The sequence below is a fragment of the Halomonas sp. BN3-1 genome (genome assembly GCF_003056325.1).
Classification (GTDB): domain Bacteria; phylum Pseudomonadota; class Gammaproteobacteria; order Pseudomonadales; family Halomonadaceae; genus Halomonas; species Halomonas litopenaei.
On sequence record NZ_PYVV01000001.1, the window covers coordinates 571,308 to 801,993 of the forward strand.

The 230,686-nt window shown below is 63.8% G+C and carries 186 protein-coding genes, 1 tRNA gene and 1 pseudogene (2 of these 188 only partly in view); 103 read left to right on the forward strand and 85 right to left on the reverse strand.

What is annotated here, in order from left to right; all coding sequences use genetic code 11:
* From C9F12_RS02315 to queC, 4 genes are all read right to left on the reverse strand, one after another.
* Positions 1 to 305: the 5' portion of a YkgJ family cysteine cluster protein gene (locus C9F12_RS02315; protein ID WP_108447830.1), read on the reverse strand. 1 nt of this gene lie to the left of the window's left edge; the window shows 305 of its 306 coding nt (coding positions 1–305); its start codon is at positions 303 to 305; the stop codon is cut by the window's left edge — 2 of its three bases fall inside, at positions 1 to 2.
* 111 nt (positions 306 to 416) lie between these two features.
* The gene (locus C9F12_RS02320) at positions 417 to 1,262 is read right to left on the reverse strand and encodes a 6-carboxytetrahydropterin synthase (protein ID WP_108447831.1); all 846 of its coding nucleotides are present in this window, start codon (positions 1,260 to 1,262) and stop codon (positions 417 to 419) included.
* Positions 1,262 to 1,915, reverse strand: coding sequence for a 7-carboxy-7-deazaguanine synthase (gene queE, locus C9F12_RS02325; protein ID WP_108447832.1), 654 nt, complete (start codon positions 1,913 to 1,915; stop codon positions 1,262 to 1,264). Before queE ends, C9F12_RS02320 begins: the two co-directional genes overlap by 1 nt.
* Entirely contained in the window at positions 1,908 to 2,639 is a 732-nt protein-coding gene (queC, locus tag C9F12_RS02330) for a 7-cyano-7-deazaguanine synthase QueC (protein ID WP_108447833.1), read from the reverse strand. The genes queE and queC overlap by 8 nt, the downstream gene beginning before the upstream one ends.
* 246 nt (positions 2,640 to 2,885) lie before the next feature.
* On the opposite strand from queC, the gene yegQ reads away from it, so the two are divergent.
* A complete protein-coding gene (gene yegQ, locus C9F12_RS02335) occupies positions 2,886 to 4,202 on the forward strand; it encodes a tRNA 5-hydroxyuridine modification protein YegQ (protein ID WP_108447834.1) in 1,317 nt (438 codons plus the stop codon).
* Positions 4,203 to 4,300: 98 nt separating this feature from the next.
* Positions 4,301 to 4,711 carry an SRPBCC family protein gene (locus C9F12_RS02340; RefSeq protein WP_045990888.1) on the forward strand — a complete coding sequence of 137 codons (411 nt, stop codon included), beginning with the start codon at positions 4,301 to 4,303 and terminating at the stop codon, positions 4,709 to 4,711.
* A 64-nt stretch (positions 4,712 to 4,775) separates the two neighbouring features.
* Here the strand turns inward: C9F12_RS02340 and C9F12_RS02345 are convergent, their stop codons facing one another.
* From C9F12_RS02345 to C9F12_RS02385, 9 genes are all read right to left on the reverse strand, one after another.
* Entirely contained in the window at positions 4,776 to 6,281 is a 1,506-nt protein-coding gene (locus tag C9F12_RS02345) for a GGDEF domain-containing protein (protein WP_108447835.1), read from the reverse strand.
* A 267-nt stretch (positions 6,282 to 6,548) separates the two neighbouring features.
* On the reverse strand, positions 6,549 to 6,785 hold the full coding sequence (locus C9F12_RS02350) for a DUF2789 domain-containing protein (RefSeq protein ID WP_045994332.1): 237 nt from the start codon (positions 6,783 to 6,785) through the stop codon (positions 6,549 to 6,551).
* Positions 6,786 to 6,883: 98 nt separating this feature from the next.
* The gene (locus tag C9F12_RS02355) at positions 6,884 to 7,930 is read right to left on the reverse strand and encodes an asparaginase (protein ID WP_108447836.1); all 1,047 of its coding nucleotides are present in this window, start codon (positions 7,928 to 7,930) and stop codon (positions 6,884 to 6,886) included.
* A gap of 43 nt (positions 7,931 to 7,973) precedes the next feature.
* Positions 7,974 to 9,203 (reverse strand): MFS transporter, encoded by a 1,230-nt coding sequence (locus C9F12_RS02360; RefSeq protein WP_045994330.1) that lies wholly within the window; start codon positions 9,201 to 9,203, stop codon positions 7,974 to 7,976.
* Positions 9,204 to 9,285: 82 nt separating this feature from the next.
* On the reverse strand, positions 9,286 to 9,786 hold the full coding sequence (locus C9F12_RS02365; protein ID WP_045994329.1) for a hypothetical protein: 501 nt from the start codon (positions 9,784 to 9,786) through the stop codon (positions 9,286 to 9,288).
* A gap of 143 nt (positions 9,787 to 9,929) precedes the next feature.
* Positions 9,930 to 11,282 carry a DEAD/DEAH box helicase gene (locus C9F12_RS02370; RefSeq protein WP_108447837.1) on the reverse strand — a complete coding sequence of 451 codons (1,353 nt, stop codon included), beginning with the start codon at positions 11,280 to 11,282 and terminating at the stop codon, positions 9,930 to 9,932.
* A gap of 218 nt (positions 11,283 to 11,500) precedes the next feature.
* The gene (locus C9F12_RS02375) at positions 11,501 to 12,082 is read right to left on the reverse strand and encodes an ABC-type transport auxiliary lipoprotein family protein (RefSeq protein ID WP_045994327.1); all 582 of its coding nucleotides are present in this window, start codon (positions 12,080 to 12,082) and stop codon (positions 11,501 to 11,503) included.
* Positions 12,083 to 12,164: 82 nt separating this feature from the next.
* The gene (gene pqiB, locus C9F12_RS02380) at positions 12,165 to 13,853 is read right to left on the reverse strand and encodes an intermembrane transport protein PqiB (protein ID WP_108447838.1); all 1,689 of its coding nucleotides are present in this window, start codon (positions 13,851 to 13,853) and stop codon (positions 12,165 to 12,167) included.
* Entirely contained in the window at positions 13,850 to 15,265 is a 1,416-nt protein-coding gene (locus C9F12_RS02385; RefSeq protein WP_240184154.1) for a paraquat-inducible protein A, read from the reverse strand. The genes pqiB and C9F12_RS02385 overlap by 4 nt, the downstream gene beginning before the upstream one ends.
* Before the next feature lie 193 nt (positions 15,266 to 15,458).
* Between C9F12_RS02385 and C9F12_RS02390 the strand changes: the two genes are divergently transcribed.
* From C9F12_RS02390 to C9F12_RS02415, 6 genes are all read left to right on the forward strand, one after another.
* Entirely contained in the window at positions 15,459 to 16,448 is a 990-nt protein-coding gene (locus C9F12_RS02390; protein WP_108447840.1) for a calcium/sodium antiporter, read from the forward strand.
* Between the two features lie 306 nt (positions 16,449 to 16,754).
* A complete protein-coding gene (locus tag C9F12_RS02395; RefSeq protein WP_108133772.1) occupies positions 16,755 to 18,164 on the forward strand; it encodes a cytochrome ubiquinol oxidase subunit I in 1,410 nt (469 codons plus the stop codon).
* A gap of 4 nt (positions 18,165 to 18,168) precedes the next feature.
* A complete protein-coding gene (cydB, locus tag C9F12_RS02400; RefSeq protein ID WP_108133771.1) occupies positions 18,169 to 19,167 on the forward strand; it encodes a cytochrome d ubiquinol oxidase subunit II in 999 nt (332 codons plus the stop codon).
* A 130-nt stretch (positions 19,168 to 19,297) separates the two neighbouring features.
* On the forward strand, positions 19,298 to 20,962 hold the full coding sequence (gene cydD, locus C9F12_RS02405; protein WP_108447841.1) for a thiol reductant ABC exporter subunit CydD: 1,665 nt from the start codon (positions 19,298 to 19,300) through the stop codon (positions 20,960 to 20,962).
* Positions 20,946 to 22,751 carry a thiol reductant ABC exporter subunit CydC gene (cydC, locus tag C9F12_RS02410; protein WP_108447842.1) on the forward strand — a complete coding sequence of 602 codons (1,806 nt, stop codon included), beginning with the start codon at positions 20,946 to 20,948 and terminating at the stop codon, positions 22,749 to 22,751. Before cydD ends, cydC begins: the two co-directional genes overlap by 17 nt.
* Positions 22,752 to 22,798: 47 nt before the next feature.
* A complete protein-coding gene (locus C9F12_RS02415; RefSeq protein ID WP_108447843.1) occupies positions 22,799 to 23,794 on the forward strand; it encodes an adenosine deaminase in 996 nt (331 codons plus the stop codon).
* Between the two features lie 349 nt (positions 23,795 to 24,143).
* Here the strand turns inward: C9F12_RS02415 and C9F12_RS02420 are convergent, their stop codons facing one another.
* From C9F12_RS02420 to xdhA, 6 genes are all read right to left on the reverse strand, one after another.
* Entirely contained in the window at positions 24,144 to 25,106 is a 963-nt protein-coding gene (locus tag C9F12_RS02420; RefSeq protein ID WP_108447987.1) for a cytochrome-c peroxidase, read from the reverse strand.
* Between the two features lie 623 nt (positions 25,107 to 25,729).
* The gene (locus tag C9F12_RS02425) at positions 25,730 to 26,776 is read right to left on the reverse strand and encodes a rhodanese-related sulfurtransferase (protein WP_108447844.1); all 1,047 of its coding nucleotides are present in this window, start codon (positions 26,774 to 26,776) and stop codon (positions 25,730 to 25,732) included.
* A gap of 152 nt (positions 26,777 to 26,928) precedes the next feature.
* On the reverse strand, positions 26,929 to 28,224 hold the full coding sequence (gene guaD, locus C9F12_RS02430) for a guanine deaminase (protein WP_108447845.1): 1,296 nt from the start codon (positions 28,222 to 28,224) through the stop codon (positions 26,929 to 26,931).
* Positions 28,225 to 28,571: 347 nt separating this feature from the next.
* A complete protein-coding gene (xdhC, locus tag C9F12_RS02435; RefSeq protein WP_108447846.1) occupies positions 28,572 to 29,411 on the reverse strand; it encodes a xanthine dehydrogenase accessory protein XdhC in 840 nt (279 codons plus the stop codon).
* Positions 29,408 to 31,807 (reverse strand): xanthine dehydrogenase molybdopterin binding subunit, encoded by a 2,400-nt coding sequence (gene xdhB / locus C9F12_RS02440; protein WP_108447847.1) that lies wholly within the window; start codon positions 31,805 to 31,807, stop codon positions 29,408 to 29,410. Before xdhB ends, xdhC begins: the two co-directional genes overlap by 4 nt.
* Positions 31,791 to 33,269 carry a xanthine dehydrogenase small subunit gene (gene xdhA, locus C9F12_RS02445; protein ID WP_108447848.1) on the reverse strand — a complete coding sequence of 493 codons (1,479 nt, stop codon included), beginning with the start codon at positions 33,267 to 33,269 and terminating at the stop codon, positions 31,791 to 31,793. The genes xdhB and xdhA overlap by 17 nt, the downstream gene beginning before the upstream one ends.
* A gap of 364 nt (positions 33,270 to 33,633) precedes the next feature.
* Between xdhA and C9F12_RS02450 the strand changes: the two genes are divergently transcribed.
* Positions 33,634 to 34,305 carry a TetR/AcrR family transcriptional regulator gene (locus tag C9F12_RS02450; protein WP_108447849.1) on the forward strand — a complete coding sequence of 224 codons (672 nt, stop codon included), beginning with the start codon at positions 33,634 to 33,636 and terminating at the stop codon, positions 34,303 to 34,305.
* A 22-nt stretch (positions 34,306 to 34,327) separates the two neighbouring features.
* Here the strand turns inward: C9F12_RS02450 and C9F12_RS02455 are convergent, their stop codons facing one another.
* The gene (locus tag C9F12_RS02455; RefSeq protein ID WP_240184142.1) at positions 34,328 to 35,755 is read right to left on the reverse strand and encodes an NCS2 family permease; all 1,428 of its coding nucleotides are present in this window, start codon (positions 35,753 to 35,755) and stop codon (positions 34,328 to 34,330) included.
* Positions 35,756 to 36,069: 314 nt separating this feature from the next.
* Here C9F12_RS02455 and hrpB point away from each other — a divergent pair, with 314 nt between their 5' ends.
* From hrpB to C9F12_RS02470, 3 genes are all read left to right on the forward strand, one after another.
* Positions 36,070 to 38,652, forward strand: a complete 2,583-nt coding sequence (hrpB, locus tag C9F12_RS02460; protein ID WP_108447850.1) for an ATP-dependent helicase HrpB — start codon at positions 36,070 to 36,072, stop codon at positions 38,650 to 38,652.
* Between the two features lie 132 nt (positions 38,653 to 38,784).
* Entirely contained in the window at positions 38,785 to 39,717 is a 933-nt protein-coding gene (locus C9F12_RS02465) for a glutaminase (RefSeq protein ID WP_205254609.1), read from the forward strand.
* A gap of 108 nt (positions 39,718 to 39,825) precedes the next feature.
* Complete coding sequence (locus C9F12_RS02470) at positions 39,826 to 40,293, forward strand: YchJ family protein (protein ID WP_108447852.1); 468 nt, start codon at positions 39,826 to 39,828, stop codon at positions 40,291 to 40,293.
* A gap of 213 nt (positions 40,294 to 40,506) precedes the next feature.
* Here C9F12_RS02470 and hutU read toward each other — a convergent pair whose 3' ends face one another.
* The 3 genes from hutU to hutI all read right to left on the reverse strand — a co-directional run bounded on the left by hutU (position 40,507) and on the right by hutI (position 44,536).
* The gene (gene hutU, locus C9F12_RS02475; protein ID WP_108447853.1) at positions 40,507 to 42,198 is read right to left on the reverse strand and encodes a urocanate hydratase; all 1,692 of its coding nucleotides are present in this window, start codon (positions 42,196 to 42,198) and stop codon (positions 40,507 to 40,509) included.
* A gap of 36 nt (positions 42,199 to 42,234) precedes the next feature.
* Positions 42,235 to 43,218 (reverse strand): formimidoylglutamase, encoded by a 984-nt coding sequence (gene hutG / locus C9F12_RS02480; RefSeq protein WP_205254610.1) that lies wholly within the window; start codon positions 43,216 to 43,218, stop codon positions 42,235 to 42,237.
* A gap of 106 nt (positions 43,219 to 43,324) precedes the next feature.
* The gene (gene hutI, locus C9F12_RS02485; RefSeq protein WP_045994313.1) at positions 43,325 to 44,536 is read right to left on the reverse strand and encodes an imidazolonepropionase; all 1,212 of its coding nucleotides are present in this window, start codon (positions 44,534 to 44,536) and stop codon (positions 43,325 to 43,327) included.
* Positions 44,537 to 45,241: 705 nt separating this feature from the next.
* Here hutI and C9F12_RS02490 point away from each other — a divergent pair.
* Positions 45,242 to 46,564 carry a YjiH family protein gene (locus tag C9F12_RS02490; RefSeq protein ID WP_045994312.1) on the forward strand — a complete coding sequence of 441 codons (1,323 nt, stop codon included), beginning with the start codon at positions 45,242 to 45,244 and terminating at the stop codon, positions 46,562 to 46,564.
* Positions 46,565 to 46,649: 85 nt separating this feature from the next.
* Here C9F12_RS02490 and hutC read toward each other — a convergent pair whose 3' ends face one another.
* Positions 46,650 to 47,357 (reverse strand): histidine utilization repressor, encoded by a 708-nt coding sequence (gene hutC, locus C9F12_RS02495; RefSeq protein ID WP_108447854.1) that lies wholly within the window; start codon positions 47,355 to 47,357, stop codon positions 46,650 to 46,652.
* 167 nt (positions 47,358 to 47,524) lie between these two features.
* Here hutC and C9F12_RS02500 point away from each other — a divergent pair, with 167 nt between their 5' ends.
* Positions 47,525 to 48,226 carry a DUF938 domain-containing protein gene (locus C9F12_RS02500; RefSeq protein WP_108447855.1) on the forward strand — a complete coding sequence of 234 codons (702 nt, stop codon included), beginning with the start codon at positions 47,525 to 47,527 and terminating at the stop codon, positions 48,224 to 48,226.
* Between the two features lie 61 nt (positions 48,227 to 48,287).
* Here C9F12_RS02500 and C9F12_RS02505 read toward each other — a convergent pair whose 3' ends face one another.
* The 4 genes from C9F12_RS02505 to C9F12_RS02520 all read right to left on the reverse strand — a co-directional run bounded on the left by C9F12_RS02505 (position 48,288) and on the right by C9F12_RS02520 (position 52,228).
* Positions 48,288 to 49,238 carry an NAD(P)-dependent oxidoreductase gene (locus C9F12_RS02505; RefSeq protein ID WP_108133750.1) on the reverse strand — a complete coding sequence of 317 codons (951 nt, stop codon included), beginning with the start codon at positions 49,236 to 49,238 and terminating at the stop codon, positions 48,288 to 48,290.
* Positions 49,239 to 49,301: 63 nt separating this feature from the next.
* Positions 49,302 to 50,594, reverse strand: a complete 1,293-nt coding sequence (locus tag C9F12_RS02510; RefSeq protein ID WP_108447856.1) for a TRAP transporter large permease — start codon at positions 50,592 to 50,594, stop codon at positions 49,302 to 49,304.
* A 6-nt stretch (positions 50,595 to 50,600) separates the two neighbouring features.
* Positions 50,601 to 51,113, reverse strand: a complete 513-nt coding sequence (locus tag C9F12_RS02515; protein WP_108133748.1) for a TRAP transporter small permease — start codon at positions 51,111 to 51,113, stop codon at positions 50,601 to 50,603.
* A gap of 140 nt (positions 51,114 to 51,253) precedes the next feature.
* Entirely contained in the window at positions 51,254 to 52,228 is a 975-nt protein-coding gene (locus C9F12_RS02520) for a TRAP transporter substrate-binding protein (protein WP_045994306.1), read from the reverse strand.
* A gap of 167 nt (positions 52,229 to 52,395) precedes the next feature.
* Between C9F12_RS02520 and C9F12_RS02525 the strand changes: the two genes are divergently transcribed.
* Positions 52,396 to 53,436: a LacI family DNA-binding transcriptional regulator gene (locus C9F12_RS02525; RefSeq protein ID WP_108447857.1), complete on the forward strand. Its 1,041-nt coding sequence runs from the start codon at positions 52,396 to 52,398 to the stop codon at positions 53,434 to 53,436.
* A 57-nt stretch (positions 53,437 to 53,493) separates the two neighbouring features.
* Here the strand turns inward: C9F12_RS02525 and C9F12_RS02530 are convergent, their stop codons facing one another.
* The 4 genes from C9F12_RS02530 to C9F12_RS02545 all read right to left on the reverse strand — a co-directional run bounded on the left by C9F12_RS02530 (position 53,494) and on the right by C9F12_RS02545 (position 56,714).
* Positions 53,494 to 53,763 (reverse strand): hypothetical protein, encoded by a 270-nt coding sequence (locus C9F12_RS02530; RefSeq protein WP_345840255.1) that lies wholly within the window; start codon positions 53,761 to 53,763, stop codon positions 53,494 to 53,496.
* Positions 53,764 to 53,925: 162 nt separating this feature from the next.
* Positions 53,926 to 55,179 (reverse strand): TRAP transporter large permease, encoded by a 1,254-nt coding sequence (locus tag C9F12_RS02535; RefSeq protein WP_108133744.1) that lies wholly within the window; start codon positions 55,177 to 55,179, stop codon positions 53,926 to 53,928.
* Complete coding sequence (locus tag C9F12_RS02540) at positions 55,176 to 55,676, reverse strand: TRAP transporter small permease (RefSeq protein ID WP_240184143.1); 501 nt, start codon at positions 55,674 to 55,676, stop codon at positions 55,176 to 55,178. Before C9F12_RS02540 ends, C9F12_RS02535 begins: the two co-directional genes overlap by 4 nt.
* Complete coding sequence (locus C9F12_RS02545) at positions 55,677 to 56,714, reverse strand: TRAP transporter substrate-binding protein (RefSeq protein WP_108447858.1); 1,038 nt, start codon at positions 56,712 to 56,714, stop codon at positions 55,677 to 55,679. It lies immediately after the preceding gene.
* A gap of 324 nt (positions 56,715 to 57,038) precedes the next feature.
* Between C9F12_RS02545 and C9F12_RS02550 the strand changes: the two genes are divergently transcribed.
* Both C9F12_RS02550 and C9F12_RS02555 read left to right on the forward strand, forming a co-directional pair.
* Entirely contained in the window at positions 57,039 to 57,236 is a 198-nt protein-coding gene (locus C9F12_RS02550) for a stability determinant (RefSeq protein WP_108447859.1), read from the forward strand.
* Positions 57,233 to 57,508, forward strand: coding sequence for a type II toxin-antitoxin system RelE/ParE family toxin (locus tag C9F12_RS02555; RefSeq protein WP_108447860.1), 276 nt, complete (start codon positions 57,233 to 57,235; stop codon positions 57,506 to 57,508). The genes C9F12_RS02550 and C9F12_RS02555 overlap by 4 nt, the downstream gene beginning before the upstream one ends.
* A 95-nt stretch (positions 57,509 to 57,603) precedes the next feature.
* Here the strand turns inward: C9F12_RS02555 and C9F12_RS02560 are convergent, their stop codons facing one another.
* Positions 57,604 to 59,223: a glucan biosynthesis protein D gene (locus tag C9F12_RS02560; RefSeq protein ID WP_108447861.1), complete on the reverse strand. Its 1,620-nt coding sequence runs from the start codon at positions 59,221 to 59,223 to the stop codon at positions 57,604 to 57,606.
* Between the two features lie 279 nt (positions 59,224 to 59,502).
* Here C9F12_RS02560 and C9F12_RS02565 point away from each other — a divergent pair, with 279 nt between their 5' ends.
* The gene (locus C9F12_RS02565) at positions 59,503 to 60,564 is read left to right on the forward strand and encodes an HlyD family secretion protein (protein ID WP_108447862.1); all 1,062 of its coding nucleotides are present in this window, start codon (positions 59,503 to 59,505) and stop codon (positions 60,562 to 60,564) included.
* A gap of 73 nt (positions 60,565 to 60,637) precedes the next feature.
* A complete protein-coding gene (locus C9F12_RS02570; RefSeq protein WP_240184156.1) occupies positions 60,638 to 61,705 on the forward strand; it encodes a DUF2955 domain-containing protein in 1,068 nt (355 codons plus the stop codon).
* A gap of 169 nt (positions 61,706 to 61,874) precedes the next feature.
* Here C9F12_RS02570 and C9F12_RS02575 read toward each other — a convergent pair whose 3' ends face one another.
* Complete coding sequence (locus C9F12_RS02575) at positions 61,875 to 63,140, reverse strand: beta-propeller fold lactonase family protein (protein ID WP_083970645.1); 1,266 nt, start codon at positions 63,138 to 63,140, stop codon at positions 61,875 to 61,877.
* Positions 63,141 to 63,232: 92 nt separating this feature from the next.
* Between C9F12_RS02575 and C9F12_RS23015 the strand changes: the two genes are divergently transcribed.
* From C9F12_RS23015 to C9F12_RS02625, 11 genes are all read left to right on the forward strand, one after another.
* Positions 63,233 to 63,355, forward strand: a complete 123-nt coding sequence (locus tag C9F12_RS23015) for a hypothetical protein (RefSeq protein WP_275886746.1) — start codon at positions 63,233 to 63,235, stop codon at positions 63,353 to 63,355.
* A gap of 307 nt (positions 63,356 to 63,662) precedes the next feature.
* A complete protein-coding gene (locus tag C9F12_RS02580; RefSeq protein ID WP_108447864.1) occupies positions 63,663 to 64,694 on the forward strand; it encodes a LacI family DNA-binding transcriptional regulator in 1,032 nt (343 codons plus the stop codon).
* A 660-nt stretch (positions 64,695 to 65,354) separates the two neighbouring features.
* Complete coding sequence (locus tag C9F12_RS02585; protein ID WP_240184144.1) at positions 65,355 to 66,608, forward strand: Gfo/Idh/MocA family oxidoreductase; 1,254 nt, start codon at positions 65,355 to 65,357, stop codon at positions 66,606 to 66,608.
* 129 nt (positions 66,609 to 66,737) lie between these two features.
* Entirely contained in the window at positions 66,738 to 68,465 is a 1,728-nt protein-coding gene (gene araD, locus C9F12_RS02590) for an L-arabinonate dehydratase (protein WP_108447865.1), read from the forward strand.
* A gap of 91 nt (positions 68,466 to 68,556) precedes the next feature.
* Positions 68,557 to 69,486, forward strand: a complete 930-nt coding sequence (locus tag C9F12_RS02595; protein WP_162816371.1) for an SMP-30/gluconolactonase/LRE family protein — start codon at positions 68,557 to 68,559, stop codon at positions 69,484 to 69,486.
* Positions 69,487 to 69,505: 19 nt separating this feature from the next.
* The gene (locus tag C9F12_RS02600; RefSeq protein WP_108447867.1) at positions 69,506 to 70,288 is read left to right on the forward strand and encodes an aldolase/citrate lyase family protein; all 783 of its coding nucleotides are present in this window, start codon (positions 69,506 to 69,508) and stop codon (positions 70,286 to 70,288) included.
* A gap of 61 nt (positions 70,289 to 70,349) precedes the next feature.
* On the forward strand, positions 70,350 to 71,114 hold the full coding sequence (locus C9F12_RS02605) for an SDR family oxidoreductase (protein WP_108447868.1): 765 nt from the start codon (positions 70,350 to 70,352) through the stop codon (positions 71,112 to 71,114).
* Between the two features lie 373 nt (positions 71,115 to 71,487).
* Positions 71,488 to 73,338, forward strand: coding sequence for a 3D-(3,5/4)-trihydroxycyclohexane-1,2-dione acylhydrolase (decyclizing) (iolD, locus tag C9F12_RS02610; protein ID WP_108447869.1), 1,851 nt, complete (start codon positions 71,488 to 71,490; stop codon positions 73,336 to 73,338).
* Between the two features lie 67 nt (positions 73,339 to 73,405).
* Complete coding sequence (locus tag C9F12_RS02615) at positions 73,406 to 74,554, forward strand: Gfo/Idh/MocA family oxidoreductase (protein ID WP_108447870.1); 1,149 nt, start codon at positions 73,406 to 73,408, stop codon at positions 74,552 to 74,554.
* A 50-nt stretch (positions 74,555 to 74,604) separates the two neighbouring features.
* Complete coding sequence (locus C9F12_RS02620; protein ID WP_108447991.1) at positions 74,605 to 75,513, forward strand: TIM barrel protein; 909 nt, start codon at positions 74,605 to 74,607, stop codon at positions 75,511 to 75,513.
* Positions 75,514 to 75,670: 157 nt separating this feature from the next.
* Complete coding sequence (locus C9F12_RS02625; protein WP_108447871.1) at positions 75,671 to 77,176, forward strand: sugar porter family MFS transporter; 1,506 nt, start codon at positions 75,671 to 75,673, stop codon at positions 77,174 to 77,176.
* 136 nt (positions 77,177 to 77,312) lie between these two features.
* Here C9F12_RS02625 and C9F12_RS02630 read toward each other — a convergent pair whose 3' ends face one another.
* Positions 77,313 to 78,581, reverse strand: a complete 1,269-nt coding sequence (locus C9F12_RS02630) for a Y-family DNA polymerase (RefSeq protein ID WP_108447872.1) — start codon at positions 78,579 to 78,581, stop codon at positions 77,313 to 77,315.
* Positions 78,578 to 79,027, reverse strand: a complete 450-nt coding sequence (gene umuD, locus C9F12_RS02635) for a translesion error-prone DNA polymerase V autoproteolytic subunit (protein ID WP_108447873.1) — start codon at positions 79,025 to 79,027, stop codon at positions 78,578 to 78,580. Before umuD ends, C9F12_RS02630 begins: the two co-directional genes overlap by 4 nt.
* A gap of 686 nt (positions 79,028 to 79,713) precedes the next feature.
* On the opposite strand from umuD, the gene C9F12_RS02640 reads away from it, so the two are divergent.
* From C9F12_RS02640 to C9F12_RS02655, 4 genes are all read left to right on the forward strand, one after another.
* Positions 79,714 to 80,928 carry an ABC-three component system protein gene (locus C9F12_RS02640; RefSeq protein WP_108447874.1) on the forward strand — a complete coding sequence of 405 codons (1,215 nt, stop codon included), beginning with the start codon at positions 79,714 to 79,716 and terminating at the stop codon, positions 80,926 to 80,928.
* Positions 80,925 to 81,422 carry a three component ABC system middle component gene (locus tag C9F12_RS02645; protein WP_108447875.1) on the forward strand — a complete coding sequence of 166 codons (498 nt, stop codon included), beginning with the start codon at positions 80,925 to 80,927 and terminating at the stop codon, positions 81,420 to 81,422. Before C9F12_RS02640 ends, C9F12_RS02645 begins: the two co-directional genes overlap by 4 nt.
* Positions 81,419 to 83,383, forward strand: coding sequence for a DUF3732 domain-containing protein (locus C9F12_RS02650; protein ID WP_108447876.1), 1,965 nt, complete (start codon positions 81,419 to 81,421; stop codon positions 83,381 to 83,383). Before C9F12_RS02645 ends, C9F12_RS02650 begins: the two co-directional genes overlap by 4 nt.
* Before the next feature lie 100 nt (positions 83,384 to 83,483).
* The gene (locus tag C9F12_RS02655) at positions 83,484 to 83,948 is read left to right on the forward strand and encodes a hypothetical protein (RefSeq protein ID WP_205254611.1); all 465 of its coding nucleotides are present in this window, start codon (positions 83,484 to 83,486) and stop codon (positions 83,946 to 83,948) included.
* Between the two features lie 183 nt (positions 83,949 to 84,131).
* On the opposite strand, the gene C9F12_RS02660 is transcribed toward C9F12_RS02655, so the two are convergent.
* The 11 genes from C9F12_RS02660 to C9F12_RS02710 form a co-directional block, all read right to left on the reverse strand.
* Positions 84,132 to 85,127, reverse strand: coding sequence for an ion transporter (locus C9F12_RS02660; protein WP_108447877.1), 996 nt, complete (start codon positions 85,125 to 85,127; stop codon positions 84,132 to 84,134).
* A gap of 156 nt (positions 85,128 to 85,283) precedes the next feature.
* Positions 85,284 to 87,506: an exodeoxyribonuclease V subunit alpha gene (recD, locus tag C9F12_RS02665; protein ID WP_108447878.1), complete on the reverse strand. Its 2,223-nt coding sequence runs from the start codon at positions 87,504 to 87,506 to the stop codon at positions 85,284 to 85,286.
* Positions 87,503 to 91,507: an exodeoxyribonuclease V subunit beta gene (recB, locus tag C9F12_RS02670; RefSeq protein ID WP_108447879.1), complete on the reverse strand. Its 4,005-nt coding sequence runs from the start codon at positions 91,505 to 91,507 to the stop codon at positions 87,503 to 87,505. The genes recD and recB overlap by 4 nt, the downstream gene beginning before the upstream one ends.
* Entirely contained in the window at positions 91,504 to 95,241 is a 3,738-nt protein-coding gene (recC, locus tag C9F12_RS02675) for an exodeoxyribonuclease V subunit gamma (RefSeq protein WP_162816372.1), read from the reverse strand. Before recC ends, recB begins: the two co-directional genes overlap by 4 nt.
* A gap of 272 nt (positions 95,242 to 95,513) precedes the next feature.
* Entirely contained in the window at positions 95,514 to 95,648 is a 135-nt protein-coding gene (locus tag C9F12_RS23020; RefSeq protein WP_275886747.1) for a hypothetical protein, read from the reverse strand.
* A 292-nt stretch (positions 95,649 to 95,940) separates the two neighbouring features.
* Positions 95,941 to 96,162: a hypothetical protein gene (locus C9F12_RS02685; protein ID WP_108447881.1), complete on the reverse strand. Its 222-nt coding sequence runs from the start codon at positions 96,160 to 96,162 to the stop codon at positions 95,941 to 95,943.
* Between the two features lie 220 nt (positions 96,163 to 96,382).
* On the reverse strand, positions 96,383 to 96,727 hold the full coding sequence (locus tag C9F12_RS02690; RefSeq protein ID WP_108447882.1) for a hypothetical protein: 345 nt from the start codon (positions 96,725 to 96,727) through the stop codon (positions 96,383 to 96,385).
* A 215-nt stretch (positions 96,728 to 96,942) separates the two neighbouring features.
* Positions 96,943 to 98,202, reverse strand: coding sequence for a TRAP transporter large permease (locus C9F12_RS02695; protein ID WP_108447883.1), 1,260 nt, complete (start codon positions 98,200 to 98,202; stop codon positions 96,943 to 96,945).
* Positions 98,202 to 98,657 (reverse strand): TRAP transporter small permease, encoded by a 456-nt coding sequence (locus tag C9F12_RS02700; protein ID WP_108447884.1) that lies wholly within the window; start codon positions 98,655 to 98,657, stop codon positions 98,202 to 98,204. Before C9F12_RS02700 ends, C9F12_RS02695 begins: the two co-directional genes overlap by 1 nt.
* A gap of 17 nt (positions 98,658 to 98,674) precedes the next feature.
* Entirely contained in the window at positions 98,675 to 99,661 is a 987-nt protein-coding gene (locus C9F12_RS02705) for a TRAP transporter substrate-binding protein (protein ID WP_108447885.1), read from the reverse strand.
* Between the two features lie 57 nt (positions 99,662 to 99,718).
* Entirely contained in the window at positions 99,719 to 100,456 is a 738-nt protein-coding gene (locus tag C9F12_RS02710; protein ID WP_108447886.1) for a GntR family transcriptional regulator, read from the reverse strand.
* 89 nt (positions 100,457 to 100,545) lie between these two features.
* On the opposite strand from C9F12_RS02710, the gene C9F12_RS02715 reads away from it, so the two are divergent.
* From C9F12_RS02715 to C9F12_RS02730, 4 genes are all read left to right on the forward strand, one after another.
* Positions 100,546 to 101,337, forward strand: coding sequence for an amidohydrolase family protein (locus C9F12_RS02715; protein WP_162816373.1), 792 nt, complete (start codon positions 100,546 to 100,548; stop codon positions 101,335 to 101,337).
* A 184-nt stretch (positions 101,338 to 101,521) separates the two neighbouring features.
* Positions 101,522 to 101,923: a hypothetical protein gene (locus tag C9F12_RS02720; protein ID WP_108447888.1), complete on the forward strand. Its 402-nt coding sequence runs from the start codon at positions 101,522 to 101,524 to the stop codon at positions 101,921 to 101,923.
* A 45-nt stretch (positions 101,924 to 101,968) separates the two neighbouring features.
* Positions 101,969 to 102,241: a hypothetical protein gene (locus C9F12_RS02725; RefSeq protein ID WP_205254612.1), complete on the forward strand. Its 273-nt coding sequence runs from the start codon at positions 101,969 to 101,971 to the stop codon at positions 102,239 to 102,241.
* A 3-nt stretch (positions 102,242 to 102,244) separates the two neighbouring features.
* Positions 102,245 to 102,700 carry a hypothetical protein gene (locus C9F12_RS02730; RefSeq protein ID WP_108447889.1) on the forward strand — a complete coding sequence of 152 codons (456 nt, stop codon included), beginning with the start codon at positions 102,245 to 102,247 and terminating at the stop codon, positions 102,698 to 102,700.
* A 183-nt stretch (positions 102,701 to 102,883) separates the two neighbouring features.
* On the opposite strand, the gene C9F12_RS02735 is transcribed toward C9F12_RS02730, so the two are convergent.
* A tRNA-Pro gene (locus C9F12_RS02735) sits at positions 102,884 to 102,960 on the reverse strand.
* 205 nt (positions 102,961 to 103,165) lie between these two features.
* Between C9F12_RS02735 and C9F12_RS02740 the strand changes: the two genes are divergently transcribed.
* The 7 genes from C9F12_RS02740 (at position 103,166) to C9F12_RS02770 (ending at position 109,098) form a co-directional block, all read left to right on the forward strand.
* Complete coding sequence (locus tag C9F12_RS02740) at positions 103,166 to 103,519, forward strand: CidA/LrgA family protein (protein ID WP_045991507.1); 354 nt, start codon at positions 103,166 to 103,168, stop codon at positions 103,517 to 103,519.
* A complete protein-coding gene (locus tag C9F12_RS02745) occupies positions 103,519 to 104,247 on the forward strand; it encodes an LrgB family protein (protein ID WP_045991506.1) in 729 nt (242 codons plus the stop codon). The genes C9F12_RS02740 and C9F12_RS02745 overlap by 1 nt, the downstream gene beginning before the upstream one ends.
* A 75-nt stretch (positions 104,248 to 104,322) precedes the next feature.
* The gene (locus tag C9F12_RS02750; RefSeq protein ID WP_083970217.1) at positions 104,323 to 104,496 is read left to right on the forward strand and encodes a DUF2970 domain-containing protein; all 174 of its coding nucleotides are present in this window, start codon (positions 104,323 to 104,325) and stop codon (positions 104,494 to 104,496) included.
* 135 nt (positions 104,497 to 104,631) lie between these two features.
* Positions 104,632 to 105,744 (forward strand): cytochrome c oxidase subunit II, encoded by a 1,113-nt coding sequence (gene coxB, locus C9F12_RS02755; protein WP_045991627.1) that lies wholly within the window; start codon positions 104,632 to 104,634, stop codon positions 105,742 to 105,744.
* A gap of 211 nt (positions 105,745 to 105,955) precedes the next feature.
* Positions 105,956 to 107,587, forward strand: a complete 1,632-nt coding sequence (gene ctaD / locus C9F12_RS02760) for a cytochrome c oxidase subunit I (RefSeq protein ID WP_045991505.1) — start codon at positions 105,956 to 105,958, stop codon at positions 107,585 to 107,587.
* A gap of 15 nt (positions 107,588 to 107,602) precedes the next feature.
* The gene (locus C9F12_RS02765) at positions 107,603 to 108,238 is read left to right on the forward strand and encodes a cytochrome c oxidase assembly protein (RefSeq protein ID WP_083970215.1); all 636 of its coding nucleotides are present in this window, start codon (positions 107,603 to 107,605) and stop codon (positions 108,236 to 108,238) included.
* Entirely contained in the window at positions 108,235 to 109,098 is an 864-nt protein-coding gene (locus C9F12_RS02770; protein WP_108447890.1) for a cytochrome c oxidase subunit 3, read from the forward strand. Before C9F12_RS02765 ends, C9F12_RS02770 begins: the two co-directional genes overlap by 4 nt.
* A gap of 21 nt (positions 109,099 to 109,119) precedes the next feature.
* Here C9F12_RS02770 and C9F12_RS02775 read toward each other — a convergent pair whose 3' ends face one another.
* Positions 109,120 to 109,311: a DUF2909 family protein gene (locus C9F12_RS02775; RefSeq protein ID WP_045991503.1), complete on the reverse strand. Its 192-nt coding sequence runs from the start codon at positions 109,309 to 109,311 to the stop codon at positions 109,120 to 109,122.
* Here C9F12_RS02775 and C9F12_RS02780 point away from each other — a divergent pair.
* From C9F12_RS02780 to ihfA, 13 genes are all read left to right on the forward strand, one after another.
* Positions 109,310 to 110,065 (forward strand): SURF1 family protein, encoded by a 756-nt coding sequence (locus C9F12_RS02780; protein ID WP_108447891.1) that lies wholly within the window; start codon positions 109,310 to 109,312, stop codon positions 110,063 to 110,065. The genes C9F12_RS02775 and C9F12_RS02780 overlap by 2 nt on opposite strands.
* Before the next feature lie 218 nt (positions 110,066 to 110,283).
* Complete coding sequence (locus C9F12_RS02785; protein WP_205254613.1) at positions 110,284 to 110,937, forward strand: hypothetical protein; 654 nt, start codon at positions 110,284 to 110,286, stop codon at positions 110,935 to 110,937.
* Positions 110,930 to 111,970 (forward strand): COX15/CtaA family protein, encoded by a 1,041-nt coding sequence (locus tag C9F12_RS02790; protein ID WP_045991501.1) that lies wholly within the window; start codon positions 110,930 to 110,932, stop codon positions 111,968 to 111,970. The genes C9F12_RS02785 and C9F12_RS02790 overlap by 8 nt, the downstream gene beginning before the upstream one ends.
* Complete coding sequence (cyoE, locus tag C9F12_RS02795; protein WP_108447892.1) at positions 111,963 to 112,880, forward strand: heme o synthase; 918 nt, start codon at positions 111,963 to 111,965, stop codon at positions 112,878 to 112,880. The genes C9F12_RS02790 and cyoE overlap by 8 nt, the downstream gene beginning before the upstream one ends.
* A gap of 158 nt (positions 112,881 to 113,038) precedes the next feature.
* Positions 113,039 to 113,506 carry a DUF2489 domain-containing protein gene (locus tag C9F12_RS02800; RefSeq protein WP_108447893.1) on the forward strand — a complete coding sequence of 156 codons (468 nt, stop codon included), beginning with the start codon at positions 113,039 to 113,041 and terminating at the stop codon, positions 113,504 to 113,506.
* A 319-nt stretch (positions 113,507 to 113,825) separates the two neighbouring features.
* Positions 113,826 to 114,638, forward strand: coding sequence for an OmpA family protein (locus tag C9F12_RS02805; protein WP_108447894.1), 813 nt, complete (start codon positions 113,826 to 113,828; stop codon positions 114,636 to 114,638).
* A 267-nt stretch (positions 114,639 to 114,905) separates the two neighbouring features.
* Positions 114,906 to 116,804: a threonine--tRNA ligase gene (gene thrS, locus C9F12_RS02810; RefSeq protein WP_045991497.1), complete on the forward strand. Its 1,899-nt coding sequence runs from the start codon at positions 114,906 to 114,908 to the stop codon at positions 116,802 to 116,804.
* Positions 116,805 to 116,898: 94 nt separating this feature from the next.
* Positions 116,899 to 117,438: a translation initiation factor IF-3 gene (gene infC / locus C9F12_RS02815; protein ID WP_083970214.1), complete on the forward strand. Its 540-nt coding sequence runs from the start codon at positions 116,899 to 116,901 to the stop codon at positions 117,436 to 117,438.
* Positions 117,439 to 117,526: 88 nt separating this feature from the next.
* Complete coding sequence (gene rpmI / locus C9F12_RS02820; RefSeq protein ID WP_045991495.1) at positions 117,527 to 117,721, forward strand: 50S ribosomal protein L35; 195 nt, start codon at positions 117,527 to 117,529, stop codon at positions 117,719 to 117,721.
* Between the two features lie 37 nt (positions 117,722 to 117,758).
* Positions 117,759 to 118,112: a 50S ribosomal protein L20 gene (gene rplT, locus C9F12_RS02825; RefSeq protein ID WP_045991494.1), complete on the forward strand. Its 354-nt coding sequence runs from the start codon at positions 117,759 to 117,761 to the stop codon at positions 118,110 to 118,112.
* Between the two features lie 176 nt (positions 118,113 to 118,288).
* Positions 118,289 to 119,308 carry a phenylalanine--tRNA ligase subunit alpha gene (gene pheS, locus C9F12_RS02830; RefSeq protein ID WP_045991493.1) on the forward strand — a complete coding sequence of 340 codons (1,020 nt, stop codon included), beginning with the start codon at positions 118,289 to 118,291 and terminating at the stop codon, positions 119,306 to 119,308.
* A 65-nt stretch (positions 119,309 to 119,373) separates the two neighbouring features.
* Complete coding sequence (gene pheT, locus C9F12_RS02835) at positions 119,374 to 121,755, forward strand: phenylalanine--tRNA ligase subunit beta (RefSeq protein ID WP_108447895.1); 2,382 nt, start codon at positions 119,374 to 119,376, stop codon at positions 121,753 to 121,755.
* A 57-nt stretch (positions 121,756 to 121,812) separates the two neighbouring features.
* A complete protein-coding gene (ihfA, locus tag C9F12_RS02840) occupies positions 121,813 to 122,109 on the forward strand; it encodes an integration host factor subunit alpha (RefSeq protein WP_045991491.1) in 297 nt (98 codons plus the stop codon).
* Between the two features lie 266 nt (positions 122,110 to 122,375).
* Here ihfA and C9F12_RS02845 read toward each other — a convergent pair whose 3' ends face one another.
* Positions 122,376 to 123,755 (reverse strand): nucleobase:cation symporter-2 family protein, encoded by a 1,380-nt coding sequence (locus C9F12_RS02845; RefSeq protein ID WP_108133571.1) that lies wholly within the window; start codon positions 123,753 to 123,755, stop codon positions 122,376 to 122,378.
* Positions 123,756 to 123,996: 241 nt separating this feature from the next.
* Entirely contained in the window at positions 123,997 to 124,203 is a 207-nt protein-coding gene (locus C9F12_RS02850; protein WP_045991489.1) for a DUF2788 domain-containing protein, read from the reverse strand.
* A 152-nt stretch (positions 124,204 to 124,355) separates the two neighbouring features.
* On the opposite strand from C9F12_RS02850, the gene C9F12_RS02855 reads away from it, so the two are divergent.
* Positions 124,356 to 124,820, forward strand: a complete 465-nt coding sequence (locus C9F12_RS02855) for a flavodoxin domain-containing protein (protein ID WP_108447896.1) — start codon at positions 124,356 to 124,358, stop codon at positions 124,818 to 124,820.
* The gene (locus C9F12_RS02860; RefSeq protein ID WP_045991487.1) at positions 124,820 to 125,188 is read left to right on the forward strand and encodes a hypothetical protein; all 369 of its coding nucleotides are present in this window, start codon (positions 124,820 to 124,822) and stop codon (positions 125,186 to 125,188) included. The genes C9F12_RS02855 and C9F12_RS02860 overlap by 1 nt, the downstream gene beginning before the upstream one ends.
* A gap of 139 nt (positions 125,189 to 125,327) precedes the next feature.
* Here the strand turns inward: C9F12_RS02860 and ppnN are convergent, their stop codons facing one another.
* Positions 125,328 to 126,701 (reverse strand): nucleotide 5'-monophosphate nucleosidase PpnN, encoded by a 1,374-nt coding sequence (ppnN, locus tag C9F12_RS02865; RefSeq protein WP_108447897.1) that lies wholly within the window; start codon positions 126,699 to 126,701, stop codon positions 125,328 to 125,330.
* Between the two features lie 26 nt (positions 126,702 to 126,727).
* The gene (locus C9F12_RS02870) at positions 126,728 to 127,066 is read right to left on the reverse strand and encodes a YfcL family protein (protein ID WP_108447898.1); all 339 of its coding nucleotides are present in this window, start codon (positions 127,064 to 127,066) and stop codon (positions 126,728 to 126,730) included.
* Positions 127,067 to 127,259: 193 nt separating this feature from the next.
* On the opposite strand from C9F12_RS02870, the gene C9F12_RS02875 reads away from it, so the two are divergent.
* Complete coding sequence (locus C9F12_RS02875) at positions 127,260 to 128,177, forward strand: LysR family transcriptional regulator (protein WP_108447994.1); 918 nt, start codon at positions 127,260 to 127,262, stop codon at positions 128,175 to 128,177.
* Between the two features lie 80 nt (positions 128,178 to 128,257).
* Here C9F12_RS02875 and gcvP read toward each other — a convergent pair whose 3' ends face one another.
* Entirely contained in the window at positions 128,258 to 131,152 is a 2,895-nt protein-coding gene (gene gcvP, locus C9F12_RS02880; protein WP_108447899.1) for an aminomethyl-transferring glycine dehydrogenase, read from the reverse strand.
* Positions 131,153 to 131,298: 146 nt separating this feature from the next.
* Complete coding sequence (gene gcvH / locus C9F12_RS02885) at positions 131,299 to 131,691, reverse strand: glycine cleavage system protein GcvH (protein WP_045991479.1); 393 nt, start codon at positions 131,689 to 131,691, stop codon at positions 131,299 to 131,301.
* 564 nt (positions 131,692 to 132,255) lie between these two features.
* Here gcvH and C9F12_RS02890 point away from each other — a divergent pair.
* Together C9F12_RS02890 and gcvT are read left to right on the forward strand one after the other, a co-directional pair.
* Positions 132,256 to 133,647 (forward strand): sodium:alanine symporter family protein, encoded by a 1,392-nt coding sequence (locus C9F12_RS02890; RefSeq protein WP_108447900.1) that lies wholly within the window; start codon positions 132,256 to 132,258, stop codon positions 133,645 to 133,647.
* A gap of 83 nt (positions 133,648 to 133,730) precedes the next feature.
* The gene (gcvT, locus tag C9F12_RS02895) at positions 133,731 to 134,840 is read left to right on the forward strand and encodes a glycine cleavage system aminomethyltransferase GcvT (RefSeq protein WP_045991477.1); all 1,110 of its coding nucleotides are present in this window, start codon (positions 133,731 to 133,733) and stop codon (positions 134,838 to 134,840) included.
* 140 nt (positions 134,841 to 134,980) lie between these two features.
* Here gcvT and C9F12_RS02900 read toward each other — a convergent pair whose 3' ends face one another.
* The 6 genes from C9F12_RS02900 to C9F12_RS02925 all read right to left on the reverse strand — a co-directional run bounded on the left by C9F12_RS02900 (position 134,981) and on the right by C9F12_RS02925 (position 140,590).
* Entirely contained in the window at positions 134,981 to 135,613 is a 633-nt protein-coding gene (locus tag C9F12_RS02900; RefSeq protein ID WP_240184145.1) for an alpha-ketoglutarate-dependent dioxygenase AlkB, read from the reverse strand.
* A 147-nt stretch (positions 135,614 to 135,760) separates the two neighbouring features.
* Positions 135,761 to 136,333, reverse strand: a complete 573-nt coding sequence (locus tag C9F12_RS02905) for a phosphatase PAP2 family protein (RefSeq protein WP_045991476.1) — start codon at positions 136,331 to 136,333, stop codon at positions 135,761 to 135,763.
* A 143-nt stretch (positions 136,334 to 136,476) separates the two neighbouring features.
* Positions 136,477 to 137,637 (reverse strand): glycosyltransferase family 1 protein, encoded by a 1,161-nt coding sequence (locus C9F12_RS02910; RefSeq protein WP_108447903.1) that lies wholly within the window; start codon positions 137,635 to 137,637, stop codon positions 136,477 to 136,479.
* Between the two features lie 163 nt (positions 137,638 to 137,800).
* Positions 137,801 to 138,739 (reverse strand): LysM peptidoglycan-binding domain-containing protein, encoded by a 939-nt coding sequence (locus C9F12_RS02915; RefSeq protein WP_083970213.1) that lies wholly within the window; start codon positions 138,737 to 138,739, stop codon positions 137,801 to 137,803.
* Positions 138,682 to 139,557 (reverse strand): acyltransferase, encoded by an 876-nt coding sequence (locus C9F12_RS02920; RefSeq protein WP_045991474.1) that lies wholly within the window; start codon positions 139,555 to 139,557, stop codon positions 138,682 to 138,684. The genes C9F12_RS02915 and C9F12_RS02920 overlap by 58 nt, the downstream gene beginning before the upstream one ends.
* 130 nt (positions 139,558 to 139,687) lie before the next feature.
* Positions 139,688 to 140,590, reverse strand: a complete 903-nt coding sequence (locus C9F12_RS02925; RefSeq protein ID WP_045991473.1) for a LysR family transcriptional regulator — start codon at positions 140,588 to 140,590, stop codon at positions 139,688 to 139,690.
* A 182-nt stretch (positions 140,591 to 140,772) separates the two neighbouring features.
* Here C9F12_RS02925 and C9F12_RS02930 point away from each other — a divergent pair, with 182 nt between their 5' ends.
* From C9F12_RS02930 to C9F12_RS02940, 3 genes are all read left to right on the forward strand, one after another.
* Positions 140,773 to 141,474 carry a CoA transferase subunit A gene (locus C9F12_RS02930; RefSeq protein WP_108447904.1) on the forward strand — a complete coding sequence of 234 codons (702 nt, stop codon included), beginning with the start codon at positions 140,773 to 140,775 and terminating at the stop codon, positions 141,472 to 141,474.
* Positions 141,475 to 141,531: 57 nt separating this feature from the next.
* On the forward strand, positions 141,532 to 142,191 hold the full coding sequence (locus C9F12_RS02935; protein ID WP_045991471.1) for a CoA transferase subunit B: 660 nt from the start codon (positions 141,532 to 141,534) through the stop codon (positions 142,189 to 142,191).
* Between the two features lie 356 nt (positions 142,192 to 142,547).
* Positions 142,548 to 143,840 carry an MFS transporter gene (locus tag C9F12_RS02940; RefSeq protein ID WP_108447905.1) on the forward strand — a complete coding sequence of 431 codons (1,293 nt, stop codon included), beginning with the start codon at positions 142,548 to 142,550 and terminating at the stop codon, positions 143,838 to 143,840.
* A gap of 9 nt (positions 143,841 to 143,849) precedes the next feature.
* Here C9F12_RS02940 and C9F12_RS02945 read toward each other — a convergent pair whose 3' ends face one another.
* From C9F12_RS02945 to C9F12_RS02955, 3 genes are all read right to left on the reverse strand, one after another.
* Entirely contained in the window at positions 143,850 to 144,608 is a 759-nt protein-coding gene (locus tag C9F12_RS02945) for a DUF1338 family protein (RefSeq protein WP_108447906.1), read from the reverse strand.
* A 237-nt stretch (positions 144,609 to 144,845) separates the two neighbouring features.
* The gene (locus tag C9F12_RS02950) at positions 144,846 to 145,109 is read right to left on the reverse strand and encodes a GrxA family glutaredoxin (RefSeq protein ID WP_045991468.1); all 264 of its coding nucleotides are present in this window, start codon (positions 145,107 to 145,109) and stop codon (positions 144,846 to 144,848) included.
* Positions 145,110 to 145,296: 187 nt separating this feature from the next.
* Positions 145,297 to 146,127, reverse strand: coding sequence for an inositol monophosphatase family protein (locus C9F12_RS02955; RefSeq protein WP_045991467.1), 831 nt, complete (start codon positions 146,125 to 146,127; stop codon positions 145,297 to 145,299).
* Between the two features lie 121 nt (positions 146,128 to 146,248).
* On the opposite strand from C9F12_RS02955, the gene hybE reads away from it, so the two are divergent.
* Entirely contained in the window at positions 146,249 to 146,668 is a 420-nt protein-coding gene (gene hybE, locus C9F12_RS02960; RefSeq protein WP_108447907.1) for a [NiFe]-hydrogenase assembly chaperone HybE, read from the forward strand.
* Positions 146,669 to 146,809: 141 nt separating this feature from the next.
* Here hybE and C9F12_RS02965 read toward each other — a convergent pair whose 3' ends face one another.
* Positions 146,810 to 148,051 carry a TRAP transporter large permease subunit gene (locus C9F12_RS02965; protein ID WP_108447908.1) on the reverse strand — a complete coding sequence of 414 codons (1,242 nt, stop codon included), beginning with the start codon at positions 148,049 to 148,051 and terminating at the stop codon, positions 146,810 to 146,812.
* The gene (locus tag C9F12_RS02970) at positions 148,048 to 148,503 is read right to left on the reverse strand and encodes a hypothetical protein (protein WP_162816374.1); all 456 of its coding nucleotides are present in this window, start codon (positions 148,501 to 148,503) and stop codon (positions 148,048 to 148,050) included. Before C9F12_RS02970 ends, C9F12_RS02965 begins: the two co-directional genes overlap by 4 nt.
* 655 nt (positions 148,504 to 149,158) lie before the next feature.
* Here C9F12_RS02970 and C9F12_RS02975 point away from each other — a divergent pair.
* On the forward strand, positions 149,159 to 149,929 hold the full coding sequence (locus tag C9F12_RS02975) for a 3-hydroxybutyrate dehydrogenase (RefSeq protein ID WP_108447995.1): 771 nt from the start codon (positions 149,159 to 149,161) through the stop codon (positions 149,927 to 149,929).
* 345 nt (positions 149,930 to 150,274) lie between these two features.
* Here C9F12_RS02975 and C9F12_RS02980 read toward each other — a convergent pair whose 3' ends face one another.
* Together C9F12_RS02980 and C9F12_RS02985 are read right to left on the reverse strand one after the other, a co-directional pair.
* A complete protein-coding gene (locus C9F12_RS02980) occupies positions 150,275 to 150,814 on the reverse strand; it encodes a response regulator transcription factor (protein WP_045991464.1) in 540 nt (179 codons plus the stop codon).
* A gap of 21 nt (positions 150,815 to 150,835) precedes the next feature.
* Positions 150,836 to 152,095, reverse strand: coding sequence for an ATP-binding protein (locus C9F12_RS02985; RefSeq protein WP_045991463.1), 1,260 nt, complete (start codon positions 152,093 to 152,095; stop codon positions 150,836 to 150,838).
* Between the two features lie 316 nt (positions 152,096 to 152,411).
* Between C9F12_RS02985 and C9F12_RS02990 the strand changes: the two genes are divergently transcribed.
* Together C9F12_RS02990 and C9F12_RS02995 are read left to right on the forward strand one after the other, a co-directional pair.
* A complete protein-coding gene (locus C9F12_RS02990) occupies positions 152,412 to 153,695 on the forward strand; it encodes an HlyD family efflux transporter periplasmic adaptor subunit (protein WP_108447910.1) in 1,284 nt (427 codons plus the stop codon).
* Positions 153,692 to 156,844 (forward strand): efflux RND transporter permease subunit, encoded by a 3,153-nt coding sequence (locus C9F12_RS02995; RefSeq protein ID WP_240184146.1) that lies wholly within the window; start codon positions 153,692 to 153,694, stop codon positions 156,842 to 156,844. The genes C9F12_RS02990 and C9F12_RS02995 overlap by 4 nt, the downstream gene beginning before the upstream one ends.
* Before the next feature lie 145 nt (positions 156,845 to 156,989).
* On the opposite strand, the gene C9F12_RS03000 is transcribed toward C9F12_RS02995, so the two are convergent.
* Positions 156,990 to 158,543: an alkaline phosphatase D family protein gene (locus C9F12_RS03000; RefSeq protein ID WP_108447911.1), complete on the reverse strand. Its 1,554-nt coding sequence runs from the start codon at positions 158,541 to 158,543 to the stop codon at positions 156,990 to 156,992.
* A 308-nt stretch (positions 158,544 to 158,851) separates the two neighbouring features.
* Between C9F12_RS03000 and C9F12_RS03005 the strand changes: the two genes are divergently transcribed.
* Positions 158,852 to 160,441, forward strand: coding sequence for a peptide chain release factor 3 (locus tag C9F12_RS03005; RefSeq protein WP_108133585.1), 1,590 nt, complete (start codon positions 158,852 to 158,854; stop codon positions 160,439 to 160,441).
* A gap of 76 nt (positions 160,442 to 160,517) precedes the next feature.
* Entirely contained in the window at positions 160,518 to 161,297 is a 780-nt protein-coding gene (locus C9F12_RS03010; RefSeq protein WP_108447912.1) for a TatD family hydrolase, read from the forward strand.
* 54 nt (positions 161,298 to 161,351) lie between these two features.
* On the opposite strand, the gene C9F12_RS03015 is transcribed toward C9F12_RS03010, so the two are convergent.
* Positions 161,352 to 162,380 carry a folate-binding protein YgfZ gene (locus C9F12_RS03015; RefSeq protein ID WP_108447913.1) on the reverse strand — a complete coding sequence of 343 codons (1,029 nt, stop codon included), beginning with the start codon at positions 162,378 to 162,380 and terminating at the stop codon, positions 161,352 to 161,354.
* A gap of 190 nt (positions 162,381 to 162,570) precedes the next feature.
* Here C9F12_RS03015 and C9F12_RS03020 point away from each other — a divergent pair, with 190 nt between their 5' ends.
* The 11 genes from C9F12_RS03020 to C9F12_RS03070 all read left to right on the forward strand — a co-directional run bounded on the left by C9F12_RS03020 (position 162,571) and on the right by C9F12_RS03070 (position 192,426).
* Positions 162,571 to 162,768: a hypothetical protein gene (locus C9F12_RS03020; protein ID WP_045991458.1), complete on the forward strand. Its 198-nt coding sequence runs from the start codon at positions 162,571 to 162,573 to the stop codon at positions 162,766 to 162,768.
* Positions 162,768 to 163,187 (forward strand): OsmC family protein, encoded by a 420-nt coding sequence (locus C9F12_RS03025; RefSeq protein ID WP_108447997.1) that lies wholly within the window; start codon positions 162,768 to 162,770, stop codon positions 163,185 to 163,187. Before C9F12_RS03020 ends, C9F12_RS03025 begins: the two co-directional genes overlap by 1 nt.
* Before the next feature lie 77 nt (positions 163,188 to 163,264).
* Positions 163,265 to 165,295, forward strand: a complete 2,031-nt coding sequence (gene uvrB, locus C9F12_RS03030) for an excinuclease ABC subunit UvrB (protein WP_108447914.1) — start codon at positions 163,265 to 163,267, stop codon at positions 165,293 to 165,295.
* 366 nt (positions 165,296 to 165,661) lie between these two features.
* Positions 165,662 to 167,167: a fumarate hydratase gene (locus C9F12_RS03035; protein ID WP_045991456.1), complete on the forward strand. Its 1,506-nt coding sequence runs from the start codon at positions 165,662 to 165,664 to the stop codon at positions 167,165 to 167,167.
* A gap of 171 nt (positions 167,168 to 167,338) precedes the next feature.
* The gene (gene cls, locus C9F12_RS03040) at positions 167,339 to 168,772 is read left to right on the forward strand and encodes a cardiolipin synthase (RefSeq protein ID WP_045992513.1); all 1,434 of its coding nucleotides are present in this window, start codon (positions 167,339 to 167,341) and stop codon (positions 168,770 to 168,772) included.
* 259 nt (positions 168,773 to 169,031) lie between these two features.
* Positions 169,032 to 169,949, forward strand: coding sequence for a LysR substrate-binding domain-containing protein (locus tag C9F12_RS03045; protein ID WP_108133590.1), 918 nt, complete (start codon positions 169,032 to 169,034; stop codon positions 169,947 to 169,949).
* 1,467 nt (positions 169,950 to 171,416) lie between these two features.
* Positions 171,417 to 172,751, forward strand: coding sequence for a TolC family protein (locus C9F12_RS03050; RefSeq protein WP_205254614.1), 1,335 nt, complete (start codon positions 171,417 to 171,419; stop codon positions 172,749 to 172,751).
* 41 nt (positions 172,752 to 172,792) lie between these two features.
* A complete protein-coding gene (locus tag C9F12_RS03055) occupies positions 172,793 to 173,578 on the forward strand; it encodes an HlyD family efflux transporter periplasmic adaptor subunit (protein WP_162816375.1) in 786 nt (261 codons plus the stop codon).
* A complete protein-coding gene (locus C9F12_RS03060; protein ID WP_108447917.1) occupies positions 173,575 to 174,999 on the forward strand; it encodes an HlyD family efflux transporter periplasmic adaptor subunit in 1,425 nt (474 codons plus the stop codon). Before C9F12_RS03055 ends, C9F12_RS03060 begins: the two co-directional genes overlap by 4 nt.
* A 3-nt stretch (positions 175,000 to 175,002) precedes the next feature.
* Complete coding sequence (locus C9F12_RS03065) at positions 175,003 to 177,138, forward strand: HlyD family efflux transporter periplasmic adaptor subunit (RefSeq protein ID WP_108447918.1); 2,136 nt, start codon at positions 175,003 to 175,005, stop codon at positions 177,136 to 177,138.
* Positions 177,139 to 177,207: 69 nt separating this feature from the next.
* On the forward strand, positions 177,208 to 192,426 hold the full coding sequence (locus C9F12_RS03070) for an Ig-like domain-containing protein (protein WP_108447919.1): 15,219 nt from the start codon (positions 177,208 to 177,210) through the stop codon (positions 192,424 to 192,426).
* Positions 192,427 to 192,520: 94 nt separating this feature from the next.
* Here C9F12_RS03070 and C9F12_RS03075 read toward each other — a convergent pair whose 3' ends face one another.
* A complete protein-coding gene (locus tag C9F12_RS03075) occupies positions 192,521 to 193,612 on the reverse strand; it encodes a bifunctional nicotinamide-nucleotide adenylyltransferase/Nudix hydroxylase (RefSeq protein WP_045994963.1) in 1,092 nt (363 codons plus the stop codon).
* Positions 193,613 to 193,857: 245 nt separating this feature from the next.
* Here C9F12_RS03075 and C9F12_RS03080 point away from each other — a divergent pair.
* Both C9F12_RS03080 and yccX read left to right on the forward strand, forming a co-directional pair.
* Positions 193,858 to 194,754 (forward strand): annotated as a pseudogene (locus C9F12_RS03080) (YihY/virulence factor BrkB family protein); the annotation flags it as partial.
* 231 nt (positions 194,755 to 194,985) lie between these two features.
* On the forward strand, positions 194,986 to 195,267 hold the full coding sequence (yccX, locus tag C9F12_RS22715; protein ID WP_197037157.1) for an acylphosphatase: 282 nt from the start codon (positions 194,986 to 194,988) through the stop codon (positions 195,265 to 195,267).
* Positions 195,268 to 195,452: 185 nt separating this feature from the next.
* Here yccX and C9F12_RS03085 read toward each other — a convergent pair whose 3' ends face one another.
* The 3 genes from C9F12_RS03085 to C9F12_RS03095 form a co-directional block, all read right to left on the reverse strand.
* Positions 195,453 to 196,394, reverse strand: coding sequence for a nucleoside hydrolase (locus tag C9F12_RS03085; protein ID WP_108447921.1), 942 nt, complete (start codon positions 196,392 to 196,394; stop codon positions 195,453 to 195,455).
* 28 nt (positions 196,395 to 196,422) lie between these two features.
* The gene (locus tag C9F12_RS03090; protein WP_108447922.1) at positions 196,423 to 197,334 is read right to left on the reverse strand and encodes a ribokinase; all 912 of its coding nucleotides are present in this window, start codon (positions 197,332 to 197,334) and stop codon (positions 196,423 to 196,425) included.
* 399 nt (positions 197,335 to 197,733) lie between these two features.
* A complete protein-coding gene (locus tag C9F12_RS03095; protein ID WP_108447923.1) occupies positions 197,734 to 198,678 on the reverse strand; it encodes a D-2-hydroxyacid dehydrogenase in 945 nt (314 codons plus the stop codon).
* A 239-nt stretch (positions 198,679 to 198,917) separates the two neighbouring features.
* On the opposite strand from C9F12_RS03095, the gene C9F12_RS03100 reads away from it, so the two are divergent.
* A complete protein-coding gene (locus C9F12_RS03100; RefSeq protein ID WP_045994967.1) occupies positions 198,918 to 199,190 on the forward strand; it encodes a zinc ribbon domain-containing protein in 273 nt (90 codons plus the stop codon).
* A 45-nt stretch (positions 199,191 to 199,235) separates the two neighbouring features.
* A complete protein-coding gene (aspS, locus tag C9F12_RS03105; protein ID WP_045994968.1) occupies positions 199,236 to 201,014 on the forward strand; it encodes an aspartate--tRNA ligase in 1,779 nt (592 codons plus the stop codon).
* Between the two features lie 66 nt (positions 201,015 to 201,080).
* Here the strand turns inward: aspS and ubiM are convergent, their stop codons facing one another.
* Positions 201,081 to 202,361: a 5-demethoxyubiquinol-8 5-hydroxylase UbiM gene (gene ubiM, locus C9F12_RS03110; RefSeq protein WP_108447924.1), complete on the reverse strand. Its 1,281-nt coding sequence runs from the start codon at positions 202,359 to 202,361 to the stop codon at positions 201,081 to 201,083.
* Between the two features lie 228 nt (positions 202,362 to 202,589).
* Between ubiM and C9F12_RS03115 the strand changes: the two genes are divergently transcribed.
* The 11 genes from C9F12_RS03115 to C9F12_RS03165 all read left to right on the forward strand — a co-directional run bounded on the left by C9F12_RS03115 (position 202,590) and on the right by C9F12_RS03165 (position 211,951).
* Positions 202,590 to 203,342 (forward strand): YebC/PmpR family DNA-binding transcriptional regulator, encoded by a 753-nt coding sequence (locus C9F12_RS03115; protein WP_108133600.1) that lies wholly within the window; start codon positions 202,590 to 202,592, stop codon positions 203,340 to 203,342.
* Positions 203,343 to 203,360: 18 nt separating this feature from the next.
* A complete protein-coding gene (gene ruvC, locus C9F12_RS03120) occupies positions 203,361 to 203,912 on the forward strand; it encodes a crossover junction endodeoxyribonuclease RuvC (RefSeq protein WP_108447925.1) in 552 nt (183 codons plus the stop codon).
* A gap of 398 nt (positions 203,913 to 204,310) precedes the next feature.
* On the forward strand, positions 204,311 to 204,922 hold the full coding sequence (gene ruvA, locus C9F12_RS03125; RefSeq protein ID WP_045992044.1) for a Holliday junction branch migration protein RuvA: 612 nt from the start codon (positions 204,311 to 204,313) through the stop codon (positions 204,920 to 204,922).
* Between the two features lie 2 nt (positions 204,923 to 204,924).
* A complete protein-coding gene (gene ruvB, locus C9F12_RS03130) occupies positions 204,925 to 205,953 on the forward strand; it encodes a Holliday junction branch migration DNA helicase RuvB (protein WP_045992045.1) in 1,029 nt (342 codons plus the stop codon).
* 18 nt (positions 205,954 to 205,971) lie between these two features.
* Positions 205,972 to 206,661, forward strand: a complete 690-nt coding sequence (tolQ, locus tag C9F12_RS03135) for a protein TolQ (RefSeq protein WP_045992046.1) — start codon at positions 205,972 to 205,974, stop codon at positions 206,659 to 206,661.
* Between the two features lie 15 nt (positions 206,662 to 206,676).
* Entirely contained in the window at positions 206,677 to 207,117 is a 441-nt protein-coding gene (gene tolR, locus C9F12_RS03140; protein WP_108133603.1) for a protein TolR, read from the forward strand.
* Between the two features lie 8 nt (positions 207,118 to 207,125).
* Positions 207,126 to 208,367 (forward strand): cell envelope integrity protein TolA, encoded by a 1,242-nt coding sequence (gene tolA / locus C9F12_RS03145; protein ID WP_108447926.1) that lies wholly within the window; start codon positions 207,126 to 207,128, stop codon positions 208,365 to 208,367.
* Between the two features lie 95 nt (positions 208,368 to 208,462).
* On the forward strand, positions 208,463 to 209,722 hold the full coding sequence (gene tolB / locus C9F12_RS03150) for a Tol-Pal system beta propeller repeat protein TolB (RefSeq protein WP_240184157.1): 1,260 nt from the start codon (positions 208,463 to 208,465) through the stop codon (positions 209,720 to 209,722).
* Positions 209,723 to 209,780: 58 nt separating this feature from the next.
* Positions 209,781 to 210,332: a peptidoglycan-associated lipoprotein Pal gene (gene pal / locus C9F12_RS03155; RefSeq protein ID WP_045992086.1), complete on the forward strand. Its 552-nt coding sequence runs from the start codon at positions 209,781 to 209,783 to the stop codon at positions 210,330 to 210,332.
* A 31-nt stretch (positions 210,333 to 210,363) separates the two neighbouring features.
* Entirely contained in the window at positions 210,364 to 211,173 is an 810-nt protein-coding gene (ybgF, locus tag C9F12_RS03160) for a tol-pal system protein YbgF (RefSeq protein ID WP_108133606.1), read from the forward strand.
* A 13-nt stretch (positions 211,174 to 211,186) separates the two neighbouring features.
* Positions 211,187 to 211,951, forward strand: a complete 765-nt coding sequence (locus C9F12_RS03165; protein ID WP_108447928.1) for a YciK family oxidoreductase — start codon at positions 211,187 to 211,189, stop codon at positions 211,949 to 211,951.
* A 234-nt stretch (positions 211,952 to 212,185) separates the two neighbouring features.
* Here the strand turns inward: C9F12_RS03165 and C9F12_RS03170 are convergent, their stop codons facing one another.
* The gene (locus C9F12_RS03170; RefSeq protein WP_108447929.1) at positions 212,186 to 212,848 is read right to left on the reverse strand and encodes an HAD-IA family hydrolase; all 663 of its coding nucleotides are present in this window, start codon (positions 212,846 to 212,848) and stop codon (positions 212,186 to 212,188) included.
* Positions 212,845 to 213,570: a bifunctional 2-polyprenyl-6-hydroxyphenol methylase/3-demethylubiquinol 3-O-methyltransferase UbiG gene (ubiG, locus tag C9F12_RS03175; protein WP_108447930.1), complete on the reverse strand. Its 726-nt coding sequence runs from the start codon at positions 213,568 to 213,570 to the stop codon at positions 212,845 to 212,847. The genes C9F12_RS03170 and ubiG overlap by 4 nt, the downstream gene beginning before the upstream one ends.
* 145 nt (positions 213,571 to 213,715) lie before the next feature.
* On the opposite strand from ubiG, the gene galU reads away from it, so the two are divergent.
* Together galU and C9F12_RS03185 are read left to right on the forward strand one after the other, a co-directional pair.
* On the forward strand, positions 213,716 to 214,606 hold the full coding sequence (galU, locus tag C9F12_RS03180) for a UTP--glucose-1-phosphate uridylyltransferase GalU (RefSeq protein ID WP_045992053.1): 891 nt from the start codon (positions 213,716 to 213,718) through the stop codon (positions 214,604 to 214,606).
* Between the two features lie 4 nt (positions 214,607 to 214,610).
* Positions 214,611 to 215,903 carry a nucleotide sugar dehydrogenase gene (locus C9F12_RS03185; RefSeq protein WP_108447931.1) on the forward strand — a complete coding sequence of 431 codons (1,293 nt, stop codon included), beginning with the start codon at positions 214,611 to 214,613 and terminating at the stop codon, positions 215,901 to 215,903.
* Positions 215,904 to 216,057: 154 nt separating this feature from the next.
* On the opposite strand, the gene C9F12_RS03190 is transcribed toward C9F12_RS03185, so the two are convergent.
* Positions 216,058 to 216,624 (reverse strand): Fe-Mn family superoxide dismutase, encoded by a 567-nt coding sequence (locus tag C9F12_RS03190; RefSeq protein WP_108447932.1) that lies wholly within the window; start codon positions 216,622 to 216,624, stop codon positions 216,058 to 216,060.
* Between the two features lie 234 nt (positions 216,625 to 216,858).
* On the opposite strand from C9F12_RS03190, the gene C9F12_RS03195 reads away from it, so the two are divergent.
* From C9F12_RS03195 to C9F12_RS03205, 3 genes are read left to right on the forward strand one after another with little or no spacing between them, the layout of a single operon-like run.
* A complete protein-coding gene (locus tag C9F12_RS03195) occupies positions 216,859 to 217,728 on the forward strand; it encodes a hypothetical protein (protein WP_162816376.1) in 870 nt (289 codons plus the stop codon).
* 32 nt (positions 217,729 to 217,760) lie between these two features.
* Positions 217,761 to 219,641 carry an autotransporter assembly complex family protein gene (locus C9F12_RS03200; protein ID WP_108447934.1) on the forward strand — a complete coding sequence of 627 codons (1,881 nt, stop codon included), beginning with the start codon at positions 217,761 to 217,763 and terminating at the stop codon, positions 219,639 to 219,641.
* 34 nt (positions 219,642 to 219,675) lie between these two features.
* Positions 219,676 to 223,764, forward strand: coding sequence for a translocation/assembly module TamB domain-containing protein (locus tag C9F12_RS03205; RefSeq protein WP_108447935.1), 4,089 nt, complete (start codon positions 219,676 to 219,678; stop codon positions 223,762 to 223,764).
* A 127-nt stretch (positions 223,765 to 223,891) separates the two neighbouring features.
* Here the strand turns inward: C9F12_RS03205 and C9F12_RS03210 are convergent, their stop codons facing one another.
* The 7 genes from C9F12_RS03210 to C9F12_RS03240 all read right to left on the reverse strand — a co-directional run.
* A complete protein-coding gene (locus C9F12_RS03210) occupies positions 223,892 to 224,938 on the reverse strand; it encodes a hydrolase (RefSeq protein ID WP_240184147.1) in 1,047 nt (348 codons plus the stop codon).
* A 30-nt stretch (positions 224,939 to 224,968) separates the two neighbouring features.
* Positions 224,969 to 225,898, reverse strand: a complete 930-nt coding sequence (locus C9F12_RS03215; protein WP_108133614.1) for a LysR family transcriptional regulator — start codon at positions 225,896 to 225,898, stop codon at positions 224,969 to 224,971.
* Positions 225,899 to 226,006: 108 nt separating this feature from the next.
* Entirely contained in the window at positions 226,007 to 227,035 is a 1,029-nt protein-coding gene (locus tag C9F12_RS03220) for an oligopeptide/dipeptide ABC transporter ATP-binding protein (RefSeq protein WP_045992090.1), read from the reverse strand.
* 65 nt (positions 227,036 to 227,100) lie between these two features.
* On the reverse strand, positions 227,101 to 228,123 hold the full coding sequence (locus C9F12_RS03225; RefSeq protein WP_108133615.1) for an ABC transporter ATP-binding protein: 1,023 nt from the start codon (positions 228,121 to 228,123) through the stop codon (positions 227,101 to 227,103).
* 10 nt (positions 228,124 to 228,133) lie between these two features.
* Entirely contained in the window at positions 228,134 to 229,075 is a 942-nt protein-coding gene (locus C9F12_RS03230) for an ABC transporter permease (RefSeq protein WP_045992061.1), read from the reverse strand.
* Positions 229,072 to 230,118 (reverse strand): ABC transporter permease, encoded by a 1,047-nt coding sequence (locus C9F12_RS03235; protein ID WP_045992062.1) that lies wholly within the window; start codon positions 230,116 to 230,118, stop codon positions 229,072 to 229,074. The genes C9F12_RS03230 and C9F12_RS03235 overlap by 4 nt, the downstream gene beginning before the upstream one ends.
* Before the next feature lie 104 nt (positions 230,119 to 230,222).
* A protein-coding gene (locus tag C9F12_RS03240; protein WP_108447936.1) for an ABC transporter substrate-binding protein crosses the window boundary here: on the reverse strand, positions 230,223 to 230,686 show its end. The gene runs 1,108 nt beyond the window's last position; 464 of the gene's 1,572 nt are visible here — the last part of the coding sequence; the start codon falls outside the window, past its right edge; its stop codon occupies positions 230,223 to 230,225.

A 230,686-nucleotide genomic window follows, 5' to 3' on the forward strand; every position in this document is an offset into this window, starting at 1 on the left:
CAGGTCAGGCGTTCGAGTTCGTCAATATTGGCTAGCGCCTGGTCTCGATGGCTGCCGCAGATATCGGCGTCGTAGTCGAAGCGCTCGCACACCGCCGGGCGCTCGGGGCGGCCGAACAGGCGGCACAGGTTGTCGTCGTCGAGCTGCACGCAGCGGATGCCGGCGGGCTTGCCCGCCGGCATGCCGGGAATCGGGGAGCTGATCGACGGCGCAATGCAGCAGGCGCCGCAGCCGGGGCGGCAGCCCTGTTCGCCGGTCGCTGTGCGGGTCTTGTGCGGCGAGGAGGAGGCGATCAGTTCGCTCATGACGTTGGTTGGCTCATGGCATTCTTCAAATGCGCTTGGTTGTCTCGGTGGTCGGACACTCTCGCCGATCTCGAGATGCTATCGAGATGCTATCGAGAAGTTATCGAGAAGTTATCGAGATCGTTCGCCGGGGCTTCTTGCCGTGGCGCCCTTGTCGACGCCTTCATAGGCGCGCACCGCGGTGTCCTCACCGGTGTCCCGGGCGACGGTGGCCGCCAGCCACTGGGCGATGCGTTCCACCGTGGTGGCGCCGGGCAGGACGTGACAGCGCTCGCGGGGCAGGCGCAGGTGAAACAGGCCCTGGGGTGAGCGGTAGCCGCACTGCAGCATGTCGCCCTGGTGCTGTTCCAGGTCGTGTTCGTCCACCAGGTAGGTATCGTCGAGCCAGCGGGCGTAGCGGCGCTCGAGCTCCGGCTGTCGCACGCCGCGCTGAACGATTTCCAGCCGCGAGCGGTGGCCGTGGGCGATACGCTGGCAGTTGCCGGCGTGGCGACGAAGGCCATGGCTGTAGGTGTAGGCGGCGCCATCGATGGACTCATCGGCGAGGTGCAGTTCGATGCTGGATACCCGCTCGGGCGGTTGGCGCATCAACTGGCGTGACAGGTGCTCGGCCATGGCCTCGGGGGTAATTCTGCGCCAGGGTAGCAGGGTAAAGGCCTGGCGGGGTCCGCGCACCTCCATGGCATAGGGCGTCGTGGTGCGTACGCAGATGCCTTCGCGACATTCGCTGACGCTGACGCCAGGGGCTTCGGTAGGCACCAGCAGGGTGTGATCGGCGCCACCGTCGAGACGTGCCTTGATCCAGGGTTTGACCTCGCCGAAGTCGAACAGCATGCCGTCTTCACCGATCTCTCCATCGAGTTCGACGTCGACCAGCCAGCTTGCGCCGATCAGTCCACGATCGGGACACCACAGCGACACGTCGAGATGTGTCAGTCGTCGTACAAAGAGTGCCATCAGTCGATTCCCGCGATCTTGTGGGTCTGCAGCGACAGCCGCCAGCGTGGATGCGCCATGCAGTGCGCTACCGTGGCGGAGAGCGGCTCCTTGCGAGCGTCGCTGGCCATCAGCCCGGAGGTGTCCATCGGCTGCAGTAGAAAATGGTCGAAGTCCAGGCCCTCGAAACGCTCCGGCGGGGCGTCGGTCTGGGGATGGACGAGCTTCAGCTCGTCACCGCGGGTCTGCACCAGCGGCGCATTGCCCTTGGGGCTGACACATAGCCAGTCAATGCCGTCCGGCGCAGCCAGAGTACCGTTGGTCTCAACGCCAATCTCGAAGCCGGCAGCGTGCACCGCGTCGATCAAGGCGGCATCCAGCTGCAGCAGGGGCTCGCCACCGGTGAATACGACGTAGGGCGTGACACCCTCGTGGGGGTGTGGCCACAAGCGGGTGATGTGCTCGGCCAGGGCCTCGGCGGTGGCAAAGCGTCCGCCGTTCTGACCATCGGTGCCGACGAAGTCGGTGTCACAGAAGCGACACTGGGCGCTCGCGCGGTCCTGCTCACGGCCCGACCAGAGATTGCACCCGGCAAAGCGACAGAAGACGCTGGCGCGGCCGGCCTGTACGCCTTCTCCCTGAAGGGTATAGAAGGCTTCCTTGACGCTATACATCCTGGTGTGCTCCGCCCTGGTCTGCCTGTGCAATCGCCGGCTCGTGGCGGGTATTGGCGGCGTAGGCCAACGGATCCTCGACACCCTGGTCGGCGAAGGCGGCGAGCCGCTCCAGACAGCTGCCGCAGCGGCCACAGGCCAGGCGCCGGCCCTCGTAACAGGTCCAGGTGTCGCGGTAGTTCAGTCCCATGGACAGTCCGTCGGCCAGGATCTCGCTCTTGCTGGACCGCAGATAGGGTGCGTGGATCTCTACCGGCGAGAAATTGGCGATGGCGGCCACCGCATTCATCTGCTCGACAAACTCGGGACGACAATCCGGATAGAGCACGTGGTCACCGCCGTGGGCGCCGTAATCGACGCGACTGGCGCCGATATTCACCGCCTTGGCGATGGCCAGCGACAGTAGCACCATGTTGCGATTGGGGACCACGGTGGCGGCGAGGTTGTCTTCGGCGTAGTCACCACCAGGGATCTTGCGATTGGCGTCGGTCAGCGCGGAGTTGTCGATCAGGCCATGGATGGCGGTGATGTCGACGACCTGATGAGGGATCTTCAACTCCTGACAGACATGGCGGGCCACCTCGAGTTCGCGGGCGTGGCGCTGGCCATAGTCGAATGACAGGGCGTGAACTTCGAGGCCTTCGTGCAAGGCGCGATGAAGTACGGTGAAAGAGTCCATGCCACCGGAGTAGATCACCACGGTGGAGCGGGAAGTCGTGCTCATGAAGGGGGTCTCGATTCGGAGAATTTGGGGTGGCGACAAGGATCGCCAGCGGCCGGGGTCCGGTCCGGCGCGACAAGGGTAACGAAAGCCGGACGGCAACACCAGTGCGGCGTTGATGCCGGCGACTTGCTCCTTGTCAACGTGCATTGCTCGCGGTTGTGGCAGGCTGCGCGGTTTACTGCTGTCTGCCCGGTTTAACCCCGGCCCAAGCCCGGCCCAAGCCCGGACCACGAGAGAGACGCCTGGATGAATGCCCCTGAACTACTGTCACCGGCCGGCACCTACCGGCATATGCGCTTCGCCTTCGCCTATGGCGCCGATGCGGTCTACGCCGGTCAGCCGCGCTACTCACTGCGTGTGCGCAACAATGACTTCGGCCTCGACAACCTGACTCGAGGCATCGCTGAGGCCCAGGCGCGTGGCAAGCGCTTCTACGTGGCCTCCAATATCGCTCCGCACAACGCCAAGCTCAGGACCTACCTGAAGGACATGGCACCGATCGTCGAGGCGGGGCCGGATGCGCTGATCATGTCCGACCCTGGCTTGATCATGATGGTGCGTGAGCGTTGGCCTGACCAGGTGATCCATCTGTCGGTGCAGGCCAACGTGGTCAATCACGCGGCGGCTCGCTTCTGGCAGTCCCAGGGGATCTCCCGGGTGATCCTGTCGCGTGAGCTGTCGCTTGAGGAAATCGCCGAGATCCGTGCCGAGTGCCCGACCCTGGAGATCGAGACCTTCGTTCACGGTGCCCTGTGCATCGCCTATTCCGGACGCTGTCTGCTGTCGGGCTACTTCAACCGGCGCGACCCCAATCAGGGCACCTGTACCAACGCCTGTCGCTGGAACTACCGGACCCACCCGGCCGGCACTGACGCCTGTGGCGATCTGATCCCGGCGCAGGACGTGGCACAGGGCCGGGAGGAGAACTCGGCGCTGATCGAGGACCCACAGCGGCCAGGCGAACTGATGCCGGTGTTTGAGGACGAGCACGGCAGCTACATCATGAATTCCAAGGACCTGCGCGCCGTTCAGCACGTGGCGAGGCTCGCCGAGATGGGGGTCAGTTCGCTGAAGATCGAAGGGCGGACCAAGTCCCCCTACTATGTAGCACGCACCGCCCAGGTCTATCGTCGTGCCATCGACGACGCCGTGGCCGGGCGCCCCTTCGACATGGGGCTGATGGATGAGCTCGAAAACCTGGCCAATCGGGGGTATACCGAAGGCTTCTACCGACGCCACGTCCACGACGAGTATCAGAATTACGAGCGTGGGCACTCGGTGGGCGTCCACCAGCAGTTCGTCGGCCAGGTAGTGGGGCAGTCGCGGCCAGATTGGCTGGATATCGAGGTCAAGAACCGCTTCGAGGTCGGCGATCGCCTCGAGCTGATGCTGCCCTCCGGCAACCGTCCCTTCACCCTTGAGGCGATGGAGGCGGGCAACGGCAGCGCGCTGAAGGTAGCGCCTGGGGATGGTCACCGGGTAAGGCTCAAGCTGCCGGGGGAGGCGCTGTCGCCTGATGAATTCGAGTTCGCGCTGTTGTTGCGGGACCTGCCGTCAGCCTGATGATAGGCACGGCTTTACAAGGGCCTGGGGAACCGGGATGCTAGGCTCCGTAGCAGCCTTACCTTGGAGCATCCCTCAGGCAAGGAGTCGGTCTGGCCATGCCCACCATCGAACACAGCGCCACGCTTCCCGCGCCTCCCGAGCGCGTCTTCGCCCTGCTCGAAAAGGTCGAGGATTTCGCCGACTATTCGGATCTGATCACCGAGATCGAGCCGCTCGGGGACGATCGCTATCGCTGGCATGTCCACGCGGTCGGCATGGACTGGACCTTCGAGGTGCAGGTAACCGAGAAGTCGCCACCCAGCCGACTGGCCTGGGAGTCGATCGACGGTGTGCGCAATCAGGGCCGCTATGAACTCGAAGCGGTCGATGAAGGTACCGCGGTCAGCCTGATCGTCGACTACCAGATCCGCAATCGGCTGGTCGCCAAGGCGGTCAATCGCGCGGCTCGCCCGCTGGTCGCCAAGGTCAGCGCCCAGATCCTGGAGCGGGTCGAGGCGCGTCTCTAGCGAGTACCTTGACGTCTACTGACATCGGCGCCTGGCGTAGATCCTGTTCTGATCAGGTGCTGCTTCAGGGTGTTTCCCCGGCGCGCTCCTGCAGTTGTTCAGCTTGACTGATACGGGCACGGCCGGCTTGCTTGGCCTGGTACATCTGCAGGTCCGCCTTTTCCACCAGCGACGCTGCGTCGATGCTGTCCATGCCGGGCTGCCATTGGGCGATGCCGATAGAGGCGCTGACGTAAAGGGGGCGCTGGTCAACCTGGGCCATGGGCTGCTCGGAAAGCCACTGCTGTAGCCGCTGTGCGACCCTCAGAGCTCCTGGCTCCGGCGTGTTCCGTAGGGCGATGACGAACTCCTCTCCGCCGTAGCGGGCCGCCAGGTCCGACTCACGGATGGCGTCACGCAGGGTAGCGGCGACATTGACCAGCACGATGTCGCCGAGTCGGTGGCCGTAGCGGTCGTTGAGCGGCTTGAAGTGATCCAGATCGAGAAACAGCACCGACAGCGGCTTGTCTCGGGCATGGGCGTCCTCGAGCATCTCCTCGAGGCGCCGTTCCAGCGCGGCGCGATTGGCAAGACCGGTGAGGGCATCGGTGCTGGCGCGCACATCCAGCGCCTCGTTGTCGCGTTGGAGCGAAATCAGCTGGTCCTCGCGGTGGTGCAACCGCTCGGCCAGGCTCATGGTCAGCCCATGCAGGCGCTGCTTGCCGGCGACCAGCAGGCGTTCGATATCCTCATCTGCCGACAGCGTGGTGGCGAGAAAATCCGGCAAGGTCTCAAGGCGACTCGCGAGTTCATCGACAAGACGTGCCTGGGCATTGCCGTCCATGTTCATGCGTTGCTGAAAGCGATGAAGCACGGCGGGGATGGCGTCGCTGTCGTCGTCCAGACAGCATCCGGCGAGTTCGTCTGCCAGCTCCAGGCAAATGCCGTCGAGCCATTCGTGGTGACGCTGGCCTTCCGGATCGACGGGGCGCTGAAGGAACAGGTTGGTGGGCAGCTGCCAGCGCCGTGCCAGCCAGCTCGACGCCTGGTCGCGGTCGCAGCCAAGATGCCGGTGTTCCAGAGCCAGGCGCTGTTCGCGGGTGGCGGCCTGGGCGGTCAGCTCAAAGTAGTTCGGGTCCAATGCGTACAGCAGTAGTACCCCGACCTCGCGTAGCAGGGCGCGCGTCGACAGCTCGCCCGGCTGGCGGGGATTTACCACCTTGGCGATGGCCGGAATCAAGTGCGCGGCTGCGAGGGTACGTCGCCAATAGTCGGCCAGGGGGCCGCGGGTCGCGTCGCGCACCAGGGTGAAACCCAAAAGCGCGGTGAGGGTGCCATCGATACCGAGGCGTGTCACCGCATGCTCGCAGCAGATGACGGGATCGCAGCCGCGGCGATAGTAGGGGCTGTTGGCCAGCCGCAGCAGTTGCAGGCACAGGGCCGGGTCACGGGACAGCAGGGTCGCGAAGTCGGTCAGCGGCGCGTCGTGATTGCTCGCCAGTACCAGCAGCTCGGACACCACGGCAGGCAGAGAGGGAAGACGCGTGGCGGGCTCGAGCCGCGCTTCGATATCAGGGGGAAGGCAGGTCACGTCGAAAAGGCCATCGATTGTCGTTGTGTGGTTGGTGTCAGGGCCGATCCATCGGCCTGATAGTGGCGCGAGCCGCTGATGTCGGCGGCTCGCTTGGGCTATGTCCGAAAAGTCGACGAGCGATGGTTAGACAAGGCGAAAAGCGGTGAGAAAGTGCCGTTTAGGGGGTGTGAATGAGCACTTTAACCGGGCTGGCGCCCAAGCCGATTTTTAACACCGTATTACCGAGCGCAGACACTTTTCGCACAAGCCCTTTTCGCACAAGCCCTAGGGTTTGCGCAGTGAAGCGTCCAGATGATCGACTACCTCGGCCCAGTCGGCATCGGCCTCGATGGCTTCGCGCAGAAATTCCGACTGTCCCTCATTCCAGCAGGCCGCATCGGGCAGTTCGACCCCCTCCGGAATCGGCGAGTTGCGATCGATGAATCGTTTGATGGCTTCCGGCTCGGAAGCCAGGCCCAGCTGTTCAAACAACTCGCTGAAGGGATGATCCGGGTGTTCCATGAGCAACTCCTTGTCATGACGGGGACTCCCTAACCTTACTCCATCATCGCCCCTTGAGTGTCAATAGAGCATAAAATTGCTCTGTGACCTGTGTGATGTCAACCTCGTTCTCCGACCAGCGGGGTTCGAAACAGCCGACGTCTCTGTTCCAGCGAGAGGGGCAGCGACAGCAGATGCACCAGTTTGGTATAGGCCGACTCAGGGGTCATGTCGTCGCCGGATACCACCTCGGTGTCGGCCAGCATCTTGCCGGCAGCGTAGTGTCCGATGTCGATGGTGCCGTGTGGGCATTGGCTGATCGCGACCAGTAGCTTGCCCTGGCCGCTGGCCTCTGCCAGCACGGCGCCAAGCTCGGGGTCGTCAGGTACATTGCCGCCGCCCCACACCTCGATCAGGGCGCCCTTGACGCGGTCATCACCCAGCCAGGCCGCCAGCTGCCAGGGTTGAATGCCCGGCCACAGGACCACCCGCACCACCTGCTCCCCCAGGCCATGATAGTCGCCGAGCTCGTAGCGGGGTGCGCCGCGCTGCGTAGCCTCGAGGCTGTGCTCGCGATGCAGCCGGAAGTCGTTGCCGTGGCGCTTCCCCAGCAGGTCAAGGTTGGGGCTTTCGAAGGCATCCGGCTCGCGAGTGTGCCACTTGCGAGCCCGGCTGCCCCGCAGCAGCTTGTCGCCAAAGCTCACCGCCACCTCCTGCAATTCAGGCATGGCGGCGTAGCGCAGCGCGCTCTCGAGATTGTACAGGGCGTCACTGTGCTGCTGGGCCAGCGGCGCCATGGAACCGGTCACCACCACCGGGCGATCGATGCCCTGGAGCTGGTAGGCCAGGCTCGAGGCGGTCCAGGCCAGGGTGTCGGTGCCGTGCAGCACGACCACGCCGCGATGGCGACTGGCCTGCTCGGCGACAAGCGCTGCCAGCCGGGCCCAGTCCTCGGGACGGGCGCCGCTGGAGTCGATGGGTTGGTCGACCTCGATCCAGGTAAAGGGTGGCAGGGCGGTCTTGCGATCGTCGGGTAGTGTGGCCAGGGCGTCGCGCACCCGGGCTTCCATGTCGGGGCCGGGGGCGAGGCCTGAGGGGGTCTCGATCATGCCGATGGTGCCGCCGGCGTAGATCACCAGCACCGGGTCCAGGGGTGAGTGGGTCATGGGTGGGCTTCCTGCACAAGGAGTGAAGACACGAGTGACAGTATCAGCGTGAGCCTCGGCGAGGCGCGCAGCGGGTGATGACGTTATCGTCGGCGTCGAAGCAGAGCTGACGCTGACGACCAGCGAACCAGGCGAAGCTGGCGGCGGCGGCGGCGATCCCCATCAACAGCCAGGCGATGGCGGTGATCGGTGCCTGCAGATCAAGCATGATGCCGACGCTCAAGGGGCCCAGGGCGGCCAGGGCATAGCCGCCACCCTGGGCCAGTCCAGACAGGCGGCCTGCCAGACGCGAATCTGCGCTGCGCAGCACGATCAGGGTCAGCGCCAGGGAGAAGTTGCCGCCCTGGCCGAGCCCCAGCAGCAGTGCGCCGAGGTAGCGCAGGGAGGTGTCGGCCATCAGCAGGATCCACAGGCCGCTGGCGGTGCTGGCGAGGACCAGCAGCAGCGCCGGGCGCTGATCGCGACCGAAGCGGGCCAGCCAGGGTGCCAGCAGCGCAGAAATCAGCTGGACCATCACCGACATGCCCATCAACAGGCCGGCCTCGGCCTCGCCGATGCCGCGCTGCATCAACAGCGTCGGCAGCCAGCCGAAGACGATGTAGGCCAGCGACGATTGGGTGCCCATCAATAGCGCCACCTGCCAGGCCAGGGGCTGGCGCAGCAGGCCACGGGTCATGCCGGTGCCGGGATCACCCGCCATCCGCGGGGTAGCGGCGGTGCGCGGCATGTAAAGCTCCCAGGCGATCAGCGCTGCCATGGCCAGCAGCGACCAGGCCGCCAGACTGCGTGTCCAGCCACCCAGCAGGTCGCTCAGGGGAATCGCCAGGCCGGCGCCCAGGGCGCCACCCAGACACAGGGCCATCGTGTAGACCCCGGTCATCAGGTCGGCGCCCCGGGGCAGCTCGCGCTTGACCAGCGCCGGTAGCAGGGCGCCCGATACACCGATACCGGCACCCACCAGCAGGGTGCCGGCGTAGAGCGCGAGGGGGCTTCCCTGCCAGCGCAGCAGCAGACCGCTGGTGATGACCACCAGACCCAGCGACAAGGCGCGTTCCGGGCCGTACTGGCGCGACAGGCGGGGCGCCAGCGGAGCGAACAGGCCCAGGCACAATACCGGCAGGGTGGTCAGGGCGCCGATGGCGCTGGGGGACAGGCCGGTATCCTGCTGCACACGGGCGAGCAGCGGGGCAAGCGAAGAGAGTGCCGGTCTCAGGTTGAGGCCGACCAGTACCATCAGCACCAGAAAGCGCCAGGGCAGGGACGTGACCTTCATCGGGGGCTCCAGCGGGTGGACCACCGCAGCGGGGAAGGCGCGCCGCCGGAGGCGCAGGCCCCGCGGACGGCGGCCGATACGGTTATTTCAGGAAGCGACGCAGATCGCCACGCACCTGATCATTGAAGGTCAGGAACTGGCTGTGGCGATCGCCGTCGACGCCATCGATGCGCACGGCGGTGGCCATGCCCTTGTCGACCAGCAGCTGGTCGTAGATCTCCAGGGTGATCTTTTCGACCGGGGTGTCGCCGGGGGCGCACTGGCCATTCTCCAGGCGGAAGGTCTCGAGCAGGCTGGCGCGTACGCGAGTGGCACCGCCTTCGGCCAGCACGCGACGCACGAACATCCAGCCTTCGCAGGTCAGCGCCACGCCGTCATGGTCGCGCAGGTAGAGGGTGCGATAGCAGGCCCCCTGCTCGGCGCCTTTCTCTGCCATGCTGCGGTAGGCCTCGGTCATGCGTGCGGCACTGACCCGCGCCTCGTCGATCTTGGTCTGGGCGCCGCGATGCTCGTTATCGAGTTGCGCCTGCTTCTGGAAGGCCCGGAAGCGGCGATATTCCTTGATCAGTTCTGGAGATGCCATATCGCTGTCCTGCTGAGATGGAAGGGGGCGGCAAGCCGCCCCCTGGATTGCTCTTGTCCAGCCGCTCGGGGCTATGCCTGAGCCGACGCTCGGGGCTATGCCTGCACCGACGCTCGGGGCTATGCCTGAGCCGATGCTCGAGCTTATGCCTGTCCCTGGCGGTTGCCCTGGCCGGAGCGCCTGCGCCTGCGACGTGCAGGCTGCTCGCCATTGCCGTTGCGGGCATTACCGCCGCCACCGGCACCGCCACCGTCACCACGTCGTCCGTTGCCGCGCTGGGAGCTATTGTTGCCACCCTGGCTGCGGCGCTGACCACCACCGCGCTTGTTGCGGCCGTTCTCGATGGGCTCCGGCTTGGCGTTGGGGTCGGGCTCGAAGCCCGGTTCGATGCGCTTCTCGAGGTCACGCTTGATCATGCGCTCGATGTTTTTCAAAAGGCCATGTTCATCGACGCACACCAGCGAGATGGCTTGGCCTTCGTTGCCGGCACGGCCGGTACGACCGATGCGGTGGACGTAGTCCTCGGCGACGTTGGGCAGCTCGAAGTTGACCACGTGGGGCAGTTCGTCGATGTCGAGACCACGGGCGGCGATGTCGGTGGCCACCAGAACCTGCAGCTCGCCGGCCTTGAACGCCGCCAGGGCGCGGGTACGGGCTGACTGGCTCTTGTTGCCGTGGATCGCCATGGCGGAGATGTCGCGCTTGTCGAGGTGCTCGGCCAGGCGGTTGGCGCCGTGCTTGGTGCGGGTGAACACCAGCACCTGGAACCAGCGCTGGCTGGTGATCAGGTGTGACAGCAGCTCGCGCTTGCGCTCTCGGTCCACTCGGTAGACGGCCTGGTCGACTGTCTCGGCGGTGGTATTGCGGCGTGCGACCTCGATCATCTCCGGGCGGTCGAGCAGCTTGTCGGCCAGCGCCTGGATCTCGCTGGAGAAGGTCGCCGAGAACAGCAGGTTCTGACGCTTCTCGGGCAACAGCTTCAGCACACGGCGGATGTCGTGGATAAAGCCCATGTCGAGCATGCGGTCGGCTTCGTCGAGCACCAGGATCTCGACGCTCGACAGATCCACGTGGCCTTGCTGGTGCAGGTCGAGCAGGCGGCCAGGCGTTGCCACCAGCACATCGAGACCGGGCCGCAGGGCGTCGATCTGGGGTTGCTGGCCGACGCCACCGAAGATTACGTGGTGACGCAGTGACAGGTGCTGACCGTAGTCGCGCACGCTCTCGCCGACCTGGGCGGCGAGTTCACGGGTGGGCGTGAGTACCAGGGCACGGACCTGGCGCTTGGAGGGGCGAGGACCATCGGCCAGGCGCTGCAGCATCGGCAGGGTAAAGCCCGCTGTCTTGCCGGTGCCGGTCTGGGCACTGGCCAGCAGGTCGCCACCCTTGAGTACCGCGGGGATGGCCTGACGCTGAATCGGAGTCGGGGTGTCATAGCCTTGCGCCGTGACGGCGCGAAGCAATTCGGCACGCAGGCCGAGATCGGAAAAACTCATGCAAACTCCAGCACGCACGCACTCGCTGGACGCCACCGTTCTGATGGCGTCGGTCCCGGACAAGGCGTGGGGAAAAATTCGGTGACCGCTCTAGCGGGGGACCCCCGTCACCGTTGCGGGCATGATGCCAGATTTGCCGGCCCGGCGCATCGGCGGGGGTGAAAAGAAGTCGGGCCGGCAGAACCTTGATGAGGGGCGGGGAGGCGTTGTCGAGACGCTCAGGGGGCGACACGGACCCGGGCGGCGATATCATCGGCCACCTGATCCCAGGTGCGCCCCAGCGCTCGTACCAGTGCCGAATAGCCGTCGCTGTCCAGCGACTCGGTGGCCTCGAAGCTGTCGCTGTCCACCACCTTGCGCTGGCCGTCACGCAACAGCCACTGACCAGAAGCCACGGCGTAGCCGTCGTAGTGGCCCTGGAAGCGGTCGACGCTCAATTCCAGGGTCAGGGCGTTGCCGCTGTCGCCGGACAGCAGCACCCGACGTCCAGGCAGTCTGGCCTCCAGGCGGTCGCGCAGGCCGCGTTCGAGTTGCTGTGCCAGCGGTGCCGCCCATTGGTGGGACTTGGCCTCGTTCAGCGAGATGTCGTCGAGTTGAAGGACGATGCCTTCGGCCTCGAGGTAGTTGGCGAGCCTGGGTGTGGACACCAGCAAGGGCGTTTCGTCGGCGCTGGGGACCCGGGCATCGCTGCTTCCTGCATCCGAGGGCAGCACGTAGTGGTTCATGGGGGCGGTGCCGCTGGCGCAGCCGCCCAGCCACAGCGCCAGCAGGGGAACACACAGGCGATGTATCGGCCTCATGGAGAACTCCTTTCCGGTGAGGTCAGTGTTGTCGATGCTTCCGTCTATCCCGCCCGAGTCCGCAGACTCGGGCGGGAGGCGATCAGCGCGGTGCCCGCGGGATCGGGTCCTCGGTCTGGATGCTGTCGAACAGCAGCGCGCGGGGATCGTCGCTGATCTTGCGAGCGGCCGGCTGCAGGTCACGCACCAGACGTTCGACCTCGTTCAGGGTGCGGGTCAGGTCCTGGTAGACGCTGGATTCCGGCGACAGCCCGTCGAGGGTGCGGCGCAGCTCGACCAGGGTCTGGTTGAGGTTGCCGGGCAAGCCCTGGGTCTCGGGGTTGTCGAGCAGGTTATTCATGCTCTGCACCAGTGAGCGGGCCTGGGTCAGCATCGCCTCTGAGACCTGAAGGTTGCGGTCGAGTCCCGACAGGATAGGCTCGATCTCGAGGCGGTTGAGCTTGTCGAGCAGGGCGGTGACCTGAGCCTGGATCTGGGCAAGGCCGGCCGAGGCGGTGGGGAACACCGGGCGGTCGGCGAAGGTCTCGGCCAGATACTGGCCCTGCAGCTCTTCGTCGATCTTGAGGTCGACGAACAGCGCCCCGGTCAACAGGCTGCCGCTCTTGAGGGTCGCGCGCAGGCCGCGCTCGAACAGACGGTCGAAGCGCTCACGCCACTCCTGCAGATCCAGTTCGTTGGCGCCGATGCCCAGACGCTGGGGTTCGATGCGGATCAGTACCGGGATGGCCAGCTTGTCGCGGTCTTCCGGCTGGGGCGAGGTGAAGTTCCAGGGGACGGCTGCCACGGTGCCGATGCGCACACCACGGAATTCCACCGGCGCGCCGCGGGACAGGCCACGCACCGTGTCCTCGTTGAGCAGCACGTACTCGAGATAGCGATTGAAGGTACCCTGGCGGGCGGCCTCCTCATCGGCATAGAGCTCGTAGGTGGCGTCCTCTTCCGCCTCCTTGCCAGCGGGAATATCGTCGGGCACGCCAAAGGTGACTCCACCGCCGAGCAGCGCTTCCAGCGACTCGACCTGGACCTGGAAGCCGTCGGAACCGAAGCGCACGTCGATGCCGCTGGTGGCCCAGAAGCGGGTGTTCTCGGTGACCAGGGTGTCGTAGGGGCTCTCGATGAAGATGCGGTGGTGCATGCTCTGGGTGGAGACATCGAAGTCGGCCTCCTCGACCCGTCCGACGCTGACCCCCTGGAAGGTGACGGCGTCACCGACGCTGAGCGAGTTGCCGACCTGGCTGACCAGGTTGAGGCGCAGTCCCTGGGCCCCCGGCGGCGCCACCGGGGGCTGGTCGCTGACGTCGAATTCACGGGCATCCACCTCGCTCTGACCCGGCTCGAGCTGGATATAGGCACCGGAGAGAACGGTGCCGAGTCCGCTGATACCCTCGCGCCCGATGCGCGGCTTGACCACCCAGAAATGGGTGTCCTCGACCAGCATCTTCTCGGCCTGGGGTTCCATCTGAGCGGTGATCTCGACGCCGGAGAGATCGTCGCTGAGTGCTACCGAGGTGACCTTGCCGACCTCCACGTTACGGGTCTTGATCAACGTCTTGCCGGCCTCGATGCCGTCGGCGGATGGCAGGTGCAGAGCGATCTGGGGGCCACGGCTGGCATAGTTGTCGTAGACCAGCCAGGCGCCGATCAGCAGTGCCACAAAGGGCACGATCCACACCGGCGACAGCCGTTTCTGCTGGGTCGGCGCGGCGCGGTGCATGTCCTTGCTGGACGGCGCTGGCGGGTTGTCGGGGTGGCGCGTATCGGCGTCACTCATGGTGTGCTTCCTTGTTCATCCGGCGCAGTGCGATGGGGTGAAGGGGCGGCGTCGGACGCCAGGCCCGAGTGGTCGCCGTGCAACCCGTCATCATCCCGGGAGTCCATCGGGTTGCAGGGATCCTCGCTGCCGTCCCACAGCAGGCGAGGCTCAAAACTCATGGCCGCCAGCATGGTGATGATCACCACGCCACCGAAGGCCAGCGCAGCGGGGCCAGGATCGATCGACATCAGCGCACCGGCGCGGATCAGGGCCACCAGGATGGCTACCACGAAGACGTCGACCATCGACCAGCGTCCGATCAGTTCGGTCAATCGGTAGAGCCGCGCTCGCACCACCGAGCGCATGCCCGGTGCCCGCGGCGCCACCAGGCACAGCCAGACCAGCGCCAGCAGCTTACCGATGGGCACGATGACGCTGGCCACGAAGATCACCAGCGCCACCGGCCAGGAACCGTGGCTGACCAGGTAGATGACACCGCCAATGATGGTCTGCGGGTCGGAGCTGCCTAGGCTGGTGGTGTACATGATGGGATAGACATTGGCGGGGATATAGAGCACTGCGGCGGTGAACAGCAGCGCCCAGGTGGTCTGCAGGCTGCGCGGGCGGCGGGCGTGCAGCTTCTCGCTGCAGCGCACGCAACGGCCATGGCCCTCGCTGTCCAGGCAGTTGATCAGCCCGCAGGTGGGGCAGCCGGTGAGCCCCTGGGAGGCAGCGGTCTCGCCGGTACGCGTGCCCTCCGGTGCCAGCGGCTCGCCGCTGAGCGAGAACCACAGCCAGTCCTTGTCCAGTGACAGGGTCGTCGCCAGCAGCAGGATGGCGTAGGCGATAAAGGCCCAGAACGACGGTCCGAGGGAAATTTCGGCAAGTCCCGCCACCTTGATCAGCGCCACCATGGTGCCGACGATAAAGACGTCGGCCATCAGCCAGGGGGCAATATGCGACAAGCCCCGGGCCAGAGTGCGGCTATAGGGCAGACGGCGGGGCAGCATCAGGCTGATCTGCAGCCACACCACCGTCAGCAGATAGATCGCCGGCAACACGATGATCGACATCAGCACCACCATGGCGACGATGGGCTGGTGATGCTCGAGCATCTGGGTGGCGGTCTGGGCCACTTCTATCTCGTTGCCGACACCCCGCGTGCTGAAGCCGATAAACGGAAAGGACAGGGCCAGCGCCAGTGCCACCAGCGATGCCAGCGACAGCGCCAGGCTGCGCTGGGCGGGAAAGGCATGACGCTTGACCAGGTCGTGACCACAGCGGACACAGTCCGCTTCTTCACCGGGACGCAGCGGCGGCAGCGCCATGATCCAGTCGCACTCGTGACAGGCACGCAGGCGCCGGCGCGACCTGATGCGCACCTCGGGGGGAGGATGCTGGGTGACGGAGGCGTTGCGGATCCGTTCCAGGGGGCCACGTACGGGGGTCGTCACAGTGGTAGGGGGACTCCGGTCTTGAAGAGGGTTCTGTTCGTCTGCATTTCGTCGCGAATCAGGCGCTGATGGCTTAACAAGCTGATCCTGCGAATTAAATAGTGTGGCACGTTGACGTGGGTGACACCATAGACAAAGATGCGACCGATATCATGGGTGAGGAGTTGACATGTTGCTTCCCGTTTTGGCGGTTCTGGGTGGCCTGGTGGTGCTGGTGTGGAGCGCCGAACGCTTTGTCGAGGGCGCCGCGGCCACCGCTGCGCGGCTGGGACTGTCGCCCTTGCTGGTGGGTATGCTGGTGATCGGCTTCGGCACCTCGGCACCTGAATTGACGGTGTCGGCGCTGTCTGCGGCACAGGGCAACCCGGGGCTGGCACTCGGTAACGCCTATGGCTCGAATATCGCCAACATCGGCCTGATCCTGGGGCTGGTGGCGCTGATCTCCCCGCTGGCGGTGCATTCATCGGTGATTCGGCGCGAGTTGCCGGTGCTCGGTGCCGCCACCCTGGTGTCGGCGTTGATGATGTGGGGCGGGCTTGTCTCCCGGCTGGAGGGCGCGCTGCTGCTGCTGGCGCTGCTGGTGTTCATGGTCGCAAGCGTGATCCAGAGCCGTCGCGAGGAAGCCGCCGCCAGGGCGGACGCCCTGGCCACCGATACCGTGCAGGAACTCGATGCTCACCCCATGTCGCTGGGCAAGGGCATCTTCCTTACCGTGCTGGGCCTGGCACTGCTGGTCGTCAGTTCCCGGCTGCTGGTGTGGGGCGCGGTGGATATCGCCCAGGGGCTCGGGGTGTCCGACGTCATCATCGGACTGACCGTGGTCGCCATCGGCACATCGCTGCCGGAACTGGCTTCGTCCATCAGTGCCCTGCGTCGCAAGGAGCATGATCTGGTGCTGGGCAATGTGGTCGGCTCCAACCTGTTCAACACCCTGGGGGTGGTGGGCCTGGCTGCCGTCATCGCGCCGATCGAGGCCGGGCGTGAGGTGCTGATGCGAGACTGGTCGCTGATGACCGCCATGACCCTGATGATGGCGGTGTTCGCGTTGGGCTGGAAGGGCCGGGCGGGGCGCATCAATCGGTTCGAGGGTGGCGTCCTGGTTGCCGTGTACCTGGCCTACACCGCCTATCTGGTATCGCTGGTGCTGGGGCAGGCATGACCTGACACCTGGCTACGGTGCCCTTGTCACGGCAAAGGCAAGGGAGGTGGGCGGACAAGCGGGTAGGTGATCGGCCATGGGTGCGTGCGACAATTGGCCATGGGACAGAGGCCGGCGGGGCCTCTATGCTGGAGGGCAAGCGGGATCGGGAATGCATGTTTGTGCATAGTAGCTGAGCGGGGCGGCTGAGCAAGGCCGTCTCTTGTCGGCTAGATTCCGCTCGGGTTCGATGCTGTCCTGCCTCGTCCGGTTGTGTTCCCGAGGCAGGGCGGTGCCGTCGGTCATCCCTGCCTCGAGGAGTCGCTCATGGAACTGGATCCCGTGCTTCTGTCACGTATACAGTTCGCCTTCGTCGTATCCTTCCACGCCATCTTCCCCGTCTTTACCATAGGGCTGGCGTCCTATGTCGCTGTCCTGCATGGACTCTTCTACAAGACCGGCAATCCTGCCTGGGATCGACTGGCCGCCTTCTGGGTCAAGGTCTTCGCCGTGGTCTTCGGCATGGGCGTGGTCTCCGGGATCGTCATGGCCTTCCAGTTCGGAACCAACTGGAGCAACTTCAGTCAGGCGACGTCCAATTTCCTCGGCCCCATGCTGAGCTATGAAGTGGTCACCGCCTTCTTCCTGGAAGCCGGCTTCCTCGGGGTGCTGCTGTTTGGACGTGGCAAGGTGGCCGAGGGGGTTCACCTGTTCGCCGCCATCATGGTCGCGGTGGGCACCTTCATCTCGGCCTTCTGGATCCTGTCCACCAATAGCTGGATGCAGACCCCCGCCGGGGTGGAAATGATCGACGGCCACTTCAGCGTCACCAGTTGGGGCGAGGCCATGTTCAATGCCTCCTTCCCTTATCGCTTTGCCCACATGGCGCTGGCTTCCTTCCTGACCGGCGGCTTCGTGGTGGCCGGCGTCAGCGCCTGGTATCTGCTGATCGGCCGCGACGTCGAGGCCAACCGCAAGGCCCTGTCCATGTGCATGTGGCTGTTGCTGGTGCTGGCGCCGGTACAGGCGGTGGTTGGCGACGCCCATGGCCTCAATACGCTAGAGCATCAGCCGACCAAGGTGGCGGCGATGGAGGCCAACTGGGAGACCCAGTCCGGGGTGCCGCTGCTGTTGTTCGCCTGGCCGGACAAGGAGGCCCAGGAAAATCACTTCGAGATCGGCATTCCGCGCCTGGCCAGCCTGATTCTGACCCATGACCTGGACGGCGAGGTGCCCGGGCTCAAGGAGGTCCCGGTAGAGGAGCAACCACCGGTGTGGTTCGTGTTCTGGTCATTCCGCGCCATGGTCGGCATGGGCATGCTGATGATCGCGGTGGCCTTCACCGGCCTGTGGTTGCGCCGTGGCGGTCGCCTGTACAAGAGCCGCCCCTTCCTGCAGACGCTTAGGCTGATGAGCGTGGCGCCCTTTATCGCGGTGCTGGGCGGCTGGTTCGTCACCGAAGCGGGCCGCGCGCCCTGGCTGGTGTACGGCATGATGACCCAGGCCGAGGGGGTGACGCCGTCGCTCAGTGGCTGGATGGTGCTCGCCACCCTGATCGGCTACGTGCTGGTCTACGCGGTGGTGTTCCTGACCGGGGGCTACTACCTCACCCGGGTGGTGCGCCAGGGAATGCTGGCCGAGGAGCCCCACGACGACGAGGTCGAGACGGCCAAGCGCCCGCTGTCCGCCGCCCACGCCACCCTCGAGGCCGACGCCGGCCGCCAGTTCGGGAGCTGATGACATGGAATTGATCAACCTTTCTGCCATCTGGGCGCTGATCATCGGGTTCGGCGTGATGATGTACATCCTGATGGATGGCTTCGATCTCGGGGTGGGTATCCTCTATCCCTTCGCCCCGGACGAGCACGCCCGGGACGTCATGATGAACTCGGTAGCGCCGATATGGGACGGCAACGAGACCTGGCTGGTACTCGGCGGGGCGGGACTGCTGGCGGCCTTTCCGCTGGTCTATACCATCCTGCTGCCGGCGCTCTATCTTGGGGTCTTCCTGATGTTGGCCGGCCTGATCTTCCGTGGCATCGCCTTCGAGTTCCGCTTCAAGTCGGTACGTAATCGCCACTGGTGGAACCGTGCCTTCTGCTGGGGCTCGATGGTCGCCACCTTCTGTCAGGGGGTCGTGGTCGGCGCCTACATCGAGGGCTTCGAGGTCGCCAACAATGTCTACGTGGGCGGTCCTTTCGACTGGCTGACACCTTTCACCGTGATCACTGGCCTTGCACTGATGGCGGGCTATGCGCTGCTGGGGGCGACCTGGACGATTCTGAAGTCCGAGGGGCAGGTGCAGGAATGGGCCTACCGCATTACGCCCAGGCTGCTGGGACTGGTGCTGGCGGGCTTTGCCGTGATCAGTATCTGGACACCGTTCGTCGACGACTTCGTGCGTGAGCGCTGGTTCGGCCACCTGACACTGTTCTGGGTGTTCCCGGCACTGGCGTTGCTGTGCGCCGCCATGGTGTGGCGTTCGGTGGCCCGTCGCCGCGAGGGCCAGCCGTTCGTGGCTACCCTGGGACTGTTCTTCTTCACCTACCTGGGGCTGGTGGCCAGCAAGTGGCCCTACCTGATCCCGCCGGACATCACCCTGTGGGACGCCGCCTCGGCTCCGGAGAGCCAGCTGTTTCTGCTGCTCGGGGTGCTGTTCGTGATCCCGGTGGTACTGGGCTACACCGCCTGGTCCTACTGGGTGTTCCGCGGCAAGGTAAGAGGGGGCGGCTATCACTAAGTCGTCTGGTGCTGAGTCGCCTCGTTCTGAGTCGCCTCGTTCTGAGCCGCCTCGTTCTGAGTCGTCTCGCGGCGAGGCCACCAGGGCGCGGCGGTGGCTCGACCAGCACACCGGGGCTCAGCGTCGTTCGCTGACCCTGGCCGCGGCCTTCGCGGTGCTGGCAGGACTCGCGGGTGTGGTCCAATGGGTACTGCTGGCCAAGGTGCTGGTACTGGCGATCGAGGGTGACCGTTCCCTGAGCCAGCTTTGGCCCTGGTTAGTCTCTCTACTGGGGCTTATGGCGCTGCGTGCCGGGGCTGGCTTTGCTCAGGAGACCCTGGCCCTGCGAGCCAGCCAGCGCCTTCGTCGCGCGGTACGCCACGAGTTGCTCGAGCATCTGTTTGCGCTGGGACCGGTGCGTGCCGGTCGCCATCACAGTGCCGGCCTGGCCCATCGCCTTGTCGAACAGGTCGAGGCACTGGACGGCTACACCTCACGTTTCTGGGTGCAACTTCGGGTGGTGATGGTGGTGCCGCTGGTCATCTTCGCCATCATCGCCTGGCACAACTGGCTGGCGGCGCTGCTGCTGGCGATCACCGCGCCGCTGATTCCCTTGTTCATGGCGCTGGTGGGCATGGGCGCCGAATCGCTCAATCGCGACCAGTTCGCGGCGGTGACGCGACTGTCCGGGCACTTCGTCGATCGGGTGCGGGGCATCGCCACCATTCGACTGTTCGGTGCCGGCGACAGGGTCACCGACGAGGTTGCCCAGGTCGCCGACGACTATCGCCGGCGCACCCTGAAGCCCTTGCGACTGGCCTTTCTGTCATCGGCGGTGCTCGAATTCTTCTCCTCGGTGGCGATTGCGGCGCTGGCTATCTACATCGGCTTTGGCCTGCTCGGGGATTTGCCGCTGGAGGTGGCCGATTCGCTGACGCTGGCCAGTGGCCTGACCATCCTGCTGCTGGCCCCGGAGTTCTTTCAGCCGCTGCGCACACTGTCCCAGCACTACCACGATCGTGCCTCGGCGCTGGCCGCCGCCCAGGCCCTGACGGAACTGCTCGATGAACCCATCGATCCGTCGCGAGTGTCGCCCGTCTCGGCGCCTGGCGCGACGGAAAGTCCCGCTTCTTCAGTGTTGTCCGGTGGCCAGCTTGTGCGGCTCGAAGGCGCCTGCCTGGATCACCCTGGGCGTGGCCGCGTGCTGGGTCCGCTGGACTTTCGGGTGGACGCCGGTGAAGTGGTGGTGATCAGCGCCCCATCGGGTGCCGGCAAGTCGAGCCTGCTGGCGATGCTGGCGGGGTTTGTCGGGCCTGGCGAGGGCTCGCGCCAATCGGCACCGGGCATCGCCTTTGCCTGGATGGACCAGCGCCCGCTGCTGATCCAGGGCAGCCTCGCCGACAATCTTCGCCTGACGGCGCCGAACGCTGGCGATGACGACCTGCGCACTGCGCTCGAGCAGGCGGGCCTTGAGCCGCTGGTCGCGGCTCTGCCCGAGGGACTCGATACCCGGATCGGCGAAAATGGCCTGGGCCTGTCCGGCGGGCAGGCCCAGCGCCTGGCGCTGGCGCGGGTGTTCCTGAGTGATGCCGCGCTGGTGCTGCTGGACGAGCCGACGGCGAGTCTGGATCGAGAGACCGAAGCGGTACTGATTCGCGGCTTTCGGCGTCTGGCCGGCCAGGGCCGGGCGCTGGTCATCGCCAGCCATCACCCGGCCATCCTGGCCATTGGGGACCGGCGTGTGGAGCTGCTCGATGGGCGAGTCACCGCGAGTGGAAGAGAACAGCAAGAGGTGGCCCATGGCGTCGTCGACTGAGCGCACGGATACGGGATTCGCTGCGGGGATTGCCAGTCTGCGTCCGTGGATCGAGGTGCATGCGTCGTTTCGTCGGCGCCTGGTGCTTGGCGTGGTGCTGATGGTGCTGACCGCGCTGTCGGCGCTGGGGCTGCTGGCGGTGTCGGGTTGGTTCATCACCGCCAGCGCGCTGACCGGCGCGGCCTTGGCCGCGGGTATGGCGGCGACCCTGGACGTCTACACCCCAGGGGCGGGCATTCGTCTGTTTGCGGTATCCCGCACCGTGTCACGCTACGTCGAACGCCTCTACAACCACGACACCATCCTGCGACTGCTGGCACGCCTGAGGGCGCGCTGCTTCTCGGGCCTGGTGGCGATGGACGGCGCCAGCCTCGGGGCAAGGCGATCCGGCGACTGGCTCAACCGTCTGACCGCCGATATCGATACCCTCGACGCGCTTTACCTGCGGCTGCTGGCGCCGGCGGCGATGGCGCTGGTGCTGGGGGCGGTGCTGGTAGCGTTGGTGGCGGTGTGGCTGCCCCAGGCCGCGCTGGTGCTGGGTGTCTTGCTGCTGTTCGGCTGGAGCTGGCTGACCCTCGGACAGGCCCGCCTGGGTCTTGCGGCCTGTCGTCGCCGCGTCGTCGGGCTGGAGCGACTGCGCTCGGCCATGATCGAAACCCTTGGCGGTCTGAGTGAACTCGAATCCTACGGCGCATTGGCGCGCCGCCGTGGCGAGCTTGAAGCCCTCGAGGACGAGCTGCTGGCGGCTCAGTGGCGACTGTCACTGATCACCGGGTTTGGCAATGTTCTGACGACGCTGGTGATGGGGGGCGCCTGGTGGCTTGTATTGATCGGTGGCCTCGCCGCCTTCGGTGGCGGCCAGTTGGGCGCCGCCGTGCTGGTGATGCTGCCGTTGGCCTCGCTGGCCCTGGCCGAGGGGTTGGCAAGTCTGCCCGCCGCCTTCACCCTGGCCGGCGCAAGCCTCGCCGCCGCCGAGCGGCTCAATGCCATCGACCAGCAGCGTGCAGCGCCTGCAAATGTCTCATCAGACACCACCCGAGCTGTTGCAGTGCACGCTGCGCCTCGAAGCGGGACTGCCGAGTGTGGAGGGCTGGAGGTCTGTGCTACGTCGCTGAGTTTTCGTTATCCGCGGGCGCTCGATCAGGCGCTGTCGCCCCTGAGCTTCCGGCTGGCGCCGGGGGAGAGGGCCGCGATCTGTGGCCCCTCCGGCAGTGGCAAGTCGACGCTGCTGGCGCTGCTTGCCGGGGAGCTGCGAGGCCACCAGGGTCGCTTGACCCTGGACGGCCAAGTGGTGGAAGCCCTGGACCCTCAGTGGTTGAGCAGCCAAGTGGGCTGTCTGACCCAGCGGGTGGAGCTGTTCGACGCAAGCCTTGCCGAGAATCTGCGGCTGGGCGCCCCCGAGGCGAGCCCGGAGCGGCTCTGGCAGGCGCTTGTTGCGGTAGACCTGGCCGACTGGGCGCAGGGTCTGCCCGGCGGGCTCGAGACACGCGTGGGGGAAGGGGGGCGACAGCTTTCCGGCGGCCAGGCGCGACGTCTGGGTCTGGCGCGTCTGTGGCTGACCGATCCCGCCCTGGTAGTGCTCGATGAGCCTTTTGCCTCGCTGGATGCGGCCACCGCGCGGCGGGTGGCCGAGGGCATCGGCCCCTGGCTGGCCGGACGCACGGTGCTGATGCTGGTGCACCATCATGATCCCGACTCGCCGTCGCCCGGCATGGAGCACATCCCCAGGGTCATCGAGATGGCGACCGGTACGCCATGGCAAGCCCGGGGCGAATGCGTCACCATGTGAAAGATGACACCTGATTTCTACGGTTCGATGCCACAGGGCCAGACACCATGACCGACGACTTTCTGACCCGCCTGCCCAAGGCGGAACTGCATCTGCACATCGAGGGTACGCTGGAGCCGGAGCTGATGTTTGCGCTGGCCGAGCGTAACGGGGTCAGCCTGCCATACGCCGATATCGAGGCGGCCCGACAGGCTTACGACTTCAGCGACCTGCAGTCCTTTCTCGATCTCTACTATCAGGGCATGAGCGTGCTGGTCCGCGCCCGGGACTTCGAGGACCTGGCGATGGACTACTTCCGGCGCGCCGCCGCCGAGGGGGTGGTGCATATCGAGATGCACGTGGATCCCCAGGCCCACCTGTCCCGTGGCGTGGCGCTGTCCGAGGTGATGGAAGGCCTGACGGCCGCCTGCGCCAAGGCCCGCTCCGAGCTGGATATTTCCACCGCCATGATCCTCGCCTTTCTGCGTGATCAGCCCGCCGCCGATGCCATGCAGCTGCTCGAGGACAGCACGCCCTGGCATGACCACTTCAGTGCCGTGGGGCTGGACAGCGCTGAGCGAGGCAATCCGCCGAGCAAGTTTCATGAGGTCTTTGCCCGGGCGCGGGAGCTGGGCCTTGAGCGCGTGGCCCACGCAGGTGAGGAGGGGCCACCGAGCTATATCCGCGAGGCGTTGGATGAGCTTCAGGTGTGTCGCATCGACCATGGCGTAAGGGCGATCGAGGACATCGAGCTGATGGAGCGGCTGGCCGACGAAGGCACCGTGCTGACGGTGTGTCCGTTGTCCAATGTGCGCCTGAAAGTGGTGGAACGGCTCGAAGATCATGGCCTGCCGGCGCTGATCGACGCAGGACTGGTGGTAACCATCAACTCCGATGACCCGGCCTACTTCGGCGGTGGCATGCGCGATAACTTTGCCGCCTGTCAGCAGGCCTTCGGCTGGTCCAACGAGACCCTCAAGTGGCTGGCCGGCAACGCCATCGAGGCTGCCTTCATGGATGAGGAGAGGAGGCAGGCGCTGAGACAGCGGCTGGTGGAATCCTAGGGCTTGTCTGAAAAGTGCCTGCGCTCGGTAATACGGCGTTAAAAATCGGATCAAAATGCTCATTTACACCCCGTAAACTGCGCTTTCTCACCGATTTTTGCCTTGTCTAACCTTCGCTCGTCGACTTTTCGGACAGCGCCTAGGCCTTGCCGCAAAAGTGCCTGCGTTCGCCGACGTTTCAGACAATGCCGGACGCCGGGACTGGCACGTCAAGCGCCGCCTTGCCCCTTGTCGGGGGAGGCGGCGCTGGCGTTTGCAGGGGGCTATTGGTGGCAGTACTGGTTCGGGGCTGGCCCGGGACTGGATCAGGGCTGGATCAGGGCTGGATCAGGGCTGGATCAGGGCTGGATCAGGGCAGAGCAGGTACCGTGACCACTGGCTGCTCTCCTGTCAGAGCATGCAGGAAACTGACCAGCCGTTCGACGGTCGCTTCATCAAGCTCTCGCTTGAGCATCTGCTCGCCCATGATGGGCACGACGTCTTCAAGCGTCTCGGCCGAGCCGTCGTGAAAGTAGGGGTAGGTCAGGGCGACGTTGCGCAGTGAGGCCGTCCTGAAGGCCTGGCGATCGCTTTCCTCGTTGGTGACCGCGAAGCGCCCGAGATCATCCGATCCCGGCACCTGGATCGGGTGGAACAGGCTGTCGCTGAAGTTGGCGCCGCGGTGACAGCTGATGCACCCGACGTCCACGAAGTCCTTCATGCCTGCCTTCTGCTGATCGGTCAGGGCAGCCTCGTCACCGAGCAGGTAGCGATCCAGCGGAGCATTCGGCGTATTCAGCGTGCGTTCGAAGCTGGCGATGGCGTCGGCCAGGTTGCCGGAGGACAGCGGGGCCTCGTCGGCGGGAAATGCCGTCTGGAACAGTTCGGAATATCCCTCGATGGCTGACAGGCGGGCAAGGGCGCCGTCCAGGTCGTGGGCCATCTCGATGCTGTTCTGGATAGGACCCAACGCCTGGCCTTCCAGGTCGGATTCGCGACCATCCCAGAACTGTGAGCCAAGAAAACCCGAGTTGAGCACGGTGGGGGAGTTGCGTTCTCCCACCTGGCCATCGTGGCCGACCGCCGTCGGCAGTCGATCCGTCCAGGCCAGGGCCGGGTTGTGACAGGAAGCGCAGCTGATGTTGCTGCTCTTTGACAGCCTGGGTTCGAAGAACAGCATCTTGCCAAGCGCTACCTTCTCAGCGGTGAGGCTGTTGTCGGCGGGGATGGGGGGAAGTGAGGGTAGCGGGGTGAAATACTGCCGATAGTCTTGTTGGTCTGCGGATTCGGTGTCTGATGTGGTTGCCGCCGACGCCTGGGAGGCGACGGCCATGCTGCAGGCCAAAAAAGTGCTGGCCAAGAAAGTGCCGGCCAGAACAGGGGGAAGGTAGTTGGGCCAAGGTCGCATCATGTATTCCCTTCGTTGCGTCACGTCACGGTTTGCCGTCTGGGCGGGCGACCTGGGGCTGCCGTTTTTCGGCGAACGGCATGGGGTAAACCAGTATCGGCACAGGTCGACGACGAATCCCGATGCCAAGGCGTGCTTGTTGTCACCAGATGGCACTGTGGCTTGCCCGCGCTGGTATTAGTAATAGGTGATCTTGTGTGTGCAGCGGCCGCTTTTCAGGCAATGGGTGGTGTGGAAAGTTGTTAAGGCATGATGTCGAGGCGAAAGCGTCGGAATTTGAGGTGTTTTCGGCGTGATCGCCGACCGAGGCGAGGAAGCGATTGAACAGGCCGGCGCCGTTTCTTTCAGTGCACTTGGGGGGCGCTTCGGCGCGCCCTTCGCTACCGGCGAAGTGCTCGGTGACACGCAAAAGAGGCGCCCGTCTCTGGTAGAAAGCCCAGGGCGCCTCTTGTTTGGTCTGGCGGGTGGTGTTGCTGATGTTGTGGCTAGAGGGCTGGCGTGCATGAGCCGGCGTGCATCAACGGGCGTGCAACACCAGAAGCCGTGTATCAGCCCTGTTGGCGATTGGCCTCGCGCGCCGCTTCCCTGGCGCGTCGCTTGGCCTCGCGACGCTCTTCCATGCGTGCCACCGCGTCGGCGCCCAGGTGGGCTTCGCCGCGCTCCCGGGCGAGGCGCATCTGGCGCTCGCGCTCGGCGAAGCGGGCCTTCTGCTCGTCGCTCAGACGGTCGTAGCAGCGCGGGCAACAGACGCCTTTCTCGTAGTACTCGCTCTGCTTGTCCTGCTCGGTGATCGGCATGCGGCAGGCGTGGCACTGGTCATAGCGTCCGGGCTTGAGGTCATGGTCGACGGTCACCCTGTCGTCGAACACGAAGCACTCGCCACGCCACAGGGTCTTGTCCCTCGGTACGTCCTCCAGGTACTTCAGGATGCCGCCCTTGAGGTGGTAGACGTCCTCGAATCCCTGCTCCTTGAGGTAGGCGGTGGACTTCTCGCAACGGATGCCGCCGGTGCAGAACATCGCTACCTTCTTGTGGCGACTCGGGTCCAGGGTCTTCTTCACGTACTCGGGGAAGTCGCGAAAGGCGCTGGTGGCCGGATTGACCGCGCCCTCGAAGGTGCCGACCTCGACCTCGTAGTCGTTGCGGGTGTCGATCAGCAGCACCTCGGGGTCCTGGATCAGGTCGTTCCAGTCCTTGGGGTCCACGTAGGTGCCGACGGTATGGCGCGGGTCGATGCCCTCGACGCCCATGGTCACGATCTCGCGCTTGAGCTTGACCTTGGTACGCATGAAGGGCGCACGACGGGTCAGTGACTCCTTGGTGTCGAGCTCGGCCAGGCGTGGGTCGGCGCGCAGCCAGGCGAGCACCGCGTCGATGCCCTGGCGGGTGCCGGCGACGGTGCCATTGATGCCTTCACGGGCCAGCAGCAGGGTGCCGCGCACCTGATGCTCGAGCAGGGTGTCGAGCAGCGGCTCGCGCAGCGCCTCGTAGTCGTCGAGGGTGACGAACTTGTAAAGCGCGCACACCACCAGGGTGTCTGGACCAGAAGTGGCGGTTTCGGTGGCTGTGTCAGGGGGTGAGGTATCGTGACTCATGGTTGTCCTCGTGCGAGCCGGAGCGTAAATCCGGAGCAGCGTTGGCAGCGTGTGGTATTCAAGGCGCGCATTCTAGCGCACTCGCCGAGGAATTTCCCGGCCAGCCATCACCCAGTGCAAGCGCCGGTCGCCGGCGCCTGTCGTCGGGTTCTTCAGGTCTGGCGGCGGTGCTGCAGGCGTCCCCCCGCCCAGGTCTCGTAGATGGCGCGGTCGTCCCCCAGCATCATCAGGGTGAACAGTTCCTCTGCCAGTGACTGGGTGCGCCCCATGCGTCGGGCCAGCAGCGGCGAGGCGAACAGGTCGATGACCACGAAGTCGGCGTCGCGACCGGGGGTCAGGCTGCCGATGCGATCGTCCAGCGACAGCGATACGGCGTTGCCTCGGGTCAGATCATGAAAACCCGCCCAGGCGGTCAGTGGTGTGCCCCTGAGCTGACCGACCTGATAGGCCGCCTTGAGGGTGGCAAGTCCCGACAGGTCGGTACCGGCGCCGATGTCGCTGGCAAGCGTCAGATTCAGCCCCTGGGCCCGGGCGCCGGCCCGGTCAAACAGGCCACTGCCGAGAAACAGGTTGGAGCTGGGACAGAAGGCGATGTTGGCGCTGCGCTCGGCCAGTCGCGCACGCATCTCGTCGTCCAGGTGGATGCCGTGGGCAAAGGTGCTGCGCGGCCCCACCAGCCCGGATTCCTCGTAGACCGCCAGGTAGTCGCGGCTGCCCGGAAACAGCTCGGCCACCCAGTCGAGCTCGCCCAGGTTCTCCGACAGGTGGGTCTGCAGCCACAGGCTCGGATCATTGCGCAGAAGGCCTCCGGCGGCGTCGAGCTGGGCGCGGGTGGAGGTAGGCGCGAAGCGCGGGGTGACGCTGTAGCCGAGACGCGCGGTGCCGTGCCAGTCACTGATCAGGCGCTCGCTGTCGCGGATGCCGCCGTAGGTGTCGTCGGTGAGCGCGTCGGGGGCATGGCGGTCCATCAGTACCTTGCCGGCCAGCATGCACAGGTCGCGGCGTTGGGCCGCACTGAAGAAGGCGTCGGTCGAGGCCGGATGGCTCGAGCAGAACACCTGGGCGGTGGTGGTGCCTACTCGCATCAGTTCGTCGAGGAAGACGTCGGCCATCTGCTCGGCGTGTTCGCGCTGGGCAAAGCGACATTCCTCGGGGAAGGTGTACTCGTTGAGCCAGTCGAGCAGCTGGCGTCCGTAGGAGGCCATGATCTCGAGCTGCACGTAGTGCACATGGCTGTCGATGAAGCCTGGCATCACCAGCTTGTCGCGGTGGTCGATGACGCTGGCGTCGGCGGGCAGGTGGGGGGCGAGCTCGGTATAGTCGCCCACCGCCTGAACGACACCCTCGGCCCACCACAGCACGCCGTCGGCGAAGTAGCTGACGCTGCCCTCGAGCGGGGTGTCGCCGTCGCCGGGATCGGCGTTGAAGCTGAGGATGCGCGCACGCATGACCCAGCTCGATGAGCAGGGGCCGCCAGCGGGACTGGTGGAGGCGCCGGCGGAAGTTCCGGAAAAAGCCTCGGGCGCGGGCGCGGTGCTGGCAGAGGCGTTAGGGGTCTCGGTCATGGGGCACTCTTTATCGGGTCGTCGCTTATAGGGTCGTCGCGTCATCGCACTGTGGCGGTGACCTTGTGGTCATGGGTGGCGACTGGCCTGACGGCTGGCCTGTCGGCTTGATCAGGCGGCTTGATCAGGCGGCTTGATCAGGCGGCTTGATCAGGCGGCAGGCGCGGCGGCCAGGGAGGCAGACACCTGGCGCTACCCGGTCAGACGGGTAAGGCCGGGCCAGGACAGGTTCAGGAAAACAGACGTCGTACCTCTGCGCTTTCCAGGCCGCGCAGCGCGTCGCGACGTGACCCCTCCGGCCTGGGGTTTGCCAGTGGCAGCAGCTCGGCCAGGGCGGCCAGGGCGACGGCGTAGGGCGTCTTGTCGCCGCCGGAGTCGCCGATCGGGCAGCGCACGGCGTCGATGCGATCGTGCGGGATGCCGGCACGCTCCAGTCGCCCGCGGAAGCTGGCCCACTTGCTGCGCGAGCCGATCAGCCCAATCGAGGCCATGTCGCCGCGCCTGAGTAGTGCCTCGACCAGGGCGTAGTCCTCGGCGTGGTCGTGGGTCAGCACCAGCACGTGGCTGCCGGCAGGCAGCGACTCGGCGCTGGTGTTGCAGTCGTCAAGCCGGTGGTGGTGCTGGCCTGGGGCCGGGTCGAGCACGCTGAAGGCGTCCTCGCGGCTATCGTACCAGTCGAGTCGCCAGCCAAGCGGCGCCGCCAATGAGGCCACCGCGCGGCCGACGTGGCCGGCGCCGAACAGCGCCAGGCGCGTGGCCGTACCGAGATCCGTTTCCAGCAGCACATTGACGAAGCCGCCGCAGCACTGGCCACTGCGGCCACCCAGCGAAAAGGCCTCCAGGCTGAGGCCGGCCTCGCCGCGCTCGAGGCGTTCTCGGGCGCAGGCGATCAGCTGCCATTCAAAGGTGCCGCCGCCCAGGGTGTCGATGATGGCGTCGGCGGTGATCACCATCCTGGCGCCAGGCTCACGCGGGGTCGACCCCTGGCTGGTCACCTGGGTGGCCAGCACATGGGGCAGGCCAGCGCGCCTGAGGCGGGCCAGGGCGTCGTACCAGCGCTCGCCGCTCATGGGGTGCCTCCTGCGCGACTCTCATTCACCCGGCGTGCCGCCGCCATGACCCGCTCTGGTGTTGCCGGGGTGTCCAGCCGTACCGCCTGGCGGTAGTCGGTGAGGCTCGCCAGGGCGTCGCGCAGCGCGCACCACACCGACATCCCCAGCATGAAGGGCGGCTCACCGACCGCCTTGGAGCGGTAGATGCTGGCCATGGAATTGGGGTGGCCCTGCATCAGCTCGACGTTGAAGGTGGCCGGCAGATCACCGTAGGCGGGGATCTTGTAGGTGGCCGGGCCGAACGAGGTCAACTGGCCCCGCTCGTTCCACTTCAGTTCCTCGCTGGTCAGCCACCCCATGCCCTGGATAAAGCCGCCTTCCACCTGGCCCACGTCGATGGCCGGATTGAGCGAGTCGCCCACGTCGTGGAGGATGTCGACCCGATCCACCTGGTACTCGCCGGTGAGGGTGTCCAGTGCCACCTCGGCGACGGCGGCGCCATAGGCGAAGTAGTAAAAGGGGCGTCCGCTGCCGCTGGCCCGGTCGTAGTGGATCAACGGCGTTGCGTAGAAGCCTTTCTCGGACAGCGACACCCGACCCAGGTAGGCGTCCTGGATCAGCTCGCCCCAAGCGATACGTCGTTCGCTGCCACCGATGCCGGCGATCAGCTCGCCCTGTTCCAGACGCATGTCCTGACGGTCGAGCTGGTAGCGTTCGGCGGCGAAGTCGAACAGCCGCGATTTCAGCCTGCTGGCTGCGTCGCGGGCCGCCTGGCCGTTCAGGTCGGCGCCGCTCGAGGCCGCCGTAGGCGAGGTGTTGGGTACCTTGTCGGTACGGCTGGCGCTGATGCGCACCGCTTCGAGATCGAGCCCCAGCTCGCGGGCGACCACCTGGCACACCTTGGTGTGCAGGCCCTGGCCCATCTCGATGCCGCCGTGATTGATCATCACGCTGCCGTCGGTGTAGACGTGCAGCAGGGCACCGGCCTGGTTGAGGTGCTGGGCGGTGAAGGAGATGCCGAATTTCACCGGGGTCAGCGCCAGGCCTCTGCGGATGACCGGGCTGTCGGCGTTGAACTCGGTGATCGCCTGGCGCCGGGACCAGTAGTCGCTCGAGGTCTCGAGCCGCTCGATCAGGTCATGCAGCAGCGTGATCTGGTCCACCGTCTGGCCATAGTGGGTCTGGTCGCGGCCTTGGCGATACAGGTTGCGCTTGCGCACCGTCAGGGGATCCTCGCCCACGCGGCGGGCGATGTCCTCCATGGCGGCTTCGATCACCATCATGCCCTGGGGACCACCGAAGCCACGAAAGGCGGTGTTTGACGCGGTGCTGGTACGGGCGCGATGACCGGTGACCCGAGCCTGGCCCAGCGAATAGGCGTTGTCGGCGTGGAACATGGCGCGGTCGACGATGGCTTCGGACAGATCCGGCGAGTATCCGCAGTCGCCGATGACGGTGATGTCACCGCCCTGGATCACGCCCTGTTCATCGACACCGAGACGATAGCGGTTGTGGAAGGGGTGGCGCTTGCCGGTGACCTTCATGTCCTCGGCCCGGGGCAGGCGAACACGGCAGCTCTTGCCGGTGCGTCGGGCGATCAGCGCCGCCAGGCAGGCCCAGGGCGAGGCCTGGGTCTCCTTGCCGCCGAAGCCGCCGCCCATGCGGCGCACCTCCACGGTGACCGCGTGGAAAGGGATGCCCAGCACCTCGGCGATCAGCTTCTGGGTCTCGCTGGGGTGCTGATTGGAGGTGTGGACCATCACGCCTTCGTCTTCGGTGGGGTGGACCACGCAGGCCTGCCCCTCCAGATAGAAGTGCTCCTGGCCACCGACGAACTGCTCGTCCTCGATGACGTGTGTCGCGCCGGCCAGGGCGGCCTCCCAGTCACCGCTTTGCTGGCGGTGGGTCGGGCGCACCACGTCGCCGGCCTCGGCGGCGGCCACTGGGTCGAGGCTCGCCTCGACCTCATCGATCTCCAGGCGCGCCTTCTTGACCGCCTGACGCGCCGCACGATGGCTGGTGGCGGCGACGCAGAAGATCACCTGACCGGCGTAGAGTACCTCGCCGTCGGCCATGATCGGATCGCCGGGAAAGACCGGGCCGATATCGGTGTGGCCCGGGACGTCGGCGACGCTGATCACGTCGACCACGCCCGGGGCGCTGCGCACGGCGGACAGGTCCAGCCCGGTGATGCGTCCGCTGGCGACCGGCGAGAGTCCCACCGCCAGGTGCAGCGCGTCCGCCGGCAGCGCCAGGTCGTCGATGTAGGCGGCGCGCCCGGTGACGTGCTTGACCGCGCTTTCGTGGCGTGCGGCGCTGCCCGAGAAGCCCTTGGCCGCCGGCGCTTGGCGGGGAGTATCGGCAGTGTCGCTGGCCGCGGAGGCGGGTGTGGTCAGATCAGTGAGCGTACGCATGGAGCATCACCTCCTGGGTCGGGTGCTGAGAGTCCTGGGATGCCGCGTCGGCGACGACCAGGCGCAGGCGTTCGATCAGTGCAGCGGCGGCGTGCCGACGATAGTCGCTGCTGCCACGCACATCGCTCATGGGCTGAAAGTCTTCGGCCAGTGCATCGATGGCGGCGGCGAACCGCTCGGGTGAAGGGGCATGGCCTTCCAGTGCCGCCTCGGCGCCGGTTGCCCGGGCCGGGATCGCAGCCATGCCGCCGAAGGCCAGGCGGACCTCGGCCAGGGCGCCGTCCTTCAGGGCCCAGCTAAAGGCACCGAGTACCGCCGAGATGTCGTCCTCACGCCGTTTTGACAGTTTCCAGACCTTGAGCTGGCGGTCAGCTGCCAGCGTCGGCAGGAAGATCGCTTCCAGGCACTCGTCCGGCGCCAGGGCGGTCTTCTTGTAGTCGATGAAGAAGTCCGCCGCGGCGAGTTCGCGACTGCCGCCGGGTCCGGTCAGGCGCAGGCAGGCGTCGAGTGCCAGCAGTACCGGTGGGGTGTCGCCGATGGGCGAGGCGTTGGCCACGTTGCCACCCAGGGTGCCGCGGTTGCGCACCTGACCAGAGCCCAGTCGATGCAGGAGGTGATGGAAGGCGGGATAGCGCTCGGCAAACAGCGGTTCCAGTTGCGTGTAGGTGACGGCGGCACCGACCCACATCCCTGGTCGACCGCTGGCGTCGTGGCCCGCTTCCAGCACCTTGAGCTGTTCTACCCGGGTGACATCGATGACCTCGGCGAAGTCCGCCAGATTCTGGGTGACTTCGAGCCAGAGATCGGTGCCGCCGGCCACCAGGCGGGCGTCGGGGTGGCGGGCGCGCAGTTCGACCAGCTCATCGAGGCGGCGCGGCTGGTAGAAGCCGCTGTGGGTAGCAGGCTCACCCACATTGGTGGCAAGCGTTTGGGCAAGGGCGTCATCGTCGAGCCATTCGGGCCGGAAGCCCGGGGTGTCGCCCATGGCCAGGGCGGCGTCGCGGATCGGGCGATAGCCGGTGCAGCGACACAGGTTGCCGCCCAGCGCCGCTTCCAGTCGCTCAGGCGTCAGTGGCGCGGGCCGCGCGCGGTCATCTTCATGAAGGGTGAACAGCGACATGACGATACCCGGGGTGCAGAAGCCGCATTGGCTGCCGTGGTGTTCCACCATGGCGGCCTGGCAAGGATGCAGCTCGTCCCCCCGGGACAACCCCTCGACGGTGACCAGGTGGCGTCCATTGAGCTGGTGGGCCGGCATGATGCAGGCGTTGGCGCTGTGATAGCGCAGGTTGCCGTCGGCATCGGGCTCGCCGATCGCCACGGTGCAGGCACCGCAGTCGCCGGAGGCGCAGCCTTCCTTGGTGCCGGTCTGGTTGAGGCGCTCGCGCAGCAGGTCGAGCACGCTGAGGTGGGCCTCGGCGTCGACGCGCCGTGGCCGCCCGTTGAGGAAGAACTCGATCATGGTCAGGTCCGCTTATGTTGTCGTTGTCGTCGTTGATGTCCTGGTCGATGTCCTGGTTGCTGTCTGAGCCGAGTGGTTGTCAGCGAGTCGGTACCAAAGGGCATCGCCATGGCAAGGGGGTAACTTCATTCTTGACCAATCGGTCAGCTTCTTCAAGTCACGCCGTTGAGTTTTTTTCGCTGCCCGCCGCGTGTTCCTGTCGGCGACCACGGCAGAGGCCGCAAAAGCTGCCCCTCACAGCCGCTGTCGCGCCAGGCTAGCCGCTTTGCCCAATTGCCAGAGCGGTGGGGTTCAGGCACTCTTTTCCTCCTTGCCGACCCACCTGCAACCGGCGGTGGCGGGCGATTCGACGACCGGGATAACCATGGGCTCACAGCTTGATGACACGGCGCTGAAGGCGCCGCTGGAGGCGGAGGCTGGTGCCATTCGCCAGCGTAACGAACGCGACATACTCGACGCCGCCGAGCGAGTGTTTTCGCGTCACGGCTATCGGGGCGCCAGCCTGAAGCTGATTGCCGAGGAAGCCGGGCTGCCCAAGTCCAATGTGCTCTACTACATGGGCAGCAAGAAGGCGCTGTACGTTCGCCTGCTGGAAGGGGTGATGGAGCGCTGGAACATGATGCTCGACGATATCTCGGTGGATGATGATCCCGCCGAGGTGCTCAGTGCCTTTATCCGCTCGAAGATGGAGATGTCTCGCCGCCACCCCGAGGCCTCGCGCCTGTTTGCCGGCGAGATCCTTCAGGGCGCCCCCTTTCTGCAGGACTATCTGCGTGGCGAGCTGCGTGACTGGGTCGAAAGCCGTGCCGAGGTGTTTCGTCAGTGGGCCGAGCGCGGCCTGATGGACCCGGTGGACCCGGTATCACTGATCTTCCTGATCTGGTCGGCGACCCAGCACTACGCAGACTTTCAAAGCCAGGTCGCCGGCATCACCGGCCACGACGACTTCACCGATGACGATATGCAGCGGGTCACCGATTTTCTGACCCAGGTGGTCTTGAAGGGCTGCGGGGTGGTGTCGGCGCCACGGGGCTGAGGCCCGGTGGCGCTTGCTTACCCTATTGCGCCGTCACCAGCATGATCGCGGACAGCACCGCGGACACCCACATGGCGGGTTTGATCTCGGTGAACTTGCCGGTGGCCAGCTTGATCAGCACGAAGCTCATGAAGCCGAAGGCGATGCCCAGGGTGATCGAGTAGGTCAACGGCATCAGGATGATCGCCAGAAAGGCAGGAAAGGCCTCCTCGAAGCGTCCCCAGTCGATCTTGCCCACCGGGGCCATCATGAACAGCCCCACCAGCACCAGCGCCGGCGAAGTGGCGATGCCCGGCACCAGCGACAGCAGCGGCGACAGGAACAGAAACGGCAGGAACAGCAGCGCGATCACCAGCGCGGTCAGGCCGGTGCGCCCGCCCTGGGCGACCCCTGCGCCGGACTCGATAAAGGTCTGGGCGGCGCTGGTGCCCAGCGGAGCGGCGATCATCGAGGCGAAGGCGTCCACCGTCATCGAGCGCTTGAGGTTGCGCGGGTTGCCCTTGGCGTCCTTGAGCCCCGCGGATTCCGACAGCGCCATGAAGCACGACAGCGCATCGAAGAAGTTGGTGAACAGCATCACGAAGATAAAGGGCAGGTAAGCGACCTTGAGAGCCCCCAGTACGTCGACCTGACCCAGCGCCGAGAAGTCCGGCCAGGCGGCCAGTCCCTGCCATGCCACGACCACCTCGTCACCCCACAGACGCCCCATCGGAGCGGCCAGCAGGGTGGTGGTGGCGATGCCGAGGATCAGGGCACCGTTGAAGCCGCGGATGACCAGCACGGCGGTCACGATCAGTCCGATGAAGAAGGTGGCGAGACTTGCGTCCAGGCTGCCCAGGCTCACCAGGGTGGCGGGGCTTGCCACGATGAAGCCGGCGTTCTTGAGCCCGATAAAGGTGATGAACAGGCCGATACCGCAGGTGATGGCGTAGCGCAGCGACGGCGGAATGGCGTCGATGATCGCCTCGCGGACGTTGAACATGGCCAGTACGGCGAACATCACACCGGACCAGAACACGCATCCGAGTGCGACCTCCCAGGACAGGCCCGCCCCCAGTACCAGGGTGTAGGTGAACAGGGCGTTCATGCCCATGCCGGGCGCCACCAGGATGGGGTTGCGCGCGTACAGCGCCATGGCCAGGCTGCTCAGAAAGCTGATGACCACTGTGGCCGACAGCGCCGCCGAGAAGGGAATGCCGGCGTCCGACAACACCGCTGGATTGACCACGATGATGTACATGCCCGCCAGAAAGGTGGCGATCCCGGCCAGCAGTTCGGTCTTCAGCGAACTGCCCCGGCGGCTGACGTTGAAGTAGCGATCCAGCCAGGCAAGCCGGCCGACGGCGTCCTGGCTGGTTTGATCCGGAGTACCGTCGTCGCCGTCAGGGCGACTCGCGCTGGCTGCCGGATGACGGTCGCGCGGTGAAAGCGTGGACGTGGTCTCGCTCATCTCAGGGTCCTCTTGTCGTTGTAGTGGCCGCTGTCGATTGTCTGGGCGATGCCGCGACGGGCGTCGCGCTTAAAAAACCTGACCTTTCGGTCAGCTTGAAGAGCGTAGACAAAAACGTCATCTACTGGCAACAAAATGTTGTTGCTGGTGTATACAAGTCGGGCCTCGGGCGGGGACGCTGCCGCCGGGCCATGGGGCAGCGGCGTGCTATCATCGGCGGCGCATTGCTGCCTTGCTTGTGCAGTCCAGTCCAGTCCAGTCCAGTCCAGTGCAGCCCAGTCCCGTCCCGACCCGCCCGAGGAGCCCCCGAGCCGATGTCTTCACCGCCCAGCCTGCCCATCGACGCCCGACTGCCTCAGCTCACCGCAGCGCTCGAACAGCACAACCGGGCGCTGCTGGTGGCCGAGCCCGGGGCCGGCAAGACCACTCGGGTACCGCTGGCCCTGCTGGACTGTGACTGGTGCGGTGGCGACGATGGTCGTGGGCGTCTGCTGCTGCTGGAGCCTCGTCGGGTGGCGGCGCGTCTGGCGGCGGGCCACATGGCCGAGCTGCTGGGCGAGCGGCCGGGCGAGACGGTGGGATACCGCATGCGTGGCGAGAGCCGGGTCGGCCCGACGACTCGCCTCGAAGTCGTCACCCAGGGCGTGCTGTCGCGCATGCTGCAGCACGACCCCATGCTGGAGGGGGTCACCGGCATCCTCTTCGACGAGTTCCATGAACGCAGTCTGGAGGCCGACCTGGGGCTGGCGCTGGCCCTCGACGTCCAGCAGGGGCTGCGCGAGGACCTGCGCCTGGTGGTGATGTCCGCCACCCTGGACGTGGCCGCCATGCAAGGCGTGCTGGGGCAGGACGTGGCGGTGATCGAGTGCCCGGGGCGGCAGTATCCGGTCCAGACGCTGTATCGGCAGCTGTCCCAGCGCGCCTCGGCGGAAGAGCAGCAGGGCCGGGTGGTCATGGAGGCGCTGCAGGCGTCCGATCCTGTGTCCCATGGCGGAGATGACAATGCCAGGGGTGGTGGTGATCCTGCCGGTGACGTGCTGGTGATCCTGCCTGGGGTTGCCGAAATCGAACGTCTCGGGCGCTGGCTGGGCGAGCGGCTGGAGGCTATCGCGGTACTGCCGCTGCATGGACGCTTGCCGCTCGAGCAGCAGCGCGCTGCCCTTCGTCCTGACCCGAACGGCCGGCGCAGGGTGGTGCTGGCCACCGCCATCGCCGAGTCCAGCGTCACCGTGGATGGCGTGCGCAGCGTGGTCGATGCCGGACTGGAGCGGGTGCCGGTGTTCAGCCCGCGTACCGGGCTTTCGCGTCTCGAGACCCGCCGTGTCAACCGAGCCAGCGCCGATCAGCGGCGTGGGCGGGCAGGGCGCCAGGGGCCTGGACGCTGCTATCGGCTGTGGGCGGAAGAGCAGCCGCTGCCGCCCCACGCCGAGCCGGAGATCCACCAGGCAGACCTGTCCGGCCTGGCCTTCGAACTCGCGCGCTGGGGCGTCAAGGACGTGTCCGCGCTTGCCTGGGTGACTTCGCCAGGGACAGCGGCCCTGGATAGCGGGCGTCGGCTGCTGCAGTCCCTCGGGCTGGTCGAGCCTGACGGCGGCTTGACCGCGCTGGGCCGGGCAGCCGGACGCTGGCCGGTGCATCCCCGGCTCGCCGCCATGCTGGAGCGAGCCAGCCGCGCCGGCGAGGCGTCGCTGGCCCTGGCCTGCGCCCTGGTTGCCTGGCTCGAGGGTCGTCAGGGCGCCTCGCGGGAGCCGGATCTGGAGCGGGTGTTCGTACCGCTGTTGTCGTCGCCGAGGCCAGACCCTGCCTGGCAGCGGGAGGCCCGGCGACTGTGCAAGCGCGCCGGGGTGGCGCTGGACAAGGCCCGTATGGGCGAGCCGCGTGGGACAGGCGAGCCGGGCGCCTCAATAATCCTGGGCGAGCTTCTGCTCTGTGCCTACCCCGACCGTGTCGCTCAGCACCTTTCGCCCGGACGCTTTCGCCTGCGTGGCGGTGGCCTGGTGACGCTGGCAAGCGATCACCCCCTGGCCCATGCGCCCCTGCTGGTCGCGGTGGACCTGGACGGCCGCCAGCGTGAGGCCCGGCTCTACCGTGGCGTACGGATCGAGGAGGCGGCGCTGCTGGCGCATTTTCCTGAACTTGGCGACTGGACCGAGCGGGTCGCCTGGAACGCATCGGCGGGACGCTTGGAAGGCGAGCGAGTACGCGCCCTCGATGCCGTGGTGCTGGAGCGCAAGCCCCTGGCAGGACCGCCGAGTCGAGAGGCCAGGCATAGGGCGCTGCTCGACGCCCTGGGGCAGCGCGAGGCGCTGCCGCTGGACGAGGCGGCAGAACAGCTCAGAAGACGGGTAGCGCTGTTGCGACGGACGCATGATCCCCAGTGGCCGGAGCTTGACGACGCCAGCCTGATGGCCGAGCTCGAGGACTGGCTCGGTCCGCATCTGGACGGCCTGTCGCGGCTCGATCAGGTGCTGGCGCTGCCCTGGGAACGGCTGTTGCGCGAACGTCTGCCGTGGCCGTTGGCGGGCCAGCTGGACGAGCTGGCACCGCGACGGCTGGCGCTGCCAAGCGGTGACAGCGCGGCCTTGCGCTATGAGCGTGAGGTCGACGACGGCGACGAGCACGGCACGCGTATCGTGCCGGTGCTGGCCGCCAAATTGCAGGCCCTGTTCGGTTGCGAAGCCACACCCTGTATCGTCGACGGGCGGGTGCCGGTACGCCTGGAATTGCTGTCCCCGGCGCGGCGGCCGCTGGCGACGACCATGGACCTTCGAAGCTTCTGGCACAACGTCTACCCCGAGGTGCGCAAGGAGAACCGCGGCCGCTACCCCAAGCACCCCTGGCCAGAAGATCCGCTTGCCGCCGAGGCGACCATGCGCACCAAGCGGCGCGGGCGCTGAGCGGGCCCTGAGCGGGCCCTGAGCGGGCGCTGTCGCCCGGGAGATTGTCCCCGGCCGGGAACCGGCGTTGACAGCCACGAAGGAGGGGGCGACCATCGCCAGCCTTGTCAGGCTCCTGGAAGAATCACGCTCATGGGAAAGACCCTTACGCCGGAACAACTGCAGGCGCTGGTCGAGAGGCTGGATCGCGAGGCTCGTCAGGCTGGCGAGTGGGGCCAGGTGGCAAGCTATATCCCCGAACTTGCCTGCGTCGATCCCCGTCAGTTCGCCATCAGTGTGTGCACCGTGGATGGACAGGAGTTTCATGCCGGCGACGCCGCCAAGGCCTTTTCGATCCAGAGCGTGTCGAAGGTCTTCACCCTGGCGCTGGCGCTGGGGCGTCACGGCGATGGTCTTTGGCAGCGGGTCGGGCGCGAGCCATCGGGCCGGGCCTTCAACTCCATCGTCCAGCTGGAGGTGGAAGAGGGCATTCCCCGCAATCCCTTCATCAACGCCGGGGCGATTGTCACCACCGACGCGGTACTCGGGTGCAATGCGCCGCGCGATACCCTCGGCGAGATTCTGCGCTTTCTGCGCGAGGCCTCCGGCGACGAGGACATCCACATCAACGAGCAGGTGGCGCGCTCCGAGCATGCCACCGGGGATCGCAACTTCTCCCTGGCCTACTTCCTGCGTTCCTGCGGCAACCTGACCAACGACTGTGACCGGGTGCTGGGCACCTACTTCCATCACTGCGCCATCGAGATGTCCACCGCCCAGCTCGCCAGGGCCACACGCTTTCTGTGTGGTGGCTTCGAGGGCCAGCGCATGATCGGGCTCGAGCGGGTACGGGCGATCAATGCGTTGATGATGACCTGCGGCCACTACGATGGCTCGGGGGACTTCGCCTATCGGGTCGGCTTCCCGGGCAAGAGCGGTGTCGGGGGCGGGATCATGGCGGTGGTGCCCAATGTGGCCTCGATCGCGGTGTGGTCGCCGGGCCTGGATCGCTACGGCAATTCGCTCAAGGGCACCGCTGCCCTGGAAGGGCTGTCCAAGGCCACCGGCTGGTCGGTATTTGCGTGAGGCCGCTACAGGTCGGCAGTCTGTTTAAAGCGTTGCCACCTACGTCGGGTGTTCGTACAAGGCCCGCGCTGTGGCAAAGCGCAAGGTAGATGAGAGGAGAGCCGCACCTTGACTACAACGTCATCCACCCGCTGCCCCTGCGGCAGTGGCCTGGTCCTCGAGCACTGCTGTGGTCTGCTGCACCAGGGCGAGAACGCAGGTTCGCCTGAGGCGCTGATGCGCTCGCGCTTTGCGGCCTTCGCCCTCGGGCTCGAGGACTACCTGCGCCATAGCTGGCACCCGGACAGTTGCCCGGCGCAACTGGGCGGTGACGACGATACCCGCTGGAAGCGTCTCGAGATACTCGATAGCGGTGAAACAGGCGATCAGGGCTGGGTGCAGTTTCGTGCGACCTATGCCGAGGGTCCGAGAGGGCGCCAGCGCTGGGGCGTGCTGGAAGAGCGTTCGCGCTTTGTTCGCTACCAGGGGCGCTGGGTCTATCTGGATGGCGAGGCCAGGGTGTCTCGACTCAAGCCGGGACGCAACGATCCCTGTCCCTGTGGCAGTGCGCGCAAGTTCAAACAGTGCTGCGCCTGACCCGTCGCCGGCCGCTTCAGGGGCGTCGGCGCACGTATCAAGTGGCATCGAAGTGAATCACGGTTGTACACGATAAAGGCCGCCTGAGGGGCGGCCTTTGTGCAGGCGTCTGCGCTTTTTACATGGCGCTCCCGGGCAGGAGGCGCGCTCAGGGACAAGGCGCCTCGATGCCAGGGTCGGGCGCGCCAGCGGCTGGCCGCGCCCGGCACCTGGTCAGTCCTTGAGCATCGGCAGGTCGAGGCCGTTGTCGCGGGCACACTGCTTGGCGATGTCGTAGCCGGCGTCGGCATGGCGCATCACGCCGCTTGCCGGGTCGTTGCGCAGGACGCGGGCCAGGCGGGCATCGGCCTCGTCGGTACCGTCGGCGACGATGACTACACCGGCGTGCTGTGAGAAGCCCATGCCGACACCCCCGCCGTGGTGCAGCGAGACCCAGGTAGCGCCGCCTGCGGTGTTGGCCAGGGCGTTGAGCAGCGGCCAGTCGGACACCGCGTCGCTGCCGTCCAGCATGGACTCGGTCTCGCGGTTGGGGCTGGCCACGGAACCGGAGTCCAGGTGGTCACGGCCGATGACGATGGGCGCCTTGAGTTCGCCGTTCTTGACCATCTCGTTGAAGGCGCGGCCGAGGCGCGCGCGATCCTTCAGACCGACCCAGCAGATACGCGCCGGCAGACCCTGGAAGCTGATGCGCTCCTTGGCCATGTCGAGCCAGTGGTGCAGGTGCTCGTCGTCGGGGATCAGCTCCTTGACCTTGGCGTCGGTCTTGTAGATGTCCTCCGGATCGCCGGACAGCGCCACCCAGCGGAACGGGCCGATGCCCTGGCAGAACAGCGGGCGAATGTAGGCCGGGACGAAGCCGGGGAAGTCGAAGGCATTCTCGACGCCTTCTTCCTGGGCCATCTGGCGGATGTTGTTGCCGTAGTCGAAGGTCGGCACACCCATCTTCTGGAACTCGAGCATGGCGCGCACATGCACCGCCATGGACGCCTTGGCGGCCTTGACCACTGCGTCAGGCTCGCTCTTGGCGCGGGCCACGTACTCGTCCCAGGTCCAGCCAGAGGGCAGGTAGCCGTGCAGCGGATCATGGGCGCTGGTCTGGTCGGTGACCATGTCCGGCTTGACGCCGCGCTTGACCAGTTCCGGCAGGACGTCGGCGGCGTTGGCGCAAAGACCGATGGAGATGGCCTTGCCTTCACTGGTGTAGCGGGCAAGGCGCTCGAGCGCGTCGTCCAGGTCGTTGGCCTGCTCGTCCAGATAGCGGGTACGCAGACGGAAGTCGATGCTCGTCTGCTGGCACTCGATGTTCAGCGAGCAGGCACCGGCCAGGGTCGCCGCCAGCGGCTGGGCGCCGCCCATGCCGCCGAGGCCGGCGGTCAGTACCCAGCGGCCCTTGAGGTCGCCGTTGAAGTGCTGACGGCCTGCCTCGACGAAGGTCTCGTAGGTGCCCTGGACGATGCCCTGGGAGCCGATGTAGATCCAGGACCCGGCGGTCATCTGGCCGTACATCATCAGTCCTTTCTTGTCGAGCTCGTTGAAGTGCTCCCAGTTGGCCCAGGCCGGCACCAGGTTGGAGTTGGCGATCAGTACCCGCGGCGCGTCCTTGTGGGTCGGGATCACCGCCACCGGCTTGCCGGACTGGATCAGCAGGGTCTGGTCGTCCTCCAGGCGCTTGAGCACCTCGACGATCTTGTCGAAGCATTCCCAGGTACGGGCAGCGCGACCGATGCCGCCGTACACCACCAGATCCTCGGGACGCTCGGCGACGTCAGGGTGGAGGTTGTTCATCAGCATGCGCAGGGCGGCTTCGGTCAGCCAGCTCTTGCACGACAGCTCGGTGCCGGTGGGGGCGGCGATCTTGCGCGAAGGATCGTGACGGTCGTTCAGCGAGGGCGTGATCTGGTTCATGTCGGTACCTGTAGTGAAAGGGAATAAAAGGCTCGGTCAGGCGTTGGACCGGGTAAGTTGATGGACCAGGCGGGCGGCGAGACGCGCCGTGCGTTGGTCGATGTCATACGCCGGGTTGACCTCGGCGATGTCGATCAGGCGGAGCTTGCGCGAGCGACGCAGGAACTCGAGGATCGGCTCGAAGTGGGTCAGAATCACGCCCCGCGAGGCAGGAGCGCTGACGCCAGGGGCATCGCTTGCAGGGAAGACATCCATGTCGATGGTCAGGTAGACGTGATCGCAGTCGGCTACCAGACGCTGCACGTCGCGCTTGATGTACGCGATGCGGCTATCGCGAAACTCGCGATCCTCGACCACCAGCGACTTGAGCCGCTTGGCGGTGTGAAACAGGGCGCGGGTGTTGGCCGCCTGGCTGACCCCGAGGCAGGCGTAGCGGAACGGCCAGCGACGCCGGGCGCAGTCGGCGGCGATCTGGGCGAAGGGCGTGCCGGAAGACGTCTGTTCGCTGGGGTCGCGCAGGTCGAAGTGGGCGTCCAGGTTGATGATCGCCACGGTGGGCCTGCGGTGGCCCTTGTCCAGATGCTCGGAGAGGCCGCGCCAGCTGGCGTAGGCGACTTCGTGACCGCCGCCCAGCACCACCGGCTGGTGGCCCTGGTCGAGGATCTCGGTCACCCGCGCGCCCAGCGCCTCCTGGGCATCCTCGAGGCCATTGCCGACGCAGTGCACGTCGCCGGCATCGTAGGCCGGGGCGTCGCGGTGCCAGGCCATGGGGGCGAGGGCGCGGCGAATGGCGGCGGGGCCATCGGCGGCTCCGACCCGCCCCTTGTTGCGGGCGACACCGGCATCGCTGGCAAAGCCCGTCACCACGACGCCAGGCTCGGCGCCGGAACGGTAGGCGGCGATGCGCTGGTGCCAGCGCTCGCTGTTGGGCTCGGGGTCGGTACGCCCCTGCCAGATGCCCATGTCCGCTTCGGTCAGCGGCGGGGTGGGAGACGAGGGGGAAGCGAGCTGCTCATCCATGGGTCAATACGCCCTCCAGCAGGCGATGCTTGAGCCGTCCCGGCTGGACGGCATGGTGTCTGGGTCAGCCGCCGGGGTCATGGATGACCAGGGGGAAGCGAGCTGCTCATCCATGGGTCAATACGCCCTCCAGCAGGCGATGCTTGAGCCGTCCCGGCTGGACGGCATAGGCCAGTTCGGCCGGGCTATCGATGTTCCAGACGCACAGGTCGGCGGGGGCGCCGACGGCGATACGTCCAAGGTCTGGCTGGCCGATGGCCTGGGCGGCGTGGCGGGTCATGCCGGCCAGTGCCTCCTGGGGCGTCAGGCGCAGCAGGGTGCAGGCCATGTTCAGCATCAGGGTCGGCAGCACGATGGGCGAGGTACCCGGATTGGCGTCCGAGGCCACCGCCATGGCGACGCCGGCACGACGCATGGCGTCGATCGGTGGGTGCTGCGTTTCACGCAGGGTGTAGAAGGCACCGGGCAGCAGGACGCCGACGGTCCCGGCATCGGCCATCGCCGCGATGCCGTCGTCGTCCAGGTACTCGATATGGTCGGCGGATAACCCTCGGAACTGGGCCACCAGGGCGGCGCCACCGGACAGCGAAAGCTGCTCGGCGTGGGCCTTGACCGGCAGGTCAAGCGCCCTGGCCGCCTCGAACACGCGCCGGGACTGTTCGCTCGAGAAGGCGATGCGCTCGCAGAACACGTCGACCGCATCGACCAGGCCCTCGGCGTGGGCCGCCGGCAGGATCTGGTTGCACACCAGCTCGATGTAGCCATCGGCGTCGCCTGCATACTCCGGTGGCAGGGCATGGGCGGCCAGCAGGGTGGTAGTGACGCGAACGGGCAGTTGCTCGCCGAGACGTCGCGCCACCCGCAGCATCTTCAGTTCGTCGGCCAGGGTCAGGCCGTAGCCGGACTTGATTTCGACGCTGGTCACGCCGTCCTCGATCATCGACGTGAGACGCTTTGCAGCGGCGTCGAACAGGGCCGATTCGTCGGCTTCCCGGGTTGCCGTAACGGTGCCCAGGATGCCGCCACCGCGACGTGCGATCTCTTCGTAGGAGGCGCCTTGCAGGCGCAGCTCGAATTCGTCGCTGCGCTGCCCGCCGAAGACCAGGTGGGTATGGCAGTCGATCAGGCCAGGCGTCATGACGCCGCCTTGCCCCATGTCGACGGCGTCGCGATGTTGACTCGGGTCAAGGGTCTGCATGGTGCCCAGGGCGCAGATCCGTCCATCCTCGACCGCTACCCAGTGACGCTCGGGCAGGGTGGTCAGTCCGTCGAAGATCGCCAGATCGCGCCACAGCAGGCGCTTGGATTGCTCGGACATGGGGATGCTCCGTGTCGGGTAATGTATATACAAATAATGCCTTCAAGCCATTTCGTCAAGCCGCCGAGTCGCCAGTGATGCATCGCCCGACCCTTGGGTCGGGCCTGATGGATGGTTGTTGAAACAGCGGCTTGCAGGCGTTTTATGGGCTCGCTTTCAGGCCGTGACGCATCAATAGACCATGGTCGTAGTGCGCGGATAGGCGTGAAATCTCGACGGATTGCTTCGATAAAAGTATATACAGGGTCGCGGATGCACCAGGCCTGTCCTCTCTGAAGCATCGCCCCGGGGGAGCGCAGGTCGGCTAGGCCGAGTGCACCCCGTCTTGGCCGCGGGATCGTTACCGGCTTTTCTGAACCCCGAGTCGCCGAGGGACCCGAGAGCGTTTCGAGCACGCGCGGGAGGCGTCGGGTGCCCAACGGGATCGTTCGACAGCATCATGTATATACAGGAAAGTGTGATTCTGGAGTCCTTGCCGGTTCGTCTGACGCCCTGACCGGCGGCCTATCTGCGACGCTGCAGGAAAGAGGTGTAGCGGAGCGTGACAACGCCGTTTAACGAACGAATCTGAGGAGAAGTTTGTGGCGTATTAGACCATCGTCTAAAGGCGCTGTGGGGGAGTGCTTTGCCACTATAGCGGTTGAAATGTATATACAAACAAGTTGACACTTACGAGTTGGTTCACACTTCGACGAGGTTCCCTTCATGGCGACGACTCCTGGTTCCTCGGTAGGCCAGACACCCCTCGGCCTGCTGTTGTTCAAGCTGTTGGTGCCCAGCGCCATCGGCATCTTCATCTTCTTTGTTCCGGTTGCCTGGGAAGGTCGAACCACGATTCCGCTGGATCATCTGGTGACCGCGGCCCGGGCCGGGCTCGGTGACTGGGCGAGGTTCTACGCCCTGGCGCTGATCATCGCCGGCGCGGCCTATCCGTTGATCAAGGGGGATTGGCGACGCAGTCTCACCGACAAGATCTTCACCGTGCTCAAGCTTCTGGGGGTGGTGGCGGCGCTGTTGACCATGACCACCGCCGGTCCGGCACTGCTGCATCAGCCGGACATGCTGCCCTTTCTCTACGACAAGCTGGTGATTCCGGTGGGGCTGATCGTGCCGATCGGTGCCATCTTCCTGGCGCTGCTGTTGAGCTATGGGCTACTCGAGCTGATCGGCATCCTGGTTCAGCCCGTCATGCGCCCGCTGTGGCGTACCCCGGGTCGAAGCGCCATCGACGCGGTGGCCTCCTTTGTCGGCAGCTACTCGATCGGACTGTTGATCACCAGCCGTGCCTACGCCGGTGGCCAGTACTCGGCCCGAGAAGCGGCCATCATTGCCACCGGTTTCTCTACCGTCTCCGCGCCCTTCATGATCATCGTCGCCAAGACCCTGGGGCTGATGGACTACTGGAACGCCTACTTCTGGATCACCCTGGTGATCACTTTCGTTGTCTCGGCGGTGACCGCGCGGTTGTGGCCGCTGTCAGGCATGGACAACACCGCGACCGACGGCGAACCTGAAGCGCGGAAGGGGGATCGCCTGGCGCTGGCGTGGCGCACCGGTATCAAGGTGGCCGAGCAGGCGCCGCGGCTGGGATCCAGCGTACGCAAGAATCTGACCGAAGGGCTGGTGATGGCGATCAGCATCCTGCCGTCGATCATGTCGGTGGGGCTGCTGGGACTGCTGGTGGCCAAGTACACGCCGGTGTTCGAGTGGCTGGGCTGGCTGTTCTATCCGGTGGTGGCGATCTTCGGCATCGACAATGCCCAGGAACTGGCCCAGGCCAGCGCGGCGGGCCTGGCCGAGATGTTCCTGCCGGCGCTGCTGCTCGGTGGCGACGCGGGAATCGACTTCGTGGCGCGCTTTGCCGCCGGCGTGGTGTCGGTGTCGTCCATCCTGTTCTTCTCGGCGTCCATTCCCTGCGTGCTGGCTACCCGGATTCCCATCACGATATGGCAGATGCTGGTGGTATGGGCGGTGCGGGTGGCACTCACCCTGGTAATGGCGATCCCGGCGGCCATGCTGCTGCAGTAACCTTGTCGATCGCTGTAGCCGTAAGCACGAGGGCCGGACAATCACTGTCCGGCCCTCGTGCATTGGTGGAGGCTGTGTCCGTCGCTCAGTCCTTCCACGCCGAGCGCAGCTTGTAGCGATCTCCCGGGTGGATCAACACGGCGTAGCTGATGAGCAGGTCATTTGACCAGGTGCGCCGCCGCAACTGCAGGCAAGGGAGGGAGGTGGAGATGGCCAGCTCCTCGGCCTGTACTGTGTCTGCCGAAACGGCCTCGACCACGTGTTCGATATCGGTGATCGGCCAGGTTTGGATCAGCACCTGATGGGGCGTGGTGAGCGTGAAGTCGGCGTCCAGATAGTCGGGCACGTGGCGGGGATTGACGTAGCGCATCTCGAGCTGGATGGGCTCGTCGTTTTCGTGGTGAACGATGCGGGTATGGAAGACCTTGCTGCCTCGCTTGACCCCCAGTTGCAACGCGATGTCCTCACTGGCGTCGATCGCTTCGGCACGCTGCACCCTGGCCCGATAGTGATGGCCGCGGCCACGGACCTCTTCGGCGATATTGTGGACCTCCATCAGCGAGGATTCCGCCTTGCGTTCGGTGACGAAGGTTCCTGCGCCCGGCTGGCGGGTAAGATAGCCACGCTGAACCAGTTCGCGGATGGCCTTGTTGGCGGTCATGCGACTGACGTTGAAGTCGAGCGCGAGCTGCTCCTCACCCGGGATGCGATGGTCGGTGGGCCATTCCCCCCGCTGGATCTTGGCCAGGATGTGCTGTTGAATCTCGAGGTAGCGAGGCGCGGGTCGAGCCATGGGCCGTCCTTGGTGAAGATGAAGGGTATCTTTTGCTAGTGTACCGGGACGATCATCGCTTGGCATCGTTGCGCAAGCCGTTGATGCCAGACGTTACCATGCTTCCGTTATATCCGTTTGGCCATTGCCGCTCTTGTTACTCCCCTTGTTTACCGTGAGGTTTTCCCATGTCCGACGCGAGACTCTCCAGTCCAGCGGCGCTTCGCAATCGCGAGCCCATCCACGCGGTGCTGCGCCAGTGCCTGGGACGCCATGCCCGCGTGCTGGAGCTCGCCAGCGGCAGTGGTGAGCACGGACTCTATATGACGCAGTGCCAGCCGGGCTGGCGATGGCAGCCGAGCGACGTTTCCGAGGCGGCGCTGGCGTCCATCGCTGCCTGGCGCGCGCTTGCAGCAGCAGAAGATGGGCAAGGGGAAGCGGAGGTTGACAGGCAAGGCGAAAGCGAAGCGCAACGGGCAGGGCCATCGGGGCGAGAGCCGGAGCAAGCGCCGCAAGGCGGCGGCAATCTGCTGGCGCCGGTGCGCCGCGACGTGCTGGAGCCCTGGCCGGATGACACCTTTGACGCCCTGGTGGCGATCAATCTGATCCATATCTCGCCGTGGGAAGTGACGCCTGCGCTGATGGCAAAGGCCCAGGCCCACCTCAAGCCGGGTGGCGTGCTGTTGCTGTACGGCCCCTACCGACGTGGTGGTGAGCATACCGCGCCGTCCAATGCGGCCTTCGACGCCGACTTGAGGCGCCGTGACCCGCGCTGGGGCGTGCGGGACCTGGAGCAGGTTACCGAGGTCGCCGCCGAGCACGGCCTGAGCCGGGAGGCCATCCACGAGCTGCCGGCCAACAATCTGGCGCTGGTGTTCCGTCGGCAGTGATGGCGGAAGCGGATCGACCCGTCTGCGAGCGGCCGGCCTTTGACAGGCCGGCCGTGTCGTTTCAGGCGTTCTTCTTGAGCCAGCGATGGTAGTCCTCGAGTCCCTCGCGGATATCAGTAAATCGCGGCTCGAAGCCCAGATCCGTGCGCGCGCGGGTGATGTCCAGGGGGCTGCCACGCACCACGAAGGGGCCAGGCCCCAGACGCATGCCGCTGTCGTGGCCGAGCAGTTCGGTGACGCTGTCGACGATGTCCTGATGGGCGATCGGCACACCGCAGGAAATGTTGTAGTGGCGGTGAGGCACGCTGTCGGCATCGAACAGCGCCAGGATGCCCCTCGCGGTGTCCTCGACGTGGGTCCAGTCGGTGGTCTGGTCGCGTCCGTTGTCCGGGTGCACATCGCGTAGCCCTTCGAGTGGCCCGAACATCGCCTGGTAGACCGCGTGCATGTGGGAAGGGCGCTTGCCGGGGCCATACACGAAGAACAGTCGGGCCTGACGGATATCCATGCCGTAGGTCGCCGTGTACTGGTCGCCGTAGAGCTCGCCGGAAATCTTGGTGGCGCCGTAAAGGTCGGTGGCCTTGTAGGGCATGGTCTCGACCTGGGGGCCGGCGGCGTCGCCGTAGACCGCGCCGGAGCTCATGTTGACCACCTTGTCGATGCCCAGCAGCCGGCAGGTCTCGTAGACGTTCAGGGTGCCCATGGCGTTGATCGACAGGTGCTTGAACGGGCGGGTCTGGAAGCTTGGCCCGGCGATCACCGAGACGCCGTGTATGACCCCTTCCAGCTCGTCGCGATAGCGCAGAAAGGTCTCGAACAGGGTGTGGGTGTCGAGCACATCCACCGCTTCGAAGTGGACGTTGTCGCGCACTTCCTCGAGATAGTCGAGGCCCATGCGGTCGACGTGGGGGGCGGCCATATCGCAGATGATGACCTTCTTGCCCTGGCGGGCGAGCAGGGTGGCGACCCAGGAACCGACGTGGCCGAGGCCACCGGTGATCAGTACAGCCATGGCATGACTCCTATTGAGATAAGCCCGCCGGGCAAGGACCTGGAGCCTTGCCCGGTCGCGGCGTCATTTGAGCAAGAGGTTGGGGAGGAACATCACGATGGACGGAAACAGCGTGATCACGATCAGCACCGCCACCAGCGGGATGTAGAACGGCAGGGTGGCCCGCACCAGGGTGTTGAAGGGCAGGTTGGTGATCTTCTGGATGGCGAACAGCACCGTGCCCACCGGTGGCGTGATCAGCCCGATCATCAGGTTGAAGATCATCAGCACGCCGAAGTGCACCGGATCGATGCCGTACTGCACCACCACCGGCACCAGCAGCGGCGTCAGCAGAAACAGCGCCGGCACCGAATCGATGAACAGCCCGATCAGCAGGATGAACAGGCTCAACAGCAGAAGCAGCAGCATCGGATCGCTGACCGTGGCGAGCAGGAAGTCGGCGACCAGGGCGGTGACCTGATAGCGCGCCAGGATCCAGCTATAGAGCGCGCTGCCGGCGATGATCAGCAGCAGCACCGAGGTGTCGATGGCGGTATCACGCAGGATCTGGACGAACTCGCGCAGGGTGATCGAGCGATAGACGCAGAACGAGATGATCATGCAGTAGAGCAGCGCCACCACCGAGGCCTCGGTGGGAGTGAAAAGCCCCGACAGGATGCCGACCAGGATGATCACCGGGGTCAACATCGGCAACAGCCCCCGCGATAGCGCACGGGTGAATTCGGCCATGGTGGCGCGGGCCCGGGTCGGGTAGCCACGACGATGGGATATCACCGCCACCATCACCATCAGGCCGGCACCCATGAACAGGCCCGGCAGGATGGAGCCGAGAAAGATCGCGGCGATGGAGGCGTTGGCCAGGGCGCCATAGATGACCGCCGGAATGCTGGGCGGGATGATCGGCCCGATGGTGGCGGAACTGGCGGTGACCGCGGCGCTGAAGTCGGTGGGAAAGCCATCGTCTTCCATGGCCTTGATCTCCACCGCGCCAAGCCCGCCAGCATCGGCCACCGCCGAGCCCGACATGCCGGCAAACAGCATGCTGGCCAGCACGTTGACGTGGCCGAGCCCGCCCTTGAGGTGACCCACGGCGCAGCGCGCCACGTCGAACACCCGATCAGAGATGCCGGCGGAGTTCATCAGCCGGCCGATCAGCAGAAAGGCGGGAATCGCCAGCAGGGTGAAGCTGTTGACGCCGTACAGGGTGCGCTGGGCGATCATCTCCAGCGGGATCTCGGCGAAGCCACGGGTATAGGCCAGCACCGCCGCCGATGAGGCGATCATCGCAAAGGCGACCGGCACCCCCAGCATCAGCAGCACGATCAGGCCGACGAACATGATGGCAAAGATTTCCATGGTGTCTTACTCCTTGGGTTCGTCAGGCAAGTTGGGAGGCTTGCCGCGCAGACGAACGACGAGGTCCTCCACCAGCAGCAGTGCCATCAGGCCGGCAGCGACCAGCTGCATCAGGTACAGGTAGGAAAAGCTCATGTCGAAGGTGCTGGCGAAGATGCCGGCGGTGCGCTCCATCATGTTGAAGGCGCCCCCCATGATCATCAGAAGCACCAGGATGCTGATGGCGTCGGCGGCGACCGCCGCCCAGCGCTGGGCGCCCGCTGGCAGCAGGTCGGTGACGACGGTGATGCGGATGTGTTCCTGGTAGCGCAGTGCCAGCACCGAACCGAGAAAGATCTCCGCCAGGAACAGATAGCGGGAAACCTCGTCGGTCCAGGGCACCGCGACACCGAGGGCATAGCGTGCGATTACCTGAATGGCCATGACCAGCAGCATCAGGCCGAAGGCACCGACTACCACGGTGGTCAACAACCACCAGAAAGCACCCAGTGCCCGGGACAGGGTAGGAGATGAGGTCATCGGACACTCCGTTGCCCCCGCCGGGTGGCGGGGACTTGACTCAAGGGAGGGGGCCTCGGTCGGCGAGGCCCCGTGGGACGGTCAGATGCTGTGCCAACCCTCGAGGCGCCAAGGCCTCAAAGGCTCGCGCCGCCTCGGACTTACTGGATCAGTGACAGCACATAGTCACGAACGGCCGGGTCGTAGTCCTGGGCGATCTCTTCCACGGCGGGGCGCGCGGCCTGACGGAAGGCGGCGACATCGGGCTCGACCACCTCCATGCCTTCTTCCTTGAGTTTTTCAAACAGCTCCGCCTGACCATCGCTGACCAGTTGATCGCCCCAGGTCGTGGCGTCGTCGATGGCGGACAGGACGATGTCACGGTGTTCGTCGGACAGTTCCTGATAGACGTCTTCGTTCATCAGCCAGTGGAAGAACGAGTAGACGTGTTCGGTGCGGCTGACATAGTCCTGCACCTCGAACAGCTTGCCGGCGTAGATGTTGTCCACCGGGTTTTCCTGCATGTCGATGACGCCGGTCTGCAGCGAGGTGTAGACCTCCGGCCAGGCAATCGGGCTCGGCAGTGCGCCGATCTCGCCCCATACCGCGACCCAGGGCGCGATCTCCGGCACGCGCATGCGCACCTCGCTGACGTCCTCCGGGGTCTTGACCGGGGTCTTTGAGGTCAGGTTGCGGGGGTTGCGTGCCGACAGGCCCACCAGGCGCATGTTGCCCTTGGCGATCAGGCTCTGATTCAGCGCCTCGCCGATCTCGCCTTCGTAGATCTTGCGGGCCTGGTCACTGGAGTCGTAGACGAAGGGCAGGTCGGCGGCGGCAAACTCGGGGGCATACAGGGTCATCGGCATGGAGCCACCGAGGGCGATGGCGTACTCGCCGTAGCTGGCGCCTTCCAGGTGGTCGCGCTCGCCACCGACCTCGGTGCCGAGAAGGGTCACCGTCAGCTCGCCATCGGACTCGCTCTCGATGGTGTCCTTGAGGCGCTCGCCGATCTTGAACATGGCGTGGGACGGGTCGGTGTGGATGGCGATGGCCAGGTCTTCGGCGGCGGCGGTGCCGGCGGCGCCGAGCGAGATGGCGGTGACCAGGGCAAGGGGGGTGAGGCTGCGTGCGTTCATTGTCGTTGTCTCCTCGGGGCGTATCGTCCGACGACGCTGTTGCGTCGAGGCGTAGTCGAAAGGTAGTCGACATTGCATGGGTAGCGCTACCATTAAGATGGTAGCGCTACCCATACTTTGGTCTTGGGTTACACTGTGGCCAAAGGAATCTTCGAGGAAGGACGCCAATGGACAGCCAGGAAATTCGCTCACGCAAGCGCCACCGGGGCAAGGGCCGAGTGACCCTGGCCGACGTGGCCCGCCAGGCCGGGGTCGCGCCGATCACCGTATCGCGGGCGCTGAATACGCCGGGGCGAGTCTCCGCCGAGGTCAAGCAGCGTGTCGACGCGGCGGTGGAGGCGCTTGGCTATGTACCCAACCTGATCGCCGGGGGGCTTGCCGCAGCGGGCACCCGGGTGATCCCGGTGATCGTGCCGTCGCTGGCCATCCTGACCTTTATCGAGGTCATCGACGCCATCCAGAAGCGACTGGAGGCGGCGGGCTATCAGATGCTGCTGGCCACCACCGACTGGGATCTGGACCGCGAGGCCAGTCTGGTCGATACGGTGCTCGGCTATTCGCCGTCCGGGGTGATCCTGACCGGTCTACGCCACCGGCCCCGGGTGATCTCGCGACTCAGGGACTGGGGACGCCCGGTGGTAGAAATCATGGAGGTGGGCGACGACCCCATCGACATGAACGTGGGGGTGGACGGCGTCGCCTTGGGTCACGCTATGGCATCCCATCTGCTTGAGCAGGGCTATCGGCGTATCGCCTTCGTCGGCTCTCACCTGGGCCATGACTACCGGGCGGCACAACGCCTGGAGGGACACCAGCGGGCGCTGGAGGAGGCGGGCGCGGCCTGTGGCGGGGTGCTGGAGTACCACGAGCCGGCGTCCTACGAGGTCGGCGTACGAGCGCTGGAGGATGTGATGGCGATGACACCGCGACCGGACGCCATCCACTGCTCCAACGATATCGTCGCCAGCGGCGTGCTGCTGGCGGCAAGCCGCCAGGGCATCAGGATTCCCGAGGAGCTGGCGGTGGGTGGCTATCTGGGGTTGCCGCTGGCGGAGCACCTGACGCCGAAGCTGACCACCCTGGCGGTGGCCCGCAGCGAGATGGGCACCCAGGCGGCGGAACTGCTGCTCGAGCGTCTGTCCGGCAAGACCCCGGAACGGCCAATCCGCGATCTGGGATTCACCCTGGTGAAGGGCGGCAGCACCTGAGCGTCAGCGGAATCGGGCGCCGCCTCTACCGTCCCTGAATGAAGGCTCGTCGGGCGATCATTCTTCAGGGATAACGCCCGGTTCACGATACTTGACGCCTTCGTTCTGGCGCTCCTGTTCGGTCTTGTGCTCATCCACCGGGGGAACGCCCCAGACCGTCTCCTTGTGTCCGTCATCGTAGGTGTAGGTGGTGCAGCCGGTAAGGCTTGCCAGCAGCAGGGCGGCGATCATGGCGGTGATCATTGCGCGGCTGGGCAGGCCGATCCTTGCTTGGTGCAGGAAGGCGCGAAGGCCGGGACGGGCAACGACAGGCAGGCGAAGGGACATGAGGGCTCCGGATGTCAGGGTACGGTGAAGCTGCGAAGGAGTCGCCGATGAAGCGGTCCATCGCCAGTATGGCGCTGTGGCAGCAAAGAAAAAACCGCGGATGCTGATGACAGCATCCGCGGCTCGCTGGTTGGCGCTAAATAGGCTCTTTAGCCTCCGGCGTCAGGACGATAGCCACAGGGGCACGTAGACCACCAGCAAAAGCACGCCGATCAGCCCCAGCAGGTAGGGCAGGATGGCACGGGTGATACGCTCGAGCGGCAGCTGGGTCACCGAAGAGGCCACGTACAGGTTGATCGCCACCGGGGGTGTGATCATGCCGATCGCCAGCCCCACCACGATGATCAGGCCAAAGTGCACCGGGTCGATGCCGAGCTGGGTCACCAGCGGCAGCAATACCGGGGTCAGGATGATCAGGGCGCTGGCGGTCTCGATGAACACCCCGGTCAGCAGGATCACCGCCACCACCAGCAGCAGGATGACGTAGGGATCGGTGGACAGCGACAGCACCGACTGGGCGATCTGGGCCGGCACCTGGGCGCTGGACAATGTCCAGCTCAGCACCGCCGAGGTGGCGATCACCAGCATGATCACCGAGGTGGTGATCGCCGAGCGGATCATCACGGCGTAGACGTCCCGATAGGTCAGGTCGCGATAGACGAACAGCGATACCAGCAGGGCGTAGACCACCGCCACCACCGCCGCCTCGCTGGGGGTGAACACCCCCGAGAAGATCCCGCCGAGGATGATGACCGGCGTCATCAGCCCCCAGCTTGCTGCACGCAGGGTCCGCCAGATGGTCGCCAGCGACAGCGGGCTGCCGTGGGGGTACTGGCGACGGTGGGCCTGGACCAGGGCGATGGCACCGAGGCCAAGACCCATGGCCAGCCCCGGCAGAAAGCCCGCCAGAAACAGGTCCGACACCGACTCCTGGGCGATGACCGCGTAGATGATCATCGGCACCGAGGGTGGGATCACCACGCCGATGGTGCCGCTGGCGGCGATCAGGCTAGCGGCGGAGGCCGGGTCATAGCCCTTGCGCTTGAGTTCCGGCACCAGGCTCGAGCCCACCGCAGCGGTGGTGGCCGCACCGGAGCCGGAGATGGCGGCAAAGAACATCCCGGCCAGTACCGACACCAGCGAAAGCCCGCCCTTGAGAAAGCCGAACAGGCTGTCGGCGAAGTCGACCAGCTTGCGGCTGACCGCGCCCTGGGCCATGAGGTCTCCGGTGAGGATAAACATCGGCACCGCGACCAGGGCGAAGGTGTTGATGCCCTGGAACATCTGCTGGGGCACCACCGCGAGCGGTGTGCCCTGGACCACCAGCGTCGCCAGGGTGCTGGCGCCGATGGTAAAGGCGATGGGCACGCCGATCAGCATCAGCACCACGAAGGAGATGAACAGCAACAGCATCACGCCACCTCCTGCGGGCTCGCCGGCGTCTGGCCGGTGAGCTCTCGCACGATCGCCACCAGGGTGGTGAAGGCCATCAAGGCGCCCGCCAGCGGCATCACCGCGTAGACCCAGGTCATCGACAGGCGTAGTGACGCCGACTTCTGGAAACTCTGCAACTGCATGTAGTTCCAGCCGATGACGATCAGCGCCAGCAGAAAGGCCAGCACCACCAGGTGGGCGATGATCCTGGCGATTCGTCCACCAAGGCCGGGCAGGGCGTCGACCACGAAGGTCACGGCGATATGACGGCCGGCGCGGTAGGCCAGGGTAGCGGCCAGGAAGGTGATCCAGACCAGCAGAAAGCGTGCGACCTCTTCGGTCCAGCCCACCGCGGTGAAGGCCACCCGGGAGATGATCTGCAGGGAGATGACGCCGATCAACGCCGCCATGGCGGCGAACACCACCGGGCGTGTCACGGCGTCGAGTCCCCGCTCAAGGCGTTCGAGCAGGGACAGCACTTACTTGGACTCCCCGGACTTAAGCGCTTCCTGGATACGCGGCAGGTAGTCGCCGAACTGCTCGCCGTAGGTCTCGTAGACCGGAGCGACGGCGTCCTGGAAGGCGGCGATGTCGGGGGACTCCTCGATCTGCATGCCGGCATCCTTGAGTTCGGCAAGCTGCTGTTCGGCCATGGCGGCGTTCTGCTCGCGCTCGTACTCGGCGGCTTCCTGGGCGGCGGCCTCGACGACCTCCTGGGCAGCCTCGGGCAGCTTCTGCCAGGACGGCATGCCCATCACGAAGATCGCCGGGGCGTAGGTGTGACGCGACAGCGTCATGTAGTCCTGCGTCTCGTTGAGCTTGAACGAGTGGATCACGTTGATCGGGTTTTCCTGGCCGTCGATGGTGCCCTGCTGCATGGCGGTCAGCGCCTCGGTCCAGGCCATCGGCACGGCATTGGCGCCGAGTTCGCGGAAGGTGTCGACGTAGACCGGGTTTTCCATGACGCGGATGCGCAGGCCGTCGATGTCCTCGGGGCTTGCCACCGGGCGCTCGGAGTTGGTCAGGTTGCGGAAACCGCGCTCGGCGTAGGCCAGGCCCTTGAGGTTGACGTCGGCCAGCCTGTCGAGCAGTTCCTGGCCGATGGGGCCGTCGAGTACCGAGTAGGCCTCCTCGGGCGAGGCGAACAGGAACGGCAGTTCGAATACCGCCATGGGCTCGACGAAGTTGGCCACCGGGCCGTTGGTGATCACGCCCATGTCGACGGTGCCGATCTGCATGCCCTCGAGCAGGGTGCGCTCATCACCCAGGGTGGCGTTGGGGAAGATCTCGACGTCGACCTTGCCGTCGGTACGGGCTTCGACCAGTTCCTCGAACTTGGTAGCGGCGATATGGAAGCCGTCCTGCTCGTTGACCACGTGGGCCAGGCGCAGCTTGACCGGGTCCATGTCGGCGAAGTCGTTGGCCTGGGCGGCGGACGTGGCAAGAGCAGTGGACAGAGCGATGCCGGCGGCCAGGGTGGTCAGGGCCAGGGGACGGGGCGCGATGTGGCGTGTCATGGGGGTTCCTTGGTGGTGTTCAGCGAAATGGCGTCTTCTCGGCGGGCCGTCACTTTACGATGGTGGCCGCCTAGCGCCTTGTTTTTGTTGAGAGGTTGGAGTGATCTAGCAGCCACGATCATGCCGGAAGCGGCGCCACGCGGTCAATTCGGCTGGGTTGAGGGGGGGGAGACAGGAAGGAAAAAATGGAGCGTGGCAGACTAATGCCGAAACGGACGCCGGGGTTGTCGCTAGCAGTGATCTCTTTGATGCCATGGCCTTGCCGAGGACCAGTGTCAAACGCCAGGACGTCCGCTAGACTAGGGAGTCTGAAGGAGAAACCTCATGACCACCAAGCTGGATCCGATAATTTCCGAGTTCGAGACGCAGGAGCAGGCGGAGAGCCATGATCGCTGGTTGCGTGAAAAGGTTCAGCGCAGCATCGATCATCCAGGCCAGGGAATGTCTCATGATCAGGTCATGGCCAAGGTCGACACCATCATCAACGATGCGAGTAAGCGACGCGGTGGCGAAGAGGCGTGAGTCTGCCAATCCATTGGCACGACGGCGCTGTTGCCGATTTGCTGGAAGTGATCAGCTACATTGCAGAACGTGATCCCCAGGCGGCTCTGCGACTTCGCAGTAGACTCGAATCTGCTGTTACCTCGGTTGCCGAGCACCCTTTCCTCCATCAAGCAGGGCGGGTTCCCGGCACACGGGAGATAGTGGTCCACCCCAACTTTATCGTGATCTATCAGGTAACGGATCGCATCGAAGTTACCGCAGTGGTTCACGCTCGCCAGAATTATCCCTGACCTTTTCACCGCCCGGTAACAAGGCGTGGCCAGCTCGTGTCTAGGGATGCGGGGCGCCCTTGCGACGCCCCGCATCATCGGTGGGGGGGGGGCGATTACAAGTGATCGGGGTTATGCAGCTCGCGCTCATCGCCGGGAGGCGGCGTCCACTGGTAGATCCAGGTCTCCGACAGCGGCTTGCCTTCGCTATCGCGCAGATACAGGCGCAGATTGATCGGCTCGGTGCCCTCGTCCGGAGGCACCACATCGAACATGGCCCGGTAGCCCTGGATGGCGTCCAGCGGTCGGGCCGAGGTGATCTCGATACGCCCGGCGCTGGTCTCGATGACCGGCTCCACCTCGACCTCGCTTGCGTCATCGAAGGGGAAGGGGCCGCCGCGGAAGTCCACCGCGAAGCGCCAGCTGAAGTACTCGCGACGTTGGCCGACGACGCCACCCAGTCCGGTACGGGTCGCCACGCAGCGCGACAGGCTGGGTTGCTGTGGCGGCAGGCCGTACCAGCTCAGACGATAGGCGTAGCGCAGCTCCTGGCCGGCCTCCACCGGGGCCTTGGGTTGCCAGTAGGCCACGATATTGTCGAAGGTTTCGTCCTTGGCAGGCAGCTCCACCAGATCCACGCTGCCTTCGCCCCAGCCCTCGGTAGGTTCGACCCACACGCTGGGTCGGCGATCGTAGTAGACGCCATCGTCCTGGTAGTGGTCGAAGTCGTGGTCGCGCTGGGCCAGGCCGAAGCCCTGAACATTGGTGGCGGAATAGGCGTTGTAGCGAAGCTGGGGTGGGTTCACCAGCGGGCGCCACAGCCATTCGCCACTTTCGGTGTGGATCGATAGCCCATCCGAGTCATGGATCTCCGGGCGCCAGTCATAGTTGACGTCACGATCGTTCTCGCCGACCAGGTACATGCTGGTCAGTGGCGCGATGCCCAGACGCTCGATCGTCTTGCGCGGATAGAGGGTGGCGGCCACGTCCATGACCACGCCTTCGACGTCGCGACGAATATCGAAGCGGTAGGCCCCGGTGGTGCTCTCCGACTCGAGCAGGGCGTAGACGATGACCTTGTCTTCACCCTCGGGCTGTTCGAGCCAGAAGCGGGTGAAATCGGGGAATTCCTCGGGTTCGCTGCCGGCGGTGTCGATAGCCAGGCCCCTGGCCGACATGCCGTACTGCATGCTCTGACTGACCGCACGGAAGTAGCTGGCGCCCAGGAAGGAGGCGATATCGCGCTTGGGGTCCTGATGATGGTGCAGGCGGAAGCCGGCGAAGCCGAGGCGTTCGGACAGCGTATCGGTATCGACCACGCTATCCCCATCGGCGTTGGAAAAGTTGAATAGCGCCGGGTCGTAGGCCAGTTCCTGCGCCTGTCCCTGGCTGACCTGGTAGATCCTGACCGGGGTGGTGAAGCCACGACCCAGGTGAAACAGCTGGGCCGTATAGGGCGCGTCGCTGTTGCTCCACAGAGCATGGTCGGCGCGGTAGCCGATGGCCTGGTAGTCGTCCCAGGAAAGGGACTTGAGCTGGTCGGGCAGTTCACCTTCGTGGCCCTGGTGAGGTTGCCCTGACAGATGGCGGGCGAAGCCCTTCAGCCAGGCGTAGTCGAAGGAGACCTTTTCTCCGGTGGTCATGAGCCGCTGGTCCAGCGCGGCCAGCAGCGGGGAGATTGGCAGGGCGTAGGCGCTGAGGGCGGTGGCCGCCTTGAGGAAGTCACGTCGCTGCATATCCATCATCCTTGTGGGTCGAGCATGTCGGGTGTCGGGCGACTGCCTGGGTAAGCAGCCGCTACGCCTGGTCGAGCACGTCGAAGGGTACGACTGCCCGAATCAGCAAAGGTTCAGGGAGGGTGCATGAAGTGTGCATGAAGGGTCGCAAGATTGTTAACAGGCTAACAAAGTGCTAGTCTACGCGGCCGGTCGACGGGGGACGCCTTCGTCAAATACCGAGCGGCTCCGTCACGTGAGCCCGTCAAGTCAGCCCGTCGTGTAACCAAGAGGAATACCATGACCCCCGACCAGCGCTTCAGGTGGATCGTTCGCCTGGCCTTGGGCATGTTCGTCCTGATGTTTGCCTATTTTGTGGTGGCAGATACCTACATGCCGATGACCCCGGAGGCGCGGGTCATGCGCCCGGTGGTGCGTATCGCCCCGGAAGTCAGCGGCCCCGTCGAGCGGGTCCACGTCAGCAATAACGACCATGTCGAGGCGGGTGATCCGCTGTTTCGTATTGACCCCGCACCCTTCGAGCTGGCGCTTGAGCAGGCGCGACTGGAACGGGAGGCGGCGCGTCAGCAGAATGCGACCCTGAGCGCCAGCATCGCATCAGCCCGCGCCGCCCTCGAAGCGGCCCGCGCCAGGGCCCAGGAGAGCGCCCAGGAGCGCCGGCGAGGCGAGCGCTTGATCAGCCAGAACAGCATCTCGCGCCAGCGCCTCGATGGCCTGGTAGCCACCGACCGTCAGGCCCAGGCCGAGGTCAAGTCCGCCGAGGCCGAAGTGGCGCGCCTGGAGGCCGAACTGGGTGCCGAAGGGGAGGCCAACTTGCGTTTGCGTCAGGCCCGCAACGCCCTGGAGCAGGCCGAGCTCGATCTCGACCACACCCTGGTGCGGGCCCAGCATTCCGGCACGCTGAGCAACCTGCAACTCGAGGTGGGTGACTACGCCACCCAGGGACAGCCAGCGCTGGCGCTGATCACCGATGAGGTCGAACTGATCGCGGATTTCCGCGAGAAGAGCCTGCGCAAGGTCGCCGCCGGCGACGAGGCCCGCGTGGTGTTCGATGCCATGCCCGGCCAGGTCTTTGCCGCCCGGGTAGAGAAGCGCGACGCTGGGGTCTACGACGGACAGATCAGCGCCGACGGTAACCTGGCCGACATCCCCACCACCGACCGCTGGCTGCGCGATGCCCAGCGCCTTCGCCTGCACCTTTCGCTGGCCGGGGACGCACCGACGAGTCTTCCCACCGGCTCCCGCGCCACGGTGCAGCTGTTTCCCGGGGAGCACCCGCTGGCCCATCCGCTGGGGGCGCTGCAGATTCGGCTGATGTCCTGGCTGCATTATGTTTATTAACCGGCTACCGGCGTCGTTTACCAAGCGGCCACGGGCGTTGTTTACCAAGCTGCCATGGGCGTCGTCTACCAAGCTGCCACGGGCGTCGTCAGGGCAGCAGCAACCGAAGGCCTCGAAGCTCAGCGACAACGGCTTGCGCCAGTGTCTGCGTATCGCGGTGGGGGCCTGGCTGGGCTTTCTGATCAGCCAGCTGATGCACTGGAACTATGGTGTCTTCTTCACCGTCTTTCCGATGTTTCTGCTCGGGATCATTCCGGTGTTCAACGCCCATGTGGTGCGCCAGTTCCTGGGTAACGCCTGCCTCAATGTGGTCGAGATCAGCCTGGTGGTGGGGTTGACCCAGCATCTGCCGGTGGTGATGACGGGACTGGTGTTCCTGATGTTCCTGGGACGCTTCACGCTGATGGCCAGGGGGCCGTTGTTCGTATTCGGCGCCAACGGCGTGCTGACCCTGAGCATCATGCTGCATTTCGCCAGCTACCCCGACCTCGACCTGTTCGACCTGCTGGCCAGCAACAGCGTGGCGAGTCTTCTGGCGGTGGCCATCGCCGCCCTGATGCACTGGCTGTTTCCCGATGTCACGCCGCGACAGCCGCCACCACGTCAGGCCAAGACGGCGGCGCTGAAGCGCCATCAGGCGTTGATCGGGGCGCTGACCGCGACCCTGTCCTTTCTGGTGTTTCAATTGCTCGATCTGCGCGACTCCCTGTCCGCGCAGATGGCGACCATCCTGATCCTGTTTGCCCTCGGCTACCATGGCGCCCGGATGTCGGCCTGGCGTCGTGCCATCGGCACTCTGTTGGGCTGCAACCTGGCACTGGTGCTGCAACTGGTGCTGTTCACCAAGAGCGACCATCTGCTGCTGGTGCTGCTGGCCTATGCCATCGGTCTTTTGCTGTTCGCACGGGAGCACGTCATCGAGAACGCCGGCTCCGGCATCGGCTTCGGCGGGCTGACGACCCTGGGTATCCTGTTTGGCCAGTACCTGAGACCCGATCAGGATCTGGTCGTCGACGCCGTCTATCGGTTCAGCTCGATGTGCGTGGCACTGCTGGTCACCCTGGCGGTGATGGCGGTACTGCATCGGCTGCTGGATCTATGGCCTGCGGCCTCGAGCCGGGAAGCACCGCGCACGAGTTGAGTTTTTTATGCTGCTTGCAACAGAGAAGGGGGCCGTGTCAGCACGGCCCCCATTTTAGCTACTTTACCTACCCGGCTGATCTGGCGATTTTGGTCAGCTTCCTGGCGAAGCTTTGTGGCATAGCTTTCTGCTCTGGTCGCCGCCCCCTAGTCCTTGTCCGAAAAGTCGCCTAGCCGCCCTGGGGCAGCGGGATGGTCACCAGCCCGTAGGAGTGGACTTCGGCACTGCCCGGATAGGCATCGACCACGCTCAGGCTGCCGTCGTCGTGCTGGATCTCGAATACCCAGGTCTTGCCGGTGTTGCCGCTGATGATGTTGACGTAGTTGCCGTCGGCGCTCAGGTCCATGTCGGCGAAATACTCGTTGTAATCCTCGGCGCGGTAGGCGGCTTCTTCCAGCAGAGCGATGCTGCCGTCCTCGGGATCGACGCTGAAGGTCGACAGGCTCGAGGTATGGGAGTTGGTGGTCCAGGCGTACTTGCCGTCCTCCGAGGTGGTGACCCAGCAGGCGGCCTGCTCGCCACCCCAGATGTCGTCGCCAGTCATCACATCCGCCGACACTAGGGTCAGCTTGCCGTTCTCGTCGATGTCGTAGGACGACATGGAGCCGGTCTGGCCCTCGTATTCCTGCAGGAAGGGATACTTGGCCTTCGATTCCTCGGATGACGGGTGGAACTGGTAGCCCTGGGTGATATAGCGGGTTTCGGTCACCAGCAGGGTACTGTGACCGTCCGGGCGAGTGACCAGCTTGGTGCCGATGGGCAGGGCGAAGAAGCGCTCCTCGCTCAGATGCGGCGACTCGAGGCTCGAGATCGGCTCCTGCGACAGGAGGCCTTCGTCGTCCACCGCATAGACATGCACCATGCCGGTAAGAAAGCCGACAAGCGTCAGGTACTTGCCGTCCTCGGTGAACTCCATGCTGACCGGAGAATCATCCAGCGGCCGAACGGAGTCGGGGATCTCGGTCAGGTTGCCATCGCCATCGATGGTAAAGCCCTTGATCACCCCCGGCTCATCGTTGGCACCATCGGTGCTGGCGACGTAGACGATGTCGCCATGGCCGTCGATGGCCTTGGGTTTGGCGCCGCCGGCATCCACCACATTGTTGAGCGTCAGCGTCAGGTCGTCTTCGACGTGAAGCGACGACAGGGTGCCGTCGCCGACGTTGGCCACCAGTACGTTGCGGTTGTCTGCCGAACGCCACACGCCGTAGGCCGAACCGAGCGGGTCGAGGCCGCCATCCATGCCGTTGCCCGTGCCGCCGGTGGTGTACTCGCCGACCTTTTCCAGGGTGCCATCGTCAAACTGGCGCCAGGCGATCAGCGAGTTCTCGTCGGCGTTGTTGGTGGCGACGTAGACACCACCCGTCACGTCCCTGGCCATGGCAGGCAGGGAAACCGAAAGCAGGACGAGGCCCATCAAGACTGGATTTTTCATAGCGTACCTTGGTCAGTTTTTGCTTTTCTTGTGCCGCGATGCCGGCAGATCCAGGCATTCAGGCTAGTCGTGGTTTACGTAGGTGCTCGCCGGTGAGTCCTTACACCACCCTGGGCAAGGAGCCCTGGTCAGCTGGCTCGCGCCATGGCCTCGACGGCGTCGCCGGGATCAGCGTGCACGTCATTCAATTGCCATCGTTGAAGTTGCCGGAGTGAGAGCATCTAGCAGAAACTGTGCTTTAAAGAATCGTTGTTGAGATAAAGCTTAGGCAAGATTGCGCCGCAATGATGCAGGTGACTGTCGTCAAACGCGCGTGCAACAATCGTATTTTCTGCTGGCAAGCCAGGCTGCTGGTATTCAAGGCGAGCCAAGGTGTCCATCAAGGGATTCGCCAGTGCAACGAGACGGTGCGCAGTTCGGCGACGGTGTGCGACGCTCGAGACGCTGTAGAATGTCGCGAGGGGCCTGAAGGCGCCGCGGTTGGGTGATCCGAGGAAGCGAGCTCGCAAAGGAGTAGACCGCATGACGAAAACGAGCGACCGGTCGCCGTCGGGGCGCGTCACCATCACCGACGTGGCGCGCGAGGCCAGAGTGTCGATCGCGGCCGTGTCACGCGCCATGAATCCCAACGGCAGCAGCTCCCCCGAGATGCGCAGCAGAATCCTGGCGGTGGCAGACAGTCTTGGCTATAAGCCGAACCGCCTGGCGCGTGGCATCAAGTCGCGCTCCAGTCTGATCGGCATCCTCGTCACCAACTTCGAGAACCCTGCCTATCTCGCCATTCTCAGCGAGTTTTCTTCCGCCATTCAGCGCTACAACTGCCACACCTTGTTGATCAACGTGAATACCGCCAAGAGCATCGAGGAGGCCGTCTCCCTGGTGATGGAGTATCACGTGGATGCGCTGATCGTGACGTCCGCCTCGGTGCCTACCGAACTGGTCGAAGCCTGCGAGCAGCACAGGACCCCGGTGGCGGTCTTCGGGCGCGATGCGCCGGATTCCGGCGCTCTGGTGGTGACCTGTGATGACGAGGAGATGGGGCGGATGGCGGCCGATCACCTCCTGGACAGCGGCTACTGTCGACCGGCCTATGTCGGAGCCTCTTCCAACGAGCAGGCCACCCAGGATCGCCTGCGTGGTTTCTCGCAGCGACTCGAGCAGCGTGGACAGCGTCTGCATGGCCATGCCGAAGGCCTGAGGCACAGTTACGAGGCAGGCTACGCGGCCACCTGCGAGCTGCTGAACAGCACCCCCGGTATGCCCGACAGCATCTTCTACTTCGATGACATCATGGCCTGTGGTGGGCTGGATGCGATCCGCCATGACTTTTCGTTAAGGGTCCCCGACGACGTCGGCGTGGTCGGCATCGATGATATTCAGTTTGCCTCCAGTCGGTCGTTTGACCTGACGACCATTCGTCAGCCGTTCAGCGACATGGTGGAACGGACGGTGGCGGGGCTTTTCGAGCGTGTGCAGCGGCCCGCCGTGTCAGCCGATCGCGTCCTGTTGCCCTGTCATATTGTCCAGCGCAGCACGACCCGTCGCATCACCTGAGGATGCCGTCTTTCCCGGTTGTCCGTGGGCAGGCGGGATGGCTGATCGAGTGTACGTCGATGACTTGATTAGTTGGCGATATCTCTGAGTAAGGTCTTCGCTTTTTCTCGCTTCTGGTAGTTGCAGCCAATCCCGTCATTTCATGAACTCTCCTTTTTGCCGCCACTGAGCAGGGCGGTGTCTCGGCGGTGAGCCCTCAGCCTGTACGCAATGGATGCTCGCGCCGAATCATGTGGCGGTGAGGGGAGTGTGTTGCACGCTCCGCGTCGACGATATTGGGGACCTCGTATCTGGGTATCGCTTATCCAGGCGTAAATGTAATCGCAATATTCTTCGAAGAGATTTCTTTGTTATGTAAGAGATCTCTTGGTCTGGTCCGTATTAATCAAGGATAAACGAGGCGATACGATGAGTTTTTCGTGAATTAATCCTTGGTATAAAACGCTATGAAAACGTTTTCAAATGCGTTTTTGATGCGCTAGCCTCGGTCGACATGAAGGAGGGCGCCGTTACCAGTTCCATCGATACCAGGTGTCGTCCACTCCAAGCTCCAAGGCTCGAGTGTCTGCCATTCAGCATCGATAAAGTTGATCGATAAAGTTAAGCGATAACGGCGCTCGATAAAGGCTTTCGGTAAAGGTTCTTGAAAAGGTTCAACACATGACACAGCGACCGATGTCCGACGCCTGCGATACCTCAGCCCAATCTTCCTTGCCGATGTCAGGGCAAGCCTCGCCACAGGCATCCGGCGAAGCCGTGGCGGCCCGTCCGCTACGGCTGGCGATGATCGGTGGTGGCGTTGCCTCGTTTATCGGTCAGGTTCACCGGGCGGCGGCGCAAATGGATGGGCGCTACCAGCTGGTGGCAGCGGCGCTGTCGTCGAACGCCGACCGTTCGCTACAACAGGCACGTCAGCTGGGCGTTGCGCGTGGCTACTGCGACGGCGAGACGCTGTTGCGCGAGGAAGCCGCCCGTGAGGACGGCGCCGAGGTCGTCGCCATCCTGACCCCCAATGACTCGCACTTTGCGCTGGCAAGGCTGGCGCTGGAGCTGGGCTTTCACGTGGTGTGTGAAAAGCCGCTGACCAACAGCCTGGCGCAAGCGCGGGCACTCGAAGCCTTGGCGAAACGAGGCGAGCGATGCTTCTGTGTGGCCTACGGCTACACCGGCTACCCCATGGTGCGTCAGGCCAGGGCCATGATCGAGGCGGGGGAACTGGGCGAGATTCGACAGCTCCAGTGCGACTACGTCCAGGGTCATCTGGCCAGGATGAGCGATGCCGAAGTGGCGGGAGAAGACTGGCATATGCAAGCCGCCGTCGCGGGCGAATCGTTGATCCTGGGTGACATCGCCACCCATGCCTTCCACATGCTGGAGTACGTTTCGGGGCTCAGTACCAGTGAAGTCAGCGCCGATGTGGTCGCCGTGGTGCCCGAGCGCACGGCCCATGACAACGCCAACCTGATGCTGCGGTACACCAATGGCGCCAGGGGCATGATGTGGATCACCCAGGCGGCTGCCGGCGCCGAGCATGGCCTTTGCTTTCGTGTTTTCGGCAGCAAGGGCGGCCTCGAATGGCACCAGGAAAATCCCGACAAGCTGCTGTTCCGACGCCTGGACGACGCCCCTCAATGGTTGTCCAAGGGCGCGCCAGGATTGCACCCGGCCTCCCGGCGGGTATCGAGTGTGGCCTTTGGTCACCCGGAGGGCTACCGAGAAGCCTTTGCCAGCCTGTACAGCGACCTGTTCGAGGTGATTGATGCCGCGCGTCATGGGACCAGAGCAGCCGACCCCCTGGCGTACTGGTATCCGGACCTCCGTGCGGGGGTGCGCGGGGTGGAGTTCGTGGCGACAGCCTTGGCATCGACCAATGCCAATGGGGAGTGGGTGGCGATGCCAGCAACATCCCCCTAGGCATTTGGCTTCGATACCCCATCAGGGGCTGGATGTAACGCCGCCCCGTACGGGATGGCGGTGGTGACACAACAATAACCGGCAGGACGGCCAAAGTGGAGAGGCTGAAGTGCGGCTCAGGAGAACCCCATGCACGCGAAAAATGTGGATGATCTGCGCAGTAATCGCTGGTTCAAGCGGGATGACCTTCGTTCATTCGGACATCGTTCCCGAGTGAAGCAGATGGGCTATTGGGATGAGGAGTTCGTCGGCAAGCCGGTAATCGCCATCATCAATACCTGGAATGATCTCAATACCTGCCACTCCCACTTTCCCGAGCGGGTCAAGGATATCAAGCGCGGGATTACCGCCGCCGGGGGCTTTGCGGTGGAATTGCCGGCGATGTCGTTGGGCGAACAGCTGATGAAGCCCAGCGCCATGATGTATCGCAACATGCTGGCCATGGAAGTGGAAGAGCTGTTGAGAAGCTACCCGGTGGATGGCGCCGTGGTCATGGGTGGCTGTGACAAGACCACCCCTGGCGTGCTGATGGGCGCCATTTCGATGAACCTGCCGACCATCTACGTACCGGCCGGTGCCATGCTGCGCGGAAACTTTCGCGGGCAGGTGCTGGGCAGCGGTACCGATGTCTGGAAGTACTGGGACGAGCGCCGCATCGGCAACATCACCCAGGCCGACTGGAACGACATTGAGAACGGTATCGCCCGATCGGCGGGGACCTGCATGACGATGGGGACCGCTGCCACCCTGATGTCGATCGGCGAGGCCCTGGGCATGAGCCTGCCGGGAGCCTCGAGCATCCCGGCGGTGGATGCCAACCATTCACGGATGTGCTTCGCCAGCGGCAAGCGGGCGGTGGACATGGTGTGGGAAGACCTCAAGCCCACCGACGTGATGAGCGAGGCATCCTTTGACAATGCCATCGCCGTGGACATGGCGATCGGTGGTTCCACCAACGCCATCATTCATCTCGTCGCCATGGCGGGGCGCCTCGGTATTCACCTGCCGATGGAGCGCTTCAACGAGATATCGCGACGCGTGCCTCTGGTGCTGAACCTCAAGCCATCCGGTGAGTTTCTGATGGAGGACTTCTTCTATGCCGGGGGACTGCCGGCGCTGATGTCGACGATTGGCGAGGAGCTGGCGCTCGATGCCATGACCGTCACAGGCCGCCGCCTCGGCGACAATATCGAGGGGGCAAGGGTCTGGCGACCGGAGGTCATTCACTCGCTTGAGGAGCCGGTCAACAGTTCCGGTGGGACCGCCGTGCTCAGCGGCAGTCTGGCGCCCAAGGGCGCCATCATCAAGCCGACCGCGGCCGATCCGCGGCTGCATGTTCACCAGGGGCCGGCCTTCGTGTTCGAGACCATCGCCGAGCTCAAGGCACACATCGACGACGAGGATCTCCCGGTGACGGCCGACAGCGTCATTGTGCTCAAGAACGGCGGGCCGGTGGGCGGCCCTGGCATGCCGGAGTGGGGGATGATGCCGATCCCCGGCAAGCTGCTCAAGCAGGGGGTGCGTGACATGTTGCGCATCTCGGACTCCCGCATGAGCGGCACCAGCTACGGAAGCTGCATCCTGCACGTGACGCCGGAGTCGGCGGTCGGCGGCCCCCTGGCGGTGGTCAGGACCGGAGACATCATCTCGGTGGACGTGCCCAATCGGCGCCTGGACCTGCTGGTCGAGGAGGCGGAGATCCGCCGTCGCCTGGAAGACTGGCAGCCGCCGGCAGATCGCCATCCGCATGGCTATGCCGCGCTGTACAAGGCGCACGTGACCCAGGCGGATGAAGGCTGCGACTTCGACTTCGCCAAAGGGGCGCCCGGCAGCATTCCAGAGCCGGACATCTACTGAGCATGGGACAGCGTTCTTTACGTCGCCCGGTACGTCGTCCGGTACATTGCCCGGCGTGGCCGGTGGCGTTGCCAACAGGGGAGCAGGGGATATGACCAGCGTCGAAGTGCTGATCGAAAGTCGTGCCGAGCTCGGCGAATCGCCGGTCTGGGACGCCGAGACGGGGTGCCTGCTGTGGGCCGACCTCTACGCCCCGGCGATCGAGTCCTGGCGGCTTGCGGATGGTCATCGCCAGCGCTGGGTGTTGCCGGAAACCCTGGGCTCCTTTGGTCGTTGCGACGATGGCCGCCTGGTGGTGGCGATGCGCTCGGGCATTCACCTTTTCGAACCGTCAAGCGGGGCGCTTGAATTTCTCTGCTGTCCTCCCGGCGAGCCGCTGGCCGGCACGCGCTTCAATGACGGCAAGGTAGGCCCCGACGGGCGTCTGCTGGTGGGGACCATGGACGAGCAGTGCAGGTCGCGCCCGCTTGGTTCTCTGTACAGCGTGTCCCGTTCGGGCGAGACCACACGTCTGCACCAGGGATTCATCGTTGCCAACGGATTGGCCTGGAGCGCCGACGGCCGCCGTCTCTACTTCAGCGATACGCGCCGCGACACCCTCTATGTCGCCGACTATTGCCTGGAGAGCGGCGCCATGGGGGCGCCCCGGGTCATGGCGGTGACCGATCCCGCCGTGCACGGACGTCCCGACGGTGGCGCCACCGACGTCGCAGGTGGGTACTGGAGCGCCGGTGTGTTCGGCGGCGTGCTCAACTACTGGGACGATCGCGGGCGTCTGGCGCGACAGGTATCGCTGCCATGCACGGGGCCGACCATGCCGTGCTTTGGCGGCCCGGACATGAAGACCCTGTTTGTCACCACCCTGCGCAAGGGACTGTCCGAGGCCGATCTGGCGGCGTTCCCGCTGTCAGGCAGCGTCCTTGCGCTGGAGGTCGAGGTACCGGGTGTGCCGGTCTCGACCTTCGGCGGCGTGAGCCGGCACGCCGAGCCGGCGCCGCCTTCCCCTCCGGCATCCTTGTGAGCCCTTTACGGAGCAGAACATGAGAACCAATCGAATTCTGTCGCACATCAAGGAAGGCACGGGCGTGGTCAATGGTTGGCTGTCGTTGCCCTGCGGTTTTTCTGCCGAGGTCATGGCCCACCAGGGCTGGGATAGCCTGACCATCGACATGCAGCACGGGTTGATCGACTACCCCCAGCTCGTTGAGATGTTGACGGCCATTTCGACCACCCCGACGGTGCCGCTGGTCAGGGTGCCGAGCCTCGAGTCGGGGCTGATCATGAAGGTGCTGGACGCCGGGGCCTACGGTGTCATCGCCCCGCTGATCAACAGTGCCGAGGATGCGCGGGCACTGGTGGCGGCCTGCCGCTATCCGCCCCTGGGAGTGCGCAGCTTCGGTCCCCACCGCGCCATGCTCTATGCCGGCAATGACTATGTCACCCATGCCAACCACGAGCTGCTGGTGCTGGCGATGATCGAGACCCGGGAAGGCGTGGCGAATCTCGAGGAGATCCTCGCGGTGGAAGGCCTCGACGGTATCTATATCGGCCCTGCGGATCTGGCACTGTCCCACGGCAAGACGCCGGGGTTCGACCATGACGATGGCGAACTTGACGCCATCATCCAGCGGTTGGTCGATGGCTGTCGCCAGCAGGGAAAGATCGTCGGTATCCATAACGGCAGCGCGGCACACGCCCGCGAAATGCTGGCCCGTGGATGCGATCTGGTGACGGTGTCGTCGGACGCGCGAATGCTGGTGGCAGGTTCGAGCAGCATTCTGCAGGAGATGCAGCGCGAGGCGACAGGAAAGGCAGGTTATTGAGAGCCTTAGGTGTCGCAGATGAAGCAGGACAGAACATCCAGGTGATGTGGAGGGTTTTCGATTGGACAGCTATGCACGGTATCCAAGCCTCGAGGGGCGCCATGTGTTCATCAGCGGTGGGGCGTCCGGTATCGGTGCCAGCCTGGTCGAGCATTTCTGCGAGCAGAAGGCCTGCGTCAGTTTCATCGATATCGACGAGCAGGCGGGCTCACTACTGGCGCAACGACTGCAGCGCCAAGGCGGACAGGTGGCGTTTACCCGCTGCGACGTGACCGACATCGAAGCGCTGCGGGCGTCGATCACGCAGTCGGCTGGCGCGTTCGGCCCGGTCGAGGTGCTGGTCAACAATGCGGCGCGGGACACCCGTGTGCCCTTGAGTGAACTGGACGTCGACACCTGGGACGACCTGCAGGCGACCAACCTGCGCCACGCGGTGTTTGCCTGCCAGGCCGTCTTCGCCGGCATGAAGGCGGCCGGGGGCGGGTCGATCATCAACTTCAGCTCCCCCAGCTTCATGCGACGTTCACGGGATATCTGTGCCTACTCCAGTGCCAAGGCGGCCACGATAGGGCTGACCAGAACCTTGTCCCGGGACATGGGCGACGCCGGCATCCGCGTCAACACCGTGCTGCCAGGCTGGGTGATCACGGAGCGGCAGAAGTCCCTGTGGTGGAGCGCGGAGCTCGAGCAGAAGGTGCTCGAGAATCAGAGCCTCCACCAGCGCGTCAAACCAGAGGATGTCGCCCGGATGGTGCTGTTTCTTGCCGCAGACGACAGCCAGATGATCAGCGCCCAGACCTTTATCGTCGATGGTGGACTGGTCTAGCCCAGGAGCGCCTGGCGCGGGTAGCGGGTCAGTCACCGGCTGACGCATTCGCGCAGAGCGCCAGAGCGCCAGGGCCAGCACGCAGAGGGCAAGTGTCAGCCTCTCTTTTTTGACGACGAATGAAAACGTTTTCACATAGTGCGGCAAGCAGTGCGGCAAGCAGCGCGGCAAGACATGGTGCGGGGAACGTCTGGAGCGGGTTTGCGCTGCCGGTGACCGCAGCGAGCGATCGCAATGAACGCTCACAGCGAGCGATCACAGTGAACGCTCACAGCGAACAGAGCATTTATGGGCCAGTCGCCAGCGTCCGGAAGACGGAATTCATCCGTTTGCCGGTACTTCGATGCAGCCTTCGGGATGACGGGAGAAAGAAATGAAGACGACAAGATTGACGGTGTCCGAGGCCATTGCCAGCTTTCTGGCGGCCCAGAAAGTCGAACGAGACGGGCAGATCGATAGCCTGTTTGGCTGCGGCTTTGCCATCTTTGGTCACGGTAACGTGACCTGCCTCGGCCAGCAGCTAAACCGCATCCAGGACGTGATTCCGTTGTGGCGAGGGCAGAACGAACAGTCGATGGCGATGGCGGCGGTGGCCTATGCCAAGGCCAATCGGCGCGAGCGGATCGGCATCGCCACCACCTCCATCGGGCCGGGCGCGACCAATATGATCACCGCCGCCGGCATCGCCCATACCAACCGCCTGCCGCTGTTGATGCTGGCCGGTGATGCCCACACAAGCCGTCTGCCGGACCCCGTGCTGCAGCAGGTGGAGCACCCTCATCAGCCAGGCTTGAGCGTCAATGACGCCTTCAAGCCCGTCACCCGCTACTGGGATCGCATCGCCCACCCGGCGCAGATCATCCAGTCGCTGCCGGCGGCGGTGGCAACTCTGCTGGACCCCGCCAACTGCGGGCCGGTGCTGATCTCGTTGCCCCAGGACGTGCAGGGGCTGGTGTATGACTACCCCGAGGCGCTGTTCGAGGAGCGCGTGCACCGGATTCGCCGCCCGGAAGCCGATAGCCGCAGCATCGACGAGGCCATCGCCTTGCTGAAGAAGGCCGAAAGGCCGCTGATCCTGGCCGGTGGCGGAGTGCACTACTCGAAGGCCAACGAGCGCCTGGCGGACTTTGCCGTGCGCCACCGCATCCCGGTGGTGGAGACCATCGCCGGTCGCGCCTCGTTGCTGCAGTCACACCCCTGCAACGCGGGACCTGTCGGCGTCACCGGCAGCGACTCGGCCAACGCCCTGGCACACGACTGCGATCTGCTGCTGGCCGTGGGCACCAGGCTTCAGGATTTCACCACTGGGTCATGGTCGCTGTTTCGGCATCCGGACCTTGCCATGGTGTCGCTCAACGTGGCACCCACCGATGCGTACAAGCATCGGGCGCTGGCGGTCGTCGGTGATGCCCGGCACAGTCTGGCGCGGCTCGATGACGCTCTGGGCGACTGGCAGGCAGCCGCCGCCTGGCTGGACAGCGCACAGGCGCTGGCGGCCGAGTGGAAGGCGCTGTGCGCCCGGCGCGGCGAGATCACGCCCGGCCAGGTGGCGTCCTACGCCCAGGTGGTCGCCGCGGTCAATGCGGTGCAGCAGCCGGGGGACACCGTGCTGACCGCCGCCGGCGGTCTGCCGGCAGAGCTCAACATGAACTGGCAGAGCCGACAGCTTGGCAAGTTCGACATCGAGTTTGGCTATTCGTGCATGGGCTACGAAATCGCCGGCGGCTGGGGCGCCAAGATCGCCAACCCCGACAGCGATGTGGTGGTGCTGGTCGGTGACGGCTCCTACATGATGCTGAACTCCGATATCTACAGCTCGGTGCTGACCGGCCACAAGATGATCGTGGTGGTGTGCGACAACGCCGGTTACGCGGTGATCGACAAGCTGCAGAACAACAGCGGCAATCCCTCCTTCAACAACATGCTGGCCGACTGTCGCAGTCAGGCAGATGAACTGGTGCGCGTCGACTTTCTCCAGCATGCCCGTGCCCAGGGCGCCCATGGCGAGCACCTTGGCGACATCGCCGACTTCCGCGCCGCCTACGAGCGTGCCCAGGAGAGTCCGCGTACCTACGTCATCGTGGTCGATATCGATCCCACCAGGTGGTCCTCCTGCGACTGCTGGTGGGACGTGGGACTGCCGCAACAGGTGCCCGATGGGGTCGACGCCGAGCGCGTCGCTGCCATGGACGCCGGTCGTGTCCACCAGCGTCGCGGTATCTAGCCACGTCACCGAGCCAGGGCGTGGCCCTGGCTCGGTGACATGCCACTGACTCACCGGAGAACAACCAATGTTCAACGAGGAACACCAACTCACCCCGCTGCGCTGGGCCATGGTCGGCGGCGGTCGGGGCAGCGAGATCGGCCATGCCCACCGGGCCGCGGCACAGCGTGACGGCCTGTTTCAGCTGGTGGCCGGCGCCTTTGACCTGGACGCCGAGCGCGGGCGCGACTTCGGCACTCGCCTGGGTGTCGACGCCCAGCGCTGCTACCCGGACTACGCCAGCATGCTGCGTGCCGAAGCGGTACGCGACGATGGCATCCAGGCGGTCAGCATCGCCACCCCCAACAGCACCCACTACGCGATAGGTCTTGCTGCCCTCAAGGCCGGGCTGCACGTCATCTGCGAGAAGCCGGTGACCTTCACCGTCGCCGAAGCGCAGCAACTCAAGGCCGAAGCCCAGGCGCGGGGGCTTGTGTTTGGCGTCATGTATGGCTACAGCGGCTATCCCATGCTGCACCAGGCCCGGGCCATGGTGCAGGCCGGAGAGCTGGGCGACATACGCCTGGTCAACATGCAGTTTGCCCACGGCTTTCACAGTCAGCCGGTAGAGCAGACCAGCAGTGGCGCCAAATGGCGCACCAGTCCCGCGGTGTCAGGCCCGACCTACGTTCTGGGGGATCTTGGCACCCACACCTTCCACCTTGGCCAGTTCATCACTGGGCTCAAGGTCGAACGGCTGCTGTGTCATCGCCAGAGCTTCGTGGCGACCCGGGCACCGCTGGAGGACAACGCCCAGGTGTTGTTGCAGTACCAGAGTGGCGCCGTGGGGTCGCTGTGGGCCAGTGCCGTCAATGCCGGCTCCATGCATCAGCAGAAGATTCGCATCGTCGGGGAGAAGGCCAGCCTCGAATGGTGGGACGAATATCCCAACCAGTTGCGCCACGAAGTGCAGAACCAGCCGGTGCGCATTCTCGAGCGTGGCATGGGCTATCTGGCGACCGACGACCCTGGCGTGGCCTGCAATCGTATCGGCGGCGGCCATGCCGAGGGCTTCTTTGAATCCTGGGCCAACCTCTACCACCGCTACGCCACGGCGATGCACGGCGCCGCTGGCGGTCTGTGGTATCCGGACATCGACGACGGCATCGAAGGCGTGCGCCTGCTCGAGTGCTGCGTCGAGTCCGCCGACAACGATGGCGCCTGGGTGGCGTTCTAGCCCTTCGATGCATGGCCCAGCACGCCACCAACAACCTGAGGACCACCAAGATGCAGATCAAGCTTGCCAATGCCCCCTGTTCCTGGGGCATCGAATTTGCCGACAACCCGGCCAATCCCCCCTGGTTCACGGTGCTGGACGAACTGTCCGGGGCCGGCTTCAACGCTACCGAACTGGGCCCTTTGGGCTACCTGCCCACGTCGTCGGACACGCTGGCCGAGGCGCTTGAGAAGCGGGGGCTTTCGCTTGTGGCCGGCACCATCTTCAAGCACCTGCACGATCCCGAGCAGCGACAGCAGATCCTCGATTACACCCGGGCGACCTGCGAGGTGCTCAAACCCCAGCAGGGCAGCTACATGGTGATCATCGATCACGTCAGCTCGCCACGTACCGATCAAGCGGGGCAGCAGGCATCGGCCACCCGACTGAGCGACGTCCAGTGGGCGGAAATGATGTGCACCATTCGGCAGGTGGCCGAGATCTGTCACCAGTATCAGGTGATACCGGTGCTCCATCCTCACGCCGGCAGCTACATCGAGTACCGCGATGAGGTCGACCGTGCCATGGCGGAGCTCGATCAGGATCTGGTCAAGCTGTGTGTCGATACCGGCCACAGCCTGTATGCCGGCATCGATCCCGCCGAGCTGATTCGCCACTACGGAAAGCGAGTCGTCTACATCCACTTCAAGGATGTCCAGGCCACAGTGCTTGAGGATGTGGTGGCCCAGGGCACCGACTTCTACCGCGCCATCGGTCAGGGCGTGTTCTGCCCGTTGGGCCAGGGCAGTGTCGACTTCGATGCCGTGCGCGAAAGCCTGGCCGCCATCGGCTATCAGGGCTGGATCACCGTCGAGCAGGACGTGGATCCGACCAGGGACAACGATGCCCTGGATAACGCCCGCGAGAGTCGCGAGTTCATCGAGCGCCACATTCTGCAACAGGGTTTGGCCGAGGCCTGATGGACAGACTCCTCCCCGTGGCCTGGGCGGCCTCGGTGGGGGGCAAAGGGCTCAGCCGTGTGTACGTCATCCGCCAGCGAGATCGGGGTGTGACGTCTTGTCATGCCTGCGCAAGCAGGACTCTTGGTACTACAACAACCTTCAACGAGAGGTCACCATGCCCACGTCACACGATGGCAGCGCCAGTGCTGCCCCTTCACCGGCCGGTGTGTCACCACCGGCCAGTCAGCAGCAACAACTGACATCCACCCAGCTGGTCTATCTGGTCAAGATCATCCTGGTCGCCGCCCTTGGCGGCATGCTGTTCGGCTATGACACCGGGGTCATTTCCGGCGCCATCGGTCCCATCGCCGAGTACTTCGATCTTTCACCCGCCGCCAAGGGCTGGGCGGTATCGTCGGTGGTCATCGGTTGCATCGGCGGTGCCCTCATCGCCGGTTGGCTTTCGACCCTGTACGGCCGCCGAGCGGTCTTTCTGCTGTCTGCTCTGATGTTCACCGCCTCGGCCTTTGGTTCTGGTCTTGCCGGCACCTTCGAGAGCTACATCTGGTGGCGCATGGTCGGTGGCGTGGCCGTCGGCATGGCCAGCGTCATCGCGCCCATGTACATCTCTGAGATGTCACCGGGTTACCTGCGCGGGCGTACCGTGAGTCTGTTCCAGCAGTCGGTGGTGTTCGGCCAGATGGTGGTGTTCTTCGTCAATTACTTCATCGCCAAGGGGATGGCCGAAACCTGGATACTGAATTTCGGCTGGCGCTGGATGCTGGGTTCGGAAGCGGTGATTTCGATTCTTTTCGCGGTGCTGGTTCCCTTCGTGCCCGAGTCACCACGCTGGCTTGTGCTGAAAGGGCGGATCGACGAGGCGCGACGGGTGCTGGGACGCTTCTATCGTCCCGAGGCCATCGAGCAGACCCTCGGTGATATCCAGAAGTCGTTCGAGCGTGGCCAGACAAAACGCAAGGTGTCGCTGCGCGCAAAGGGCACCTTCGGTCTGGTGATGATCGGTGTCTTCATCGCCGCCGCTCAGCAGCTGACGGGCATCAACGTGGTGATGTACTACGCGCCTGACGTGTTGTCGTCGGTGACCGCCAGCAACGAGGATGCGCTGCTGCAGACGTCGATCATGGGGGTCACCTTTGTCGGCGGCAACCTGTTGGGCATGCTGTTGATCGACAAGGTCGGCCGTCGCCCACTGCTGGTGGCGGGTAGCCTCGGCAGCATGGTGGCCATGACCTTCCTCGGCGTTGTGATCGCCGGAGGCGAGGCCGGGCCGGGCGCACTTATCGCGCTGATCGTCTATGTAGTCTCCTTCGCCATCTCCTGGGGCTGCGTGTGCTGGACGCTGATCTCGGAGATCTTCCCCAACGCCATCCGCGCGCGGGCCATGTCGTTGGCGGTGGCAGCGCAGTGGTTCATGGGCTTCATGGTCACCCAGACCTTCCCCATGCTGCGCGAGAATGCCTTCCTCAATGAGATGACGGGGGGTGGCTTCAGCTTCTGGCTGTATGCGGTGCTGACGCTGATCAGCCTGCTGGTGGTCCTGCGCTACGTGCCGGAAACCAAGGGCAAGACGCTGGAGGAGCTGGAAGACATCACCGCCACACGTTTGAGCAAGCGGCGTCGCGAGCTGACCAGGCAAGGCAAGAGTGTCACCTCGGAGTAGTCATCCTTTCACCAGGCCGTAATGGCTGATCGTCACCGCTGCCCCTGGCCCCGTGATACACGTGGCCAGGGGCAGCGTCGTGTTGGCGGGGATAACCGGCAGGGCCAAGGGCATGGCGTGACGCCATCGTGTGTGGCTATAGCCTGGCGATCGGCAGTTCATCCCAGCGGGTGGTGTAGCCTGAGGTGCGGTGTTCGCACTTGAGCTGCCAGGCCGCGTCTACGCTGGTCTTGCCAAGGCTCAAGGCGCCGCGACCGTGCTTCTGGTTGATCGCGTCCAGGGTGTCCATCAGGCGTTGATTGCGCGCTTGTCTGGCGTCGTCGATGGCAAACAGATCCTGCTGCAGGCTTGCCTTGTCGGCGAGGTCGAGCAGCATCACGCCGGCCTTCATGTACTGGTGTCCTGGGCGATAGATACGCGCAAGCGCCCGGGTCGCGGTTGCCACGATCTCGAGGCTGTCGTCGCTGGGACGCTCAAGCGGAACCACCAGCGAAGGATGGTGCTGGGGAAGATCCTGGCGATGCTTGTTGGTCTTCAAGAACACCAGCAGCGCCCGCGCCACGCTGCCCTGACCACGCAGCTTTTCAGCACCGCGGCCGGCGTGGGCGCGCACTGCCTGGCGCAACTGCGCGAGGTCATCGGTGGGCCGACCAAAGGAGCGGCTGGTCATGATCCGTTCGCGCGGGGCGCCGACGTCGTCGAGGCGGATGCAGGATTCGCCGCGAAGCTCGCGTACCGTGCGTTCCAGCACCACGCTGAAATGGCGGCGGATATGCTTGGGGTCGGCTTCACGTAGCTGCCAGGCGGACTCGATGCCGAGCTGCCCAAGCCGGGCGGCGGTGCGTCCGGCAACGCCCCAGACCTCTGTGACAGGCAGGCGTTGCAGCAGGGCTCGGGTTGCCGCCGAATCGGCCTCGAGCACGTGGACGCCGTCTGCGCGGGGATCCTTCTTGGCCTGGTGGTTGGCGATCTTTGCCAGGGTGCGGCTGGTCGCCACGCCGACCCCGACGGGAATGCCGGTGTGGCGCATCACCGTATGTCGCAAGCGGCGGCAGTGGGCGTCCAGCCCGGCGGGCGCCATGCCCGCGAGGTCGAGAAAGCACTCGTCGATGCTGTATACCTCGACGGCGGGAGCAAACTCCCGCAGCGTATCAACCACCCGACGTGACATGTCGCCGTAGAGCGCATAGTTGCTCGACAGCAGGATGCACTGCCTGCGCAGCGCGCCCTCGATCTTGAAGGCAGGCATGCCCATGGCAACGCCGAGGTCCTTGATCTCCTGGCTGCGGGCGATGACGCAGCCGTCGTTGTTGGACAGCACCCCCACCGGCTTGCCGCGCAGTGAAGGATCGAAGACCCGCTCGCAGCTGACGTAGAAGTTGTTGCAGTCGACCAGCGCGATCACCGCGCGACTCCCGCTGCCAGGGCGTGGATATTGTGGGTGACCACGCCCCATAGGTCGCAGTCGCGACCGTTGAGCGGAATCGGCGCGAAGGCCTCATTGGCCGCCAGCAGGTAGGGACGATTGCCGATATAGCCAAGCTGCTTGCAGGTCAGCTCACCGTCGACGCTGGCGATCAGCACCGAGCCGCTGCGCGGCTCCAGCGAGCGATCCACGATCAGCAGATCCCCGTCGAAGATGCCGAGGCCCTTCATCGACTCGCCCTTGGCGCGCAGGTAGAAGGTAGCGCTGGGGTGGGGCACCAGATGCGCCACCAGATCGAGCTGTCCCTCCAGGTAGTCATCGGCCGGCGATGGAAAGCCCGCGCGAACCTCGGCCGCCGCCAGCGGCAAGGCGGTCCCGGGCGCGTGGGGATCGACCTTCCCCAGCACCTCCACCTCAAGACTCATGGCACAGGCTCCCGTCGTTGCCACAGGCGCTACACGAAAGGGTTCGCCAAACAAGGGAATGGTCGTCGCGCATGGGGGCCTCCTGAATCGTACATACTGTTTGGATATACAGTATCAGGACGTGCATGGCTGCGCCAGCACAGGAGGGCAGGGGGCAAAGTTGGCTTGGTGGGATGAGTCTGCTTTGCGAGAGCGAAGGATGGTGAGGTTTAGCGACTGACGAGGCCTGGTACGCATGAGCCAGGCGCCATCAGAGAATAGTGGAAGAAAGCCAAGGGGTAAGGTGATAGCCCCTGACGGGTTACGTTCTGGTGGTTTTGGGCGTCCTGCATGGCTGATTGCCATGGCGCAAGTGGGTGAGGAAGGAAAGCAGACGTTGATCAAACGATCCAGCGTTTTCGACGAAAGAGGGTGGCATTTTGTGCTGGCGCGATTAGCGTTGGAGACATTAGTCTATAAGTGGTAAACGAGACGTTGAAAACGTTAGAAAATCGTGGAGTTTGTGCGAAGCACATTGAGAGGTTGAACGTCCGGTTTCGACCCAAAGCGGCCATGGTGACAATGGGGTGGAGAGGTTGTAGCGTGTTATAAAACACAGTTTAACGTGTCTGCGCGCTTGTCAGTGCATGCGCACGCCGTCTAATACTTATTAGGTACGAGTTGAACATGAACGCGAGCGAGACCTAATGACAGATGCCAAGCTAAACCAGTTTGCGGCTGTAGATCCCGCATTAGGCTACCTGTATCAGGTCCGTTCGGCGCTCCTATGGACCTTGAAACGGCTGAAATCTGAGCCCGATTTTCTCGTGGGAATTGAAACGTTGGATGACGTCGCATTCGAGAGCGTCGGTGGCGATCCTCGCGAACTTCTACAGACCAAGCATCACCGGAACGCCGCAGCATCGTTAACGGATGCCAGCACAGATCTCTGGAAGACCCTTAGGATTTGGTTCGAGGAGACAGCCTCTGGAGAGGTTCCCTCCACAGCCAGCCTGTGCTTGGTCACCACCGGTGAAGCGTCGGACGGCAGTGCCGCATCCTACTTGCGAGGAAGCAACCGAGACGTGCAGGCCGCGTTGACTCGGCTCGATGCGACGGCCCAGTCTTCGAGCAGCGCTGCCAACAAGCCAGCGTACGCGGTCTACTTGGAAGCCTCTCCGGCACAGCGAGCTGCATTACTGGCCCGCGTCACTGTTTTGGACGTGGCTCCGACCGTCAATGACCTCGATGGTGAGCTTCGGCGAGAGGTTTTCTGGGCCGTCGACAAGGAACATCACGCAGCCTTCCTCGATCGACTCGAAGGCTGGTGGCTTCGGCGAGTACTGGACCAACTCAGCAGCACCAACGGCGACCGGATCGGTTCCGTCGAGGTCGAAGCTCAAATGTCCGATCTCCGCGAGGGCTTCAAACAGGAGTCATTGCCAATCGATGACGACCTGCTCGAGTTCAACCTCGACGAGGCAACGCGGGCTGCCCACGAAAATTCGAACTTCGTTCACCAACTTGACCTCATCAAGGCGGGGAAGCGACGCGTAGCAGCTGCCATCCGCGACTACTACCGTGCCTTTGAGCAACGGTCTCGCTGGCTCCGGGACGAACTCGTTGTTGGCCTAGATCTGCGCAGATACGAGAAGCGGCTGATCGAAGAGTGGGATCTGGTCTTCGAAGGTATGCGCGATGAACTCGGGGACGGCCCGACAGATCGGGCCAAAGAAGAGGCCGCTCGCTCCGTTCTCAAATGGGCGGAACGGGCATCTGTACTCATTCGCCCCAGCGTGACGGAGCCGTTTGTTTGTCGCGGATCACTGCATATGCTGGCCGATGAGCTCCGAGTCGGATGGCATCCCGAGTTTCGTTATCGGTTGGCTCACCTGCTCGCCGGGGAGGAGGGGGCAGCATGACGGCTTGGAACGAGAGGTCGCGTGAAGAACGAACGCTCCTGAATCCGGGCTACTGTGCGAACCTTCTCTGGCATGCTACACGAGGGCACGCTTTGTTTGACGGAACCGCCCTCGCGTTTGAGGAGGCCTTCCTCGTTCTGCCGCTCGTGCTGGATCGCCGCACGCGCGAAGCGTTGCCGCGAGATACCCGAACGTCCTTGGCTACGTGGTTGGAGGGCGACGTCCTTGCTCGTGGGCGAATAGCTTCCCGCGCACAGCTTCTCGCTGAGTTCACCAAGGAAGCACTCCTGTTCGGGGGTGTTCACGGTCTCTTCTCGATCTACGAGGGGCAGGTGGTCGGCGTAGACGGCTGGAGAACGTCGGTTCGCAAGTCGCTGCGTGATTCGAGCGACGAAGTGCGGGAGACCGTGAAGAAGGCCGAATTCGTGGGCAAGTGGTTCGCTCATGCTGGCGCTGCCGCGACGGTCCTTGCCCTCATAGGAGTGCGGCCATGAGCGTACAGATCCTCGGAATCGTCGTGTTCAGCCACGACGGAAGGGCGCGCGAGCTACCTCTTCAGCCTGGGCGCGTGAACGTTGTTACGGGGGCTTCTAAGACTGGGAAGTCCGCACTCGTCGATATTGTCGACTACTGCTTTGGTGCCAGCCAGTGTCGAGTCCCCGAAGGGCCGATTCGTCGCTGCGTGTCGTGGTTCGGTGTTCGCCTCCAACTCGACAGTGGGCAGGCATTCATAGCCCGTCGATGCCCAAACCCGCAAGCCCAATCCAGTGAAGATTGCTTCGTCGAGCTCCGCGATGAAGTCTCCACCCCTGAAGCGAATACACTCAGACAGACCACGAATACCAAGGGGCTTGTCAGCCTGCTGTCGAACTTGTCCGGGATCAGCGACAACATCCACGAGCCTCCGGCGGGTCAGGTACGGACTCCGCTCTCGGCCACGGTTAGGCATGCCATCTCATTCTGCTTTCAGCCTCAGGACGAGATCATTCGGCGTCAGCAGCTCTTCCATGGCGCTGCTGACAACTTCGTGGCCCAAGGCCTGAAGGACGTTCTCCCCTACTTCCTCGGTGCGGTTGACGATGAATACGTTCGAAAGCGTGAGGAGCTGAGGCGTCTGCGGGAGCGGCTTCGTGCCGTGGACCGCCAGATCTCCGAGCTTCGAGCCCTGCAAGGTGATGGCATCAGCAAGGCCGCGACGCTGTTGGCTCAGGCGAGAGACGCCGGCCTAACTGCTGCTATCGCACAGACCTGGGAAGACACAGTCCTAGCGTTGCAGGATGTATCCAAGGTACCGGTTGAGGCGGCCGCAGCGGAATCAACTTCCACTGAGGCCAACACCGAGTACACGCGGTTAAGCGACGAGCGAAATCAGCTGCTGGAGCAACAGAGACGGCTGCGAGACGAGATCGGGGCCGCCCGGGCGTTTAAACGAGATGAGAAGGGCTTTTCCCGTGAGGCCGATGAACAACGCGCGCGGCTTATGTCCATCGGCATCTTCGAGGGGCAGGAGCCAGGGCACATATGTCCCCTGTGCTCGCAGTCCCTTGGTGGTTTTGCGTCAGTTCCTGATGTGGAGGACCTACGGACGGCACTGACCGACGTCTCTACGCGGCTTGAGTCAGTCACTCGAGTCGCCCCCCAGGTGGAAAAGGCCATCGCCGAGATCGAGGGACGACTCCAAGGCGTTCATAATGAGCTGGCAAAGAACCGGGCCGAGATGGAGGCCGTCCGACGTTCCAGCGAGCAGCTTCAGGACCTACGCGATGACGCAGCGAAGCGTGCGCTCATTCTTGGCAGGGTGTCGCTCTACCTGGAGAGCTTTCCTGAACTACCGGATACGAAGGAGCTAGAGGAGCAGGCCGAGCTGCTTCGGAGTCAATGTACCGCCCTCGAAGAAGAGCTTAGCGACGACCGGGTGAAGGAGCGCATCGAGTCCATCACCTCGATCCTCGGACGTCGCATGACAGACTGGGCGCGCGAGCTGGATCTCGAGCATTCGAAGTATCCGTTACGGCTCGACATCAAGAAGCTCACCATTGTTGCCGATACTGCAGACGGCCCCGTCCCCATGGACCGTATGGGGAGCGGCGAGAACTGGGTCGGCTACCATCTCATCGGACATCTCGCGCTGCATGAGTGGTTCACGCAGCGCGACCGGCCGGTGCCACGGTTTCTTTTCTTGGATCAGCCCTCGCAAGTCTATTTCCCGCCTGAGAAGGATGCAGACGGATCGATGGCCATGATCGGGGAGGATGATCGGCATGCTGTGTCACGGATGTTCCGATTCGTCTTTGACGTGGTCGCTGGCATTTCCCCGGGCTTCCAAGTCATCGTGACCGAGCACGCCGATATCAACGAGGAGTGGTACCAGAGCGGCGTCGTGGAGAGGTGGCGAGGCGGGCTGGCTCTGATTCCAGAAGATTGGCCTCGCGGGAAGAGAGAAGGTGAGCAATAGATATACTGATAATGCGTGCACCTATCAACAGCAAACACCGGACGGTGGACCTCCACCACTCCAGTGGACACGCATCGATAACTTTTCAACAGGTGAGAGCATGCCTGAGGATCTCGATAATTTGGCTTTTTGCTTTTTCAAGCTTTTCGCCCAATATGAATATGCTCTGAAAGCGATGCAATACGCGCGTAGTGGTGCAGGCGGTCAAGCTGAACCTGAGTGGGATAGGTTCTCGAACGAAATTGGTTGCTTGGTTCTGGACGAACCGAACGGAGAATTACGAGATGCCATCAATTATCTCTTTGACCACCCGCCAAAGAAGCAGATCTTAAAAGACAAGATTCTGTCTTGGCAGGTCGTGAATACCGAAGAACGGTCTCCTCAGATTCTCTTCTCTCACATTAGGCGGGTAAGAAACAATTTATATCATGGTGGTAAGTTCAACGGTAGCTGGTTAGATCCGGACCGTAGCGAGGAACTTATTAGCAGATCGCTGTTGATTCTTCAAGCTTTACAGGAGCAACATGATGAACTTGCTGAGGCCATCCAAGGTAATCATGCCTAATAATGTCATTAAGTCTTTTCCAGGCCTGTAGCCTGCCAGCGGACGTCCCTGACGGTCCGCCGCTGCGCTCCCCGCTATATCAGTTAATGCGAATGACTGCTTCTGGCCGAAACCCGCCCACCCAGTGACACTTGCCCTCTTGACCGTAGATCGGGCCACAGCAAACCCCGTGGCCCGCTCCCTTCACGCGTACTTGTCGTGCCAGCGCTTGACCGCGATACGTTCCTTGAGCAGCTCCAGCATGTCGACCAGCACCTGTTCGGTGATCTGTTCGGTCTCGGGGTCGGTGCGCAGCCAGGCGTCGAAGCCGCTGTCGGCCATATGTTCGACCAGCGAGGAGAACTCCCTGGACTTGAGACCATTCAGGGCTTCATCGACCAGATGGCAGGCGAGGTCGGACATCGATGACTCCAGCCCCTGGGTGAGCTGGGAGCCCATGGGCAGGCGCTTGAGTCGCTGAAGCTCCGGCGTTTCGGCCAGGGTTCGTGCGACCAGGCCGCGCACGTAGGCCAGCGTCGCGAAACGGTTGTGGTGGGCGATGTCGCCGACCATGGTCTCGAGGCGTTGGCTGACTTCCCGCACCAGGGCCTCCTTCCGCGGTGTGACGATCTTCTCGATGGCCGGTGAGGCCAGGCCGTCGCCACTCTTGAGTTCCTCCTGGACGTTGTCGAGCAGGCGGATGGCGATACGATCGGTGAGTTCTTCCATCAGGATGTCGGCGTACTTGGCGACAACCGAGTAGAGATACCAGCGACGCACGTCGATCAGTCCCAGGCGGTGCAGGCGGTGCAGCAGCGAGATCACACGCAGGATACGCAGCACTCGGAAGCCGGCGAGGGGAATACACCCCAGCACGTCGTACCAGTGCACGAAGGGGTAAAAGAACCAGCGGTGGTAGCGGCGTTGGTAGATGGCAACGGCCCAGCCAAGCAGCACATCGAACAGGAAGACGGCGACGAAGGCCAGGTCGATGCTGAAGAAGTTGGCATGGACATGCCGGTCGTAGGCGCCGTGAAGGCCGGGGGCCGCCGCCTCGAAGGCGGCGTTGAGCGGTGGCAGCAGAAACAGGCTGTCGAACAGCAACAGCGCCAGGTTGGCGATCACCAGCGCGATGATGAACAGGTCCCACACCAGATGAGCCCGCTCCAGGGCGGGCGAGGTCGTGCGGGTGGCGGGCATGAGTCCTCCTTGGATGCGTGTGACACTCCTTTCTTCACCAGCCTAGAGTGTCCTGGCGTTGGTCGCATCCCCACCTCGCCTTGTGCCAAAGCGTCGTTGGCGCAGTGAGGACGCGGCTTTCTGCTGACAGGTAGTGCGACCGGGACTTTGCAGGGCCTATGTTCCGGGTGATTGAAACAGCCGACTCTGACGCGCAATCCGTCGTTCGATGGCCTTGGCCAGCACCACGTCGCTTGCGCTGAGCAGGGTGAAGGTCTTCTTGGCACGGGTGACGGCGGTGTAGACCAGTTCGCGGGTCAGTATCGGCGACAGGGTGTCCGGCATCACCAGGGCGGTATGGACGAACTCCGAGCCCTGGGACTTGTGAACCGTCATCGCGAATACCGTCTCGACCCGCTGCAGCCGGCTGGGCAGCACCCAGCGAATGCCGCCCTGGCCGTCGCCGGCAGGAAAGGCCACGCGCAGGGTGGTGCCGGCCTCGGGGTTGGCGAAATCCACCGGCACCTTGAGGGCAATGCCGATATCTCCGTTCATCAGCTTGAGCGCGTAGTCGTTGCCGGTGACCAGCACCGGGCGGCCTTCGTACCAGTGGGTGCTGTGATCCGGCTTGTCGATCAGTCCGGCCCGGGCCAGTGCCTGCTCGATGCGCTGATTGAGCGATTCGACCCCGTAGTGGCCGGCGCGCAGCGGCGTCAGCAACTGGAACTGGGCGTGGGCCTCGAGGATGGCAGAGGCCCAGCGGTCCCACTCGGCTCGCTCGGATGACAGCGACGGGCGTGGCCGCAGCAGGCCGCTTTGCTCGAGTGCGCCAGCTTCCGGGGTGTCGGGACGCGGGCTGATGGCGCCCAGATAGAAGCGATAGCCCCAGGCCGCGTCCTGGCCTCGGCCATCCAGCGCCAGGGTCATCAGGCGCCGCTCGTTGGCGCGGGGCAGGGCCTGGCGCTGGGCCTGGGGAAAGGCAGTGTCGTCCAGCACCGCGAGAGCCCGCCGGCTGTCGCCGGCGTTGATGGCGCGGGCAAGCTGGCCGATACCGCTGGCGTCATCGAAGCGAAAGGAGTGGCGCAGCATGGCGACGGACTGATCCAGCGCCCGGCCGTCGCTGTCGTGCAGCGCTTCGGGCAAGGACAGCCCGGTGGCCGCTTCTAGCCAGTCGCTGACGTCGTTGCGGTAGTGGCCTTGCTCGGCCCTGGCGCACAGGTTGCCAAGCACCGCGCCGGCCTCCACCGAGGCGAGCTGGTCCTTGTCGCCGAGCAGTACCAGGCGTGCATGGGGCGGCAGGGCGTCGAGCAGTGCCGCCATCATGTCGATATCGACCATCGACGCCTCGTCCACCGCCACCATGTCCAGTGGCAGGGGGTTGAGGCGATGATGATGGAAGTGACGGGTATCGGGCCGGGCGCCGAGCAGTCGGTGCAGGGTAGAGACCTCGTGGGGAATCGATGCGCGCACCTGGGCGGCGTCAGGCAACGGCAGTTCGTCGAGCGCGGCGATCTGGTCGCGTATGGACTCGCTGAGTCGCGCCGCCGCCTTGCCGGTGGGGGCGGCCAGGCGGATCGCCAGGGGCGCACCGCGCTCAGCGATGGCCTGGGTCTGCAACAGCGCCAGCAGGCGAATGACGGTGGTGGTCTTGCCGGTACCGGGACCGCCGGTGATCACCGCGAAGGGAGCACGTGCACCCAGCGCACAGGCGAGCTTCTGGGAGGCGGCCTGGTCGGCACGCGGATCGGACGGGGGAAACAGCGTATCCAGCACCGGGCGCAGGCGGGCGGCGTCACTGTTATCGGTCGGATGGTTTTCGGTTGTAGTGTCCTCGGTTGGAGTGTCGGACGTCGACAGCCGAGCGGCGATGGCGCTGGCGACTCGCTGTTCGTTGCGCCAGTAGCGGCGCAGATAGAGACGTCCTGCCTCCAGTACCAGGGGGCTGGCGCCTGGGCCCTGCGCCACCGCCGACCAGCATTCGAGGCGGTTTGCCCAGTCGTCGCCGAGCTGGCTGAGCAGGGCCTCCGGCGGGGGCGGGGCGGTGTCGTCACTAGCCTCGTCGCGAGCGACGGCGATCAGCGACTCGGGCTGGCGGCGGGCCTGATTCAGGTCCAGCAGCAGGTGGCCCTGGCCGGCCTGGTGGCTGACCAGCATGGCCGCCAGCAGGCAGCTGGCGTCGCCGTCCGGGGCGAGCCTCGCCAGCCGATGGGGTAGTGCCGCGTCCAGATCACGGATCCAGCCGCGCTCCGCCCAGGCAAACAGCAGCGACAGCAGCGCCTCGGGGTCGGCCAGTGCCTGCTCCGGGGTGGCAAAGGGAGAGGACGGCAGGGCGGTCGAGGCTGTATCGCCCGGTGTTTCGCCGTTCACCTTGCTGGGTTCCTCACGTTTAGCCTCGCTCATGCCAGTGTCTCCCCGCTGCTGTCCTGATCGTGGGTCATGTCGTCGCCTGCGTCGTTGCTCCGGGAGGAGGTCGCGGCGCTGCCCGCCTGTCCCGCCAGGATATCGTCGAGTGCCTCGATAAAGGCTCGGGGCGGCTTGATCGCGGCGACGCCGCGCGAGGGCGCGGTAATACCGCGCAGAAAGACCAGCATGGCCCCTCCAACGTGGCGGTCATAGTCATAATCCGGCAGGCTCTGGCGCAGGTGGCGATGCAGCGCCACCAGGTAGAGCGCCAGCTGCATGTCGTAGCGCTTGTCGAGCATGGCGGCGCGCATGGCGTCCTGGTGGTAGGCGTCATCGTCCGGACCCAGCCAGTTGGACTTCCAGTCGATGATATAGAAGCGCCCCTGATGCTCGGCCAACAGGTCGATAAAGCCCTTGAGCAGGCCGTTGAGGCGCTGATAGCCCAGTTGGGGCCTGGGCTCTCCGGGAAACAGATGCTGGCGGGTGAGCTTGTCCATGGCCGGGGTGATGGCGTCATGGGTGGCGAACCAGAAGTCGGGCTCGGCGCGGTAGCGCTCAAGGCTCGCCAGCACTGGCCCATGGTCGGCATCCTCGCCGTCGGGGCGCTCTTGTGTGGTCGTGGTCAGCGGCGTGGTCAGCCAGCGACGGATGCCATCGGTCAGCGCCTGGGTGTGTTCTTCCCAGCCGCGGCGGCGGCAGCGTTGGGCCAGGCGGGCAAGCAGGCCTGCATCGTCAAGCGCGCTGCTAAAGCCGTGCTCGGCCAGCGCTTCCAGCACGCCGTGCAGGAAGGTGCCAGGGCCAGGGCCCCGCGGGAAGGCGTGCAGGGTGCCGTGCTCGGGGGCGCCGGCTTCCCGCACCGCGGGCACCAGGCGGGCGTCCAGGTGCTCTTCCTCGAGCACTTCGGCCTCGGGGGTCTCGGGGGCGGTGGCTCCCTTCTGGGCCAGCGAGGAGTAACTCGCGATCCACCAGGGGGCAAAGGGGCGGTGGCTGGGCGTGCGCGCGCCCTTGGTGGCGAGCTCGGTGGTGACCGGGTGGTACTGGATCTGGGGGGTATCACTGCTGGCGTCGATGGCGTCCAGGGCGATGGCGTCGAAGCCCCCGCTCATGGTCTCCCAGCGCTCGCGCAGGTTTGTCAGGTCAGGGATCGCCTCACCGCCGGCCAGCAGGTAGCCCAGCGCTGACTTGTGCAGGGTGGCGCTCCTGGCGTTGCCGAGCTTGAGGGGCGCAAGGCCAACGAAGGTGGCGTGGCGCGCTCGGGTCAAGGCGACGTACAGAAGCCGTACCTCCTCGGATAGCCGTTCGTCGTCGGCAAGCTCAAAGCCCTCCTTGGCCATCTCCTTCTTGGCCGCCAGTTCGAGCAGCGGCTGGTCGTCGACGTGGTACAGGGGCGTGCCGGACTGGCCGCTGATTTCCTTGTAGGTGCAAAGGAACGGCAGGCACACCAGCGGATACTCGAGCCCCTTGGACTTGAAGATGGTCACCACCTGGATCAGGTCGGCGTCGCTTTCCAGGCGCAGGATCTGCTCGTCATGGCCGGGGTCGTCGAGGTGTTCGGCGAGCACGCGAATCAGGGCGTGGTCGCCGTCCAGGGTGTCGCTGGCCTGCTGGGCCCATTCGGCCAGATGCAGCAGGTTGGTCAGGCGACGCTGGCCCTGGTGGGCGCCGAGCAGGCGCTCGGGGATCCGGTAGTCGTGCAGCAGTTGGCGCAGCGCCGGTAGCACGCCCCGACGCTGCCAGCGCAGGCGGTAGCCGAGAAAACGCTCCTGCACCCGCTCCCAGGCGGTCTCGTCGCGTTGCAGCCGGTCGAGCTCCGCCAGTCCCAGGCCCAGGGTGGCGGTGGCCAGAGCCGTGCGCAGGGTCGACACCGACTCCGGGTTGGCCATGGCCTTGAGCCAGTGATGCAGGTCGCGGGCCTCGGCGGTGGCGAAGACACTGTCACGATCCGACAGGTAGACGCTGGCCAGGCCGCGCTCGCTCAAGGCGTTGCGGATGGCGCTGGCCTCGCTGCGATCGCGCACCAGGATGGCGATATCGCCGGCCTTCAGCGGTGTGAGATTGCCGTCACCGGCGTCTCTTGAGGCGGCAAAACCGGCGCTTGGGACGCCCTCGCCAGGACTGGCCTGATTGAGCCAGTCGGCAATGTGGTCGGCGCAGTGGCGGGAGGCCTCGTGCAGGTAGCCTTCCTTGTTGAGACAGCCGTTGTCCTTGTTGCCGTCGGCGATCAGCCAGCCGGTCAGCGCGGCGGCGGGCTTGCCATCCAGGCACAGGGTTTCCTTGCGACCATTGGCGCCGACCGATTGAAAGGGCAATGGATTGTGGTCGTCGGCGGCGAAGCGGAAGGCCGCGCGGGGGTGGCTACGTTCGGCGAACGCGAACAGCCGGTTGACCGCTGCCACGGCGGCCTCGCTCGAGCGGAAGTTGGTGTCCAGGCTGTGGTGATGCCCGCGGGTGGCGTGACGAGCCCCCAGGTAGGTGTAGATGTCGCCGCCGCGAAAGCCATAGATCGCCTGCTTGGGGTCGCCGATCAGGATCAGCGCCGTGGCGTCATGCTCAGGAGCGCCTGGCCCATTCAGGTCGTGCTGGGCGTCTGGCTCAGCGGTGGTCGCATCGCCGATACGATACACCCGCTCGAAGATGCGGTACTGGGCCGGATCGGTGTCCTGGAACTCGTCGATCATGGCCACCGGGAACTGCTGGCGAATGCGCCGCGCCAGGGTCTCGCCGCCGTCGCCGTCCAGGGCGCCGGCAAGTCCGGTGATCATGTCGTTGAAGCCCATCTGGGCGTTGGCCTCGAGCTGCTCGGACAGCCGCCGGCTGACCCAGTCGCGGGCATCCGCCAGCACCTGGGGGTAGAGCTCGCGCTTAAGGGTCTCGACCTGCTCGTCGTTTTCGCGACACGCCTCCAGGGCCTCGAACAGCCCAAGCTCGGGCACCTCGGTACCCTTCTTGACCCGCAGCTTGGAGCGCGCGAGCTTCTGCACGAAGCTTGCCTCGGCAAGGGGTCGCTTGCCGTTTGCCCAGTCGCCGAGCTGTTCCAGCCAGCCGTCGAAGGTGTCGTCGTCATCCTTGCCGCGAAAGCTGCCGCCGTGCATCGCCGGGCGCAGCGCGCGCAGGCAGTCGTGCACTGCCTCCTTGTCATCCAGGTAGGCGCGGCGGGCGGCGTCTTCCAGCCTGTCGGCGCTCTCACGGGCGTCGCTGAACTGGGCGAGATGGGCGCCGAAATCGCCAGCGGCCAACGGCTCGCCGCAGAATACCAGGCTGGCATCCTCGCGGCTCAGCAGATTGCGCAGCGCCTTGTTCAGCCCCTGGGGCGAGCCGAACAGCTCGACCATGGACGCTGCCAGGGGCTCGTCGAGGGGGTAGACGCGGGTGCGCCAGTAGTCGGTAACCGCCTCCTGGGTCATCTCGCCGAGATCCTTGACCACCTCCTGGCGAAACAGCTTGCCGCTGTCGAAGGCGTGCTCCTTGAGCATTCGCTGACACCAGCTGTGGATGGTCGAGATGGCGGCGTCGTCCATCCATTCGGCGGCAAGCATCAGTCGTCGGGCGCAGGCGGGCCAGGCGTCGCGCTCGAAGTCGTCGCGCAGCGCGGCCAGCAGCGGGTCGCGTTCGGCGAGGCCGTCGTCCGCGGCCGTGGTCGAGCCGTCGTCCCTGTCGCCGGCGCGAAAGGCCTCGGAGGCCTGGACCAGGCGCGCCCGGATACGATCGCGCAGCTCCTGGCTTGCGGCCTCGGTAAAGGTCACCACCAGAATATCCGGCGGCACCAGCGGCTGACTGAAGCCATTGTCACGTCGACTCGCAGGGTTGTCCGGCTGTCCGTGGCCCAGCACCAGACGCACGTAGAGCAGCGCGATGGTGAAGGTCTTGCCGGTGCCGGCGCTGGCCTCGATCAACTGGCTGCCCTGCAGCGGCAGTGCCAATGGCAGCGGCGTCTGGCCGGCGTTGTCCGGGGAAGGCGGCTGGTCGTCGGTGGAAAAAAGGTCGGACGGCAGGCTCATGCGGATTCCCTTCCGGTGGTGGCGTTACTCTTGCCCGATGCCTTGTCCGAGCCCTTGTCAGAGCCCTTGTCTGAGCCCTTGCGAGCGCTGCTGATCCAGCCATGCAGGTCGGCGTAGAGCTCGCGACAGGCCTCGGCAAAGCCCTTGGCGCCGATCAACTCATCCAGGCTTGGAAATTCACGCAGCAGCAGCGGGCTTCGCTCCGGCAGTTTTTCCCAGGCCTGCTCCCAGGCCTTGCGCAGCGTGGCTGACGTCTGGGCGTCTGCCGGTGGCCAGGCTGCATCCTCTGCCACGGGGTATTCCTCGAGCAGAGCAAAGGCGATGTCGGGGTGGCAGGGCGTGGCGCCCTGCATGGCGGCAAGCCAGCGCCGCATCAGCGCATCCAGGCGCATTGTGGCCTGTTCGCGGGGCATGCCGGGGACCTCCAGCACGCCGCTGGGTGATACCAGATGGCTCGGCGAATTCGGGTAGAGGCATTGCAGCGCCAGGTGCGCCGGCCAGTGACGCAGAATCTGGCTCCAGTGAAAATGCTCGCCCTGGTGGATCTGGCTGGTCAACAGCACGATGCGGGCCACCTCACTCGCGCCCGCATCCGCATCCGCATCGCCCTCGTCGCTGGCCCCGGAGGAGGGGGCAGAGTCGGTCGCGTGCAGGTGGGACAGGGCGTCTTCCAGTACCAGGGTCTCATTCGAGTCGGACAAGGGAAGGCGACTGTCGTGGCGAAGCTGCGGTGCCCGCTCAAGCGAGCGCGGGTAGCGCTCTAGCAGTTCGCGGTAGTGGTCGAGAGCGTCGGGGATTCGCTCCAGCAACTGGCGGCGGATCACCGGGCCCACCGGTGGCGGCGGGTAGTGGCCGGCGCGTTGCTGGCGCTGGACCTGGCGTTCAATCAACAGGGCGGGGTCGCAGGCGCGGTCGTGGGCCAGACGCTGGCCTAGCGGCTGCACCAGGGCCTCGCGCTGCTGCCAGCGGGCGAGGCCGGCGAAGGCGAAGGGTTCGTCGTCGTCGCTCAGCGTCTGTTCGTCGCGCATGCTGGTGGACAGGCGCTGCTGGAACAGGGCGCTGACGGGATCGCGCAGCAGGCCGGAAAGCTGCGACAGGCCGATGGCGCCTTCGGGGCGCCAGGGCGGCAGCGCCTCATCGGCTGAGGTGGCCGTCATCGGGTCCGGGTGACGTGAATCACGCTGGTGCAGGGTCTGCCACTCGTCTGCATAGGTATAAAGCGGCGAGTCCGCCAGGAAATAGCCGGCGCCGAAGGGCTGCAGCGGATGCTCGGTGGTCAGGGCGGTGAGCAGGGCCTCGGCCATCTGCTGCTCTTCGGCCAGCGAGCGCTCATCGTGGGGCGGTTGGTCGGGAAGGCGCCAGCCCTTGCCAAGGTGGTCGCGAAGCTGGCCGACCAGCACGCTGGGCGGCTTCTCGCCGTTGTCCTGGGGGCTGCGTCCGCACCAGCTGATGGTCAGTCGGTCCCGCGCTGACAGCAGTGCCTCGAGGAACAGGTAGCGGTCGTCGTCACGCCGGGAGCGGTCGCCGGCGCGATAGTGCCCGCGCATGGCCATCAGGTCGAAGTCCATGGCCTCGGCGCGGCGCGGGTAGGCACCGTCGCTCATGCCCAGCAGCACGACGTGGCGGAAGGGGATCGCGCGCATGGGCATCAGGGTGGCGAAGGTGATGCGGCCCATCATGAAGCTCTGGGACAGCTGGGGCTGGTCGATGCGCGAAAGCCAGCTTTCACGCACCACCGCCAGCGGCAGACGGATGCCGACCTCGGCCGAATCGACCTCCTCGTGCCAGGTCTCGAGCGCCGCCTGGATACGCCCGAGCAAGGCTTCTTCGGCACTGGAGCCGGGGGCCAGGGTGCGCTCCAGCATGGTTCCCAGAATCTGGTCCCATTGGCTGGCGGTCTTGGGTTCGATCAGGCTCTGACGAACTTCGTCGAGGGTCATGATCAGCCGGTACAGCGGTCCGACCAGGGTGGCGTCGAGGCCGGCGACTTCGTCGTAGGGCACGATGTCGCCCCAGTCCTCGCCGTCGTCGCTGGCCTCGCCCACGGCGTAGCCCATCAGCATGCGCTCCAGGCCGAAGCGCCAGGTGTGCAGCTCGTCGTGTTCCGGCAGGCCGAGTTCGGCTCGCTGGGAGGCATCGAGGCCCCAGCGCACGTTGGCCTCGCGAATCCAGCGTTGCAGGGTGGAAAGGTCACCCTCGCCAAGGCCAAAGCGCGTGCGGATGGCCGGGATGTCCAGCAGGTCGAGGATCTCGCTGGCGCGAAAGCGCAGACGCGGCAGCGACAGCAGGGTCTCCAGTGCCACCAGCATGGGTTCGCGATGGCGTTCCTGCTGGTCGGCCACGTGGTAGGGCAGGTGGCGCTTCTCGCCCGGGGCGAACTGGCCGAATACCGCGTCGATATAGGGCGCGTAGTCGTTGATGTCCGGCACCATCACCATCACGTCCCTGGGTTCGAGAGTCGCATCCTCGGCGAAGGCCTCGAGCAGCTGGTCGTGCAGAACCTCCAGTTCACGCTGAGGGCTGTGGCAGATATGAAAACGGATCGAGTGGTCGTGCTCGGGATCAAGCGCTGGCCACTCGGCCTGGGTCTCCGCCAGCGGGCGCAGGTTGAGGATGTCGTCCTGCAGCTGGCCCAGCAGGGTGTCGGTGGGCGGCGCCAGGAACAGATCCACCGAGTCGTCGAGCAGGGCGCTCAACGCCTCCACGTCGGTGTGGTCATGTTCGCTGAGCAGCTGCAGGTAGTCGCGGCCCTGCTTGCCCCATGCCGCCAGCAGCGGATGGGCGTGCAGATGCAGCTGTTCGAGCGAGTGGTGAAGCTCCGCCGGCATGCCCTGGCGACGGCGCTGGCGCACGTGGCGGCGCAGGACCTCCTGGGTCTCGATGATCTCGCCCCAGTAGAACTGGCAGGGGTTGAGCAGACACAGCACCACCTCGCTGATGCTGGACAAGGCGGCCAGCACCTCCAGGGTCTGCTGGGGCAGCGACGAAATGCCGAACACCACGATACGCGGCGGTATTTCCGGGGGGCAGGCCGTCTCGCCCCGTTCGACCTCGCGGGTCAGCTGCTCGGCGGCCCGCTTGAAACGCTGGTGCACGGCGCCGCGGTGACTGTGGCGCTGGTCGGCAGGCAGGGCTTCGCTGATCCTGCGCCACAGGGCCGGCTGCCAGCGCTGGTCATCGGGGACCTCTGTGACACGGTTACCGGGCAGGGTGAGCACATCGTTCCCGGCCTCCCAGGCGGTGAGCCAGTCGGCGCGATAGACCTGATACTGATCGAACAGGTCGGCCAGGCGCTCGGCCAGCTGGTAACGCTTGCGCTGCTCATCGTCCTCGCGCAGGTAGCGCGCCAGCGGCTCGAACAGCGGGTCGTCCAGGGCTTCGGGCAGTAGCTTCATCAGGTGCCAGCGCAGGCGGCTCTTGTCCCAGGGGGAGGTGGTCGGCACCTGCCCCGAGCCTTCCACCGCCTCGATCACCGCGCGGTAGGCCTGCCACTGAAAGCGCGCGGGCAGGGCAACGTCGGTGCCGAGGCAGACGCCGTAGCCCGGTTCGCCCTGGCGCTCGGCGATGGAGGTCTTGAGCCACTGGGCGATACCGTTGCTCTGCACCAGAAAAAGGGTGCGCGCCAGCGGATGCAGCGGGCGCCGCCCCAGCCACTTCAGGGTCAGATCACGCAGATCCTCCATACGGTTGCCCTGCAGGACGATCAAGCCCGAGGCGGCGGTGGTATCGGTCATGGCGAGTTCTCTGTACTGCGTGAAGGCGTGGCAGCCCGAGGCGGTGACGGCGCTTGCTTGAACAGCACAGGCTTCGGCATCGTCGGGACGTCTCGGCATAGCCTAATGGATGCGGCGGCGGGGATCACCATCACCGGATGACCACAGTGTCTGGTCGTAGACGGGCGTCATCTATAGGCCAACATCGCAAGGTAGGCTTCGTCTGTGATGAAGAGTCGGTTCGATGGGGGTGAGCAAGTGTCGGCCTCGGCCAGGCGGCGTCTTGCCGAGTACTACCGAGATGGCAACAGTTCATCGACCGGGGCGATATAGCGGCGTTCTGGGTCGTAGCGCTTTCTCTGGCCATCGGCGGGCAACCATTCAGTCGGCCAGCGCCAAAGATCGATAGTGAGCAGGTAGCGCTTCATGGATGATTTCCATCAAACAACGCTTCGATGACGTCCTCTTTCAGCGGAGCATCCCAGCCAGCCTTCGCCTCGATACGACCCTTGGTCAGACCGTAGAGCCCATCCAGGTCAAGTCCTTGATCTCTCCGTGCTTCAATGCGTGCGACCGGCTTCCCGTTTTTACAGATCAGTACCTCCTGACCGCGCTGAGCGGCAGCAATCAGCCGGGATAGATGGGTCTTGGCCTTGCAAAGAAAAAGCCGTCGAGTGCGCGAAGCACCTTGGTCATCGCGATCCGCGCGCCCCGGAGTCCTTATCGAGAGTCTCGGTTTCTGACCACGAACCACAGCCAGATAGCGACACTCAGCGACAGGTAGACCACCAGCGGAAGGGCGAGAAACAGTGCCAGTACCTTGATCGAGAAACCTCCCTTGAAAAAGTAGATGGCCAGCAGCAGCGGGAAGATGCTGGCAACCAGCAGCGGCCCAGCCTCACGCCGTATCCACTGGATGACCGCGGTGGCCTTGTTGGGCATAAGCGTCCTCTGGTGGTCATGGTTGGTGTTGCAGGAACTGCCGGAGCACCACTGACGACATCTACCTGCAGGTGATGCCTGCGACGCTTCGTCGGTGCTCTTCGCGGGAGCTACAACGAGGTGTCGACTCGGCCGGCTGCGCGTCTGCATGGTGTCGAAGAAAGGCTGTCGACGCACGTGCAATTCTGCAGGCGCTGCCGACGGCTTCCCGCATCGCAGATCAGAGCATCTCTTCGATGTTGTTGATGGTGGGTTCGAGAATCAGCTCGCCTGTGCCCTGTTGCACCACGCGATTGGGTTCGATGAAGCAGGTCACCAGGCACCTGGCGCTTTCACCACCATCGGAGATGGTAAAGGTCTTCTTGGTGGAGACAACCCTGCCTTGCACAAAGACCAGGCTGGTTTTCTCGCCTTCCTCCGCCGTGAAAGGAAGCTCGATCAGATCATCGGTGGCTGGAACTTCCTGCAAGGAGTCGATCTGGTGCTCCGGCATTTCCAGTGGCGTGGGTTTCAGCAACAGTGGCTCGAGGGACTTGGTGTTCAGGGAGTCCGTAAGCTGAAACATTGATAACAAGCCGTTTTTTGGACGGACACTAGGTACCGCTTGGCGATGTACACGCCTCACGCAACCGAGCCACGCCGTCAATCTCGAGGGCGTGCCCCCCCCCAACCCAAAAGTCGGATATAGCGTGCTGGAAACTTGATTATTGAACACCAAATCGCCCTCCTGAGAAGGGAAGGCGACAGGTAGTGAGTGATTTTATGTTCAGGTAGCGATGTCTAGCGAAACCACAAGGCCGTCATTGGGGTGAAGGTCACGAACAACAGGACAGCAAACATGGCTAACAGGAACCACTTACAGTAGCCCATGACCTCTTCGATCTTCATGCCAGTGGTCGAGCAGACGGTAAGCAGTACACTCGCTACGGGCGGTGTCTGCTGGCCGATGCCCAGGTTGAGGCAGACGATGACGCCGAAGTGTACCGGGTCCAGCCCCAAGTCAACGGCCATGGGCAGCAGTAGCGGCACGACCACGATGATCGCCGCGCTGGCATGCAAGAACATCCCCAGTAGCAGTACGAACACGTTGATGATTAGTAAGTTGAGGATGTAGCTATCGGTGATGCCGCCCAGAGCGCTGGCGATCTGCTGGGGCAATTGCTCATTGGCGAGATACTGACCCAGGATGGCCGATCCGGCGACGATCATCATCACTACGGCGGTTTGTCGAGCCGTCGTCACCATGAGCGACCAGATGATCCGGTAGTCGAGATCGCGCGTCACGAAAAGGCCGAACAACAGGGCGATCATGACCCCAATGCCTGCGGCCTCTGTCGGGGTATAGATACCGGCGATCAGCCCGCCTACTACGATCACCGGGATCGCTAGGGGGATCAATGCCCGTTTGAAGGCGGTGCCGAGCGCCTTGATTTCAAAATCCCCTTCGCGGGGGTGTTGCTCACGGCGGGCGAACAGCCAGGAGACCACCATGAAGGCAGCCGCCAGCAGCAGGCCCGGCACGATCCCTGCGATGAAGAGGTCACGAATCGAGGTGTTGGTCGTCACACCAAACAACACCATGGGGATTGATGGGGGAATGATGATACCTAGCGTCGCCGACACGGCCGTGATCGATGCCGCGAATCCCTTGGGATAGCCGCGCTTCTCCATCTGTGGCACGAAGATCTTTGACATCACAGCTGCATCGGCCACCGCCGATCCACTCATTTCCGCCATGAACATCGATGTCACGACATTGATATGGCTCAGGCCGCCGCGCATCCAGCCCACCAGAGACGCCGCAAGGTCTATCAGACGTTGCGCGATGCTGGTAGCACTCATCAGCTCTCCCATAAGGATGAACAGCGGGATCGCCAGCAGGATCAGCGAGTTGGTCCCCGAGTAGATCTGCACTGGGATCATCAACAGGTTGATGTCCGCGATCCACATCGAGACCGTGGCGGTGATCATCAGGGCAAACCCTACTGGCACCCCCAGCAGGATGATGCCGAACAGCATTGTCACTACGCCCCAGGCCATCAGGCATTCCTCCAACGTTGAATAAGGCGAACGCTCAAAGCCACCACCATCAGGGTGCTGGCAATTGGCAGCACGCTCATGAATACGCCCTGCGCGATGGGGAGCGTCTCGATGGATCGATCACCGACGCGGTCGATCATCTGCCAGGACTTGAGGCCGAGCAGTACGAAGAAGCCTATGACCGCCATGTCACCGATCACCTGCACGACCCGTTTCAGCAGGGGTGGGAAGGCTTCGAGTAACATGTCGAAAGCAATGTGACCGTCTTTTCTTGCAGCGAGATAGGCGCCCAAGAAGGCGATCCAGACGAGTAAAAATCCCGGTACTTCATCGGCCCATACCAGACCGGAGTCGAGCACATAGCGGTAAAAGACGTTCAAGCAAATGGCGATGGTGGTGAGGGCCACCAGGGCCCCCACGACGGTTTCGACTAAACGATCCAGGTATCTCAGCATCGTCTCGACTCCAGCGGTTATGACGACTCGGCGGTCTGGCGCACGAGGTTGAGCCAGGTATCGCCGAACTCTTCCACGTAGTTCTCATATACGGACTTGACGCTATCCCGGAACGGCGCCAGTTCAACATCATTCACTTCCAATGAATCTCGCATGGCATCCAGGTTCGACTGCTCGATCTCGCTCGCCTGGGCATAGGCGTCATCGCGCATCTCGTCGGCCACCTCGGTGAAGACCGACTGCTGCTCTTCTGTCAGCGAGTCCCAGAATCCGGGAGAGGCCAGCAGGAAAGATGGCGTATAGACGTGGTGGGTCAGCGACAGGTAGTCCTGCACCTCGTACATCTTCTGGCCATAGAAGCCGTAGCTCGCGGCTTCGGCTCCGTCCACCACGCCGGTTTGCATGGCGGTGAAGGTCTCACCCCAGGCGATCTTGGCTGGTACAGCCCCCAGCGAGGCGAAGATCTGCTGGCGGAAGTCCCCGCCGGAGATGCGGATCTTCATGCCATCCAGGTCGGCGGGGACCTCAATGGGATGGCTGGAGTTGATGATATGGCGGAAGCCGTTCTCATAGACCCCCACGACCCTGGCGCTCATGCTTTCCTCGACGGTCTCGACCAGGGCCACTTCCAGTCCTGCGGCCATGGCGCGCTGAACATTCTCGCGATCCTGGAACAGCCACGGGAGGTCGAAGAAGCCGAGCTTGTCATCCACCTTCAATACGCCGGAGGCGACATTGACCATCTCAATGGTATCGAGCTGAAGGTTGTCGATGAGCGCCGACTCCTTGCCGAGTTGGCCATTCGGGTAGAGCTCGAAGGTGAACTCCCCTGGCAGACGCTCCTCGATGCGGGTCGCAAACATTTCCATCTGCTTGGCCAGCGGTGATTCGGCCGACACATGGGTAGCGATACGGACCTCTTGAGTGGCGTTGGCATGCACGCTCAGGGCGAGCAGGCCCATGCCCGTGATGCTGGATAGAGAAACGGTCTTGTTGTTGATCATGTCGTAGCTCCTTGGGGAGTCCGTTTGGTGGAAGGGGATGGGCAAGAGTCCGTTCCCCTATCGGATATCGAAGCTGTAATGGAACAGGTCGAGCCGGCCTCGGCTCAGTCGCCACTCCAGCGGTCGTTCGTCATACCCTCTGGCCAGACGAGTGATTTCGATAACCTGTGACCCGGGGGCTTGCCCCAGGTAATGAGCGGGCCCTGCTGGCGCAGGGCCCGCTGAGAGGGTGTCGGTGGCGCGGAAGACTACCTCGCCACAGAGCTGTTCATAGAGGGGGTAAAGCAGATCTCCCCACTCCTTGGTCGGTAGGCTCAGCAAGGGAAGGAAGCGTGCACTTGGCAGGTAGATCATTTCGTGCAAGAGCGGCACCTCATCGACGCGGCGCACCCGTTCAATTTCGATCAACTCGCTCTTTTCAGGTACTTCGAGCTGACGACAGATTTCAGCCGCCCCCTCCAATGCCCGGATCTCAAGTAGCTCGCTCTTTGGATGCAGCTGCACGCCTTCGCGGTCGGTCAGGCGGAAGAAGCGAGCCAGCGAGTGGCTGAAGTCTGCTCGGCGCACGAAGGTACCCTTGCCATGCTGGCGCTCCACCCAGCCGCGATCGACCAGCATGTCGACCGCCTTGCGGGCCGTACCCGGTGCCACGCCATGCGATTGCGCTATGTTCATTTCCGATGGCAGCACATCACCCGGCTTGAGGTCGCCGTGCTGAATCTCGCTCAACAGCGCTTGGTAGATCCGGTAGTAGCGCGGGCTGCGCGTCTCGTCCTGTCGGGCAGTGGCTTGCATTGGGATGTACTCTTGTGTATTTATGGTCTTATATAAGAGTAGTTATCTATGACATGCAATGCCCCCCGAGCACAACCCGGATTCGACCAATGTCTAAAATCGTTGACGCCCACGCCCACGTCTTTACCCACCAGTGTCGGATTGCCAGGAATCCCCGGCACCGCCCCCGTTATGAGGCGCCGCTGGCGAGCTATCTCGACCTGCTGGATCGCTTCGGGATCGCGCAAGGCGTGCTGGTCCAGCCCAGCTTCCTCGGTATCCACAACGACTACCTCATGGATTGTCTGCGACGTCATCCAGAGCGACTACGTGGGGTGGCGGTGCTATCCCCGGATGTCTCGGATGACACTCTCGACGAGATGACGACACTGGGCATTCGGGGCACACGCCTTAACTGGATCGGACGGAATAGCGATGAGCTCAAGGCGGCGGAATGGAGTGCGCTGTTCTCGCGGCTCGAGGCACGTCGTTGGCATGTGGAGATCCAGGCGGAGGGCGCCACTCTGCTGGCGATCGTCGACCTGCTCCAGCGCTGGGACCTGGACTTAGTGATCGACCACTTCGGCCGTCCTCAGGCCAACGCCTGGCGGGATCCCGTTATTGACCGGCTCTGTGTGGGAGTCGGTGACCAGCGTTTTTGGGTCAAGTGCTCGGCCCCCTACCGAAACCGTTGTGATGGCCTCCACGATGTCGGCAAGAGGTTGCTGGATGCATTAGGGCCGTATCGATTGATGTGGGGCAGTGACTGGCCTTGGACGGAACACGAACATCTCTACAGTTTCGAGAAGGCCCTGAATGATATCGATCAGTGGATGCCCGCCGCGGATCTGGCGGTGGTCATGAGCGAGACACCTCGTCGTTTCTATGGCTTTGCCGAGTAGCGTGTCCTGACTTGGGAAAGATGCGATAGTCTTCCTCTCGCTGGTTCCATCCATAAACAAAAGGCACTGATGTAAAAGAAAAAAGTTTCGGAAGCAACAGAAGGAAAGGCTCTGCGGAAAATAGTGTTTTTTTGTTGGAAGGTATTGAAACAAAAAGAAAAAACTACAATCCGAAGAGGCGCCGATGCGCCAGAAACGCACTGTCCAGAGCAATGGACTAGATCGGTTTGCCGATCACGAGATCAGGTGCAAATTAAAGGCGATGTCCGACTGGCTGGATGCCCATCCCGAGATGCTGGGCTGGATCGCGTCGGATCTCTGCCGAGCCGACTTCAACGCAACCGGGCGGAAAGGCTTGCCGGTCGAAATTCTGTTACGTTGCGCCATCCTCAAACAAGTACCGCCAGCTCAGCTACGAGGTCTTGGCGCTTTATCTGGAGGGCCCCCAGTCCTTTCGAGCCATTGCCAGGCTACCCCTCGGTTTAGCGCTGAAGAAGTCGGTGTTACAGAAAGGGGGGGCAGCTCCATTGGCGATGTCAGCTGGGAGCGGATTAACCGCCTGATGCTGACGGAGGCGAAAGACTAGAAACTCGAGAGCGGACGCGCGGTTCGGGTCGATAGTCCGGTCTCGGTGACACCGATTCATACACCGGCGGACAGCAGCCCGCTGTGGGATGCGGACCGTACCCAGGGGCGGCTCAAGGGCAAGGCCATCGTCAGCTTGAATGAGCACCCCGACATCCGCCGGATCTTCGCCGACTACCACATCGAGACCACCGACATCCGCTACACCGTCGGCTGCGGCAAAGGCTCAGAGGCCAGCGAGGTGCTGATCTTCAGCTGGGATGTCGAGGCCGAGCCTGCGGGGTTATTCGAGAGCAGTCATCGCAGCCAGCAAGGATAAGACATGGTCGACTTCGTATCACTCGGCAAAGGCCTCAAGACCGCATACGAAATTGCGCGTTCTGCCAAGGACGTAAACGATCAGGCCAAGCTCAATACGGCCATCGCAGACATCATGGAACAGCTTACCTCGGCGCAGTTCAGCCTGTTCGAGATGCAGCAGCATCAGGAACTGATCGACGAGAATAGGCAGTTAAAAGATCAGCTTGAGAGGGCCGCCAGGTTTGATAAGTACCAGCTTCAGCAAACATCTACGGGGGACTACGTGCTGGTTCTGAAGGATGAGTTTGCTGTAGACGGCACTCCCAAGCATGTGATCTGTCCTGTATGCAAGGAGGACGAGCGGCTGGCAGTCATGACAGAGGACGGGCATTGGTATCGCTGCTCGTCATGCAAATATGTGGCGGGCAAGAAGAAGCTGCCACCGCCCAGAAGGCGTACTGGACCGATGGTTGTGTAGCTGGGTGCTAAGTATCGCGCGAAATAGGGTGCTGTGCCGTCGCAGACCTTGTGCCAACTTTCCCGCAACCAAGTGCCAAAGCTGGCGCGCGGTTACACTCTAAGCGACAAGAAGGGGGTGGCGAGCACAACGAAAAACGGCCACCGCTCTGATGAGCAAGGTGACCGTCAATCTTGAATTCAGTGGTCGGAGCGACAGGATTCGAACCTGCGACCTTTGCAACCCCATTGCAACGCGCTACCAAGCTGCGCCACGCTCCGACTTGGCCTATGGGTTGTCTGACCGTCTGGCCTGTCCCCCTAAGACGAGGCGTATACTAGCGCGTTCATTTCAAAATGAAAAGCCCCTTTTGCGCTTTTATTTCAATTGGTTGGAAATTGACCAGCCCCGGGCGTCAGCGCTGCCCACTTTGTCCGTGCTCTGACACACTATTGGTAGGCAATGGGACACGAGGAGGACCAGGGAATGCCGCTGATTCTGGGAATGAGTCTACTGCTGGCGTGTCAGTTCGCTGGTGAGTTGATCGCGCGGGGGCTGACGTTACCGATACCCGGGCCGGTGATCGGAATGGTGATCCTGCTGATCGGGCTGTCGATTCGCGGCAAGGTGCCGAAGAGCCTGCGTACGACAGGGGAAGGTCTGCTGCGTTACCTGACGCTTCTGTTTGTGCCTGCGGGTGTCGGGTTGATGGTGCATGGCCGCCTGATCGCCGATGACTGGCTCGCCATTGCGGCGACGCTGGTGCTGTCCACGGCCTTGACCCTGGCGGTCACCGCCTGGGTCATGGCAAGGCTGGCTGCTCGCCGGGGAGGTCAGTAATGGATGTGGCCGAACTCGATGAGCTGTGGGTCTATCTGTCCGGCAATCCGCTGTTGTCGCTGCTGGTCACGCTGTTGGCGTTCGCCCTGGCGGTGCGCATCAACAAGTGGCTGGGCGGCACGCCGCTGCTTCACGCGGTAACCCTGAGTATTGCCCTGATCATCTCCTTCCTGCTGGTCACCGGGATCGACTACGCCACCTACTTCGAGGGCGCCCAGTTCATCCACTTTTTGCTGGGGCCAGCCACGGTGGCGCTGGCCATCCCGCTGTATGACCATCGCGAGCGGGTACGTCAGCTACTGCTGCCGCTGTTGGTAGCTTGTGGCGCGGGTATCGTGACCGCGGTGGCCTCGACCCTTGGTATTGCGCTTTTGTTCGGGGCGGCGCCAGAAACCGTGCTGTCGTTGGCGCCGCGCTCGGTAACGTCGCCCATCGCCATGGGGGTGGCGGAGAAGATTGGTGGTATTCCGTCGCTGGCGGCGGGGCTTGTGTTGATTACCGGCTCCATCGGCTGTGCGCTGGGGCCGTTCATCTTTCGTCTACTCGGCATCAAGGACCCGGTGATCCAGGGCTTTACCATGGGACTCTCCGCCCACGGCTTTGGTACGGCCCAGGCGTTCGCCAAGCTGGGGGCCATGGCCGGCGCCTTCTCTGGTCTTGCCATGGGTCTGACGGGCTTGATCACCGCCTTTTTGCTGCCGCTGATTGTGGCGATATTCGGACTCTGACCTTCGTCTAATGCGCAACGCAAATTGTCTCCGGCTGAACTATGGTCAAGCGAAGGGATTGGGCCGGAGGTCAAGATGTGGAAGACCATCAAGTCGGTACTCGCCGCGTTTTTTGGCGTGCAACGCGAGTCCCGGCGTCAGGAAGACTTCACCACCGGCAAGGCGTCCAGCTTTATCGTCGTAGGCATCCTCATGGGGGTGCTGTTTGTCGTGATTCTGATCGTGATCGCCACCCTGGCGGCGGGTTGAGTGACCCGTTGGCAGGGTGGCGTCTTGCGTTGACGGCTCGGCCCGCTACACGCGGGGCAGTGACCAGGCTCTTCTATACTCGAGCCATTGGCGAGCGAACAAGATAACAACGAGCTCCAGGAGGCATCGATGCGCATGCGGCATGTGTGGATGACTGCGGGAACGCTGTTCGCAGGACTCGGAGGGCACCTCCAGGCGTCCGACTGGAACATGCCGGTCGGGGTGACGGACGTCAGTCGTGAGGTGTATTCGCTGCACATGACGATCTTCTGGATCTGCGTGATCATTGGCGTGGTGGTCTTCGGCGCCATGTTCTACTCGCTGTTCCGCTATCGTCACTCCCAGGGCGCAAAGGCCGCCAAGTTCCATGAGCACACCACCGTCGAGGTGATCTGGACGGCCCTGCCGTTGCTCATCCTGGTCGGCATGGCAGTGCCGGCTACCGCCACGCTCAAGAAGATGTACGACGCCTCCGACGCCGACCTGGATGTGATGGTGACCGGCCAGCAATGGCGCTGGCACTACAGCTACCTGGGTGAGGATGTCGACTTTACCTCCAACCTTGCGACCCCCCGCGAGCAGATCTCCGGCGAGAGCGAGAAGGGGGAAAACTATCTACTCGAAGTCGATGAACCACTGGTGCTGCCGGTGGGCAAGAAGGTACGCCTGCTGCTGACCGCCGACGACGTCATCCACTCATGGTGGGTGCCCGAACTGGCGGTCAAGCAGGACGCGGTGCCTGGCTTCGTCAATGAAAACTGGGTGCGCATCAACGAGCCCGGCATCTATCGCGGCCAGTGCGCGGAGCTCTGCGGCAAGGATCACGGCTTCATGCCGGTGGTGGTCGAGGCGGTCGAGCAGGAGCAGTTCGATACCTGGTTGGCCGAGCGTAAGGCCGCCGCTGCCCAGGAGGCCCAGGGGGTGGATCGCGAGTGGTCCATGGACGAACTGATGGAGCGTGGCGAGCAGGTCTACGGCTCCATCTGCGCCTCCTGTCACCAGGTTGATGGTAGTGGCCTGCCGCCTGCCTTCCCGGCGCTGGCGGGCAACCAGGCATTGCTGGACGAGCCGGAGCGCCATCTGGATACCGTCGTCAACGGTGTCTCGGGTACCGCCATGCCGGCCTTCCGCACCACCCTGAATCCGGTGGAGATCGCCGCCGTCATCACCTACGAACGCAACGCCTGGGGTAATGAGACAGGCGAGGTGACCCAGCCGGCCGATATCGCCGACATGCTGTCCGAGTAGCCGGACGAATGGCTGTCGGGATCGAGATTGGAGCAGCGGTTCAGGTGCCGGGAAATGCAAGCACAAGAGATGAACGAGCAAGGGAATAGCGAACAAGGGATGGTCGACGAACGACCAGTCCGAGCAACCGGGGGCTCTCAGGAGTCACGTTGAACGCACCATCGACGCCCGCCAAGAGTCAGGCAGGCGGCCAACAGGGGAGATCTTCGCCATGGCGTCACTGCCTCCCAAGCATCGACTCGAGTCGTCGGCCTCCGAGGCCAGCTCGGCGGGACACGACGAGCATCACTATCGCCCAGGCGGTCTGATGCGCTGGGTACTGACCACCAATCACAAGGAGATCGGTACCCTTTATCTGATCTTCTCCTTGACCATGTTTCTGATCGGTGGGGTCTTCGCGCTGGTGGTGCGGGCCGAATTGTTCCAGCCCGGTCTTCAGCTGGTGCAGCCCGAGTTCTTCAACCAGATGACCACCATGCATGGCCTGATCATGGTGTTCGGCGCGGTGATGCCGGCCTTCGTTGGGCTGGCCAACTGGATGGTGCCGCTGCAGATCGGGGCGCCGGACATGGCGTTGCCGAGGCTCAATAACTTCAGCTTCTGGCTGCTGCCGATCGCCTTTACCCTGATGTTGAGTACGCTGTTCATGCCGGGTGGGGCACCGAATTTCGGCTGGACCTTCTATGCGCCGCTGTCCACCACCTACGCGCCGCCGTCCACCACCTTCTTTATATTATCGCTGCACATCGCCGGTATCAGCTCGATCCTGGGGGCGATCAATATCATCGCCACCATCCTGAACCTGCGCGCACCGGGCATGCGCCTGATGGACATGACCCTGTTCGTCTGGACCTGGTTGATCACCGCCTTCCTGCTGATCGCGGTAATGCCGGTGCTGGCCGGGGTGGTCACCATGATGCTGATGGACATCAACTTCGGCACCAGTTTCTTCAATGCCGGCGGCGGTGGTGATCCGGTGCTGTTCCAGCATCTGTTCTGGTTCTTCGGGCATCCCGAGGTCTACATCATGATCCTGCCGGCCTTCGGCATCGTCTCGGTGATCATTCCGACGTTCGCCCGCAAGCGGCTGTTCGGCTATGCCTCCATGGTTTACGCCACCGCTTCCATCGCCATCCTGTCGTTTTTGGTGTGGGCACACCACATGTTCGTGGTGGGGTTACCGTTGGTGGCGGAGCTGTTCTTCATGTACAGCACCATGCTGATCGCAGTGCCGACCGGGGTGAAGGTGTTCAACTGGATCACCACCCTGTTCCGGGGTTCGATCAGCTTCGAGCCGGCGATGCTGTTCGCCATCGCCTTTGTGGTGCTGTTCACCATCGGTGGCTTCTCGGGGCTGATGCTGGCGATCTCGCCGGCGGACTTCCAGTACCACGACACCTACTTCGTGGTGGCACATTTCCACTACGTGCTGGTGCCGGGCGCAGTGTTCTCGATCATGGCGGGGGTCTACTACTGGCTGCCCAAGTGGACCGGCCACTACCCGCACCTGCGGCTGTCCCAGTGGCACTTCTGGCTGTCGATGATCGGGGTCAATCTGACCTTCTTCCCGATGCATTTTTCCGGACTTGCCGGCATGCCGCGAAGAATTCCCGACTACTCGTTGCAGTTTGCCGACTTCAACATGCTCTCCAGTATCGGTGCCTTCATGTTCGGCTTCTCGCAACTGTTGTTCGTGGTCATCGTGATCATGTGCGTGCGGGGCGGCAAGAAGGCGCCGGCCAAGGCCTGGGATGGCGCCGAGGATCTTGAGTGGACGGTGCCGAGCCCGGCGCCTCTGCATACCTTCGAGCACCCGCCTCAGTATCGGCCGGTGGAGCACTGAGTCGGGAGTGTCGCCATGACGGACGTCGTCGAGGATCGCAGTCCCCAGGTTCGACGAACCGTGGTGAAGACTCTGGTGGTGCTGGCGGGGATGTTTGGCTTCGCGTTTGCCCTGGTCCCGCTGTACGACGTCTTCTGCCAGGTGACGGGCCTCAACGGCAAGACCTCGACCAGCGCTCAGACGCTGGTGCACGAAGAGGTCGATACCGAACGCACGGTGACGATGCAGTTCGTGACCCGTGGCAGTGCGGGACTGCCGTGGAAGCTGGAGGCCCACAGTCGCCAGGTTCGTGTTCACCCAGGGCAGAGCACGGAGGTGTATTTCACCTTTCGCAATCTGGGTGACCAGGCGCTGGTGGCAAGGGCGGTGCCCAGCGTGACCCCGTCTCCGGCGTCGTTACATCTGCGCAAGCTGGCCTGTTTCTGTTTCGACAATCAACGGCTGGCGCCGGGGGAGAGCTTCGAGGCGCCACTGGTGTTTCAACTGACCCGCGATCTCCCCGAAGAGATCAAGACCGTGACCCTGGTGTACACGCTCTACCCGCAGGACCAGGGACCGGACGTGGCGGTGGCGACGGTGGCCGACGGCGCACCGGGCAGTGACAAGGGACGCCGACCGGCGTCTGGCGAAGATCCAGGAGGTGAAGCATGAGTGGTGGCAGCTACTACGTACCCGCGACCAGCAAGTGGCCGATCCTCGGTTCCCTGGCCATGGGCGTGATGATGGTCGGCGGGGGCACCTGGCTGGTGCACGGGGCGGCGGGGTCGCCGATCATGCTGGCGGGGCTGGTGGGCATCCTGGCGGTGATGGTGCTGTGGTTCAGGGATGTCATCAAGGAGTCCATGTCAGGGCTCTATGACGCCCAGATGGATCGGTCCTTCCGCTGGGGCATGGGCTGGTTCATCTTCTCGGAAGTGATGTTCTTCGGCGCCTTCTTCGGTGCGCTGTTCTATGTGCGGACTTTGGCGCTGCCATGGCTCGATGGTGAAGGTGCCAAGGGCGTGTCGGCATTGCTGTGGCCCGACTTCACCGCCAGTTGGCCGCTGGAGAACCCACCGGACAGCGCCATCTCGGGGCCGACCGAGACCCTGAGCCCGTGGCAGCTGCCGCTGGTCAACACCCTGCTGCTGGTGTCCTCGAGCATTACCCTGACGGTCGCCCACGAAGCATTGAAGATGGGCGAGCGTCGCGCCACCCACAACTGGCTGTTCGGCACGGTGCTGCTGGGTACCTGCTTCATCATCATCCAGGGGGTCGAATACTACGAGGCCTACCACCATCTGGGCCTGACTCTGGAGGCGGGCATCTACGGCTCGACCTTCTTCATGCTGACGGGCTTCCATGGCCTTCACGTCATCATCGGCACCATCATCCTGGCCAGCATCCTGATGCGTATCCGCAAGGGCCATTTCAGTGGCGACAACCACTTCGGTTTCGAGGCGGCGGCCTGGTACTGGCACTTTGTCGACGTGGTCTGGCTGGGGCTGTTCATCTTTGTCTACGTGTTCTGAGGCAGGCGGCGTGGGGGCCGCTCAGCCGATCGTACCGGTGGCGAAGCCATAGGCCAGCAACGCCAGCAGCAGGGCGGCCAGGGCTACCCGGATCTTTAGCGAGACCAGCAGGCGGCGTGAGTGGCTGTCGTCCTTGAGCAGGAAGCCGACCCCGGCCGCGAGACTGGCCAGCATGGCCACGAACACGATCAGAATCAGGATCTTGAGCAGCATGGTTAGAGTCCGTTCGAGTGAGGGGAAAAGGCGTGGTCCGGGTCGGCTGGTGGCCTGGTGCCTGCTGTGTGCAGCGCTGATGGCGCTGGGTATCGGCCTTGGACTATGGCAGTGGGAGCGCGCCGCCGGCAAGCGCGACTATCTTGCAAACCTTGCCGAGGCACCGACCTTGAACATGCCAGGGACATTGCCGCCGGACGGCAGCCGCCTGTCGCTCGAAGGCGTCTTTCAGGCCGACGAAACCCTCTACCTGGACAATCGGATGCTCGGCAATCGACTCGGGGTGGCGGTGCTCACGCCCTTTGTCGACGTCGAGGGACAGCGGTGGCTGGTGGAGCGCGGCTTTCTCGAGACCGGGGTGTCGCGCCAGGCGCCCTACGCAGAGACGCCGAAGGGGCTGGTGTCGCTGAGCGGTGATTGGCAGGCGGATGGCCGGCGTACGCCGCGGTTCGGTGACAACCTCGAAGGCACGCGACTGCAGCGCATCGAACTCGGAGCCTGGAACGAGGAGTTCAGCTTTGCCGGTTGGCTGCATCAGCGCCAGGGTCCCGGGCATCTGGAGGACTGGTGGACGCCTAACGTCATGCCACCAGAGCGACATCTGGCCTATGCACTGCAGTGGTGGGGGCTTTCGCTGGTGGCGCTGCTGGCGCTGCTGTTTGGAGGTCGACGACTCTATCGCGATCTTTGCGCGGCGGGCGTCACGAGCGCTGAAAGGTCAATTGTTGATATGGCCGCCAGGCAAGAACGCTGAGGCCGTGAGATGGCAAGACCGCGAAAGAAAACCGCGAAAGAAAACCGCGGAAGACAACAACGCCGCGAAAGACAGGAAAGGGGCGAAAGACAAGCGACATCGGCGAGCACAAGAGGCTAGCGCGAGAGCACGACACTAGCGCGAGAACAACAGATACCCGATAGCCCAGCGGACACGACAGGACGGAACGTGTCGACGCAAGGAGTGGAGGTGCGAGGATGACGACGATGGGGTGGCAGCGGCTGAAGCTGGTCGCACTGATCGCGATCTTTGTGATGCCCATGGCGCTTGCCTGGGGCATGGTCGAGTTCCGTATCGGGATTCCCGACAACCGTACCGCCCACGGGGCGCTTGATGCCGATGTGCCGCCGCTGTCCCGGTGGCCGGCTCTTGAGCGCACAGACATTGCCAGTCGCGATCGTGAAGGGGAGCTCGCGGCGCATGCCTGGACCCTGGCCTATGATTGCGGCGATAGCTGCGCCGAAGACGCGGATCGCTGGTGGCGCCTGCACCGGGCGCTGGGCAAGGACGCCCATCGTCTGAGTCGGGTGCGCGTGGGTGGAGACGCTGCTGCCTTGCCTGGCGAGTCGCTGATGACCTGGACCGAGTCGCCGGAGTGGGCCAGTCAGGGGCAGGCGTGGCTGCTTGACCCCCAGGGGTGGGTGGCGGTCGCCTATCCTGCCGGGGTGGAGACCCGGGCGGTGATGGACGACATCGAGCATCTGTTCAAGCGCAACCCCGAGCCACCGCTTGCTGCCCTGGGCGAAGATCCCGGTGAGGCCGAGGCTACCCAAGGTGACTCCGAACTGGTCAGTCTGCACGACAGCCAAGGTGCCAGCGAAGACGCCCGCCAGGAGGTGCGCCATGAATGATCGACGCCTGGCGACGCTGCGGCTCTTGAGTCTTGTGGGGGCGCTGTTCACCGCCCTGGTCATCATGGCCGGTGCCTTCACCCGATTGCTGGATGCGGGGCTGGGTTGTCCCGACTGGCCGGGGTGCTATGGGGCGCTGGTCGTGCCCGATGCAAGCAGCGCTCTGCTGCATAGTCCGGATGCACCGCTGGAGGCATCCAAGGCCTGGATGGAAATGATTCATCGCTACCTGGCCGGATGTCTCGGGGTCATGGTGATGGCCCTGCTGGTGCTGGCCTGGCCCAGGCGGCGCAAGCCTGGGTTTCCCTGGCGTCTGATGCTGATGCTGTTCGCCGCCTTGATGGTGCAGGGGGCCTTCGGTGCCTACACCGTGACCCTCAAGCTGTGGCCCCAGGTGGTAACCCTTCACCTGCTGGGTGGTCTCACGGTGATGACGCTGTTCATCTGGCTGCATCTGCGCCTGCGTCGTGTCGCCAGGGGGGAGGCGGCGCTCGCTGCCCGACCACTGGGGGCGCTGATGGGGGTGGCCACCATGCTGCTGGTGCTGCAACTGGCGCTGGGGGGCTGGACCTCCAGCAACTACGCGGGCATCGCCTGTCAGGGGTTTCCCACCTGCAATAGCCAGTGGGTGCCCGACACCGACTGGGGTGAGGGCTTCCACCTTACTCAGACGGTGGGTCCCAACTATCTGCACGGGGCCCTGCACGCCGAAGCACGCACGACGATCCATCTGGCCCATCGGCTGGGAGCGCTGGCGTTGACGCTGGCGCTGGCACTGGTGGTGATCCGTCGCTGGCATCGCCGTGAGATGCGGCCCTGGCTGCTGACGCTGGCCGGGGCGACGGCTTTGCAGGTCGCCCTGGGTATCGCCAATGTGCTGCTGTGGCTGCCGCTGGGCCTGGCGCTTCTACATACTGCCGGCGCGGTACTGCTGGTCTTCAGTTTTACCCTGGTAGCGTGGAAGCAGCGCCATTCAAGACAGGCGGTGAAGGGACGTCAACGCCAGACCAGAGGAGGGTGGCTCCATGCGTGATGCACAGGCCATGGGTGTGGCGACCCATCCGCTATGGCGTGACTTGCTGACGCTGTGCAAATGGCGAGTGGTCATGGTGATGCTGGTGTGCGCCCTGGTGGGAATGTTGCTGGCGATCCCCGGGGCGATATCGCCAGCTGCGCTTAACGCCATGGTGTGCGGGCTTATCGGGATTGCACTGGCCGCCGCCGGGGCGGCGGCGATCAACCACGTGGTGGATCGCAAGCTGGATGCGCGGATGCATCGCACCTCGCGGCGCCCGCTGGCGTCCGGTCGCTTGTCGACGCCACTGGCGCTGGCCTGGGCGCTGTCATTGTCCACCTCGGGGGTGGCGCTGCTGGCGCTGACCGTCAATCCGTTGACCGCTTGGCTTACGCTGTGGTCGCTGGTCGGTTATGCGTTGATCTACACGGTATTTCTGAAACGGGCCACGCCGCAGAATATCGTCATCGGTGGTGTCGCAGGTGCCGCGCCGCCACTGTTGGGCTGGACCAGTGTGACCGGGACAGTGGGAGCCGAACCGCTGCTGCTCATGTTGATCATCTTTGCCTGGACGCCGCCGCACTTCTGGGCGCTGGCGATCTACAAGCGTGATGAATACGCCGAGGCAGGGGTACCGATGCTGCCCGTGACCCATGGCCTCGCCTTTGCCAGACTGCAGGTCTGGCTATATGGCTGGTTGACGGTGGCCGCCACCTTGCTGCCGTTCACCATCGGCATGAGTGGCTGGCTCTATCTGGTCAGCGTCTGTGTGCTCAATCTACGCTTCATGCAGTGGAATCTCAGGGTCTGGCGTGGACACGACGAACAGGCGCCCTTGCAGGCCTTCTGGTTTTCCATTCGCTATCTGCTCGGCGTCTTTCTGGCCTTGTTGCTGGATCACTATCTGAGTATCGCCTTGAGTCCGTGAGGGCCGACTACCTTCGTTCAACGGTCCGGTGTCACGGGAGTGTCATCGGCAGGTGGCAACAATGCAGGCGGCAGTCACCGGTCTTTCTCGCGATGAATGGTTCAGCCTCTCTGGTAGATGTGTAGAATGCCCCCTTTGACCATCGCACAGGGGGCTGCATGTCCACGACGCTCGCTTATGCCTTGCTCGGGCTTGGCATTGTCATCATTGCCGCGTTGGCGTGGTACGCCTGGTCGTTGAAGAATGAGGTGCGGCGCCGAGAGGGAGTGATTCGGGACGAGGAACGTCGTGCCAGGGAAAATGGCCTGGAAAACCTCGGTCTGGTTGCGTCGGCGCTATTGCAGCGTCAGGTCGATGTGACCGAAGGCTGCTGGCGGTTGAAAGTATTGTTCGAGATCATCGATCCGGCACTGCTTGAGCGGCGCGAGTTCAAGGTCTTTGCCGAGGTCTACGAGCAGACCCGTCATCTGCACACACATCAGGCTCGTCAAGAGCTTACGCCCAAGGAGCGGTTCGCTGAAGACAAGCAGCGACTGGCCGTGGAAGAAGCGAATCGCGACGATGTGCTGGCTGCGGCACAGGCTGCGCTGGATTTTCAAGCCCGTTACCCCGACTCTCTCAATTGAGCGATCTCGAACACTGTTCGATGAAGTGAATGACGGGCGGGTATCGCCTGTGCTAGTTTGATTGTACAGAAGCGATACGTCATGATATCGCCTGCAAGGGATTGGTCGTGCAGCAATTGTCTTGCACGATGGGCCGTTGGCAGAAGACGTTGAGATATTGGCGACTAATAGACTGGCTAGGCGCTGTATTTCATGCTTTTCTTGCCTATGAGGAAGTAGGGTACCTATCCTGTTTCTCGATCGGCACAACATTGGACCCGCTGAAGAACAGGGTTACCCGTATTCAGCATTGAGTGTCAGATAGAAGAAGGAGTCTTACATGAAAAAATCAACGACTGGCTTGCTGCTCGGTTCTGCACTGGTTGTCGGCCTCTCCGGCTGCGCCAGCTCCGCCTCTCAGTCCTCCTCCGGCATGAGCGCATCTGACGCCAAGCCGTGGTACCAGCACCCGATGGTGTGTGGTATCGCTGGTGGTCTGATCGGCGGTGGTATCGGCTACGGCACCACCAGCGATGACGACGAGGAAACCGGCGCTGCTGTCGGCGCGACCGTCGGCACCGTGGCTGGCGCTCTGCTGTGTGCCGAGCCGAACAAGGAGCCGATGAACGCTCCGAAGGATTCCGACGGTGACGGCGTCTACGACGCCAACGACCAGTGCCCGGGTACTCCGGCCGGCGTCGCCGTGGACGCAGTGGGTTGCCCGCTGGATTCCGACAACGATGGTGTGCCGGACTTCCAGGACCAGTGCCCGGGTACTCCGGCCGGTGTCCAGGTCAACTCCCTGGGTTGCGAGAAGGACCTGGTCCTGCGTGACGTGAACTTCGAGTTCGACTCCGCCACCCTGACCGCTCAGGCTGAGCAGGTTCTGGTCGGCATCGCCGAGCGTCTGCGCGCCAACCCGAACGTCGGCGTGCGCATCGAAGGTCACACTGACAGCGTCGGTTCCGACAGCTACAACAAGCAGCTGTCTCAGGAGCGTGCCGCTTCCGTTGCTCGCTTCCTGGCGAGCCAGGGTGTTCAGCCGAACCGCATGCGTGCCATCGGTTACGGTGAAGAGCAGCCCATCGCGACCAACGACACCGATGCAGGTCGTGCGGAAAACCGTCGTGTGGAACTGGGTGAGTGGCAGTAAGTCTGCCCTGACCGAGTCCGTCTCGATCGCCTGATCGAGCACGATGACATCAGCGAGGCGCCTTCGGGCGCCTCGCTGCGTTTCGGGTGGTGGTGGCCTGTCTTGCCATCCCGCTCGCCAGGGGTGTGGCGACGCCCTCCACAGGGGTAGAGCATGGCGCCGGCGGCGCCATTTCTGATATTCTATGTCGCTGTTTCACCCCTCGAATCCATTTTGGCGACACGTGATCCCTGGTATGGATCACCACTGCGCACAAGGACAGCTTGCATGCCCATCGTGACACTGCCTGACGGCAGTCAGAGAACCTTCGATTCCCCCCTTAGCGTCATGGAACTGGCCGAGAGCATCGGCCCGGGACTTGCCAAGGCCTGCGTGGCCGGCAAGATCGACGGCGTATTGGTGGACGCCGCGGACCTGATCGAGACGGACGCCGAGGTGGCGATCCTGACCGCACGTGACGAGGAAGGCCTGGAGATCATCCGGCATTCCTGTGCCCACCTGATCGGGCACGCGGTCAAGCAGCTCTATCCCGAGGCCAAGATGGCCATCGGCCCGGTGATCACCGACGGCTTCTATTACGACATCGATTTCGGCCAGTCGATCACCCCGGAAGACCTCGAGACCATCGAGAAGCGCATGAAGCAGCTGATCGATGAAGAGTACGACGTGGTCCGCGAGTACGTCGATCGCGATGCCGCGATGCTGGAATTCCTGCATCGCGATGAGCCCTACAAGCAGGAAATCGTGCGCGGGATTCCCGAAGGCGACACTATTCGCCTCTACCGCCACAAGGAATATACCGACATGTGTCGTGGGCCCCACGTGCCCAACACGCGTCACCTCAAGGCGTTCAAGCTGACCAAGCTGGCCGGTGCCTACTGGCGCGGCAACGCCGACAACGCCATGCTGACCCGCATCTACGGCACCGCCTGGGGCGACAAGAAGCAGCTCAAGGCCTACCTGCACCGCCTCGAGGAGGCCGAGAAGCGCGATCACCGCAAGCTGGCGCGTCGCCTCGACCTCTTCCACATGCAGGAAGAGGCGCCGGGCATGGTGTTCTGGCACCCCAACGGCTGGACCCTGTGGCAGCGCGTCGAGCAGTACATGCGCGGCGTCTACAAGGAGGGCGGCTATCAGGAGATTCGCTGCCCTCAGATCATGGACGTGTCGCTGTGGAAGAAGTCCGGCCATTGGGACAACTACGCCGACGGCATGTTCTTCACCGAGTCCGAGAAGCGTGAGTACGCGCTCAAGCCGATGAACTGCCCGGGCCACGTCCAGGTGTTCAACTCCGGTCTGCGCAGCTACCGTGAACTGCCGGTGCGCTTCGGCGAATTCGGCGGCTGTCACCGTAATGAGCCGTCCGGCGCGCTGCACGGCATCATGCGAGTGCGCGCCTTTACCCAGGACGACGGCCACATCTTCTGTACCGAAGAGCAGGTGCAGCCCGAGGTGACGAGCTTCCATCGCCAGGCGCTCAAGGTCTACAGCGACTTTGGCTTCGAGGATATCGCGATCAAGATCGCCCTGCGCCCGGAAAAGCGCATCGGCGACGACGACACCTGGGATCGTGCCGAGAACGCCCTGCGTGGCGCGCTGGAGGCCTGTGGGGTCGAGTGGCAGGAGCTGCCGGGCGAGGGCGCCTTCTATGGTCCCAAGATCGAGTATCACATGAAGGACTGCCTGGGCCGCGAGTGGCAGGTCGGCACCATGCAGGTCGACTTCATGATGCCCACGCGGCTGGGTGCCCAGTACGTGACCGAAGAGGGCGAGCGCAAGCCGCCGGTAATGCTGCACCGTGCCATCGTCGGTTCGATGGAGCGCTTCATCGGCATCCTGATCGAGCACTACGCCGGCGCCATGCCGCTGTGGCTCGCGCCGGAGCAGGCGGTGGTGATGATCATCACCGATGCCCAGAAGGAATACGCCGAAGCCTTGACCTCACGACTGCAAAAAATCGGTCTTCGCGTCAAGTCGGACTTGAGGAACGAGAAGATCGGCTTTAAAATTCGCGAGCATACGTTGCAGAAGGTACCCTATCTCCTGGTGGTCGGAGATAAGGAAGTAGAGGCCGACTCGGTGGCTGTGCGTACGCGCAGCGGCGAAAATCTGGGCACCATGACCGTGGACGCCTTTATTGAACGAGTTCAGGCCGAGCGGTACTAACGGGTAGGCGGCATGGGCCGCCCCCTCGTGTGAGGCTCTAGGCACGCACCTTCCCAGCTCTCGCACCTTCCAAAGCTACAGTGGAGACGGAACCATCAAGAGAAGCAACCCCAGAGGACGCCCCCAGGACAAGCGTCCGCCAATGAACGAGCGCATCACCGAAGATCAGGTCCGCCTGATCGCCAGCGACGGCGAACAGCTTGGCATCGTGGATACCCGCGACGCCCTTGAGCGTGCCGAAGCGGAAGGGATGGACCTCGTACAGATTTCCAATGCCGATCCGATCGTCTGCAAGATCATGGATTACGGCAAGTTCGTCTTCGAGCAGAAGAAGCAGAAAGCTGCTCAGAAGAAGAAGCAGAAGCAAATCCAGGTCAAGGAAGTCAAATTCCGTCCTGGCACCGACGAGGGTGACTATCAGGTCAAGATGAAGAACCTGATTCGATTCCTCGAAGGTGGCGACAAGGGCAAGGTCACCCTGCGTTTCCGCGGGCGTGAAATGGCGCACCAGGACATCGGCCGCAAGCTGATGGAACGGATCGCAGCGGATCTCGAGGAAATCGGGACCGTGGAATCCTTCCCCAAGATGGAAGGGCGCCAGATGATCATGATCATTGCCCCCAAGAAGAAGTGATCCGACGGCCGGTTCAACGATTGGTCAGCCTGTGAAGGCTGGCCATTGGCCCCGGATTTTCTAAAGAAACTCGAGCGGAGTTATTCTCATGCCGAAGATCAAGAGCAACAGTGGCGCTGCCAAGCGCTTCAAGAAGACTGCCAACGGCTTCAAGCACAAGCAGTCCTTCCGTAGTCACATTCTGACCAAGAAGTCCACCAAGCGTAAGCGTCAGCTGCGCGGCATGCAGCAGATCCACGACGCCGACAAGGCACTCGTGCGTCGCATGCTGCCGTACGTATAAACCCTTGGTGAACCCCCTTTAACGTCAGGAGAGTGCTATGACTCGTGTCAAGCGTGGTGTCGTCGCCCGTCGTCGTCACAAGAAGATCATGAAGCAGGCCAAGGGCTACTACGGTGCCCGTTCGCGCGTCTTTCGCGTTGCCAAGCAGGCCGTCATCAAGGCCGGCCAGTACGCGTACCGCGACCGTCGCCAGCGCAAGCGTCAGTTCCGTGCCCTGTGGATCCAGCGTATCAACGCCGGTGCCCGTCAGCACGGTCTGTCCTACAGCCGCTTCGTCGGTGGTCTGAAGAAGGCCGGTATCGAAATCGACCGCAAGGTCCTGGCTGACCTGGCCGTTCACGAGAAGGCAGCCTTTGCTGCCATCGTCGAGAAGGCCAAGGCTGCCCAGTAAGCGCGTTCGAATGATGAGCGAGCTCTCCCCATGGGGAGACGAGCGTTCATGATCGCCCCAGGGGAAGAGCAGCCGCTCTTCCCCTGTTTTTTTGGCGACCCCTTTTTCATCGCGATCTCTCTACTATTGCGCGACCACTCCACCACTGAACGATCAACGATATCGGAGCTCAACGTATGGACCACCTTCCCGACCTGGTTCAACAAGCTCGCGACGCCATCCAGTCAGCCGACTCCATGGCCGCACTCGACGAGATTCGCGTCAAGTACCTGGGCAAGAAGGGCGAACTGACCGCGCTGCTCAAGGGGCTCGGCAAGCTGCCCGCCGAGGAGCGACCGGCGGCCGGTGAGCGCATCAACCAGGCCAAGCAGGAGCTGGCCAAGGAACTCGATACCCGGCGCGAGGCCCTGGCCAAGGCCGAGCTCGACGCCAAGCTTGCCGCAGAACGCCTGGACGTGACCCTGCCGGGACGTGGACAGCCCACCGGTGGCCTGCATCCGGTGACACGCACCCTGGAGCGTATCGAAGGCCTGTTCCGTCGCATCGGCTACGAGGTGGCGGTGGGGCCAGAGCTCGAAGACGACCACCATAACTTTGAAGCCCTGAACATCCCGGCCCACCATCCGGCGCGAGGCATGGCCGACACCTTCTATTTCGACGCCACCCGGCTGCTGCGCACCCACACCTCGCCGGTCCAGGTGCGCACCATGAAGGCCGAGGAGCCGCCGATCCGCATCGTCTGCCCGGGTCGGGTGTACCGCAGTGACTCGGATCTGACCCATACCCCGATGTTCCATCAGGTCGAGGGCCTGCTGATCGAGGAAGACGTCAGTTTCGCCGACCTCAAGGGCACCATCGAAGACTTTCTGCATGCCTTCTTCGAGCGCGATGACCTGTCGGTACGTTTCCGTCCGTCCTATTTCCCCTTCACCGAGCCTTCCGCCGAGGTCGATATTGCCTGCGTGATGTGCGCCGGTGAAGGTTGCCGTGTGTGCTCCCACACCGGCTGGCTCGAGGTGATGGGCTGCGGCATGGTCCACCCGGAAGTCTTCCGTCACGGCGGCATCGATCCCGAGCGTTATACCGGTTTCGCCTTCGGCATGGGTGCCGAGCGCCTGGCCATGCTGCGCTATGGCGTCAACGATCTGCGCCTGTTCTTTGAAAACGATCTGCGCTTTCTTCGTCAGTTTCACTGAGCGCTGCGGGCCAAAGGGCCCGATAAAGAACATCGAATGCAGGAACAGGACGTCAAGGAGTCCTCATGAAAGTATCCGAACAGTGGCTGCGTGAGTGGGTATCTCCGCAGCTTTCCACCCAGGGGCTTGCCGACCAGATCACCATGGCGGGGCTCGAGGTGGACGCCGTCGAACCCGTGGCGGCGGCCTTCAGCGAGGTGGTAGTGGCCAAGGTGGTCGAAAAGGCCCAGCACCCTGATGCCGACAAGCTCAACGTCTGTCAGGTCGACGACGGAAGCGGCGAGACCGTGCAGGTGGTGTGTGGCGCACCCAATGTGGCCGCCGGTCAGCACATCCCCTTCGCCCGCGTGGGCGCGGTGTTGCCCGGTGACTTCAAGATCAAGAAGGCCAAGCTCAGGGGCGTCGAGTCCCGCGGCATGATCTGCTCCGCCTCGGAGCTGGGCCTGGAGGAGGGCACCTCCGAGGGTATCCTGGTGTTGCCCGAGGACGCTCCGGTGGGCACCGCCCTGCGCGACTACCTGGGCCTGGATGACCACACCATCGAGGTCGATCTGACCCCGAACCGCGGCGACTGTCTGAGCGTCCAGGGCCTGGCCCGCGAGGTTGGCGTGCTCAACCGTCTTGGCCTCAACGAGCCGCAGATCTCCAAGGTTGCGGCCAGTCATGACGAAACCTTCCCGGTCCGGGTCGAGGACGCAGAGCGCTGCCCGCGCTATATCGGCCGTCTGATCAAGGGCGTCGATATCAGTCGCCCCACGCCGATGTGGATGGTCGAGCGTCTGCGCCGTAGCGGTGTGCGCGCCATCGATCCGGCGGTGGACGTGACCAACTACGTGATGCTGGAACTGGGTCAGCCGCTGCATGCCTTCGATCGTGCCAACCTCGAGGGTGCCGTGATCGTGCGTCTGGCGCGCCAGGGCGAGGAACTTGTGCTGCTCGATGGCCAGACCGTCAGTCTCGACCCGAGCACCCTGATCATCGCCGACGAGAAGGGACCGCTGGCCCTGGCCGGAGTGATGGGCGGCGAACACTCCGGTGTCAGCGAGGCCACCCGCGATATCTTCCTGGAAGGCGCCTTCTTCACCCCCTTGGCGGTGGCTGGGCAAGCGCGCTCCTACGGGCTTCACACCGACGCCTCGCATCGTTTCGAGCGCGGCGTCGATCCCGAGCTGACGCGCCGTGCCATCGAGCGGGCCACCGAGCTTCTGATCGCCATCTGCGGCGGCGAAGCCGGGCCGCTCAATGAGCAGGCATCCGACGCGCACCTGCCGGCTCAGCGTGAGGTGACCCTGCGCACCGAGCGGCTGGCCAAGGCGCTGTCCAAGCGCCTGGACGACGCCGAGGTCGGCGAGATCCTCGAGCGCCTGGGCATGGCGGTGGAAAGCATCGACGCTGGCTTCCGGGTCAAGGTGCCGAGCTGGCGTTTCGACGTCACCATCGAGGAAGACCTGATCGAGGAAGTGGCGCGGATTCACGGCTATAACCGTCTGCCGGTGCGTCGCCCAGCCGTGCGCCTGGCACTCAAGGCAGACCATGAGTCCAGGAGCCCGTTGTCGCGTCTGCGCCGTCAAATGACCGCACGTGGCTACCAGGAAGCGATCACCTACAGTTTCGTCGCCCCGGAGCTGCAGCGTGTGCTGCTGCCTGAAGCGGTGTCGCCGGTGCTGGCCAACCCGATTTCTGCGGATCTGTCGGTGATGCGGGCGAGCCTGTTCCCGGGCCTGGTCAGGGCGCTTGAGCACAATCTCAATCGCCAGCAGACCCGCGTGCGCCTGTTCGAGAGCGGCCTCGTTTTCCGCGGTGAGCTCGATGAACTGGAGCAGGTGCCGATGCTCGGCGCCATCGTCTGCGGCTCGCGCCTTCCCGAAGGCTGGGCCGGCGGTCGCGACAAGGTCGACTTCTTCGATCTCAAGGGTGACCTCGAGAGTCTGTTCGAAGTGACCGGCAGCGCCGACGCCTGGCGTTTCGAGCCGGGTGAGCACCCGTCACTGCATCCCGGACAGTGCGCGCGCATCCTCCATCGCGGCGAGGAAGCCGGCTGGATCGGCACCCTGCACCCGGCGGTCAAGGCCAAGCTTGGTCTCAAGACCGACGCCGTGCTGTTCGAGGTGCGCCTCGATGCGCTCAGCCAGGGCAGCATCCCTGCCTTTGCGCCGCTGTCACGGTATCCCGAGGTGCGTCGCGACCTGGCCTTTGTGGTGGATGAGGACCAGCCGGTGCAGGCGCTGCTCGACCGCGTGCGTGCCGAAGCCGGTGAATGGCTCACCGAACTGGGGCTTTTCGACGTCTATCAGGGTAAAGGCGTAGCCGAAGGTCGTAAGAGTGTGGCCTTGGGCTTGACCTGGCAGCATCCTTCGCGCACGCTAAATGACGAAGAAATCAATCAGTTGGTCGATGCCATCGTGGCAACGGCTCGGCAGGGACTCGATGCCGAGCTGCGTGCCTGACGCTTTCCCCTGACGGGCGCGGACGGTTGGCGTGACCATCACCATGAGGATAAGAACATGGGAGCGTTGACCAAGGCAGAACTGGCCGAGCATCTGCATACCGAGCTCGGCCTGTCCAAGCGGGAGGCGAAGACCATGGTGGAAGCCTTCTTCGAGGAAATTCGCGCCTGTCTGCGGGAAAACGAGCAGGTCAAGCTGTCGGGGTTCGGCAATTTCGACCTGCGCGACAAGCGTGAAAGGCCTGGGCGAAACCCCAAGACGGGAGAAGAGATTCCGATCTCGGCTCGGCGTGTGGTGACCTTCCGGCCCGGGCAGAAATTGAAAAGCCAGGTGGGGCATCCCGAGGAAGCCTAGAGGTGTGAAGCCTTGGCTTTGCTGGCCTCGCCCGATCGCCAAGCGTTGCTCCACGACGGTGTCGTCTTGCATCGTCTTGAAAGGTCCCGGCCCGCAAAGGCGTCACCTTGAAGAAGTGCCGTAACCGAAGGTCGTGACGGAAAGTGTCATCGTAAAAAGCGCCGCCCCAAAAGGGCGGCGCTTTTTTTGTGACGGGACTGGAGTGGAGCCTTGCAGCAGAGCCTTTGCAGCTGTGGCTGATATCAAGGTCATAGGCGCGCCGGGCGTCAGCCTTCCTCGGTGCTCTGGCGATCGAGATTCGTCTGTCGGGCTTCTTCCTCCCTTTCCTGAGCCTCCTGGGCCAGTGTCTTGCGCGGCAACAGCAGGTTCAACAGGAAGGCGCTGATCGCGGCGATCACGATGGGTGCACCTGTGACCACGTCCTTGACCGTTTCCGGGAACTGTTCGATCGCCGACGGCACCGAGGTGATGCCCAGGCTGAGGGCCAGCGACAGCCCGACGATGGTCATGTTTCGGGCGGTCATCTCGTCCTTGATCAACAGCTGGATGCCGGTCACCGTGATCATCCCGAACACGGTGATGGTGGCGCCACCGATGACCGGATAGGGGATGGTCGTCATCAGCGCGCCGAACTTGGGGCTGAGGCCGGCCAGCAGCACGATGACACCCGCCAGCATGAAGACGCTTCGACTGATGACCTTGGTGATCGCCACGATGCCGACGTTCTGGCTGTAGGTGGAGGTCGGCAGGGCGCCGAAGAAGGTGCTCAAGGTGGTCGTCAGGCCATTGCCGAGCAGGCCGCCGGTGAGTTCCTTTGTCGCCAGTTCCCGGTTCATCCCCGCCACGCTGGTCGCGGAGAGATCGCCAATCGTCTGGACCGAATTGATCACGCAGATCACCACCATGGAAATGATGGCCGCGGAGTGAAACTCCATCTCGAACGGCATCAACTCCGGCACCGCCAGCCATGGGGCGTTGTTCACCGGGGAAAAGTCGATCATGCCCAGCGGTATGGCGACCAGATAGCCCACCAGCATGCCGATGATGATGGCCGACAGCTTGACCACGCCGCGCCCGAACTGGGACGCCACCAGGACGGTGACCAGCGTCAGAACGCCCAGGCCCCAGTTGACGAGATCACCGAAGCCTTCGGCGTTGACGTTGCCACTGCCAGCCATGTAGCGGATGGCGATGTCGTACAGCGATAGTCCGATCACCAGCACCACGGTGCCCGCCACCACCGGGGGAAAGAGGTGGCGGATGAACTGGATGAAGTAGCCCACCACCATCATGGTGATGCCACCGATCAATTGGGCGCCCAGGATGCCTTCGATGCCGTACTGGGCGCCGACGGCGATCAGCGTTGGCACATAGGCGAAGCCGACACCGAAGATGGCCGGCAGGCGGGCGCCAAACTTCCAGACGCCGTAGAGGTGGAAGAGGGTGCAGACGCCGGAGGCAAGCACCGCTACCTGAATCAGCTGGAGCTTTTCCGCCGGGGTGGCGCCGACCACGCCGGCGACGATAAGCGGCGGCGTGATGACACCGGCGATCATCGCCAGCACGTGTTGAAGCGAGATGGGCAGCGCCCGGGCTATGCCGGGCCGGCCGTGGAAGTCGAACAGCGTCGTGGGGGGTGTCTGCATGATCCTGGCCATTGTGGTTGTTGTCAGGGCGTCTGTAGTCGCTGAATACACTATGCAACGTTAGTGTATCCAATGTAGGACGACAAACTGTATACAACAATGGTTCGATACCTGATATCGGCGGTACGAACAAAACGGCAGAATCGGTAAGACAACGACGACATGGACAATGGCGATATCGACCTGGAGGCCGAGGCTCTGGTGGAATAGTCGACGAGTGCAAGTGTCGCCAGGAGCGGTGCTAGACCCCCTTGCCTTCCAGATACCAGGTAATGACGACCTTTGCCACGTAGCCCAGCATGCCGGCGCCAAGCACGATGAACAGCATCAGGGTGCCGAAGCGGCCAGCCTTCGACTGCTTCGCCAGGTCCCAGATGATAAAGCACATGAACAGGATCAGGCCGCCGATCATGATGGGGGTGATCCAGGCCTCGAAGGTCTCGCGCATGGGGCTCTCGCTTGTGTGGTGGCGGTGGGCGGGGGAGTGTGAACTGGCCTGCCATGGTATCCGGTCCAGACACGGCTTGCAGCGCCCGAGGGATGCGCAGGCGCCAGCCTACGTGCTAGAATCCGACCAAAATTCTCAGGTAATTCCATCACATGCCTACTCTCAAGATACTGGTTGGCACCATGTACGGTGGTGCTCTCGACGTAGCCGAACAGGTCAAGCCGTTATTCGAGGACGCGGGCTACGAGGTTTCGGTGCTCGAAAACCCGACCCTGGCCGACGTCACCGACGACGCACCCGATCTGGCGCTGTTCTGCGTGTCTACCACCGGCAGCGGCGACTTTCCGGGAAATTTCGTCAGCTTCGTGCGCGAGTTGCAGGACAAGAGCCCCGGCCTTAGGCAACTTCGCTATGGCCTGATCGCCCTGGGCGACAGCTCCTACGGAGAAACCTTCTGCGGCGCCGGGCGCCGCCTGGACCAGCTGCTCGAGGAACAGGGCGCAACACGCCTCGACGACCGGCTCGAGATCGACGCCATGGAGACCTTCATGGCCGATGACGAGGCGCTGCCCTGGGTCGAGGGCTGGATTGCCCGTCAGAACCTGAAGGTGGCCTGATGGCCAGGGCGATCGCGAGCCCAGCTCGCCTGAGCCTGATGGTCGGCCTGATGCTGGTGCTGGCGCTGACCCTGCCGCGCTACCAGATGGCCGGTCTCGATACCCGCGAGACGCTGGGCTATATCGTGCTCGGTGTACTGGCCCTGGCCAGCCTGTTTCAGTGGCGGTTGCTCGATGGCGCGGGACGCTCGCGCTTTCTACGCATGCTGTTCACCCTGTTGGGCTGCATGGTCGTAGGCCTGGTGGTAATGGCGATCTACAGCACCCTGGTCGATGGCATGGCGCTTGGCCTGGCGGTGCTTTCGCAGGGTGCGACCGCAGGACTGTTGCTGCACGCCGTGGTGCTGGTGTTCTCGAAGCGGGATTGAGCCTTACGGCGGAGCTCTGGTGACGGCGGTCTTGTTGGCGCCGATGCGCTCTGCACGTTCAGTAAGAAAACACATCGCCCCGAGCCTTGCGGCTCGGGGCGATGTGTTTTTATGGTGCTGCGGATACGGATGAGGGCGATCAGGCGACAGCGCCGCCCAGGGTATAGCAGGGGACATAGTCACCCGCGAGTTTCATGCGACCCTGGGCGACGAAGGACGTCAGCAGGGCGTCGAGCTTCTCCATCAGGTCGGCCTCGGCGTGCAGGCGGAAGGGGCCGTGGGCCTCGATGGCGCGAATGCCCTGTTCCTTGACATTGCCGGCGACGATGCCGGAGAAGGCGCGGCGCAGATTGGCGGCCAGTTCGTGCTTGGGCAGTTCACGGTTCAGCGCCAGCGACGCCATGGCTTCGTGGGTCGGCACGAAGGGCTCCTGGAAGTTACGCGCGATGGTCAGGCGCCAGTTGTAGTAGAAGGCGTCCTGGCGGGCGCGACGATACTCGGTGACCTTGTCGATGTTGGCGCGCATGGTGCGGGCCACCTCGGTCGGGTCATCGATGATGATCTGATAGAGCTCGCGCACCGACTCGCCGAGGGTGTAGACCAGGAATTCGTCGATTCGCTGGAAGTACTCGGCGGCGCTGGCGGGGCCGGTGAACACCACCGGAAACTCCATGTCGGCGTTGTCCGGGTGCAGCAGGATGCCGAGCAGGTAGAGGATTTCCTCGGCGGTGCCGACCCCGCCGGGGAAGACGATGATACCGTGGCCCAGGCGCACGAAGGCTTCCAGGCGCTTCTCGATATCCGGCATTACCACCAGTTCGTTGACGATGGGATTCGGTGCCTCGGCGGCGATGATGCCGGGCTCCGACACCCCCAGGTAACGGCCGGGGTAGCGGCGCTGCTTGGCGTGGGCGACGTTGGCGCCTTTCATCGGTCCCTTCATGGCGCCGGGGCCGCAGCCGGTGCAGATGTCGAGGTCGCGAAGCCCCAGGTGGTAGCCCACGTCCTTGGTGTACTCGTACTCCTCACGGGAGATCGAGTGGCCACCCCAGCACACCACGAGGCTGGGATCCCGGCTAGGCTTGAGCGTGCCGGCCTTGCGCAGGATGTGGAACACCGCGTTGGTGGTGCCCTCGCCGGTGGCCAGGTCGAAGCGCGACTGGTTCTGGATCTCGTTGTAGACGTAGACGATGTCGCGCAACACGCTGGAGATATGTTCGCGGATGCCGCGAATCATGCGGCCGTCGACGAAGGCCTCGGCGGGGGCATCGGTCAGCTTCAGACGTACCCCGCGGTCCTGCTGCAATAGCTCGATATCGAAGTTGGGGTAGGTCTCCAGCAGGGCCAGGCCGTCATCCATGGGGTTGCCGGAATTGAGCACCGCCAGCGTACAGCGGCGCAGCATCTCGTGCAGGCCGGTCTGGGAGCTGTCGCGCAGACGATTGACCTCGTGCTGGGACAGAATCTCGAGGCTGCCCTCGGGGGAGATCGTGGTGGAAATGGTCTCGGGCATAAAAGGCTTCCTTGTCTGGGCGGGTGTCAGGGCGCAGGGGCCTTGGCACACGCCTGATTGAAGAGGGCGCGCACGGCGCTCTGATCCGCGTCGCTCATGCCGTCCTGGGCAAAGGCGCCGTCCAGCCATTCATGGAAGACGGCGTCGAAATCGTCACTGGTGACTTCGCTCGGGTCGTAGTCCAGCTGGTCCACCACCAGGGGGATCTGGGGAATCAGATAGCCCAGCGGAAACAGCTCCTCGGCGCTGGCGTCACGCTCCATGTCGATCAGGGCATCATGGATGGCGTCGGCACGGGCGGCGATGGGGTCATGCATGGTGGTGAACTCTTGGTCGAAGGTGGTGTGAAATGAACGCTCGATCATGGCTCGATGCTACCACGGCCGGGCGTCAGGGCGCACCGCTGCGGGCTTCGTGCTGAAGTGGTAGACTATGCCGACCCAAGGAAAGGGCCTCGTTCACCGCGTGGGCATTTCCTCAATTGGCCTTGGTTTGCAGCAGCCATGACCTGGCTTGTCGCTGGCCTGCAATCCGGACGGATCACCCTGGCGTCACTCCATGTTCAATGCCCTGTACTTCCGCACCTTCATCACCCTGGTAGAGACCGGCAGCTTCACCCGTACCGCTCAGCGTCTCGAGATGACCCAGCCGGGGGTGAGCCAGCACGTGCGCAAGCTAGAGCGTTATCTGGACAAGACGCTGCTGGAGCGCCAGGGGCGCCGCTTCCGCCTGACCGAGGCCGGCCGCCGCGCTTACGACTACGCGGTAAAGCTGTTTTCCGAGCATGAACAATTTCGTCATTCTCTCGACGACGAGAGTCTCGACAGCGGCGAGTGTCGGCTGGCGTCACCCGGCAGCATCGGGCTGATGCTCTATCCGTTTATCCTGGGCCAGCAGCAGCGGCATCCAGGACTGACCGTATCCTATTGCTTCGCCTTCCATCAGGAGATCCTGGCCGATGTGCTGGCCGGTCGGCACGATCTCGGCATCGTCACCGAGGTCACCCGTCACCCGGATCTCGAGTGTGAGGCGTGGCACGACGAACCCTTGAGCCTGGTAGTGCCGGCGGACTTTACCGGCACCAGCCTCAATGACCTGCTGGGGCTCGGCTTCATCAGCTATACCGATGGTCTGGACAAGGCCGGTAGCCTGCTGCGAGCCAATTTTCCCGACGACTTCAGCTCCATGAGCCACTTCCCGCGACAGGGCTTCACCAACGAGGTGGGCATGGTGCTCGACGCAGTGGCCCGTGGCCTTGGCTTCAGCGTGGTCTCGCGCCTGGTGCTCGAGACCTCGCCCTGGCAACGTCAGGTGCGCGAGATGACCCTGACCCACCCCATAGACGAGACGCTCTACCTCGTCAGCCGACGCGGGGCGCGGGTCCCCAGTCGCTACCACCACCTGCTCGAGGCCTTTCGCGAGCAGCGACATCTGGAGCGCTTCGGCCACCCCGAGGGTCGCCAGGCCGAGGGCTGAGGCGTCAGTCCTTCCTGCACACATGCGATAAACGACAGAACCCCGCCGTGGCGGGGTTCTGTGCTTTGCCTGCGACGGGATCAGTCGCGGTATTCGTCGATGCTCGGGCAGGAGCAGATCAGCTGACGATCGCCCAGCACGTTGTCGACCCGGTTGACCGCCGGCCAGTACTTGGCACCCTTGACCGCCTCGGAGGGGAAGGCGCCGATCTCGCGGGAGTAGCCCCGGTTCCATTCCGCGTCCATCAGGTCGGCCATGGTGTGCGGGGCCTTCACCAGAGGGTTGTCCTCCAGTCTCCACTCGCCGCTCTCGACCCGGGCGATCTCCTCGCGGATGCCGATCATGGCGTCGCAGAAGCGGTCCAGCTCATAGAGCGACTCCGACTCGGTGGGCTCGATCATCAGGGTGCCGGCCACCGGGAAGGACATGGTGGGGGCGTGGAAGCCGTAGTCCATCAGGCGCTTGGCGATGTCTTCCTCGCTGATGCCGGAAGCCGCCTTGAGCGGACGGATGTCGATGATGCACTCGTGGGCCACGGTGCCGTTCTGGCCCTTGTAGAGCACCGGATAGTGCGCTTCCAGGCGAGTGGCGATGTAGTTGGCGCCGAGGATGGCAAGCTCGGTGGCCTCGCGCAGGCCGCGTGCTCCCATCATCTTGATGTAGGCCCAGGAGATCGGCAGGATCGAGGCCGAGCCGAAGGCCGCCGCGGACACCGCGCCGGAGTCCTCTTCGACACCGTCGATCGGGGTCACGCTGTGGTTGGCCACGTGGGGCGCCAGGTGCGCCTTGACACCGATCGGGCCCATGCCGGGGCCACCACCGCCGTGGGGGATACAGAAGGTCTTGTGCAGGTTGAGGTGGCTGACGTCGCCGCCGAAGTCACCCGGACGTGCCACGCCGACCTGAGCATTCATGTTGGCGCCGTCGATATACACCTGGCCACCGTTGGCGTGGACGATGTCGCAGGCCTCGCGCACGCCTTCCTCGAACACCCCGTGGGTGGACGGGTAGGTGAGCATGATCGCGGACAGCGCCTGTGAGTGCTGCTCGGCCTTGGCCTTGAGGTCGGCCAGGTCGATGTTGCCGTCCTCGTCGCACTCCACCACCACCACGCGCATGCTGCACATGGCGGCGGAGGCCGGGTTGGTGCCGTGGGCCGAGCTGGGGATCAGGCAGACGTCACGGTGGCCCTCGCCCTGGGCCGCCTGGTAGCGCCGGATCGCCAGCAGACCGGCGTACTCGCCCTGGGCGCCGGAGTTGGGCTGCATCGAGATATGGTCGTAGCCGGTGATCTCCACCAGGAAGGCCGCCAGTTCGTCGATCATCTGGCGATAGCCGGCGACCTGATCCTTCGGCGCGAAGGGATGGATGCGGGCGAACTCCGGCCAGGTGATCGGCATCATCTCGGTGGTGGCGTTGAGCTTCATGGTGCAGGAACCCAGCGGAATCATCGCGTGGGCCAGCGACAGGTCCTTGTTCTCCAGGCGCTTGAGGTAGCGCAGCATCTCGGTTTCGCTGCGATAGCGCTGGAAGGTCGGGTGCTCAAGGAAGTCGCTCTCGCGTCGGCAGGCGGCGGGAATGCCGCTGGCCTGGGACTCGAGGATGCCGTCGTCGAGTTCGCGCACGCCAAGGCCGTGCTCCTCGCCCAGCAGCACGTCGAACAGCGCGTCCAGGTCGTGGGCGGTGGTGGTCTCGTCGAGGCTGACACCCACGTCACCGTTGTCGAAGTAGCGCAGGTTGATCTCGTGGGTCATGGCACGACCGTGGATCTTGCCGCGATCGACCCCGGTCAGACGCAGGGTGTCGAAGTAGCTGTCGTTGGCCAGGCTGACGCCTTTCTGGGCCAGGCCGGTGGCCAGGATGGTGGTCAGCCGATGGATGCGCCCGGCGATGGTGCGCAGGCCCTCGGCGCCGTGATACACCGCGTAGAAGCCAGCGATGTTGGCCAGCAGCGCCTGGGCGGTGCAGATGTTGGAGGTGGCCTTCTCGCGACGGATGTGCTGCTCGCGGGTCTGCATGGCCATGCGCAGGGCGGTGTTGCCGCGGGCGTCCTTGGACACCCCGATGATGCGTCCGGGGATCGAGCGCTTGAGCTTGTCGGTGGTGGCGAAGAAGGCGGCGTGGGGGCCACCGAAGCCCATCGGCACGCCGAAACGCTGGCTCGAGCCGACCACGATATCGGCGCCCATGGCGCCGGGCTCCTTGAGCAGTACCAGGGCCATCAGGTCGGTGGCAACGCAGGTCATCACGCCGCGCTTCTTGGCCTCGGCGATCAGCGGGGCCAGGTCGTGGACGCGGCCGTCATTGCCGGGGTACTGCAGCAGTGCGCCGAAGACGTCATGGCTTGCGAGTTCTTCCGCCGGGGCGATGACGATCTCGTAGCCGAACCAGGAGGCGCGGGTCTTGAGTACGTCCAGGGTCTGGGGGAAGACATCGTCGGCAACGAAGAAGGCATTGGTCTTGGCCTTCTTGTTGGAGCGCCGGCACAGCGCCATGGCCTCGGCGGCGGCGGTGGCTTCATCCAGCAGCGAGGCGTTGGCCAGCTCCATCCCGGTCAGGTCCATCACCATCTGCTGGAAGTTCAGCAGGCCTTCCAGACGGCCCTGGGAGATCTCGGGCTGATAGGGGGTGTAGGCGGTGTACCAGCCCGGGTTTTCCAGCACGTTGCGCTGAATGACCGCCGGCAGGTGGGTGTCGTAGTAGCCCTGGCCAATGTAGCTGCGGGCGACCTTGTTCTGGCGGGCCAGACGATACAGGTAGTCCAGCGCCTCGGCTTCGGCCTTGGGGGGATCCAGATCGAGCTCACGGCCCAGGCGGATGTTGGCGGGCACCGTCTTGTCGATCAAGGACTCCACGCCTTCGACACCCAGGGCCGACAGCATCTTGGCCCTGTCGTCCCCATCGGGACCATTGTGACGACGGAGAAAGGCATCGTGATCGGCCAGTTCGGCCAGGCGACGTGTATCGAAAGCCATGGAACACCTTGAGTGTGACGGACCCCGAAGATCCGGATGAATAACGGGTTGCCTCGCGTGGTGGCGGGCGCGTTGGCCGGGGCCACATGGCCCCGGCGAGGGGAGGGAGTGGCTCCCCCTGGTGGCGCGGGTCGCAGAGGCCCGGCTCAGCCTTCGGCGTCGACCACCGCCTGATAGGCGTCGGCGTCGAGCAGGTCGTCGAGGGCGCTCTGGTCGTCGAGGCGCACCTTCATGATCCAGCCATCCTCGTAAGGCGCTTCGTTGACGGTCTCCGGAGCGTCCTCGAGGGACTCGTTGACCTCGACGATCTCGCCGTCCACCGGCGCATAGAGGTCAGAGGCGGCCTTGACCGACTCGATAACGCCGAATTCGTCGCCCTTGGCGAGGCTGGTGCCGACCTCGGGCAGGTCGACGAAGACCACGTCACCCAGGGCTTCCTGAGCGTGATCGGTGATGCCGATGGTGACGGTTCCGTCGCCGTTGTCCTGAATCCATTCGTGGCTGTCGACATAGCGCAGGTTGGCGGGGATTGAGCTCATCTCGATTTCCTATACGAAAAAGGTTTTCCGGTTTCGCGCATGCTAACGCCATTCTCGGCGTTTGGCGAGTCCATGATGAGAGAAAAACGGGGTGGTCGCCGCACTCTCAAGACATAGGGTGGAACGACTCGCGGTTGGCGTCCAGTCCACGCCCGTGGCTGAAGCCACGGTGAGGTGGAGGGGATGGGCGGATGGCACGTGATGGACGCGTTGGTGGCGAGACCCGGCATGATTCGACGTTGGCGACTATGCTACAGACGTCGAAGAGGCGCGGGGGCCTTCAGCGACCAAAGGGGGATTTGCCAAGACCAAACGCCTTGGCTAAGGTGGCAAAAGTTTCCAATAGGAAACACGGTTAACGTTCACGCAAACAACGGCTGGCGAAGCGGCGTTAGCGTGGACAAGCGTTGCTGGTGCCCTTGCGACAATATCCGCTATCGTAGGCGGGTCCGTGCTGTCGATTCGTCTGATATGCCTGTTATTCCGATAACTATTCACGGTAAACAGGCTTTCTGCTGGTCGACAGCGCATAACAACAAGTGCCGAGTCAAAAGGGAGACTTCCGTGGAAGCACTCAACAATATCTTCTCCGCCATCAATGGGGTGGTGTGGGGACCGATCATGCTGATCCTGTTGCTGGGGGTGGGTATCTACCTCCAGTTGGGTCTCAAGCTCATGCCCATCCGCAAGCTGGGGATGGGGTTCAAGCTGATGTGGGGCGGGCGTGACAGCAAGTCCGAAAGCAAGGATGAAGGTGAGATCTCGCCGTTCAACGCCTTGATGACGGCGCTGTCTGCGACCATCGGTACCGGTAACATCGCCGGTGTGGCCACGGCGATCGCCCTGGGTGGCCCCGGTGCGGTGTTCTGGATGTGGATCACCGCCCTGGTGGGCATGGCCACCAAGTTTGCCGAGGCGGTGCTGGCGGTGCGCTATCGCGAGACCGATGACACCGGTTTCCATATCGGCGGACCGATGTACTACATCAAGAACGGACTCGGCCGCAAATGGCTGTGGCTGGGTGGCGCCTTCGCCTTCTTCGGCGCCGTGGCCGCCTTCGGTATCGGTAACACCGTGCAGTCCAACTCGGTGGCCGACGCCCTCGAGTCGAGCTTCGGCATCGAGCCCTGGATTACCGGTGTGGTGATCATGGTGCTGGCCGGTGCGGTGATCCTCGGCGGCATCAAGCGTATCGCCAAGGTGGCCGGCAAGCTGGTCCCGGTCATGGGAATCGCCTACATCATCGCCGGTGTCAGTGCCCTGGCGGTCAACGCCGACCAGATCGGCGGCGCCCTGAGCAATATCTTCTACTACGCCTTCAATCCCCACGCCGCCATGGGTGGCTTCGCCGGCGCAGCCGTGATGGCGGCCATCCGGTTCGGTGTCGCTCGGGGTATCTTCTCCAACGAGGCCGGTCTTGGCAGCGCGCCGATCGCCCACGCCGCGGCCCAGACCAAGAACCCGGTTCGCCAGGGTCTGATCGCCATGCTCGGTACCTTCATCGATACCATCATGGTGTGCACCATTACCGCCCTGGTGATCCTGACCGCGCCGATCTGGGAGACCGGTGAGGCCGGCGCCTCGCTGACCGCGCTGTCGTTCGACAATGCCCTGCCCAATGGCTGGGGTGAGGCCATCGTGTCGATCGCCCTGGCGATCTTCGCCTTCACCACCATCCTCGGCTGGTCCTTCTATGGCGAGAAGTGCTTCCAGTTCCTGTTCGGTACCCGCTCGATCATGATCTACCGGGTACTGTTCGTGCTGGCCATTCCGGTGGGTGCGCTGGCCCAGCTTGGCTTCATCTGGCTGATGGCCGACACCTTCAACGCCATGATGGCGATTCCCAACCTGATCGCCCTGGCGCTGCTGTCGCCGGTGGTGTTCAAGCTGACCAAGGACTACTTCGACGGCAAGGACATCCTGCCGGGCGAGGCCCTTGATCACGACAAGTCCTGAGCCTGAGCCGACCACGGGAGGTGCCCTCAGGGGCACCTCCTGTCGTTGCAAGGGTTCTTTCACGAACCACGAGACGAAACGCCATGAGTGAACTCAAGACGACACCGCTGAATGCCCTGCATCGAGAGCTGGGGGCCAAGATGGTCCCGTTCGCGGGCTATGACATGCCCGTTCAGTATCCGCTGGGGGTCAAGAAAGAGCACGAGCATACCCGCGCGGCCTGCGGCCTGTTCGACGTCTCGCACATGGCGCAGATCCTGATTCGTGGCGAGAACGCGCTGGCCGCGCTGGAGACCCTGGTGCCGGCGGATCTGGTCGGCCTGCCCGAAGGCATGCAACGCTATGGCCTGTTTACCAGCGAAGACGGCGGGATCCTCGATGACCTGATGACGGTCAACGCCGGTGACCACCTTTACCTGGTGGTCAACGCGGCCTGTCGTGATCAGGACATCGCCCATCTGCGTCGCGGGCTGCCCGACCACGAAGTCGAGGTGGTCGATCGCGGCCTGCTGGCGCTGCAGGGGCCGAAGACCGCCGATGTCATGGCGCGTCTGTGTCCGGCAGCCTGCGAGATGGTGTTCATGCAGCATGGTCGCTTCGACATCGACGGTATCCCGGTGTGGATCAGCCGCAGCGGCTATACCGGCGAGGATGGCTTCGAGATCTCGGTGCCGGCAGATCAGACCGACGCCCTGGCGCGCAAGCTGCTGGCCGAGGAAGAGGTCGAGGCCATCGGCCTGGGGGCGCGTGATTCCCTGCGCCTGGAGGCCGGGCTCTGTCTCTACGGCCACGATATCGATACCACCACCACGCCGGTGGAGGCGGGGCTGATCTGGGCCATTGGCAAGCCACGTCGTCGTGGCGGCGAGCGCGCCGGTGGATTCCCGGGGGCTGATCTGGTGCTGCACCAGGTCGAAGTCAAGGACCACCAGCGCAAGCGCGTCGGCCTGCTGGGCGAGGGGCGTGCTCCGGTGCGCGAAGGTGCCGAGCTCTACAGCGAGGACGATCGTCTGCTCGGGCAGGTGACCTCCGGTGGCTTTGGCCCCAGCGTCGGCAAGCCGGTGGCCATGGGCTACGTCAGCCTCGATCACGCCGAGATCGGCACCACCGTGTACGCCGAGGTGCGTGGCAAGCGTCTGCCGATGACGGTGACTCGAATGCCGGTCATCACACCGGGTTACTATCGCGGCTGACAACTCGATAGATAACGCGTTATACCGTTATCTATGGTGACCTAAAGTTGCCATCGGATGAACGATCAACGGCGCCCACAGGGCGCCGTTTTTATGCCCTGGAGAAAGAGACGGCTCGGGTCTGGCGCCGGCATTGCAGGTCAGGCGATAAGTCGACGAAAGGTCAGGTTGATTCGCTCACCAGGGATCTTGCGCGGCAGCAGGGCGTGTTCGAGCTGTTCCTGGCAGCCTGGTCCCATCCATAGCAGGCTGCCGCTTTCGAGCCAGACGTTGAAGGCCGCGGACGAGCGGTCCTTCCAGCGAAAGCGCATGGGACGGGTCGCCCCCAGGCTGATGGAGGCGATGGTAGGGCAATCGCCAAGTTCCGCTTCGTTATCGCAGTGCCAGCCCATGCGGTCCTCGCCGTTGCGATAGCGGTTGATCAGTACGCTATTGAAGGCGCTGGTCGGTGTGCTCTTGTCGACGGCCGAAAACCGTTCGAGCAGGCCATTGAGACGATCACGCAGGGCCGCCACCGACGGATGCCAGGGGCAGGGCGCGAAGTCCCTGCCGGAGTAGCGATAGGCGTGATCGCCCATCCATACCTGCTGGCGGGGAATGGGATGGCTTCGCCCGTAAAGGGTCAGTTCGGGCTGCTGCCAGTCGAGTTCCTGGCGCAGCCTATCCTGCAGGTCGCTGGCATCGGGCTCGCTTATGAGCCCGGGCAGGTAGTAAAGCGGCGGGGTCTCGACCAGGGTTTGGGATGGCGCTTCGACTGGTGCTTCGTGTAGCAATTTGAACAGCGCTTTGGGGTCATGTGGAGGCATTCAAGCAGGATGCCAGTGAAGGCTGGCTGGCGCCACCGATCAGGAGCGGTGGCGCTTGTTCTGGAGATGCGGGCGAGCGGCGGGCGAGCGGCAGTGATGCCCCCCGAGGCGGCGTCAGTGGGACGCCGCGATCAGCAGAGTGGTCGAGGAAAGCCCGAGGCTAGCCAGGGCCATGCCATAGCCGAGCGCCGCGCCGGCAAGGACGTCACTGTAGTAGTGCAGTCCCAGGCCCACCCGCGAGATGGCGATCAAGCCCGCCAGCGGCAGCAGCCAGGGCAGCAGGGCGGGGCTGTGTACCGCGACCAGGGTGCAGAACATCACCGCGTGCATGGTGTGGCCGCTGGGGAAGCTGTAGCGGTCCCTGGCCGGTTCGTTGCACTGGATGCTGCCGCCAAAGGTGATGAAGGGCCGCTCTCGACACAGACGGGTCTTCAGCAGCTTGTACACCGCGATCGCCACCACGGCGGTGACGGTGTATTCGAGCATCAGGCGCAGACCGATATCGCGGCCGTGGATCGCCGGCAACGCCACGATCAGCGCCACCCAGATCGGCCAGTCGCCCAGCTTGCTGGAGATCTTCAAGGTGGATAGCCAGGGGCGGTGAATGCTGAGGCCGGCGGTGCGCTGGCACAGTTGCCACTCGAGCATATCCAGGCGGTCGAACATCTGCGGGATTTTAGTGGGCATGTCACATCTCCCTGGCGGTAAGTCGTCTTCTAGCGTCTTTTGTCGTCATGTGTCATCAGTTGTCGTGCTAGGGCCCGCTGCCTGTGGCCTCCACGCCGCCACTCGCTCTGGCGGCGGGGGTGTTCAACGAGCCACAGCCTGATCTAGGCCTTGGCGGGGTCCGACAGGCCGGTCCCCGACGTCAGGGCTTGGTGATGGGCGTCGAGGAAGGTCTGGGCGATGGACGGCCAGCGGTAGGCCAGGGCGCGTTCCCGGGCGGCGCGGCCCAGGCGGGCGTAGCGTGCCTGCTGCTGGCATAGCGCTGTCGCCTGTTGGCGGAATTCGGCGTTGTCACCGGCGGCGACACTGACACCATCCTTGTCGGTGGTGATCAACTCGGCGCCGGCCGCGTGGCGGAAGGCTACGACCGCCAGGCCGCTGGCCATGGCTTCGAGAATGACGTTGCCCCAGGTCTCTGACAGCGAGGGAAAGACGAAGATGTCGGCGCTGGCGTAGTGGATCTGCATCTCGGCGGAATCGATGAAGCCGGTAAAGATGGCGTCCGGCAGGGCCTTTTCCAGCGATGCCCGGCCGGGGCCGTCGCCCACCACCACCAGGCGCATGTCGGGGCGCGCCTCGAGCATGTCGAGAAAGGTGTCGCGCAACAGCTCCAGGTTCTTCTCCGGCGCCAGTCGGCCCACGTAAAGCGCCACCGGCTGGTGCTGGCCGACACCCCAGCTGTCGCGCAGTTGCTGACTACGCTTGGCGGGGGTGAAACGATCGCCTTCGATGCCACGTGCCATGACGCTGACGCGCTCGAAGCCTCTTTGCGTCAGCTCCCGGGCTTGCTGATGGGTCGGTACCAGGGTCGCCGCACAGCGATTGTGAAAATGACGCAGGCGATTGCGTACCAGTGGCGCCAGCCACGGCAGACCATAGTCCTGGCAGTAGTGATCGAAGTTGGTGTGCCAGCCGCTGACCACGGGAATGTCCAGCTTTTCTGCCGCGCGCAGGGCTGACCAGCCCAAGGGGCCTTCGGTCGCTACATAGATGACGTCGGGACGATTGTCGCGCCATAGCCTGCGCAAACGACTGGCGGAGGCCCAGCCGATACGCACTTCCTTGTAGCGCGGCATCGACATGCCGCGTACGCGAAGTTCGTGGGCCATCCCGGTGGCGGGTTCGGTGGAGCCGTCGACGGGGGCCGGCCGGACCAGCTGCAGCGTCACGCCAAGAGCACGCAGTTCCTGGCTGATGCGCCCCAGCGTATGGGCGACCCCATTGATATCAGGAGACCAGGTTTCGCTGACCAGACAGATGCGCATGGAATTCCTCGTACCGGTCGGGCCCCGTATGGCCCGCTCCCGAGACAGAGTGATGCTCCAGCATGACATCTCTAGGTCAGCGATATGAACAGGCTGTTACGGTGTCGATGGGGCCGGGCGACGGACAAGCGCATTGCGCTTGCGTCGACTCGGCCCGCAGCGCTCAGCGAAGGATGGTGTCCGGGTCGATGGGCTTGCCGCCATGGCGCATGTCGAACAGCAGATCGTGGCGGCCGGTCGAGGCATGCTTGCCGACCACGCATAGTGGGGTGCCGCGGCTGACCTGTTCTCCCTGCTTGACCAGCAGGTCGTCACATAGCGCGTAGACACTCTGCAGGTTATCGGCGTGGTGCACGATCACCACCTGGCCCAGTTGCCGCATGCCGTCGGCGAACCGCACCTGGCCATCGGCAACGGCCTTGGCCCGGGCGCCCTCGTCGGTGGCCAGCAGCATCGGCTGCAGGCTGCCGCGGCTGTCCTTGCCGTAACGGCGAACCACCCGATAGTCGTCCAGCGGCCAGGGCCAGCCACGAGCGTTTGAGGCGACCGGACCGGGATCCGGCAACGAAGCGGAGCGAGAGGGGCTGGACGTGCCTGAGCTGCTGGACGTGCCTGAGCTGCTGGCGACCGATCGGCTGGCCAGCGGCACCTGGATCACCTGGCCGACCTTGAGGTCGGTGGCGCGGACGCCAGGATTGGCACTCTGGATGCGCTGAGCGGTGGTGCCGAAGCGCCTGGCAACGGCGCTATAGGTGTCGCCGGGGCGGATCTGATAGCGATAGGGGCCGCCGGACGGCGCCCGCTCCTGATGAGAGGGCACCAGCAGGCGCTGACCCACGGCCAGGTGGCGGGCGTCGACACCCGGATTGAAGCGCTGCAGCCGCAATAGCGGTACGCCGGCGCGGCGGGCGATGGAGCCGAGGGTGTCGCCGCGCTGCACGCTGATCCAGTCGCCGGCAATGCTGCTGCCGGCGACGCTGGCGCTGCGTTGCGATGACGTCGGGGATGCCCCCTGACCGGCGCAGCCGGCCAGCAGCAGGGCGATCACCAGCGGTGCGAGTCGAGTGAGGCGTCCTTGTTCTGCCACAGGGCGTTGAGCCATGAGTGGAAGCGTTCCTTGTAGTGCGGGTCGTCGTGATAGCGCCCCTCCAGCATCCACGGCGCCACGTCGAGGCGGCGTGCATCAAGGCGAATGGCCTTCTCCTGGCCGCACAGGAAGCGCCAGAAGCTGGGTTGGCTCGACTGGTAGTCGATGGTGAGGTCGATGATGGCGTCGAGACGATCGCCGAGCAGGTTCAGTACCTGGGCGATGCCGCCGGCCTTGGGGCGCAACAGATGGCGAAAGGGGCTTTGCCTGGCCTCGCGCTTGGCCGGGGTGAAACGGGTCCCTTCGACAAAGTTGATGATGGCAATGGGAACGTCGCGGGCACGCTTGCACATGCGCTCGGTGGCCTTGCGATCGCGTTCGGCCAGGCGTGGGTTGGCGGCCAGGCGCTCCTTGCTGTAGCGGCGCATGAAGGGAAACTCCAGTGCCCACCAGGCCATGCCTACTACCGGGATCCAGATAAGCTGCTGCTTGAGAAAGAAGCGTGGCATCGGGATCTTGCGATGAAACGCCATCATCAGCAGGAAGATGTCGGTCCAGCTCCGATGGTTGGACAGCACCAGGTACCAGGCGTCCGGGCTCAGCCCCTCGGGCACCGACATGCGAAGGTCGGGCTTGATCCAGTGACGCATCCACCACAGGTTGAAACCGATCCAGTTGAGGGCGATGGCGTTGAGCCCGGCCAGCACGCGCCGCTGCCAGCGTCGCCCGGGGGTGACCACCTTGAGCAGGGTCAGGATCACCAACGGGATGGTCCAGAATAGCGTGTTGCCAACCAGCAGCAGAACGCTGATCAGGCCCTTGAGGGTCGACATTCCTTGGATAACCTCGCAACAGCAGATAGAGCGGGTGTCGCCTGGCCGTGACAGTGGGCGAGGCAGGCCCGCCAATCCTAATGGATCCGGTGCCGGCTGCCCAGTGCGAGGGTCCACGGCCATGTCAGCGTCATGCTTCTGAGAGGGTCGGTGTCTCGATATTGTCGACCAGTACCTGGAGCATGGCGCGGGCGGCCACCGACAGCTCGTGGGGGTTCCAGGTGACCACCCCCACGGCGCGCTCGATGACGGGATCCTTGAGTGGGCGGCAGACCGCGCCGGCCTCCTGCATCTGACGCAGGCACAGCGAGGGCACGGCGCTGACGCCCAGGCCATTGGCCACCATGCGTCCGACGCTGGCGAGCTGATGGGTCTCGAAGGCTACCTTGAGGGCCCCGTGTCGGGCACCGAGCTGCTGCTCCAGCAGGCGGCGTACCATGGAAGGCCGCTGCAGCGCCACGAAGTCCCAGCTCATCAGGCTTTCCCAGTCGAGGCTTGAATGCTGTACCAGAGGCGAGCGTGGGGGCAGCACGGCCACGAAGCGGTCGTGAAACAGCGGAGTGAAGTGCAGGCTGCCGGTAGCCTCCGGCTCGAAGGCGATGCCCATCTCCACCTGGCGCTGGCGCACCATGTCGATCACCTGCTCGTTGACCACGTCATGTACGGTGACGTTGATACGCGGGTGCTGGCGGTGAAACACCCCCAGCGCCGGGGCCAGCAGATTGCCGGCAAAGGCCGGCATGGCGGCCAGGGAGAGCCGTCCAAGTTGCAGGGTGAAGCGTTGGCGCAGGGCGTCCTCGGTGTTGTCCCATTCCACCAGCAAGCGTTTGGCCAGCGGCACCAGGGACTCACCTTCGGGGGTCAGGCGGACGCTTCGGGTCGTGCGGATCAGCAGTCTACCGCCTAGGCTGTCCTCGAGACCCTTGATCGCCAGGCTCAGCGCCGGCTGGGAGAGGTGGAGCTGTTCACAGGCCTGGGTGAAGCTCAGGGTTCTGGCCACCGCCAGAAAGGCACGCAGTTGCTTGACGGTCACGACATGCTACCAAGGTCAAATTTATTTAAAGATATAAATAATCAATAAAGAAAACAAACTTAACAAATATATGGGGGCGAGCAACACTGCCTTCAGTGCTACCTTGAGGCAGGGCGGGGCACCGGAACGGTGCCGGTTCGCCACCTCTCCTTTCACTTTCATCGACAGACGAGGCGCCCCACATGGCCGGATTCGACAAGCGCGTGTATTCCTATGAAGAGGCGATGGACGGCATCGAGAGCGGTATGACGGTGCTGGCCGGAGGCTTCGGTCTCTGCGGCATTCCGGAGAACCTGATCGCCGAGATCAAGCGTCGCGGGGTCAAGGACCTCACGGTGGTCTCCAACAACTGTGGCGTCGATGGCTTTGGCCTCGGGGTGCTGCTGGAGGATCGTCAGATCAGCAAGATCCTGGCCTCCTACGTGGGCGAGAACGCCCTGTTCGAGCGTCAGATGCTCGACGGCGAGATCAATGTGCAGCTGACCCCGCAGGGGACCCTGGCCGAGAAGATGCGCGCCGGCGGTGCCGGTATTCCCGCCTTCTACACGGCGACCGGCTATGGCACCCCCATCGGTGAGGGCAAGGAAGTGCGCGAGTTCAACGGTCGCCACTATATCCTCGAAGAGGCCATCGTCGGTGACTTCGCCATCGTCAAGGGCTGGAAGGCCGATCGCTACGGCAATGTGGTCTATCGCAAGACCGCCCAGAACTTCAATCCCATGGTCGCCACCGCCGGCAAGATCACGGTGGTCGAGGTCGAAGAGATCGTCGAGCCGGGCGAGCTGGATCCGGCCGAGATCCACACGCCCGGTATCTACGTCGACCGCCTGATCCAGGGCACCTTCGAGAAGCGTATCGAGAAGCGCACCGTACACCAGGGCTGATCAGGCGCATCGCCCTGACGCAACGACTTCTCCAAAGAACAGCAAAGAGGCATCAAGATGGCACTCACTCGTGAACAGATGGCGCAGCGTGTCGCGCGCGAACTCGAAGACGGCTTCTACGTGAACCTGGGCATCGGCATTCCGACCCTGGTGGCAAACTATATTCCGGAAGGCATGGACGTGATGCTGCAGTCCGAGAACGGTCTGCTCGGCATGGGGCGTTACCCCACCGAGGAAGAGGTCGATCCGGACATGATCAACGCAGGCAAGCAGACCGTCACCGCGCGTCCGGGGTCGGCGATCTTTTCCTCGGCGGAGTCCTTCGCGATGATTCGCGGCGGTCACGTCGACCTGACGGTGCTGGGCGCCTTCGAGGTTGACCAGAACGGCAACATCGCTTCCTGGATGATCCCGGGCAAGCTGATCAAGGGCATGGGCGGAGCCATGGATCTGGTGGCGGGTGCCGAAAACATCATCTGCACCATGACCCACGCCTCCAAGGACGGCACCTCCAAGCTGCTGGAGTCCTGCAGCCTGCCGCTGACCGGTGCCGGCTGCATCAATCGTGTGCTGACCGATCTGGCCTATCTGGAGATCGACAACGGCGCCTTTATCCTCAAGGAGCGGGCACCGGGCGTCAGTGTCGAGGAGATCAAGGAAAAGACCGCCGGCAAGCTGATCGTGCCGGATGACGTTCCGGAAATGGTCTTCGACTGACCAAAACGCCCTTTGACGAGCGTCACCCTTGCCGAGCCAGCATGTTCTGCTGGCTGATACCTTGAGCGAGAACAAGGTTTTGGCACCCTCGCAGCGGCCCGGCTTACGCCGGGCCGCTGGCGTTTGCGAGACCCTGTCGTGGTTGCCGAATTTATGACCATCTTGAGTCCGGTGCCGCAGTGATCGGGCTTTTGGACGGTTCAAACGCCTTGATGCACAGCTTTATCCACAGAATCTGTGGATGAACCTCGTGGGAGGGATGGAGACTCGAGCCCTGGCAGGTACAATGCGGCGCCCAGGTCACTGGTCGAGACGGGCTCTCGGCCGGCCATTCGCCATCGCCACGGAGGTCTGTGTTGCGCGCACTCCCTGCCACTCTCCCGGTTCTGTTCCTGTGTGAGATCAGCTTCCTGCTGGGTCACGGTCTGATCATGACCCTGCTCGGGGTCCGCATGTCGCTGGAGGGCTTCCCCTCCCAGATGGCGGGGCTTCTGATGTCGAGCTTCTCGCTGGGGTTCGTGGCCGGAAGCTACTGGCTTGAGAAGCGCATTCGCAGTGTCGGCCATATTCGCGTGTTCGCCGCCTGTGCGGCGTCGCTGGCGGTCACCGCCATGCTTCATGGACTGTGGATCAATCCCTGGGCCTGGCTGGTCTGGCGGCTGATCGGGGGTGGTGCCACGGCGGGCCTGTTGATGGTCATGGAGTCCTGGGTGTCGGGGGAGTCCAGCAACGATAATCGCGGTCGCGTGCTGGGCTGGTACATGGTGATTTCGACCACCTCGCTGGCCGGCGGCCAGTGGATGCTCAACCTGGCCGACCCGGGCGGCCCGGTACTGTTCTCGGTGGTGGGGATGCTGTTTGCGCTGTCGCTGGTCCCGTTGTCGATTCATCGCATACAGGGGCCCAGTCGTCACCACGACGTGACGCCGCGCAAGATTCGTCTGTCGACCCTGTATCGGCGGGCGCCGGTGGGCCTGGTCGGTGCCTTTACCGGCGGCCTGATGGTGCAGGCGTTCTTCGCCATGACTCCGTACTACGGTCAGGAAATCGGCCTGACCACCGCCCAGACCGCCAAGTTCATGGCGGTTACGACTCTGGTGGCGCTGGTCGCCCAGTGGGGGCTGGGACGGGTTTCGGATCGTCTCGACCGGCGTCGCGTCATTCTGTGGATGGCGATCGTGATGACCGTCACCGGTGCTCTGATCTCGGCGGCGGCCGGTGCCAGCTTCTGGCTGCTGCTGGCGATCGCCTGCGGCCACACTGCCATGCTACACACCCTGTACTCGCTCAGTCTGGCCCATACCAATGACTGGCTCGAACCCGAGGAGGTGGTCGCTGCCAATGCCAAGCTGATGATCTGGTACGGCATCGGCTCGGTCATCGGGCCTTTCAGTGCCTCGCTGGTGATGCAGGCGGCGGGTCCCGACGGACTATGGCTGTTTCTTGGCATGGCGGCGTTTGCCCTGGCCATGTTCGTGATGGTCAGGCTCCACGGTGAGCGGGGCAAGTCGGTCGAGCAGGAGCCCTTTGTCGCTCAGCCGGTGATGGAGACTCCGCACTTCGCCGAGATCGACCCCCGCTACGAGCCCCAGCAGCTTGAGCTGGACCTGGAGGGTGAAGAAGAGCACACAGCCGACGCCGCCGGCTGACGCCCGGCGTCAGGTGATTTCGCAGCGGCTGTGGGGTGGCAGCATCACGTCGGCGGTGCGCTGCTGGCCCGCACTGGCCTGTTTTTCCAAGAGCAGCAGGCCGCCGAGCTGCACCCGATGTTCATCTCCCAGGGCGAACGCCAGACGCCGAGAACAGGTCGGGTAGAAGCGGTGTTCGACCATCGCCGACAGGGGGAGCGCCAGATCCTCGTTCTGTCCGGCGTGCAGGCCATGTTGCTGGAGTGCCTGGTCCAGCTCGACCAGGCTTCGGTCGAGTCTGTGGCAATCGAAGGCGACGTGATGCACCCGGGGGCCCATGACCGCCAGCCAGCCGGCCAGTGGATGGGCGCGATGAAGCTGCTGGTAGCTGTCCCAGTCAGGCATCGACCAGGGGCGGTTGGCGCCAAGCAATGGGGTTCGTTCTGCGTTGCCGGTGGCGACCAGCTTCAGCAGAGTATCGCGAGGCTGTCGCGACAGACGGGTGGTCTGCAGCTCGACGATGTTCAGTCTCGGCCCTTCTTCACGGCCGGCGAACAGGCAGGCGAGCAGGCCACGGTCGGGCAGGGCGTAGCGATATAGAGGGCGGTAGCCGTGCCGTTCAAGATCCGGCAACAGGGAGGCCAGGCTCCAGGGGGACTGGCTCACGGTGACCAGCGTGAAGCACTCGACCGGCGCATCCACCGGCCACAGGCGCAGCGCACCGATGTCAGGGTGCTGATGGACGTAGTCCAGCCACAATTGCTGAACGAAGCGCTGCTGCTCTGTCATTGCCGATCCTTGCCTGCCAGGAAGCCTGTTCTGTGAGTATAGGCAGGAAGGAGGGACGATCTTTCAACGACGGGCGAACGTTCAACGGTTTCGGCGGCCAGACGGATGAGGGCAAGGTCTGTTGGCCAGGATGGGCAGGGCAGGTGGCATGACCAGGCGCACGTCTCGTGGGGTCTTCAGCAAGAAAACGGGAAGCCCGTGTGGGCTTCCCGTCTTGTTACCGGCTGTGCCGTCGGTTCAGGCAGGCATCAGCTCATTGTCGCGAACGTACTGGTCGAACTCGGTGAAGCCGCCCACGTGGGTCTGGTCGACGAAGATCTGCGGCACGGTGGTGACCGGCTTGCCGATGGTCTTTTCCATATCGGCCTTGGTGATGCCTTCTTCGTGAATGTCCACGTAGCGGTAGCCCTCGATGCGACCGGCGTCGCTCAGAGAGTTGGCGAGCTCCTTGGCGCGTACGCAGAAGGGGCAGCCGGGGCGACCGAAGATGACAACAATCATGAAAGCTCCTCGCATCGTTGATGCAGTGGGTAGTGTTGAATCAGCGACCTGTCCGATGCCATGCAGCGGGACGGTCAATGAGTAAGTGGATGGCGCGCATTGTGACGGATTGCGTCGCGGAAGGCCAATAGCGTTGCTGAATGCCGTTCGATCGAACACGGCTATCGACATGGCGAAAAGTCGGCGCTCAACCGATACCGATATCGCGCAATTCCCCTGCGTCGGCCTGGCGCAGCAGCTCTCCGAGTTCGTCGAAGATCGCCGGGGCGCTGACCAGCAGGTTCTCGCCGTAAAGGTCCTCGGGCAGGCCCTCCGGGCAGGGATACAGGTGCCCGGTGCGGGCGCCGGCCTCTCGGGCGATCAGCCAGCCTGCGGCGAAATCCCAGGGAGAGACGGTTTCGTAGTAGGCGTCCAGGCGGCCACAGGCGACATCGCACAGATCCAGGGCGGCGGCGCCGTTGCGACGCACATCGCGACAGTGGTGAAGCACCGCGCCAAGGCGTCGCATCAGAGGCAGTCGGCTATCACGCCGGTACGGAAAGCCGGTACCGACCAGGCTCTGCTCGAGGGACTCGCTCTGGCTTGCGCTGATCGACTGTCCATTGCGCCAGGCACCCTTGTCGCGTATCGCGGTGAAGGTCTCGCCGAGGAAGGGGGCATGGACCACGCCCAATTGGGTGACGCCATCCTTGACGTAGGCGATGGACACCGCCACATGGAAAAGTCCGTGGGCAAAATTGACGGTACCATCGATGGGATCGACCACCCACAGGGCGCCATCTTCTTCCACGGCATCCTTGTCGGGGGCCAGCTCCTCGCTGAGGCGGTCCTCGCCGGGGAAGGCCGATTCCAGGCGTTCGGTGATCATGGTGTCCACCGCCACGTCGGTATCGGTGACCAGCTCCTGGCCTTCCTTGAAGTGATGCTTGAGGTCGTCACCTTCGCGGGCATCGCGGATCATCTTGCCAGCCGCCGTGGCGATGTCGATGGTGGCTTCCAGACGTTCCTCGAGGGTCATGGGCGACTCCTTGCAGGGGGAGGGATTTTGGCTGAAGTCTAACATTCCCGTTCGGCGCGTGCCTGTGGGTGTCGAGGACAGTAACGGGGTATCAAGGGTTCAACAGTGACAGGAAGGTGTGATGTCTGCGTTATCGATGGAGCAGTACCGGCGGCTGGAACGTCTTGCCAGGGAATTCAGTGATCGTCACCTGCGAGCGTTCAAGGCGCGTCCGGAGTTTCACCCCCGGCTTGCGGTGGATGCCTTGTGTTTTGCGCCCTGTCCTGGCCGGCCTGGATGGCTGGTTGGCGCCTGGCTGACGCCCTGCGACCTGTCGCTGGCGCTGGTGCGGGAATCCGCCGAGGCGTGCGATACGGACACGGCTGGGCCTCAGGTGCTGGAGCTGCCAAGGGGGGAATTCGAGCTGGAGCCGGAAATCATGGCCGGGGACATATTGTGGCGCTGCCTGCTATTGAACGACCTTGGCGATGTCGACGACATGGGCGAGGCCTGTCGCCTGGCACAGCGGCTGATGGACAAGGTGATGACGGCCCCCGAGTGAGTCGACATGATAGCAGTCACTGTCCGGGGGCATGGCTGTGGGTGGCTTTGTTACATTATTGATAAAAGTGCTGTCTTGGTCGTGACTTTATATCGTTTTTATCAGTGAATTCCTGGTAATGGTTGATTGATATATTTTTATTTATTGGCTCAATGTACAGCTTACTACAATAAATATTGAAATAGAGACTATGAGGAGATAGCCTGATGCAAGGCTGTGACATCGCGATGGTGTGCCTTGTTCGCTTGTTGGACGCTTGTAGAGTTCGACCAAGAGCTGTGCAAAGAGGGCCCCGATACTGGTCAGGGAAATCATGAAAAAACCAAGCTGGAATTCGTCTATACCAAGCTGGTCGGTCAAGGGATAGACTAGCGGTGTCAAGATGATCAGTGCAGCGACGGCTCTTGTCAAACAGGCTGTCACCACCACCGCAGTAGCAACGATAAGTAGTGTGGAGTAGGTGGTGCTGTCAAGGGAAAGCGCTGTTTCGATAATGCGGTCCGAAATTCCAGAGTGCTGAAGACTCGCGTTGAGTAATCCGGAAAATCCAATTGTTACTATTATCACAGATGAGGTTATTGATGATTGAATCAAGATTCTGCGTATGTCGCGTAGCGCTAAGGTTCTATGGATAAATAATGCTCCGAGTAAAGCATGGATGACAGCCAGCATCGCTGCTTCCGAAAAACGGAATATGTAGGAGCTTACCCCACCAATCACAATCAAGGGTATCGCTAGATCCCATATGGCAGAAAATACTGAAAACAGAAAAGAGGGCGAACGGAGGTTTCCATCATGGTATGAGCGTGAATGAGTGTTCTGATATGTACAGATGATGGTCAGAATGGCGGATAGCACGAGTATTGCTGGAACCAGCTTTGGATACACGTCACTGGCTAGCATGTAAGAGACTGATATAAAAACGGCAGCAAGAACCGATAGCGCTGTAAATGCACTCACAATTGTCGGGACAGCTCTATTGGTTCGGTATTGCGGTGCGTGGCCAAGGTTGTTTGACGTGCCTGATAACAATTGCGTGACAGGCCCATGACTACTTGCAGTGTCTGGTTCGGATGTCGTGTCTGAAACCGTCTGCGACAGAGGGGTAGCGTCTTTCACGATGCCGAAGACGCCAAAGGTGAGACTCTTCAAGCTGGCACTGACTCTTCCATGAGTGATGAGATCTCCGGTTACGATGAGTAAAGGGATGGCTTCCAACTGCAGACTCTGCATATTGTGCAAGAACTGAAAAGTGACTAGTTTATAAGGGAGGTCTTGCGTCTCGATTAGACCAACGCCCACTATTCCTATCACGAAGATGACGGGAACTCCAAGCACTAGAAGTTCTGCCAGGACAGCAAACACCAGACTCAAGGGGGTCATTGAGTGATCGCCTCAGTTGGTGGTGTGGTAAACCATGCTCGTGAAAATGCAATCAAGGAGGTGTAGCTCATCATCATAAACATGATAGGTAGCATTATCTGGCCCAAGGTGCGGAGATTTCCCTCATGAAATATGTGTTCTATGTTTGCAAGCTGAAGGTTTTCATGGAAAAGGTAGGTTAGTATGATCATGATCTTCATTGTCGCTAATTGAGCGAGAATCATGATCTTGTTCCTTGCACTATCGGGGAGCGTGTTCGCGATGTATGTAAGGGCGAAATAGCACCCCCGTCGATGAGCCATTGTTGCTCCTGGAAGCACGATGCAGATTGTGAGCAAATCAACGAGTCCAAATGGATAGTTGATTGTATTGAGGAAAAGTCGGTAAACTGCTCCAAAAGCGATCAGCAGGAATAGGCTGATCATTGCAATAAGAATCAGGTATCCAGTCATTCTATCGATTTCCTGATCTATTTTTTGCATCGCTATCAACATGGCGAATGTGTTCTCGTCTGGTTGGATGGAATTGATGATTTCCTTGGACAGCGTTGGAAAGTGTTGTTTGATAAAAGGTTTGTGTTGTCGGTAGGGTCAGAATATTTAATGGAAGGGGTGTGGCGTAAATACATTCTGTCCATATCCCGCTCCCTGTTTATGATTTACGCGCAAATTTTATACTCTTGAAAGACAACTTCCCTGCCGTGGAAATAAAAGAGGTATCTCCTGCGTGCGACAAGGGTCGTGGGGGGATCGTGTTATCCCGATGTTGTCAGGTCAACAAATACTTATGCTTTGATATGATGTGGATCAATAGCAGCGCACGGCTGCATATATGTTGTGCTCAGCTAAATATACATATTGAGTTTCAGGCCGGTCTGCAGACGATGTACTGTCGTCTGCCTGTGGCCAGGAATCCTGTCGCTTGGCACAGCGGCTGATGGACAAGGTGATGACGGCCCCCGAGTGAGCGATCGAGACCTTTGTCCGGCTGGCGCTGCAATGCAGCACTAGCATATGCTGGGATGCTGATGTAGGCGTTGGCAGGAATCACCATCAGAAAGACGCCACCCGTTCGACGGGTGATGTGTTGCAGACCCAGAGGAGAGCAATAGTGAGCGATCATTCCACTCCCAGAGTTGCCCTGGTGACCGGCACCAGCAGCGGCATCGGTGCGGCGGTCGTCGCCCATCTGCGTGCTCAGGGGCATCAAGTCCTGGCGGTCGACTTCAACCCGGCCGGACGGGAGGTGGCCGAGGCCGAGGGTGCGGTCTTCCACGAGGCCGATCTGACCCAGGCCGAGGCCTGTCGCGGCGCCGTCGATGAAGCCCTGAGGCGTTTCGGGCGGCTGGATATTCTGGTCAACAACGCCGGCATCCAGCACGTCGCTCCCATCGAGGAGTTCCCCCAGGAAAAATGGCGTCAGATCATCGATCTGATGCTGACCGCGCCCTTCCTGCTGACCCAGGCGGCCTGGCCGTCGATGCGCGAGAATGGTTGGGGGCGCATCGTCAATATCGCCTCGGTCCATGCCCAGGTGGCCTCGCCCGGCAAGGCCGCCTACATCAGCGCCAAGCATGGCATGATCGGGCTGACCAAGACGGCTGCGCTGGAAGGCGGCGCCCAGGGCATCACCGCCAACGCCCTGTGTCCGGCCTACGTCAAGACGCCACTGGTGGACAATCAGATCGCCGACCAGGCCAGACTCCATGGGATGGAGGAGCAGGAGGTGATCGAGCAGATCATGCTCAAGAATGCCGCCGTGAAGCGCTTGATCGACCCCTCCGAGGTGGCGAGCCTGGTCGGGTATCTTGCCTCGGATGCGGCCGGTGCAGTCACCGGCGCCAGCTGGAATATCGATCTGGGCTGGACCGCCCAGTAGAGCACGCTGTTGCAGAGCCTCCGTTGCAGAGCCTCTGTTGCAGACCCCCTGGCGCTTGGCCCTTCGTGTTGAGAGTCTGGGCGTAAAATGCACGGGCGCAAAGACCTCTGATCTAGAGGCGCCTGGCGCAATGAAGGACGGTAGGGAAGGCCGGTAGAGAGAAGGACGGTAGAGAAGGACGGAGAGACACCCGACGTCGGGCATGCACTAGCGTGCTGAGCTCAAACAAGAGACGCAGCCCTTGGGCTGCGTCTCTTTTGTATCGGGTGTCCGCTGTATCGGGCGTCTGCTTTAGCGCGGGGCTACTGTCTCGAGAGCTATCACCAGCGGCGTACGAAGGTTTCATCAACGCCGGACAGGGCGCTTCTGCAACTTTCGCTGCAGGGTGCGACGGTGCATGCCGAGCGCCCTGGCGGTGGCCGAGATGTTGCCGTCGTGTTCCTGCAGCACCTTCTGGATATGCTCCCAGGTCAGGCGGTTGATCGACGGCGGGTTGTCTGCCACCTCGGTCTCGGGATTGCCCTCACGCTGTTCCAGGGCGCTGAGTACCTCGTCAGCGTCCACTGGCTTGCACAGGTAGTTGACCGCCCCGAGCTTGATCGCCTCCACCGCTGTGGCGATGCTGGAGTAGCCGGTCAGCACCACGATGCGGCAGTCGGGAACCACCTCCAGCAGTTCGGGCAACAGCTTCAACCCCGAGTCCTGGTCGAGCTTGAGGTCCAGGGTGGCGACCTCAGGCTGGTGGCGACGCGCCAGTTCCAGCGCCTGGGTGGCGTCATGGGCCACCTCGACCTCGTGGCCGCGGCGCTGCATGGCACGTTCGAGTACGTGGCAAAAGACCTCATCGTCATCGATGATCAGTAGCCGGTGTGCGGTGTCTTGCATGATGTCCTCGTGAATGGAGACTCAGCCGACGCGGGGCAGGGTGACCTCGGTCAGGGTGCCGCCGTCGTGATGATTATACAGACTGACGCCCCCGCCGAAGCGATTGATGGTGGCATGGGTCAGGAACAGGCCGATTCCCAGTCCCTTGCTCTTGGTCGACACGAAGGTCTCGCCGAGCTGGTCGGCGATCGACATGGGGATGCCTGGCCCATGATCGCGGATATCGATGATCACCTTGTCGGCGGTCCAGTCGAGCTGGATCTCGATATCGTCTGGCTGGGCGTCGGCGGCGTTGTTCAGCAGGTTGGTCAGCGCCTGGTCCAGGGTGGTATCCACCGCGATCGATGGCTGGCCGCGTCTGCGTGCGACCTCAAGGCGATGGGTAACGTCCGGGCGCAGCACCAGCCAGCGGTCGATCACGCCGTCGAGCCAGCTCTGGGCGTCGCGGGTCTCCGGCTCGTCCTTGCGCCGGAGGTCGGCGCTTTCGACCAGGTTGCGCAGGCGCGCCTTGCAGGTGTCAACCTGCTGGCGCAAGAGGTCGATATCTTCCACCAGCCTGGGGTCGTCGTGATGTTCGTTCTTGAGTTCGGACAGCACTACCGCCATGGTCGACAGCGGCGTGCCGAGTTCGTGGGCGGTGCCGGCGGCCTGGGTCGCCACCGCCAGGACCTGCTCCGAGCGTAGCGCCGCCTCGCGAGTCCGAGCCAGGGTCTGGTCGCGATGGCGCAGGGCGTGGGCCATCTTGTAGATGAAGAAGGTCACCAGGCCTGCCGACAGGAAGAAGTTGAGCCACATGCCGAGCACGTGAAGGTTGACGCTGGAGGCATAGTGGGAGCCCAGCTGTGGCACCGGATGGTAGACCACCATCAGGGCGCTGTAGGCGGCCATGGCGGTGAGTGCCAGTATCCAGGCGTGACGCCAGGGCAGGGTGGCAGCGGCGATGGTCACCGGCACCAGATAGTAGGTGATGAAGGGATTGGTCGCACCGCCGGTAAAGTAGAACAGCAGGGTCAGCCCGGCCACGTCCAGCAGCAGGTGGATCAGGTACTCGTGATGGCTGACATCCCTGGGCCGGCCCAGGCGCCACCAGGTGGCGATATTGATCAGGCCCATGGCGACGATCACCGCGATCACCGCAGGAACGTCGAGGGCGAAGTCCAGCAGCTCGATGCCGACGATGATCGCGACCAGAAAACCGGTCCAGGTGATGCCGCGTACAAAGGTCAGGCGGATCAGATTGCGGTTGGGCGTCGACAGTGGCAATGGAAGGGCGGCAGGCATGATCTCTCCCTCGATGAGTGGCGGCATGATAGCGCATCGCAGGCCCGACCGTCGTGGGGCGCGCGCAACAGGCCTGGCGCCCGAATCGGCGGGTTCGGCCTGGGGTCATGCGCACCAGGGATAAAGTCGTTGGCGGCGAGCGATTGCGTCGTGCCCTCGGCTGGGCAACAGTGGCAGGAGCCTGTGCAGCGAAGACGCCAGGTGGTGTCTTCGACGTGACTGTCGGCTTGAGCACACTGCCAAGTGGCTTTATCGGCATGCGTTGACACAGCGCTTCATCGGCAAAGGGCGCGGTCTGAACAAGGGAATGGATGGAATGCTGAAGCGACTGCTACCAATCGTGGTTCTGGCGATCGGCGTGGGTGGGTTCTGGCTGTTGAAGGTGACGCGGCCGGCGCCGCCTCCGGTAACGGTGGAAGAGCGAGAGTGGCCGGTCGCCGCCATGACGCTGTCGCTGGGCCGCCACGCACCGACCCTGGCGCTCTACGGCGAGGTGCTGGCGCCGGATCGCCTGAGGCTGGTGGCGTCGCTGGATGGCCACGTCGGGCAGCGCCCGGTACGTGATGGTGACCGGGTCGAAGAGGGCGACCTGCTGGTAGCTCTGGCCGAGGAAGACGTGGTGCCGGTGGTGACGCGGGCCGAGGCGGAGGTGGCACGGCTGGAGGCCGAGATCGAGGCGGAAAAGATCCGCTTCGAGAGCGATCGACAGGCGCTGGCTCGGGAACAGTCGCTGCTCGACAACGCCCGCAGTCAGCTCGAGCGTATGCGCTCCCTGGTGCGGCGTAATCTGGCCTCCCGGGCCGAGCTTGACGCCGACGAGAACGAAATCGCTCGAGCCCAGGTGACGCTGGTCAGTCGCCAGGGCGAACTCGACGGACACCCGGCCAGGCTGGCCAGTCTCGAGGCCCAGCGGCGCCAGGCCGAGGCGTCGCTGGCCGAAGCCCGTCGCGATGCGCGAAGGGCTCGGGCCGAAGCGCCTTTCGCCGGTATCGTCACCGCTGTTGAAGTCGCGCCGGGCGACCGGGTGCGCGAGGGCGACGCCCTGCTCGATCTGATCCCGCTCGATGGTCTCGAGGTGCGTGCCCGGGTGCCCAGGGGCGTGCAGTCCGAACTGGTGTCGAGCCTGGCCGATGGCGCTCGCCCTGAGGCCGTCGACGACGAGGGAGGGCGCTATCGGCTGAGGGCACTGTCGGGCCAGGGGGACCCCGCCGGCACCGAGGCCATCCTCGAGGTGGTGTCCTCACCGGCCCGTCTGCGGCCTGGTTCGCTGGTATCGCTGTCGCTTGCCCGTCCCGAGGTGGCCGACAGTGCGGCGATACCCTTCAGCGCCCTGTACGGTGCCGATCGGATCTACGTCATCGAACAGGGGCGCCTGCGGCCGATTGAGGTCAGGCGACACGGCGAGACCAGCGGGCCTGACGGGGGCTCCTGGGTGATCGTCAGCGGTGAGGGTCTGGCCGACGGCCAGCGCCTGGCCACCACCCATCTGCCCAACGCCATCGAAGGATTGAGAGTGGTGGACCTGGCTGGCCAGAGGTCTGGTGAGTCTGTGAGCTCACCGTCCGCGGGCGACGATGTTCGGGCGGAGACCGGCCCGTGAGCGAAGATACCCAACCGAATGCCCCCAGAGGCCCGATTGGCTTCTTTGTCCGCCACCGGGTCGCGGCCAACCTGGTAATGCTGGTGATGCTGATCGGCGGCGCCCTGGGGCTGTCGCGGATGAACATCCAGTTCTTCCCCGATTTTGCGCTGGACATCGTCTCGGTGCAGACCGTCTACAGCGGCGCCTCGGCCGAAGACGTGGAGCAGGGCATCACCATCCCGCTGGAGCAGCGCCTGCGCAATCTCGATGGCCTGAAGCGGATGACCTCGACTTCGGCCCAAGGGGTGTCGAGCATTACCCTGGAGTTCTACGAGGGTACCGACCCGGTATTGGCGCTGGACGATGTGCGCGAGCAGGTCGATGGCTTCACCAACCTACCCGGGGACGCCGAGGAGCCGCGCGTTGCGCGGGCCCAGAACTTCGAGCCGGTGGCCCGCCTGATACTGTCCGGTGACGTCGATCGCGAGGCGCTGCGTCGGCTGGCCCGCCGCTTCGAGGACGAGCTGCTGTCGGCCGGGATCGATCGGGTCGAGCTGGTCGGGCTGCCGGAGCAGCAGATCAGCGTGGAGGTACCGGTGGAGCGGCTCGGCGAGCTGGACCTGAGCCTGCCGGAGATCGCCGAGCGCATCGAGGGACTGTCGCTGGACCTGCCCGCGGGGCTGCTTGGCAGTCAGGACGGCGAGCGCGAGCTGCGCGCGGTGGAACAGCGCCGCAGCGCCGAGGAGTTCGCCGATATCGCGGTGCGCGGGGGCCAGCGGGTGCGTCTGGCGCTCGGTGATATCGCGGTGATCCGCCAGGAGAACCGTCCGCGTCAGGTGGAGGTGCTCCACCATGGACAGCCGGCGGTGGAGCTGATGCTGCAGCGCTCGGAGAGCGGCAACTCACTGGCCGCCGCCGAGGTGCTCAATGGCTGGCTGGAGCAAACCCGCGCGGAACTGCCCGAGAGCATCACGCTGGAGGTACACGACGAGACCTGGCAGCTGATCGCCGATCGCATCGGTCTGCTGATCAACAATGGCCTGGGCGGGCTGGTGCTGGTACTGGCGCTGTTGTACCTGTTCCTGCCGGCGCGGGTGGCCTTGTGGGTGGCCATCGGTATTCCCACCGCCTTTCTCGGCGCACTGGCGGTGTTCTGGGGCATCGGCGGCTCGGTCAACATGATCTCGCTGTTTGCCCTGATCATGGCGTTGGGGGTGATCGTTGACGACGCCATCGTCGTCGGCGAGGACGCCGATGCTCACTTTCGCGCAGGCGAGGCGGCACGCCTGGCCTCGGCGGGTGCGGCCCGCAGGATGCTGTGGCCGGTGGTGGCGTCGTCCTTGACCACCGTGGCGGCCTTCATGCCGCTGTTGATGGTGGGGGGAATCATCGGCAACATCCTGCGCGACATTCCGGTGGTGATGATCTGCGTGCTGGTGGCCTCCTTGCTTGAGTGCTTCGTGGTGCTGCCGGCCCACCTGCGCAACGCCTTCTCGCCTCGTGCCGGCGGCGAGCGCCGTCCGGGACCGCTGGGGCGCCTGCGAGGTGCCTTCGACGGCGGCTTCGATCGTTTTCGCCAGGGGCCCTTCCGACGCTTCTCCGCCAGCACCCTGCGCCATCGGGCGCTGACCTTGAGCGCAGCGCTGGCGCTGGTGCTGGTGACGGTGGGACTCCTGGCGGGCGGGCGTCTGGCGTTCAATTTCTTCCCCACGCCGGAGCCGAATATCCTCTACGCCAACCTGAGCTTCGTCACCGGCACCTCTCGAGATAGGGTCGAGGACTATCTGGCCACCATGCAAAAGGCCCTCGATGACACCGAAGAGGCCCTCGGCGGGGATCTGGTGCGCAGCGCCGTGGTGCGCGTGGGTGGCACCCTGTCCGCCGACGCCAGCGGGCGTACCGGTGACAATGTCGGCTCGATCATGGTCGAGCTGGTGCCGTCAGACCGGCGCTCGGTGCGCAATCTGCCGTTTATCCGTGCCTGGCGAGAGCGTCTGTCCGAGGTCCCGGGACTCGACACCCTGTCCATCGTCGAGCGCAGCGGCGGGCCGCCGGGGCGTGACGTCAACGTGCGCCTGGTCGGCGAGTCCGCCGAGTCGCTGAAGCGGGCGGCGGAATCACTGACCCGCAGCCTCGGACAGTTGCCCGGGGTGCTGGAGCCCGAGGACGACATGCCCTGGGGGCGCGAACAACTGATCTACTCGGTCAACGCCTATGGTCAGGCGCTGGGCCTGACCACCCGGGAACTCGGGCGCCAGTTGCGGGCAGCCTTCGATGGCGTGCTGGTGCAGACCTATCAGGACGGTGCCGACGAGATCGAGGTGCGGGTGCTGCTGCCGCAGGACCAGCGTGAGCACCTGGCGACCCTGCCGCGGCTGATGGTGCGAGTGGACGATGGCCGCCTGGTGCCATTGGACCAGGTGATGGCGCTGGATCACCGCCAGGGCTTCGAGGCGCTGCGTCACGCCGATGGGCGTCTGGCCGTCGAAGTCAGCGCCGACCTCGACACCGAGGTGACCAACACCGCCACGGTGGTCGAGGCGCTGCAAGCCGAGGTGCTGCCGGCGCTGACCGAGCGCTACCACCTGAGCTACACCTTCGAGGGCCAGGCGGCGGACCAGCGCGATACCTTCGCCGACATGCGCACCGGCCTGATCATCGGGCTGGGCCTGATGTACGTGGTACTGGCCTGGGTATTTGCCTCCTGGAGCCTGCCGCTGATCGTGATGGCGACCATTCCGCTGGCGCTGGTGGGAGCCCTGCTGGGCCATTGGGTGATGGGGCTGGATCTCACCATCCTGTCGATGTTCGGGCTGTTCGGGCTGTCCGGGATCGTGGTCAACAACGCCATTATCCTGGTGACCTTCTATCGCCATGAGCGCGACGCCGGGCGGGGTATCGACGCAGCCCTCAACGAGGCGGTGGTGCAGCGGGTCAGGGCCATGTTCCTGACATCCCTGACGACCATCGGTGGACTGACCCCACTGCTGTTCGAGACCTCGCTGCAGGCCCAGTTCCTGATCCCCATGGCGGTGACCATCGCCTTCGGCCTCGGTGTCTCGACCCTGCTGGTGCTGGCGGTGATCCCGGTACTGCTGAGCTACCTGGAACACCTCAAGGCCGCGCTGGCCTCACGGACATCACGTCACACCACGTCTGAGGGCTAGGCCGCTATAGGGGGGGCGCGGTCGGACCTGTGCATGGTGGGCCTGTCGTGCGCTCCATTGGGCCCGTGGCCTCAGGGGCAAAGGACAAGCGCCGCCTTGACGGCGGCGCTGTCGGGTCTTGGCAGCGACAGGCGGCATCGCCTGACTAGCTGGCCTGCTGGGGCGTCAATACCTGCTGGTGCAGGCTGTTGCCCTCGGTGTCCTTGAGGGTGACGGTGAGCGCCAGGCTGTCGCCATCCAGGTCCACCTGGCCGAAGAACTGAAAGCCTTCGCTGGGCGGCAGGTTGGCTCGACCATCGGCGGGGGCCTTCTGGAACACCACCTCCGGGCCAAAGGTGGCGTCCAGGGTATTGGGGCCGAAGGTGCCGGCGTGCAGCGGGCCGCTGACGAATTCCCAGAAGGGCGTGAACTGCTTGAAACTGGCACGTTCAGGCGCATAGTGATGAGCGGCCGTGTAGTGGACATCGGCGGTCAGCCACACCACGTTGGCGATGGCGTTGTCGTGGATCGCCTTGAGCAGTCGGGCGATCTCGTGCTCGCGCCCGGAAGGGGCGCCACCCTCGCCATTGGCCACCGCTTCGAAGTGCTCGCCGTCGGCGACCACCAGGCCCACCGGCATGTCGGAGGCGATGATCTTCCAGGTGGCCGTCGAGGCCTTCAGCGCCGCGATCAAGTCGTCCACCTGGCGAGCCCCCATCAGGCTTGAGGCCGGGTCGTCGGCGCCCTGGGTATTGGTGCTGTTGGCCGCGCGATAGGTGCGCATGTCGAGCATGAACACCTCGAGTTCGGGACCGTAGGTGAAACGACGGCGAATCATCTCGGGGGCCTCGGGGCGCTGACGGATCGGCATCGACTCGAGGAAGGTGCGGCGGGCACGCGCCGCCAGCAGCGAGACGTTCTTCTCGGTGTAGCGCGGATCATCGAGGATCTCGCCGGGGTACCAGTTGTTGACGGTCTCGTGGTCGTCCCACTGGGCGTACATCGGCACCTCGGCGTTGAAGCGCTTGAGGTTGTCGTCCAGCAGGTTGTAGAGGTACTGGCCGCGATACTCGTCCAGGGTCTCGGCCACCTTGCTCTTGGCGTCGGTCATGCGGTTGCGCCAGACGCTGCCGTCCTCCAGGTTCACGCTTTCTTCGAGCGGGCCATCGGCGTAGATGGTGTCGCCGGAGTGCAGGAAGAAGTCGGGCGACTGCTTGAGCATGGTGTCGTAGATGCGCATGCCGCCGCGGGATTCGTCGATGCCCCAGCCCTGGCCAACGGTATCGCCGGACCACACGAAACGTACCGAACGGCGTGAGCGTCCCGGCATGACCAGCCGGCCGATGACCGGCTCACTGACGGCGCGATCGTCGCCGAGGGCGGCGAAGCGCACGCGGTAGAACACCTCCGGCAGGTCGGCAAGGCCAGTGACGTCGAGCTTGGCGGTCAGCCCGCTGGCCGGCAGGGCGGTGGGTCCCTGCAGGGTACGGGCGTTGTTGAAGGCAGCGTTGTCGGCGATGTCCAGCAGCATCCGCGAGGGGCGGTCGGCACGCGACCAGATGATGGCGCGGTCGGTGCCGACGTCGCCGCTCATTACCCCGGAGGTGATCACGGGCCGACGGGATTCGGCCAGCACGATGCCGGGGGCGGCGGTGATCAGGCCGAGGCCGGCACCGGCCTTGAGACCGAGTCCAAGAAACTGGCGTCGGGTGGGTTGCATGGGGCTCTCCTTGTCGTTGCGTCCGGTGGTCTTGGCGGGGTGGCGCGTCGCCCTTCACGGGGGCGGGCGCGGCCAGTCGCCTAGCATTGCGGCCGTCGATGACAGCTTGATCGCGGATCTATTGCATTAATGCGAAGCGCCATGAACCGCAGAGCCGCAACGAAACGCGAGGGGCCTGGGTAGAGAGGATAATGGTGCCAGTATAGTCAGATGCAGCCAGGGCCCCTGTCGCGGTATCATGGCGCCCTTGCGCATGGGGCCTTGTCCCCGTGCCCCACTTTTTTACGAGCAAGCAGGCAACCGTCTCCATGTCCAACCCCAAGCAGGCCCAGGAAACCGGGCTTCGGCGCACCTTTGCCATCATCAGCCACCCGGACGCGGGCAAGACCACCATCACCGAAAAGATGCTGTTGTTCGGAAACGCCATCCAGCTGGCCGGTTCGGTAAAGAGCAAGCGTGATGATCGCCACGCCACCTCGGACTGGATGAAGATGGAGCAGGAGCGCGGTATCTCCGTGACCACCTCGGTGATGCAGTTCCCCTACGGCGGTCGCATGGTCAACCTGCTCGATACTCCGGGCCACGAGGACTTCTCCGAGGATACCTACCGCACCCTGACCGCGGTGGACTCTGCGCTGATGGTGATCGACGGCGCCAAGGGCGTCGAGGACCGCACCATCAAGCTGATGGAGGTCTGCCGCCTGCGCACCACGCCGATCCTCACCTTCGTCAACAAGATGGACCGCGACATCCGTGACCCCATCGAGGTGATGGATGAGGTCGAGACGGTGCTCAATATCCAGTGTGCGCCGATGACCTGGCCGATCGGCATGGGGCGTCAGTTCAAGGGGGTCTATCACCTCTACAATGACGTCATCCACCTGTACACCCAGGGGCAGGGCAACCGGATTCCGGAAGACAAGCGCATCGAAGGCCTCGATAGCCCCGAGGTGGACGAGGTGCTCGGCGAGGATCTGGCCGAGGAGCTGCGCATGGAGGTCGAGCTGGTGCGCGGTGCTTCTCACAGCTTCGACCTCGAGGCCTATCGCCGTGGCGAGCTGACGCCGGTGTACTTCGGTACCGCCATGGGCAACTTCGGTGTGCGCGAGATGCTCGATGGCTTTGTCGAGTACGCGCCGCCGCCCCAGGCGCGGGAAACCGACGTGCGCGAGGTGCCGGCCGAGGACGAGCGCTTCACCGGCTTCGTGTTCAAGATCCAGGCCAACATGGATCCCAATCACCGTGACCGCATCGCCTTCCTGCGGGTGTGCTCGGGCAAGTACCAGAAGAACATGAAGATGCGCCATGTGCGCATCAACAAGGACGTCAAGATCGCCGACGCCCTGACCTTCATGGCCTCCGATCGTGCCCACGTGGAAGAAGCCTGGCCCGGTGACATCATCGGCCTGCATAACCATGGCACCATCCAGATCGGTGACACCTTCACCCAGGGCGAGGACATGCGGTTCACCGGCATTCCTCACTTCGCCCCGGAACTGTTCAAGCGGGTCAGGCTCAAGGACCCGCTGAAGATGAAGGCCTTGCAGAAGGGCCTGCAGCAGCTTTCGGAGGAGGGCGCCACCCAGGTGTTCATGCCGCTGGACAACAACGACCTGATCCTTGGCGCCGTCGGTACCCTGCAGTTCGATGTGGTCGCCCATCGTCTCAAGGAAGAGTACAAGGTCGACTGCATGTACGAAGGGGTGAACGTAAACACCGCCCGCTGGATCTACTGCGACGATCCGAAGATGCTTGAAGAGTTCAAGCGCAAGGCCAGCACCAACCTGGCCATCGACGGCGGTGGCTACCTGACCTATATCGCCCCGACCCGGGTCAATCTGCAGATGACCCAGGAGCGCTGGCCGGATATAAGGTTCAGGGAGACCCGCGAGCACTGAGGAGACACCGGAAAAACTGCTGCGCTCGAATCGCTCGCGACGTTTTTACGGCGCCTCCGTGGAAAGAGGAGCTCTGATGCTGATCGACGCCCACTGCCACCTCGACTTTGCCGACTTCGACGCCGATCGCGACGCGGTCCTGTCCAGGGCCAGGCGGGCGGGCGTCGAACATCTGGTGGTCGCGGGTACCCACCGTGACGCCTGGCAGGGCACCCTGGAGCTGGCCGAGCAGACGGGGTTGCACGCCTGTCTCGGTCTGCATCCGGTGTTTCTGGAGCATCATCGGCTGGAGGGCGAGGATGACGACATCAGCGCGCTGGGCCAGGCGCTGGAGGCCCACCCTCGCTGCGTCGCCTTGGGGGAGTGCGGGATCGATGCGCGCTTTGCCGACACCCTCGATCGCCAATGGCACCTTTTCGATGCCCAGCTCAGGCTGGCGCGGGATCTGCGCCTGCCGGTGGTGATCCACTGTGTGCGTGCCAACGACGAAGTCGCCAAGCGTCTGGCCCAGTTGGGCCTCCCCGCAGGGGGCCTCATCCATGCCTTCGCCGGTTCTCCGGAGCAGGCGAGCCGCTTTGTCGATCTGGGGTTTGCGCTGGGCCTTGGGGGGGCGGTGACCTATCCCCGGGCCAGGAGAGTGCGGCGGGCAGTGGCGTCGCTTCCCGATGACGCCTACGTGCTGGAGACGGATAGCCCCGACATGCCGTTGTCGGGCCACCAGGGCGAGCGCAATGAACCTGCCCTGGTGGCCGAGGTGTGTCGCCACGTGGCCGAGATCAGAGGGCAGGCACCGGAAACCGTGGCGCTGCACTCAAGTGACAACGCCCGCCGGCTGTTCGGCCTGCCGCCGTCCTGACAAGGGCGCCGGCAGGAATATCGCCCGGATCGAATTACCCAGGCGTCAGCGGTGTCAGACCAGACTCTCGGGGTCGAGGCGATCGATGGCGTAGGGCAGGTGCAGAAGCTTCAGACGTTGATCCTCGCAGCTGAGGGCGGCCTCATCGGCGCGGGTATTCAGCACCGCCAGTACCTCGGCCTGCCCATAGGCATCGAGGGCGCTTGCCACCACCTCGCCCTGGCGCTTGCCGCTTTCGTCGAACACCTCGCTGCCCAGCGGCGGCAGTCGAGTCCCCTCTAGCTGGGCGCGATACAGGCGCTTCTTGACCTGGCCGCGGAAGTGGGCGCGAGCCACCACTTCCTGCCCGGTGTAGCAGCCTTTCTTGAAACTGATGCCTGCCAGCGCCTCCCAGTTGAGCATCTGGGGCAGGTAGGCATCCTGCTGATCGGCGTCGATGAAACACAGCCCCGCCTGGATATCCGCCAGCCGCCATACCTGATTGTCCACCGGCTGACACTGCTCGATCAGGCGCGAGAACAAGGCCGCTGCCTGGTCTTCTGGCAGCATGATCAGGTAGCGGGGGCGAGGGCCAGGCTGGCCGAGCACCAGGGTGTCGCCGTGGCTCGCCTGGCGCCAGGGATCGGGCGGTGTCAGGTCGCAGTCGACCTCGGTCAGGGCGGGTGCTTCCTGGCCGATCAGGCCGATCAGCGCCAGGTCATCGCGAGTCGTCAGCTCGGCCTTGTAGAAGGCGGCGAACTTGCCCAGGTGCTGGGCCAGCGGGGCTACCAGATTGCGATGCAGCACGATCCTGAAGCGTTCGTCGTCGACCTTCATCAGCTGCCCATTAGCCAACATGCGGCCCTTGGGGGTGCAGAAGCAGGTCAGCGGGGCGAAGTGGCCATTGGCGTGGGCGAGCTGGGCACTGGTCTGGCCCTGCAGAAAGCGCTCAGCGTCGGGGCCGACCACGTCCAGCGCGCCGAGATGGACCAGCGGGGTGGCCACGGTGCTGTCCAGGGCAAGGCGGGCCGCGTCGGGGGTGTCGAAGTCGACCTGGTCCGAGCCGGTCAAGCGGCCGCCGTGGGCGGTGATCCAATCCGTCATGAGCAATCCTGTCGCGCGTATCGAAAAAGGTGAAGTTTGCGCCTGTCAGCAATGTGAGGGTGAGACGCCCCTTTTGCAAGGTACGTGCAGAAGAACCCGCACGGGGTGTCGTGCTAAGCTTTTCCACCAGTTTCAAGCTTGCGTTACGATCTTCGGTCCTTCCGCTTTACCCGCCAAGGAGGCGCGCCTCATGTCCCAGCAATCCCTGACCTTCCAGGGCGTCGACAACGCCGACCAGGTCAATCAGATCACCACCGCCTTGATGATGCTCGACGGCGTCGACAGCGTGGAGGTCGGCCGCCATGGCGCCGAGGTGGAAGGGCGCGCGCGTCGCGAGGCCCTGATCGAGGCGATCAAGCGACTCAAGCTCGGCATCGAGGTGAAATGATGAGTATCGAGATTACGACCGAGAAGGATGGCAAGCTGCGCCAGCGGGTCAGCATCGAAAGCTTCGACGACCTGCTGGTCGATGTGCCGGTTGCTTACGGTGGCGATGGCCTGGCGCCGGACCCCCACGACTACTTCGATCTGTCGCTGGGGGCGTGCAAGGCGATCACCTCGCGCATGTACGCGCAGCGCAAGGAGTGGCCGCTGGAAGGCGTCAGCGTCACGGTCACCAGAGACGAGCGCGACGAGCGCAAGGGCGTCTATCGGCTCGATGTGGCGATGACCTTTCACGGCATCGAGGATCCCGAGCGGCTGGCACGGCTCGAGGAGATCAGCCACAAGTGCCCGATCCACCGCTTGATGACCACTTCCACGGTGGAAATCACCACGCGAACGCTGGCGCCAACGGCCCAAACCTGACGTCGGCGAGCGTGCGCGAGACTTGAAGTCGGCGCCAGCCGCCCCGATCTGGGTGGTGTCCCCCAGCAGGAGTCATGATGAGCAAGTCCTTTCGTCTGTCGTCGAAGTTCCAGCCTGCCGGTGACCAGCCGAGCGCTATCGAAAGCCTGGTCGGGGGGCTCGATTCGGGCCTGGCCCACCAGACCCTGCTCGGGGTGACCGGTTCGGGCAAGACCTTCACCATGGCCAACATCGTCGAGCGGCTGCAGCGGCCGACCATCGTCATGGCGCCGAACAAGACCCTGGCGGCCCAGTTGTACGGGGAGTTCAAGGCGTTCTTCCCGGACAACGCCGTGGAGTACTTCGTCTCCTACTACGACTACTACCAGCCCGAGGCCTATGTGCCCTCGTCGGACACCTTCATCGAGAAGGACGCCTCGATCAATGACCATATCGAGCAGATGCGACTGTCGGCGACCAAGGCCCTGCTGGAGCGTCGCGATGCGCTGATCGTGGTGTCGGTGTCGGCGATCTACGGTCTGGGTGATCCGGACCAGTATCTGAAGATGCGCCTGCACTTCACCCGCGGCGAGCTGATCGATCAGCGCGGCTTTCTGCGTCGTCTGGCGGAACTGCAGTACACCCGCAACGACATGGACTTCAAGCGCGGCACCTATCGGGTGCGTGGCGACGTCATCGACATCTTCCCGGCCGACGCCGAGGACGAGGCGGTCAGGGTGGAGCTGTTCGACGACGAGATCGACACCATCAGCCTGTTCGATCCGCTGACCGGCGAGGTGCGCGGCAAGGTGCCGCGCATGACCATCTATCCCAAGAGCCACTACGTGACCCCGCGGGAGACCATTCTGGCGGCGGTGGATCGGATCAAGGAGGAGCTGGCCGAACGACTGACCTTCCTGCGCAAGGAAGATCGCCTGGTCGAGGCCCAGCGCCTGGAGCAGCGTACCCTCTACGACATCGAAATGATGATGGAGCTGGGCTACTGCAACGGCATCGAGAACTACTCGCGCTACCTGTCCGGACGCAACCCCGGCGAGCCGCCGCCCACCTTCTTCGACTACCTGCCCGCCGACGCGCTGCTGTTCATCGACGAGTCCCACGTCAGTGTGCCCCAGGTGGGCGGCATGTACCGCGGTGACCGCTCGCGCAAGGAGACCCTGGTCGAGTACGGCTTCCGACTGCCGTCGGCGCTGGACAACCGTCCGATGAAGTTCGAGGAGTGGGAGCGGATCTCGCCCCAGACCATCTTCGTCTCGGCCACGCCGGGTCCCTACGAGGCCGAGCACGCCGGGCAGGTGGTGGAGCAGGTGGTGCGTCCCACCGGCCTGCTGGATCCCGAGATCGAGGTGCGTCCGGCCTCGACCCAGGTGGACGACCTGCTGTCGGAGATCCGTTTGCGCACCGCCGTGGGCGAGCGGGTGCTGGTCACCACGCTGACCAAGCGGATGGCGGAAGACTTGACCGAGTACCTGGACGAACACGACGTCAAGGTGCGCTACCTGCACTCGGATATCGACACCGTGGAGCGGGTCGAGATCATCCGCGACCTGCGCCTGGGCAAGTTCGACGTGCTGGTCGGTATCAACCTGCTGCGCGAGGGCCTGGATATCCCCGAGGTGTCGCTGGTGGCGATCCTCGACGCCGACAAGGAAGGCTTCCTGCGCGCCGAACGTTCGCTGATCCAGACGGTGGGGCGGGCCGCGCGTAACGCCAACGGCAAGGCGATCCTCTACGGCGACCGCATCACCGACTCGATGCGCAAGACCATCGACGAGACCGAGCGGCGACGCGCCAAGCAGACGGCACACAACGAGGAACACGGCATCACGCCGCAGACGGTGACCCGTTCGGTGGCGGATATCCTCGAAGCCGCCCAGGCTCCGGGCAGCCGCAAGACTCGTGGACGCAAGGGCGAGCGCAAGGTGGCCGAACCGGAAGCGATCTACGATCCCGCCAGCCTGTCCCCGGAGGAGCTGCGCAAGGAGATGACGCGGCTCGAGGACGCCATGAGCGAGGCCGCCGCCAACCTGGAGTTCGAAGAAGCGGCGCGCCTGCGAGATCGCCTGCAGGAGCTCAGAGAGCGTCAGCTGGCGCTCGGGGCGGTATAAAGGAGGCAGCGAAAGCGGGGCGGGCGAATCTGGCAGTCCGTCCTGCCGTGACCACGCTCTTGGTGCCTTTATTAGAATTTTATACCGTTATCTTGCCCGATTGACCTGATGTTCCGCCTGGCTGCTCTTTTTGCCCTGGCTGGCGCATCTTGTTCAATTGGCGCAGTGGAGGCTCGTTCTCCAGAGTGAGGCGGCATCTCCGCCAGCCGGCAAGCAAACGCCGGGTCAGTAGCGCGTTAAACGAACCGGCACAGACGGCTGCCGAGCCGTGGCGTAATGCGCTACACTACGGGCCCTCGCAAGCCCGCCATGTCGCCTACGGGACGCCAAGAGAGCGGGCGTATCGACCCAGCCAAGGAGTCTGCCATGACCGTGATCCGCCAGGACGACCTCATCACGAGTGTCGCCGATGCCCTGCAGTACATCTCCTACTACCACCCCAAGGACTTTATCGACGCCATGGCGGCCGCCTACGAGCGCGAGGAGAACCCGGCGGCGAAGGATGCCATCGCCCAGATCCTGATCAATTCGCGGATGTGTGCCACCGGCCATCGTCCGATCTGCCAGGATACCGGCATCGTCACGGTCTTCGTCCATGTGGGCATGAACGTGCGCTTCGAGGCCGACATGAGCCTCGATGACATGATCAACGAAGGGGTGCGCCGGGCCTACAACTTCCCGGACAACGTGCTGCGCGCCTCGGTGCTGGCCGACCCCGACGGCAAGCGTCAGAACACAAAGGACAACACTCCGGCGGTGATCCACCACAAGCTGGTGCCTGGCGATACAGTCGAGGTTCACGTGGCGGCCAAGGGCGGCGGCAGCGAGGCCAAGTCCAAGTTCGCCATGCTCAATCCCTCCGACTCGGTGGTCGACTGGGTCATGGAACAGCTGCCGAAGATGGGCGCAGGCTGGTGTCCGCCCGGCATGCTCGGCATCGGCATCGGCGGAACCGCCGAGAAGGCCATGGAACTGGCCAAGGAAGCCCTGCTCGATCCGATCGACATCCAGGACCTCCAGGCCAGAGGCGCTGCCAACCGCGCCGAGGAGCTGCGCCTGGAGCTGTTCGACAAGGTCAACCGCAGCGGCATCGGTGCCCAGGGGCTGGGTGGCCTGACCACGGTGCTCGACATCAAGGTCAAGGATTACCCGACCCACGCCGCCAACAAGCCGGTGGCGATCATCCCCAACTGCGCGGCGACCCGTCATGCCCACTTTACCCTGGACGGCAGTGGCCCGGCGGCGCTCAAGGCGCCCAAGCTCGAGGATTGGCCGGAGATCACCCGTGAAGCCGGTGGCAACGTCAAGCGCGTCAATCTCGACGAGGTCACCCCGGAAGAGGTGAAGACCTGGCAGCCGGGCGATACCCTGTTGCTCAACGGCAAGCTCTTGACCGGGCGCGACGCGGCGCACAAGCGCATGGTCGACATGCTGGCCAAGGGCGAGTCGCTGCCGGTGGATCTGAAAGGGCGCTTCATCTACTACGTGGGGCCGGTCGATCCGGTCGGTGACGAAGTAGTGGGGCCGGCTGGACCGACCACCGCCACGCGCATGGACAAGTTCACCCGCACCATGCTCGAGCAGACCGGACTGTTGGGCATGGTCGGCAAGGCCGAGCGTGGTCAGATCGCGATCGAGGCCATCCGTGACAACCAGGCGGTGTACCTGATGGCGGTGGGTGGTGCGGCCTACCTTGTGTCCCAGGCGATCAAGGCCTCCAGGGTTGTCGGTTTCGAGGACCTGGGCATGGAAGCCATCTACGAGTTCGAGGTGGAGGACATGCCGGTGACCGTGGCGGTGGACAGCCAGGGTTCATCGGTGCACCAGACCGGTCCGGCCAAGTGGAAGGAAATCATCGCCGAGAGCGTCTGATCTCCCCATGCCATGTCTCGCCCCGGTGCACGGCGAGACACGATAGGCGGCCCCGTCATCTGGCGGGGCCGCCTGCGTTACGGGTATGCTGAAGTCCGCAATAACGCTAGCTAGTGCGCCCCGACGCTCAGCGCTCGATGTGGTGCGGTGTCACACGGATGGAGACCTTCGATGACCTCATGGCTACTTGGCCTGGCCATCTTTCTGATTCACCTGGGCGGGGCCATCTCCGCCGTGCTCGCGCTGATGTCGAGTCGAACCTCTCAGGGGGCGATCGCCTGGATCATTTCGCTGGTCGCCATGCCGTATCTGGCGTTGCCGGCCTACTGGGTCTTCGGCCGACCACGCTTCTACGGTTATGTGTCGGCGCGCGGCCAGCGCGATACGCTGCTGCGGCGCGTGTTGTTGCGCTATCGAGATCGCTTCGATTCTTATCTGGTGGGGGCCACCGACGCCGACGTCAAGGCGGTCGAAAAGCTTGCCATGATGCCGCTGACCCGCGCCAACTCGACGGAGCTGCTGGTCGATGGCGATCAGACCTTCGACAGCCTGTTTGCCGGTATCGATGCGGCTCGCTCTTATATCCTCATTCAGTTCTTCATCGTGCGTAATGATGAACTTGGTCGTCGGCTGCAGGAACATCTGGTGCGGGCGGCACGGCGTCAGGTGCGGGTCTACTTCCTGTACGACGAGATCGGTAGCCGGCAGCTTGGCGACGGCTATCTGGGCGAGCTGCGCGAGGCGGGCATCCACGTCAGCGCCTTTCACTCCTCGCGCGGATGGCGTCACCGTTTTCAGCTCAATTTCCGCAATCATCGCAAGATCCTGGTAGTGGACGGTCGCGAAGGCTGGCTCGGTGGTTTCAACGTGGGGGTGGAGTATCTGGGACAGGATCCTCGCCACGGACCCTGGCGCGATACCCATCTGAAGCTGGTCGGGCCCAGTGTGCTGGGGCTGCAGGAGGCCTTCTGGGAGGACTGGCACTGGGCCACCGGCACTATGCTGAGTCTTTCCTGGGCGCCCCAGGTGGATCAGCCCACGGTCGATGAAGGCAACGGGCGCCATGTGGTGATCGTCCCCTCGGGCCCGGCGGATCCCCAGGAGACCGCGAGCCTGCTGGTCCAGCACCTGATCCACAGCGCCCATCAGCGTCTGTGGGTGACCAGTCCGTACTTCGTTCCCGATGAAGGCGTCCAGGATGCACTGCGCCTGGCCGCCATGCGCGGGGTGGATGTGCGCATCATGATGCCGGAACGTCCCGACCATCTGCTGGTGTTCCTGTCGGCCTTCGCCTTCCTGCCGGACATGATCCGCGCCGGGGTCAAGGTCTATCGCTATCAGCCGGGGTTTCTCCATCAGAAGGTCATGCTGATCGATGACAGCGCCGCCAGTGTCGGTACCGTCAATCTGGACAACCGCTCCTTCCGATTGAACTTCGAGATCACCGCCCTGGTGCCACATCAGGCGTTCGCCCTGGAGGTGGAGGCCATGCTGGAACAGGACTTCGCCAACTGTCGCGAGGTCAGCCTCGACGAGCTGCGCTCGCGTCCGCTGTGGCGCAAGCTGGTGTCCCGGGCCGCCTACCTGCTGGCGCCTGTGCAGTAGTCTGTGCAGTCGCCTGTGCAGGCGCCGCCGCTGCCTTGCCATCCCCCGAGGCAAAAAGATCAAGGTTCTGCTGGAGGCTGGTCAATGTCCGGCACAGTGGCACGCAGCGTGGCGGAGCAATAAAGCGTCAGTATTCCCTTGGGAAGGTGGGCGCTTTCCGGTACATTTAGCCGTTTTATCGGGCGGTCGCATGTGGCCCCTTCGGTCGCGTTCCCGGCGATGGCGTCCCGTGTGGTTGGTGTCTTGACAAGGAGTGCTGGTGAATCTAGAAACGAAATGGCTCGAGGACTTCGTTGCGCTGTCCAACACCCGCAGCTTCTCGGCCTCCGCACGCCAGCGCCACGTCACCCAGCCGGCCTTCAGTCGTCGTATACGCTCCCTCGAACAGGCGGTGGGCGTCACCCTGGTGGATCGCTCGACCACGCCCATCGACCTGACCCCTCAGGGGCAGCTGTTTCTGGTGACCGCCCGCAATATCGTCGAGCAGCTCAACGAGTCCCTCGGCCATCTGCGCGGCCTGGCCATGGCCAACGAGGCGCTGGACGTGGTGGCGGCCCATTCGCTGGCGCTAAGCTTCTTCCCTCAATGGATCTCGCGGCTGCAGAAGGGGCTCGGGGAGTTGCCGACGCGGCTGGTGGCGATGAACGTGGGGGAGGCCATCCATGTGCTGCGCGAAGGCAACTGCGACCTGATGCTGGCCTACTACGACCCCTACGCCAGCATGCAGCTTGACGGGGAAGTCTTTCCGTCCTTTTCCATCGGGCGGGTCAAGATGATACCGGTGAGCCTGCCGGATGAGCAGGGGGCGCCGCGCTTCCCTCTGGACGGTGACGACTCCCTGCCGTACCTGGCCTACACCCAGGGTGCCTTTCTCGGGCGTAGCGTGCGCATGCTGTTGAAGAATGACCCGTTGCGCATGCGCTTGCGTACCGTCTACGAGACCGCCATGGCCGAGGGGCTCAAGGCCATGGTCATGCAGGGCGTGGGCATGGCCTGGATACCCGATTTCTGCCTCAGACAGGAGCTGAAGAGCGGGGCGGTGGTGCGTGCCGGTGGCGAGCAATGGGACGTCCCCCTGGAGATCCGCCTGTATCGCTGTTCACTGGTGCATAAGCCCGGTGTCGAAAAACTGTGGCGCCAGATGATGAAGCTGCCACGAGACTTCCTCGAGGCTTGATGTCGGTGAGATTGCTAACCACTGTCGGCCACGCACTGCATCGCTGTTCACTACTCCTGGTGTCATTCAGTAAGCCCAGCGTCGAAACACTGTGGCGCCAGATGATGAAGCTGCCGCGAGACTTCCTCGAGGCTTGATGTAGGTGTGTTTCTGTCGGCCACGCACTGCATCGCTGTTCACTACTCCTGGTGTCATTCAGTAAGCCCGGTGTCGAAAAACTGTGGCGCCAGATGATGAAACTGCCGCGAGACTTCCTCGAGGCCTGATGTAGGTGCGATCAGGCCAACTAGATCAGGCCAACCACTGTCGGCCAGGCACTGCATCGCTGTTCACTACTCCTGGTGTCATTCAGTAAGCCCGGTGTCGAAAAACTGTGGCGCCAGATGATGAAACTGCCGCGAGACTTCCTCGAGGCCTGATGGCCGTTGCTTGATGAAACCTTGCTGCCGAGCGCCTGTTGAGCATCAACTACCGATAGCGCTGCCTGGTCTGGTCTGGTCTGGTCAGGGCTAGCCTGGCGTTGTGTCGCTGTTGACGACTGCACCTCACCTTCTTGTTGCGTATCGCTATGCGCGCTGCACACGGGGCTGGCAGTCCATGCTGTGGTCCTTGACACCTTGTGCGTCCCCTCAGCAAACATCTCACGCCTGAGCCCCTTGCTCCCTAATCCGCTTGCTCGCTTATTCCCTAGCTCCCTTATTCCCTTACCCCCTTGCCATTTATCGTCACGAGCCCATTTCTCGGCATGCCAACGTCTTGTCGTCGGCGGTTGTGTTTCGGAAAGCCCGCCTGATCTCTTGCCTTCGTTGTACGTCGTTCCAGTAGCTTATCTACGTCTTTAATTTGGTCATGTGCTGGATTGAAGGGCTTTTTATATCAGTTGTATGGCACCTAGATGCGCTCATTATTTACCGTTATTTGGTGTCAAGGCATTCCATACCTCAATGATGGAAAATCACCGCTTCTGTGATGCTGTTGCACCATATTTGCTGTGCTTGATCTGCGTCAGTGAAAGTAATGGCTACCTGAAGGATTTGGTGCGTGTCTGATTGACTGCCCTGAGCATCAAAGAACATAGTTGCTTACACATCGACAACAAACCTTTACGAAAGTGTGCGGAGCCGAGATTGTACGGCTAGAGCTTCGGAGCACAAAGGGACAAAGGTTTTAACGGATGAAGGGCAGCCATCGACGATGGAATATCGCAACTCAACGTCACAATACGGTTTGAGGGCTACAAGGATGATCGACAGAAGATCGCAGATCCAGAGCAGGAAGTTGTCATCACAGCCTGTCAGGAAAGGAGCAGCATTTCTGGGGATGGCCGCGGTCATGATGTTGGCAGGCTGCGCCGTATCACCGCAGCCTATATCGCCCGAGGCTCGCCAGCTCAGGGCGGATCAACTACTTGCCCAGATGACGTCGGATCAGGAACCGGTTGTTGCGCCCATCGATCTGTATTCCGCCATGGCACGGGCTATCAAGTACAACCTTGACTACCGCGTCGAGGTGATGGAACAGGCCCTGAGGGTCAAGGAGCTCGACCTTGCCCACTATGACATGCTGCCGAAGGTGGTTGGCAACCTCAATTACAATGGTCGTTCCAATGAACCTGGAAGTCGAAGCAAGTCGCTGTTGACCGGAGAGACCTCGCTGGAACCGTCGTCATCGAGCGAACGCAACCAGTTGGCAACCGATTTGACCATGAGCTGGGACGTGCTCGACTTTGGCCTTTCCTACGTCAGGGCTCAGCAGCGTGCCGACAGTGTGATGCTGGCGGAAGAAAGCAAGCGCAAGGTGATCCAGCGGATCATCGAGGATGTTCGCGCCGCGTACTGGCGTGCCGTCAGTGCCGAAAGACTGCTGACCAAGACTCGCTCACTGGAGGCTAGTACCGAGCGGGCGCTGGAGCATGCGCATAGACAGCAGCGTAGTCAATTGACGGCACCATTGCCGGCGTTGAGCTATGAACGGGAGTTGCTGACGATTCGGCGCGACCTTGAGTCCCTGACGCGAGAATTGAAGGTGGCCAAGCAGCAGCTTGCGGCGTTGATGAACCTGCCGCCGGAGCAGCATTACGAGCTGGTATTGCCATCCCGTGACCTGGCCTGGGCCGGGATAGACCTTTCCTACGATGCGATGTTGAAGCTGGCGGTAATGAACCGGCCCGAGCTGCGCGAGGTGGCCTATCAGCTACGCAACAACCAGCGTGAGGGCACCGCCGCGATTCTCGAGACACTGCCAAGTCTCAAGCTGTTTGCCGGCGCCAACTACAGTGATGACGACTTTCTGTACAACAGCGACTGGGTGACCTGGGGCGCCCACGCCAGCTGGAATCTGCTCAAGGTGTTCAGTCTGCCGGCCCGTCAGGAGCGTATCGAAGCCCAGAGCGAATTGCTGGATGCACGCGGCCTGGCGTTGACCATGGCGGTGGCCACCCAGGTGTCGGTGACGCGTGCCCGTTACCAGCTACGCCGTGGAGAGCTTGATACCGCGCGCCGCTTCCTCGAAGTGCAGCGGGCGATCGAGGATCAGGTATCAGCGGGGTATCAGGCACAGCATGTCAGCGAACAGACATTGATCCGTGAACAGATGAATACGCTGCTGGCCGAGGTCCGTATGGATCAGGCCCTGTCCGACCTTCAGGGTGCCTACGCCAATGTCTATACCGCGACCGGCATAGACGCGGTGGATGCCGGCATGAGCAGTGACGAAAGTGTTGCCGAGTTGTCCGCCGACCTTCGTCGGTTGTGGGCCAGTCGAGGGGATGCCTTGGCCCTGGAGCGGGTGGGGCGCTCATGAACACGCGCTCGAGCCGTCCAGCTTCGCCGAGGCGTCTCCCGTTGACACGCGACAGAGGGCTTCGCCTGTTGCTGCTGGCTCTGGCGATGGTCGGTGGTGACGTCCAGGCGGGAGGCGAGCAAGTCCGCGGCATTCTCGAAGCGGAAAAGCAGGCGGTGCTTTCCAGCTGGATCTCGGCTCCTGTCATCGAGGTGCCCTACCTGGAAGGTAGTCACTTTGACCGGGACGAGGTGCTGGTGAGATTCGACTGCGCCAGGCTGGAGGCGGACCTGCATGCCGCTCAGGCGCAGGTGGCAGCAGAGTCTCGCAACGCCGCGGTTCAGCGCGAGCTGCTGGAGATGGGGGCGACCGGACGGGCCGACGTGGATATCGCCACCTACAAGGTCCGCGAGCTGCGCGCCAGTGTTGAATCCATTCACGAACAGCAGCGTGGCTGCGAACTGAAGGCGCCCTTCGCCGGACGCGTGGTGGAGCCGCTGGTAAGGGCCAACGAAACGCCTCAAGCCAACGCGCCCTTGATCCACATCGTCAGCGATGGGGCCCTGCAGTTGCAGATGGTGGTGCCTTCCTGCTGGCTGGCCTGGCTGGCACCAGGCAGCGATTTTACCTTTGTCGTGGATGAGACCGGTGATCACCTGACGGCCGAGGTGTCGAGAGTCTCGGCAGCGGTGGACCCTGTCAGCCAGACGGTAAAGGTCATCAGTCGGGTCACGGATGTTCCAACGCGGGTGCTGCCGGGCATGAGTGGCCTTGCGCGCTGGCATGCCGATGACAATCACCCGACGACATCGGGTTCGGGCGTCTGTCGGGCGAGGACCTCGGCATGACTGTCGCACCAAGCCGTGATCCCGCTGCGCCCGAGGTGGCGCGCATCGGGGGAAGTCTGTCTGCGGCGGGTGACGCCAGGCAAGACGCCGCCGGAGGCGGGGCGCAGGCCGGGGCAATGCGGCTACTGCGCATCGAAGGCGAGTTGCGCGAGTGCGGCAGTCTCGATCAGTTGTGGTGTCATCTGGCCAACGAAGGGCATGGCCTGCTGGATGCTGATCAGTCTCTGGTGCTGAGCCGCTGCGCAACGAGGCGCTGGCGAGTACAGGCGGTGGGAGGCGTCAGCCGACCAGCCCGGGATAGCGCTTTGGTACGTGACTACGAGCGCCTGGTTCGCCGGCTTGGGGCAGCGTCGGAGAGCGAGCCTCGCTGCCTGGATATCCTGGCCGAGCAGGGGCGTGATGGTGCATCGCCCATGATGAGGCACGGGCTTTGGGTACCCTTGACCCAGGGCAGGCGCTGCGTCGGAGCCGGCTGGCTGCTGGTGCGCCGTTCACCCTGGGAGGAGGCGCATCTGACATTGGCGCGGCGTCTGGCCGACGCCTATGGCCACGGTGTCTGCGCGTTGCTCGGGAGCAGGCGCAGCCTGCATGCGTGGAGACGCAGAGGCCCCTGGTTGGCCGCCGTTGTGGGGGTCGGCCTGGTCGCCGCACTGGCCTTGGTCAGGGTGCCATTGTCGGTGCTTGCGCCAGCAGAAGTGGTGCCAGAGGCGCCCTTCGTGGTGGCTGCGCCTCTGGCAGGCGTCGTCGAGAAGATCCTGGTGACACCGGGCGCGCGGGTGTCCCGCGGGGATCCGCTGGTGCAACTGGTGGATCTTGGCTTGAGGAACGACTTCGAAGTTGCCGAACGCAAGGTCCAGGTCGCGCGTTCTCGGGCCTTGCGGCTTCAGCAGGCGGCGATCTCCCGGGCAGAGGCCAAGCGTGAACTGGCCACCGCCCAGAGCGAGCTGCGACTGGCGGAGGCCGAACGTGACTATGCACGGCAGCGGCTGGGGGAAGCGGTGATCCGGGCCGAACGTCCCGGGGTTGCCCTCTACAGTGATCCACAGGATTGGGTCGGTCGGCCGGTCAAGGTAGGTGAGGCCTTGATGCAAGTGGCCGATGCGACGTCGATCGCCTTCAGGTTGGAAGTCGCCGCGCCCGATGCGGTCAATCTGGTTGCCGGAGCCAAGGTGAGTGTCTTTCTGGATGCGGCGCCGCTGGACCCCCTGGATGCATCCCTTGAACGGGCGTCTTACAAGGCCGAGCCGGATGCCAGCGGGGTGGCCAGGTTCGAGGTACTGGCCAAGCCGCAAACGCGAGAGGGCTGGGTCCCGCGAATGGGGCTCAGGGGGACAGCCAGGATCCAGGGCACCCCGGTATCGCTGTTCTACTACCTATTCCGTCGTCCCCTTGTTGCTGTTCGTCAGCTCACAGGAATGTGAATCATGGACCACGGTACCAGCACGGCCGAAGACATCATTGTGGCGACGCCCCTGCCTCCTCTGCGCCAGGACCTGGAGCTGATAGCGGGTGGTGCGGAAGGCGAAGGGGCTCGTCGCTGGAAGATTCATGACCCCCTGGCCAATCGGTTCTTCGAGGTGGAACACCGGGTGGTGGTGGTGCTGAACCACTGGGGGGAGGGGACCCGGGAGGCGCTCCTGGCACGGCTCCGGATCGAGGGAATCGATGATGTCAGCCTTCAGGACGTCGAGCGATTGATCGTATTTCTGGATCAGCATGACTTGCTGATATGCCGGCCAGACCACAGCTACCAGAAGGCATGGCGTCTACGCTGCGCACGCCGACCGAGCTGGTGGAGCTGGCTGCTGCATCATTATCTGTTCGTGAGGATTCCGCTGGTGCATCCGGCACCGGCGCTTCAGCGCTGCCTACCCTGGGTCGGGATCTTCTTCACACGTACCTTCTGGCTGGTGACGCTGCTGATGGCGATCGGCAGCGGGTATCTGGTCTCTCGCCAGTGGGAGAGCTTTCTTACCACCCTGCCGGAAATGTTCAGTGTTGCCGGTGCGGTAGCCTTTGGCGGAAGCCTTGCACTGGTAAAGACCCTGCATGAACTGGGACACGGTTTCTGCGCCACGCGACAGGGAGCTCGCGTCGGCAGCATGGGGGTGGCCTTGATCGTGATGATGCCGGTGCTGTTTACCGACACTACCGATGCCTGGCGTCTCTCCTCCCGCCGCAAGCGTGTGCTGATCGACCTGGCCGGGGTGGCGGTGGAGCTGATCATCGCAGTCTATGCCACCCTGGCATGGGTGTTCTTGCCCGACGGTGCACTGCGCTTCGTGGCCTTCGCCTTGGCCACCACCGGCTGGGTAATGAGTCTGGCGGTGAACCTGAACCCGCTGATGCGATTCGACGGCTACTACCTGTTCAGTGATCTGATCGGGGTGGCCAACCTGCAGGAGCGTGCCTTTGCCATGGGGCGCTGGTGGTTGAGGGAGTCGCTTTTCGGATTTGGCGACGCTGTGCCGGAGTCCTTGGCGGTGGCTCGACGCCGGCTGTTGACCGTCTATGCCTTCGCCGTATGGATCTATCGCTTCTTTCTTTTTCTGGGTATCGCCCTGGTGGTCTACCACCTCTTCTTCAAGGTCCTCGGGGTCCTGTTGTTTTCCGTGGAGGTGGCCTGGTTCATCGCCCTGCCGATCCTGCGCGAACTCAAGGTGTGGTGGACGCGAAGACGCGATGCCGGCTTGCGCGCACTGGGCACCACGCTGGTGATGACACTGCTGGCTGGGTTTCTTGCGCTGCCATTGCCCCATGAAGTGCGTATTCCCGCAGTGCTTGGCGCCGCCCGACAGGCGCCGTCCTATTCGCCCAGGCCGGCCAGGGTGAATCGCGTTCTGGTCGAGGTCGGTGAGGTCGTGCAGCGCGGCCAGGTGCTGATGACGCTGGTGGCACCGGAGCTCGAACAGATGCAGCGGACCACACAAGAGCGCCTCGCCCTGGTGGGGCGGCGGCTCGATCGCCGCAGTGCCGACAGCGAAGACCTGTCCCAGAGCCTGGTGCTTGCCAGCGAGCAGGAAATGGAACGTGAGCGACTGTCGGGCCTGGAGCGCACTCAGCGCCAACTGGAGGTGGTTGCGGCCATCGATGGTGTCGTGGTCGAGATGGCGCGTCCTCTGCATCCGGGGCGTTGGGTCGACGTCGACACCCAACTGGCATTGGTGGCGTCAGCCTCCTCGCTCGAGGCCAGAGGGTATCTGGATAGCGATGATCTGCGACTGATCACTCCCGGTGATGCCTGCGAGTTTGTTGACGATCAGCGTCGCCTGAAGCCCATCGACATGAAGCTCTCCAGCATGGCCTCGGCTGCGTCGTCTTATCTGGACGAAGGCCTGTTGGCGTCGGTGTATGGCGGCCCGGTAGCGTCCAGGCTGGACGAGGGCAGAGCTATCCCGGAGCAGGCGGTCTTCGAGGTGACCGCCCTGACAAGGCAGCCGGCGGTTGCCCCGCTGACCGAGATTCGTGGAGAGATTCGATTGAAGGGTGAGCCTGTCAGCCTGGCGGTTCAGGCGGCGCGACGCATCGCACAGGTACTGGTGCGCGAGTGGAGCGCCTGATTTCGAAAGACAATGCCCTGGGCGCACCGCTGCGCTCGCGAGAACTGAATCCAAGGTAAGGAGAAGACAATGTCCAAGGACGACCTGCTGTTTCGTGAGCTCGAATCCCGTGTACTTCTGGACGCCGCAGGCGTGGCCACGGTGAAGGCGGTGGATCATCACGCCGACCAGGCAGCCTCGGCGGGAAGCGATGGCGCTGCGGCATCTGAAAAGGGCGCAGAATCCAGCGATGCCCTGACCCAGGCGCTCTCCGCGGTGGCCTCGGAGCAAGCAGCGGGTCGAGACGCCGGCAAGGACACTGACGGTGACGGTGTCGCCGATAGTGATGACATCGATGACGACAACGACGGAGTGATCGACACCAACGAACGTGAAACGGACGACAGTACCGCGCTGGACACCAGTACCATCGGTAGCGACAAGGCCACCGATCTTCAGCTCAACGGCACGACCGTGTCCTTTGATGTCAGCCACACCGGCAGTATCAGTGCCATCGACGACAGCGGTGAGATCGATTTCACCTGTGACGACGACGGAGAGGCGTCAGTGAGTCTCACGGCCGATGCTCCCGTTGACTTTGTCGTTACCTCGAAGCAGGGGAGCGAAGGACATTGGCTCGACTTTCCAGACAAGATCACCATCTCAAGCCCCGGAGCCGTCATTATCGTCGACGATCCCAATGGGGAGCTCGAGATCGCTGCCGGGTCCTACTCGGACAGTATCACCTTTTCGGTCAAGCACAGCCCAGATGATGCCTACGACCAGGCCTGGTCGATTCGTGTGGTCAACGCCCAGCAGGTCAGCGTAGGCATGAAGACTCCGGCCTCAGCAGATGGTGAAATCCTGGGAGGCGCCCTGCGCATTGGTGTTGGTGGGGCGCGTGACAGTGATGGAGACGGGGTCATCGACCAGCTGGATCTGGACAGCGACAATGACGGAATCACCGACAACGTCGAGGCCCAGTCCACCGGCGATTATATTGCGCCTGGCGGTAGCGACGCCGATGGTGACGGCCTGAACGACGCCTACGACAATGACAGTGCGGATGGTTCTGTAGCGGCCAGCGGCGGCTTGTCTGCGGTGGATACCGACCAGGATGGCACAGCCGATATCCTGGATGTCGACAGCGATGAGGACGGGATTCACGACATCGCTGAACGTGGCGATAGCGCGCCTTCTCGAATCAGCGACAAGAGCGATACCGACGGCGACGGTCTGCTGGACATCTTCGAGGGTAGCGACAAGGACGACGGGTTCGACGCCAATGACGAACTGGTCGCTGGCGGTAACTTCAGCCTCGCGGATAGCGACGACGATCTCAGCGCCGATGGCGCGGGCGCGCTGGCGGGGTTCTCCGACCTGGATTTTCGTGATAGTGCTCGCCTCGACACCGATGGCGACGGTGTCTCGAATCACCTCGATATCGATGACGACAATGACGGTATCACCGATGCCAGCGATGGATATGATAATTCAAAGTTGATCGGTTTCAATACCGGAAAAATCGGCACAACAGGGGAGATTCCTGATGTCGACTATAACGGTACAACCGTAAAGCTGGATTCCAGTCATACCGGGAAATTTAGTGCTGGCGATAATCCTGGCGAGTTCGGCTACGAGTATTCAGCACCTGGGAACCCTACATCGATCACCTTCAGTTCAGATGCCGTTGTCGATTTTGTGATCAAGGCTAAGTACGGTAAACCTGGGTATTTGCTGGATAGTAAAGATAGGGTGACGATCAACTGTCCTGGCGCCATGATTTTTGTGGATGACCCAAGTAATCAATTGAACGTCACCTCTGGTATCTATTTCGGATCGCTGACATTTTCAGACAAGACAACAGTTAATCAGTCCAATAGGGCCTGGTCGATACGTATCGTGGGCGTAAAACAAATGACCCTGAATATGGAGAATACCGGTCAAAATGTCGTCAATGCTGGAGCTGCCATGCGAGTACTTATTGGCGGCGTGTACCAGGATACCGACAAGGACGAGATTGTCGATGCCCTGGACCTCGACAGTGACAACGATGGCATTACTGACAATGTCGAGGCACAGACTACCGCTGACTACATCGCACCCAAGGGTGTCGATGCCGATAGCGATGGCCTGGATGACGCCTACGATGCAGCGCTTGACAATGCTGCTGCTGGTGCCAGCAAGGGGCTGTCGCCGGTCGATACCGAGGGCGACGGTACCGCAGATTTCCTCGACCGGGACTCCGACGACGACGGCAAGCTGGATATCACCGAGCGTGACGATGGCGCCTCATCTGTCTCGGATACAACCGATACCGATCATGATGGCTTGCTCGATATCTTCGAGGGAACCAATGCCAACGATGGTTTCGACACCAACGACGAAAATATCACGGACGCGGGCTTTGCACTGCTGGATTCCGACGATGATCTGCCCGACGACGGCAAGACAGCACAGCCCCTCGTCGTTGATTTTGACTATCGGGAAAACCCGACAGTAGATCGTGACGGCGACGGTGTCATCGATGCTGTCGATATCGATAAGGACAATGATGGTATTCTCGATGTCACCGAGGGTAAGGACACCTCCAAAGACGTACAACTCGACTCTACCAATATCGGAAGCGGCAAGATTCCAGTCATTGATTATAATGGGGTTGACGTAAGATTAACGTCCGAAACATCTTCCGGAAGTCTAAGTTATGGAAAAAGCCAGGGGGCGATAGACTTCAACTATCCTGGGTCGGGCGAAAAGGTGACATCGACCAAGTTGACGTCCGATACTGTCGTGGACTTTGTTGTCGACAGCAAGCAGGTATCTGCTGGCAAGTATTTCGATAGTTACGATCAGCTTACTGTGACGAGTCCTGATACCTACATCGTGGTCCACGATCCAGACAATGTCTTGAATATCGCCGAAGGCGTCTACCTGAACTCGATCACCTTCACTATGAGAGCAGATGGCAACCTGTACGGTAAAAACTGGTCGATAAGGGTTGTCGATGCCAGAGAGGTGACTCTCAGCATGCAGCACAACCCCGAAAAAGTGTCCGCCGACAATAAAGGGGGTTGTGTCAGGGTAGGGATCGGTGGCGTGGCCAGGGACAGCGACCATGACAGCATCGCCGATCATCTCGATATCGATAGTGACAATGATGGTATCACCGATAACATCGAGGGTCAGACGACCCAAGGTTATATAAAGCCCTCGGGTACCGATGCCGACCAGGATGGGCTCGATGACGCCTACGACAAGAACACCAGCGATACCACTGCTACTGCCAGCAAGGGTCTGACGCCGGTCGATACCGACGGCGACAGCACCGTAGATGTCCTCGACAGTGATTCCGACAACGACGGCAAGCTGGATATCGCCGAGCGCGACGATGGCGCCTCATCTGTCACGGATGCTACCGATACCGATCAGGATGGTCTGCTGGATATCTTCGAGGGCTCGGATGCCAACGACGGTTTTGACCCCAACGATGAGCTGATCGAGGACGGGGACTTTACCCTCTTGGATAGCGATAACGATGTCGATGCAGATGGCTCGAATGCAGTGCCAGGCGTGGTCGACTTTGATTATCGTGATAGTGCTCTCCTCGATCCTGACGGTGATGGAATTGCCAACAGTATCGATATCGATGATGATAATGATGGAATTCTCGACGAGAACGAATATGACTATAGTCGACCAAATTTGGTGGGGGGTGGCGGGTTTACGAATGGCAATTCCTCCGGGTGGTATTTAAGTCGCCCACCTTTTACGAACAGTATGACAAAGCCTGTCTGGGTGAATGGTTCAGCAAATTCATCTCTTACGGGCGGGCTTTTCGATGAGATAAGTCCCGGCGAAAACAGTGGAAATCATAGTCTGGCAAATGCAGGTGATGGCAATGAGTCACTTGTCTATAAATTTGGCGATAAATTGGCACAAGGTGACTATCGATATAGTTTTGATCTTTCGAAAACTCATTCAGCCGATACCGATTATTATAATATATTTATCTGGGATTTTGATGCTGGGAAGAGGGTCGAGACGTTGGCGTACGGTCCAATCGGCGATCTTCCAGGAAGCGGTAGCTTCAAGACGTTTAGCGGTGTGTTTGACCTGAGCAAGGCCGGCAACTATGGCATCGTGATGATGGTCAATCCCAACGGTAGCGGAAACGGCGATTACGCCATGGACCGAGTGGCGTTTCAATATATATCAAGGGATACCGATAGCGATGGCATCTTCGATGACAAGGATATCGACAGCGACAACGATGGTATCACCGACAACGTCGAGGCGCAGACGACCCAGGATTATATAAAGCCCTCGGGCACCGATGCCGACAAGGACGGACTCGATGACGCCTACGACAAGGACACCAGCAATACCACCGCTACGGCCAGCAAGGGGCTGACGCCGGTCGATACCGATGGCGACAGCACCGTAGACTACCTCGATAGTGACTCGGACAACGACGGCAAGCTGGATATCGCCGAGCGCGACGATGGCGACTCATCTGTCACGGATACTACCGACACCGATCATGACGGTCTGCTGGATATCTTCGAGGGATCGGATGCCAATGATGGCTATGATGCCAACGATGAGAACCTTGTCGGTGGCAATTTTTCTCTGGCCGATAGCGACGATGATACCGCTGCCGACGGCAGCGACGCCTCGCCCCCCGGTTTCGACCTGGACTACCGTGACAGTATCGATCCTCCCACAGCGGCGGTAGACGCCGGGAAGACCAATGAGGACGTGGCATTGGTGGTCACCAAGGACAATGGGCTGTTGTCCAACGATACCCTGGCGGGGGCCACCGAAATCGCCTCGGCTGCCATCGACACCGACGGTGACGGCGTAGCCGACACCGCCCTGGTGCTGGGGCAGGCCAACACCATCAAGGATAGTGACGGCAATGTCATCGGCAAGCTGACGCTGTCGAAGGACGGCGCCTACCGGTTCGATCCGGTGAAGAACTTTTTCGGTGCACTGCCGATCATCAGCTACACCCTCAAGGGCTCAGGAGGATACGCCAGCTCGACGCTCAGCATCACCGTGACCGCCGTCAACGACGCCCCCGTGGTCACCAATGACAAGGGCGGTGCCAAGGAAGATGAGACGCTGAGCGTTGACAAGAGCGAAGGACTGCTGGCCAACGATAGCGATGTGGACGGGGATAGCCTGGTCGTCTCCGGTTTCAGCGTGGCCGGTGTCACTGGCAGTTTCGCGGCGGGGGAGACCGCCAGCATCCCCGGCAAGGGGACGCTAACGCTGAACGCCGATGGCTCCTACAGCTTTACTCCGGCGCCCAACTACCATGGCAGCGTCCCGGAGATCACCTACACCGTCAGCGACGGCAAGGGGGGAACCTCCAGCGGGTCCTTGACCCTTTCGGTAGCCTCGGTGGAAGACAGCGTGTCGCTTGGCGGGCTTGGGGATGGCACTGGCGGCAGCGACGGCAGCGTCAACGAATCGGCCCTGACCGGTGGTTCGGCCGCCGGTGGCAGTGGTGGCGTCCATACGGGCACCTTTACCCTGGGGCCCGCCTCGAGCCTCGACAGCCTCACCATCGGCGTCACGATGATAACCCGGGCTCAGCTGGAGGCCAGCGGCACTACCGCGATCACCATCACGGGTAGCTACGGTGAGCTGACGATCACCGGGTTCGACAGCGCCGACGGTACCGTGTCCTACCGTTATACCTTGACGTCGGAAGCCGCCCACGGCTCCGAGCCGATCAAGGACTCCTTCACGATCGGTACCAAGGACACCGATGGAGACAGCACTGCCAACGCCGGTACGCTGGCCATCCTGGTAGTCGACGACGTCCCTGCCGCCAGCGCCGACACGGGCAGCGTCAGCGAGGACGCTGCCGGTGGCAGCTCGTTGACGGGCAATGTCGTGACCAATGACACCCTGGGGGCCGACGGCGCCGCCGACAGCGGAGCGATCAGCGCGGTCGGCAAGGGCGACGCAGCACCGGCCGGAGGAGTGAACAGCAGCATTACCGGCGACTACGGAAGCCTGGTGATGGACGCCAGCGGCAAGTACCTCTACACCCTGGATAACACCAACGCCGCGGTCAATGCCCTGCAGAAAGGGGAGACCCTGACCGAGACCTTTACCTATCAGATCACCGACGCCGACGGCGATACCAGCACGGCGACCCTGACCATCACCATCAAGGGGGCCAACGACGCACCGACAGCGGAGGATATCACTGTCAACTGCGCGGAAGACGCCGAGACGACGGGCACCATCGTCGGCAAGGACCCTGAAGGTGACTCCTTGAGCTTTGTCCTCGATGCTCAGCCCGAAGGAGGGACTGTCACCATCGACAAGGACACCGGTGCTTTCGTCTTCGTCCCGGATGCCAACGTCAATGGTGATATCACCTTCAGTGTGACGGTCGATGACGGCCACGGTGGCAAGACCCAGGTGGAGGTGACGGTCAAGGTCAGCCCGGTCGATGATGCGCCCGAGGCCGCCGGTGACAGCGCCAGCACAACAGAGGATACGCCGCTGATCGTCGGCAAGGACAAGGGCGTTCTGGCCAATGACAGCGATATCGACGGCGATGCCTTGTCGGTATCGGGCTTCAGCATCGAAGGGGTGACGGGCAGCTTCAAGGCGGGGGAAACCGCCACCATTGCCGGCGTGGGCAAGCTGACCTTGAACGCCGATGGCTCCTACCGCTTCGATCCCGCCTCCAACTACCATGGCAGCGTGCCCGAGGTGACCTATGTGCTCAGCGACGGTCGTATCAGCGACACCGCCACCCTGAGCATCACGGTCGATGCGGTCGACGATAGCCTGTCGGTGGCGGGGCTCGGTGATGGCGGGGACGGCGTCGATGGCGAGGTCAAGGAATCGGGACTGGTCGATGACGACGGCGCCGGACTGACCCACGATGGCACCTTTACCCTGGGGCCGGCGGACAGCCTGGCGAGCCTTACCCTGGGAGGCTCCTCCATTTCCCTGGCCCAGCTCGAGGCCAGCGCAACGACGCCGATCAAGGTAAGCGGCAGCCACGGGACCCTGACGATCAAGGGCTATGATCGCAAGACCGGGACGGTGAGTTATCGCTACACCCTGACGTCCGCCGCCGACCACACAAGCGGCTCGGCGAAGGACAGCTTTGCCATCGATGTGACCGATGTCGAGGGAGATACCACCAAGGGTATCGGGTCACTGTCGATCCGTATCGTCGACGACGCGCCATCGGCTACCGCCGATACTGGTTCGGTGACCGAGGATGGCGCTGCCTCCACAGGCAACGTCCTGAGCAACGACCGGCAAGGCGCCGATGGCAGCAAGGTGTCCAAGGTCGGCGTCGCCGAATCCACCGACGGTGGAAGCGTCGGCAGTGGCCTTGCGGGCAGCTTCGGTACCCTGACGCTCAATGCCGACGGCAGCTACGCTTATGCGCTGGACAACACCAACGCCATGGTCAATGCCTTGCAGAAGGGCGAGACCCTTACCGAGACCTACAGCTATCAGATCATCGACGCCGATGGTGATACCAGCACCGCCACCCTGACCATCACCATCAAGGGGGCAAACGATGCACCAACCGCGACCGTCGACGACCTGACCACATCGGAAGACACCCCGGTCGACGGCAGCGTCGTGGCCAAGGATGTGGATGGCGATAGTCTTTCCTTCGACCTGGTCGCCCAGCCGGAAGGTGGCACCGTCACCCTGAGCGAGGATGGCAGTTTCACCTTCACCCCCGACGCCAACGTCAATGGTGACATCACCTTCAGCGTAACCGTCTCCGACGGCAAAGGTGGGACCGTCACCGTCGAGGTCAGCGTCACGGTGACGCCGGTCAATGACGCCCCGACGGTAGTGGATGACAAGGCCGAGACCAACGAAGACACGACGCTCGAGGTCGCCAAGGACAAGGGGGTACTCTCCAACGATACTGACCTGGAAGGCGATAGCCTGAGCGTCAGCGGGTTCACCGTCGAGGGCATGACCGACAGCTTCAAGGCGGGCGAAACCGCCACTATCGAGGGTGTCGGCAGTCTGACGCTGAACGCCGACGGTTCCTATACCTTCGTGCCGGCGACCAACTACAACGGCAGCGTGCCGAAGATCACCTATAGTGTCAGTGACGGTAATGGCGGAATCACCAGCGGTGCGCTGGCTATCACAGTCAAGCCGGTGGATGACGAGGTCAGCCTCGGGGGACTTGGCGACGGTAGCGATGGTAGTGACGGCACCGCCGTCACCGACGGCTCTGTCAAGGAGTCGGGGCTGGCAACAGGCTCGGACGTGGCGGGGGGCGGGATATCACACAGCGGCAGCTTCACGCTGGGGCCCGCCGAGAGTCTGGCAAGCCTGTCCATTGGCACTACAACGATGACTCGGGCGCAGCTGGAGGCCAGCGCCACGACCCCCATCAAGATCAGCAGCACCCATGGTCTGCTGACCATCACCGGCTACGACCAGAAGACCGGTATCGTCAGCTACACCTTCACCCTGACGGCCAAGGCCAACCATGGTGGTGGTGCGATCAACGACAGCTTCGTCATCGGGGTGACCGACGTCGAGGGAGATGTCACCGCCAATGCCGGCACCCTGGCCATCGCCATCATCGACGATGCACCGGTGGCCAAGGCCGATAGCGGCCAGGCCGTGGAAGACGGCGGCAACATCAGCGGCTCGGTCATCGGCAATGACCTGGCAGGAGCCGATGGCGCCCCCAGCAAGGGCTTGGTCAACGCGGTCGGTAGCGGCAAGGATTCGCCGACTGGAGGTGTGGGAAGCAGCGTTGACGGCTCCTACGGTAGCCTGATCCTCGATGCCAACGGCAACTACCTCTACCAGCTCGATAGCACCAACACCGAGGTAAACTCGCTGGCGGTGGGGGCGAAGCTGACCGAGGTCTTCACCTATCAGATCATCGATGCCGATGGTGATACCAGCACAGCGACCCTGACCATCACCATCATGGGCGCGAACGATGCCCCTGTGGCCAGCGTGGATGCGATCTCCACGCCTGAGGACACGCCGGTCTCTGGCAAGATCACCGCCAGTGACGTGGATGGAGATTCGCTGTCCTTCGATCTGGTGGCCCAGCCGGACGGGGGGACGGTCACGCTCAATGACGACGGAACCTTCACCTTTACCCCCGACGCCAACGTCAATGGTGACGTCAGCTTCAGCGTCACGGTAGACGATGGCCACGGTGGCACCACCACGGTGGAAGTCACTGTCTCGGTAGAAGCGGTAAACGATACGCCAGTGGCCACGCCGGACACCAACAGCACCAGTGAAGACAGCCCCCTGGTGGTCAACAAGGACAATGGGGTTCTGGCCAACGACAGCGATGTGGATGGTGACAGTCTCAGCGTCAGCGGCTTTACCATCGAGGGCGTAACGGGAACCTTCGAGCCGGGCGAGACGGCCTCCATCGAGGGAGTCGGCAAATTCACCTTGAATGCCGATGGGTCCTATCGTTTCGTGCCAGCACTGAACTACCACGGTGATGTGCCAAAGATCAGCTACAGCGTCAGCGATGGCAACGGCGGGACGACGACGGGAGAGCTCTCGCTCACCGTCGAGGCGGTGGATGACCAGGTCACCGTCGGTGGCCTGGGGGATGGTAGTGATGGCAGTGACGGTGGCGATGTCAACGATGGGCAGGTAAGTGAGTCTGGCCTGGCAGGGGGATCGGGCACCCTGGGAAGTGGTGTCTCACACCTTGGCAGCTTTACCCTGGGGCCGGCGGACAGCCTCTCCAGCATCAGCCTTGGCGGAACGACCTTGACGCTTGACCAGCTGGTCAAGAGCGCAGATACGCCGATCAAGATCCTGGGTGATCATGGTGAACTCATCATCAACGGCTACGATCGCGTCACTGGCAAAGTCAGCTACACCTATACCCTCAAGACCCACGCCGACCATAGCCAGGGTCCGGTCAGCGACGATTTCGCGATCGACGTCACCGACGTCGACGGTGATGTGGCCACCTATGTCGGGACCCTGTCGATCGCCATCCTCGACGATGCTCCGGAGGCCGAGAGCGACGTCGACGATGCGATCAACAAGCCGGGGCAACCCAGCAGCATCGCCGATGGAAACGTCTTGACCGGAGACGCAGGCGACGATCCCGATGCCATGGATGGTGATGCCGATATCCTGGGCGGAGACGGGGGGACGATCAGCGGCGTAGGCGCCGGCTCGGATGCGCCGTCGGCGTCCCACGTCGGCCAGGGGCTCCAGGGGGAATACGGCACCCTTATCCTGAACGCCGACGGCAGCTACCGCTATGTGCCCGATTTCGACTCGGACACGGTCAAGTGGCTGGATCCTGGACGACACGTTGCAGACACCTTTACCTATACGGTGGCCGATCCTGACGGCGACACGGCCACCGCCACCCTGACCATCCGCATCTACGGCACGACGGCGGTCGTCGGCACGGAAGGGGGCGAGGTAGACGAAACTCAACTCAACACGGATGGCGCCACCGGCACAGACCCAGGAGACGCGGGTGAGGTGATCTACGAGGGATCATTCTCGGTGGTGGACCGGGTGACGCAGCAGCTCGCAACCCTGACCATCGGTGGCACGAGTTTTACTCCGAGCGAGTTGGCGGCGTTGTCCGAGGAGAATCCCTCGGTACGCATCGAGACCGATCACGGCTATTTCGAGATCACCGGCTATACACAGGGCAATGGCGCCGACGTACGGGAAAACACCCTGGCGTTTCGTTTCGTGCTGACCGAGCAGGCCGATCACTCCGGGGGGGCAGTATTCGACCACGTCGAGGTGTCGATGACCGATACCCAAGGTAACGACACCAAGAGCTACGCCAAGGATCTCAAGGTCGAGATTCTCGACGATGCTCCCATCGCCGCCAAGGATACCGCCAGCGTCGTCGAGGATGGCGATGCCGGCACCGGTAGTGTGTTGACCAATGACCGCCAGGGCGCCGATGGTGCCGTCACGGTGACGTCGACGGGCCCGGGCTCCAGCGTCAGCTCAGACGGTGTCGGTAGCGAGGTTGTCGGCAAGTACGGCAGTCTGACCCTGGGCGCCGATGGCAGCTATACCTATACCCTGGACAACGCCAACGCTTCGGTGGACGTTCTGCAATCGGGAGAGTCGCTGAACGAGACCTTCAGCTATCAGATCACCGACGCCGACGGCAGCACGTCCACCGCGACCCTGACCATCACCATCCAGGGGAGCAACGATGCGCCGACGGCCAGTGTCGATGCATTGAGCACCCAGGAGGATACTCCGGTCAGCGGTACCATCGAGGCCAATGACGTCGATGGGGATGACCTTAGCTTCGATCTTGTCGAGCAGCCCGACGGCGGCAAGGTCACGCTCAATGACGATGGAACCTTCACCTTTACCCCCGATGACAATGTCAATGGAGATATCACCTTCCAGATCGAGGTCTCCGATGGCAACGGTGGCACCACCGTCGTCGATGTGACGGTCAAGGTATCGCCGGACAATGATGCGCCGGTGGTGGACAGCGAGACCGCCACGACTCCCGAGGACACGCCGATTGACTCCTCGATCGACGACAGTTTGCCGGGGCTGCTCGACAACGACAGCGACATCGACAGCGATCACGGCAGCCTGAAGGTCGTGGACTTCAGCGTCAAAGGCATGAGCGAGAGTGCCGATGCCGGTTCAACCGTCACCATCGATGGTATCGGCAAGCTGACGGTGGAGGGCGATGGCGCCTGGCGTTTCGAACCGGCCCTCAATTACCACGGCCCGGTGCCGACGATTACCTACACCGTCAGCGATGGCGAGGGTGGGACCAGCTCCGCCACCTTGGACATCACGGTCACGCCGGTGGACGACCAGGTCAACCTGGGCGGCCTGGGCGACGGTAACGATGGCAGCGACGGCAACCACATCAGTGATGGCTCCGTCAACGAGGCCGGCCTGGCCGGGGGCAGCGATGAAGGTAACGGCCTTGGCCATAGTGGCAGCTTTACCCTGGGTCCGGCCGATAGCCTGGCGAGTTTCACCCTGGGCAGTCGCAGCATCAGCCTCGCCGAGCTCGAGGCCAGCGGGTCGTCGCCGATAGTGATCGAAGGCCGCTACGGTACCTTGACTATCGATGGCTATGACCGCAACACCGGTACGGTCAGCTACCGCTATCTGCTGACCTCAAGCGCAGATCACGCCAACGGGCCGGTCAGCGACGACTTCACGATCAGTGTCACCGACGTGGAGGGCGAGGTCAGCGCCAATGCCGGGACCCTGGTGATCGATATCATCGATGATAGCCCTGGCGCGACAGATGATAGCGGCACTGTCATCGAGGACGGCGCGGTCGGCACCGGCAGTGTCTGGACCAATGATCGACCGGGTGCCGACGGCGTGGCGGCCAATGGGGCGGTCGTCAGCGTAGGCGTGGACGGCAAGGTCGGGGTACCGCTGGAGGGTAACTACGGCAGCCTGATCCTCAACGCCGATGGCAGCTATTCCTATACGCTGGACAACATCAATGGCGAGGTGGACGGGCTCCAGGTCGGTGAGACGAAAACCGATACGTTCAGCTATCAGATCCGCGATGCCGACGGCGATCTCGCCACCGCCACTCTTGTGATCACCATTCGTGGCGCCAACGACGCTCCGGAGGCTTCTGCGGAGAAGGTCACTGGCCGCGAGGATACTCCGGTCGATGGCAAGATTGTCGGCACCGATGTGGACGGTGACGACCTCACCTACACACTGGATGCCCAGCCCGAGGGTGGCACCGTCACCCTGGACGAGAACGGTAACTTCACCTTCACCCCGGATGAGAACTTCCACGGAGACACCAGCTTTACCGTCAGCGTGACCGATCCTTCCGGCGCCACCGTCACGGTGGAGGTCGATGTCTCGGTGACACCGGTCGATGATGCGCCCTCGGGCGAGAACGATATGGCCACTATCGCCGAGGACACGCCTCTTGTGGTCACCGCAGAAGACGGCCTGCTGTCCAACGACAGCGATATCGAGGGCGATCACCTCAGTGTCGTGGGCTTCAGTGTCGATGGCCTCGAGGGGACCTTCCAGCCAGGGCAGACCGCCGTCATCGAAGGCGTCGGAGAACTTACCATCAGCGCCAACGGCAGCTATCGTTTCGTGCCGGCGCTGAACTACAACGGCGAGGTACCGCTGGTCACCTATACCGTCAGTGACGATGGGGGCCTGACCTCCGACGCGAGCCTGAGCATTTCGGTCTCAGCGGTGGACGACAAGGTGACCGTCGGTGGGCTGGGGGATGGAGGCGGTGAGCCAGGAGGGGGCGATTCAGCAGGCGACGCCACCACCGATGGGTCGGTTTACGAGGCCGGTCTGACAGGAGGCAGCCACGAGGGCGCGGGCCTCAGCCACAGCGGCACCTTTAGCCTGGGGCCAGCCGACAGTCTGTCAAGCCTGACTCTGGGGGGAAGCACCATCAGCCTGGATCAGCTCAAGGACTGCGGCAGCCATCCCATCAAGGTAGTCGGCGATCACGGGACTTTGGTGCTGCGCTACTATGATTCGGCTACCGGAGAGGTGGGCTATACCTACATCCTGGCGTCGAGGGCCGATCACTCGGGCGGGGCGGTCAACGACAGTTTCACCATCGGCGTCACCGACGTGGAAGGCGAGACCGCGGCCAATATTGGCACCCTGGCCATCGCCATCGTCGATGATGGCCCTGTCGCCGACAACGACGTCGCAGAGGTGGTCGAGGAGGGCACCGAGCCGGGAAGCCACTGCACCGGTAATGTCATTCTCAATGACCGCTATGGTGCCGATGGTGTTGCCGTCGATGGCATGGTCACGGCGGTCGGGTCAGGTCAGTCATCGCCCGAGGGTGGCGTCGGCGAGCCGGTGGAGGGCCGTTACGGCAGCCTGGTGCTGAACGCGGACGGCAGCTATTCCTTCACGCTGGACAACGATAACCCCGTGGTGGACGCGCTCAAGCCTGGGCAGACGCTGACCGAGACCTTCAGCTATTCCGTCATCGACAGCGATGGCACTGTTGCCACCGCGACGCTGACCATCACCGTGCTGGGGGCCAACGACGCTCCTGTCGCCAGCGTTGATCCCATCGTCACCTCCGAGGATACCCCGGTGGAGGGACGCGTCGTCGCCACGGACGTGGATGGCGACGACCTGACCTTCAGTCTCGATGATCAGCCGGATGGCGGCACCGTCACCCTCAACGAGGATGGCACCTTCACCTTCGTGCCGGATCCCGACGTCACGGGCGATATCAGCTTCAGCGTGACCGTGACCGACGCCAGCGGTGCCACCACCACCGTGGTTGTCAACGTCTCGGTGGAGCCGGTCAATGGCGCCCCTGTGGCCAGTGCCGATCCCATCGTCACCGGCAGCGGAGAAGCGGCCGCCGGCCAGGTGGTGGCCTCGGACGGTGACGGGGATGATCTCACCTTCGCGCTGGATGACGGTCCAGGACACGGTCAGCTTACCCTGAACCCGGATGGATCCTTCGTCTATGTGCCGCAAGCAGGATTCTCCGGCAGCGACAGCTTTGTCGTCGCGGTGTCGGACGGGCAGGGAGGTGTAACCTACGTGACCGTCTCGGTGACGGTGGAGCCCCTCGATAGCTTCTATATCGGTGACCATGCGCCCGAAGTCCCGTCGCAGGATGTCGAGTCGGATGCTGAAGGGCCCTTGATGCATGCCGATGGCATGGTCGATGAGGTGGTCAATCAGTACGGAGGCCTTGGTGGCCTTGCCGATCTGTCTGCCGATGGGGCAGTAAGAGCGGCAGTACACGGTATTTCGGCGCTGACCGACGCCGAAATGGAGGTGGCAAACAAGGATCAGCCGAGAGAATCCAGTGCCTGGAACTCCTCGATGCTGCAGGAGGCCAGGTCGCTGGCTCATCCCGGTGCCGTGCGAGCGACGTCGTGGGCAAGCAGCGATGGCCGAGCGACCCTGGAGGCTCTGGTCGAGAACGAGCGGGCGTGGCTCAAGCTGCCGGAAGGGCAACGCGACATCAAGGTGTCGTTACCCGGGGGCCGAGCCTTGCCGGACTGGATCCAGCGTCCCTCGATCGGTCAGCTGCTGATCGAACGGCCGGCGGCGCTGGAAAAGGTGACGCTGGATATCGATAGTCGAGGCAGTGAAGGGAAAGCGCATCACTATCGCCTGGTGCTGGACCTGGACAAGGTCCGGCTGGAGGTGAGTGAAAGTGAGCCATCGTCCCCTGTTGCCGCGCCAGGCTTCAGCGAGCAACTCAGTCGGGCCCATGACCGGACGAATGACCTGGACCCGAATCTGCTTGAGGCGCTGGCGCTGCTGACCGAGCACGATTGACGGTTAGCCAGGCCGTCACAAGCAGGAAACTTGGCGGACAGGGGGCTTCCCTTGTCCGCCATGTCGTTACCGCCGTTGGATGTTGCCGCGTGCCTCAGGAGCGTCGATCGGCAGGCAGCCCGAGAAAGTTCTGGATGATGAAGAAGTGATCCTCGAACAGGCTTTCCGGCTCGAGTTCCGCCAGGGGTACCCAGCGCGCATGGTCGCCACCCTTAACGGGTTTCAGCCTCGGCAGGTTCTGATCCGGTCTCAGGGCAAAGTAGAAGGCTTCTGCCAGGGTTCGTCCACGCCAGCTTCGGTGCGGCTCGTCGAATAGCCGTTGACCGCGTAGTGATCCCTTGAGCACCGGCTCCGGCACCTTCAGCCGAATGCGTTCGCGCAGCTCGCGCAGGCAGGCGTCCATCAGTCGTTCCTGGGCGCTGATGAAGCCCCCGGGCAGGGCATAGAGTCCCTTGCCGGGTGCCGAGGTGCGCCGCACCAGCAGCACATGGCCCGACTGCACCACAACCGCACAGACGGTGACGAAGATCGGCGGGTAGGGTGCCTGGGCCCAGGCAGAACGGTACTGGTCGAGCAGTTGCTGTTCTTCTCCGAGCTGGCGGTAGGGCTTGCCGCTCATGAAGCGGCGGATATGTTCCACCACGCCCGGTGGAAGATCGTGGCTTGCGTTGGTGGAGAGATACTCCACCGCCGACCCCTCGGAGCGAAATAGCCGTTCTCGAATCTGGCTGGCAGAGATCGCTTCGACCAGCGGTACGCTCACCGACTCCCACTGTGGGAACAGTGACAGGTAGTAGCTCGACTGACCGCGGCTGGCGCCGATCAGCCCGATACGTGGTAACCGTGCGCTCTCGGGATGGGCTAGATCGCGCACCTTGCGCTGGACGTCGTGTACCCAGACATCGTCGTTGTACAGCGCATCCAGCAGCGGCACGATCTCGAGGCGAGCGTTGTCGTCCTCGTCGAAGGCGCTGCGCAGCATCTGGCGGCGTTCGTCGAAACGCCAGGGGTTTCGCAGTGAGCGCGCCTGCCACGCGGAGCCTACCAGCACGATGACCTGTCTGGCCTGCTTGAGGGCCGCCCGAATCACCGCCAGATGGCCGAGGTGCGGGGGCTGAAAGCGTCCGATGAACACCAGGCAGTCGAACTCGGTCTGCGGCGGAGAGGTGGCCAGATCGGTGGGCATGGAGGGCTCCTGGAAAACGTCGCCGCCATTATGGTGGCGCTGACTGGCAGGCGCAAACAGACCGGCGCAAACAGAGAGGCTCCCGAGCTAGATGAGTGAGGCTAGATGAAGGAGGCTTGATAAACCCGTCACGATGATCCGGTCGTGAGGAACTGGCAGCGCCTGGGCGTCGCGTTGGCGCATGTTCCTGCGTATACCGTCGGTGTTAGGTATGCTGAGAGCAACGATAATGACGAGGGAACGCCATGATCATTCAGTTTTTCGCCTTCTGGTGGGGGGTGCTGCGTCGCTCGGTGGCGTTGTGGCTGGAGCGCAACGCCTTCAGCTACGCCGGCTCGCTGGCGTTCTATACCCTGTTTTCGCTGGCGCCGACGGTAATCATCGCGGTAACGGTGATCGGTGTGGTGCTGGGCGAGGAGGCGGCACAGGGGCAAATCTTCGCCCAGTTGCAGGGCACCATGGGCCCCGAGGCGGCCACCGCCATCGAGCATGCCGTCGCCCAGTCGCGCATCCAGGAGTCCGGCCTGTTGCCGACGCTGCTGGGTTTTGCCGCGCTGGCGGTTGGTGCCACTACGGTGTTCGGCCAGATGCAGTTCTCCCTGAACACCATCTGGGGCGTCGCGGCACGCCCCAGCAGCAACAGTCTGTGGATCTTCGTCAAGAATCGCATGCTGTCACTGACGATCGTGCTGGCGATCGGCTTCATCCTGCTGGTGTCGGTGGGGCTCGGGGTGTTCGTCAGGGCGGCACTGAAGGCCGCCGATGATGTGCTGCCCTACGTCAGCCTGCTGACACGAGGGGTGGAGCTGCTGGTGTCGATCGGCGTGATCGCCGCGCTCTTTGCCACCATCTTCAAGGTGTTGCCCGATGTGGTGCTGCGCTGGCGCGACGTCATCGTCGGTGCGGTTGTCACGGCCTTGCTGTTCTCGATAGGGCGCACCGGTATCGCGCTGTATCTGGCCTACAACGCAACGGCCTCGACCTACGGCGCGGCGGGGTCGGTGGTGGTGGTACTACTGTGGGTCTACTACTCCTCGCTGATCCTGCTGTTTGGTGCTGCCTTTACCAAGGTCCATCTACTCGCCCGGCACAAGCCCATCATCCCACGCAACAGCGCCGTGCTGGTCAAGCAGGAACTGCTCGATCAGCAGAGCGTGCGTGCCCAGTTGAGCGCCGAAGAAGAACGGGAATTCGAGCAGGAGGCTCGCGAGCGTCAGCACGAGGCGGAGCTGGAGGCAGGTGAAACGGAGACTGCCGGCACGGCGGAGAGTCGTCAGGCCAACGAAGATGACGAGGTCCACGTCGATGATACGGTTCACGATGCCGATGTCGCCAGAGAGGAACCAATGGACGAGCAGCAGGAGGCAGCCACGATGTCCGATGACACCCTATGCCTGGAGGCCCTGGTGGAAGGGCGAGTACAGGGCGTGAGCTATCGCTTTGCCACCAGGCAGCAAGCCGAGGCCGAAGGACTTGCAGGGTATGCGCGCAATCTGCCGGACGGCAGTGTCGAGGTATTGCTGTGTGGACCTCGTGACGCGGTGGAACGAGTCGCCGACTGGCTTGAATATGGGCCCGAGCAGGCCGAAGTGACCCAGGTCACGACCCGTGAGGTAACGCTGGATAAGCCGCCGAGGGATTTCACGACGGGCTAGAGCCTGTGCGAAAAGTGCCCGGGGTCGTCGACCCCGGCTGCTTGACGTGAAAGATTCAGAGGGAAAGGAGCCCCGGGCGGGCACGACGGATAATGTCGAGGGACAGTGTCGAGGGACAATGTCGTGCCCGCCCGGGGCTTTTTGCTGGCTTGAGTCGTTCAGTCCAGCGCGGTCGCCGGCTCGGTTCAGGCCAGGGTGTCCGCGATCCAGTCGCTGACGGCCTTGCCGTCTACCTTCATGCAGACGTCGACCACGGGTGTCTGCGACCAGCGGTCGGCGATAAAGCCTCTGCCTTCCGGCGCGAGGATGGTCTGCCCCTCGGCCGGCCCTTCGGTGACCACACCCAGGTGGCCGCGGGTGGTCTCGAACAGGTCCGGGCGCAGTAGCCAGGCCAGGGCCACACTGTCATGGGGGCAGCAGCCGTCGATGCCGAGGGCTTCACGATAGAAGGCGCGATAGAAGTCGTAGCTGCCGGCCAGAATCTTGCCGAGCTCGCCCTGGCCTGCCTCGATGCGGGCCATGTGTTCCGGCGTCAGGATGCAGCGATGGGTCACGTCGAGCCCCACTAGGGTCAGCGGCCAGTCGGCGGTCAGTACGCGCTGCGCGGCGTGGGCATCGTTGAAGATGTTGGCTTCTGCCACCGGGGTGACGTTGCCGCCTTCGCGAATGGAGCCGCCCATGATGACCACCTGCTTGACCAGGCGGGTGATCTCGGGGTCCAGCTGCAGCGCTGCGGCAAGGTTGCCCAGAGGGCCGACCGCCACCAGGGTGACCTCGCCCGGACGCTGGCGCACGGTGTCGACGATAAACTGGGCGGCGCTGCGAGCATCGGCCTGTCCCTTGACCTCGGGCAGGGGGATATTGCCCAGGCCGTTGTCGCCATGGATATGCTTGGGTGCCGGATGACGAGGCTTGACCATGGGGCAGGCCGAGCCCTGGGCCACCGGCACCGGCTGGCCAGCGATCTCGCCGAGCAGCAGGGCATTGTGGGTCGCCGTCTCGATGTCGACGTTGCCGAAGGTGGTGGTCATGCCGAGCAGCTCAATGTCGGGATGGCGCAGGGCGATGGCGATGGCCTGGGCGTCGTCGACGCCCGGGTCGGTATCGAAGATGATCGGGGTGCTCACGGAAGCTCCTGTGATTGGCCTGAAGGTCTCAACGGATGGCATGCTGGCCGCTCGCCAGCGCTGTGTCGACCTCGTCGCGGGTCGGAATGCTGGCGGCCGCGCCCTGCCGCTGAACGCCGAGGGCGGCGGCGGTGGAGGCCAGCGCCAGGCAATCCGCCACGGTCTTTTGTTCCTGCATCGCGGCCAGATAGTAGCCGATGAAGGTGTCCCCGGCGGCGGTGGTGTCAACCGCCTCGACCCGACTCGCCGCTTGGAACTGGCGTTGTCCGCCGTGCTGATGCCAGGCGCCTTCGCCGCCGAGCGTCAGCACCAGTTGGGTGCTGGGCAGGCGCTCGGAAAGGGCGGTGAGCAAGGCGTCGGCATCGGTATCCTCTGCAACACCGGCCAGCCAGGCGGCCTCGCCCCGATTGACGAAAAGGAGATCGCACCGGTCGAGCGGCAGGTCCAGCACGGCGTCGCTCATCGGCGCCGGGTTGAAGGCGATGTTCAGTCCCTTTTCATGTCCGAGCCGGATGGCATCGGCCAGGGCGCTGCATTCATTCTGCAGCAGCAGCCAGTCGCCGGCCTGAGTGCCCTCCATCAGCCTGGAAAGGTCGTCGGCCGCGTGATGGTGGTTGGCTCCGGGGAACAGCAGGATGGCGTTCTCTGCGCCGTCGTCGACCTGGATGATGGCGTGGCCGGAGGGGGCGGCCACCTCGGCAATACCATTGACGTCGACCCCGGCATCGGCAAGCTGCTGGCTGGCCCAGCCATCCTGGGCATTCAGGCTACCCCAGTGAGCCACCTGACCACCGGCCTTGGCCAGCGCGAGCGACTGGTTGGCTCCCTTGCCTCCAAGGCCGACTCGGTGCTCATGACTCGCCAGGGTTTCCCCCGGGCGAACGAGATGGGGAACGCGATAGACATGGTCGAGATTGATCGACCCGTAGTTGTACAGCATGGGGTGTCCGATGAGGGGGTGGGCTCAGCGCGAAGTATCGGAGTGATGCCGGGCGGACGCAAGGGTGCAACCGCCATCGACAACGAGGCTGTTACCTTGTTTCCAATGTTATACCGTTATCTTGGTTAGACCAGTACACGAACGTGCCAATTGCATTGGTGTGTTAATCATAGGCGATGAGGACAGGCCGTTGGGAAGCTTTGCATTCGCTAAACTCGCCCGAACATGCCGATCAGGGGTGCGATAGCGTTGCCTAAGCGTGGCGAGAGCTTGGCATCGGCGTGACGATAACGTTGTATCAGCGTGACGAAAGCCTGGAGAGAGCGCAGCAAGGGGCAGGGTGGCAAGAATGACCTGGTGTCAGGCGGGCACGGTCTGCTGTGCCCGCCATGGACGGCGTCAGCTCTCTTGCGCAGCGTTCCGCAGATTGTCGACGGTCAGCTTGACGATGTTCTGTCGCGCTTCAGGGGTGATCCAGGCGCTGTGCGGGGTGACCAGCAGGTTCAGGCGCGGCGACTCGTTGACTGCGTCAATCAGGGCGTGGCCATCACGAGGCGGCTCCGCGGGAAGGACATCGACGGCAAGGCCTCCCAATTGCCCTTCGCGCAGGGCGGCCAGAGCGGCTTCTTCATCGATCACTCCACCCCTGGCGCAGTTCACCAGCAGGGCGCCTTTCTTGATGGTCTTGAGGTTGTCGGCGTTGAGCAGATGACGACTGTGTTCGGTCAATGGGCAATGCAGGCTGACCACGTCGGCCTCGGGCAGCAGCTCGGCCAGTGCCGGGCGCCGGTCATTGGCCTCGTTGCCTGGACGCGCGCTGAAGCTCACCCGCATGCCGAACGCCTCGGCCAGGCCGGCCACCTTGGAGCCCAGTTCACCCTGTCCCACCAGCACCAGATGCTTGCCTTCGAGTTGCAGGGTCGGGTGGTCCATCAGACAGAAGAAAGGGCTCTCACCCCAGCGGCCCTCGGCCACGTCGCGCTGGTACTGCGGCAGGCGAGTGGCCAGGGCGAGGATCAGCATCAGGGTATGCTGGGCGACACTGGCGGTTCCGTAGGCGTTGACGTTGTCGACGCGGATGCCACGCTCTTTCGCCACCTCCATGTCGATATTGTTGGTGCCGGTGGCCAGTACGCAGATATGCCGCAAGGAGGGCAGGGCGTTCAACGTATCGGCATCCAGCACCACCTTGTTGACGATGGCGACGTCGGCGCCGGCCAGCCGTTCACGCGCCTCGGCGGGAGTGCTGGTGGGGTGAACCTCGAGGCTCTCGAGCTGCTCGCGCAGCGGTGCCAGGTCGATATCGGTGCCCAGGCTGTCGGCGTCCAGTAATACAGCTTTCATCGCTTCTCCTGTTGTGTTTGGTGGGTGTGGTGAGTCTGGTGGCGAAGATCGGTGCACAGGGCTGGGCCTTGAGGCGCTCAGCACGCTATAATGCGCCCCTTTGATTTGGGCTTGGAATTGCTGTTGGCCGGCCCTATATCGCATGTCGGGATCGGAAGCGGCGTGATCGAGGGTGTGTCAGGCAGATCAGACGCCGGCTTCCCGCCCCGCAGGACCAATGCGAACGGAGACCTAGAACCATGCCCATCTACGAATATCAGTGCAAGGCCTGTGGCCATCGGCTGGAGAAGCTGCAGCGCATGAGCGCCGCTCCCTTGACCGACTGCCCGGCCTGCGAAGCTCCCGAACTGAACCGCCTGGTCTCGGCGGCTGGCTTCCGTCTTGCGGGTGGCGGCTGGTACGAGACCGACTTCAAGACCGGTGGCACCAAGAAGAATCTGGCGGGTGACAGTGGCGGAGGCGGTGCCTCCTCCGGTGGTGGCTCCGCTTCCGGTGACGGCGCCGCTGCCTGATCCAACGAATTGCCTTTACCTTCACGCAACATGACAGGAACCAACATGCGCAGCCATTATTGCGGCCAGCTCAACGAAACCCTGGTGGACCAGACGGTCAGCCTGTGCGGCTGGGTACACCGCCGCCGTGACCACGGTGGGGTGATCTTCCTCGACCTTCGCGATCGTGACGGTATCGCCCAGGTCGTGGTCGACCCCGATACCGCCGAGGCCTTCGCCAATGCCGACCGCGCCCGCAGCGAGTACGTGCTGCGCATCCAGGGCCGAGTGCGCATGCGTCCCGAGGGAACCCAGAACCCGAACATGCCGACCGGCCTGATCGAGGTGCTGGCCAAGGAAGTGGAGGTGCTCAACACCGCCGCCACGCCGCCGTTCCAGCTCGACGAGCACGGCAAGGTGGGTGAGGAAATTCGCCTCAAGCACCGCTACATCGACCTGCGTCGCCCGGAGATGATCGAGAAGCTGCGTCTGCGCTCTCGCATCTCCCATAGCGTGCGGGCCTTCCTCGAAGGCGAGGGCTTCCTCGACATCGAGACGCCGGTGCTGACCCGGGCGACCCCGGAAGGTGCACGTGACTATCTGGTGCCGAGCCGGACCCACGCCGGCAGCTTCTTTGCACTGCCGCAGTCGCCTCAGCTGTTCAAGCAGCTGCTGATGGTGGCGGGCTTCGATCGCTACTACCAGATCGCCAAGTGCTTCCGTGACGAGGACCTGCGCGCCGACCGTCAGCCGGAATTTACCCAGATCGACCTCGAGGCCTCCTTCGTCGAAGAGGCCGACATCATGCGCATCACCGAGTCCATGGTGCAGGGCCTGTTCAAGGACGTGCTCGACGTGGATCTCGGCGAGTTCCCGCGCATGACCTGGCATGAGGCGATGCATCGTTTCGGCTCCGACAAGCCGGACCTGCGCATCCCGCTGGAGCTGACCGATGTCGATGACCTGATGAAGGAGGTGGACTTCAAGGTCTTCTCCGGTCCGGCCAACGCCGATGACGGCCGTGTCGCCGCACTCAAGGTCAGCGGTGGCGCCAAGCTGTCGCGCAAGGAAATCGACGAGTACACCAAGTTCGTCGGTATCTACGGCGCGCGGGGCCTTGCCTGGATCAAGGTCAACGAGCGTGCCAAGGGCATCGAGGGCCTGCAGTCGCCGATCGTCAAGTTCATGGAAGGGGTGATCGAGACCCTGCTGGATCGTGTGGGTGCCGAAGACGGTGACATCATCTTCTTTGGTGCCGACAAGGCGCGCATCGTCAACGAGGCGCTGGGGGCTCTGCGGGTCAAGCTGGGTGAGGATCTCGATCTCTACACCCAGCCCTGGGCGCCGCTGTGGGTCGTCGACTTCCCGATGTTCGAGGCCGACGACAACGGTCGCCTGAGCCCGCTGCATCACCCCTTCACCTCGCCGGCGTGCAGCCCCGAGGAGCTCAAGGCCAACCCGGCCGAGGCCCTGTCGCGTGCCTATGACATGGTGCTCAACGGGACGGAGCTGGGTGGCGGTTCGATCCGTATCCACGATCAGGCCATGCAGAGCGTGGTATTCGAGATCCTGGGTATCGGTGAAGAAGAAGCCCGCGAGAAGTTCGGCTTCCTGCTGGACGCGCTGCACTACGGTGCGCCGCCCCACGGTGGTCTGGCTTTCGGTCTCGATCGTCTGGTCATGCTGATGACCGGCGCTCGTACCATCCGTGAGGTCATCGCCTTCCCCAAGACCCAGAGTGCGGCCTGTCTGATGACCGACGCCCCTGGCGAGGTCAGCAACGACCAGCTCAAGGATCTGAGTATCCGCCTGCGTCAGAAGGCCAAGCCCGAAGCCGGCGAATAACGCTAGGCTATCGCGCTGTACCGAAAAACCCCCGCCCATCGGCGGGGGTTTGTCGTTGATGGGAGATCAGCCCAGCAGCCTGGACAGTGGTGACGGCAAGGAAGACGCCGCGCGACGGGCCAGCGACGGAAGGGTGGTGAGAGGCGATAGAGGCGATAGAGGCGATAGAGGCGTGAGCGGTGAGCCACCATGAGGCTCGGTCAGATGCTGTCCGATCATTCTACGCGCCGGTGCCAGTCGGTCACCAAGGCGCAGCCCCAGGTGACGGACCATTCGTGCCGGCACTCCGTCATCGGTGTAGAGGCCAACGATGGCCTGGGTGGCTTGATACAGCGGCCAGGTGGCCAGCCGATGCTCGCGCTCGTAGCGCTTCAGCAGTTGCGGGTCGGCGATGTCCTGTCCGAGTTGGTGGGCACGGATCAGCCGGCGGGCCAGGCGGTGCTGACTCTGGGCGCCAAAGTTGAAGCCGTGTGCCGTCACCGGATGCATGCCCACCGCGGCGTCACCGACCAGGGCAAAGCGTTCGGCCACGAAGCGCTCTGCGTAGGCGCTTACCAGGGGATAGACGTGGGTCTCTCCCTCCAGGGTCATGGCGCCGAGCCTGCGTCCGTAGCGATGGGTCAACGCCTGCGACAGTGCCTCGGGCGGCAGCGCGGTAAGCTCCGACATCTGCTGGCTGGGCAGGGTCACCACCGCCGACGACAGGTGTTCGTGCAAGGGCAACAACGCCAGGGTCTGGCCGTGGTCGAACCACTCCCAGGCAGACTGGTCATGGGCGCGTTGGTGGCGAACCCGACACACCAGCATGCTGCGGCCGTTATCGCGCATGCGCGCAGCGATGCCCATCTGACGGCGGGATTCGGAGAAGCGACTGTCCGCGGCCACCGCCAGACGTGCCGACAGTCGAGCACCGTCTTCCAGTGCCAGACGCGCCGCACCGGGGTCGCTGGTGATGCTTTGCAGCGCCGAGAAGTGCCAGTCGATGCCGTCCATGCGTTCGGCTTCCTCGAAGGCGGCGCGGCGTATCAGTTGGTTCGGCACCATGAAGCCCAGTGGTCGATCGTCGCCGGAGTCGAAGTCCATGGCAAAGGACGACTGTCCGTTGAACACCTTGGCATGTGTCAGCGGCGCCACCTCGTGCTGGGGGATCCGCTGCCACACACCAATGTCGGCAAGCAGGTCGCAGGATGCCTGGGTCATGGCGATCTCGCGCCCATCGGGCCTGGGTTCGGCCAGTCGAGGGCGATCGATTCGATCGATCAGTGCCACACTCAAGCCGGCACCGGCCAGTGCTCGCGCCAGGCATAGGCCCACTGGCCCTGCACCAATGATGGCCACATCCTTCATTCGTCACTCCTGAGCTGGATTCGCTGGTGAGCTGCACGCGCGGTAGAATGCGCGATAAATCAAGCGCCCGACGCTAGCACAACGGGTGATCAGGTGGCGGGCTATGTGGCGCGCCTTTGATCCAGCGCCGGGTTCAGGTGCTTTTGGCAGGCTCCTTCAGGGCCTTGTCTTCCAATATCGCCCGGCGACGTGCGAAGCGTCGGCTTCCAGCAACCAACGGGATGCACCATGGCAGGACATAGCAAGTGGTCGAACATCAAGCATCGCAAGGCCGCCCAGGATGCCAAGCGCGGCAAGATATTCTCCAAGCTGATCCGCGAGCTGGGCGTGGCCGCTCGTCAGGGCGGGCCCGAACCCGCTGACAATCCGCGTCTGCGGGCCGCCATCGACAAGGCCCTGTCCAACAACATGACCAAGGACACGATCCAGCGGGCGGTGGATCGCGGGGCAGGGCAGAATGATGGCGATGACATGGAGGAGATCACCTACGAGGGCTATGGTCCGGAAGGCGTCGCCATCCTGGTGCAGTGTATGAGCGACAACCGCAATCGAACTGTCTCAGATGTGCGACACGCGTTTTCCAAGCATGGCGGTAACCTGGGCACCAGCGGATCGGTCGCCTTCATGTTCCATCACCAGGGGCGACTGACCCTGGCACCGGGAACCTCCGAGGAGGCAGCCATGGCGGCCACCCTGGAGGCAGAGCCCGAGGATATCCTGACCGACGAAGACGGCAGCCTTGAGGTGGTGACATCACCGGAGCGCTTCGGTGCCGTCAAGGATGCCCTGCTGGCCGCGGAGCTTGAGCCCGTCTACAGCGACGTCGGACTCTTCGCCGATACCACCACGCCCATCGAGGATGCCGATCTCGCGCGCCGTGTGCTCGCCCTGATCGATCACCTCGAAGACCTCGATGACGTGCAAAATGTTTTCACCAATGCGGACTTCAATGATGCCATTCTTGCCGAACTGGAGCGCTGACCTGCCGGGGAACTCGGCATGATCGTGCTGGGGATCGATCCTGGCTCGCGTATCACCGGCTACGGGGTACTCGACGCCAGCGAGCGGCAGCCGCGCTACATCGCCAGTGGCTGCATCCGCCTCAAGGATGAGTCCCTGGCCCAGCGTCTGGCGCAGGTCTATGCCGGGATCAGCGAGTTGATCGGGATCCACCGTCCCGCGGCCTTCGCGATCGAGCAGGTGTTCATGTCGAAAAATGCCGACTCTGCACTGAAACTGGGCCAGGCGCGGGGTGCCGCCATCGTCTGCGCCGCCAATCACGGCCTGGATGTGCACGAGTATGGGCCGCGCCAGATCAAGCAGGCGGTCACCGGCAGCGGTGGTGCCGACAAGACCCAGGTGCAGCACATGATCACGGCGACGCTGGGACTGTCCGGCACGCCCCAGGCGGACGCCGCCGATGCTCTGGGAATCGCCCTGACGCACTGCTACGCGTCACGTGGCTTGATCACCCAGGGCTCCTTCGGTGGGCGCTCCAGCGGCTCCAGGGGGGGCGGCAAGGGGACGTCCTGGCGCCAGTATCGTCCCTAGGCGCTGTCCGAAAAGTCGACGAGCGAAGGTTAGACAAGGCAAAAATCGGTGAGAAAGCGCAGTTTACGGGGTGTAAATGAGCATTTTGACCGGGCTGGCGCACCAGACGATTTTTAACGCCGTATTACCGAGCGCAGGCACTTTTCAGACAAGCCCTAGGTTTTTTTACGCTGATGCGTCGGGTTGTTGTTGCTGCATCGGCTGACGTTCAGGCTGTCGCAAAGTGGCGACGGAAGCATTATCGAACAGCGTTTGTTTGTGCTGGCGGGGCCCAGGCTGCCACCGTATAGTGGGATGCAAGGTACGCTTGCAGGGTAGCCGCTCCCGCGATTCGTGACCGCCGTCTCAGGTACACTGGCGATCACTTTTACCGCCGAGATCAAGGAAGTATTCGCGCCATGATTGGACGCATCACGGGCACACTGCTCGAAACCCAACCACCCTGGCTGGTGGTCGACGTCAATGGCGTCGGCTATGAGATGGAAGCCTCCATGACCACCCTGGTCGCCCTGCCGGGCGCCGGGGAGCGGGTGTCGCTGTACACCCATCTGACCGTGCGCGACGATGCCCATCTGCTGTATGCCTTTGCCCGCGAGCAGGAGCGCGCGCTATTTCGCGCGCTGATCAAGGTCAACGGTATCGGCCCCAAGCTGGCCCTGGCGATACTCTCCGGCATGGACGAGGACGCCTTCATCCGCTGCGTGATGGAAGACGACGTCAAGGCGCTGACACGTCTGCCTGGCGTCGGCAAGAAGACGGCCGAACGTCTGGTGATCGAGATGCGTGATCGCTTTCCCCACTGGCAGCATCCCGATAGCCTGCCGCTCGAAGGGAACGCTCAGCCGTCCACACCGGTATCCGGCAAGACGGCATTGGCTGACGCCGAGGCGGCGCTGGTCAGTCTGGGCTACAAGCCCACCGAGGCAAGCCGCATGTTGTCCGGTCTCGAGGATGAGGGCAGCACCGAAGCCATGATCAAGGCGGCGTTGGCGCGCCGCATGGCGGGTTGACCATGATCGATACCGACCGACTGATTGCTGCCGATCCGCAGGAAGGAGAAGGGCGGGTGGACCACGCCATCCGCCCCAGGCGCCTGGCCGACTATATCGGCCAGCCCCGGGTCAGGGAACAGCTCGAGATCTTCATCCATGCCGCCCGGGCCCGGGACGAGAGTCTCGACCACACCCTGGTATTCGGCCCGCCTGGACTCGGCAAGACCACCCTGGCCAATATCATCGCCACCGAGATGGGCGTGGGCCTGACCTCGACCTCCGGGCCGGTGCTCGAGCGTGCCGGCGACCTGGCCGCCATGCTTACCAATCTCAAGGCCGGTGACGTCCTGTTCATCGACGAGATCCATCGACTTTCGCCGGTGGTGGAAGAGATCCTCTATCCCGCCATGGAAGACTTCCAGCTGGATATCGTCATCGGTGAGGGCCCGGCCGCACGCTCGATCAAGCTCGACCTGCCCCCCTTTACCCTGGTCGGGGCGACCACCCGAGCCGGGCGTCTGACGTCACCGCTGCGTGATCGTTTCGGTATCGTGCAGCGCCTCGAGTTCTATGCCATCGACGAGCTGACCGAGATCGTGGCACGCTCGGCGCGCCTGCTCGAGGTACACACCGACACGGACGGCGCCCGTGAGGTGGCCAGGCGCTCCCGTGGCACGCCACGTATCGCCAACCGGCTGCTGCGGCGGGTTCGCGATTTCGCCGAGGTCAAGGCGGCAGGGCGCATCACCGCCGAGGTGGCCGACCAGGCGCTTAACATGCTCCACGTTGACCACCATGGCCTCGACCATATGGACCGTCGCCTGCTGCTGGCGATGCTCGAGAAGTTCGACGGTGGCCCGGTGGGGGTGGATTCACTGTCGGCGGCCATCGGCGAGGAGCGCGACACCATCGAGGACGTGATCGAACCCTACCTGATTCAGCAAGGTCTGATGATGCGCACCGCACGAGGCCGGGTGGTGACGCGCCAGGCCTGGACCCATTTCGGCATGGCCCCTGACGACCAGGCCTTCGACGCTTCCAACGACTGACCCGAGACGAGGATTTCCGTGAACGACTCCATGTCTATTCCCCATCTGATCATGAACGCCAGCGGCGTGGTGCAATTTGTCATGCTGCTGCTGATGATCGGTTCCGTGCTTTCCTGGATTGTGGTGTTCCAGCGCAGCTTTGTGATGCGCCGTGCACGCAAGGCGCATCGCGCCTTCGAGGACCGCTTCTGGTCCGGCGTCGACCTCAACGAGCTGTATCGAGACGCCCCGGCCGAAGGCGAGACCCAGGGCGCCGAGCACATCTTTCGCGCCGGCTTTCGCGAGTTCAATCGGTTGATGCCGAAGACCCGCAGCCCCCAGGCGATCCTCGACGGCGTCCAACGCAGCATGCGGGTGGCCTGGTCACGTGAAGAAGAGCGCCTGAACCTGCACCTGGTGTTCCTCGCCACGGTGGCCTCGGCCAGCCCCTATATCGGCCTGTTCGGCACCGTCTGGGGCATCATGGGCTCCTTCCAGTCGCTGTCGATGGCCCAGCAGGCGACCCTGGCCACGGTGGCACCATGGATCGCGGAGGCGCTTGTCGCGACCGCCATGGGCCTGTTTGCAGCGATCCCCGCGGTCATCTTCTATAACCGCCTGTCGGCCGAATCGTCGCGCCTGCTGGGTAAGTACGAAGACTTTGCCGAGGAGTTCCACTCCATCCTGCACCGCAACCTGCAGGGCCGGCCCGACGCCGGCGCCGCCTGATCAAGGAGACGCCGCATGCTTGGACCCTTCAATCGCCGTGGGCGCAGCAAGCCCATGGGGGAAATCAATGTGGTCCCCTTTATCGACGTCATGCTGGTGCTGCTGGTGATCTTCATGATCACCGCGCCGATGCTGACCCAGGGGGTCAAGGTCGACCTGCCTCAGGCGACCTCGGAGCCGATCGAGGACACCGAAGACACCGACCCGATCATCGTCTCGGTGGACAAGGAAGGGCAGTACTTCATCAGCCTCGGTGGCGACGAGACCCAGGTCAGCCTGGACGAGTTGAGTGACCGGGTGGTCATTCTGCTCGAGCGCAATCCCGGCACGCCGGTGATGGTGCGGGGTGATCGCAACGTCTCCTACGGCCAGGTGGTGACCTTGATGAGCACGCTGCAGGTGGCCGGCGTCGCCAACGTCGGGTTGATCTCCGAACCCCCGCCCCAGGACGGTTAGGAGCGCTCATGGCGAAACCACAGCGGCGAAATACACTTAAGCGTTCCGCCGGGCAAGTTGGCTATGGTCTGCCGACGGTGCTGGCCGTTGCCCTGCACCTGGGTATCCTGGTCATCAGTGTGATCAAGTGGCCGAGCAGTGAACCCGAGGCGCCCAACAACGCCATCGTGCAGGCTACCCTGATCAGCACCGAGACACGTACCGATCAGGCCCAGCAGGCGGCCGAGGCACGCACCCGCGCGGCCGAACGTCAGGCTCAGGAAGAAGCCGAGCGCCAGGCCCAGGAGGAGGCCGAACGTCAGGCCCGCGAGGCCGCAGAGCAGCAGGCCGCCGAAGAGGCCGAGCGCCAGGCGGCAGAACAACAGGCTCAGCAGGAAGCCGAGCAGCAGGCAAGGGAAGAAGCTGCCGAACAAGCCCAGGCGGAAGCCGAACGGCGGGCCGCCGAGGCCGAAGCCGCCGCCCAACGCAAGGCCGAAGAGGAAGCCGAGCGTGAAGCCGCTCGCCAACAGGCCGAGCAAGAGCGCCAGGCCGAAGCCGAGCGACGTCGTCAGGAAGAGGCGGCGCGACAGCAGGAGGCCGAACGACAGGCCCGCGAGGCAGCCGAGCAGCAGGCAAGAGAGGAGGCTGAGCGCAAGGCACAGGAAGAAGCCGAACGTCAGGCCCGCGAGGCAGCCGAGCAGAAAGCAAGAGAGGAAGCCGAGCAGCAGGCAAGAGAGGAAGCCGAGCGCAAGGCACTGGAAGAGGCCGAACGTCAGGCCCGCGAGGCAGCCGAGCAGAAGGCAAGAGAGGAAGCCGAACGTCAGGCCCGCCAGGAAGCGGAACGCAAGGCACAGGAAGAAGCCGAGCGCCAGGCCCGTGAGGCCGCCGAACAGAAGGCCAGAGAAGAGGCCGAGCGGCAGCTTCAGCGGATCATCGAGGGTGATTCCAGTGCCGTCTCCAACGCCGAGCAGGGGAACGAGGCCGCCAATGGCTTTATCCAGCTGGTACGACGAGCGGTGGAGCAGGCCTGGGTCATCCCGCCCAATGTGGGCGACGGCACCACCGCCGAGGTACAGGTCAGGTTGGGGCCCTCGGGTGAAGTATTTGCTGCAACGGTCACACGTTCGAGCGGAAACGCCGCCTTCGACAACTCCGCCATCCAGGCGGTGGAGTCTGCTGCTCCGTTCACCGAACTGCGAGACCTTCCCAGCGGCGTGCAACGCGACTATCGTCAATTCAATCTGCGATTCAGACCGGGAGACATTCGCTGATGAGAGCCTTGAATGCGAGTTGGTGGACCAGGAGGGTCAGCATGACCGTCGCTCACACGAGCCTTGCCAAGCGTCTGCTTGCTGTTGTGGCAGGCATGCTGGTATGGCTGGCCGGGCCAGCGGCCCAGGCCGATCTGACCATCGATATCACCCGCGGCAACGAAAGGGCCACACCGATCGCGGTGGTGCCCTTCGCCGACCAGGCGGGTGGGCTACCGGAGGATATCGCCCAGGTCGTCTCCGATGACCTGGAGCGCAGCGGCTACTTCGAACCGTTGCCGCGCTCAGAAATGTTCAACCAGCCCTCGAGCAGCGAAGAGGTCACCTACGGTGACTGGCGCAGTCTCGACTCGCGCTACCTGGTGGTCGGCAGCACCAGTCAGGAGGGTGGCCAGGTCAAGGTGCGCTTCGAGCTTCTCGACGTCAGTGGCGAGACCCGGCTGCTGGGCGAGACGGTCACGGCATCGAGTTCCGATCTGCGCGGCGCGGCGCACTATATCAGTGACCAGATCTTCGAGGAGATCACCGGAATTCGTGGCGCCTTCTCGACCCGCATCGCCTATGTCACCTCGCAGGGGGTGGGCGACAACACCCAGTACGGGCTCTATGTGGCCGACGCCGATGGGCGCAACAGCCAGCAGGTCCTGACGTCCGATGAACCGATCATGTCACCGGCCTGGTCGCCGGATGGCGGCAAGCTGGCCTATGTGTCCTTCGAGACCGAACGGCCGGCCATCTACGTGCAGAATCTGGCCACCGGTCAGCGCGTCAAGCTGACCGACTTCGAGGGGCTCAACAGCGCACCGAGCTGGTCGCCGGATGGTCGTCGCCTGGCGATGGCGCTGTCCCGGGACGGCCAGCCCGAGATCTACGTGATGGATATCGGCTCGCGCAACGTTCAGCGTGTCACCAACTCCTCGAGCATCGAAACCGAGCCGGCCTGGGCGCCGGACGGCCGCTCCCTGATCTTCACCTCGGACCGCTCGGGCGGCCCCCAGATCTATCGCCAGAGCGTGTCCGGTGGTGAGGCCGAGCGTCTGACCTACACCGGCAACTACAATGCTCGTGGTCGCCTGTCGCCGGATGGCGAAACGCTGTTCTTGATCCACCGCGGCAACAATGGCTATCAGGTGGCCAAGCAGGACCTCGAGAGCGGGCGTCTGGTGGAAATCAGTGATGCCCAGCAGGCCGAATCTCCCAGTATCGCGCCCAATGGCACCATGGTAATCTTCGCCACCCAGCAGGGTAGCACCGGGGTGCTGGGAGCGGTCACCGCCGATGGACGTGCGCAGTTCCGTCTGCCCGCCGCCCAGGGCGATGTCCGTGAGCCGGCCTGGTCCCCGTTTCTGAACTGATTCGACGGCCATATGCCGATGAATCGACTTTGATGCATCACGCAAGGAGAGTGACACGATGTTTCTCAAGCCCTACGCCCGTTCGCTGGCCATCGCCGCTTCCCTGGCCGTTCTGGCTGGCTGTTCCAGCACCGGCGGCACCCAGGACGGCAGCGCCGCAGGCACCGGTACCGGCGGTACCATGGGTGGCACCGGCGTCGGTACCGGCACCGCCGGCAGCGGCCAGGTCAGCGGCTCCGGCTATGGCACCGACGGTGCCGGCCAGATGGCCGACGGCCGCATCCCGGAAGTGCGCACCATCTACTTCAACTACGACAGCGACGCCATCCGTCCCGAGTTCGAATCGGTGGTCAACGCCCACGCCCAGTACCTGAGCAGCAACCCCAACGCCTCCGTCGTGCTGCAGGGCCACACCGACGAGCGCGGTACCCGCGAGTACAACCTCGCGCTTGGCGAGCGTCGTGCCGGGTCCGTCGAGCGCTACCTGCGCCTGCAGGGCGTCAATCCCTCGCAGATGGAAGTGGTGAGCTACGGCGAAGAGCGCCCCGCAGCTCGCGGCAGCAACGAGGATGCCTTTGCACAGAACCGCCGTGTGGTCTTTGCTTACTGAAAGCCACTGACGTCGGACGTGGGAGAAGTCAATGAGACACAGTCTTAAGGGACTGTGCGGCGCGGGAGCCCTGGTGCTCCCGTTGTCCGTCATGGTACCCGCCATCCTGTCACCTGCACTGGCTCAGCAGCCGGTCGTCAGAGACCTCAGCGGTGGCAACAGCTTTTACGATCAGACGGCCACCCAGGCCCAGGCCAGCGGCAATCTCGCACTGTTCAACCAGGTCGAGCAGCACCAGCGCGAGCTGCGAGAATTGCGCGGGCAGATCGAAGAACTGCGCTACCAGCTCGATCAGCTCAAGCAGCAGAGTCGCCAGCAGTACATGGACCTCGATCAGCGCATGTCCGAGTTGCCACGCCAGGCAGCGCCGCCAAGCGCCCCGAGTGAAGCAACGGAGCCGCCGAGCGAATCCGCAGACAGCAGCGGCAGCGGAGCATCCTCATCGTCCTCTGGCCAGGCCAGCGATGATGCCAGGGAGGCCTATCAGTCGGCGTTCTCCAAGGTGCAGTCGCGAGACTTCGATCAGGCGATCAGCGACTTCGATACCTTCGTCGATCGTTATCCCGACTCCAGCCTGACCGCCAACGCCTACTACTGGCTCGGTGAATTGCATTCGGCACAGTCGTCCTTTGGCGATGCCGCCGTTGCCTTCGAGACCGTACTGGACCGTTTTCCCGACAGCAGCAAGGTTCCCGATGCCATGTACAAGCTGGGACTGCTGAAAGCGCGGCAGGGAGATACCGAAGGCGGCCACGCACTTCTGGAATCCGTCCAGCAGGACTATCCTGACAGCAATGCGGCGTCTCTTGCCGATGACTATTTGCGTCAGGCCGGGGCCTGATCAAGGAAGCGCCATGACCGAGTGCAAGATTGACTACCAGGCACCTGAAGACCTGCTCAAGGATCGCATTCTGCTGGTGACCGGTGCCGGAGACGGCATCGGGCGCACCGCGGCGATCGAATACGCACGTCGCGGGGCCACCGTGATTCTGCTGGGCCGCACCACCGCCAAGCTCGAGAAGGTGTATGACGAGATCGAGGCCGCCGGAGGCCCGCAACCGGCGATCTTTCCGTTGAACTTCGAAGGGGCGACGCTCAAGGATTACCACGATATGGCCGAAGCGCTGGACAAGGAGTTCGGCCGGCTCGACGGTATCCTGCACAACGCCGGGCAGCTAGGGCGGATCACTCCGTTCGAGCAGTACAATCCGGAACTGTGGGATCAGGTCATGCAGGTCAACATCAACGGGCCCATCTGGATGACCCAGGCGCTGTTGCCACTGCTGACCAAGTCTGCCGACGCCTCGGTGATCTTTACCTCGTCGAGCGTTGGCCGCAAGGGGCGGGCCTACTGGGGCGCCTATTCGGTCTCCAAGTTCGCCACCGAAGGCTTTGCCCAGGTACTGGCCGAGGAGATCGATCATCTGGGGACCCTGAGGATCAACACCCTCAACCCCGGGGCGACCCGCACCGCCATGCGCAAGAGCGCCTACCCGGGCGAGGACCCCATGAGCCTGCGGACCGCAGAGGACATCATGCCGACCTATCTGTGGCTGATGGGCCCTGACAGCAAGGGCCGCAACGGGGAAGCCTTCGACGCCCAGCCGCCGAGAAGCTGACGTCACAGGCAAGCGAAGCGAGCAACGAGCGTTGCAAAAGGAACGGCGAGCCGATCGGCCCGCCGTTCCTTGCGTCTCACCGCCGAAACTGCCGATCCCGCCCCCAGCGCCAGCGAAGCTCAGGTCGCGCCTCGCGTCGTCGTGCAGGGCCTCGTCGACCTCTGGCATCCAGCAACGTCTCAGTGGCCTCTCAATGGCCTCTCAATGGCCTCTCAGCGTCCTCTCATTAGACTCTCAGTGCCTTTTCAGCGCCTCGAGAACCGCCTCCGCGGTGTCGAACCAGCGGTCGGCCGGCCAGTCCCGGTAATCTTCTTCCTCGGCAATGTAGCCATAGCCCACGGCGATGGCCGGCATGCCCGCGGCTTTTGCCGCCTGCATGTCGCGCATGTGGTCGCCCAGATACCAGCACGCCTCGGGCGCTACGTCGAGGCGCCTGGCCGCCTCCAGCAGTGGCTCTGGATGAGGTTTCTTCACTGGCAGGTCATCCGCGCAGAGCATGACGCCCGGCGCGAGTCCCAGCGCCTCGACCAGGGGCTCGGCATACAGACGTGGCTTGTTGGTGACGATCCCCCAGGGCCGGTCGAGGCCATCCCAGTGGAGCAGCAGACGGTCGAGCGGCGGGAACACCTGGCTGTGTTCGGCCACCGCTTCGGCGTAGAGGTCGAGCAGCTGCTGACGCGCCGCAGCGTGGTCGGGATGCTCGCTTTCGAGCCCCAGCGCCAGGGTGACCAGGGCGCTGCCACCATTGGACACCTGGGCGCGAATGGCAGGGTAGGGCAGCTCGTCCAGACCATGCAGCCGGCGCAATCGATTGGTGGCCTGGGCCAGGTCAGGAGCGGTATCCACCAGGGTGCCGTCAAGGTCGAACAGCAGGGCGTGAGGTAGCGAATCGTTCACGCGGTCTCCTTGCGACAGATCATCAGGTAGTTGACCGAGACGTCGTTGGCAGACAGAGAGAAGCGACGAGTGATCGGGTGGTAAACCAGACCGCTTTGCTCCTCGATCTCGAGTCCAGCGTCACGGCACCAGCGGGCCAGTTCGGCTGGGCGGATGAAACGGGCGTAGTCATGGGTACCACGAGGTACCATGCCGAGCACGTACTCCGCGCCGAGAATGGCCAGGGCGTAGGACTTGGGGTTGCGATTGATGGTCGACAGCGCGAGTTGTCCGCCGGGCTTGAGCAGGCGAGCGCAGGCGCGCACGATGGCTTCGGGATCGGGCACGTGCTCGAGCATTTCCAAGCAGGTCACCACTTCGAAGCGCTCCGGCGCTTCCTCGGCCATGTCTTCGACGCTGATGTAGCGATATTCGAGAGCGACCCCCTGCTCATCGGCGTGCTGACGCGCAACCGCCAGTGACGCCTCGGCCAGATCAATACCGGTCACCCGAGCGCCGCGGCGTGCCATGGCCTCGGAGAGGATGCCACCGCCGCAACCGACGTCCAGCACTTCGCGCCCGGCCAGTCCCACTCTGGCGTCGATGAAATCGAGTCTCAGCGGGTTGATGGCGTGCAGCGGTTTGAATTCGCCTTCGGGATCCCACCAGCGTTCGGCCAGCGCGGAGAACTTGTCGATCTCGTTGTGGTCCACGTTGGCGGAAGGGGTATCGGATGTACTCATCTGTATCTCCAGGGCGTTCCATGCCGCCGATGTCAGCGGACCGAGTTCGTCTGGTACGCTATTCTACGCATTCCCTGTTCCGAGTCCCATGGCCCAGATCGCCATGGACGACAGCCGAACCCAATTTCGAGAAGAAGGAAGTCTCATGATCCGCAAGGCCGTTCTCCCCGTCGCAGGTTTTGGCACACGGTGTCTGCCGGCGTCCAAGGCCATACCCAAGGAAATGATCACCATCGTCGATCGCCCGGTGATCCAGTACGTGGTGCAGGAGGCCGTCGCGGCGGGCATTCGTGACATCGTGCTGGTGACCCACGGCACCAAGAGCGCCATCGAGAACCACTTCGACAAGCATTTTGAACTGGAGGCCGGGCTCGAGGCCAAGGGCAAGACCGAGCTGCTCGAGGAGCTGCGTGCCATCGTTCCTGCCGACGTCAACATCATCAGCGTACGTCAGCCTGAACCTCTGGGCCTTGGCCACGCGGTGCTGTGCGCCCGTCCGGTGATCGGTGACGACGAGCCCTTTGCCGTGCTGTTGCCCGATGTCCTGGTCGACGATGATGGCCTTGAGCGCAATGACCTTGCCGGCATGATCGACGCCTTCGAGCGCACCGGACGCTCCCAGCTGATGGTGGAAGAAGTTCCACGCGAGCTGGTCTACAAGTACGGCATCGTCGCACCCAAGGGCGAGTCCCCCGAGCCCGGTGAGTCCTGTGAGCTTTCCGGCCTGGTCGAGAAACCCAAGGTCGAGGAAGCGCCCTCCAACCTGTCGGTGATCGGACGCTACATGTTGCCGGGTCGTATCTTCCCGCTGCTGGCCAAGACCCCGCCCGGCGCCGGCAACGAGATCCAGCTGACCGATGCCATCGAGGAGCTGCGCGTCGCCGAAGGGGTGGACGCCTACCGCATGCAGGGCACCACCTACGACTGCGGCCACCAGCTCGGCTACCTGGAGGCGATCCTGGCCTATGGTCGGCGCCACTCCCGCTACGGCAAGGGCTTCACCGAGCTGCTGAAACGCTACGCCGCCGAGGACTGAAGCCATGAAGGTCGTGATACATGGAAGTGAGCTTTCGGCAGCCACCGCTGCCGCCGCGCTCTCCTGGGTTGGACATGATGTCTGCTGGCAACCGCTGGATCGCCGCTGGAGCGAGCTCAAGGATAGTGACTGGCTGATCCGTGAGCCTTCGGTACTGCAACGCCTGACGGAGGCCATGGAGGCCGGGCACCTGACCCTGGAGCGGAACAGCGAGGTCGACGGCCCGGATATCGACGTGCTGTGGCTGGCCTTGTCACCGACCCAGCGCGACGATGCCAGCCGTCTGGTGGAGGAGAACGCCTCGCGCCTTGCTGACGGTGCCATCATCGTCAACAACGCGACCTTTCCGGTGGGCGACACCGAGCGGCTCGAGTCTGTGCTCGAGGGCCAGAATGTGACCTCGGTGGCACTGCCTGACACCCTCGAGGAAGGGCGCGCCTGGGAGACCTTTACCCGCGCCCGCAGCTGGCTGCTGGGCTGCGACGATGACCACGCCGAGCGCCAGGTGCGCGAATTGATGCGTGCCTTCAATCGGCGTCACGAGGTGTTCAAGCGGATGCCTCGACGTGCCGCGGAGCTGACCAAGCTGGCCATCAATGGCATGCTGGCGACCCGTATCAGCTACATGAACGAGATGGCCGGGCTAGCCGACACCCTGGGCGTGGACGTGGAGTACGTGCGTCAGGGCATGGGGGCAGATCAGCGCATCGGCTATGAGTATCTTTACCCTGGCTGTGGCTTTGGCGGGCCCAATTTCAGTCGCGATCTGGTGGGCCTGGTGGATGTCCAGTCGGCCAGCGGCCGCCACTCCGAGTTGCTCGACCAGGTGCTCGAGATCAACGAGCACAAGAAGGAGACGCTGTTCCGCAAGCTGTGGGCTCACTATCAGGGGCGTCTGGAAGGCCGTACCGTGGCCATCTGGGGGGCTGCCTTCAAGCCTGGCACCGCACGCATCGATCATGCGCCCGTGCTGACCCTGCTGCGCGCCCTGTGGGCCCAGGGTGTGCACGTCAGATTGCATGACCCCGCTGCGCTCCCTGCCGTACGTGCGGTGGTCGGTGACCACCCGCTGTTGAGCCTGCATCAGGACGACCCACTCGACGCCTGCCGTGGCGCCGATGCGCTGATGCTGGTCACCGAGTGGAAGGCCTACTGGAATCCTGACTGGATGGCGCTGAAACGACAGCTGGAGGGCGCCCTGATCCTCGATGGTCGCAATATCTATGACCCCCAGTACGTCGCCGCCCAGGGCTTTCACTATCGCGGCATCGGCCGACGCGCCGATCCGTCAACCTGATATATCGATCAGGGCCTGACAGCCGAACCATCGGCCCGGCACCGGGTCTGTCCCGTAAAGAGCGCAGTATTTACTGCGCTCTTTGCTTTGGTGTCTTGTTCTGTCTTGGCCAGGCCAGGCCTGGCCCGAACTGAGCTGCTCGAGGTGTCATCGGTCAATGACAGTCGCCGAGATTCTGGGCGACAAAGTCCCAGTGAATCAGCGGCCAGAGTTGCTCCACCGGAGACTTTCCACAGCCAAGATCCATGACCAGCAGCGGCCTGCCCGATGCGGCATCAAGCCGCTGGCCACGGGCACTGATCGTCAGGCTCATGCCACGGTTGGAGTGCAGCAGCCACAGCCAGCCTGGCCGCCGGTTCCCTTGCTCCTGTTCGTCTTCGACCCGCCCGTGCATCGCCTCTCTCAATCCTGTAAAGGAACCGAACGTCTGTGTCAGTTCCTCGTTCAGTCGACCCTCCGGTGCTGTCGGGCGCGGTAACAGGCAGTGCCAGAACAGGGTAAGGTTCCAGGCTTCGACCGCGTGTTCGAGCACCTCACCTTGGGCCTTTGACATTACGTCTTCGAGGGACCTCGTAGCCGTGCCTGAGCCGCTCGCCCAATGATTGAGCGCTGTCAGATGACGTTGATGGTCCCCCTGATAACGATCCTCGACCCAGGCCTTCGAGAGGTAGGGTTCCAGTTGGTGGCTATCGAAGGGCAGCGCGGGCAATTCAAGGATCATGGGGACTCCGGGGTCGTGAACGTCATGGTGAAGCGAGGTATGGCAGGTGCCCCACAGCAAGGCGTTGATAGGGATAGCGCTAACGCGTTATCCGTCTGCCGTGCGTAAATATGGTAAAAAACCTTACACTATCAGCCAACTCTGGCCGCCAAGGCCCGTGGCACGTGATCGGCTCTGAGCTAGCGATGCCATCCGGTGCCACAGTGCCACACGCTGAACCGCAAGGAGAGTTTCATGGGGCATCCACCGGAAGTCGGCCGTCCGGGCGCTATCGTACCCGATCCAGGAGAGAGTGTATCCGCCGCTCGCTATCGCCGGCCCCCGGCGCCTAGACTTTGGCCGTTATGGCTACTGGTGCTGTTGATTATCTGTGCAGTGGGGACCGCTGGCTGGCTGGCCTGGCAGGAACGTCAGCGGCTCGAGGGTGAGCTGACCCGCTTGAGAGGGGAGTTGTCCAACATTCATGCGCGGTTCGACGCCGAGCAGGGAGAAGGGGACCTGGTGGCGGACATCCAGCGTCGAGTGGCCGAACTCGAACAGCGGGACGATGCCCTGGCCCAGCGACTCGAGTCGACCGCCGAGAATATAAGAAACACTGTTTCCGAACAGGCACAGACAACGCTGGACCAACACAGCAACAACGCCGACACTCTGCAGGATGTCGAAGAGCGTATCGCCTCCATCGCCGATACGCTGGCGGCGACACGCACATCGCTGGGTGCCGTTGAACGAGCCGGCGACAATGCCCGAGGTGCCCTGGAGGCTCGCATGGACCGCTTCGATGATGCCCGCGAGTCCTTTGCCGGCCGGTTGGGGTCGCTGACTACCAGGGTCGATGAGGTGGTAACGCGCCTGGATACTCGCTTGGGACAGCTGTTGCCGCGGTTCGACACCCTGGAGCAGCGGCTTGCCTCCCTGGACGAGGACGTTGAAGGCCTGCGCCAATCGCGCCAAGATGGTGCGGAGGAACGTCGCGCAATGGAAGCCAGGCTCGAGCAGCGCCTGGATGCGCTGGATGACAGCGCCCGGTCGCTTGGCGCCGATCTTCGCGAACTGCGTCAGTCCCAGCTCGCGTTCAGCGCCCAACTGGAGGCGCTGCGTTGATCCAGCACCCACGTCAGGAAAGCCAGTCTATTATGGAAAATCGCGTTCCCGCTCGTTCGGGTCTGGGTCCGTTCGTCCGTCGATCAGGGGCCGCCCTTTGCCTGGTCTCGGTGTCGGTGCCGGCCCTGGGCATGGATGCCGAGATCGTCGGTATCGAAGGGGATATGGCCAACAATGTCGAGGTCTACCTGCAGGGGCTCGACGGCAGCCAGTATAGTGTGGAGCGGCTGCGCAACGAGGTGGTTCGACTGACCCAGGAGGCGATGCGGGTCTACGGCTACTATGAACCGCAGATCGAGATGCGTTTCGACCGCGATGACGAGCCCCAGGAGGTCTTCCTCACCATCGACAAGGGGGAGCCGGTCAAGCTGGAAGTGATCGATTTCACCCTGGAGGGCGACGCCCGCGATGACGCCCCCTTTCAGTTGGCGATCGACGCCTATCCGCAAGAGGAAGGCGACATCCTCAAACACGCCCCCTACGAGAGTCTCAAGGGCAGGCTGCAGGGCCTGACCGTGGAGCGAGGCTACTTCGATTGGCAGTTCACCGATGAGCGCATGGAAATTCGCCCCTGGGCCAACAGCGCTCGGCTGTACCTGGGCATGGACAGCGGGCCGCGCTATCGCTTCGGCAGGGTCAATTTCAAGGGCCATCACATCGTCGAGGAACGCCTGCGCAATCTGGTGCCCTTCGACTACGGCGATCCTTACCTGGCAAGCGACGTCGCCGAGCTCAACAACCAGTTGAGCGAGACCGAATGGTTCGGCTCGCTGACGGTACGCCCTCGCCTGGAACGCCAGAAGGGCTCCCTGGCGCTGCCCGAGAACGACAACTGGTGGTACTCGGTGGACGTCGCGGAGATCCCGACGCCGTACCAGGGGCCGCGGATCAGCCGCGACGCTCTGGCGGTGGCGCTTGGGCTGTATCCGCCGGAATTCCCGACCATGCCGATCGATGTCAGCGTGACGCCGGCGGATCGTCACCAGTTCGAGGCGGGTATCGGCTTCGCCACCGATGTGGGGCCGCGCCTGCAGTTCTCCTGGGAGCAGCCCTGGGTCAACCGCTACGGCCATAGCTGGACCAATCAGCTATACCTGTCGGCACCGGATCAGCAGTTCAGCGGCACCTACAAGATCCCGCTGGAGGATCCGCTCAACGATAGCTACCGACTGCAGTACGGGCTGCGCAAGCAGGACATCGAGGACACCGAAAGCTTCGAGAGTACCGTCGATTTTGGTCGGCACTGGGTGTTCGAGAATGACTGGGAGCAGACGGTCTATCTGCGCGCCACCTACGAGGACTTTACTCAGGGGGAGCAGTCCGATCAGGTGCTGCTGCTGTATCCCGGGGTAAGCTGGTCGCGTACCCGCACGCGCAACCCTCAGTTTCCCACCTGGGGCGATCGCCAGAATCTCGAACTGCAGTACTCCAGCGACGCCTGGGGCTCTGACGCCGAGTTCTTCCGCATGACCGGCGATACCGCCTGGATCCGCAAACTGGGTGATGACAACCGCTTTATCGGCCGACTGGGTGTCGGCGCGATCAATACCGAAGATTTCGAGAAGATTCCCCCTTCGCTTCGCTTCTTTACCGGTGGTGACTCCAGCGTGCGTGGCTACAGCTACGAGTCGCTGTCGCCGGAAGACGAGAACGGCGACCTGGAAGGCGGTCAGCACGAGTTTACCGCCAGCGTCGAGGCCCAGCGCCGGATCACCGGCAAGTGGTGGGGCGCGGCCTTCTTCGATGTCGGTGACGCCTTCTCCGAGTGGTGGCCTGGCGACCTGAACAAGGGCGCGGGTCTGGGCGTGCGCTGGATTTCTCCGGTCGGCCCGATCCGCTTCGATGTCGCCCATCCCTTCGATGACGAAGACGACAATTTCCGGCTGCACTTCGCCATCGGGCCCGAGTTTTGAACCCGATGCCGCTGGCCCCTGACACGAGGCTTCAATGAGAAAAGGACGCGCCCTGTGGGCCCTGACACGTCTGCTGATCTGGCTGCCGTTGACCCTGGTTGGCCTGGTGCTGCTGATTGGCGGCCTGGTGCTGAGTCCCTGGGGCACCCGAATGGCGCTGGATCAGGGCCAGCGCATGGGCTTTCTCGAGTACGAGGCGGTCGAAGGCGCGCTGCTCGACACCTTTGCGCTGGATGGCTTTCGCATGGAGATGGGCAGCCTGCGGCTGTCGGTGGACGCGTTGTCGCTGTCCTGGGCAGAGGACTGCGTTCTTGATGGCCGGCTGTGTCTTGATTACCTGAGGGTGTCGGGTACCGACGTACGCCTGGGCGAGAGCGAAGCCGCGGAGGAGCCACCCGTCGAAGCCGAACCGACCAGTGGCGAGCCGGGGCCCCTGGCGCTGCCGTTTCCCGTCGAGATCCGTGAACTGGCGGTCGAGGACGTCGCCGTGCAACTGGCCGACGGCACCCGACTGGCCTGGGACAGCTTCACCACCGCGGCGGTGGCCGAGGGCGATACCCTCAGCGTTCGACCCACGCGCCTGGCGGGCCTTCATCTGACCCTGCCGTTGACGCCCGGCGCCATGCTGGCCCTGAGCGACGCCGAACATGAAGGGCCCATCGTCAGCGCCGAGGCCATCGACGCCGCCATCGCGGTGCGCTCGCCGTTGCCGAGCGAGGCCGCCGCCGAGATGGAAGGGGCCGCAGCCAAGGCCGATGACATCCCGCTGGATGAGCGTGAGCGTCTGGTGCTGCCCGAGGTCACCTTGCCACTGGCCATTGAAGTACCCGAGCTGGTGGTCGAGGACACCACCGTCGACGGTGCCTTCGACTACCACGTCGAGCGTCTGGACCTGAGTCTCGATGCCCGCGGCCAGACCGTTACCATCGAGCCCCTGGCGGTGGCCTCCGCCGATGCCGACGCCGAGCTCCAGGCCCGCGCCACGTTGAGCGGCGACTACCCGCTGGAGCTCAATTTTGCCGCCGATCTGTACCTGCCGGAAATCTTCCCGGCGCTGTCCGGCGAGCGGGTCGAGCTGAGTGCAGCCGGCAGTCTGGCCGACCTGGAAATCGACCTGAAGACCTCGGGCCCGGTGGACACCCACCTGGTCGCCCGGCTCGACGCCCTCGACCCCACGTTGCCCTTCAGCGCCACCTTCCAGAGCCCCAGACTGCAATGGCCGCTGCCTGGCATGGACAGCCCCCTGCCTGAAGGTATCGAAGAGGCTGGCGAGGTGAGCGACGCCGAGACAAACGCGCCAGACAATGCTGAAGCTGGCAATGCCACCGCTGCCACGGCCGAGGTGGAGCCGTGGATCGCCCGCGATCTGGATCTCGCCATCGAGGGGTCCCTGACCGGCTATACGCTGAAATTGGCCCTGGCCGCCGAGGGACCGGATGTACCGCCAACCACCCTGGCCCTTCAGGGGCAGGGGGATCTTTCACAGTTTGCCTGGGCGCCTCTTGAGGTCGCACCGGAGGGCGCCGGCGCGCTCAGCACCGAGGGACGGGTCGACTGGTCTGACGGCGTCTCGGTGGAGGCGGCAGCGACCCTCACGGGCCTTAATCCGGAACCCTTCGTCGAAGGCCTCGCGGGGGATATCGACGGCACCCTGCAGGTGGCTTTCGCCCAGACCGATGAGGGTTGGCGGGTGGAGGTGCCGGCGCTGGATATCGAGGGTACCCTCGATGGCCGACCGCTGTCGCTGGAGGCCCAGCTCGCCGGCAACAGCAACATGCAGTGGGACATCGACAGCCTCGATTTCCGCCAGGGCGACAATCGCATCCAGGCCGTCGGCCAGGTCAGCGAGTCCAACCTCGACGTCGACGCCGAGATATCACTGCCGGACATGGCGAGCCTGTATCCGGGGCTTGCCGGCCAGCTATCCGGTGACATCACGGCCAGCGGCAGCCTCCAGACGCCTCAGCTAGACCTGGCTCTGAACGGCAGCGGGGTAGCGTTTGAGGAAAATCGTGTCGGCGAGCTCTCGCTGTCCGGCCGTGTGGCCGGTATCGACGACCCCGAGCTCGATATCGGTCTTGAAGCAAGACAGGTCGAAGCGGGTGGTCAGCGATTCTCCGATATCGCCCTGGATCTCGATGGGCGGCTGTCGGATCACCGCCTTGAGCTCACCGTGGAGGGCAGCGAGGACGGGCCACTCAACCGTCTGGTGCTGGCCCTTGACGGGGCCATGAACGAGGCCCGCGACCGCTATCAGGGCACCTTGTCGCCGCTGGAAGTTACGCTGCCCCAGGGCGATATCGCCCTCGATGATCCGCTGAGCTTCGAGGCCGACCTGGCCGCGGGGTCGGTCCAGACCGAGCCCTTCTGCCTGGCACGTCGCCAGGGCGGCGCCGTGTGCATCAGCGAGCCGCTGAGCGCCTCGGCGGACGCTGGCTCGCTGACCCTCGAGATCAATGAGCTGCCCATGGACCTGGTCAACGAGGCCTTGCCTCAGGGCTGGGCCATCGACGGCGACACCGGCGCTCGTGTCGTCGCTGGCTGGTCGGCCGGCGGCAGTCGCTGGCAGGCCGACGTCCAGGTCGACAGCGAGGTCAGCGTGACCGGCGAGGACGCCTATGGCCAGCCTTGGTCGGTGCCTGCCACCAGCATGTCGCTCAGTGCAGACGCCAGCGAGGCCCGCATCGACATGGACCTGGCGCTGTCACTGGCCCAGAGCGGCGATATCGACCTGGCCCTGGCCATCGACGATCCCATGGGACGCGGCGGCCTGGACGGCACCCTGACCATTACCGACGTGCGCCTGGCACCGTATCAGCCATTGGCGGCCGGCCTCGATGAACTCGAGGGCAGTCTTGGCGGCACCATCCGTATCGCCGGCAGCCGCGAGGCCCCCGACCTCAGTGGCGACATCAGTCTGACCGGGCTCAGGGTCCACGGTGGTGATATTCCCCTGGCGGTCACCGACGGTCGGCTGGATATCGCGCTGTCCGGAGACAGCGCGCGGATTTCCGGCCATGTGGACGCCGAGGAAGGGCGCCTGAATATCACCGGTGATGCCGCCTGGCCTGACGGTAGCTGGGAGGCCAACATGGCGCTGTCCGCGGTGCAGGATCCACTGCTCGCCGCCATGCCGGCCTTCGGCAAGCTGAAGCTGGCCCCGGACCTGACCATCACCGCCAACCCCTCGCGACTGCGGGTGCGTGGCGAAGTGCGGATCCCCTGGGCCAGGCTCAAGGTCGGTGACGTTCCGGCGTCCGCGGTCACCCCGAGCGGTGACGAGATCATCATCACCCGCGAGATGGACGAGGAGGCCAAGGAGGCCGAACGGCGGGCCCAGGAAGACCCGGTAGGAGAATCCACCGCCGAGGCCATGGCCGAGGCGGGCATGGCCATCGACATCCGCGTACGGCTGCTGCTGGGACCCGACATGCGCCTGAGCGCCTACGGTCTGCAGACCGAGCTGGAAGGGGATCTGGAGGTGCGCCAGAACAACGGGCCGCTGCAGTTGTTCGGCGACGTCAGCCTGGTCGATGGCCGCTTCCGCGCCTACGGCCAGGATCTGCAGATTCGCCAGGGCAAGCTGATCTTCGCCGGCCCGCCGAGTCTGCCGACGCTGGACTTCGAAGCCATCCGTAACCCGGCCAGCACCGAAGACGGAGTGATCGCCGGTCTCAAGGTCACCGGTACCGCCAGCCAGCCCGATCTGGAGATCTTCTCCGAGCCGTCGATGGACGAGTCTCGGGCGCTGTCCTACGTGCTGCGCGGCCGGGCGCCGGATGACAGCGGCGACTCCAGCGGCGCCCTGACCTCGGCGTTGATCGGCCTGACCCTGGGCAAGACCGGGGGGGCGGTAGGCGCCATGGGTGAGGCTTTCGGCATCCAGGACCTGTCGCTGGATACCTCCGGCAGTGGCGAGAGCAGTCAGGTGGTGGTCAGCGGCCGTCTCACCGACCGTCTGGAGGTGGGCTACGGCGTCGGCATCTTCTCGCCCATCGCCGAGCTGACCCTGACCTACCAGCTGTGGCGGAGCCTCTACCTGGAAGCGGTCTCCGGCGCCGCCCAGGCGGTGGACCTGATCTACACCTGGAGCCTGCCGGGAGATCCACCGGAACTGCAGTGACCAAGCGCGTAGCACAGCACGCAACACACCGCCTAAACCACAAGAGCCCCGGCCATGGCCGGGGCTCTTGTGTGATGTTGCGTGACATTGCTTGATCTGACCTGCCCTTGCAGGAGCAGGAGCCATGTCATTGCTTGTCCAGCGACAGCTCCTGCAGGTAGCGCGCCAGCCGTCGGCCAAGCCAGGGGCGAGGGCGGCGAGGGCCTGGCTCCATGAATCCGACATGGCCGCCGCGTTCGGCGACTTCGAGGGTCACCAGCGGCGAGCGAGCCGGAAAGCGCTCGATCAGATCCGCCGGCATGAAAGGATCGTCACGGGCATGCAGCATCAGGGTGGGAACGGCCACCCGATCGAGCACCGGGCCGCTGGAGGCACGGGCATAGTAGTCATCGGCGTCCCGGAAGCCGTGCATCGGCGCCGTGATGACGTCGTCGTAGTCGCGCAGGCGCTTCAGCCGGCGCACCTGCTCGACGCTGACCTTGAGGGAAAGCTCGCCGCGTTCGAGCCGAGGTATCACCTTGCGCTTGAGCGAGGCCAGCAGGTGGCGTTCGTAGACCCGCGAAAAACCCTCGCCCAGGCGCTGGGCGCAAGCCGCCAGATCCAGCGGCGCGCTGATCACCACCGCGGCGTCGAGTCCCAACGAGTTCGCGTCCTCTTCGGCGACCAGCCGAAGCAGCATATTGCCCCCCAGCGACACGCCACCGGCGACCTTGGCTGCCTCGGGATAGCGATCGCCAAGTACCTCCAGCAACACCCTGGCGTCCCCGGTATCGCCGCTGTGGTAGGCGCGCGGCAGACGGTTGGGGCGAGAGCCGCAGCCTCGGAAGTGCATCAGCAACGCCCGATAGCCCTGGTCTCTGGCGGCCGCCAGCAGATCGTGGGCGTAGGGCGAGGTGATTCCCCCCTCTAGGCCGTGGAAAAGCACAAAGACAGGGGCATGGGGATCCTCGGGTTCCGGCAGCACCCAGCTAAGCTCTACCTCGTCACCGTCGGGCAGCGCGAGAAATTCCTGTCGCCAGTCCACCTCGGCGGGGCGAAGCACCCGCGGCAGCAGGGTCTGGACATGCGGATTGGACAGCCAGCGGGCGGCACGAAAGCCGCCCGGTGTCGCTGCATCCGCGCGAAGGCCCGAGGTGGCAGGGGACAAGCTTGAACGGGCGTCAGGCTGGGGCAAGGCTAGGTCTCCGCTGGGTGGTCGGGGGCATCATGGTTGAGCCTCGGTCTCGAGGGCGTGAGCACACAGCTCCTGCCAGGCGGCGTCGACCGCCGCGCGACGGGTCGAGAGGTGGCGATACAGGCGAATATCGAAGGACACCGTCCAGCGTGGCGGTCCTGCCGCCACCAGCGCGCCGGAGGCCAGCGCCTCGCCCAGGCTGCGCTCGGGCAACCAGCCCAGCCCATAGCCCAGCGCGACGAGTTCTCGGATATTGCCGCTCTGTACGCTCTCGTTGAGCACCGTAAGGGTAGGGGCGTCGCCGAGTCGGTCCAGGTGGGAGCGGATGGCGGCATCGATCATGCCCCGGGGATGATAGGCGATCAATGGCAGGGCGCGCCCCTTGCCGCCTTCCAGCGCAAAGCGAGGCTGGCCGCTGGCATCCGGCAGGCACACCGGCATAAAGCGCTCGCGGCCGATGACGCAATAATCGGTGTCCTCGTTGGCCAGCTCCAGCGGATTGCCGCTGGTCGGCCAGTAGCACAGGGCAAGATCGATCTCGCCGGAGGCAAGTCCCTGGAAATAGTCGCCCACCAGCCAGGCCGTGGCACGCAGGTAGGGCTGCAGCGGCGGTGGCGACTGCCAGCCGCTGAGCCACTGGGGCAGGAACTGCGCCAGCAGGCTCTGGGGTGCCCCCAGGCGTAGCTGTCCGGCCTGTTCCTCGGCCATCTGCGCCAGTCGCTGGCGGGTCAGGTCGACCCGCCGGGTGACGTCGTGACACATGGCGAGGAAGGCCTCGCCGGCCGGCGTCAGCGACAGCGGCAGGGTCTGACGGTTGATCAGGGTGGTGCCCATCTCCTCTTCGAGCAGCTTGATGCGCCGGGAGAAGGTGGGCTGAGTCACGTTCTGTTCTTCGGCGGCACGGGAAAAATGACGCGTGCGGGCCAAGGCGAGAAAGTCTTCCAGCCAACGTATTTCCATGGAAGTGTCACCTGTCCTGCGAAACGTCGATTGTGCCAGATAACCCGACGCCGGGCGTACCCGGCGTCGGCGTGTTGCAGGTGAAGGCGATGGAGGTCAAGGCAGCGGTCAAGACAGACGACCTTCCTCGACACCATGACAGGCGACCTGGCCGCCCTCGTCGGTGGCGATCAGACGGGGAATCTCCCGGCGGCAGCGCTCGTTGGCGTGGGGGCAGCGCCCGTGGAACACGCAGCCCGAGGGCAGGTTCACCGGGGTCGGCACCTCGCCCTGCAGGCGCAGGTGCTGGGGACGGTCGTCCTCCAGGCGTGGAATCGCCGACATCAGCGCCTGGGTGTAAGGGTGACGCGGGCGGGCGAACAGCGTCGCCGTGGGCGCCACCTCGCACACGCGGCCCAGGTACATCACCGCCACCCGGGTACCAAAGTGCTCCACCACCGCCAGGTCGTGGGTGATGAACAGGTAGGTCAGATGGTGCTCGCGCTGGGCTTCCATCAACAGGTTCAGCACCTGTGCCTGGATCGACACGTCCAGCGCCGAAATTGGCTCGTCGGCGACGATGAATTCCGGATCCACCGCCAGCGCCCGGGCGATGGCGATACGCTGTCGTTGGCCACCGGAGAACTCGTGGCCATAGCGCGAGCCCCAGTCCGGGGCGATGCCTACCGAGCTCATCACCTCGTGGACCTTGTCGACGACCTGCTGTGGCTTCCAGTCGGGGTGGTGAAGGCGGATCGGCTCTTCCAGCGTCTGCTGGATGGTCATGCGCGGATTGAGCGAGGCGTAGGGGTTCTGGAAGATCATCTGCATGCGCTGACGGAAAGGCAGCAATGCTTTCGAATCGAGATGATCGATACGCTCGCCGTCGTAATGGATCTCGCCGGCGCTGGGCCGCAGCAGGCCCATCACGGTACGCGCTACCGTCGACTTGCCGCAGCCGGACTCGCCCACCACGCACAGCGACTCCCCGCGGCGGATGTCCAGGTCGACCCCGTTGATCGCGTGCACGTGCTGTTGCTCGCGCACGATACGACCACGCCGGAACTTGAGCTGCTCGAGGAAATCCCCGGACAGCGAAAAGCGCTTTTCCAGCCCGCGGATCTCGAGCAGGCTGTCGCCTCCAGCGGCAGGGTTCATGTCGGCGGGGCCGCCCTGCTGAATCGGCTCGGTCGGCGGTTTGACGGCTGCCTGAGTGGTCTGGCTCATGAGTTGTCCTCCCTGGCCACGATGCGTTCGGCATCCTGCATCTCGGCAACCATATGGCAGGCCACCTCACAGTTGCCGGAGCGCACGAAGGCCGGTACCTCGGTCTTGCAGGGTGTCCGTTCGCTGCCGTCGTGGCGCTGGGTAAAGTCGCAGCGCGGATGAAACGGACAGCCGCTGGGGAGCTGGCTCAACGACGGCATGCTGCCGCGTATCTGGTTGAGCCGCTCGCCCGGGGTCGCCATCTGGGGCAGGGCGTTGATCAGTCCCTGGGTGTAGGGATGCTGCGGATCATTGATGATCTCTCGGGTCGGGCCCTGTTCGATCACCCGGCCGGCGTACATCACCAGCATGCGCTGGGTCACCTGGCTGACCACGCCGAGATCGTGGGTGATCAGGATCAGGCCGACGTTGTGCTTCTCGCACAGCTCCAGCAACAGCGCCATGATCTCCGCCTGAATGGTCACATCCAGGGCGGTGGTGGGCTCGTCGGCGATGATGATATCCGGGTCGAGCAGCAGCGCGATGGCGATGATGATGCGCTGACGCATGCCGCCGGACAGCTCATGGGGATACTGGTCCAGGCGCTTTTCCGGCGACGGGATCTGCACCTGCTCGAGCTTGCGCAGCGAGATCGCGCGGGCTTCCTTGCTGGAGATACGGCGGTGAGCCTTGAGGCATTCCACCATCTGCTCACCGATGGACAGCACCGGATTGAGCGTCATCATCGGATCCTGGAAGATCATCGAGATGCGGTGGCCGCGCACCTTGCGCAGGGCGCGCTCACCGAGGCCGGTCAGTTCCTGGCCATCGAAGGTGATGCTGCCACCGGCGATATAGCCCGGCTTGGCGATCAGATTCAGCAGGCTGAAGGCGGCGACCGACTTGCCTGCGCCGGATTCGCCCACGATGCCCAGACGCTCGCCACGATCTAGGCTGAACGACACATCGCGCAGTGCCTTCACGTCGCCCTGTCGCAGGGCGAAGCGCACGTCGAGGTGATTGACGTCGAGTAGTGCCATGATGTCTACCTCAGCCCTTGTACAGTCGTGGATTGAGCACGTCGCGCAGCCAGTCGCCGAGCAGGTTGATCACCAGCACCAGCACCACCAGCACCAGGCCCGGAATCAGGGTGATCCACCAGGAACCGGACTGGATATAGTCGAAGCCGGACTTGATCAACGAGCCCAGCGACGGCTGGGTCTCGGGCATGCCGAGGCCGAGAAACGACAGCGCTGCCTCGGAAATGATGGCATTGGCCACCTGCACGGTGGAGATGACGAAGATCGGCGACAGGGTGTTGGGCAGGATGTGACGGAACATGATCCGCCGGCTGCGCAGGCCCATCACCCGGGCGGCGTCGACGTACTCCTTGGAGCGCTCTGCCAGCACCGAGGCACGCACGGTACGGGCGTACTGGGGCCATTCGGCCAGGCCGATGATCAGCACCAGCAGCCACATGGCATAGTCGGAGTAGGTGGCGCCGCCGAAGATCGCCTTGAACAGGGCGCCCACCACGATGGCCACCATCAGCGTCGAGAACGACAGCTGGATATCCGCCAGACGCATCAGAAAGGCGTCGACGCGCCCTCCCAGATAGCCCGCCAGCAGACCGAAGCACACCCCCAGGGTGGCCTGCAGCGCCACGGCGCCGAAGCCGATGACCAGCGACACCCGCATGCCGTAGAGGATGGTCGAGAGCAGGTCGCGCCCCTGGGAATCGGTACCCATCAGGTACTGGGGGTCGGCGCCGTCGATCCAGAACGGCGGCAGCTCGGATGCAAGGATGTCGATCTGGGCCAGGTCATAGGGGTCGGCCGGCGCAAGCCAAGGCGCCAGCAGCGCGGCCAGGACCATCACCACGAAGATCAGAAGACTGGTCTGGGCGATCAGGTCGCGTTTGAAACTGTACAAGAGGTAGGAGTCGCGAAACCGCTCCCACCGGCTGCTCGTCGCAGTGCTCTGGGTGCTCATGCGGGCTTACCTGTCAGCTTGACGGTGGGATTGACCAGGCCGTAAATCAGGTCGACCAGGGTGTTGGTGATCACGAAGATCAGGCCGACGATCATCAGGTAGGTCACGATCAGGGGGATGTCCGAGCGCTCGATGGCGTCGAGGAACATCAGGCCCATGCCGGGCCACTGGAACACCGTCTCGGTGAGGATGGTGTAGGCCACCAGGGTGCCGATCTGCACGCCGCCGACGGTGATGACCGGCAACATGGTGTTCTTCAGCGCGTGCAGGAAGTAGATGCGACGCATCGAGATGCCCTTGGCCCGGGCGAACTTGACGTACTCCGACTGCATCACCTCGAGCATCTCGGCGCGGATCAGGCGAATGAACAGCGGCAGCATGATCGAGGCCAGCGAGATGGCCGGCAGCACCAGGTAGGTCAGCCCTTCCAGCGAGGCGAAGTTGGTGGTCCAGGTGCCGAACACGTGGATCGGGTCGCCGCGACCGTAGGCCGGCATGCCGCCCTCGGTGGACAGCAGGCCGTTGAGCCAGGCGCCCCAGCCGGTATCGGCGGGGAAGGGCGTGAAGCTCACGCCGATGGCGAACAGCTGGATCAACACGATAGCGGTGAGAAACACCGGGATGGAGATGCCGATGATCGACACCCCCATGAAGAAACGGGACAGCCAGGCGCGGGGCTTGATCGCGCTGTAGACGCCGATCGGCACCGACAGGAAGATGATCAGGAGGGTCGAGGCGAATACCAGCTCGAGGGTCGCCGGCAGGTGTCGCAGGACCACCTCGGTAGTCGGCTCGTTGTAGATGTACGAATAGCCGAAGTCGAACTGGGCGGCGTTGACGGCGAAACGGAAGTACTGCACCAGGAAGGGATCGTTGAGCCCCAGTTCCTCGCGCAGCACCTCGCGCTCGCTCTCGGGCACCGACTGACCCACCATCTGCTGGATGGGATCACCCAGGTTGTCCTGGATGGCGAAGGCGATCACGCTGATGACAAACATCACCAGCAGCGCATGAAAGAGGCGCTTGATCAGAAATGCGATCATGGGGATTGTCCAGGGTACAGGCGCTCGACTCCGCGACCATGTCACGGAGCCGAGGCAGCTGCTGAATGGGAGCTTGCAGGCACCGCGTGGCGGTGCCTGTCGTCTTACTCTTCTTCGATGACCAGATCCCCGAGGTAGGGGAAGTTCATCACGTTGACCACCGGCTCGATGTCGACGTTGGCCGCCGAGGCCCAGGCCAGGTTCTGCCAGTGCAGCGGAATGAAGGCGGCATCGTCGTAGAGGCCCTGCTCGAGCTCACGCAGCATCTCGCCACGCTTCTCCAGATCCACCTCGAGGTTGGCGTCGACCATCAGCTGGTCGAGCTCCTCGTTGCAGTAGTTGCCGGCGTTGTACTGGCCGCCACCGCTGTCGGCGTCCGGACACTCGGTCAGGTACTGGTGGAAGTTGGCGGAGTCTTCGGTGTCGGAGTGCCAGCCGATCATCATCATGTCGGCAGCGCGATCATCGTACTCGCCCCAGTACTGGGCCTTGGGCAGGGTCTTCAGGTCCACCGTGACGTTGATCCGCGCCAGCATGGCGGCTACCGCCTGGGCGATCTTGGCGTCGT

Excerpts from the sequence above, each read along its gene's own strand:
- C9F12_RS02420 (WP_108447987.1), bottom strand. The coding sequence starts at position 25,106 with ATGGCCGTCGCCTCCCAGGCGTCGGCGGCAACCACATCAGACACCGAA.
- C9F12_RS02950 (WP_045991468.1), bottom strand. The coding sequence starts at position 145,109 with ATGATTGTTGTCATCTTCGGTCGCCCCGGCTGCCCCTTCTGCGTACGC.
- C9F12_RS03050 (WP_205254614.1), top strand. The coding sequence starts at position 171,417 with ATGGCACGGGCTATCAAGTACAACCTTGACTACCGCGTCGAGGTGATG.
- C9F12_RS02740 (WP_045991507.1), top strand. The coding sequence starts at position 103,166 with ATGCCGCTGATTCTGGGAATGAGTCTACTGCTGGCGTGTCAGTTCGCT.
- C9F12_RS02650 (WP_108447876.1), top strand. The coding sequence starts at position 81,419 with ATGAGCGTACAGATCCTCGGAATCGTCGTGTTCAGCCACGACGGAAGG.
- C9F12_RS02935 (WP_045991471.1), top strand. The coding sequence starts at position 141,532 with ATGGCACTCACTCGTGAACAGATGGCGCAGCGTGTCGCGCGCGAACTC.
- C9F12_RS02805 (WP_108447894.1), top strand. The coding sequence starts at position 113,826 with ATGAAAAAATCAACGACTGGCTTGCTGCTCGGTTCTGCACTGGTTGTC.
- yccX (WP_197037157.1), top strand. The coding sequence starts at position 194,986 with ATGTCCGATGACACCCTATGCCTGGAGGCCCTGGTGGAAGGGCGAGTA.
- queC (WP_108447833.1), bottom strand. The coding sequence starts at position 2,639 with ATGAGCACGACTTCCCGCTCCACCGTGGTGATCTACTCCGGTGGCATG.
- ubiG (WP_108447930.1), bottom strand. The coding sequence starts at position 213,570 with ATGAGTACATCCGATACCCCTTCCGCCAACGTGGACCACAACGAGATC.
- C9F12_RS02510 (WP_108447856.1), bottom strand. The coding sequence starts at position 50,594 with ATGGAAATCTTTGCCATCATGTTCGTCGGCCTGATCGTGCTGCTGATG.
- C9F12_RS02615 (WP_108447870.1), top strand. The coding sequence starts at position 73,406 with ATGTTCAACGAGGAACACCAACTCACCCCGCTGCGCTGGGCCATGGTC.
- C9F12_RS02455 (WP_240184142.1), bottom strand. The coding sequence starts at position 35,755 with ATGAGCGAGACCACGTCCACGCTTTCACCGCGCGACCGTCATCCGGCA.
- tolA (WP_108447926.1), top strand. The coding sequence starts at position 207,126 with ATGGCGAAACCACAGCGGCGAAATACACTTAAGCGTTCCGCCGGGCAA.
- C9F12_RS02465 (WP_205254609.1), top strand. The coding sequence starts at position 38,785 with ATGGGAAAGACCCTTACGCCGGAACAACTGCAGGCGCTGGTCGAGAGG.
- recC (WP_162816372.1), bottom strand. The coding sequence starts at position 95,241 with ATGACCGATACCACCGCCGCCTCGGGCTTGATCGTCCTGCAGGGCAAC.
- C9F12_RS02340 (WP_045990888.1), top strand. The coding sequence starts at position 4,301 with ATGCCCACCATCGAACACAGCGCCACGCTTCCCGCGCCTCCCGAGCGC.
- C9F12_RS02775 (WP_045991503.1), bottom strand. The coding sequence starts at position 109,311 with ATGCTGCTCAAGATCCTGATTCTGATCGTGTTCGTGGCCATGCTGGCC.
- C9F12_RS02520 (WP_045994306.1), bottom strand. The coding sequence starts at position 52,228 with ATGAACGCACGCAGCCTCACCCCCCTTGCCCTGGTCACCGCCATCTCG.
- C9F12_RS02915 (WP_083970213.1), bottom strand. The coding sequence starts at position 138,739 with ATGGCTCAACGCCCTGTGGCAGAACAAGGACGCCTCACTCGACTCGCA.
- C9F12_RS02945 (WP_108447906.1), bottom strand. The coding sequence starts at position 144,608 with ATGACAGAGCAGCAGCGCTTCGTTCAGCAATTGTGGCTGGACTACGTC.
- C9F12_RS03035 (WP_045991456.1), top strand. The coding sequence starts at position 165,662 with ATGACCGTGATCCGCCAGGACGACCTCATCACGAGTGTCGCCGATGCC.
- ybgF (WP_108133606.1), top strand. The coding sequence starts at position 210,364 with ATGAGACACAGTCTTAAGGGACTGTGCGGCGCGGGAGCCCTGGTGCTC.
- C9F12_RS02350 (WP_045994332.1), bottom strand. The coding sequence starts at position 6,785 with ATGGAACACCCGGATCATCCCTTCAGCGAGTTGTTTGAACAGCTGGGC.
- C9F12_RS02395 (WP_108133772.1), top strand. The coding sequence starts at position 16,755 with ATGGAACTGGATCCCGTGCTTCTGTCACGTATACAGTTCGCCTTCGTC.
- C9F12_RS02875 (WP_108447994.1), top strand. The coding sequence starts at position 127,260 with ATGTTCAATGCCCTGTACTTCCGCACCTTCATCACCCTGGTAGAGACC.
- galU (WP_045992053.1), top strand. The coding sequence starts at position 213,716 with ATGATCCGCAAGGCCGTTCTCCCCGTCGCAGGTTTTGGCACACGGTGT.
- C9F12_RS02910 (WP_108447903.1), bottom strand. The coding sequence starts at position 137,637 with ATGCGCATCTGTCTGGTCAGCGAAACCTGGTCTCCTGATATCAATGGG.
- C9F12_RS02600 (WP_108447867.1), top strand. The coding sequence starts at position 69,506 with ATGAGAACCAATCGAATTCTGTCGCACATCAAGGAAGGCACGGGCGTG.
- cyoE (WP_108447892.1), top strand. The coding sequence starts at position 111,963 with ATGCGTGATGCACAGGCCATGGGTGTGGCGACCCATCCGCTATGGCGT.
- C9F12_RS02515 (WP_108133748.1), bottom strand. The coding sequence starts at position 51,113 with ATGACCTCATCTCCTACCCTGTCCCGGGCACTGGGTGCTTTCTGGTGG.
- C9F12_RS03070 (WP_108447919.1), top strand. The coding sequence starts at position 177,208 with ATGTCCAAGGACGACCTGCTGTTTCGTGAGCTCGAATCCCGTGTACTT.
- yegQ (WP_108447834.1), top strand. The coding sequence starts at position 2,886 with ATGAATGCCCCTGAACTACTGTCACCGGCCGGCACCTACCGGCATATG.
- C9F12_RS02390 (WP_108447840.1), top strand. The coding sequence starts at position 15,459 with ATGTTGCTTCCCGTTTTGGCGGTTCTGGGTGGCCTGGTGGTGCTGGTG.
- C9F12_RS02625 (WP_108447871.1), top strand. The coding sequence starts at position 75,671 with ATGCCCACGTCACACGATGGCAGCGCCAGTGCTGCCCCTTCACCGGCC.
- C9F12_RS03095 (WP_108447923.1), bottom strand. The coding sequence starts at position 198,678 with ATGAAAGCTGTATTACTGGACGCCGACAGCCTGGGCACCGATATCGAC.
- C9F12_RS02790 (WP_045991501.1), top strand. The coding sequence starts at position 110,930 with ATGAATGATCGACGCCTGGCGACGCTGCGGCTCTTGAGTCTTGTGGGG.
- hutC (WP_108447854.1), bottom strand. The coding sequence starts at position 47,357 with ATGGCTCGACCCGCGCCTCGCTACCTCGAGATTCAACAGCACATCCTG.
- ruvB (WP_045992045.1), top strand. The coding sequence starts at position 204,925 with ATGATCGATACCGACCGACTGATTGCTGCCGATCCGCAGGAAGGAGAA.
- C9F12_RS02980 (WP_045991464.1), bottom strand. The coding sequence starts at position 150,814 with ATGCAAGACACCGCACACCGGCTACTGATCATCGATGACGATGAGGTC.
- ctaD (WP_045991505.1), top strand. The coding sequence starts at position 105,956 with ATGGCGTCACTGCCTCCCAAGCATCGACTCGAGTCGTCGGCCTCCGAG.
- C9F12_RS02845 (WP_108133571.1), bottom strand. The coding sequence starts at position 123,755 with ATGCAGACACCCCCCACGACGCTGTTCGACTTCCACGGCCGGCCCGGC.
- C9F12_RS02710 (WP_108447886.1), bottom strand. The coding sequence starts at position 100,456 with ATGCAAGCCACTGCCCGACAGGACGAGACGCGCAGCCCGCGCTACTAC.
- C9F12_RS02500 (WP_108447855.1), top strand. The coding sequence starts at position 47,525 with ATGTCCGACGCGAGACTCTCCAGTCCAGCGGCGCTTCGCAATCGCGAG.
- C9F12_RS02375 (WP_045994327.1), bottom strand. The coding sequence starts at position 12,082 with ATGAGGCCGATACATCGCCTGTGTGTTCCCCTGCTGGCGCTGTGGCTG.
- gcvT (WP_045991477.1), top strand. The coding sequence starts at position 133,731 with ATGAGTGAACTCAAGACGACACCGCTGAATGCCCTGCATCGAGAGCTG.
- pal (WP_045992086.1), top strand. The coding sequence starts at position 209,781 with ATGTTTCTCAAGCCCTACGCCCGTTCGCTGGCCATCGCCGCTTCCCTG.
- thrS (WP_045991497.1), top strand. The coding sequence starts at position 114,906 with ATGCCCATCGTGACACTGCCTGACGGCAGTCAGAGAACCTTCGATTCC.
- C9F12_RS02905 (WP_045991476.1), bottom strand. The coding sequence starts at position 136,333 with ATGCCCACTAAAATCCCGCAGATGTTCGACCGCCTGGATATGCTCGAG.
- C9F12_RS02425 (WP_108447844.1), bottom strand. The coding sequence starts at position 26,776 with ATGAGTCACGATACCTCACCCCCTGACACAGCCACCGAAACCGCCACT.
- C9F12_RS02715 (WP_162816373.1), top strand. The coding sequence starts at position 100,546 with ATGTCTAAAATCGTTGACGCCCACGCCCACGTCTTTACCCACCAGTGT.
- tolR (WP_108133603.1), top strand. The coding sequence starts at position 206,677 with ATGCTTGGACCCTTCAATCGCCGTGGGCGCAGCAAGCCCATGGGGGAA.
- C9F12_RS02985 (WP_045991463.1), bottom strand. The coding sequence starts at position 152,095 with ATGCCTGCCGCCCTTCCATTGCCACTGTCGACGCCCAACCGCAATCTG.
- C9F12_RS02800 (WP_108447893.1), top strand. The coding sequence starts at position 113,039 with ATGTCCACGACGCTCGCTTATGCCTTGCTCGGGCTTGGCATTGTCATC.
- C9F12_RS02560 (WP_108447861.1), bottom strand. The coding sequence starts at position 59,223 with ATGCAGCGACGTGACTTCCTCAAGGCGGCCACCGCCCTCAGCGCCTAC.
- C9F12_RS02690 (WP_108447882.1), bottom strand. The coding sequence starts at position 96,727 with ATGTTTCAGCTTACGGACTCCCTGAACACCAAGTCCCTCGAGCCACTG.
- guaD (WP_108447845.1), bottom strand. The coding sequence starts at position 28,224 with ATGCGTGCGCGCATCCTCAGCTTCAACGCCGATCCCGGCGACGGCGAC.
- C9F12_RS02990 (WP_108447910.1), top strand. The coding sequence starts at position 152,412 with ATGCTGAAGCGACTGCTACCAATCGTGGTTCTGGCGATCGGCGTGGGT.
- recD (WP_108447878.1), bottom strand. The coding sequence starts at position 87,506 with ATGAGCGAGGCTAAACGTGAGGAACCCAGCAAGGTGAACGGCGAAACA.
- rplT (WP_045991494.1), top strand. The coding sequence starts at position 117,759 with ATGACTCGTGTCAAGCGTGGTGTCGTCGCCCGTCGTCGTCACAAGAAG.
- pheS (WP_045991493.1), top strand. The coding sequence starts at position 118,289 with ATGGACCACCTTCCCGACCTGGTTCAACAAGCTCGCGACGCCATCCAG.
- C9F12_RS02490 (WP_045994312.1), top strand. The coding sequence starts at position 45,242 with ATGGCGACGACTCCTGGTTCCTCGGTAGGCCAGACACCCCTCGGCCTG.
- C9F12_RS02565 (WP_108447862.1), top strand. The coding sequence starts at position 59,503 with ATGACCCCCGACCAGCGCTTCAGGTGGATCGTTCGCCTGGCCTTGGGC.
- xdhB (WP_108447847.1), bottom strand. The coding sequence starts at position 31,807 with ATGCGTACGCTCACTGATCTGACCACACCCGCCTCCGCGGCCAGCGAC.
- C9F12_RS03020 (WP_045991458.1), top strand. The coding sequence starts at position 162,571 with ATGTCCCAGCAATCCCTGACCTTCCAGGGCGTCGACAACGCCGACCAG.
- C9F12_RS02685 (WP_108447881.1), bottom strand. The coding sequence starts at position 96,162 with ATGCCCAACAAGGCCACCGCGGTCATCCAGTGGATACGGCGTGAGGCT.
- C9F12_RS03090 (WP_108447922.1), bottom strand. The coding sequence starts at position 197,334 with ATGCTGTACAACTACGGGTCGATCAATCTCGACCATGTCTATCGCGTT.
- C9F12_RS02505 (WP_108133750.1), bottom strand. The coding sequence starts at position 49,238 with ATGGCTGTACTGATCACCGGTGGCCTCGGCCACGTCGGTTCCTGGGTC.
- aspS (WP_045994968.1), top strand. The coding sequence starts at position 199,236 with ATGCGCAGCCATTATTGCGGCCAGCTCAACGAAACCCTGGTGGACCAG.
- umuD (WP_108447873.1), bottom strand. The coding sequence starts at position 79,027 with ATGAGTCTTGAGGTGGAGGTGCTGGGGAAGGTCGATCCCCACGCGCCC.
- araD (WP_108447865.1), top strand. The coding sequence starts at position 66,738 with ATGCACGCGAAAAATGTGGATGATCTGCGCAGTAATCGCTGGTTCAAG.
- C9F12_RS03190 (WP_108447932.1), bottom strand. The coding sequence starts at position 216,624 with ATGATCCTTGAATTGCCCGCGCTGCCCTTCGATAGCCACCAACTGGAA.
- C9F12_RS02750 (WP_083970217.1), top strand. The coding sequence starts at position 104,323 with ATGTGGAAGACCATCAAGTCGGTACTCGCCGCGTTTTTTGGCGTGCAA.
- C9F12_RS02965 (WP_108447908.1), bottom strand. The coding sequence starts at position 148,051 with ATGACCCCCTTGAGTCTGGTGTTTGCTGTCCTGGCAGAACTTCTAGTG.
- C9F12_RS02360 (WP_045994330.1), bottom strand. The coding sequence starts at position 9,203 with ATGAAGGTCACGTCCCTGCCCTGGCGCTTTCTGGTGCTGATGGTACTG.
- hybE (WP_108447907.1), top strand. The coding sequence starts at position 146,249 with ATGTCTGCGTTATCGATGGAGCAGTACCGGCGGCTGGAACGTCTTGCC.
- rpmI (WP_045991495.1), top strand. The coding sequence starts at position 117,527 with ATGCCGAAGATCAAGAGCAACAGTGGCGCTGCCAAGCGCTTCAAGAAG.
- C9F12_RS03015 (WP_108447913.1), bottom strand. The coding sequence starts at position 162,380 with ATGACGGATTGGATCACCGCCCACGGCGGCCGCTTGACCGGCTCGGAC.
- C9F12_RS02705 (WP_108447885.1), bottom strand. The coding sequence starts at position 99,661 with ATGATCAACAACAAGACCGTTTCTCTATCCAGCATCACGGGCATGGGC.
- C9F12_RS02620 (WP_108447991.1), top strand. The coding sequence starts at position 74,605 with ATGCAGATCAAGCTTGCCAATGCCCCCTGTTCCTGGGGCATCGAATTT.
- C9F12_RS02870 (WP_108447898.1), bottom strand. The coding sequence starts at position 127,066 with ATGATCGAGCGTTCATTTCACACCACCTTCGACCAAGAGTTCACCACC.
- C9F12_RS02655 (WP_205254611.1), top strand. The coding sequence starts at position 83,484 with ATGCCTGAGGATCTCGATAATTTGGCTTTTTGCTTTTTCAAGCTTTTC.
- C9F12_RS02785 (WP_205254613.1), top strand. The coding sequence starts at position 110,284 with ATGACGACGATGGGGTGGCAGCGGCTGAAGCTGGTCGCACTGATCGCG.
- C9F12_RS02415 (WP_108447843.1), top strand. The coding sequence starts at position 22,799 with ATGACCGACGACTTTCTGACCCGCCTGCCCAAGGCGGAACTGCATCTG.
- C9F12_RS02660 (WP_108447877.1), bottom strand. The coding sequence starts at position 85,127 with ATGCCCGCCACCCGCACGACCTCGCCCGCCCTGGAGCGGGCTCATCTG.
- cydB (WP_108133771.1), top strand. The coding sequence starts at position 18,169 with ATGGAATTGATCAACCTTTCTGCCATCTGGGCGCTGATCATCGGGTTC.
- C9F12_RS03100 (WP_045994967.1), top strand. The coding sequence starts at position 198,918 with ATGCCCATCTACGAATATCAGTGCAAGGCCTGTGGCCATCGGCTGGAG.
- C9F12_RS03230 (WP_045992061.1), bottom strand. The coding sequence starts at position 229,075 with ATGAGCACCCAGAGCACTGCGACGAGCAGCCGGTGGGAGCGGTTTCGC.
- C9F12_RS03010 (WP_108447912.1), top strand. The coding sequence starts at position 160,518 with ATGCTGATCGACGCCCACTGCCACCTCGACTTTGCCGACTTCGACGCC.
- C9F12_RS02770 (WP_108447890.1), top strand. The coding sequence starts at position 108,235 with ATGAGTGGTGGCAGCTACTACGTACCCGCGACCAGCAAGTGGCCGATC.
- iolD (WP_108447869.1), top strand. The coding sequence starts at position 71,488 with ATGAAGACGACAAGATTGACGGTGTCCGAGGCCATTGCCAGCTTTCTG.
- gcvH (WP_045991479.1), bottom strand. The coding sequence starts at position 131,691 with ATGAGCTCAATCCCCGCCAACCTGCGCTATGTCGACAGCCACGAATGG.
- ruvC (WP_108447925.1), top strand. The coding sequence starts at position 203,361 with ATGATCGTGCTGGGGATCGATCCTGGCTCGCGTATCACCGGCTACGGG.
- C9F12_RS02525 (WP_108447857.1), top strand. The coding sequence starts at position 52,396 with ATGGACAGCCAGGAAATTCGCTCACGCAAGCGCCACCGGGGCAAGGGC.
- xdhA (WP_108447848.1), bottom strand. The coding sequence starts at position 33,269 with ATGATCGAGTTCTTCCTCAACGGGCGGCCACGGCGCGTCGACGCCGAG.
- C9F12_RS02530 (WP_345840255.1), bottom strand. The coding sequence starts at position 53,763 with ATGTCCCTTCGCCTGCCTGTCGTTGCCCGTCCCGGCCTTCGCGCCTTC.
- C9F12_RS02745 (WP_045991506.1), top strand. The coding sequence starts at position 103,519 with ATGGATGTGGCCGAACTCGATGAGCTGTGGGTCTATCTGTCCGGCAAT.
- C9F12_RS02920 (WP_045991474.1), bottom strand. The coding sequence starts at position 139,557 with ATGTCGACCCTCAAGGGCCTGATCAGCGTTCTGCTGCTGGTTGGCAAC.
- C9F12_RS02695 (WP_108447883.1), bottom strand. The coding sequence starts at position 98,202 with ATGGCCTGGGGCGTAGTGACAATGCTGTTCGGCATCATCCTGCTGGGG.
- hutG (WP_205254610.1), bottom strand. The coding sequence starts at position 43,218 with ATGGATGAGCAGCTCGCTTCCCCCTCGTCTCCCACCCCGCCGCTGACC.
- C9F12_RS02575 (WP_083970645.1), bottom strand. The coding sequence starts at position 63,140 with ATGAAAAATCCAGTCTTGATGGGCCTCGTCCTGCTTTCGGTTTCCCTG.
- C9F12_RS03060 (WP_108447917.1), top strand. The coding sequence starts at position 173,575 with ATGACTGTCGCACCAAGCCGTGATCCCGCTGCGCCCGAGGTGGCGCGC.
- C9F12_RS03000 (WP_108447911.1), bottom strand. The coding sequence starts at position 158,543 with ATGCAACCCACCCGACGCCAGTTTCTTGGACTCGGTCTCAAGGCCGGT.
- C9F12_RS02765 (WP_083970215.1), top strand. The coding sequence starts at position 107,603 with ATGACGGACGTCGTCGAGGATCGCAGTCCCCAGGTTCGACGAACCGTG.
- ubiM (WP_108447924.1), bottom strand. The coding sequence starts at position 202,361 with ATGAAGGATGTGGCCATCATTGGTGCAGGGCCAGTGGGCCTATGCCTG.
- C9F12_RS02955 (WP_045991467.1), bottom strand. The coding sequence starts at position 146,127 with ATGACCCTCGAGGAACGTCTGGAAGCCACCATCGACATCGCCACGGCG.
- cydC (WP_108447842.1), top strand. The coding sequence starts at position 20,946 with ATGGCGTCGTCGACTGAGCGCACGGATACGGGATTCGCTGCGGGGATT.
- C9F12_RS03195 (WP_162816376.1), top strand. The coding sequence starts at position 216,859 with ATGGGGCATCCACCGGAAGTCGGCCGTCCGGGCGCTATCGTACCCGAT.
- queE (WP_108447832.1), bottom strand. The coding sequence starts at position 1,915 with ATGTATAGCGTCAAGGAAGCCTTCTATACCCTTCAGGGAGAAGGCGTA.
- C9F12_RS02850 (WP_045991489.1), bottom strand. The coding sequence starts at position 124,203 with ATGCGCGAGACCTTCGAGGCCTGGATCACCCCCATCATGATCGGCGGC.
- C9F12_RS02550 (WP_108447859.1), top strand. The coding sequence starts at position 57,039 with ATGACCACCAAGCTGGATCCGATAATTTCCGAGTTCGAGACGCAGGAG.
- C9F12_RS02545 (WP_108447858.1), bottom strand. The coding sequence starts at position 56,714 with ATGACACGCCACATCGCGCCCCGTCCCCTGGCCCTGACCACCCTGGCC.
- C9F12_RS03185 (WP_108447931.1), top strand. The coding sequence starts at position 214,611 with ATGAAGGTCGTGATACATGGAAGTGAGCTTTCGGCAGCCACCGCTGCC.
- hrpB (WP_108447850.1), top strand. The coding sequence starts at position 36,070 with ATGTCTTCACCGCCCAGCCTGCCCATCGACGCCCGACTGCCTCAGCTC.
- C9F12_RS02595 (WP_162816371.1), top strand. The coding sequence starts at position 68,557 with ATGACCAGCGTCGAAGTGCTGATCGAAAGTCGTGCCGAGCTCGGCGAA.
- C9F12_RS03065 (WP_108447918.1), top strand. The coding sequence starts at position 175,003 with ATGGACCACGGTACCAGCACGGCCGAAGACATCATTGTGGCGACGCCC.
- recB (WP_108447879.1), bottom strand. The coding sequence starts at position 91,507 with ATGAGCCTGCCGTCCGACCTTTTTTCCACCGACGACCAGCCGCCTTCC.
- C9F12_RS03200 (WP_108447934.1), top strand. The coding sequence starts at position 217,761 with ATGGAAAATCGCGTTCCCGCTCGTTCGGGTCTGGGTCCGTTCGTCCGT.
- C9F12_RS02720 (WP_108447888.1), top strand. The coding sequence starts at position 101,522 with ATGCGCCAGAAACGCACTGTCCAGAGCAATGGACTAGATCGGTTTGCC.
- C9F12_RS03115 (WP_108133600.1), top strand. The coding sequence starts at position 202,590 with ATGGCAGGACATAGCAAGTGGTCGAACATCAAGCATCGCAAGGCCGCC.
- C9F12_RS02780 (WP_108447891.1), top strand. The coding sequence starts at position 109,310 with ATGGTTAGAGTCCGTTCGAGTGAGGGGAAAAGGCGTGGTCCGGGTCGG.
- C9F12_RS02355 (WP_108447836.1), bottom strand. The coding sequence starts at position 7,930 with ATGACCCACTCACCCCTGGACCCGGTGCTGGTGATCTACGCCGGCGGC.
- pheT (WP_108447895.1), top strand. The coding sequence starts at position 119,374 with ATGAAAGTATCCGAACAGTGGCTGCGTGAGTGGGTATCTCCGCAGCTT.
- C9F12_RS03225 (WP_108133615.1), bottom strand. The coding sequence starts at position 228,123 with ATGGCACTACTCGACGTCAATCACCTCGACGTGCGCTTCGCCCTGCGA.
- tolB (WP_240184157.1), top strand. The coding sequence starts at position 208,463 with ATGCTGGTATGGCTGGCCGGGCCAGCGGCCCAGGCCGATCTGACCATC.
- coxB (WP_045991627.1), top strand. The coding sequence starts at position 104,632 with ATGCGGCATGTGTGGATGACTGCGGGAACGCTGTTCGCAGGACTCGGA.
- C9F12_RS02585 (WP_240184144.1), top strand. The coding sequence starts at position 65,355 with ATGACACAGCGACCGATGTCCGACGCCTGCGATACCTCAGCCCAATCT.
- C9F12_RS23020 (WP_275886747.1), bottom strand. The coding sequence starts at position 95,648 with ATGAAGCGCTACCTGCTCACTATCGATCTTTGGCGCTGGCCGACTGAA.
- C9F12_RS02450 (WP_108447849.1), top strand. The coding sequence starts at position 33,634 with ATGGGCTCACAGCTTGATGACACGGCGCTGAAGGCGCCGCTGGAGGCG.
- hutI (WP_045994313.1), bottom strand. The coding sequence starts at position 44,536 with ATGTCCGAGCAATCCAAGCGCCTGCTGTGGCGCGATCTGGCGATCTTC.
- C9F12_RS03165 (WP_108447928.1), top strand. The coding sequence starts at position 211,187 with ATGACCGAGTGCAAGATTGACTACCAGGCACCTGAAGACCTGCTCAAG.
- xdhC (WP_108447846.1), bottom strand. The coding sequence starts at position 29,411 with ATGAGCGGCGAGCGCTGGTACGACGCCCTGGCCCGCCTCAGGCGCGCT.
- C9F12_RS02580 (WP_108447864.1), top strand. The coding sequence starts at position 63,663 with ATGACGAAAACGAGCGACCGGTCGCCGTCGGGGCGCGTCACCATCACC.
- C9F12_RS03075 (WP_045994963.1), bottom strand. The coding sequence starts at position 193,612 with ATGCCCACCGATCTGGCCACCTCTCCGCCGCAGACCGAGTTCGACTGC.
- C9F12_RS03215 (WP_108133614.1), bottom strand. The coding sequence starts at position 225,898 with ATGGAAATACGTTGGCTGGAAGACTTTCTCGCCTTGGCCCGCACGCGT.
- C9F12_RS02370 (WP_108447837.1), bottom strand. The coding sequence starts at position 11,282 with ATGAGTTTTTCCGATCTCGGCCTGCGTGCCGAATTGCTTCGCGCCGTC.
- pqiB (WP_108447838.1), bottom strand. The coding sequence starts at position 13,853 with ATGAGTGACGCCGATACGCGCCACCCCGACAACCCGCCAGCGCCGTCC.
- C9F12_RS02640 (WP_108447874.1), top strand. The coding sequence starts at position 79,714 with ATGACAGATGCCAAGCTAAACCAGTTTGCGGCTGTAGATCCCGCATTA.
- C9F12_RS02320 (WP_108447831.1), bottom strand. The coding sequence starts at position 1,262 with ATGGCACTCTTTGTACGACGACTGACACATCTCGACGTGTCGCTGTGG.
- gcvP (WP_108447899.1), bottom strand. The coding sequence starts at position 131,152 with ATGGCTTTCGATACACGTCGCCTGGCCGAACTGGCCGATCACGATGCC.
- C9F12_RS03205 (WP_108447935.1), top strand. The coding sequence starts at position 219,676 with ATGAGAAAAGGACGCGCCCTGTGGGCCCTGACACGTCTGCTGATCTGG.
- C9F12_RS02970 (WP_162816374.1), bottom strand. The coding sequence starts at position 148,503 with ATGACTGGATACCTGATTCTTATTGCAATGATCAGCCTATTCCTGCTG.
- cls (WP_045992513.1), top strand. The coding sequence starts at position 167,339 with ATGACCTCATGGCTACTTGGCCTGGCCATCTTTCTGATTCACCTGGGC.
- C9F12_RS03005 (WP_108133585.1), top strand. The coding sequence starts at position 158,852 with ATGTCCAACCCCAAGCAGGCCCAGGAAACCGGGCTTCGGCGCACCTTT.
- C9F12_RS02855 (WP_108447896.1), top strand. The coding sequence starts at position 124,356 with ATGCCTACTCTCAAGATACTGGTTGGCACCATGTACGGTGGTGCTCTC.
- C9F12_RS02860 (WP_045991487.1), top strand. The coding sequence starts at position 124,820 with ATGGCCAGGGCGATCGCGAGCCCAGCTCGCCTGAGCCTGATGGTCGGC.
- ppnN (WP_108447897.1), bottom strand. The coding sequence starts at position 126,701 with ATGCCCGAGACCATTTCCACCACGATCTCCCCCGAGGGCAGCCTCGAG.
- uvrB (WP_108447914.1), top strand. The coding sequence starts at position 163,265 with ATGAGCAAGTCCTTTCGTCTGTCGTCGAAGTTCCAGCCTGCCGGTGAC.
- C9F12_RS03025 (WP_108447997.1), top strand. The coding sequence starts at position 162,768 with ATGAGTATCGAGATTACGACCGAGAAGGATGGCAAGCTGCGCCAGCGG.
- C9F12_RS03235 (WP_045992062.1), bottom strand. The coding sequence starts at position 230,118 with ATGATCGCATTTCTGATCAAGCGCCTCTTTCATGCGCTGCTGGTGATG.
- C9F12_RS03220 (WP_045992090.1), bottom strand. The coding sequence starts at position 227,035 with ATGAACCCTGCCGCTGGAGGCGACAGCCTGCTCGAGATCCGCGGGCTG.
- ihfA (WP_045991491.1), top strand. The coding sequence starts at position 121,813 with ATGGGAGCGTTGACCAAGGCAGAACTGGCCGAGCATCTGCATACCGAG.
- ruvA (WP_045992044.1), top strand. The coding sequence starts at position 204,311 with ATGATTGGACGCATCACGGGCACACTGCTCGAAACCCAACCACCCTGG.
- C9F12_RS02930 (WP_108447904.1), top strand. The coding sequence starts at position 140,773 with ATGGCCGGATTCGACAAGCGCGTGTATTCCTATGAAGAGGCGATGGAC.
- C9F12_RS02700 (WP_108447884.1), bottom strand. The coding sequence starts at position 98,657 with ATGCTGAGATACCTGGATCGTTTAGTCGAAACCGTCGTGGGGGCCCTG.
- C9F12_RS02730 (WP_108447889.1), top strand. The coding sequence starts at position 102,245 with ATGGTCGACTTCGTATCACTCGGCAAAGGCCTCAAGACCGCATACGAA.
- C9F12_RS02365 (WP_045994329.1), bottom strand. The coding sequence starts at position 9,786 with ATGGCATCTCCAGAACTGATCAAGGAATATCGCCGCTTCCGGGCCTTC.
- C9F12_RS02645 (WP_108447875.1), top strand. The coding sequence starts at position 80,925 with ATGACGGCTTGGAACGAGAGGTCGCGTGAAGAACGAACGCTCCTGAAT.
- hutU (WP_108447853.1), bottom strand. The coding sequence starts at position 42,198 with ATGAACCAGATCACGCCCTCGCTGAACGACCGTCACGATCCTTCGCGC.